The organism is Butyrivibrio proteoclasticus B316 (assembly GCF_000145035.1).
In the GTDB taxonomy this organism is placed as follows: Bacteria; Bacillota; Clostridia; order Lachnospirales; family Lachnospiraceae; genus Butyrivibrio; species Butyrivibrio proteoclasticus.
Genome location: NC_014387.1, coordinates 807,403 through 1,038,088, shown reverse-complemented (window position 1 = coordinate 1,038,088; position 230,686 = coordinate 807,403). Strand labels below are relative to the sequence as shown.

At 40.5% G+C, this 230,686-nt stretch carries 177 protein-coding genes, 2 tRNA genes, 2 pseudogenes and 1 riboswitch (2 of these 182 running past the window's edge); of the genes and pseudogenes, 31 read left to right on the top strand and 150 right to left on the bottom strand.

What is annotated here, in order from left to right; genetic code table 11:
• The 8 genes from BPR_RS04330 to BPR_RS04300 form a co-directional block, all read right to left on the bottom strand.
• A protein-coding gene (locus BPR_RS04330; protein WP_013280242.1) for a sensor domain-containing phosphodiesterase crosses the window boundary here: on the bottom strand, nucleotides 1-409 show its start. 1,250 nt of this gene lie to the left of the window's left edge; 409 of the gene's 1,659 nt are visible here — the first part of the coding sequence; the start codon lies at nucleotides 407-409; the stop codon falls past the left edge of the window.
• 49 nt (nucleotides 410-458) lie between these two features.
• Nucleotides 459-1,832 (bottom strand): diguanylate cyclase domain-containing protein, encoded by a 1,374-nt coding sequence (locus BPR_RS04325; RefSeq protein ID WP_013280241.1) that lies wholly within the window; start codon nucleotides 1,830-1,832, stop codon nucleotides 459-461.
• 190 nt (nucleotides 1,833-2,022) lie between these two features.
• Complete coding sequence (locus tag BPR_RS04320; protein ID WP_013280240.1) at nucleotides 2,023-2,457, bottom strand: type II 3-dehydroquinate dehydratase; 435 nt, start codon at nucleotides 2,455-2,457, stop codon at nucleotides 2,023-2,025.
• Between the two features lie 63 nt (nucleotides 2,458-2,520).
• On the bottom strand, nucleotides 2,521-3,081 hold the full coding sequence (locus BPR_RS04315; protein ID WP_198408583.1) for a DUF1961 family protein: 561 nt from the start codon (nucleotides 3,079-3,081) through the stop codon (nucleotides 2,521-2,523).
• Nucleotides 3,078-3,179 carry a YesU family protein gene (locus tag BPR_RS21250; RefSeq protein ID WP_242662199.1) on the bottom strand — a complete coding sequence of 34 codons (102 nt, stop codon included), beginning with the start codon at nucleotides 3,177-3,179 and terminating at the stop codon, nucleotides 3,078-3,080. The genes BPR_RS04315 and BPR_RS21250 overlap by 4 nt, the downstream gene beginning before the upstream one ends.
• 39 nt (nucleotides 3,180-3,218) lie before the next feature.
• Nucleotides 3,219-4,043 (bottom strand): hypothetical protein, encoded by an 825-nt coding sequence (locus BPR_RS04310; protein WP_013280238.1) that lies wholly within the window; start codon nucleotides 4,041-4,043, stop codon nucleotides 3,219-3,221.
• 226 nt (nucleotides 4,044-4,269) lie between these two features.
• On the bottom strand, nucleotides 4,270-5,043 hold the full coding sequence (locus BPR_RS04305; RefSeq protein ID WP_013280237.1) for a response regulator: 774 nt from the start codon (nucleotides 5,041-5,043) through the stop codon (nucleotides 4,270-4,272).
• A 1-nt stretch (nucleotide 5,044) separates the two neighbouring features.
• Nucleotides 5,045-8,092 (bottom strand): ATP-binding protein, encoded by a 3,048-nt coding sequence (locus BPR_RS04300; protein ID WP_013280236.1) that lies wholly within the window; start codon nucleotides 8,090-8,092, stop codon nucleotides 5,045-5,047.
• A gap of 400 nt (nucleotides 8,093-8,492) precedes the next feature.
• On the opposite strand from BPR_RS04300, the gene BPR_RS04295 reads away from it, so the two are divergent.
• Nucleotides 8,493-8,948 carry a hypothetical protein gene (locus BPR_RS04295; protein ID WP_042256529.1) on the top strand — a complete coding sequence of 152 codons (456 nt, stop codon included), beginning with the start codon at nucleotides 8,493-8,495 and terminating at the stop codon, nucleotides 8,946-8,948.
• Nucleotides 8,949-9,063: 115 nt separating this feature from the next.
• On the opposite strand, the gene carB is transcribed toward BPR_RS04295, so the two are convergent.
• The 6 genes from carB to BPR_RS04265 all read right to left on the bottom strand — a co-directional run bounded on the left by carB (nucleotide 9,064) and on the right by BPR_RS04265 (nucleotide 20,015).
• Entirely contained in the window at nucleotides 9,064-12,330 is a 3,267-nt protein-coding gene (gene carB / locus BPR_RS04290; RefSeq protein ID WP_013280234.1) for a carbamoyl-phosphate synthase large subunit, read from the bottom strand.
• A 142-nt stretch (nucleotides 12,331-12,472) separates the two neighbouring features.
• Entirely contained in the window at nucleotides 12,473-13,678 is a 1,206-nt protein-coding gene (locus BPR_RS04285) for a carbamoyl phosphate synthase small subunit (RefSeq protein ID WP_042256528.1), read from the bottom strand.
• 239 nt (nucleotides 13,679-13,917) lie between these two features.
• Complete coding sequence (locus tag BPR_RS04280) at nucleotides 13,918-17,724, bottom strand: phosphoribosylformylglycinamidine synthase (RefSeq protein WP_013280232.1); 3,807 nt, start codon at nucleotides 17,722-17,724, stop codon at nucleotides 13,918-13,920.
• A gap of 105 nt (nucleotides 17,725-17,829) precedes the next feature.
• Nucleotides 17,830-18,417, bottom strand: coding sequence for a TetR/AcrR family transcriptional regulator (locus tag BPR_RS04275; RefSeq protein WP_026663419.1), 588 nt, complete (start codon nucleotides 18,415-18,417; stop codon nucleotides 17,830-17,832).
• Nucleotides 18,418-18,500: 83 nt separating this feature from the next.
• The gene (locus BPR_RS04270; RefSeq protein WP_013280230.1) at nucleotides 18,501-18,986 is read right to left on the bottom strand and encodes a hypothetical protein; all 486 of its coding nucleotides are present in this window, start codon (nucleotides 18,984-18,986) and stop codon (nucleotides 18,501-18,503) included.
• A gap of 144 nt (nucleotides 18,987-19,130) precedes the next feature.
• Nucleotides 19,131-20,015 (bottom strand): LysR family transcriptional regulator, encoded by an 885-nt coding sequence (locus BPR_RS04265; protein ID WP_013280229.1) that lies wholly within the window; start codon nucleotides 20,013-20,015, stop codon nucleotides 19,131-19,133.
• 90 nt (nucleotides 20,016-20,105) lie between these two features.
• Between BPR_RS04265 and BPR_RS04260 the strand changes: the two genes are divergently transcribed.
• Nucleotides 20,106-20,594 (top strand): RNA polymerase sigma factor, encoded by a 489-nt coding sequence (locus BPR_RS04260; protein ID WP_013280228.1) that lies wholly within the window; start codon nucleotides 20,106-20,108, stop codon nucleotides 20,592-20,594.
• A 114-nt stretch (nucleotides 20,595-20,708) separates the two neighbouring features.
• The gene (locus tag BPR_RS04255; RefSeq protein ID WP_013280227.1) at nucleotides 20,709-21,605 is read left to right on the top strand and encodes an HAD family hydrolase; all 897 of its coding nucleotides are present in this window, start codon (nucleotides 20,709-20,711) and stop codon (nucleotides 21,603-21,605) included.
• Nucleotides 21,606-21,736: 131 nt separating this feature from the next.
• Here the strand turns inward: BPR_RS04255 and BPR_RS04250 are convergent, their stop codons facing one another.
• From BPR_RS04250 to BPR_RS04235, 4 genes are all read right to left on the bottom strand, one after another.
• Nucleotides 21,737-22,969 (bottom strand): nucleotide sugar dehydrogenase, encoded by a 1,233-nt coding sequence (locus tag BPR_RS04250; protein ID WP_013280226.1) that lies wholly within the window; start codon nucleotides 22,967-22,969, stop codon nucleotides 21,737-21,739.
• 94 nt (nucleotides 22,970-23,063) lie between these two features.
• Nucleotides 23,064-23,492, bottom strand: coding sequence for a VanZ family protein (locus BPR_RS04245; protein WP_013280225.1), 429 nt, complete (start codon nucleotides 23,490-23,492; stop codon nucleotides 23,064-23,066).
• Between the two features lie 155 nt (nucleotides 23,493-23,647).
• A complete protein-coding gene (gene glmS, locus BPR_RS04240) occupies nucleotides 23,648-25,516 on the bottom strand; it encodes a glutamine--fructose-6-phosphate transaminase (isomerizing) (protein WP_013280224.1) in 1,869 nt (622 codons plus the stop codon).
• 205 nt (nucleotides 25,517-25,721) lie between these two features.
• Nucleotides 25,722-26,678 carry a hypothetical protein gene (locus tag BPR_RS04235; RefSeq protein ID WP_042256523.1) on the bottom strand — a complete coding sequence of 319 codons (957 nt, stop codon included), beginning with the start codon at nucleotides 26,676-26,678 and terminating at the stop codon, nucleotides 25,722-25,724.
• Nucleotides 26,679-27,020: 342 nt separating this feature from the next.
• On the opposite strand from BPR_RS04235, the gene BPR_RS04230 reads away from it, so the two are divergent.
• Nucleotides 27,021-27,905, top strand: coding sequence for an Rpn family recombination-promoting nuclease/putative transposase (locus BPR_RS04230; protein WP_013280222.1), 885 nt, complete (start codon nucleotides 27,021-27,023; stop codon nucleotides 27,903-27,905).
• 54 nt (nucleotides 27,906-27,959) lie between these two features.
• Here BPR_RS04230 and BPR_RS04225 read toward each other — a convergent pair whose 3' ends face one another.
• Entirely contained in the window at nucleotides 27,960-29,129 is a 1,170-nt protein-coding gene (locus tag BPR_RS04225) for an SGNH/GDSL hydrolase family protein (RefSeq protein ID WP_013280221.1), read from the bottom strand.
• A gap of 348 nt (nucleotides 29,130-29,477) precedes the next feature.
• Between BPR_RS04225 and BPR_RS04220 the strand changes: the two genes are divergently transcribed.
• A complete protein-coding gene (locus BPR_RS04220; RefSeq protein ID WP_167531145.1) occupies nucleotides 29,478-30,515 on the top strand; it encodes a transposase in 1,038 nt (345 codons plus the stop codon).
• 487 nt (nucleotides 30,516-31,002) lie between these two features.
• Here BPR_RS04220 and BPR_RS04215 read toward each other — a convergent pair whose 3' ends face one another.
• The 28 genes from BPR_RS04215 to BPR_RS04080 form a co-directional block, all read right to left on the bottom strand.
• Complete coding sequence (locus BPR_RS04215) at nucleotides 31,003-32,433, bottom strand: oligosaccharide flippase family protein (RefSeq protein WP_013280219.1); 1,431 nt, start codon at nucleotides 32,431-32,433, stop codon at nucleotides 31,003-31,005.
• Nucleotides 32,434-32,438: 5 nt separating this feature from the next.
• Nucleotides 32,439-33,614, bottom strand: coding sequence for an O-antigen ligase family protein (locus tag BPR_RS04210; protein WP_013280218.1), 1,176 nt, complete (start codon nucleotides 33,612-33,614; stop codon nucleotides 32,439-32,441).
• Nucleotides 33,615-33,625: 11 nt separating this feature from the next.
• Nucleotides 33,626-34,726: a glycosyltransferase family 4 protein gene (locus BPR_RS04205; protein WP_013280217.1), complete on the bottom strand. Its 1,101-nt coding sequence runs from the start codon at nucleotides 34,724-34,726 to the stop codon at nucleotides 33,626-33,628.
• Entirely contained in the window at nucleotides 34,723-35,379 is a 657-nt protein-coding gene (locus tag BPR_RS21450) for a CatB-related O-acetyltransferase (protein ID WP_013280216.1), read from the bottom strand. The genes BPR_RS04205 and BPR_RS21450 overlap by 4 nt, the downstream gene beginning before the upstream one ends.
• Nucleotides 35,380-35,385: 6 nt before the next feature.
• On the bottom strand, nucleotides 35,386-36,552 hold the full coding sequence (locus BPR_RS04195) for a Coenzyme F420 hydrogenase/dehydrogenase, beta subunit C-terminal domain (RefSeq protein WP_013280215.1): 1,167 nt from the start codon (nucleotides 36,550-36,552) through the stop codon (nucleotides 35,386-35,388).
• Nucleotides 36,549-37,685: a polysaccharide pyruvyl transferase family protein gene (locus tag BPR_RS04190; RefSeq protein ID WP_013280214.1), complete on the bottom strand. Its 1,137-nt coding sequence runs from the start codon at nucleotides 37,683-37,685 to the stop codon at nucleotides 36,549-36,551. The genes BPR_RS04195 and BPR_RS04190 overlap by 4 nt, the downstream gene beginning before the upstream one ends.
• A 14-nt stretch (nucleotides 37,686-37,699) precedes the next feature.
• A complete protein-coding gene (locus BPR_RS04185) occupies nucleotides 37,700-38,800 on the bottom strand; it encodes a glycosyltransferase (protein ID WP_013280213.1) in 1,101 nt (366 codons plus the stop codon).
• A 10-nt stretch (nucleotides 38,801-38,810) separates the two neighbouring features.
• Complete coding sequence (locus BPR_RS04180) at nucleotides 38,811-39,707, bottom strand: glycosyltransferase family 2 protein (RefSeq protein ID WP_013280212.1); 897 nt, start codon at nucleotides 39,705-39,707, stop codon at nucleotides 38,811-38,813.
• Nucleotides 39,708-39,726: 19 nt separating this feature from the next.
• Nucleotides 39,727-40,266: an acyltransferase gene (locus BPR_RS04175; protein ID WP_242662197.1), complete on the bottom strand. Its 540-nt coding sequence runs from the start codon at nucleotides 40,264-40,266 to the stop codon at nucleotides 39,727-39,729.
• Complete coding sequence (locus BPR_RS04170) at nucleotides 40,238-41,593, bottom strand: glycosyltransferase family 4 protein (RefSeq protein ID WP_013280210.1); 1,356 nt, start codon at nucleotides 41,591-41,593, stop codon at nucleotides 40,238-40,240. The genes BPR_RS04175 and BPR_RS04170 overlap by 29 nt, the downstream gene beginning before the upstream one ends.
• Nucleotides 41,594-41,766: 173 nt before the next feature.
• Nucleotides 41,767-42,492 carry a CpsD/CapB family tyrosine-protein kinase gene (locus BPR_RS04165; RefSeq protein ID WP_013280209.1) on the bottom strand — a complete coding sequence of 242 codons (726 nt, stop codon included), beginning with the start codon at nucleotides 42,490-42,492 and terminating at the stop codon, nucleotides 41,767-41,769.
• Nucleotides 42,479-43,321, bottom strand: a complete 843-nt coding sequence (locus BPR_RS04160; protein ID WP_013280208.1) for a tyrosine-protein phosphatase — start codon at nucleotides 43,319-43,321, stop codon at nucleotides 42,479-42,481. The genes BPR_RS04165 and BPR_RS04160 overlap by 14 nt, the downstream gene beginning before the upstream one ends.
• Nucleotides 43,314-43,994 (bottom strand): hypothetical protein, encoded by a 681-nt coding sequence (locus tag BPR_RS04155; protein ID WP_013280207.1) that lies wholly within the window; start codon nucleotides 43,992-43,994, stop codon nucleotides 43,314-43,316. Before BPR_RS04155 ends, BPR_RS04160 begins: the two co-directional genes overlap by 8 nt.
• A 68-nt stretch (nucleotides 43,995-44,062) precedes the next feature.
• Nucleotides 44,063-45,010, bottom strand: coding sequence for an LCP family protein (locus tag BPR_RS04150; RefSeq protein WP_052301793.1), 948 nt, complete (start codon nucleotides 45,008-45,010; stop codon nucleotides 44,063-44,065).
• 72 nt (nucleotides 45,011-45,082) lie between these two features.
• Nucleotides 45,083-45,973, bottom strand: a complete 891-nt coding sequence (locus BPR_RS04145) for a class B sortase (protein WP_013280205.1) — start codon at nucleotides 45,971-45,973, stop codon at nucleotides 45,083-45,085.
• A complete protein-coding gene (locus tag BPR_RS04140; protein ID WP_013280204.1) occupies nucleotides 45,973-46,728 on the bottom strand; it encodes a YveK family protein in 756 nt (251 codons plus the stop codon). The genes BPR_RS04145 and BPR_RS04140 overlap by 1 nt, the downstream gene beginning before the upstream one ends.
• Before the next feature lie 441 nt (nucleotides 46,729-47,169).
• Nucleotides 47,170-49,347 (bottom strand): ATP-binding cassette domain-containing protein, encoded by a 2,178-nt coding sequence (locus BPR_RS04135; protein ID WP_013280203.1) that lies wholly within the window; start codon nucleotides 49,345-49,347, stop codon nucleotides 47,170-47,172.
• Between the two features lie 80 nt (nucleotides 49,348-49,427).
• A complete protein-coding gene (locus BPR_RS04130; RefSeq protein ID WP_042256515.1) occupies nucleotides 49,428-51,605 on the bottom strand; it encodes an NHLP family bacteriocin export ABC transporter peptidase/permease/ATPase subunit in 2,178 nt (725 codons plus the stop codon).
• Nucleotides 51,606-51,624: 19 nt separating this feature from the next.
• On the bottom strand, nucleotides 51,625-52,041 hold the full coding sequence (locus tag BPR_RS04125; RefSeq protein ID WP_013280201.1) for a hypothetical protein: 417 nt from the start codon (nucleotides 52,039-52,041) through the stop codon (nucleotides 51,625-51,627).
• Between the two features lie 10 nt (nucleotides 52,042-52,051).
• The gene (locus BPR_RS04120) at nucleotides 52,052-52,675 is read right to left on the bottom strand and encodes a hypothetical protein (RefSeq protein ID WP_026663169.1); all 624 of its coding nucleotides are present in this window, start codon (nucleotides 52,673-52,675) and stop codon (nucleotides 52,052-52,054) included.
• Between the two features lie 39 nt (nucleotides 52,676-52,714).
• Nucleotides 52,715-53,014: an STAS domain-containing protein gene (locus BPR_RS04115; RefSeq protein WP_013280199.1), complete on the bottom strand. Its 300-nt coding sequence runs from the start codon at nucleotides 53,012-53,014 to the stop codon at nucleotides 52,715-52,717.
• 158 nt (nucleotides 53,015-53,172) lie between these two features.
• Complete coding sequence (locus tag BPR_RS04110) at nucleotides 53,173-53,520, bottom strand: hypothetical protein (RefSeq protein ID WP_013280198.1); 348 nt, start codon at nucleotides 53,518-53,520, stop codon at nucleotides 53,173-53,175.
• 57 nt (nucleotides 53,521-53,577) lie between these two features.
• The gene (locus tag BPR_RS04105; protein ID WP_013280197.1) at nucleotides 53,578-54,054 is read right to left on the bottom strand and encodes a hypothetical protein; all 477 of its coding nucleotides are present in this window, start codon (nucleotides 54,052-54,054) and stop codon (nucleotides 53,578-53,580) included.
• 22 nt (nucleotides 54,055-54,076) lie between these two features.
• Entirely contained in the window at nucleotides 54,077-54,481 is a 405-nt protein-coding gene (locus BPR_RS04100; protein ID WP_042256512.1) for an ATP-binding protein, read from the bottom strand.
• A 76-nt stretch (nucleotides 54,482-54,557) separates the two neighbouring features.
• Nucleotides 54,558-54,755, bottom strand: coding sequence for a hypothetical protein (locus BPR_RS04095; protein WP_026663165.1), 198 nt, complete (start codon nucleotides 54,753-54,755; stop codon nucleotides 54,558-54,560).
• A gap of 27 nt (nucleotides 54,756-54,782) precedes the next feature.
• Complete coding sequence (locus tag BPR_RS04090) at nucleotides 54,783-55,013, bottom strand: hypothetical protein (protein WP_013280194.1); 231 nt, start codon at nucleotides 55,011-55,013, stop codon at nucleotides 54,783-54,785.
• Between the two features lie 276 nt (nucleotides 55,014-55,289).
• A complete protein-coding gene (locus BPR_RS19615; RefSeq protein ID WP_013280193.1) occupies nucleotides 55,290-57,401 on the bottom strand; it encodes a SpoIIE family protein phosphatase in 2,112 nt (703 codons plus the stop codon).
• A gap of 151 nt (nucleotides 57,402-57,552) precedes the next feature.
• Complete coding sequence (locus BPR_RS04080) at nucleotides 57,553-59,268, bottom strand: methyl-accepting chemotaxis protein (protein ID WP_013280192.1); 1,716 nt, start codon at nucleotides 59,266-59,268, stop codon at nucleotides 57,553-57,555.
• 317 nt (nucleotides 59,269-59,585) lie between these two features.
• Here BPR_RS04080 and BPR_RS04075 point away from each other — a divergent pair, with 317 nt between their 5' ends.
• The 4 genes from BPR_RS04075 (at nucleotide 59,586) to BPR_RS04060 (ending at nucleotide 65,631) form a co-directional block, all read left to right on the top strand.
• Nucleotides 59,586-60,881, top strand: coding sequence for an adenylosuccinate synthase (locus BPR_RS04075; RefSeq protein ID WP_013280191.1), 1,296 nt, complete (start codon nucleotides 59,586-59,588; stop codon nucleotides 60,879-60,881).
• A gap of 437 nt (nucleotides 60,882-61,318) precedes the next feature.
• The gene (locus tag BPR_RS04070) at nucleotides 61,319-62,239 is read left to right on the top strand and encodes an ArsR/SmtB family transcription factor (protein WP_013280190.1); all 921 of its coding nucleotides are present in this window, start codon (nucleotides 61,319-61,321) and stop codon (nucleotides 62,237-62,239) included.
• Nucleotides 62,240-65,077, top strand: coding sequence for a translation factor GTPase family protein (locus tag BPR_RS04065; RefSeq protein WP_013280189.1), 2,838 nt, complete (start codon nucleotides 62,240-62,242; stop codon nucleotides 65,075-65,077).
• 113 nt (nucleotides 65,078-65,190) lie between these two features.
• Nucleotides 65,191-65,631, top strand: coding sequence for a DUF2752 domain-containing protein (locus tag BPR_RS04060; protein ID WP_052301792.1), 441 nt, complete (start codon nucleotides 65,191-65,193; stop codon nucleotides 65,629-65,631).
• A gap of 23 nt (nucleotides 65,632-65,654) precedes the next feature.
• On the opposite strand, the gene BPR_RS04055 is transcribed toward BPR_RS04060, so the two are convergent.
• From BPR_RS04055 to infC, 7 genes are all read right to left on the bottom strand, one after another.
• The gene (locus BPR_RS04055; RefSeq protein ID WP_242662195.1) at nucleotides 65,655-65,945 is read right to left on the bottom strand and encodes a DUF1858 domain-containing protein; all 291 of its coding nucleotides are present in this window, start codon (nucleotides 65,943-65,945) and stop codon (nucleotides 65,655-65,657) included.
• A 108-nt stretch (nucleotides 65,946-66,053) separates the two neighbouring features.
• Nucleotides 66,054-68,537 carry an alpha-galactosidase gene (locus tag BPR_RS04050; protein ID WP_013280187.1) on the bottom strand — a complete coding sequence of 828 codons (2,484 nt, stop codon included), beginning with the start codon at nucleotides 68,535-68,537 and terminating at the stop codon, nucleotides 66,054-66,056.
• Nucleotides 68,538-68,593: 56 nt separating this feature from the next.
• A complete protein-coding gene (locus BPR_RS04045; protein ID WP_013280186.1) occupies nucleotides 68,594-69,154 on the bottom strand; it encodes a TetR/AcrR family transcriptional regulator in 561 nt (186 codons plus the stop codon).
• Nucleotides 69,155-69,213: 59 nt separating this feature from the next.
• Entirely contained in the window at nucleotides 69,214-70,659 is a 1,446-nt protein-coding gene (locus tag BPR_RS04040; RefSeq protein WP_013280185.1) for an aminoacyl-histidine dipeptidase, read from the bottom strand.
• A gap of 184 nt (nucleotides 70,660-70,843) precedes the next feature.
• A complete protein-coding gene (rplT, locus tag BPR_RS04035) occupies nucleotides 70,844-71,200 on the bottom strand; it encodes a 50S ribosomal protein L20 (RefSeq protein WP_013280184.1) in 357 nt (118 codons plus the stop codon).
• A 62-nt stretch (nucleotides 71,201-71,262) separates the two neighbouring features.
• Nucleotides 71,263-71,463 (bottom strand): 50S ribosomal protein L35, encoded by a 201-nt coding sequence (gene rpmI, locus BPR_RS04030; protein WP_013280183.1) that lies wholly within the window; start codon nucleotides 71,461-71,463, stop codon nucleotides 71,263-71,265.
• Nucleotides 71,464-71,619: 156 nt separating this feature from the next.
• On the bottom strand, nucleotides 71,620-72,150 hold the full coding sequence (gene infC / locus BPR_RS04025; protein WP_042257581.1) for a translation initiation factor IF-3: 531 nt from the start codon (nucleotides 72,148-72,150) through the stop codon (nucleotides 71,620-71,622).
• Nucleotides 72,151-72,480: 330 nt separating this feature from the next.
• Here infC and BPR_RS04020 point away from each other — a divergent pair, with 330 nt between their 5' ends.
• Nucleotides 72,481-74,160 carry a GGDEF domain-containing protein gene (locus tag BPR_RS04020; protein ID WP_013280181.1) on the top strand — a complete coding sequence of 560 codons (1,680 nt, stop codon included), beginning with the start codon at nucleotides 72,481-72,483 and terminating at the stop codon, nucleotides 74,158-74,160.
• Nucleotides 74,161-74,220: 60 nt separating this feature from the next.
• Here the strand turns inward: BPR_RS04020 and BPR_RS04015 are convergent, their stop codons facing one another.
• From BPR_RS04015 to BPR_RS03980, 8 genes are all read right to left on the bottom strand, one after another.
• A complete protein-coding gene (locus BPR_RS04015; RefSeq protein WP_242662193.1) occupies nucleotides 74,221-74,688 on the bottom strand; it encodes a VanZ family protein in 468 nt (155 codons plus the stop codon).
• 169 nt (nucleotides 74,689-74,857) lie between these two features.
• On the bottom strand, nucleotides 74,858-75,577 hold the full coding sequence (locus BPR_RS04010) for a flavin reductase family protein (protein ID WP_042256501.1): 720 nt from the start codon (nucleotides 75,575-75,577) through the stop codon (nucleotides 74,858-74,860).
• 125 nt (nucleotides 75,578-75,702) lie between these two features.
• A complete protein-coding gene (gene pepF / locus BPR_RS04005; RefSeq protein ID WP_013280178.1) occupies nucleotides 75,703-77,502 on the bottom strand; it encodes an oligoendopeptidase F in 1,800 nt (599 codons plus the stop codon).
• 30 nt (nucleotides 77,503-77,532) lie between these two features.
• Nucleotides 77,533-78,333: an HAD family hydrolase gene (locus BPR_RS04000; RefSeq protein ID WP_042256498.1), complete on the bottom strand. Its 801-nt coding sequence runs from the start codon at nucleotides 78,331-78,333 to the stop codon at nucleotides 77,533-77,535.
• A 29-nt stretch (nucleotides 78,334-78,362) separates the two neighbouring features.
• Nucleotides 78,363-80,306 carry an alpha-amylase family glycosyl hydrolase gene (locus BPR_RS03995; protein WP_013280176.1) on the bottom strand — a complete coding sequence of 648 codons (1,944 nt, stop codon included), beginning with the start codon at nucleotides 80,304-80,306 and terminating at the stop codon, nucleotides 78,363-78,365.
• Between the two features lie 94 nt (nucleotides 80,307-80,400).
• Nucleotides 80,401-83,949 (bottom strand): ABC transporter permease, encoded by a 3,549-nt coding sequence (locus BPR_RS03990; RefSeq protein ID WP_042256494.1) that lies wholly within the window; start codon nucleotides 83,947-83,949, stop codon nucleotides 80,401-80,403.
• Between the two features lie 18 nt (nucleotides 83,950-83,967).
• Entirely contained in the window at nucleotides 83,968-85,182 is a 1,215-nt protein-coding gene (locus tag BPR_RS21525; RefSeq protein ID WP_167531144.1) for an ATP-binding cassette domain-containing protein, read from the bottom strand.
• 208 nt (nucleotides 85,183-85,390) lie between these two features.
• Nucleotides 85,391-86,434, bottom strand: coding sequence for a hypothetical protein (locus BPR_RS03980; RefSeq protein ID WP_013280173.1), 1,044 nt, complete (start codon nucleotides 86,432-86,434; stop codon nucleotides 85,391-85,393).
• 398 nt (nucleotides 86,435-86,832) lie between these two features.
• On the opposite strand from BPR_RS03980, the gene BPR_RS03975 reads away from it, so the two are divergent.
• The 3 genes from BPR_RS03975 (at nucleotide 86,833) to BPR_RS03965 (ending at nucleotide 89,315) form a co-directional block, all read left to right on the top strand.
• Nucleotides 86,833-86,904: transfer RNA gene (locus BPR_RS03975), tRNA-Trp, on the top strand.
• Between the two features lie 156 nt (nucleotides 86,905-87,060).
• Nucleotides 87,061-88,254, top strand: a complete 1,194-nt coding sequence (locus BPR_RS03970; RefSeq protein WP_042256492.1) for a tyrosine-type recombinase/integrase — start codon at nucleotides 87,061-87,063, stop codon at nucleotides 88,252-88,254.
• 236 nt (nucleotides 88,255-88,490) lie between these two features.
• Nucleotides 88,491-89,315 (top strand): SHOCT domain-containing protein, encoded by an 825-nt coding sequence (locus BPR_RS03965; RefSeq protein WP_013280171.1) that lies wholly within the window; start codon nucleotides 88,491-88,493, stop codon nucleotides 89,313-89,315.
• 56 nt (nucleotides 89,316-89,371) lie between these two features.
• On the opposite strand, the gene BPR_RS03960 is transcribed toward BPR_RS03965, so the two are convergent.
• Nucleotides 89,372-90,055 carry a helix-turn-helix domain-containing protein gene (locus BPR_RS03960; RefSeq protein ID WP_013280170.1) on the bottom strand — a complete coding sequence of 228 codons (684 nt, stop codon included), beginning with the start codon at nucleotides 90,053-90,055 and terminating at the stop codon, nucleotides 89,372-89,374.
• Nucleotides 90,056-90,219: 164 nt separating this feature from the next.
• On the opposite strand from BPR_RS03960, the gene BPR_RS03955 reads away from it, so the two are divergent.
• The 4 genes from BPR_RS03955 (at nucleotide 90,220) to BPR_RS03940 (ending at nucleotide 93,784) form a co-directional block, all read left to right on the top strand.
• On the top strand, nucleotides 90,220-90,426 hold the full coding sequence (locus BPR_RS03955) for a helix-turn-helix domain-containing protein (RefSeq protein ID WP_052301791.1): 207 nt from the start codon (nucleotides 90,220-90,222) through the stop codon (nucleotides 90,424-90,426).
• Between the two features lie 189 nt (nucleotides 90,427-90,615).
• The gene (locus BPR_RS03950) at nucleotides 90,616-91,689 is read left to right on the top strand and encodes a hypothetical protein (protein WP_013280169.1); all 1,074 of its coding nucleotides are present in this window, start codon (nucleotides 90,616-90,618) and stop codon (nucleotides 91,687-91,689) included.
• Between the two features lie 410 nt (nucleotides 91,690-92,099).
• Entirely contained in the window at nucleotides 92,100-92,504 is a 405-nt protein-coding gene (locus BPR_RS03945) for a hypothetical protein (protein ID WP_013280168.1), read from the top strand.
• A 617-nt stretch (nucleotides 92,505-93,121) separates the two neighbouring features.
• Nucleotides 93,122-93,784, top strand: a complete 663-nt coding sequence (locus BPR_RS03940) for a recombinase family protein (protein WP_013280167.1) — start codon at nucleotides 93,122-93,124, stop codon at nucleotides 93,782-93,784.
• Nucleotides 93,785-93,909: 125 nt separating this feature from the next.
• Here the strand turns inward: BPR_RS03940 and BPR_RS19610 are convergent, their stop codons facing one another.
• From BPR_RS19610 to BPR_RS03920, 5 genes are all read right to left on the bottom strand, one after another.
• Nucleotides 93,910-95,784, bottom strand: coding sequence for a zinc-ribbon domain-containing protein (locus BPR_RS19610; protein ID WP_052301790.1), 1,875 nt, complete (start codon nucleotides 95,782-95,784; stop codon nucleotides 93,910-93,912).
• 524 nt (nucleotides 95,785-96,308) lie between these two features.
• The gene (locus BPR_RS03930; RefSeq protein ID WP_207636491.1) at nucleotides 96,309-96,710 is read right to left on the bottom strand and encodes a HEPN domain-containing protein; all 402 of its coding nucleotides are present in this window, start codon (nucleotides 96,708-96,710) and stop codon (nucleotides 96,309-96,311) included.
• Between the two features lie 31 nt (nucleotides 96,711-96,741).
• Complete coding sequence (locus BPR_RS03925) at nucleotides 96,742-97,122, bottom strand: nucleotidyltransferase domain-containing protein (RefSeq protein WP_013280164.1); 381 nt, start codon at nucleotides 97,120-97,122, stop codon at nucleotides 96,742-96,744.
• A 162-nt stretch (nucleotides 97,123-97,284) separates the two neighbouring features.
• Nucleotides 97,285-97,342 (bottom strand) — tRNA-Arg (locus tag BPR_RS20680).
• 76 nt (nucleotides 97,343-97,418) lie between these two features.
• Entirely contained in the window at nucleotides 97,419-99,638 is a 2,220-nt protein-coding gene (locus tag BPR_RS03920; RefSeq protein ID WP_013280163.1) for an ATP-dependent helicase, read from the bottom strand.
• A 199-nt stretch (nucleotides 99,639-99,837) separates the two neighbouring features.
• On the opposite strand from BPR_RS03920, the gene BPR_RS03915 reads away from it, so the two are divergent.
• Nucleotides 99,838-100,119 carry a hypothetical protein gene (locus BPR_RS03915; protein ID WP_042256488.1) on the top strand — a complete coding sequence of 94 codons (282 nt, stop codon included), beginning with the start codon at nucleotides 99,838-99,840 and terminating at the stop codon, nucleotides 100,117-100,119.
• Nucleotides 100,120-100,189: 70 nt separating this feature from the next.
• Here BPR_RS03915 and BPR_RS03910 read toward each other — a convergent pair whose 3' ends face one another.
• From BPR_RS03910 to BPR_RS03880, 7 genes are all read right to left on the bottom strand, one after another.
• Nucleotides 100,190-102,130 carry a glycosyltransferase family 2 protein gene (locus BPR_RS03910; protein ID WP_042256487.1) on the bottom strand — a complete coding sequence of 647 codons (1,941 nt, stop codon included), beginning with the start codon at nucleotides 102,128-102,130 and terminating at the stop codon, nucleotides 100,190-100,192.
• Complete coding sequence (locus BPR_RS03905) at nucleotides 102,127-103,305, bottom strand: glycosyltransferase family 2 protein (RefSeq protein WP_167531143.1); 1,179 nt, start codon at nucleotides 103,303-103,305, stop codon at nucleotides 102,127-102,129. The genes BPR_RS03910 and BPR_RS03905 overlap by 4 nt, the downstream gene beginning before the upstream one ends.
• A 26-nt stretch (nucleotides 103,306-103,331) precedes the next feature.
• Complete coding sequence (locus tag BPR_RS03900) at nucleotides 103,332-104,501, bottom strand: glycosyl transferase 4 (RefSeq protein WP_013280159.1); 1,170 nt, start codon at nucleotides 104,499-104,501, stop codon at nucleotides 103,332-103,334.
• The gene (locus BPR_RS03895; RefSeq protein WP_013280158.1) at nucleotides 104,422-105,414 is read right to left on the bottom strand and encodes a glycosyltransferase family 2 protein; all 993 of its coding nucleotides are present in this window, start codon (nucleotides 105,412-105,414) and stop codon (nucleotides 104,422-104,424) included. Before BPR_RS03895 ends, BPR_RS03900 begins: the two co-directional genes overlap by 80 nt.
• Entirely contained in the window at nucleotides 105,411-105,947 is a 537-nt protein-coding gene (locus tag BPR_RS03890; RefSeq protein ID WP_013280157.1) for a hypothetical protein, read from the bottom strand. Before BPR_RS03890 ends, BPR_RS03895 begins: the two co-directional genes overlap by 4 nt.
• Nucleotides 105,948-105,961: 14 nt before the next feature.
• Nucleotides 105,962-107,665, bottom strand: coding sequence for a glycosyltransferase family protein (locus BPR_RS03885; RefSeq protein ID WP_167531142.1), 1,704 nt, complete (start codon nucleotides 107,663-107,665; stop codon nucleotides 105,962-105,964).
• A gap of 117 nt (nucleotides 107,666-107,782) precedes the next feature.
• A complete protein-coding gene (locus BPR_RS03880; protein ID WP_013280155.1) occupies nucleotides 107,783-108,448 on the bottom strand; it encodes a hypothetical protein in 666 nt (221 codons plus the stop codon).
• A 285-nt stretch (nucleotides 108,449-108,733) separates the two neighbouring features.
• Between BPR_RS03880 and BPR_RS20945 the strand changes: the two genes are divergently transcribed.
• Nucleotides 108,734-111,181: an HD domain-containing phosphohydrolase gene (locus BPR_RS20945; RefSeq protein ID WP_013280154.1), complete on the top strand. Its 2,448-nt coding sequence runs from the start codon at nucleotides 108,734-108,736 to the stop codon at nucleotides 111,179-111,181.
• A gap of 725 nt (nucleotides 111,182-111,906) precedes the next feature.
• Here the strand turns inward: BPR_RS20945 and BPR_RS19600 are convergent.
• The 4 genes and pseudogenes from BPR_RS19600 to BPR_RS03855 all read right to left on the bottom strand — a co-directional run bounded on the left by BPR_RS19600 (nucleotide 111,907) and on the right by BPR_RS03855 (nucleotide 123,726).
• Nucleotides 111,907-112,773, bottom strand: coding sequence for a class B sortase (locus BPR_RS19600; RefSeq protein ID WP_013280152.1), 867 nt, complete (start codon nucleotides 112,771-112,773; stop codon nucleotides 111,907-111,909).
• A gap of 48 nt (nucleotides 112,774-112,821) precedes the next feature.
• Nucleotides 112,822-122,979, bottom strand: a complete 10,158-nt coding sequence (locus BPR_RS03860) for a Cna B-type domain-containing protein (protein WP_013280151.1) — start codon at nucleotides 122,977-122,979, stop codon at nucleotides 112,822-112,824.
• 250 nt (nucleotides 122,980-123,229) lie between these two features.
• Nucleotides 123,230-123,523, bottom strand: a pseudogene (gene tnpA / locus BPR_RS21600) (IS200/IS605 family transposase); the annotation flags it as partial.
• A 14-nt stretch (nucleotides 123,524-123,537) separates the two neighbouring features.
• Nucleotides 123,538-123,726, bottom strand: a complete 189-nt coding sequence (locus BPR_RS03855) for a DUF551 domain-containing protein (protein ID WP_042256479.1) — start codon at nucleotides 123,724-123,726, stop codon at nucleotides 123,538-123,540.
• An 81-nt stretch (nucleotides 123,727-123,807) separates the two neighbouring features.
• Here BPR_RS03855 and BPR_RS03850 point away from each other — a divergent pair, with 81 nt between their 5' ends.
• Nucleotides 123,808-124,947 carry an RNA-guided endonuclease TnpB family protein gene (locus BPR_RS03850; protein ID WP_013280150.1) on the top strand — a complete coding sequence of 380 codons (1,140 nt, stop codon included), beginning with the start codon at nucleotides 123,808-123,810 and terminating at the stop codon, nucleotides 124,945-124,947.
• A gap of 88 nt (nucleotides 124,948-125,035) precedes the next feature.
• Here the strand turns inward: BPR_RS03850 and BPR_RS03845 are convergent, their stop codons facing one another.
• The 4 genes from BPR_RS03845 to BPR_RS03830 all read right to left on the bottom strand — a co-directional run bounded on the left by BPR_RS03845 (nucleotide 125,036) and on the right by BPR_RS03830 (nucleotide 130,234).
• Nucleotides 125,036-126,307, bottom strand: a complete 1,272-nt coding sequence (locus BPR_RS03845) for a sensor histidine kinase (RefSeq protein ID WP_013280149.1) — start codon at nucleotides 126,305-126,307, stop codon at nucleotides 125,036-125,038.
• 40 nt (nucleotides 126,308-126,347) lie between these two features.
• Nucleotides 126,348-127,010 (bottom strand): response regulator transcription factor, encoded by a 663-nt coding sequence (locus BPR_RS03840; protein ID WP_013280148.1) that lies wholly within the window; start codon nucleotides 127,008-127,010, stop codon nucleotides 126,348-126,350.
• Nucleotides 127,011-127,017: 7 nt separating this feature from the next.
• Entirely contained in the window at nucleotides 127,018-127,785 is a 768-nt protein-coding gene (locus BPR_RS03835; protein WP_013280147.1) for an ABC transporter ATP-binding protein, read from the bottom strand.
• A gap of 76 nt (nucleotides 127,786-127,861) precedes the next feature.
• Complete coding sequence (locus tag BPR_RS03830; RefSeq protein WP_013280146.1) at nucleotides 127,862-130,234, bottom strand: ABC transporter permease; 2,373 nt, start codon at nucleotides 130,232-130,234, stop codon at nucleotides 127,862-127,864.
• A 482-nt stretch (nucleotides 130,235-130,716) separates the two neighbouring features.
• On the opposite strand from BPR_RS03830, the gene BPR_RS03825 reads away from it, so the two are divergent.
• The 4 genes from BPR_RS03825 to BPR_RS03810 all read left to right on the top strand — a co-directional run bounded on the left by BPR_RS03825 (nucleotide 130,717) and on the right by BPR_RS03810 (nucleotide 134,703).
• Nucleotides 130,717-131,814: an ABC transporter substrate-binding protein gene (locus BPR_RS03825; RefSeq protein ID WP_013280145.1), complete on the top strand. Its 1,098-nt coding sequence runs from the start codon at nucleotides 130,717-130,719 to the stop codon at nucleotides 131,812-131,814.
• A 25-nt stretch (nucleotides 131,815-131,839) separates the two neighbouring features.
• Nucleotides 131,840-132,805, top strand: coding sequence for a FecCD family ABC transporter permease (locus BPR_RS03820; RefSeq protein WP_330367338.1), 966 nt, complete (start codon nucleotides 131,840-131,842; stop codon nucleotides 132,803-132,805).
• Nucleotides 132,806-132,871: 66 nt separating this feature from the next.
• Nucleotides 132,872-133,903, top strand: a complete 1,032-nt coding sequence (locus tag BPR_RS03815; protein WP_042257554.1) for a FecCD family ABC transporter permease — start codon at nucleotides 132,872-132,874, stop codon at nucleotides 133,901-133,903.
• On the top strand, nucleotides 133,903-134,703 hold the full coding sequence (locus tag BPR_RS03810) for an ABC transporter ATP-binding protein (protein ID WP_013280142.1): 801 nt from the start codon (nucleotides 133,903-133,905) through the stop codon (nucleotides 134,701-134,703). The genes BPR_RS03815 and BPR_RS03810 overlap by 1 nt, the downstream gene beginning before the upstream one ends.
• 15 nt (nucleotides 134,704-134,718) lie before the next feature.
• On the opposite strand, the gene BPR_RS03805 is transcribed toward BPR_RS03810, so the two are convergent.
• The 4 genes from BPR_RS03805 to BPR_RS03790 all read right to left on the bottom strand — a co-directional run bounded on the left by BPR_RS03805 (nucleotide 134,719) and on the right by BPR_RS03790 (nucleotide 137,039).
• Complete coding sequence (locus BPR_RS03805) at nucleotides 134,719-134,991, bottom strand: acylphosphatase (protein ID WP_013280141.1); 273 nt, start codon at nucleotides 134,989-134,991, stop codon at nucleotides 134,719-134,721.
• 3 nt (nucleotides 134,992-134,994) lie between these two features.
• Nucleotides 134,995-135,285, bottom strand: coding sequence for a hypothetical protein (locus tag BPR_RS03800; RefSeq protein ID WP_042256478.1), 291 nt, complete (start codon nucleotides 135,283-135,285; stop codon nucleotides 134,995-134,997).
• A 21-nt stretch (nucleotides 135,286-135,306) separates the two neighbouring features.
• A complete protein-coding gene (locus tag BPR_RS03795; RefSeq protein ID WP_013280139.1) occupies nucleotides 135,307-136,386 on the bottom strand; it encodes an oxidoreductase in 1,080 nt (359 codons plus the stop codon).
• Between the two features lie 131 nt (nucleotides 136,387-136,517).
• The gene (locus BPR_RS03790; RefSeq protein WP_026662288.1) at nucleotides 136,518-137,039 is read right to left on the bottom strand and encodes a peptidylprolyl isomerase; all 522 of its coding nucleotides are present in this window, start codon (nucleotides 137,037-137,039) and stop codon (nucleotides 136,518-136,520) included.
• Nucleotides 137,040-137,434: 395 nt separating this feature from the next.
• On the opposite strand from BPR_RS03790, the gene BPR_RS03785 reads away from it, so the two are divergent.
• Nucleotides 137,435-138,085, top strand: a complete 651-nt coding sequence (locus tag BPR_RS03785; protein WP_013280137.1) for a CPBP family intramembrane glutamic endopeptidase — start codon at nucleotides 137,435-137,437, stop codon at nucleotides 138,083-138,085.
• A gap of 287 nt (nucleotides 138,086-138,372) precedes the next feature.
• On the opposite strand, the gene BPR_RS21230 is transcribed toward BPR_RS03785, so the two are convergent.
• The 8 genes from BPR_RS21230 to BPR_RS03740 all read right to left on the bottom strand — a co-directional run bounded on the left by BPR_RS21230 (nucleotide 138,373) and on the right by BPR_RS03740 (nucleotide 157,398).
• Nucleotides 138,373-142,461: an endo-1,4-beta-xylanase gene (locus tag BPR_RS21230; RefSeq protein WP_052301789.1), complete on the bottom strand. Its 4,089-nt coding sequence runs from the start codon at nucleotides 142,459-142,461 to the stop codon at nucleotides 138,373-138,375.
• Nucleotides 142,462-142,776: 315 nt separating this feature from the next.
• Entirely contained in the window at nucleotides 142,777-144,348 is a 1,572-nt protein-coding gene (locus BPR_RS03770; RefSeq protein WP_013280135.1) for a cellulose binding domain-containing protein, read from the bottom strand.
• A 250-nt stretch (nucleotides 144,349-144,598) separates the two neighbouring features.
• Complete coding sequence (locus tag BPR_RS03765; protein ID WP_013280134.1) at nucleotides 144,599-148,552, bottom strand: UvrD-helicase domain-containing protein; 3,954 nt, start codon at nucleotides 148,550-148,552, stop codon at nucleotides 144,599-144,601.
• Nucleotides 148,553-148,614: 62 nt separating this feature from the next.
• Entirely contained in the window at nucleotides 148,615-152,154 is a 3,540-nt protein-coding gene (locus BPR_RS03760) for a PD-(D/E)XK nuclease family protein (RefSeq protein WP_013280133.1), read from the bottom strand.
• Nucleotides 152,155-152,215: 61 nt separating this feature from the next.
• Nucleotides 152,216-154,357 (bottom strand): GGDEF domain-containing phosphodiesterase, encoded by a 2,142-nt coding sequence (locus tag BPR_RS03755; RefSeq protein WP_052301788.1) that lies wholly within the window; start codon nucleotides 154,355-154,357, stop codon nucleotides 152,216-152,218.
• Between the two features lie 205 nt (nucleotides 154,358-154,562).
• The gene (locus tag BPR_RS03750) at nucleotides 154,563-155,741 is read right to left on the bottom strand and encodes a phosphoribosylaminoimidazolecarboxamide formyltransferase (protein WP_042256477.1); all 1,179 of its coding nucleotides are present in this window, start codon (nucleotides 155,739-155,741) and stop codon (nucleotides 154,563-154,565) included.
• 51 nt (nucleotides 155,742-155,792) lie between these two features.
• Nucleotides 155,793-156,500 (bottom strand): IMP cyclohydrolase, encoded by a 708-nt coding sequence (locus BPR_RS03745; protein WP_042256476.1) that lies wholly within the window; start codon nucleotides 156,498-156,500, stop codon nucleotides 155,793-155,795.
• Nucleotides 156,501-156,615: 115 nt separating this feature from the next.
• Nucleotides 156,616-156,701, bottom strand: a riboswitch (ZMP/ZTP riboswitch).
• A gap of 133 nt (nucleotides 156,702-156,834) precedes the next feature.
• The gene (locus tag BPR_RS03740) at nucleotides 156,835-157,398 is read right to left on the bottom strand and encodes a TIGR01440 family protein (protein ID WP_013280129.1); all 564 of its coding nucleotides are present in this window, start codon (nucleotides 157,396-157,398) and stop codon (nucleotides 156,835-156,837) included.
• 325 nt (nucleotides 157,399-157,723) lie between these two features.
• On the opposite strand from BPR_RS03740, the gene BPR_RS03735 reads away from it, so the two are divergent.
• Both BPR_RS03735 and BPR_RS19590 read left to right on the top strand, forming a co-directional pair.
• Nucleotides 157,724-159,310 (top strand): alpha-amylase family glycosyl hydrolase, encoded by a 1,587-nt coding sequence (locus tag BPR_RS03735; protein ID WP_013280128.1) that lies wholly within the window; start codon nucleotides 157,724-157,726, stop codon nucleotides 159,308-159,310.
• Nucleotides 159,311-159,591: 281 nt separating this feature from the next.
• Nucleotides 159,592-161,103: a glycoside hydrolase family 5 protein gene (locus tag BPR_RS19590; protein ID WP_013280127.1), complete on the top strand. Its 1,512-nt coding sequence runs from the start codon at nucleotides 159,592-159,594 to the stop codon at nucleotides 161,101-161,103.
• On the opposite strand, the gene BPR_RS03725 is transcribed toward BPR_RS19590, so the two are convergent.
• The 19 genes and pseudogenes from BPR_RS03725 to BPR_RS03635 form a co-directional block, all read right to left on the bottom strand.
• Complete coding sequence (locus tag BPR_RS03725; protein WP_013280126.1) at nucleotides 161,100-161,594, bottom strand: NUDIX hydrolase; 495 nt, start codon at nucleotides 161,592-161,594, stop codon at nucleotides 161,100-161,102. The genes BPR_RS19590 and BPR_RS03725 overlap by 4 nt on opposite strands.
• Before the next feature lie 82 nt (nucleotides 161,595-161,676).
• A complete protein-coding gene (locus tag BPR_RS03720; RefSeq protein WP_013280125.1) occupies nucleotides 161,677-163,137 on the bottom strand; it encodes a methyl-accepting chemotaxis protein in 1,461 nt (486 codons plus the stop codon).
• 445 nt (nucleotides 163,138-163,582) lie between these two features.
• Nucleotides 163,583-164,629, bottom strand: a complete 1,047-nt coding sequence (locus BPR_RS19585; protein ID WP_167531141.1) for a lysozyme inhibitor LprI family protein — start codon at nucleotides 164,627-164,629, stop codon at nucleotides 163,583-163,585.
• A 212-nt stretch (nucleotides 164,630-164,841) separates the two neighbouring features.
• The gene (locus tag BPR_RS03710) at nucleotides 164,842-165,726 is read right to left on the bottom strand and encodes a nucleoside hydrolase (RefSeq protein WP_013280123.1); all 885 of its coding nucleotides are present in this window, start codon (nucleotides 165,724-165,726) and stop codon (nucleotides 164,842-164,844) included.
• A 343-nt stretch (nucleotides 165,727-166,069) separates the two neighbouring features.
• Nucleotides 166,070-166,936 (bottom strand): hypothetical protein, encoded by an 867-nt coding sequence (locus BPR_RS03705; protein ID WP_042256475.1) that lies wholly within the window; start codon nucleotides 166,934-166,936, stop codon nucleotides 166,070-166,072.
• Between the two features lie 165 nt (nucleotides 166,937-167,101).
• Nucleotides 167,102-167,950 carry an AmmeMemoRadiSam system radical SAM enzyme gene (gene amrS / locus BPR_RS03700; protein WP_013280121.1) on the bottom strand — a complete coding sequence of 283 codons (849 nt, stop codon included), beginning with the start codon at nucleotides 167,948-167,950 and terminating at the stop codon, nucleotides 167,102-167,104.
• 79 nt (nucleotides 167,951-168,029) lie between these two features.
• Nucleotides 168,030-168,773, bottom strand: coding sequence for a nucleoside/nucleotide kinase family protein (locus tag BPR_RS03695; RefSeq protein ID WP_013280120.1), 744 nt, complete (start codon nucleotides 168,771-168,773; stop codon nucleotides 168,030-168,032).
• Between the two features lie 92 nt (nucleotides 168,774-168,865).
• Complete coding sequence (locus BPR_RS03690; protein ID WP_013280119.1) at nucleotides 168,866-169,798, bottom strand: DMT family transporter; 933 nt, start codon at nucleotides 169,796-169,798, stop codon at nucleotides 168,866-168,868.
• 63 nt (nucleotides 169,799-169,861) lie between these two features.
• Nucleotides 169,862-170,808 (bottom strand): annotated as a pseudogene (locus BPR_RS21225) (UDP-glucuronic acid decarboxylase family protein).
• A gap of 149 nt (nucleotides 170,809-170,957) precedes the next feature.
• Nucleotides 170,958-171,743: an ATP-grasp fold amidoligase family protein gene (locus BPR_RS03680; protein WP_207636490.1), complete on the bottom strand. Its 786-nt coding sequence runs from the start codon at nucleotides 171,741-171,743 to the stop codon at nucleotides 170,958-170,960.
• Nucleotides 171,744-171,914: 171 nt separating this feature from the next.
• Entirely contained in the window at nucleotides 171,915-173,099 is a 1,185-nt protein-coding gene (locus BPR_RS03675) for a glycosyltransferase (RefSeq protein WP_013280115.1), read from the bottom strand.
• Nucleotides 173,096-174,538, bottom strand: a complete 1,443-nt coding sequence (locus tag BPR_RS03670) for a lipopolysaccharide biosynthesis protein (RefSeq protein WP_167531140.1) — start codon at nucleotides 174,536-174,538, stop codon at nucleotides 173,096-173,098. The genes BPR_RS03675 and BPR_RS03670 overlap by 4 nt, the downstream gene beginning before the upstream one ends.
• Nucleotides 174,539-174,571: 33 nt before the next feature.
• Nucleotides 174,572-175,648: an EpsG family protein gene (locus BPR_RS03665; protein ID WP_242662216.1), complete on the bottom strand. Its 1,077-nt coding sequence runs from the start codon at nucleotides 175,646-175,648 to the stop codon at nucleotides 174,572-174,574.
• 95 nt (nucleotides 175,649-175,743) lie between these two features.
• A complete protein-coding gene (locus BPR_RS03660) occupies nucleotides 175,744-177,483 on the bottom strand; it encodes a glycosyltransferase domain-containing protein (protein WP_013280112.1) in 1,740 nt (579 codons plus the stop codon).
• Nucleotides 177,484-177,503: 20 nt separating this feature from the next.
• A complete protein-coding gene (gene asnB, locus BPR_RS03655) occupies nucleotides 177,504-179,366 on the bottom strand; it encodes an asparagine synthase (glutamine-hydrolyzing) (RefSeq protein WP_013280111.1) in 1,863 nt (620 codons plus the stop codon).
• A 53-nt stretch (nucleotides 179,367-179,419) separates the two neighbouring features.
• Nucleotides 179,420-180,541, bottom strand: coding sequence for a glycosyltransferase family 4 protein (locus BPR_RS03650; RefSeq protein WP_013280110.1), 1,122 nt, complete (start codon nucleotides 180,539-180,541; stop codon nucleotides 179,420-179,422).
• 205 nt (nucleotides 180,542-180,746) lie between these two features.
• Nucleotides 180,747-181,451: a sugar transferase gene (locus BPR_RS03645; RefSeq protein WP_013280109.1), complete on the bottom strand. Its 705-nt coding sequence runs from the start codon at nucleotides 181,449-181,451 to the stop codon at nucleotides 180,747-180,749.
• A gap of 645 nt (nucleotides 181,452-182,096) precedes the next feature.
• Complete coding sequence (locus tag BPR_RS03640; RefSeq protein WP_013280107.1) at nucleotides 182,097-182,369, bottom strand: helix-turn-helix domain-containing protein; 273 nt, start codon at nucleotides 182,367-182,369, stop codon at nucleotides 182,097-182,099.
• Entirely contained in the window at nucleotides 182,356-182,712 is a 357-nt protein-coding gene (locus BPR_RS03635; RefSeq protein WP_013280106.1) for a type II toxin-antitoxin system RelE/ParE family toxin, read from the bottom strand. Before BPR_RS03635 ends, BPR_RS03640 begins: the two co-directional genes overlap by 14 nt.
• Before the next feature lie 251 nt (nucleotides 182,713-182,963).
• Between BPR_RS03635 and BPR_RS03630 the strand changes: the two genes are divergently transcribed.
• Nucleotides 182,964-183,869, top strand: a complete 906-nt coding sequence (locus BPR_RS03630; protein WP_042256467.1) for an AraC family transcriptional regulator — start codon at nucleotides 182,964-182,966, stop codon at nucleotides 183,867-183,869.
• 114 nt (nucleotides 183,870-183,983) lie between these two features.
• Here the strand turns inward: BPR_RS03630 and BPR_RS03625 are convergent, their stop codons facing one another.
• From BPR_RS03625 to BPR_RS03615, 3 genes are all read right to left on the bottom strand, one after another.
• Complete coding sequence (locus BPR_RS03625) at nucleotides 183,984-185,021, bottom strand: aldo/keto reductase (RefSeq protein ID WP_013280104.1); 1,038 nt, start codon at nucleotides 185,019-185,021, stop codon at nucleotides 183,984-183,986.
• A gap of 183 nt (nucleotides 185,022-185,204) precedes the next feature.
• Entirely contained in the window at nucleotides 185,205-185,495 is a 291-nt protein-coding gene (locus BPR_RS03620) for a hypothetical protein (RefSeq protein WP_013280103.1), read from the bottom strand.
• 89 nt (nucleotides 185,496-185,584) lie between these two features.
• On the bottom strand, nucleotides 185,585-186,796 hold the full coding sequence (locus BPR_RS03615) for a class I SAM-dependent methyltransferase (RefSeq protein ID WP_042256460.1): 1,212 nt from the start codon (nucleotides 186,794-186,796) through the stop codon (nucleotides 185,585-185,587).
• A gap of 272 nt (nucleotides 186,797-187,068) precedes the next feature.
• Between BPR_RS03615 and BPR_RS03610 the strand changes: the two genes are divergently transcribed.
• Nucleotides 187,069-188,655: a carbohydrate-binding domain-containing protein gene (locus tag BPR_RS03610; protein WP_013280101.1), complete on the top strand. Its 1,587-nt coding sequence runs from the start codon at nucleotides 187,069-187,071 to the stop codon at nucleotides 188,653-188,655.
• A 64-nt stretch (nucleotides 188,656-188,719) separates the two neighbouring features.
• On the opposite strand, the gene BPR_RS19580 is transcribed toward BPR_RS03610, so the two are convergent.
• The 18 genes from BPR_RS19580 to BPR_RS03520 form a co-directional block, all read right to left on the bottom strand.
• Entirely contained in the window at nucleotides 188,720-191,341 is a 2,622-nt protein-coding gene (locus tag BPR_RS19580) for a glycoside hydrolase family 31 protein (RefSeq protein WP_013280100.1), read from the bottom strand.
• Between the two features lie 4 nt (nucleotides 191,342-191,345).
• Complete coding sequence (locus BPR_RS03595) at nucleotides 191,346-193,187, bottom strand: alpha-amylase family glycosyl hydrolase (protein ID WP_013280099.1); 1,842 nt, start codon at nucleotides 193,185-193,187, stop codon at nucleotides 191,346-191,348.
• An 83-nt stretch (nucleotides 193,188-193,270) separates the two neighbouring features.
• Nucleotides 193,271-194,584, bottom strand: a complete 1,314-nt coding sequence (locus BPR_RS21445) for a sugar ABC transporter permease (protein WP_013280098.1) — start codon at nucleotides 194,582-194,584, stop codon at nucleotides 193,271-193,273.
• On the bottom strand, nucleotides 194,584-195,945 hold the full coding sequence (locus BPR_RS03585; RefSeq protein WP_013280097.1) for a carbohydrate ABC transporter permease: 1,362 nt from the start codon (nucleotides 195,943-195,945) through the stop codon (nucleotides 194,584-194,586). The genes BPR_RS21445 and BPR_RS03585 overlap by 1 nt, the downstream gene beginning before the upstream one ends.
• 263 nt (nucleotides 195,946-196,208) lie before the next feature.
• A complete protein-coding gene (locus tag BPR_RS03580; RefSeq protein WP_013280096.1) occupies nucleotides 196,209-197,507 on the bottom strand; it encodes an extracellular solute-binding protein in 1,299 nt (432 codons plus the stop codon).
• Between the two features lie 287 nt (nucleotides 197,508-197,794).
• Complete coding sequence (locus tag BPR_RS03575) at nucleotides 197,795-198,808, bottom strand: LacI family DNA-binding transcriptional regulator (protein ID WP_013280095.1); 1,014 nt, start codon at nucleotides 198,806-198,808, stop codon at nucleotides 197,795-197,797.
• A 222-nt stretch (nucleotides 198,809-199,030) separates the two neighbouring features.
• Nucleotides 199,031-199,207, bottom strand: a complete 177-nt coding sequence (locus BPR_RS20700; protein ID WP_013280094.1) for a hypothetical protein — start codon at nucleotides 199,205-199,207, stop codon at nucleotides 199,031-199,033.
• Nucleotides 199,208-199,465: 258 nt separating this feature from the next.
• The gene (locus BPR_RS03570; protein ID WP_013280093.1) at nucleotides 199,466-199,912 is read right to left on the bottom strand and encodes a hypothetical protein; all 447 of its coding nucleotides are present in this window, start codon (nucleotides 199,910-199,912) and stop codon (nucleotides 199,466-199,468) included.
• Between the two features lie 2 nt (nucleotides 199,913-199,914).
• A complete protein-coding gene (locus BPR_RS03565; protein WP_013280092.1) occupies nucleotides 199,915-203,118 on the bottom strand; it encodes a glycoside hydrolase family 3 C-terminal domain-containing protein in 3,204 nt (1,067 codons plus the stop codon).
• A gap of 12 nt (nucleotides 203,119-203,130) precedes the next feature.
• The gene (locus BPR_RS03560; RefSeq protein WP_013280091.1) at nucleotides 203,131-204,663 is read right to left on the bottom strand and encodes an MFS transporter; all 1,533 of its coding nucleotides are present in this window, start codon (nucleotides 204,661-204,663) and stop codon (nucleotides 203,131-203,133) included.
• A gap of 36 nt (nucleotides 204,664-204,699) precedes the next feature.
• Nucleotides 204,700-206,697: a glycoside hydrolase family 2 protein gene (locus BPR_RS03555; RefSeq protein ID WP_052301786.1), complete on the bottom strand. Its 1,998-nt coding sequence runs from the start codon at nucleotides 206,695-206,697 to the stop codon at nucleotides 204,700-204,702.
• Nucleotides 206,698-206,902: 205 nt separating this feature from the next.
• Nucleotides 206,903-208,195 carry an ATP-binding protein gene (locus BPR_RS03550; protein ID WP_013280089.1) on the bottom strand — a complete coding sequence of 431 codons (1,293 nt, stop codon included), beginning with the start codon at nucleotides 208,193-208,195 and terminating at the stop codon, nucleotides 206,903-206,905.
• Between the two features lie 23 nt (nucleotides 208,196-208,218).
• Nucleotides 208,219-208,929, bottom strand: a complete 711-nt coding sequence (locus BPR_RS03545) for a LytR/AlgR family response regulator transcription factor (protein WP_013280088.1) — start codon at nucleotides 208,927-208,929, stop codon at nucleotides 208,219-208,221.
• Between the two features lie 95 nt (nucleotides 208,930-209,024).
• Entirely contained in the window at nucleotides 209,025-211,367 is a 2,343-nt protein-coding gene (locus tag BPR_RS03540) for a glycoside hydrolase family 127 protein (protein ID WP_013280087.1), read from the bottom strand.
• Nucleotides 211,368-211,538: 171 nt separating this feature from the next.
• On the bottom strand, nucleotides 211,539-213,158 hold the full coding sequence (locus BPR_RS03535; protein WP_013280086.1) for a mannitol dehydrogenase family protein: 1,620 nt from the start codon (nucleotides 213,156-213,158) through the stop codon (nucleotides 211,539-211,541).
• Nucleotides 213,159-213,252: 94 nt separating this feature from the next.
• The gene (gene uxuA, locus BPR_RS03530) at nucleotides 213,253-214,329 is read right to left on the bottom strand and encodes a mannonate dehydratase (protein WP_013280085.1); all 1,077 of its coding nucleotides are present in this window, start codon (nucleotides 214,327-214,329) and stop codon (nucleotides 213,253-213,255) included.
• Between the two features lie 516 nt (nucleotides 214,330-214,845).
• Nucleotides 214,846-215,061, bottom strand: coding sequence for a PspC domain-containing protein (locus BPR_RS03525; protein WP_026662329.1), 216 nt, complete (start codon nucleotides 215,059-215,061; stop codon nucleotides 214,846-214,848).
• A gap of 54 nt (nucleotides 215,062-215,115) precedes the next feature.
• Nucleotides 215,116-215,316 (bottom strand): hypothetical protein, encoded by a 201-nt coding sequence (locus BPR_RS03520; RefSeq protein WP_026662330.1) that lies wholly within the window; start codon nucleotides 215,314-215,316, stop codon nucleotides 215,116-215,118.
• Between the two features lie 283 nt (nucleotides 215,317-215,599).
• On the opposite strand from BPR_RS03520, the gene BPR_RS03515 reads away from it, so the two are divergent.
• Complete coding sequence (locus BPR_RS03515; RefSeq protein WP_042256454.1) at nucleotides 215,600-215,821, top strand: hypothetical protein; 222 nt, start codon at nucleotides 215,600-215,602, stop codon at nucleotides 215,819-215,821.
• Nucleotides 215,822-215,958: 137 nt separating this feature from the next.
• Here the strand turns inward: BPR_RS03515 and BPR_RS03510 are convergent, their stop codons facing one another.
• From BPR_RS03510 to BPR_RS03465, 10 genes are all read right to left on the bottom strand, one after another.
• On the bottom strand, nucleotides 215,959-217,725 hold the full coding sequence (locus tag BPR_RS03510; protein ID WP_242662191.1) for a glycoside hydrolase family 2 protein: 1,767 nt from the start codon (nucleotides 217,723-217,725) through the stop codon (nucleotides 215,959-215,961).
• A gap of 27 nt (nucleotides 217,726-217,752) precedes the next feature.
• Entirely contained in the window at nucleotides 217,753-218,595 is an 843-nt protein-coding gene (locus BPR_RS03505) for a carbohydrate ABC transporter permease (RefSeq protein ID WP_013280080.1), read from the bottom strand.
• 5 nt (nucleotides 218,596-218,600) lie between these two features.
• Nucleotides 218,601-219,497, bottom strand: a complete 897-nt coding sequence (locus BPR_RS03500) for a carbohydrate ABC transporter permease (RefSeq protein WP_013280079.1) — start codon at nucleotides 219,495-219,497, stop codon at nucleotides 218,601-218,603.
• A gap of 69 nt (nucleotides 219,498-219,566) precedes the next feature.
• On the bottom strand, nucleotides 219,567-220,871 hold the full coding sequence (locus BPR_RS03495) for an extracellular solute-binding protein (RefSeq protein ID WP_013280078.1): 1,305 nt from the start codon (nucleotides 220,869-220,871) through the stop codon (nucleotides 219,567-219,569).
• Nucleotides 220,872-221,177: 306 nt separating this feature from the next.
• Nucleotides 221,178-222,107, bottom strand: a complete 930-nt coding sequence (locus tag BPR_RS03490; protein ID WP_013280077.1) for an ArsR/SmtB family transcription factor — start codon at nucleotides 222,105-222,107, stop codon at nucleotides 221,178-221,180.
• Between the two features lie 4 nt (nucleotides 222,108-222,111).
• Nucleotides 222,112-223,584, bottom strand: a complete 1,473-nt coding sequence (locus BPR_RS19575; RefSeq protein ID WP_013280076.1) for a family 43 glycosylhydrolase — start codon at nucleotides 223,582-223,584, stop codon at nucleotides 222,112-222,114.
• 162 nt (nucleotides 223,585-223,746) lie between these two features.
• Nucleotides 223,747-224,538, bottom strand: a complete 792-nt coding sequence (locus tag BPR_RS03480; protein WP_013280075.1) for an ABC transporter permease subunit — start codon at nucleotides 224,536-224,538, stop codon at nucleotides 223,747-223,749.
• 2 nt (nucleotides 224,539-224,540) lie between these two features.
• Complete coding sequence (locus tag BPR_RS03475) at nucleotides 224,541-225,236, bottom strand: ABC transporter ATP-binding protein (protein ID WP_013280074.1); 696 nt, start codon at nucleotides 225,234-225,236, stop codon at nucleotides 224,541-224,543.
• Between the two features lie 92 nt (nucleotides 225,237-225,328).
• Nucleotides 225,329-225,793, bottom strand: coding sequence for a DUF3021 family protein (locus BPR_RS03470; RefSeq protein ID WP_013280073.1), 465 nt, complete (start codon nucleotides 225,791-225,793; stop codon nucleotides 225,329-225,331).
• A complete protein-coding gene (locus BPR_RS03465) occupies nucleotides 225,794-226,234 on the bottom strand; it encodes a LytTR family DNA-binding domain-containing protein (RefSeq protein ID WP_042257511.1) in 441 nt (146 codons plus the stop codon).
• A gap of 113 nt (nucleotides 226,235-226,347) precedes the next feature.
• On the opposite strand from BPR_RS03465, the gene BPR_RS21220 reads away from it, so the two are divergent.
• Nucleotides 226,348-227,553 carry an HAD hydrolase-like protein gene (locus BPR_RS21220; RefSeq protein ID WP_013280071.1) on the top strand — a complete coding sequence of 402 codons (1,206 nt, stop codon included), beginning with the start codon at nucleotides 226,348-226,350 and terminating at the stop codon, nucleotides 227,551-227,553.
• Between the two features lie 38 nt (nucleotides 227,554-227,591).
• Here BPR_RS21220 and BPR_RS03455 read toward each other — a convergent pair whose 3' ends face one another.
• The 5 genes from BPR_RS03455 to BPR_RS03435 form a co-directional block, all read right to left on the bottom strand.
• Nucleotides 227,592-228,458 carry a YitT family protein gene (locus tag BPR_RS03455; RefSeq protein ID WP_042256453.1) on the bottom strand — a complete coding sequence of 289 codons (867 nt, stop codon included), beginning with the start codon at nucleotides 228,456-228,458 and terminating at the stop codon, nucleotides 227,592-227,594.
• 88 nt (nucleotides 228,459-228,546) lie between these two features.
• Complete coding sequence (locus BPR_RS03450; RefSeq protein ID WP_013280069.1) at nucleotides 228,547-229,236, bottom strand: hypothetical protein; 690 nt, start codon at nucleotides 229,234-229,236, stop codon at nucleotides 228,547-228,549.
• Nucleotides 229,237-229,244: 8 nt separating this feature from the next.
• Nucleotides 229,245-229,478 (bottom strand): helix-turn-helix transcriptional regulator, encoded by a 234-nt coding sequence (locus BPR_RS03445; protein WP_042256452.1) that lies wholly within the window; start codon nucleotides 229,476-229,478, stop codon nucleotides 229,245-229,247.
• Nucleotides 229,471-229,950, bottom strand: coding sequence for a hypothetical protein (locus BPR_RS03440; RefSeq protein ID WP_042256447.1), 480 nt, complete (start codon nucleotides 229,948-229,950; stop codon nucleotides 229,471-229,473). Before BPR_RS03440 ends, BPR_RS03445 begins: the two co-directional genes overlap by 8 nt.
• Nucleotides 229,951-230,115: 165 nt before the next feature.
• Nucleotides 230,116-230,686: the 3' portion of an ABC transporter permease gene (locus BPR_RS03435; RefSeq protein WP_013280067.1), read on the bottom strand. The gene runs 230 nt beyond the window's last position; the window shows 571 of its 801 coding nt (coding positions 231-801); the start codon falls outside the window, past its right edge; its stop codon occupies nucleotides 230,116-230,118.

Below are 230,686 nucleotides of genomic sequence, written 5' to 3'. Positions count from 1 at the left end.
GAGTTATCGGGTCATTGTTATCAACTATTCCCTTGTTGATAATTGAGCAGGCGTAAAAAACAGGTTTGCCGGCGTAGTCTTTAATTACAACTCCTCTGCAGGAGCAGACTACATACTCACCATTTTTATTTCTGGCTCTGTATTCTATGTTTGGATTAACTTTTTTACCGGCAAAGCTGGCCTGTATGTATTCATTGTAATTATCCCTGTCATCGGGATGGATCCTGTTCTCCCAAACAGATGATGCGTTGTAAATATACTCTCCTGTAAGTCCGAAGTAATCGACTGCGTTTAATGACCATCTGGAAATATTTTTCCCCATATCAAAGACATAAACGTATCGGCTTCTTGATGTAACAGCGAAAGTATCGAAGATCCTGTTAATTGTGTCGTATGTCCCCTGAGCCATTTTTCTCCTCTTATATGCCTATGGTGCCAAATTATATGAGACACCTACATCATCTTATGTCTCTTGATGAAACCTGCCCCTCCCCATTTTCCTGGGCACGTCTTGCTTTTAGAAGTCTCTTGTTGTAGTACATGGCATCATCAGCTATCTTGATAACATCTTCAAGCTTGGTGCCATCCTCCGGACATCTTGCAAATCCGGCGCTTATTGAAACTTTGAGAGTAATCTCGCCGACCACTACATCCCTTGCGACATTCTGTCTCATTCTGGAAATAACGCTTTCATAGAATTTTTTATCGTGAGTTCCGTGAATAACGACTACGAATTCGTCACCACCAATTCTGAAAGCTCTGTCTTTTTCTCTGATGCTGTTCTGAAGCCTCTTGGCAACAATGTTCAAAAGAGCATCTCCCGTATCATGTCCATAAGTATCATTGACCATCTTAAAGTCATTTAGATCCATATAAATGATGCCATATGGAAGTTTCTTTTTACTGAGCTCATCCATATGCTCATGATAGCTTCTGGGATTGTAGAGATTTGTAAGTGCATCTCTGTAAGAAAGCACCTCAAGTTCCTTGGCATTAGCCTGCATGTTCATGTAAGCATACATAAACAGTGCTGCAAGAGCACTTATAACAAGTGCAATGGCAAAGGCGCTCAGCACCTCGGGCCATCTGATCCACCTCTTTACAGGAGCTATGTATAAAGTCCAGTAACCACCGCCAACTGTGCTGATCATTGCCTGAACCGGATTAGGTATCTCTTTTTCCGAATCTGTTACGATCACCCTGTTCTCGCCACTTATAACGTTATTACCGATAAGCTCGTATTCATAGCCTTCATCAGCAAGTCGGAAGACACTGGCGTCAGTCATGAACGCTGTTTCGTCAACCGTTATTGTTGCAAAGCCCCAGAAAGAGTCATCGTCCAGGTAAATTGGCTTGGTTACGATGATCCCCTTGGTATCGTCATTTAAGGTTGCCGGAGAAATGATGACAGACACCTTGGACATCTTGCTATAGTCAGCGTAAATTCCATACCTTTCATCTTCAAAGAAATTAGTCCCTCTGTGGAGAGAAGATGTCGCAGGATAGATATACTCAACTACTCCGCCAGGTGCAAGTGATATGTCGATGACATCAAGGTAGTCGTTAAAAAGTGCGTCCGAAATATCGTAAAAGCTATCCTGAGAAAGCTGTCCCTTATCGCTCTTTAACTGTATCTCAAAAACTCTGGCTATATATTCTCTGTTGTCGATTTCAGCTTCTATCCTGTTTCCAATAGAATCCGCAATGAAGCTAGCCCTCTCTTTGCGGGAGCTAGAAGTCCTGTTTATATACAGACCAGCCAGACCTACTGTAATGATCAGCGTAACAACGAATGTAATAAGACCTAAGGTAACGCTTTTTTGTTTAGTCATCTTACCCTCACTAGAATCGTTTTTGAGATTATTTATGCGCCATATACAGTAATTATATCATATTTAAACATGGTTTTTCGTTGTTTAGATACTCTTAATAATTGTGGCCTGGCAATCAGTTTATGTCCATTTGAATGTGCTTACTCCAATAATCAGTTTCTGTTAATCTGAATATAGATTACTCCGGTAATCAGTTATTTTCGCGAATATAGTCCATCGCCTCAAGGTATCCGTTAAGTCCATGTCCATAAATCTGCTTGTCACAGGCAGGTGCTGTCACTGAGACCTTGCGGAACTCCTCCCTGGACTGAATGTCAGAAATATGTATCTCAACTTTGGTAATATTCTCTATACTCTTGAGGGCATCATGGATTGCGAAGCTATAGTGAGTGTATGCACCCGGATTTATCACTATTCCATCTGTTCCATCGCTGTAGGCTTCCTGAATCCTGTCAATTATTGCCCCTTCATGATTGGACTGAAACAGCTCAACCTCATCTCCATCAGCTGCTGCCTTGTCCCTGATCATTTGACACAAATAGTTATAATCCTGATTGCCGTAAACTGCCTTTTCTCTGATTCCCAGAAAATTCAAATTGGGTCCATTGATCACTAATATTTTCATTTTTTCCTCTTTCCTAGTAATTAAATATGAATTTTTCCTCTATTGTCCGCAAAAAAACGACTATCAGATCCAGGTCACGCGAAGATTACGGTATTCAGCGACCAGCGGTGCAAGCTGTCTGAAACCAATACATCCGCTTGTGAGTATATCTCCGTAGCTTAGACCATCATCATCAAATTCGAATATTTGCAGATGATTTATAAAGAACTTGACCTTACCCGCCTGTTTTAAAAGCCTCATTGAGTACCAGGGCGAATCTATGCTTGCATCAGGTATTGGATCTGCTCCCTGAGCAACCAGATTAAAGCCATAGCTCTTTCGCAGATTGCAGGTGTGAAAGGCTCTCTCATTATCCTCTTTTCTTCTGAAATATGAGACATGAAAAGCATTGATGTCTCCGCTGTGATACTGATGATATTCGCCGGTCCTGAGGCTCAGCGATTCATCAAAAACAGATGCGCCATTTTTTCCCTTGGCTGCAAAGAAAAGCATGGCAAGTCCCGGCTCTTTGATTGGTCTAAACTCCCATTCAATAGCCACATCTGAGGGGAAAGACACCTTGCACCACAGTACAAAGTTGGCTTTCTGCCCCTCATCAGGTCCAAGCTCGCTCTCAAGCCTCATGACTCCTCTGGAAAAAGAGATATTGCTCTTCCTTCCAGCACAAAGTCCTTGAGACATTTTTCTGAATCAAGTGGATTCTCATATATTAGTTTCGACATTTGTATCCCCCAATACACCCCAAACTTTTTTTATAATACTCAGCCGCCTGTTACGTCAGACCACTTAAACTCTTTTCCCGTCCTCTGTTCATATATCTCTATAAAGGATTTGCCCTGATCATCAGGATTAAAATCCACATCCTTGGATTTCTGTCTCCAGACATTATCCTCAGGAAGAAATTCGTAAGCAATATTGTGCTGAAGCCACTCATAGGCCATATCATCAGCAGTTCTGTAGCTCTCATGATCTACTCCATGAATCGGATGAAGATCAATTAGTGCCTGACAGATTATGATCATGTCATTAGAATTTCCAATCAGATATGAATCCATGATCTTCCAGTGATCATCCCAATAAATCGCAGTATAGATGCTATCTCCATAGGTAAATACATAGTTTTTTCCCTTGCCATCTGAATCTGTAAGACCTATGTCTGCTGTAGATGTCAGAATTCCGCTTGCCTGATTTCCTGCCGTATTGCCAGTATTGTTCCGGTTCTCATCTGCCTGAGCATCTGACGATTCATTTTCTGAAGCATTACCTCCGGATGTGTTTCCACCCGGATTCTCTCCTGATGCGTTTCCACCAGGATTCTCTCCTGATGCTTCCTGCTCCGCTATCGTCTTGCTCTCTTCAATGATCTGAGATATCAGGCTTGAAGAGCTTGAAGCCACATCAGAAACCATTTCTGTAACTACTTCGCTTCCTTTTTCTACAATTAAAGATTTGCCAAATGATGCTATCTCGCTGGCAGTCTCTTCATCCACATAATCGGATAGCTTAAGGTTGCATCCGGTACAAGTGGCTAAAGCTCCGGCTATAGCTAAGGCTATGGCTATCGCCCCTAGTTTTTTCTTTTTCATAATTCCCCTCTAGATCTCACTCCGCAGCAAACGCGGATTTCTGGTATTTCATTCAGGTGCTTTTACATTTATATGATACTCGAATTGCTCCATGATTGACAACTATACTGTTTACCCGAAAAACACAGTTTATTATTTTTTCGGGTAGACCACTCAAAAAATTACACATAAAATGATTGCCCGAAAAGGATTTAAATCCAATATTCGGGCAATCCACATTCTCAATTCACTGCAGCTGCATAGATTTAATCTTCTGGTTTTCAAAGAACTCATCAATATTTGCTACGAGTTCAGCTGGTGGCATGGTTTTTAAAAGATATTTCTCAGGTTTTAGAGCCAGAACCTGCATGACGCTTTCCTTGTCACCCTTGACAGTCAGAAACATCACCGGAATGTCACTTGTAAAAGACTCACTTCTGAGCATCTCAAGTACCTTAGGTCCAGGAGTTACAGGCATCTCATAGTCAAGGAGAATTAAGTCTACCTTGTTTTTGGCAAGAAAAGTAATAGCTGTCATTCCGGAATTGACCATAAATACCTGATATTTCTCAGATAGCCAGCTCTTTATTGTTCTGAGCATTGTACCATCATCATCCACGACCAGAATTCTCTTTTTCTGATTTCGGGCATCTTCATTTTCAACCACCTTGTTCATCTGCCTTGCGAGCTCTTTAACATTGACAGGGCGCTCAAATACAAGTGATATCTTATCTTTACTAATAATGCCGTAGATTTTCTCTATTTCATCCGGTGAACCTATGACACTTATGGAAAGATCACGCTCAATGCTCTTATCGCGCAGATATACGAGAAATTCCATCATCTCATCCAGATCATCCACATAGATAAGATAAACATTGGGCTTGTCTTCAAGATGTTCAATTTCTGTGACGTCAGGCAGAGCCTGCACTACTCCAAAGCCCTCTTCTTTAAGTTCTTTTGCTATGGAACTTACCATGAAGCTCTTGCCACTTCCTATTAAGAGTACTCTTTTTTCCATCTCATTCCTCCAGAAGCACTATAAGTGCATCCCTGTCCACTGCTGACATCAGCTTTTTGACTTCATCAAATTTATCCTTATAACTGTCTGGAATCCTATAACCTGCAAGCATATCCATAATTCCATCTGCTGTATCAAAATCATAGGCTTCCAATAACTCTCTCATATCTCTAAACGCATTTTTTAGGTCTTTTTCCTCTATTTCAGGAAGATCATCCTCAGAAGCATCCGGAACAATTGCAGAAAGCTTCTCATTATAGCTTCTGAAAAGTTCCAGTAGCTGAGGTGTCTTTTCCCGGATCTGCTCTTCATCTTCGTTGTTTCCGCACTCTTCAAGGTGTGCTGCCATCTGGGACAGTTCAGTTGCGCCAATTAGTCTTGCAGAACTCTTAAGAGCATGAACCAGAATAGTGTAATTTCTATAGTCTTTTTCGGAAGCGAACTTCTCTATGCTATCAGCCTTGGTATCAATGGTTGTAAGGAATTCTTTTACCACCTCTTTGAGAGTTTCAAGGCTTCCGCAGTTTTTCTCAGCTTCTGTTAAATCTATGCCCTGGAGTCTATAGAGGACATCATATATATCTGAGTTGTCCTCTGTATCTATTATTCCTGTATTGTTGCCTGCCTGATCATCATCACCATTAAATTCGCTCACATTGTATTTTGCAGCTTTGCCAGCGCTCTCATTTTCCTCGTAAGTGCTATTACATTCACGCACCTTGTCCTTAGGAAGATACTCTTTTAACATACTCTCCAAGGCCTCGCTGTTAACAGGTTTGGACAGATAATCGTTAAAACCTGCTGCTACATACTCCTCTCTTGCGCCGGCTCCTGCATTGGCAGTAAGCGCTATAAGCGGAGCGTCGATCGACAGGTTATCCTTCATTTTCTTAAGAGCTTCTAGAGTTTGAATTCCGTCCATTTCAGGCATTCTGTGATCTAATAAAATTGCGTCATATTTCTTTTTCCTGACAAGTTCAAGTGTCTCCATCCCACTTTCTGCAGTGTCAACATGTATTCTCGTTGCCTTAAGGAGGCCCTTTACAACTGTAAGATTAATCGGCGTATCGTCAACAACCAGAATATGTGCATCCGGGGCAACGAAGCTTTCATGGTATTTCTGTACATTTCCAAGGTACTCTCTGTATCTTTCTCTAAAGTCTCCAAGTTCTTCCCAGGATGACACCTGCTGTTTTACTTCAAAAGAAAAGTCTGAGCCTTCTCCGTATACGCTTTTAACTTCAAGCCTGCTTCCCATAAGGGCGAGCAGGTTTTTAACAATACTCATTCCAAGGCCTGTACCTTCGATTGAGCGGTTGCGTGTTTCCTCAATTCTCTCAAATGGGGAGTAGAGTTTTTCAAGATCTTCTTCTTTAATTCCTATTCCTGTGTCTATCACCTGAAATCTCAGATAAATACTGTCTTCGCCATCCTTTCGGTAAGAAATATTCAGGGACACACTACCTTTTTCCGTATATTTAACAGCATTTGTCAGAATGTTAGTCACGCACTGCTTTATTCTAATTTCATCGCCAATAAGCTGCGTTGGCAGGGTTTTATCGATATTGAATTTAAGTTCGAGATGCTTATCTTCTGCCTTGACAGCTATGAGGTTCACAAGGTCATTTATAGTTGAGCTCAAGTGATATTCCACGGGTAAAATATCCATCTTGCCGGCTTCAATCTTGGAAAAATCAAGAATATCATTAACAATTCCAAGAAGAGAATTGCCTGCACTCTTGACACTGTTTGCATACTCAAGTATCTGAGGATCCTCGCTTTCTCTGACGATCATCTCATTAAGACCCAGCACGGCATTTATAGGCGTCCTGATCTCATGGGACATATTTGAGAGAAATGCTGATTTAGCCTCAGAAGCTTCTCTTGCAACTTCAAGCTCTTTTTCAATTTCATATTCTTCATTGATCCTTGTGATATAGTTCTCAATGGCGTAAACAGTGGCTTTTATCGACTCATACATGACTCTGATCTCGTCGTGAGACTTTACAGGTATTTCTTCGATCCTGCGCCCTACTTCGATTTTTTTCTTATCATCAGACTCTGCGTATTCCCGCATGAAATCAGACATATTGCCAAGAGGTGCTCCGATGGCTGTCTTGGTGTAAAAGTTTGCAATCCCCGCCATAGGTACTCCGGAACACAACATCAAAAGTAGCATCTTGAGGTCATAGCTGATAGCCGTAGCATCAAGCGTAAAATTCATATTCTCAATATGCTGAACCATATCTTTCGCTTCGTCAGAAGACAGAATTGGCGCTCTATTCATGCCCTGGGCGAACATTTCTTTGATGTCAGGGAAAAGAGCTACCATGAAAAATGCCACAAATATGCCCAGCAGCACTTCTACTGCTATGATTATTGCGGTTATCTTATAGCTGACTTTGGTTTTTCTAAGCTGCTTTCTAACCTCTTCCTCTTGATAGTAGCCTGTATATGCTACTCCCACGGGGAATGGGTATTTCCAGAAATCCCTCGTCTTGGAATAGTATAAATAGAAAAAGAATGCAGTTCCAAATATTACGATCACTTCTCTAAGAAGATATTTCCAAAGATTCATAAGCTGCCCCGGAGCATAGGAATTTTGCGCAACCAGAGAAATGCAGAGTAGTTCTACTAAGGCAGTAAGCACCAGAGTAAAAAAGGCGCTTAGGATTGTTTTTTTAACAGTCCGAAACCACAGATATTGCCCAAAGAAGGAAAAACACAGCATTGGAACAAGATAAATAGCCATCTTGTATGCATTATCCATATTGTAGACAAGCGAGCATACAAAGGCTATCGAGAATACAATAGATGATATAAGATATCCATAAAGCCCGCCAATAAGTAAAAATGGCAGAATTGAGAATGTGAAGATTATTACTGAATCAGAAGCAATTGTCATCTTTTCACCATAAAGAGAAGCATGACAACATGCAACTCCCAAGAAGACAAGGCTGATAATTCCTATTATTGAAACAATTGCCACTGTGGATTTTTTATATTTTTCTATACCTAGCATCTTCTGTTTCCCATCGTGAAAAGACATTAAACCGCATACAATTACACTTTATTATATCAATTAGAGAGTGCTTTTTTATTTACTATTTCTAATAATTTAATTAATTCTTTCTCGGCAGGGGCAGCGGGGTGAATGATGATTTCGGGTAAAAATCTCTTTAAAGGACAATTTTTTTCTTTACCCGAAAAGCCTTTATAATGGCTTCTTTGCAAAATAGCTTGCCACAACCAAGTTGCTTTCAGAAAACTGCTAGGATATAATGATGATATGTAGATAACGAGTAGTCGTAATAATGCTAGGTATTATGTAAAAAGCTTCTATATCTTCTGATCAAGCATTTACCAAGCATTTACAAGTCGCTGCCACTATATGCAAGTTCCTCGTATATAACTGTAACTACCGGGCTAACGAAATGGAGGAAAAAAATATGAAGAAACGTATTATGAGTTCCACTCTCATTCTGTGGGGGCTTATGCTATTTCTTGCAGGAGGCATGTTTACTGTAAGCGCCAAGGCTGCTGACAGAACAACCTCGTACCTGAAAGAAGCTACCTTTGTAGACGCACTTAAAGGTACAAATGAAAATGAAAACTCCAGTGATCTTATGATCGCTCTTTATGAGAAAAAAGATTCAAATTTGATTTTCTTTAATGATGGCTTTTCAGAAGGATATTCAACCTACACCAAACAGAATGTTTATACCAAAGAACATGGCCTGGTTGATAAAATCATTATCACAGAAGGATTTGAGCTTATCAGCTATGAAAAAGATGGAATTTCTTACCTCGAGACAGCAGATGGAGTCATCTATAAATGCAAACATCTGACTGATGAAGAAGCTCTTAAAGCAATAAAAGAGTTCCAGGAACAAAAAGCTAACTAATGCGAGAACCAGCGTGTTCCAGAAAATAATCTATTAATATGATTACGAGCCAAAGCAAAATGCTTTGGCTCGTTTTTTATAGCCTGCTATATCCACAAGCATGAGTATTTCTTCTTTACAGCTTAGCAATATCAACAAGTGTGAGCTTTTCTTCTGAGCTTGCGCTCTCAAGGCTAGTTACAAGGGCTCTTGCTGTATCAAGTGCAGTTATAACATTAACACCTGTCTCTATGGCAGTTCTGCGAATAATGAATCCATCTCTTGTCTTGTCACGTCCCTGGGTTGGTGTATCAATTACAAGATCGATCTTGTGGCCCAGGATAAGGTCTATAACCGTAGGAGATTCCTGGCTCAGACGGTTTATCTTTCTGGCTGAAACACCGTTTTCATTAAGGGTATCAGCTGTTGATCTTGTTGCATAGATAATATATCCAAGCTTCTTATAGCGTCTTGCTATGTCTATTACTTCACCCTTGTCGGCATCCTTGACAGTGATGATCATCTGCTTGTACTTAGGAAGCTTAACTCCTGCACCAAGGAAGGCCTTATACAGAGCTTCATCAAAACTCTTACTGATTCCAAGGCACTCACCTGTACTCTTCATCTCAGGTCCAAGGCTGATCTCAGCACCTCTGATTTTTTCAAAAGAGAACACCGGCATCTTGATAGCAACATATCCAGCCTCAGGCTGAAGTCCCGGCTTGTAACCAAGGTCCTTAAGCTTCTTGCCCATCATTACCTGGGCTGCAAGATCAACAATAGGAATACCTGTTACCTTACTGATATATGGAACAGTACGGGAGGATCTTGGGTTGGCCTCGATAATATAAACCTCATCTCCTACTGCTATGAACTGAACATTGATAAGTCCAATTACATGGAGTGCCTTGGCAAGGCGCTTTGTATACTCTGCAATTGTCTCTTTAACCTTGTCAGAAAGAGACTGTGCAGGATAAACAGAAATTGAATCTCCTGAGTGAATACCTGATCTCTCGATATGCTCCATGATTCCGGGAATTACTATATCTTCTCCATCACAAACCGCATCAACCTCAGTCTCTACACCCTGAAGATACTTATCAACAAGGATAGGATGATCCTGAGCATATCTGTTGATGATATTCATGAACTCTTCAATCTCTTCATCAGAAAGAGCTATCTGCATACCCTGTCCGCCAAGAACATAGGAAGGTCTTACAAGTACAGGATATCCAAGTCTATTAGCAACTTCCTTGGCTTCTTCTGCTGTATAAACTGTAGCTCCCTGGGCACGCTTTATCTGTGTCTCCTCGAGAATCTGATCGAAGATTTCTCTATCTTCAGCTGCGTCAACATCCTTGGCATCTGTTCCATAAATCTTAACGCCCATCTTCATAAGATCCTGAGTGAGCTTGATCGCAGTCTGGCCGCCAAACTGAACTACTGCTCCATCGGGCTTTTCAAGGCGAACTATATTCTCAACATCCTCTGCAGTAAGTGGCTCAAAATAGAGCTTATCTGCAATATCAAAGTCAGTACTTACTGTCTCAGGGTTGTTATTTATTATGATTGTTTCGTAACCCTCATTCTTAAATGCCCAGGTTGCATGAACTGAACAATAGTCAAATTCGATACCCTGTCCAATTCTGATAGGTCCTGAACCAAGAACAAGAATTTTCTTCTTGTCGGAGTCAGACTTTATTGCAGCTTCATCCTCAGAATCAGGACCGTTGTAAACAGAATAGTAGTAAGGAGTCTCAGCTGCAAACTCAGCTGCGCAGGTATCTACAATCTTGAAGCTAGCATGTATGTTGTAGTAATCGCGAAGCTCTTTTAACACACTGACAGGGAATCTTGTAAGTCTGCTGATAACCGTGTCAGGATACTCAAGGCGCTTTGCTTCAAGCATAGTCTCAAAGCTTATAACCTTCTTGGCATCATCAAGTGTGCCTGTTTTACCAGCAGTATTCTTTTCTCCACAGCGAAGGAGCTTAAGTTCCATCTTGACCAAAGTGTGGAGCTTATCAATAAACCACAGATCGATCATAGTGATATCATGAATTTCCTCGTGGCTGATCCCGCGTCTTAATGCTTCAGCGATAACCCAGATTCTCTGGTCATCAACAACTTTGAGTCTATCGATGAGTTCGTCATCATCAAGATCAGAGAAGTCATAGCTTGTAAGGCAGTCGACGTGCTGCTCAAGGCTACGGATAGCCTTCATCATCGCACCTTCAAAGTTAGTACAGATACTCATTACCTCACCGGTTGCTTTCATCTGTGTTGTAAGAGTTCTCTTGGCAGTGATGAACTTATCAAACGGAAGTCTTGGGAACTTAACTACGCAGTAATCAAGTGTAGGCTCAAAACTTGCATAGGTCTTACCTGTGATAGCATTTTTGATCTCATCAAGGGTATAGCCAAGGGCAATCTTGGCTGCAACCTTGGCAATAGGGTAACCTGTTGCCTTACTTGCAAGAGCTGATGAGCGGCTAACTCTTGGGTTAACCTCGATTACGCAGTACTCAAAGCTTGTTGGGTGAAGTGCGAACTGAACGTTACATCCACCGGTGATCTTGAGCTCATCAATAATGTTAAGGGCAGCACTTCTGAGCATCTGATATTCCTTGTCGGAAAGTGTCTGAGAAGGTGCTACAACTATTGAATCTCCTGTATGAACACCAACAGGATCTATGTTTTCCATATTACAAACTGTAATGCAGTTACCAAGGCTGTCACGCATTACCTCATACTCGATCTCTTTCCAGCCTGCGATACATCTCTCAACCAGAACCTCGTTGGCACGGGATAATCTAAGACCATTCTCAAGGATTTCCCTGCACTGGGCTGCGTTGTAGGCAATACCGCCGCCTGATCCACCAAGAGTAAATGCAGGTCTGAGCACTACAGGATATCCAATCTTACCGGCAAAAGAGATACCGTCTTCAACATTGTGAACGACCAAAGACGCAGCACATGGCTCGCCAATCTTCTCCATTGTATCCTTGAATTCCTGACGATCCTCAGCTTTTCTGATAGTCTCAGCTGTTGTTCCAAGAAGCTTAACACCATGTGATTTAAGGAAGCCTGATTCATCAAGCTCCATTCCAAGGTTAAGTCCTGCCTGTCCTCCAAGTGTAGGAAGGATTGAATCAGGTTTTTCTTTTTCTATGATCTGCTCTAAAACCTTGACTGTAAGAGGCTCAATGTAAACCTCATCAGCAATATCCTTATCAGTCATGATCGTAGCAGGGTTGGAGTTCACAAGAACTACCTCTATTCCCTCTTCCTTGAGAGATCTGCAGGCCTGAGTTCCGGCATAATCAAACTCCGCAGCCTGTCCTATAACTATAGGTCCTGAACCAATTACGAGAACCTTTTTAACATCTTTATTCTTGGGCATATCTTTCCTTTCTATCCATGCCGACAAACCAGGAACCGCTTTGCCTGTTCCTCGTTGTCGCGGCGTTCGCCGTATACTTATCACAAAACATAAAAATGCATACCAGCATGTATTTTATTATGGTTCATTCTTCGTGCACGGCTCACTTTTGAGCGCACATCATACCAATAAAACGATCAAACAGATAACTGCTGTCCTGTGGTCCCGGACATGCTTCCGGATGGAACTGAACAGTGAAGATATTCTTACCAACGTAAGAAAGTCCCTCATTGGTTCCGTCGTTTACATTTATAAAAGCGGGCTCAGCTACTGCTTTGTCCAGTCTATCTGTGTCAACCACATATCCATGATTCTGTGAAGAGATATAAACTCTGCCGTTTGAAAGGTCTTTTACCGGGTGGTTTCCACCTCTGTGACCGTACTTAAGTTTAAAGGTATCAGCACCTGTAGCAAGGGCCATGAGCTGATGACCAAGGCATATTGCAAAAATAGGTACATCTGAAGCGTACAGCTTCTTGATCTCTGCAATCACGCCTCTGCAGTCCTTGGGATCTCCAGGGCCGTTAGAGAGCATGATTCCGTCGGGCTTATCCCTGAGGATTTCCTCAGCGCTTGTGTCGAATGGATAAATTGTGACATCACATCCTCTTGCAACAAGTGAATCAGCTATATTCTTCTTGGCTCCAAGATCCAGAAGCGCAACCTTAAGTCCTTTGCCGTTTAGCTCTTTGACGATGGCCGGTCTCTTCTCTCTTTTGCTGAGGTCTCCATTAAGGCAAGCCTCGTAGTCTTCCTTGTTAAAAGAGGCACTGCCTGACAGAGGGCCATTCTCAGCGATATCAGTTACGCCCTGTCTGAACTTCTTTTCCTTACAGGACACCTTGCTGACTACATCTCCTGTGGTGTAGGCATGAAGCTTATCTACAACATCCTCATAAGTTAAGTTATCGTTTGTTGTAAGATATCCGTTCATAGTTCCCTTATCGCGAAGGTGTCTTACAAGAGCTCTTGTATCAATTCCCTCAATTCCGGGAATCTCATACTTACTCATGAATTCCTGAATTGTCATGTCACATCTGAAGTTAGATGCAACATGGGATAATTCCCTGACAATGATTGCATCAACCCAGGGGCGCTCTGATTCCATATCTTCAAGGCATACGCCATAGTTTCCTATAAGTGGATAGGTCATACAAACTGCCTGACCCGCGTAAGACGGATCAGTGAAAACCTCTGTATAACCAGCCATTGAAGTATTAAAAACAATCTCGCTGACAACATCCTTATCAAAACCTATATGCTTACCAGTGAATATTGTTCCATCTTCTAATATTAAACGTGCTTTCATTACTCCTCCAAATCTGTAATTCATAAAATCCTTGAACACAACAAAGTAACTATATTCAAGAATACATCTACTTCGTCAGATAATCTCGACTATGCGACCAGCATTGAGTTTATAGGCGAATATGTACAGAGTCATGGCGATTTTAGCACTATGGAAGTGAGACTGCCTTATGCAGGCTCACTGGAATGTCCAGTGCTACGAGCAATGACCTGTACATATCTCCATAAACTCATGCGTCCTTATTTGAAATACTGTACACCTGATTCGAAGATGCGAAGGTCCTGCTCTCCATAGATGTTGATAGCAACGCCGTCGCCGCGACGCTCTGAATGAGCCATCTTACCAAGACATCTTCCATCCGGTGAGAGGATACCTTCAACTGCTCTGTATGAACCATTGATATTCCACTCATCATCCATAGTTACATTGCCCTCAAGATCACAATACTGTGTTGCAATCTGTCCGTTTGCAAAGAGCTTATCAAGAACATCCTCAGGAGCAACAAAACGTCCTTCACCGTGAGAAGCAGGGTTTGTGTAAACTCCTCCAAGCTCTGCCTGAGACAGCCAAGGTGAATTATTGGAAACAACCTTGATCGTTGCCATCTTGGAGATGTGTCTTCCGATAGTATTAAATGTAAGTGTAGGTGAGTCAGCGCTCTGGCCTGTAATTGTTCCATTTGGTACAAGGCCCAGCTTGATCATAGCCTGGAATCCGTTACAGATACCAAGTGCAAGACCATCTCTGTTATGAAGCAGGTCTTCTACAGCTTCCTTAATAGCCTCATTCTGGAAGGCAGTTGCAAAGAACTTGGCACTTCCGTCAGGTTCATCACCTGCTGAGAATCCGCCCGGGAACATAATGATCTGTGCGTTCTCGATAGCCTTTTTGAACTCAGCTACAGACTCTGTAATGTCCTGTGCATTTCTGTTTCTGAAAATCTTGATATTTACATCTGCGCCTGCTCTCTGGAAAGCCTGAGCACTGTCGTACTCGCAGTTAGTTCCAGGAAATACCGGTATAAATACTGTAGGTTTTGCAACCTTGTTCTTGCAGATATGAATACTCTCAGCTCTGTAAAGATCTGATTTAACTGCAGTCTTTTCTTCGTTGACTGTTGAATGGAATACCTTCTCAAGCTTGTTCTTCCATGACTCAAGGGCTTCATCCATTGAAAGCTCTACAGAACCTACTGCAAATACTGGAGCATCTGTAACTTCGCCGATTTCTCTAGCACCTTCCACCTTAAGTGCATCTGCAAGTCTGTCCTCTGAAACCTCAGCAACGATGTCTGCAATATCGTTTGTAAACAGCTCCCCAGCCTCAACAGAATCAGAAATCTTAATTCCAAGTCCATTACCAAAAGACATCTTACAAAGAGCAGCCGCAAGACCATAGCAGTCCTCAGCATAAGCGGATACGATCGCGCCGCTTCTCATGAGCTCTGTGATCTGTCCGTACAGCTTCATAACCTTGTCATAATCAGGAAGGTCGTATTTATCCTTGGCAATCTTGAACTGAACAAGCTTGTTTCCGCTCTTTTTAAGCTCAGGTGTAACAACATCTGACTGTTTAGCCACATCTACGGCAAAAGAAACAAGTGTAGGAGGAACGTTTATCTCATTAAAGGATCCGGACATTGAGTCCTTACCACCGATTGAAGCAATTCCAAACTTCATCTGTGCATCGAAAGCGCCAAGAAGTGCTGCAAATGGCTGGCTCCATCTTGTAGGATCCTCAGTCATTCTCTTAAAGTACTCCTGGAATGTGAAGTGGAGGTTCTTGTAATCACCACCTGTTGCTACGATTCTCGCAACAGACTCAGTTACAGCGTAGGCAGCACCATGATATGGGCTCCAGCTTGAAAGATATGGATCAAAGCCATAGCTCATCATTGTTACTGTATCTGTTTTGCCACCGAGAACAGGAAGCTTAGCTACCATTGCCTGTGTCTCTGTGAGCTGATATTTACCACCATAAGGCATGAGAACTGATCCGGCTCCGATTGATGAGTCGAACATTTCTACGAGGCCTTTCTGTGAACATACATTGAGGTCTGAGAGCTCAGCCTTAAGAGCTGCCTTGACATCTCCCTTATCGAGAGCCTCTGCAACCTCGCTGCTTGCAATCTTATTCAAATAATTATCATCGCTTGCAAGAGCTTCTACCTTAACTGTAGTCTCCTGATGTGCTCCGTTTGTATCAAGGAAAGCTCTCTTGATATCTACAATCTTCTTGCCTCTCCAGTTAAGGACAAGTCTTGGGTCTTCTGTAACGACCGCAACCTTAACAGCCTCAAGATTCTCCTCAGCCGCATAATCAAGGAATTTATCAGCATCCTTAGGATCAACTACAACTGCCATTCTCTCCTGTGACTCAGAAATAGCAAGCTCTGTTCCATCAAGACCTGCGTACTTCTTGGGAACAAGGTCAAGGTTAATATCAAGTCCCGGCGCAAGCTCACCGATTGCTACTGAAACTCCGCCTGCACCAAAGTCGTTACACTTCTTTATAAGCTCACTAACTTCAGGTCTTCTAAAGAGTCTCTGAAGCTTACGCTCTGTAGGAGCATTACCCTTCTGAACCTCAGCTCCGCAGGTTGTAAGTGATTTGCTGTCGTGAGCCTTGGAGGAACCTGTTGCTCCGCCGCAGCCATCTCTACCTGTTCTTCCGCCGAGGAGGATAATGATATCTCCCGGATCAGCGCTTTCTCTAATTACATGCTCCTGTGGAGCAGCACCCATAACCGCGCCAATCTCCATTCTCTTGGCAACGTAACCAGGGTGATATACCTCTTTTACATAGCCTGTTGCAAGGCCAATCTGGTTACCATATGATGAATAGCCGCTTGCAGCGCCTCTAACAAGCTTTTTCTGTGAGAGCTTGCCCTTCATAGTCTCAGCTACAGGAACTGTTGGATCTGCAGCACCTGTAACACGCATAGCCTGATATACATAGCCTCTTCCTGAAAGAGGATCTCTTATAGCACCGCCAAGACATGTAGCTGCGCCACCAAATGGCTCGATCTCTGTAGGATGGTTGTGAGTTTCGTTCTTGAAGAATACAAGCCAGTTCTCTAAAGAAGGGCCGTTACCGTAGTCAACTTCTACAGGAACAACTACTGTACACGCATTGTTCTCTTCAGACTCTTCCATGTCTGTGAGCTTTCCGTCCTTTTTGAGCTTCTTCATTCCCATAAGGGCGATATCCATAAGGGAAATGAATTTCTCTTTTTTCTTATCATCTGTTGTGTAAAGAGCATCTCTGCTCGCAAGGTAATCTTCATAAGAAGCCTTGATAGGCTCGGCAAAAAAGCCGTCTTCAAAGGAGATGTCTTTAAGCTCTGTACCAAATGTTGTATGGCGGCAGTGATCAGACCAGTATGTATCAAGCACTCTGATCTCTGTCATAGAAGGATCACGCTTCTCATCATCATGGAAGTATTGCTGGATCCACTTGAAATCATTGAAAGTCATAGCAAGGCCAAGTGACTGATAAAGCGCCTTAAGATCAGCTTCAGTCATATCCTTGAAGCCATCAAAAATCTTGACATCTTCAGGATCATCGTAGGTTTCAACAAGTGTCTGCGGCTTGTCATCAGAAGCTATACGTGAATCAACAGGGTTCATTGTATAGTCCTTGATCTTCTCAAGCTCTTCCTCTGTTATATTTCCTATGAGCATATAAGTTACTGCAGTTCTGATAACAGGCTCCTCATCACCCTTTATAAAACGAACACACTGCTCGGCAGAATCCGCTCTCTGGTCAAATTGTCCCGGAAGTGCCTCAATACTGAATACTTTGGCTCCCTCAGGAATATCTATTTTTTCCCTGTAAAGTATGTCTACAGGAGGCTCGGAAAATACGGTTCCTACAGCCTTCTCAAATACATCATCAGATACATTTTCCACATCATATCTGATAAAGATCCTTACCTTCTCAACGCCCTTGATCCCAAGGTAACCTGAAATCTCATGACGCAGCTCTCTTGCCTTTCCTGCGTAAGGTTCTTTCTTTTCTACGTAGATTCGTCTTACAGTGCTCATAACTTCTCCTCTTTCCTTTTTATATCTATGAACTGACTAGTCAGCATCATACATTTTGACATTTTAATATAATAAGAAAGTGCTTAATAATGTTTATTAAGCACTTCATTCTTCGGGCACTAACCCCTCTAACACATACATTAATTCTCTATCTATAGCTTCTTCTGTAATAGAACAAGTCTTGGACATGATCTTGAGTCCTTCCACCACGTACATTAAATTGCGGGCACAGCCAAGAGGGTTCTCGCAATAAAACTCGTCATTTTCAATTCCATTTTCTATTAATTTCTGAATAATGGTAACTGCTGTATCAAATTGATTTTTAAGTGGATTGTCTTTTGCCGAAACTTTATGAACGGAAAAATATTCATAAGTGGCTACAGTGAGATTGTTTTTCTTTCTAAGAATTTCTTTTTTCTGCTCTTTGAGGAAAAGAGCAAGCATGTCGCCAGCGGAAGCATCGCCGGAAAGCGCTGCCACAACTGCCTCTTCATCATCCTCGTCATGTTCGTCGGCAAGAACTGCCATGAATATTTCAGCAGTACTGGAAAAATAGAGATAAAGACCCCCACGACTGATGTCGCAGGCATCAACAATGTCCTTCATAGTTACATTCTTATAACCTTTTTCGGAAAAAACAGTTCTGGCCTTCTCCAGAATGTATTTCCTCTTCTGTGTGGACTTCTCTCCCATTAAACTCTCTCCCAAATCCTAAATCTAGTAAAAGAATCCAGCATTACAATAAGCTTAATACATCTACTACAGACAGTGCCTGCTCATGCAAGCGGTCTGTCGTTCTCTCGTCCCCAAACTCTGCACAATTCGTCCATCTTCTTAACTACGTTATACAGAACTCCGTTGCGCACGCCTTCTGCCCAAACTGTTCCCTTAGTCATACCTGACAGAATATATTTAGACAAAATTCCCGCAAGATCATCCATATCTCTGATCTCAGCATCATGAATGAACAAAAGCTCATCCTTGGCAGTATTCAAACGATTTCTGGAATAAACATACACATAGTTGCGATCAAGCAAATTGGTAGACTGCGCTGCCTTAACAAAGGCAAGCAGATTTGAATCATAAACCGGAAACGGCATTGATTTGAGGTCGCTGCTGTTGTAACTCGAAGCCACCTCTGATTTGGCATTCTCCTGAAGCCATCTCATATATGGAACTAACTTAGAAACTTCTGGTCTATATCTTGAAACGATATCCTCAACGCTGTTCTCATTGACATTGTTGTCATTTTCAAAACTCATTGAAAGCCGCTCCTATTCTGGCTTACAGCCGTTTTCAAAACATTTCTGTCATTTCTTAAAAAGTTCTTGATAAATTATAGCAAGTAGGTTTCGAATTGTATAGAGGTAATTTGTGATATTTTTAAGGCTGCTTTATGCAGGGTTTTATTGCCTTATTAGTTCGAGCAATCTTGATGCCGCTATAGATAAAGGCCTTGTCTCGTCAGTGATAACACAGATATCTCTTTTGGGAATAAGAGATTTAAAGCGAAGTTCAAAGAGCACTCCGCTATCAAGATATTCCTGGGCAAAGTTCTTGACAACGCAGCCCACACCCAGATTTCTAAGGGCGAACTGAACGATCATGTCACTGGTGGAAAGTTCGAATTCCGGACGAATATCTACATTATAAGACTGCAGGAAATTATCAATATAGTTTCTGGTACTGGAATTACCTTCCAGGAGTATAAGCGGAATGTTCTTAAGATCACTGAAATCCAGCATTCTGTTCTTGTACTGTATAAAACGTCTCCCCGCGACAAAGGTATCTTCTATAGTAGAAACGCGGAAGAAATTGTAGCCCTCTTTTTCCGCAAAAGGAGTTGAAATAACGCCAAAGTCAATCTTGTCATCATCAAGATAATCAAGGGTTTCCGGCGTCGGGCCATTGGTAACTGTAACCTTTATTCCCGGATACAGCTCATGGAACTTTTCAAGAAATGGTAAAAGGAAAAATCTAAGCGTCATATCACTGGCACCAATCCTGACTTCTCCTGCGTCAAGATGCTGGATCTGTCTAAGGCGATGCTCTCCAAGGTCTATCTGTTCATAGCCTCTTTCTACATATCTATATAGAAGTTCGCCTTCACTGGTAAATTTCATTCCCCTTGAAGTTCTCTGAAAAAGAGAACAACCAAGCGCCTTCTCAAGCTGATGAACAGACTGGGTTACAGCCGGCTGCGAAATAGACAGCTCTTTGGCCGCTCCTGTTATGCTTCCCAGTTTTCCTACATAATAAAACACTTTATAATATTCGAAATTTTCTACCATGAAAACTCCCTTCAGGTGCCTGTGTCCTTGAATTATTTCTTTTAACTCTTTATACTGAAATAGTGTATCACATTTATCTGGAGGTTGCTCATGGGAACTATGCTTACTAATGAACAGATATATGAACAATATCACGACAAGGTTTTTGCCTATATCAGAAACCACGTCAATCAGATCGAGGACGCAGAGGACCTGTGTTCCGACGTATTCATCAAGATATACAGTAAAATAGATACTTTTGATTCTTCCAAGGCCAGCATTTCCACCTGGATCTACGCAATGACCAGTAATACAGTCATTGACTTCTACAGAACCAATCACATTCATTCAGAAATACCGGAGGATCTGGCCGAGGAAAAGAGCCTTATAGAGGATGAAGTCCTTAATAACGAGAGTCTTGAGATTCTCGCCAAAGCGCTCAAAGAGCTCCCTCAGGAACAAAGAGATATCATCGTTTTGAGGTATTACAGAGGACTTACCCTTCAGGAAGTTGCAGCGCAGATGAACCTTTCCTATGGAGTTACCAAATTGCGCCACAGAGAAGCTCTCGGAAGGCTCAAGGACCTGATCGGTGAATAAATATTTTTAGGCTTTATGAACTAATGATTTTTCTATTGCCATCCTGCAGCGATAAATGATAGAATCTTTGCTGTTGGTAACAGAAAATCATTAGTTTTTTAGTTAGGAAAAGAAATGAATAATAATAACGGAACAACTCCCACTTATAAGAGAGTTCTTGCACTTGCAGGACTAGTAATACTTGTAGGACTTATAATCGCCTTTTTGTGCGTAGCTTTATTTGGAGGCCCTGATTCAAAAGATCTGTTCATGGGACTTGCAGGCGCTATCGTCGCAGTACCAATTATGCTCTGGCTTCTGTTATGGGGACTTAGCGCTGTGACAGGAAGACACAACATCGCATCACTTGATGCAGGTTCATCCAACAAACAGCACGATAAATTTGGGAATGTAATCCCTGATGGCAAGATAGATACAGTAGTCTTCGATATCGGAAATGTCCTGACAGACTTTGCCTGGAACGACTTCCTTGTGGCCAAGGGTTATGACAAGGCCATGATAGAGCGAATTGCCAAGGCTACAGTAGAAAGCGATGACTGGGTAGAATATGATAAGGGAAATCTTACAAATGACGAGATCATTGCAAGATTTGTAGAGAACGATCCTGAGATTGGAGATCAGTTACAGGATGCCTTTGCTAATATCGATGGCATCATCTTAAAAAGAGATAAGACAATCCCATGGATCAGATCTCTGAAAGCCGCAGGCTACAAAGTATTATACCTTTCAAACTTCTCAAAGCAGGCCCTTGAAGGCTGCCCTGAAGCAATGGCCTTTCTCGATGAGACAGACGGCGGAATCCTCAGCTACAGAGACCACGTAGTTAAGCCTTATCCGGAAATCTACAAGCTTCTCGAAGAGCGTTATGATTTAACCCCGGAGAAAACAGTCTTCATCGATGACACTCCTGTTAATATCGACGCTGCTATAAAGCTTGGCTGGAACGGCATAGTTTACAAGAACTATGAGCAGGTTCATGATGAGCTCGTAGCACTTGGAGTGAAGTATTGATAGAATTAAGTAGAAGACAGCTTGTCTTCCTACTTGCATGCATATTGTTAAAACATAAAACAACAGCTCTGCATAGGCTAATTACCTTTGCAGAGCTGTTTTGTTGTTATCTAGCTTTTATCTTTTATCTCTTAATCTCTCTTAAAGATATCTCTTGTGTATACCTTATCGGCTACATCATCAAGCACTGTATCGTATCTGTTTGCGATAATGCTGTCGCATCCTGTCTTGAACTTCTCAAGATCATTAACAACAAGAGAACCAAAGAATGTTGTTCCATCAGGAAGTGTTGGCTCATAGATGATTACTGTTGCGCCCTTAGCCTTGAGTCTCTTCATAACACCCTGAATACTACTCTGTCTGAAGTTATCAGAGTTAGACTTCATTGTAAGTCTGTAAACACCTACAGTTATAGGTCTCTCTTTTTCTGCATTCCACATGGAAGATGCTGTATAGTAACCTGCCTTCTCAAGCACTCTGTCAGCGATATGATCCTTACGGGTACGGTTACTCTCAACGATAGCTCTGATCAGATCCTCAGGCACATCCTGGAAGTTTGCAAGAAGCTGCTTGGTATCCTTGGGCAGGCAGTATCCGCCATATCCAAATGATGGATTGTTATAATGTGTTCCAATTCTGGGGTCAAGACAAACACCCTCGATGATCTTCCTGGTATCAAGACCCTTGAGCTCAGCGTATGTATCAAGCTCATTAAAGTAGCTGACACGAAGTGCAAGATAAGTATTAGCAAAGAGCTTAACTGCCTCAGCCTCTGTAAAGCCCATGAAAAGAGTATCAATGTTCTCTTTCTCAGCACCCTCAACAAGAAGGTTTGCAAATACCTCTGCCTTCTCTCTGCTGGCATCATCGCATCCTACAATGATTCTACTAGGATACAGGTTGTCGTAAAGAGCCTTGGACTCACGAAGGAACTCTGGTGAGAACAGTATTCTGTCTGTCTTAAACTGCTCTCTGACCTTCTTGGTATAGCCTACTGGAATTGTAGACTTGATGATCATTGTTGCTGTCTTACTGGATTTCAGAACCAGATCAATAACTGCCTCTACTGCAGAACAATCGAAAAAGTTCTTCTGTGGATCATAATTAGTAGGTGCTGCGATGATTACATAATCTGCATCTGCATAAGCTGACGCACCATCTGTGGTCGCATGGAGATTAAGTCCTCTTTCCTCATGCTCAGCCAAAAACTTCTCAATATATTCATCCTGAATCGGAGACTTCCAGTTGTTGAGTTTCTCAACCTTCTCCTCAAGAATATCTACTGCTGTTACTTCATTATGCTGTGATAAAAGAACCGCCAAAGACAGTCCTACATATCCAGTTCCCGCCACTGCTATTTTCATGTTTTTCTCCTCCTATCAACTTTACTATTATATATACAAACTTCCATTCATTCAATTTTTTTATTCAAAAAAATACATTCGCTAAATTGTACTTCTAAACGCGCTCATTCCCAGCACTTAATCTTCTAATTATTACAACAAGTCCAATCCCAACCAGAAAACCAATAACATCAAAGGCAATGTCCCTTCCCTCAAACTCTCTTGTTGGAAGAAATACCTTAAAAGTCTCATCAGCAATGGCAACTACGCTGCATATAAGCGCAGATACCCATGGTCTGGTAAAAGAAAAAGCTGTTATGATCCCAAGCATAAAATAAAGCGGTAAATGTAAAAGAGATCTAAACCAATGCATATCTGTTGCCCATCTGCCGGAGGCATTAGGAACAATCGCCTTACAAAAATTCTGTAATCCTCCGGAAACACTAAGAGTTTCACTTGGAGATTGCATCGTAAGTATGGCAATTATTATCAGCATTATAGCTATTGGAAATAACTTTCTGATTCTCATAAATGTTGACGTCACGTGTAATTATCCCCCAGAACACAAGCTTATATACTAGACATTTAACATCAGTTCGGATTAAAAATCAATCTTAATACATAATATCAAAGCCGGTCTTAACAGAAGACCGGCTTAATCTATACTCTATCTATGCTGTATCTATTCTTTGATCATGTTTATTCTACAGTTACACTCTTAGCCAGATTTCTTGGCTTATCAACATCAAGTCCCCTTGCAACTGAAACATAATAGCCCAGAAGCTGAAGCGGAACTACAGCAAGTGATCCTATAAAGTGTGGATCCATCTTAGGTACATAAGTTACAAAATCAGCTATATCCTCAACATCATATTTTCCATAAGGAGCAAGTGCCATCAGGTAAGCGCCACGTGATTTGCACTCAACCATATTTGAAACAGTCTTCTCATAAAGACCATCCTGACAGAGGACACCGATAACAAGAGTTCCGTCCTCAATAAGACTGATTGTTCCGTGCTTAAGCTCACCGGCCGCATATGCCTCTGAGTGAATATATGAAATCTCCTTGAGCTTGAGGCTTCCCTCAAGACCTATAGCATAATCGATTCCTCTTCCAATGAAAAAGACATCCTTAGAGTTTGCAATCTTGGCTGCAAACCACTGGATCCTCTCCTTGTCATCAAGAATCTTCTGAATGCAATCAGGAATTCTTGATACTTCAGAAAGATAAGAATCATAAGTCTCTTTATCAATCTGGCCTCTTACAAGAGCAAACTCCATTGCAAGAAGGAATGAAACTACAAGCTGACAACTGTAAGCCTTGGTCGTAGCTACTGATATTTCAGGTCCTGCCACTGTATAAATTACATAATCTGCTTCTCTTGCAATTGATGATCCAACTACATTAACTATAGCCAGTGTCTTGTTTCCTCTGCTCTTTGCTTCACGAAGAGCCGCAAGAGTATCTGCAGTTTCTCCTGACTGGGAGATAACTATTACAAGATTATTAGGATCAAGCAAAGGATTTCTGTATCTGAATTCTGAAGCAAGCTCTACACGAACCGGAACTCTGGCAATATCTTCAATAACGTACTGAGCTGCCATTCCTACATGCCATGCACTTCCACAGGCAACAATTGTTATTCCGGTAAAAGAGCTGATCACTTCCTCTTCTATACCAATCTTGGCAAGGTCAAGTCTTCCATTAGTTACAAGAGATCCTATCGTGTTACGAATAGCAGCTGGCTGCTCATGAATTTCTTTCATCATGAAATGCTCAAAGCCGCCTCTTTCAGCTGATTCAGCAGAGAACTTGATCTCCACCAGCTCTTTTTCTATTATGTCGCCATTAAGATCATAGAACTCAGCCTTACCGGGAAGGAGCCTTCCCATCTCATTATTACCAATGTAATATACATTCTTGGTATGATTTAATATAGCCGGAACATCAGATGCTACGTATGTCTCTCCATCGTTAACACCGATGATCATCGGGCTGTCTTTCCTTGCCACATATATCTCATCCGGATAATCGGCAAACATTACTTCCAGCGCATATGATCCGCGAACTCTCACCATAGTCTTGGCAAGCGCATCAATAGGTCCAACCTTGTACTTCTTGTAGTAATAATCTATTAGCTTGATAGCAACTTCAGTGTCTGTATCACTGTAGAATTCGTAGCCATTCTTAATGAGCTTTTCTTTTAACTCCTGATAGTTCTCGATAATACCGTTATGTACACCAACAACCTCAGATAAAACAGTTCCAGATGCAGATCCGGTACAGTTACCTGATACATGAGGATGTGCATTTGTCTGAGAAGGTCCACCATGAGTCGCCCATCTTGTATGGCCGATACCGCAGCATCCATGAACACTTGCGCCATCATCAGTCTTCTCCTCAAGATTCTTGAGCCTTCCGACAGCCTTAACAACCTCAGCATTATCGCTTCCATCTCTTACAGCAATACCTGCTGAGTCATATCCTCTGTATTCAAGCTTCTTGAGCCCATCGATCAATATTGGAGCCGCCTGACGTTTACCAATATATCCAACTATTCCGCACATAGTATGATTTCCTCTCTATATAAATCCATATTGTACTGACTTAAAATAATAAATCATTCGCGGAATATTATCAATAATTCTTTTTTGTGGCTGCTTATTATCTACCCATTCGATCAGTTTTTATAACAAAAACTCCTAATACAAAAGCATTCATCCTCTGTATTAGGAGTTAATTCTTAAATCAAATATATTATTTATCCAGTTATTACTTCATCTGTTTCTTAAGCTTTTCCAGCTCAGCCTTTAGAGATGCTATCTCATCTTCTAATTCCGTATTTTTATCAGCTAATTTCTTACGTTCAGCTTCGCCTTCCTTAAGTCCCTCAGCCTTGCCCTCATGAAAAACTTTTATGTCAGGTAAATCCAGCACCTTGCCACCCATAATACCACCTACCTTATCCTGCACTTTGTCATGCTTCATCGTAAGCTTGTAGACAACTTTATGTGTTAGTCTAATGATAACATTGTGGGATAACGCTGACAAGTTGCCTTTCTCAAGCTCCTCATCAAGTCTATCCATTATGTTTCTGAATACATCAGCAAGGTCTTCTGTTCTCTCTGCATCTTCATTAATTGACTTAAATTCACTTTCATAATTGAAAATATAAAATGGAATCATAAGATACAAATGGTTCTCAAAGATACTGTCAATCGAAAAGTCAGAAATCTTAATAATTTTAATGTCATAGCTTACTTCACCCTTAGGAGTCTCGATTATGACTTCTGCTCTATCAGGTGATGACAGTGACTTTCTCAGTAAAAGCAACCCTGCATAAGGAAATCTCACTCTCAGAATATTTCCTTCACTCTTACTCTCATCCAGAGCAGTCTGAGAATCATATTCAAACATCCTTACAAGGATCGAATTATCATAAGGCTTGCTCTCACACTCAAAATGATAAGTCTTACTGACATCATTCTGTGTGATCTTGAAATGAGAATCAGTGATCCTCTTCTCATCAGACTGATCAGCATGTTCGATATAATGTTCATTCCTCAGCCTGGTGATTTTGGCAGTGTTATCATAATTCTCATTGTAAAAATAGTTCACAAATGGAATTATAATATCATCGCATTCCGTTTCCATAGTTCTGTAAGCATCATCATAAGCGAACTCAGAATAAAGTGGTGATGCCTTTTTGTCTTTGTTTTCTTCTTGCATATACATATGCCTCCTTCAAAAAATCCTAATTCTCCCATCAATGAAATTGGCATCAGCAAGAACTGCTCAGCCTCTCCAGATTGGAAAAGAACTGTGAAAGATTTTCACAGCTTGGTTAGAATAGCATATGTGAATTTTAAATGCAAGAACTAATACCTGCTCTTTCGAGCAGGATTTTCTATCTACATAAAATCTAAAGAAATTTCGACGGTAAATCTTAATAATTTCCGGTTAACATAGTCTATAGCTCATTTCTGAGCATCATTAAATTTCAGTTACATTCTTTATTTCCGGCCTCTGAGCCATTTTCCAAAGATCGTAACAAACAGAAAGGATTTACAAATGCACCAAGAATCAAAAATTATTAACGAATTCACCGGAAAGGACTATCTGAATGCCACCGGTCCAGTCGAGGTCGGAATGACCAACGACTACATGTTCAGGATCGTCTTTCAGCAAAACAAATTCGCGTTAAAAGGCCTTCTCTCATCTGTACTCCACTTAAAACCGAATTCGATCACAGATATAGAGATAAAAAATGTTGTTCAGCCCGGCGTAAGTATCGCTGACAAGGAATACAGAATGGACATCCTCCTAACTCTGAATAATGGCATTGTCATAAACATCGAGATGCAACTGAACAACTATGGTAACTGGCAGTTCAGGTCTGTAGCTTACATCTGCCGTGAATACGATAACATCAACCGCGGAGAAGATTACAAAAACGTTCTTCCAGTGTATCACATAGGTTTCCTTGACTTTACACTTTTCGAAGATCATCCGGAATTCTGTGCGACTTATCAGCTGCGAAATGCCAAGGACAATTACCTTTATACTGACAGGCTCAATCTGATTGTGATAGAATTAAACCATGAAGAGTTAGCTACACAAGATGATATCGACTATGGCATAACTGAATGGGTCCGCCTCTTCAAATCCAAAACCTGGGAGGAACTTAAAATGGTTGCACAGAATAATGAATGCATGTCTTCAGCTATTGAATCTCTCTACCTTTCGAACACAGATGAGAACATCCGTAAAGTTGCCAGAGATCGTGAAGATTTTCTCCGTTATCAGGCAAAAAGAGAAGAAACGATAAAAGAGCTTACTGATGAAGTATCTACTCTTACAGATGAGAATGCTACTCTTACATCTAAGAATACTACCCTTGAAGACGAGAATGCCCGCCTCCGCAAATTACTAGTGGATAACGGCATTAATCCATAACTTGCTATATAACTAATCCCTGCTCTTTCGAGCAGGGATATCTTTTTATAAAAATCAACCGCTTATAGCAAGACCTCTGAAACCATCAGCTTGCTTCTGACCATTCTCATCATCCGCAAATACTACTTTTATTTCATTCTGAACATCAACAACATCACCATCTAGCCAATTATTTACAACCATAATATGTCGCTGACTGGAATCATAATCAAAACTAACTTCTGGAGCAGCATATTCTTCTCCATCAATTATTATCTTGCAACTATTTGCTCCGGATACAAAATCATAATCTATTCCAAGAATAGTTCCTTGAAGAGATGTATTAAGCGTAAAGGTATTATTATCACGAGTAAACTGGTCGGCACCTACAAACTTGAAATCATCAAAATCCATAACCCTGTCATTCATAGGAGAAACATCCATCGGATCAAATCCATATGACTCAGCAACAAGATCATTAATTGTTTTCATTGTTGTCTCGCAGTATACTTTATATCCATCATCATTAGGATGTACTGCATCTGCTGTAAGCGATTCATAATTCTTTTGAAACGGTGCAATAGTATCCACCACAGGAATACTATAGTGAGATGCAATATCTTGTATTGCCTGCATCTTCAAAGTATATTCCTTCTGACTAGATTCAAGTATTGCCAAAAGAGAAGCTTTAGGATAGCGATTTTTAACAGCACGTATCATAGCTTCATAATATAAGCTAAAGTTCTCTTGACTATCATTCTGTCCATAACACAAAACAACAAGATTATAATCAACATTATCATCTAATGCCATGGTACTAGCATATCCAGCATATGATGTATTTCCACCAAGAGAAACATTTGTAAGAGTCACTAGACTCCCATATGTTTCAGCAATCTTATTTTTCAAAAGAGTGCTCAAATTATGATTGTCATCGGATGCACCCGCACCAGCCCCAATTGAATCACCAACAACAAGAACATTTACGTCAAACCCATCCGCTAATTTCTGATAAAAAGAATCGCCTTCTCTTTTCTCCTGCAATGCTAACTCTAACCGTTGCTCTTCTTCCTTCTGTGCCAATTGCTTTTCATGCTCTTGTTGCAATAAAACTTTTAGACTAGCTTCACGCTGCAATTCTTGAATATGGCTATAATATAGAAGAACGCCAAGAATTACTGCAAGAATTACAGATAAAATAATTAGTATATAGCCAGTACCCCCATTTTTTTTACGCTTATACATATAAATAATCTCCCTTCTACGCTTACTTTTTTAGCTACACGTTGATGACTTCACCAATACTTCGGCACTTTTCCTTTTATTTTTATCTTCTTCACAGTGCCTGTCACCACTGTGGTCAACTTGATCTGTAAAGCTAGATAGTTACTAGCTTTGCAGCTTTTTTATTGTGTTAAAAATTTTTGATTTTTTATTCAAAAACGCTTGACAAAGCTCCCAAAATTTGCGACCGCTTCGTAGCCCTTTGATCAAAAAGTGATGTTATTTCGTGGTCGCGAAACACATCCAGATCAAGCAAATTTAGGAGGTTACAATGGAAAAACATGAAAGCGCAAATTATCAATGCTCCATATGGTAACATATCTGTCCTACACTACTAAAGCTTCAATGTATCAGAATCTTTCTTCAATACGTGATGACCTGCTTCCTTCATGTTTTCCTGAAGTCTTAAAGCAGGCCGTGTCAAAAGCTCGTCAATATATTAATCCAAGTTTATTCCACAATTTCTTCACCCTCTCAGTTGACATCTTCTATAGCAATATCAAAAAGAGAAAGCTATTGCATGGTTATCATATCTTTGCGATTGATGGATCAAAGATAGAAGTTCCCAATTCTCCATCCAACTTTGATTTCTTTGGAGAAATGTTCACTTATCCGCACAAAGACAGGAAGTTTTCTTCTGGTCTTGCTTCTATTGTCTATGATGTTCTTGATGATTATATAGCCCATGCATCACTTCAAAAATATCTTGGTTCTGAAAGAGCTACGGCTCGAGAACACATGAAAGCTCTGGAAGCCTTAAATATATATGAAAAGTCAGTAATCATCTTTGACCATGGCTACTATTCAAATGATATGTTCAGGTACTGTGTATCCAATGGATATCTATGCCTTATGAGACTACGTGACCAGATTAGAATGGTCCGTTCTTGTCACGGTGATTCTACTGCTGTGTTACCAGGAAATCCCAAAATTGGTACTAAAGATATCTCAATCAGAATCTTAGAAGTGATTCTAAGTGCTGGTTCTCGTGAGTATCTTGGAACCAATATATTTGATAAATTCCTTACTATAGATATGTTCCGTGAACTATACTTTCTGCGCTGGCCAGTTGAAAGTAAATACATGGAGCTAAAAGAAAAATTCCTTCTTGAAGAATACAGTGGAAAAACTAAAACTGCTGTATTTCAAGAGTTCTATATAAATCTACTTATGTCAAATCTGAATTTTTTAATAAAGGACAAAGTCGATGATGACATAGATGAACACATGACACCAACAGGAAAAAATCGATATCAGGCTAACAGTGCGTATATCATCGGGCGATTAAAAAAAGCCATTCCAAAGATACTTTGTAATATTCTCCCACAGAATACTTGGATCAGATAGTATCCGATGCTTTCAAGGTCAGATCTCAGTTAGTGCCCGGCAGAAAATATGGAAGAAAAACCAGAAAACTCGTCTGTCGAAAACACTTTCCTAACCTGAAACCTGTAAACTGATACTCCATAAAAGATGATTCACCAGACCTGATACAGCTCAGGTCTGTTTGCTATGCAAAAATACAAAAAGAAAATTATGGCGCTTTGAAAATATGAAACAATCAACTTACAGGTAATTAATTTCGCCTTTAACGGTATACTTATTCATGTTAAGTTGACAAAAGGTGTACCACATTGGTGCCTGTCACCACTGTTCTTCCTTCTCCTGTAATGCTAATTCTAACCGTTGTTGTTCTTCATTCTGCACCATTTGCTTTTCGTTGCTCTAGTAGCAATAAAACCTTTAGACTAGCTTCCCGCTGCAATTCTTGAATATGGCTTAATACAGAGAACGCCAAGAATCACAACGACATCTACTTATTCATATGCCTTTTCTATTCTTTCTTCAAATATTGTTCTAACAATGGATTTTTTGACAAATACCAATACAAGACAACCATAATCAAATACATTATTCCGCCTACAGTAATCTCAATTAGCATCTTTAATAAATCATTCACGTCAATGTTTGAAATAAGGCGTACAGTGCCAAACATTAGTGCTCCGAAAATACAATAGACAAAAGAACTGGCAACTTTACCTATTAGATGAATATCCTTTTCACTCATAATATATTGAACTAAACAGACCACTAACTCCGCTATTACTGTTCCAATGGTAGCCCCTAAAGCTCCCTTTCCCATAATTCCTATAAAGGTGTAATTAATTATCAAATTAACAAAAGCTCCTATAATTATAGAAACAAGTAACATTTTTTCCTTATTATATGGGATTAAGTACTGGTTTTGTATTATATTTGATAACGATTTAAATATCATTACTACTGATAATAAAATTATCAATTCAACACATTTGTCATACCCTTGGCCAAAAAAGATAGGTACAAATTCCTTAGCTACAGAAGCTATTCCAAAAGCCATTGCACAAGCAACACACATAAAGCCTTCTATTGATAAACTAAGTATTCTTTTTCCACCATCGTCATTTCCCTCAGCTTTTAGTACTGAAGCTTTAGACATCATAACTGTCCCTATTCCACCAATTATTCCCAGGGGAATATTTATTACCTTATCTGCATTATAATAATATCCGCTTTCAGAATAATCAGCTAACATTCCCAACATGGTCTTATCCATGAGGTGATATACGCTCATTGCCAGTATTGGTGCAAACAATAGAAGATTCGGTTTAATATGAGATAAAACTCCTCTCCATTCAGGAATACAAAATTTCACCCTCTTTTTAAGCAAACAAAACAAAACAAACTGACTAAGAAATGATCCGAAGGCCATGATAAAAGTATATGTGCCTACATCATCTTTCGTTCGAACAAAAGCAAAAATAGAAATAACAGTGATGAGTTTTATAACCAAATTTCTTGTTACTGTGACTTGAAATTCTTCTTTTCCAAAAAAATACCAACTTACATCAAGCGAACACGCTAACAACCAAAATGACTGCAACATTGCTATTTTTTGGTTGTCATGCAAGAAAAATAACACCGTAGAATAATACATTATGGTCATTATGAAAGATGTAAGTACCTGTAATGAATGTATTTCTATAAAAAGTCTTTCTTCTTCATTTTGGTCTTTAGCCATAGCTATAGTCCTGCAGCCATAGCTGGACATTCCTAACATTGCAAATAAACTAAAGTAATTTACAACAGAAAGCGTATAAGAATATATTCCTAATCCTGTTGCCCCCAGCACTCTTGACAAATATGGTGATGTTAGTAATGGTATAGATGTTGCTATAATTTGATAAATAGTCTGCAATCTAAGATTCTTTTTTAATCTGTTCATATCACTCAACCTGCCTGCATATACTTTTTGAAATGATTTTTCTTAGTCACATCAACATATCCTGACACTATCCAAAAAATACATGCACTCGTTCCAGGGCCAAATGGTGTCTGTGCTTCCAAAAAAGACGTAACAAAATAATAAATCGCTAATACCAAAGCAAGATTATTCAATGAAAGATTTTTAACAAAATATTTAAATCCATTTTTTAATCTAAATAATACAAGGGGAATAACAAGTAAACATTCAATTATTCCTCCCTCAACTAGGACTTGAACATATAAACAATCTACATAATAATTGCCTATTCCAAACAATAAATCATTTTTCACCAAGTCTAAAGCATGCTTATAACTATCAAGTCTTCCACTAAAAAATGCATTCGATCCCTTATCAGCATATTTTGAAATAAAAAAAACATGGTCCCAAAACATAGCTATTGAATCATTAGTAAAAGCTACAATAGCTATCAAAACAATAGGTATAACATATCTTATTTTGATTTTCCCCTGTAAGTAAAAATAGCAACTAATGCATATAAAACTAGCTATAATAGCCGTCCTACTTTGTACTAAGGCCACACCATAATAACATAATAAAATGCCAAATACCGTTGCTACCTTTTCAATTATATTAATACACATAGGCCAAACAAAGACTATACCTACTAATGCTGCACTTGCCAGCACCATCCCGACCTGATTTTTCCCCACACCATATGTATATACATTGCTGGAAAGCCAAGAAGAAATATCACTAAAGAAAAATATCCGTAATACTATAGAAAAAATAGTACTTGATATAAAATATGTAATCAAAGAAACTTTTATGGTCGTTTCTTTCATATCTCCAGATGCCACTATTACACCCAACCAGTACGCAAAACATGAAATTGGCATAAACGCCTTCATCAGTGAATTAGAATACATTCCTCCACCAATTGAGTCCAATACCGAACAATACACATATATGCATACTGTTGAAGTCAAAAACAATATACCAAAATTTGTTTTTTTTACCCTCATTCTATCTAGCATAAGAAAGGCAAAACATATGATCCATATAGCATACATCACTTTTCTAATCAAAGGCTGATAGTCCCATTTAATCTGCGCCAGAACTATTATTCCAATTGTTAAAGCCATCAAAATATCTGGCCACTCCATTTTCTTTACTTTCATATATACCCGTCTTACCTTACAATAACTTTATCTATATCACGAATATGACATTCTATAATATGCTCAATAGTATAATCTTTTATAGTTTCAAGATTATTTTTGCTCATACTACAAAGATCATATGATAAACATTGCTTAATTCTATCATGTAATATCTCGCTATTATCTATAGGAACTATATATCCACCCAGGCCATTTTTAACTAGTTCAAGTCCAGCAATACAATGATCAGTTGTTATTATAGGTAACCCGCAAGCCATAGCTTCATTTATGACCAATCCCCAGATATCTTCTCTTGTGGGCAACACAAATAAATCTGATGCTTTATAGTATTCAAAGATTTTTTTCTTGTCCACAAAATCTATCAAGACAACATTTTTATATCCTTTTTCTGCTATTGACTTATCATACTTGCTTCGTTCTTTTCCACCACCAACAATTACTAATTGCGCCTGGTTATCCAGCCCATCCCATGCTTCAAGCAATACGTCAAATCCTTTTCTAGGAATAAACTGGCCAACACTAATAACCGTTTTTATATTCTTTAGTCCTAAACGTTTTCGTAATTCACCTTTTGAATAATTATCTATAGGTTCAGGAATAATATCATCTCTATGAAGTGAAGAAAAATTATGTATTGTTATTTTATTATCTCTAGCACCATAATGCCTAAAATAGTCAGCGGCATACTTTCCACTGGCTAAACACATATTTGCATTTCTAATATAAAATTTCTTTCCGATATTCTTTATAAGAGATTTTATTGATTTATTATTATCAATAAACGCTCCATCACAATTAACAAAATACGGTATATGACAAACGATACATTTTATTAGTACTTTCCTTGCAAATGGTAAATACCAATCATATGCAAGAACCAAATCATATCTTCTTATATTTTTTATGCATTCATCAAAGAAAAGTCTACCGGCTCCATCTCCCAATGAATAAAATGAAAACTGGCTGCTTTTAACATAAAAATCCTCGTTTCTATCATCATCTTTAGTCAAGCCAAAAAAAACATCTAAATCATATTCTTTTGATAGTCCCGAAAAAACATCTGCTCTATATGGAGCTGGGAACGATGCTAACACAAGTATTCTACTCATTTATTTACTCTTTTCAAAAACTCTTTTGGATTATCAATTACATCCATATTTCTATTTATCTCGTCAGTTCGAAGATTCCACCATTTAATATCAGAAATCTCTTTTATAACATCCTTTTCAAATCTATCATGTAGCTTGTGTGCTGGATTACCAGCCCAAACTTCAAAAGGATGTATATCCTTGGTTACTACAGAACCTGCGCCAATAACAGCGCCATCACCAATTTTAACACCTGCCAAAACTATGCATCTAGCGCCAATCCATACATCATTGCCAATCGATGTTCTATTAAATGCATCAAAATATTTCTTTCTAAAAGGATATCCTTGCCCAGCTTCTTCAGGTTTAGTACAATAAAAATTCAGTGATGTTCCTAACCAAGAAATAGGATGTGAAGCCCCCCCAATATAACATTCCTGAGAAATTGATGTATACTTCCCAATACTAGTATCTGCAACAAAACTTGATGGACCAACATAAGAATAGTCACCTATTGAAGACCTATAGAATTTCGTTTTAGCATAGATTCTACTATGTTCACCAATTTCTGAATCTTGAAGCACAGCGTTTAATGCAACCCCATGCTTATATTTCCAATATGTTAATAAAATATTATCTATCAAAACCTTTATCCGTCGCTTACTCATTTTCATAGTTTCTCAAAAGCCTTTCCTTAATCTCTTAATCGCATACTTTAATTTCATAGGTAACAATGCATGCAATTTATCATCTATAGTTACGCAAGGCAAAAGCTTTTTCTTCATGTATTCATTATTATTTTGAGCCTTCAATCCATTATAAAAATCTGTTCTTGTTTCAGGTCTATCTGTTGGATGTTGAAGATTTTCTTGGTAAGGAATAATTTTCTCAATATCAACTGCTTTTATACAAGCCATTGTATTTAATTGTTCCATCCATTCCTTCCCTTTTATAGAATTTATCAGCACTGCCGACACACCATCTCTGTGATATAGTTCTGGATAACTACTTTGAATGCCCCAAAAATCCCCGAGAGTCAAATCACTTACACGTTTCCTATTTGCATAATGACACTCATAACAGCATTCTCTATAATTTTGTCCTGTCATAAAAGCCTTAATATAAGGATCATTAGATGAAAAAAGTTGTTCTTTCTTTTTATCTAGTACGATTTTTCCATAGTGTCCCCACCCAGCATCTGATTTAGTTCTAAAATGATATAAACTAACCTCACATGATTTTTTTTCCTGCAGCCATTCTATATATTTTTCATATAAAAGTGGCGAGGATACTCCATGACAAATTACATCTACACACAAAAGATTGTTATAATCTTTATCTAAAAAGGCCTTTAATCCAGCAATCTGACATGCTGTTCCAGAATAAAGTACAAGTCTTCCATCATCCAAATAATGCTTTGCCTGTACATAAGTATTCAAAGTATTACTCTGTACATATTTGCTTCCTTGTAATCTATATAGCTCATCACTACTACTAATACTGATGTGATTCACATGATTCACATCAGTAAAAGCTGCACCAATTACAATTCCCTTATTTTCGAGGATTAAAGTAGCTAGTGCAGCAAAAGCTCCTCCTGATGTGCTATATTTGTTAATCTCAGTGTTGTTAAAATGAAATGCCACAGCCTCAGAGCATTCAGGCGCATTATTTTTTTTTAGTTGAGGGCATACCCTATCACACGCACCACATTTTATACATTCTTTTATATCCACTGAAGGGATTAGAAAGCCTTCAGTATCCGCTTTCATGCTAATACATTTCTTAGGACACGTATGCTCACAGGCCCTACATCCAGTACATGTTTTATTGTTTACTGAAATCATACTTTTCTCTTTTCCAAAGCATTTACTAAATACGAAACTGATTTTTTTCGCCAAACATCCAAATTCTCATCAACAGTTTCCCAATTAATAGGCTTTAATGAATTCACTTCTAACAAATTATTACTTTTTATCATGCGATCTTCTATTTGGAATTTTTGCTGTAAATCATTCAGTCTTACATTTTGTGTTTTACCAATCTTGGGAAATAAGCAATAAAGCTTATGGTATAAAATACTAAACACCGTACAATGAAAAGAATCAGTAAATATATATTCCGCTCCTCTTATCAACTGAACAAAATCTGTTGGAGAAGCATCATATATTTGGATATCTCCAAATTGTTTATCATATTTTTCAATATAATCCGAATCCAAGTAAGGAAATGATACAACCTTTAATCCATGCTCTATAGCATATTGTTCAACAAGTTGACGTTGTTCTTTATTTCCACGCAAAATATAAGCAAAAACATACTTTATATTTGATGATAGTTTAGGCTTTGGCAATATTTCATCCCATTTGTCTCTTGGCAATGCAAGTGTAGGATCAAGAACGGTTTCACAAAGATTATCTCCCAATAAATAATTCAAAAAATCTGAACTCGATTGCTCCCTTGAAGATATAAAATCAAATGTTTTTAAATTATCTCTAATTGTTTTCGCGGTATCATCATTACATTCATCAACACCAATACTTGGTGCATATGCAATTTTTAGCTTATCCTCACCTGCAAATCCCAACCAATAAATATCATTCACACTAGACAATAAAGGATTCCATATTTGATCACTTCCGCATATAAAACCATCATACTTGTTCAAACACTCTTTAATAGTTTCTTCAGTATATCTATAATCAGAAAGTCGTAACTTCTCATCCACGAATTTCTGTAATGCTTCATTTCTTGCTTTAAAACCTGAAGATGCAAATTTCCATCTAATTTTTTTTAGTGTTTTTTTTATTCCCCATCGCCTTAATCTATCACACAAATTACCAACTGAAGCAATTTCTCCATACTGATCCAATATTTCATATTCAACATTAGTGTATAAAGAAATCAACTCTTGAAGCGCATATGCTTGCAGAATAGACCCATAATTTCCCCTCCACCAAGTTAATCCAGCAATCTTCATCTTACTATTTCTCCCTACACAGCCGACATGTACAATTCACTCATTTCGTTAGCTATAGCCTGTACATCATATTTTCTATCTATCATTTTTTTACGACAAATAGCTGATTTTTCTTTTCTATGCCCTAAATTTCTTTCTGCAGCCCTTATGATCGCATCTGCCCATACTTCATCAGAATCATCTAACTTCAAGAACTCAACAGCATTTGCCGCATTTGCTGCATTTAAAGGCACAACACTACTTGCTATACAATTCAGCCCAGAAGCTTGTGCTTCCAATAAAACGATGGCAAAGCCTTCAAAATGTGAAGGAAGAACAAAAACGTCCATCGCTGCCAATAAACAAGGTATTTCATTACTTTGCCCATAAAAAATCACATTATCAGTAAGACCATACTCATGGACCATTTTTTCAATATTAGGGCGTTCTCCACCATCACCGACCAATAAAAGCTTAGTCCTACTATTCTTCTGAAAAACATTCTTATAAATTTTGATTAACCTATGATGATTTTTTTGATAGTTGAAGTATCCTATGTGTCCAATAAGAATTGTATCCTCAGCTATACCCAGCTTATTCCTAATCAAATTCCTATCGTTTTCTGAAAACACCATTTTAGCTGTATCAGTTCCATTATTTATTATCCTAAAAGGTCTTCCTTTAAACATCCATTCCCCAGCTTCTTGAGAACATGCTATTGCATGGGTATAATAATGATTGAAAATAGGTCTAACTAGTGTTTCCAACCTTGGATGATTACACATAGTATTATGTGAATGAGCTATTCTTACCTTTGCTCCTCCGAGTTTTGCTGCCATCAGTTCTGGAAAAATCATTCCACTATTACCGTGCACATGAACAACATCATATCCATTTTTTTTAATTAAACTCGCAAGCTTTTTAATATACAATAGTATATTTTTATCGCGATCTGGAATTATCCAAAAATGGCTTCCCGCACTTTCTACATGTTCTTTATAGCTTATTTCATAAACTAATCCTGTTGCAAAGTCAATTTTAATCATACTTTTATCAATATTATCAAAGTATGACAGCATCACACTTGTGACACCTGTCCTTTCCATAGCCTTTGCAATCATAAGCACCTTAATCATATTGGCTCCCTTATGCCTTCAAATCGGCTTGAGACTTCATAATAACACCTTTTTTTTCACACTCAAACATCTTGGCATCTACCAGGAATCGATACCAATAAGCTTGTAAAAAATGAAAGATTCTACCCTCTGGGCCATCTAAAAACCCTAGCTTTATATAATACCGATATATAAAGTAAAGATGTGCCCTAATAAATTTAGGCAACTTGTAGTATCCACCATCTTTTACTATTCTCTTCATCTTAGCTTGATTACTAGAGCAACCTTTCTCAACAAATGAATCCCCAGCTAACCTCATTTGATGATCTAGCACTTCACGATTGCTGTACCAATTGTGTTTAGATATCCACCATTCCAAATCTTTTTGATTATTATCTTTTAAGTCATGTCTAAACTCAATTGTTGTCCCTTCGGAAAGAATCATGTGCTCATCCATAATTTTCATTTCACACATAGCCTTCCCAGTTCTAAATATTCTCAATAATAATTCAGGGTATCTACCACCATGCTTAATCCAGCGCCCCATAAAATACACTCTTCGTCTCAACACAATTCCATTTATAGGTGAATTCACGGTAGGAAGTTTTTCTTCTATCTCTTTTACAAGATCTTCCAGCAATTCTTCATCCGCATCCATTCGCATAGACCATTCAGTATCGATTCCAGTGTTCTGTAATCCCCAATTTAACTGATTGGCATAGGAAACCCATTCGTTATAGTAAAAATCCAAAGAGGCACCATTTTCATTAAGCTCAGCATTTAACTTGTCACATAAATCCTTTGTACCATCAGTTGAACCACTATCAACTATTACAAACCTTTTAGCTATTCCTCTAAATGATTCCACACATTTTCTAAGATTCTTCTCTTCATTCTTAGTAAGAATGACTACCGTTAAATCTACCATAATTACAATTGCTCCTAAATCACTTTACATCAAGTGTCCTAATTACTCTTCCAGGATTTCCTACAATTACACTATTAGGCTCAAATTGTCCAGCAACAACTGCACCAGCACCAACGACGCATCCATCTCCTAACACAGTACCTTTTAGAATGATGGAATTGCACCCAATAAAACAGTTCCTACCAATTGATACTTCTTTTGCAGGAACCAGATCTGAATTACCACCATTTTCATCATTAAGAAGCTTATTTCTTTCTTCGAATTCTATTGGATGGAAATCATTATCAAGAATCTTAACATTTCCACCAATGGCTGTATTATCGCCGATGGTAATACCCTTTCGTGCATAAATTGTAGCTCCGGATATTCCCACATTATTACCTATTCTGATATAAGCTCCAGGCCTGCGAGTGACAACAATAGTGCGACTATATAAGCCTACCAGGTTAGAGAGAAAAGATGATTTAATTGTGCATCCATCTCCTATACTGATCTCTGCGCCCTTTTTATTGAATATTACTGGAATACCCTTAAGCAGTAATTTCTTTCCGTATTTCACCTTCTGTAGTTTCAACAGAAGTTTGAAGTAATTGCTGTTCATAAGTCAACATCGCTTTCTTGTACTTATTGATTGACAGGTTCTTGGTAAGATGTCCCATGAGGTAATCATGAGCTTTTCTTCCCATTTCAGCCAATTCAGAGCTATCTGCATTAGATATGAACCAGTTGACAATCTCCTCTATGGTATCATAATCTCCCGGTTCTGCAAGTTTGCCACAGCCAATTTCATCTATGAGCATTTCAATCTCAGCGCCTTTCTCAAGAACACCGATTACTGGCTTGCCAACACCTGCTATTCCATAGAATTTAGAAGGGCAAGAAACTCCCTTAATTCCTTTAGCACTTACGCACCAATGAACATCCGCAGCATTTAAGGAATAAATTAACTTATCCTTGTCCTGATATGGAATAAATACAATATTATTAAGAGAATGCTCTTCCTTATACTCTTCTAACTTCTTGAGCATTGCGCCTGCTCCAACAAAGGCAAAGCAAACTTCCCTTCCGTCAGGAGTTTTAGCTCCGTTAAACTTAGCCATAACTTCAATAAGGCCATCAAGATCATAATATAATCCTATATTTCCGGAATACATGATGACGAATTTGTTCTCAAGACCATAGGTCTTATTAAACTCTTCAACGCCTTCGCTATCAGCAGAAAGAGGGTGTATCTCTTTTTCATCAACCCAGTTGTTGATAATTGTATGATTGGGAACCTTTTTGTTTCCAAATCTATGAACAAGAGTCTGTTCAAGATCTCTTCCTACTGTTACAACAAGGTCAGATTTGACACAACTTCTGTTATCCATCCATTTAGCTATCTTTATGATTGATTTGAACTTAACATATCCAGTAGCTATTACCTGTTCAGGATTAAAATCCTGAATACAATATACAAATAGAGGAGAGCCGCCTTCTGAGTTTTTCAAAACTTTCTTTCCAAAAACTCCTAACATTCCACCAAGGATTGGAGGCTGCGAAATTGTGAAGATAAAATCCTGATGCCCTACCATTTTGGTAGCTTTCTTGGCACCAAAATAATAAGCAAATAAATTCCTAATGCGAGATATTTTATTGCTCTTGGTAAATTCAGGAACAGAAATTCTGATTACCTTAACACCATTAATATTCTCCTCATAGAACTTTTTATCTTTATACTCAGGACTTACCTTACCACCATATGAAGGAACAGTACAAATAACTGTGACATCAAACACATCAAGCATTCCCTCAGCCATGTCCTGTAATAGCTGCCCCGTAGAAGCAACATCCGGTGCATAGTAATGTGCATATATTAATAATTTCTGTTTTTCCGGTCTCCCCACGACTTTTCTCCTCCCTGGATATATCTATGTTTTTCCGTTTATCTTTTACACCAATAGTTCTTATCAATATCGATTTTTGAGCACACAAAACTCAACATACATAAAATGTACGTTATAAAGTAAGTTTATTCATTTAACTTTATTTGGATAAATTCTATAGAATAATCACCAATTTACTGTTCGCTATGTCCATACCCGTATCCGTAGCCATAACCATATCCATAACCATAGCCACGCTTATAGTATCCATAGCTTTTGTTAGACTTATCAACTTTATTAAGAACAACGCCTAGTATTCTGGATCCTGATGTAGCAAGCTTATCTCTAACTTTCTGAACAAGCCTGTAGTCGGCATTGCCTGCTTCCACTACAAGGATTGATCCATCAACCATAGCTCCAATGATTGCTGCATCACCGACTGATGCAAGAGGAGGTGTATCGATTATTATGATGTCATACTCATCACGGAGTTTTTTTAGTGTATCTTTAAATTTGTCTGATGCCACAAGCTCTGTAGGGCTGTTGCTTACAGGGCCTGCAGGAATCAAATCAAAGTGTATATCATCTTCTTTATCGACGTTTCTGTAAATGATATTCTCAAGTTTGCACTGACCTGTGAGGAAATGTGTAAGTCCATATTTAGGCTTACCTTCTACAACTCTGCTGTTGAAGATTGATTTTCTAAGGTCACAGTCAATATAAAGAGCTTTCTTACCAAGTTCAGCAAAGGACCTTACAGTCTCAAGAGCAATTGTGCTCTTTCCTTCATTGGGGGTACAGCTTGTAAACAGAATTGTTTTTAGATTCTCTCCGCTAAAGCTGATACCTGTTCTCAGATTCTTGATTTCCTCTGCCATAGCAAAAGGAAGTTCTTTTTTCTCAAGCTTAATTTCTAACATTTACAAATAACTCCTTACAATTGCCTACTTCATCACCATAGATAAGCGAAAGTGCCTTTTCTCGCATCAGCTCATCTGCAGCTTTTATGCCATATTTCTTTTTAATAAATGCATAACATTTTTTTATTTCAGGCAGGCGATCTTTCAGATTATGACAATCTGATGAAACCAAATCTGCCATATTATGTTTGACAAGTCCCTGGGCAACAATTGCCTCTTTGGTCCTCGTTCCTGATAAAAGTGACTCGCAATTTACCTGAACAAAAGCTCGCTGCTCTTTCATCCTGTAAACAATCGTAGGTCTATCCTGCACAGCAGGACAACGCTCAGCATGAGCTATTATAGGCGTAAGTCCTGCCTGCGAAGCTTTCTGGATAAATATTTCAAATTCACTATCTTGCATCCTGTTAGAAGAAAACTCTAATAGAATGCATTTATGTCTGCCAAAAGGTCTTATTTCATCCCTTGGAACATATTTCTTGCCATCGAATGTAATCTCTTCATCGCCTCTTACATATCCGCCCAGTAATGCCATAAATCTATTATCGCAGTAATACTCACGGCTGAGGATGAGTTCCATATCACTCATATCTGTTGTCTTAAGCCAGCTCTTTAATTCCTCGAAATGTCTCGATGCCTTACTGATTGGTGATTCAAACATTCCATTTCTAAGGTGAACTGTCATGACCAGAAAGCGAACTCCCTGAGAGTACTCCTCCCTGATAAGTTCCTGAGCTTCCTCATAATCTTCAGCCCCATCGTCCACGAATGGAACAATGTGGCTGTGAAGATCTGCAAGTCCGACGACGGGCTTATGAAAATCAATCATGTAAATATTTCTTCTGAAGTCCAATTGCAGACATTGCAACGACTCCGGCTCCAGCGATAATAATGAGCCAGAAATTATCTCCTGTTCTTGGAGATGTCTTTCTGTTTGCACCGAGAACTGAACCATTAAGAGTATTCTTCTTAGCTACAATAGCTACAGGAGAAAGTGATGAAAACGCACCAACAATCTTTCCTTCAACTACTGTTCCAGGAACAATCTCCCATCCGTTCTTGCCATAGTGAAGTACATAAACTTCAGACTTAGCTGTAATAGCCGGGAAACTAAATGAGACATAAAGAGGACTCTGAGCAGAAATTGTAACTCCTGCCTGTGGAGTAACCTCCATAGAATCAAGAATAGCAAGCTCGCTTGCTTTAACCTGTGTGTGTGTATAATCACTTATAAGCTTGGCAAAAATCTCAAGGTTAGAAAGTGCAGCCAGAGCGTTAGGATCTGTGATCTCTCCTAATGTAACACCCTGTGTATTTGTAGTTGCTGACCTTCTTGCACCGAGGACCTGAGGATCAAGGTTGATTGCCTCTTCCACGCTACGTCCTGTTCCTCCAAGCTCTGTTGTTGTTGTTCTGCTGACTGCCTGTGCATCTACTGAGAAGATCACATTAGCCATCAGTACTACTGCTATTGCAGCACTTACTAAAACATTTTTCCTCATACTTTTCCTCTCCCTGTAAGTTAAAATCTTGTTGTCCTTACTATTTGATACAAAGTTAAAACATAGGCTTAAGACCTGATATAAAACAGGTCCAATATAAGCTCTGTTAACTTGTCATCATCTACATAAAATTCGTCGTGGATTCCGCTCTCCACATTCTCTCCCGGAAGGTTTAAGACTTCTCCGGAATAGTCATAATGAGTCATGTGATCGACGCTGTCTGCATCGATATCCTCATAGAGATAATCTCCTGCAGCCTCCTCCATTGTCTCTACAATGGAACTGCCCTGACTCTTGATCGTCTGGAACATAGCCAGCATGAACTGGGTCTGTCTGGACATTCTGGAAATATTACTGCCTCTTACTTCCACATCTCTGTTGTGGACAAAGGCCTTAGCAGTCGCTCCATCCAAGTGGATGGTCTTGCCTGCCTTATATGATGGATCAATATCTGTTTCATCAGACTGTAATGTCAGTTCCACACCGCCTATGGAGTCAACTATTGGTTCAATGCCATCCATAGTAAGTGAGATCACACTGCCTATCCTCTTTCTGCCGAGGAGGTCAGATACCTTATCTCTTGTGAGGTTGCTGGCTTTCTGCGGTGTATTGCCGTATGCATACTGCATTGTCAGCTGTTCAACACCCTGGGCAAGATAATTTCCATCATTGTCATATATATCAACATCCACCATGGTATCTCTATTGATCTCAAGTGGTGTGATAAGCTGTTTGTCATTGTCTATTACAAAGAGTATGATGGTATCACTTCTACCGCCCTCTGTAATTCCAACGCCTTCTCTCTCCTGACTGCTACTGTCAATCCCGAGGAATAAAACTGTATCTATATGAGAATTAGCTTCATATCTGTTGTCACCATATAGAATGCTCCCATCAAAGCTATCTCTCTCGTAAGGTCTGCTGGCACCTGCTACAGTTGCTTCATCAGCAGAACTACCCTCCATTCGTTTGACCGCTTCGGCGTTCTTATTATTGGCAATAGTCTCACCAGTCATATACGCCACCAGTAAAACGATAAACAAAAGGGGTATAAACTTTACTAACGATCTCCTGTTCTTCATATCTGGTTAAACATCTGCTCCGTCGATTTGTTTGAGAACGCCAACAACAATAAATCTCTTGTCACGCAGTTTCTTGTCACAGGTACTTAGGGTAATAACCTTGTTAGCATCAGTTACCTTCTCATCACTTAGTACAATACTCCTCTTCTTGACAATATCTGTACTCAAAGACTTGATGAAGGCCGTTCTGTCTGCCTTCTTGGTATCATCGAAGTAATAAGGTATATATTTATCACTGTACATGACCGCAGCAAAAATCTTATAGGTCATTACATGATCAGCAGTAGTAACCGTTATCTCTCTATGCTCATCAAGGAACTTTTTATTTTCAAATTTATGAAGTCCGGCAAACATTGAGCCATCATTCATATTGTGACCATAAACAACTGTGTTGTAATCCTGAAATGTCTTGGAATCACAAACCTCTATAAATGGGCATCCGTGGGAAGATTTCATTCCCTCAGGGCCATGCTTAAGATAATAACTGTCATCTGTTGGATGCTGACAAATAGGATAATCAATAACTGTTCCCGGAACCGTTACCCAGGCTACTATATCCGGATTAGCCTTCTGAAGTGCCTGGATATCTACAGGTAGTTTCCCGCTCTGCGTAGTTGTGGCTGCTCCTGTTGTCCCATTACCAGCTACATTATTGTTAGTAGCTGTTTCTGCAGAAACATTATTAGCAGTTCCACTTGAAGTCTTAGTCACAGTGCCTGTAGAAGCCTTGGCAACTGTCGCTGAATCATTCTCAGCATTGCTATGGGCAACAACAGACAGCTCATTCATCTCTTCAGAACTGTTCCTGGAATCTGTATACAGATAACTTCCAACTCCGGCAGAAACAGCCAAAGTAATAACTAGTAAACTTAAAAGAAATTTCCTTACGTTGTTCATTATTTTTTCTTCTTGGCCTTTTTCTTCTTGGTTGATTTGGACTCATGTCCCTCTGAAATGCTCTTCTCGAATGGAACGGATGCAAGAGTTCCAAGCCCGAGATACTTCCTGACGTCATCCTCGCTTCTGATTGACATATCGCTATAGTACATAACAAGGATTACTGCTATTGCAAGTAAAACTCCTACCATTCCACCCATCATTGTGTTCTTGCTCTTGCTAGGACTAATAGGTCTGATTGCAGGTACAGCCTGTTCAACAGATGAAGGCTTGGTAGTATCTGTAACTTCTGCAACTCTCGCCGCAAGATTCTCAGCAAGGCTATTAGCTATATCACAGGCGAGCTGCGGGTCCTGATTCTTGACTGCTATCTTGATGATTCTGGAATCAGTTGGATTCTCAACAGAAATTGTGCTAAGAAGTGATTCATAGCTTGTATCAAGCTGCAGATCAGATATAACCTTCTCAAGAACAGGTCTGCTCTTACCCAGAATTTCAAAATCTACGGTAAGCTGTTTACCAATCTGAAGATCTATCGCTGATGTAACAGTAGTTGTCTTCGAAAAAATGTAAATCATTGATGATGACTGGTATAAAGGTTTAATCAAAAACATCGTGTATAATAATGCAATTGTTGCACCGACCAGTCCGCATGAAATAATTATCCAAATCTTACGTCTGAGAACGAAAAAAAGTTCAGCAAGATCAATCTCGTCATCCTCTTGAACTGCGCTAATTGAGTTGAATTCAGTCATAAAAAAACTCTCCAATACAAAATTTCATCAGAGATATGATAATATGAAATTATCTATTAAACAAGTATTTATTTATAGAATTTTTATTTATTTTTTATAGTTATTTTCTTTTTGCCGTATTATTATTAACGTTCCATTATTAATATATCCGTGTTAACGCACTTATTTTGCCGTCTTGCCGTCTTTTTATCCATTTATAAATATTCATTTAACACAATTTCAATTAATGCAATCGTTAAACCACGCATATTTATCGCATTCTTTCATTTTATGCGCAAAAAAAGAGCTGTATATTAATTTCAATTGACTAACAAACAGCTCTTTCACATATTTTATTCAAAAATTTCCGACAAATTGATAAAAAATTCGACACTTTAGATTGCTTATCACATACTGATCAACATTTAAATTGTGTGCAATCTATTGTCTGCATTCTTATACCTACAGTTGCTGCCTCTTAACAAGCTCGGCAAAGTACCCCTCTTTTTCCATAAGTTCCTCGTACCTACCCTCTTCCACAATCTTACCATCATCAATTACAAGAATCCTGTCGCAGTTCTTAATAGTAGAAAGTCTGTGCGCAATAACTATCCTGGTGCACTTAAGTTTATCCAGTGACTCTGAAACCTTCTTTTGCGTGATATTATCAAGTGCACTTGTGGCTTCATCCAGCATCAGGATCTTAGGCTTTGGAGCGACAGCTCTCGCGATCATGATTCTCTGCTTCTGTCCGCCAGAGATTCCGCCCTGTCCTTCTGACACAAAGGTATTCATTCCCATAGGCATCTGGCGAATGTCATCGGCAATTCCCGCAATCTCAGCGGCTTCCCAGGCATCATCCACTGTCAGGAGCGGATTAGTTATTACTATATTAGAATAAATATCTCCCTGAAAAAGAGATCCGTTCTGGGTGACAGTTCCTATTTTCCTGCGAAGGCTGGTCATATCTATCTTGGTGATATCCCTGCCATCATAGTAAATAGCGCCCTTTGTCGGCACTTCGAACCCCAGAAGGAGTCTTAGGAGCGTACTCTTACCGCATCCCGTTTTACCGACAATTGCCACATATTCCCCAGCTTTGATCCTGGTCGATACTCCTCTTAGAATCTCCGGGCCGTTTTCATCATATTTGAACCTGACGTTAGACAGCTCAATATTACCGTTAACTCTGTTTATTACAGCTTTCCCCTCGCTGGATTCCGGAATTTCAGTAAGGATTGGCTCTGCCAGTTTGAGGATTGGTCTGATGTTGGCAGTCTGAAGCGCAACCGATGATATAGAAGCAAAGGCGCCTCCCAAAAGGCCGTAGGCTGTATTAAAGGCCATGTACTCAGACTCATTGACATTTGTTTTAACAGCTATCGCATAGATTATCAGGGTTCCGACAAGGCCAATTGCCATATTGATAGTCTTATTTAGTTTGATAACTGTAGGCGGGCTATAGAGAAGGTTTGCGCTTTCGTTAAAAGAGTTTGCCCATTTCGCAAAAGCTCTTTTCTCTGCTCCGGCAAGCTTGATTTTCTGGATACCATTGATAAAAGCATAGGTTATACCGTCTTCTTCCGCATCATACTGCATAACCTTCTGGGTAATTCCGGTCTGTATAAATATTGTGATCAAAGAAAAAATAAGAGAGATCACATTTATCGCAAGCGCCGGTAAAACCAATGCAGGGGCAAAAGACCTGATCTCAAACAGATACGCAAGGGACAGCACCAGGACAAGTGGCATTGTTACAGCGTTTCCTATTATAAGTTCGCACAGCTCCTTGACTGAATTGATCCTTGCCGCAAGTTCTCCCGAGGTATACTTTCTAAAGAACCCGGCAGGGAGATTTAAAACCCTGTTCATCACCGCTGCTTCTACATTTATTCCTGTCTTGAGTTCAATCCTCTCCATAATAAGTTCAGCGCTGGCTTCGATCATAAACTCCGAAATTCCCAGTGAAAAGAGGAAAATAGCCGTTCCAAACAGCATAGGATAGCTGTGCATGGAAACCACATATCCGGACACGATTTCTACAAGAGAAGTCGCCATAATTCCTATAATAGTAACAATTGACATCAGGATTACATAGCCGATGAAATCCGGAATATCCAGACAGTTCTTCATATAAATAATAAGGTCGCGTATTCCAAGCTTCTTGGTCGGGAGAGGCTTATAAAAGCATATAGCCTGTGGATCAATATCCTCCAGCACCTTTCTGCTCACATTGACTCTTTTGCCAAGCTTATAATCCTGATAATAGTAGCCCTTAGATTTCCCAGGTAAAAGAGCTATGACAGTGCCGTCGGATCTGAGCTTGCCGATCATTGGACCATAAGCTTCCTTAGTCCACTCCTCATCCAGAGTGACTTCTCTGAACATTATTCCAAATGGGCGCAGAATATTTGCCAGATCTATATCTTCTCCAAGCTGATTAAAGGAGTCAGTTTCCGGCTTATATCCAAAGTATTTAATTATCTCTTCGATGGCAGCCTTGGTCACAACGCGGCTATCAGTAATGTCCTTGACGGCTTTGACACCAATAACAGAGGAAGCCATATTAAATATGGAATCCTCAAATACTTCCTGATCGCTCTTTGTTCTCTGCCTTATCTGCTCGTCAAACCAACCCACTACTCTGTTTCCTCTATTAATATATTACTGTTGCGCAACACTCACTTGTATCAATGATCACATTTCAGATTCTCAATAATTTATTCGTTAGTTACCAGTTCTTTATAGTACGTGCCCTTCTCCAGAAGCTCCTCATGTGTTCCCTGCTCAGCAATTTCTCCGTCTCTGAGCACTACGATATTGTCGCAGTCTCTGATAGTCGAGAGTCTGTGGGCGATTACAACGCAGGTAATTCCGCGCTTTTTGATAGCTTCGATGACTTTCATTTCTGTCACCGCATCCAATGCGCTTGTTGCTTCATCCAGAATAATTATGGAAGGATCCTGAGCAAGGACTCTTGCTATCTCAAGGCGCTGCTTTTGTCCGCCGGAGAAATTATTTCCGTTTTCTGCAACAGCTCCCTTGTAGCCTGCATCTCTTTCCATGATTTCATCGTGAATGCCCGCATCTCTGGCCGCAAGTATAACTTCAAAATCCTCGATGCTGTTATCCCACAGCTTGATATTCTGATCTATAGTATCCTGGAAAAGAGTTATATCCTGATCAACTACAGCTACGGAGCCGGTAAAAACATTTCTGTCTATCTGCTCGATAGTCTTATCACTAAAGGTTATTTCTCCGCTCCATGGCTTATATAAGCCTGATATGAGTTTGGAAAGAGTGCTCTTTCCGCAGCCCGAAGCCCCGATTATGGCTACTTTACTGCCCTCTGCAATATCGAGACTAAAGTCTTTGATTACCGGATTGGCAAGCCTGCTATATCCAAATGTAACGTTTCTTAGGTGGATATCCCCTTTAAGCTTCTGATACTCCTGGTCATCCGAAATGCTCTCTGCATCGAAAAGTTCATCATCCGGATACTGCATTACATCTTCGTATCTCTCCATCATGGAGCGCATCTCTTCTATAGACTGCCCCGCTCCTATGATACCCATGGCCGGCGCGGTAAAATAGCTCAGATACATCTGGAAACTCAAAACCATACCAAGTGTGAACTGATCCCTCATTACAAGGGCAACACCAAGTATAAGCACCATGTAGCCGGCGAGGGAATTTATAAGTGCCGGAATACTTCCAAGCCATATATTGATATGCCCGTATTCAATCTTTTCTTTATTAACTGCTGCCTGATAGCCCGCCCACTTCTTGAAAAAGCCGGCTTCCGCACCGGAGCTCTTAATTGTCTCTATCATCATTACTCCCGAAAGAGTTGTAGATTCGAGTTTGGCTGAATCTCTGAGACTGCAGCGGGTAATGTTGACTCTTTTTCTGGAAATAAGCCTTCCGACAAAGCTGTTCAGAACAATCGAGGCAATACCTATGAGTGATAATAAGGGGCTGTACCTTAGCATGAACACCAAATAGAAGATCATCATGACAAAATTCAGAAGGAGGGGAGCCACAGTATCTACAAGTATCTTGGATATCTGTGAGCCCTTTCTCTGCAATATGTCTCCGGATAATCTCTGGCTAAAGAAATTCATAGGAAGATGCAGTACCTTCCAGACATAGTTGCTGTTAGAAAGAACTGACAGCTTACCATCGATCCTGAGAGAATATATATCAGATACTGCGCTGCTCACAATGTTAAAAAAAGCAACAGCCGAGAACAGCACAATAAACGGCATAAGTAGTTCCTTATTTTCTCCGGACAGGAGTCTGTCCATAAAGAACCTGCTAAATGCCGGATTTAGCGTATTAAAAAGATATGCAACAAAAGTGGAAAAAAGGACAAAGATAACTGCTTTAGACGCACCCTTTAACCTGATATTAACGTAGTCTATGGTGCGCATTTTTTTGCCGCTCTGAACGAAATTATCACCGGGCTCAAAGCACAGGACTATTCCTGTAAAGCCTTCGTCAAACTCGCTCATGGGCATTTTAAGAATTCCCCTTCCGGGGTCATTTATATAGGCATAACCACCCTGAAATCCGCATAAAACAACGAAATGGTTGAATTCCCAGTGAATTATGCATGGAAAAGAGCCACTTTTAACCAGTGTCTCAGGTTCAAAGCGGTACCCACTTGCCTCAAGGCCATAGTTTCTTGCGGCACATAATATATTTTTGGCATTAGAGCCGTCTCTGGATACCCCGCAGTCGTATCTGACCTTTTCAAGGGGTATCCACTTTCCGTAGTAAGCAAGTATCATGTCAAGGCAGGCTGCTCCGCATTCCAGAGCTTCCATCTGCATTACAATAGGGACATGAACTCTTTTACCAACAGAAGGCTTCTTTACAGTTCTATTGGCGCCCATAAACGCCACCTCAGTTTCCTTAGTTAAAGAGCATACTTATCATCCTGGTCTGTTTATAACTGGCTTTGGCAGCGTAGTCTCCATCAGGAAAATCAGTTTTGGAAACAGATATGATCTTGCCGTTATCATCTTTTCCTATAGAATCTATCGGCATGCGCACTCCGCCAATGATAACATCCATATCATCTTTGACATACTGAGCTGTACTGTTCTCTTCGTAGGTAACTGTCAAAATGCCGTTTCTGACCACGCCATCGCCATAGGCATAGCTATTAATGGTCATGAAATAGCTCCAGATATAGAGTCCGATCACTCCTACCATTATCCCTATCAGGATCACCCACATGGCAGGTGTTGTAACCCGAAGGTACTCACTCAGATTCTCAGGTGAGGACAACTTTTTGACGCTCTTTTCTCTAAAAAGATTATTATCCATAAATTTTTAATCATTCACCGGTCAAAGCCGCAGTAATAGTAAGCTCTACCTGATCCATCTTGACTCCGACTACAACGTCCTTGGCAACACTTGCAACAATAGACTTCTCAAGCTCATCCCAGGCGTGTCCTGCCGCATCATCATCTACTCTTGCTTCATCAAGAGCATCCCTGTACTGGTCAAGACTCCATACAAACATTGAATCTGAAGGATTTCCGCCAAGTGCAGCGTAATCAACATATCCGCCGCCATAAACCTGCTGCAGCTTCATGATATTCTCGTAATTGAGGATTCCGTTTTCAATGATCTCACCAATCTTACCCATAAAGCCCTTGGCAAGCGCATTTTCGCCGGTCTTGGAAACTGACAGAAGCTCTTTTTTCTTATCCACATCCATATCAGTCTTGGCTACAAGCTTGATCTCGCAGGCGTCAGGCTTTTTCTCCATCCATAAAAGAGCATGGTACTCACCTGTCATTGCTCCCAGCATTCCAAGCGTCTCCTCCATGATAAGTCTCATGTGAAGTGTATCCTTCCTGCCAAGTTCGAAATCTTCCAGATAGTTATCAATCTTTCCAAGTGCATCATAGAGCTTGAAATTCTTGTTAGTGATCAGTATTTTCTCAGATTCCATTTCTATCATCTCCCCGCATCATTTTCTCATAAGAACTGTTTATTCGATGGTCAGAATATCTGAGAAGCCTGTAACCTCAAAGATTTCCTTAACTTCTTCTGTTGCGTTTCTGACAACCATTGAGCCCTGCTTGTTCATAGTCTTCTGAGCTGACAAAAGAACACGAAGACCTGCAGATGAGATGTACTCAAGCTTAGCAAGATCAAAAACAAGATTTTCAACGCCGCCAAGGCTTGCTGAAAGCTGTGCCTCAAGATCAGGCGCTGTCATAGTATCAAGTCTTCCCTCAAGACTGATGTTAAGATCCTTTTCTGCTAAAGTTTTGTTAATGTTCAACATGTGTTTTACCCTCCTGTTACACAATTTATGCTGTTAAAAAATATATATTATTCCCGCCAAGATGATTCTTCTTGGGATTAATACCATCACAACCAGACTTATCATCAAGTTTTCATCGAATTCCTGCAGTATTTCCTATTATTCCGTACTAATAGTATTTATTCTGCTCCATATTCCTCAGGATAAGGTTCTATCCCAAAGGCATATCTGACCTGTTTTTCTATATCTTCATCGCTGAGTTTAGAGGAAAAAGCATCAATATCTTCCATAACTCCAACGTTTGCAAACTTCTCATTATCGATGCAGCTGATAACTATATAAGGTTCGTCCTGATCTTCAAACTCCATCGTTCCTGTTCTGTAGTAATTCCCATCATATAAAAAAGCTCTTCTATCGCCAAACTTGTCGCGATTTTTTTCATTTATATCAAGGGCCTTTGCTCCGTATTTTTCAAAAATGGATTCGACGTAATCAAGCCTCTTCTCAATACTTTTATTATCCTCCATATCGGTTTTCCTCTGTAATCCTATATCTTCTACCTTATATTTTCTGCCCTCTGGTATCTAGTTTCCCTCTTCAATCTTTCTGATGCGCTCTGCTTCCTCCAATACCTTGTCAGTCCAGTGTTCATCGGGTTCGCATATCCTGAGCACCCTGAAACCATATCTTTTACCGTTTTCTATGATCGCATCCTCATCATCAATGTGAAGGGATATGCGGTAGAATGTCGGCATCTTCTGTGGAAGCATATCTGCTCTGTTTCCCTGAACTTCCGCCTTATGTCTGTAGCCGTTTACAATGTCATCAAAATGAATTCCGTATCTTCTGAAAAGTGATCTGATGTACACATCTGTGCGAAAAGAGGATGTATAAACCCACACTTCAAAGCCTCTCTTTTGAAGCTCATTTATCAGATATACTGTTCCTTTCCTGAGCCTTTCCGGAAACATCCTGTTCAAGGGAAATCTCAGTTCAGGCTCTGTTTCCATATAGTCAGGGCTGACAAACAGAACCTCGTCCAGATCAAAAGAGATCTTCATGGCTACACCTCAAATCAATCACTTAGATTTTCTTGATCAGAGTCAGAATGTTCTTACCGTCCTCGTATCTGTACTTAACATCATCCATACTCTTCTTGACCATAAAGATTCCAAGACCGCCTATTCCTCTTTCCTCAGCGGAAAGTGTAATATCCGGATCTTCCTTGGCGAGTGGATCATAAGGTGTTCCGCTGTCCATAAAAACTATGGAAACCTGGCCAGGTGTATCAGTATCAAGAAGTATCTCTGCCTGACCTGACGCATCACCATAGGCATAACTTGCAATGTTAATATAGATTTCTTCTACAGCAACATTTATCTGCATCATAGCCTTCATGGGACAATCTATTTTCTCAAGATTAGTCTCCACAAATTCGTTGACCGCGATCAGATTTTCTTTAGTTGCTTCAACAGTAAGTTTTTCCATAATGCTCCCTGATTTGTGACGCATGAAAACGCGTAAAGACACTTGCAGCCCTTTGCTGCAAGTGTCGATAAACTCATCATATCTGCGACATTTCGCCGCATTTCTTACACTTACCTCTCGAACCGGAGTAAACTATAAATGTTGTTGTCTTTTTGCAAATCGGACAATATGCTTCTGTTGTCCTCTCTCCCGTTGTCTGATCACTTTTGCCTTTGCCGCCACCGGTTATGTTTTCAAGTTCATTATCATTCATAGCCATAGCCCTCTCATCCATTGGCATCACCTCGCTTACCCAAAAACTTTATTTGATCTTAGCAAGGAAGCTGATTGCTGATGTGGAATAATCCGTACTCTCCCAATCATCATAGAGCTCTGCTCTCATGTTGCCGGTATAGCCCTTTTTCTCCATCTTAAGAGCATCCCATGCAGCCTCGAATTCTTCCTTTTTGGTAGCAAACACAGCCTTTTCACCGGCATGTGCTATAGTTCCGCCAACCACCTTCTCAAGATCATTATCGTTTAAAATGCTCATGTCTTTTGTCCTCCTGTATTCCCTGGATATCTTTTTATACGAAGATCTTAAGTTTGTGGCAAAAGAAATTTATCTATCCACAATTATCATAATGATATACGAATTGCTCCATGATAAGTATGCAAGCAAAATGCGCATTTATGACTATTGGCTTCCTTATCATTATAATGTATATTTGTCAGTCAATTTCTTAAATTATTATAATTTTTTATACACCTATATCAGAATGGAAAAGATATTCCAATTACTCACAGACATAATTCTCTAAGAATTACATTATTTATATTCAAAGCACAGCATTGTCATGTCATCAAACTGCTCCGCGTCGCCTACAAAGTCTGCAACTGCATCCTTAACATTCTGAAGCAGTTTTTCAGGTCCTGCAGACGCATCCTTATTAAGTGCCTGTAGCATGCGCTCTGTGCCAAACATCTTAACTTCGCTGTTAGTTGCCTCCGGCACGCCATCAGTATATAAGAAGATCTTATCTCCATGCTCAAGTTTGATGTTGTATTCTTTGTACTTGACTCCATCCATTCCGCCTATTACAAAGCCGTGCTTGTCCTTATAAATTTCAAAACAGCCGTCAGCTCTTTTTATAGCAGGGTACTCATGTCCTGCGTTGGCACAGCTAAGATTGCCCGTTGAAATCTCCAGAATTCCAAACCAGACAGTTACGAACATTTCAGTCTGATTACTGGAAGAAAGCGCATCATTAGTCTTATTGAGCGTCTCAGCAGCTGATGTTCCCAGCATCGCACAGCTCTGCAGAATAACCTTGGAGATCATCATGAAAAGAGCTGCCGGAATACCTTTACCTGATACATCTGCCATAACAAGCCCCAAGTGGTCATCATCTATCAGGAAGAAATCATAGAAGTCACCACCGACCTCCTTGGCAGGATCCATCAGTGCATAAATATCGAACTCTTTTCTGTCAGGGAAAGGCGGAAACTCGTGAGGCAGCATACTCGCCTGAATACGGGTTGCAAGTCCCAGCTCAACTCCGATCCTCTCTTTTTCAGCAGTAGCCTTCTGAATGTCGTCAATATAGGTCTTCATTCTGTCAGTCATCTGCTTGAAAGTCGTAGCAAGCTCCTGAACTTCATCGCCTGTATCCTCATTCCACTCAAAATCCAGCTGATCTCCTTCAAGGTCATGGACCTTGCTAGTAAGAAGCGTTATCGGTCTTACAAAACGCTCACTCAGAAAGCTGGACAAGATGACAGTAATGATTCCCATTGCTACTATAAGTGTCAGCATGTTAAAAAGAGCTGTCCTGATAATGCTGAGTATCGCTGTATGTTCTTCATCCTGACTGTCTCTGATCGAAGTCATCAGGTTTTCATTGGGTGCAAGCACTGTCTTTTCTGGAATTATTGATACAAGTGACCATCCAACAATTTCTACCGGAGAATAAGCAAGATAACAGGTAACTCCATCGATATCCAAAAGTTCCAGTCCGCTCTCTCCGCTGGCTGCCTTGGCTGCAAAAGAAGCTACATCTTTATCCTTATCCTCTATAAGAAGTGACTGCGGCTCTAATTGTCCTTCTTTTCTAGAGGAAAAGATAACTTTTCCCTTGCCGTTGATAATGCAGGAATCACCTTCATCACCTATTCTTGCATTCATCATCATTTTCTCAATGCCTTCAAGGTATAGTCCTGCCCCGGCAACTCCTACAAAGGTTTTCCCTTTATAAATCGGAGCTCCGCACATTATGGCCTGTCTGCCTGTGTCATAGTCATTCTGAATATCTGTAAAGCTTACCTTCTGGGTCATTCTGGCCTTGCGGTACCAGGGGCGCTGTCTTGGGTCCAGATGAACATAATTGCCATTGCTGTCCCATCTTTCCTGGAGTACAGGGCCTGCCAGGAGCAATATTCCGGTTTCAGTGCCAATATAAGAAGCCCCCAGCTGATTGTACTGACCATACATGGCAGTAAGATTTCCCTGAAGATTTCCGATCATAGCCAGTTCTTTTCTAATATCCACGTCATTGGGATTTACACCTTCCGCATAGACGAACTGGGCTTTCATCTGTCCAATTTCAAACTTCTCAGGTCTTGTGACCCTTGCATTTCCATATTTTTCGGGATTTGTGTAGATATCGGTTGCAGCTTCTGCATTCAGAGCCACTGATCCGGCGAAATCGCTGAACATTTCATTTAGAATATAGGCACATCCTAGCGCTGTTGCACTAAGACGTCCCGTAATCTGATCGCGCATAGCCTTGTCAGAGTACTCTTCCACCTGTTTTCCGGTCTTCTCGGAATTTCGTAGTGTGATATCCCTGACATTAGTCATCATCTGCACGGTAAAGAATCCAAATAGTATCAAAAGAATTGAAGATATGACCAGCATGATCTTCATGATTTTTTTCTTCATCAAATAGTTTCCCCTCACAACTAATTTGAAAAAAAGTGTATTCTTAATAATTTTACCGAAAATATGGGATTAATACAAATATATATACGTAAAAACAGTTCCGAAAGGTAAACCTTTCGGAACTGAATTGACAGACATCATATTAAAATCGTCATTCACTTATCGTAAACTGTCCGATGAGGCTGTTAAGCGACTCTGACTGCTCGGAAAGCTCCTGAGATACAGCGCTTGACTGCTCAGCTGTAGCAGAATTGCTCTGTACAACATTGGAGATCATCTCAATACCCTTATCAATCTCGTCCATGCTCTGAGCCTGCTCTTCTGCAAGATCTCCTGTCTGGATGATCATGTCTGTGATTTCCTCAACGCTGTGCTGCATAGCATCAAGAGCCTCAGTGGTCTCTGCAACTACAGAGTTACCATTATTGATCTCATCCATTGTATCTGCAATGAGCTGATGTGTATTCTTGGCAGCTTCACTACTCTGATCTGCAAGCTTACCAATCTGATCAGCAACAACCGCAAATCCTTTACCTGTCTCGCCTGCTCTTGCTGCCTCAATAGAAGCATTAAGTGCAAGAAGGGAAGTCTGCTTGGCAATAGCTTCGATTGAGTTTGTAACCTGCTCAATCTCTGCAGAAGCTTCTGTGATCCTTGTCATAGCATCAGTAACAAGATGCATCTTTCTTGCGCTGGTCTCAGCGTTTTCTCTAACTTCTGTGGCCATAGCCTTACTCTTTTCAGCCACATCTGCAAGCTGTCTTGTCTGTTCTGTAACTGAGTTGACAGATGCCGTAAGCTCCTCAACTGCGGCAGCCTGATCGGTAGAACCTTCAGCCAGATCAGTTGCTCCCTGTGACATATTCATAGCCCCTTGAGAAACCTGCTGTGAAGAATTTCTGACTTCCAAAAGAGTGCTGCTGAGATTTCCTGAGATATCTTTAAATGCATCCCTGATAGCACCGTAATCTCCGATATATATCTTTTCATTTCTGCTTCCGGTAGTGAAATCTCCGCCGGACATACGCTTTAAGGTCTCAATAATATCTTTTACCACATCCTCAATTACATCTGTGGAATAAGTAATATCATCTGCGAGCTTGCCAAGTTCATCCTCAGATTCAGTATGTACCTTGACTTCAAGTTTACCCTTTGCCATATCATCGGCAGCTGCTGATATTGCTTCAATCGGTCCAAGGATACTGTTTGTCAGGGCCTTCTTGGCCTTGTTCATATAAAGGATAGCGTAAATAAGAACGATAAGAGAAATCGCTGTCATCACAAGAACTGATACAAGTGCAAGAACATACGCCGACTGAGCCTGAGCCTTGGCTGATATTCCAATCTCCTTAAAGTCTTTAACAACTACTTTAATAGCTTCGTTGATAGTGCCAACGTAGTATTCATAGATTTCGGCAGAACCGGCTCCGGATTGAAACATTTCTCTAAGCTTATCATCGGCGGTATCTATATCTTTGACATGCTGATAGGCCGTCGAAAGGTCACCCTTGTAAACTCTGCTGAGTGTTGTGAGACCATCATTTAATTCCTGGATCTTCTCATCAACCCCTGCAAACTGTTCATTTCTATCCTCTTCATCCTGCGCAGAAAGCGCCCACAGATAATATTTGGCAAGGGCCTGAATGGTGATCCTGATCTCACCCTGATCAGTGTTCTGCTCATAATACACCGCATAGATATTATGCAGATTGAAAAGAGCTACAACATCAATCAGAATGATTACGGCGAAAATAGCAATAAGATTCGTTCTCAGATTGCCAAATACTTTTTTAAACTTATCAGATACTGATAGTTTCCTGAATTCTCCAAGGCTAAAGGAATCCTTTTTCTTAGCAGCGTCCGCCATATAAACCTCCTTACAACACTTCTATGATAACTACATAAACCTTTTCTACTAAGACTTATTTTGTAAAACAAACTATTCCAAATGTTATTTCGTCATCCTACATAATATATTTTACGCAATTATATGGAAAAGTGTCATAAATATGTATAAATTTATATAAAATTTCGAGAAATAAGTATTACTTATGTCAAGTATAAAAAATATTGATTTTACTTATGGACGAATAATTGATATTATGATTAAGGTTTGAGCTATTTCCGCTTATGCCCACAAGAAGTCATAATTTCAAGTTTTAGAAACAGAGAGGGAATTGAAAAATGGTAAAAGCAGTCGTAGGTGCTAACTGGGGAGACGAAGGTAAGGGAAAGATCACAGACACTCTGTCTGATCAGGCAGACGTTGTTATCCGCTTTCAGGGTGGCGCCAATGCAGGTCACACAATAGTTAATGATTACGGCAAATTTGCACTCCACACAATGCCATCTGGAGTATTCCACCAGAATATCATGAATATCATTGGTAACGGAGTTGCATTTGATATCACCAAGTTCATGAAGGAACTTAGCGAGATCACATCCAAGGGAGTTCCTGCTCCTCAGATCATGATCTCTGACAGAGTACAGGTTATGATGCCTTATCACGTACTCTTTGATACACTTGAGGAAGCAAGACTTGCAGGTAAGAGCTTTGGTTCTACCAAGTCAGGTATTGCTCCATTCTATTCAGATAAGTATTCCAAGATTGGCTGGCAGATCAACGAGTTCTTCCAGGATGATGCAGCTATCAAGGAGAAAATTGCACGAGTTGCTGAGATCAAGGATGTTCTCCTTGTTAATCTCTATCACTCAGATCCTATCGATCAGGAAGCTCTTTTCAACCAGATTGTTGAATGGAGAGAACAGGTTAAGCCTTACATCGGTAATGTAGCTCTTTATCTCGATAAGGCTATCAAGGAAGGTAAGACAATCCTCCTCGAGGGTCAGCTTGGAACCATGAAGGATCCTGACCACGGTATTTATCCTATGGTTACTTCTTCATCACCACTTGCAGCTTATGGTGCGATCGGTGCAGGTATTCCTCCTTACGAGATCAAGCAGGTTGTTACTGTATCCAAGGCTTACTCTTCCGCTGTTGGTGCAGGCGCATTTGTTTCAGAGCTCTTCGGAGATGAGGCTGAGGAACTTAGAAGACGTGGTGGCGACGGTGGTGAGTATGGCGCAACTACAGGAAGACCAAGACGTGTTGGTTGGTATGACTGCGTAGCAAGTAAGTATGGCTGCAGACTCCAGGGCACAACAGATGTTGCTTTCACAGTTCTTGATGTTCTGGGCTATCTTGATGAGATTCCTGTTTGTGTAGGCTACGACATTGACGGAGAAGTTACAACAGAATTCCCTGTTACTCACCTTCTCGACAAGGCTAAGCCTGTTTACAAGACTCTTCCAGGTTGGAAATGCGAGATTCGCGGCATCAAGAAGTATGAAGATCTTCCTGAGAAGTGCCGTAACTATATCGAATTCATCGAGGAACAGATTGGATATCCTATCACAATGGTCAGCAACGGACCAGCAAGATCAGATATCATCTACAGAGAGAGCAAGCTCTCCAAGTAATAAAATTAGCAAAACTTGCGTGACGGACGGCAAATCTACTAAATAAAAATGACACAGCTACAAAAGCGAGGTCATTACATATTGTCTTGCAAAAGCGAGCATATTAAAAAGAGAAGGACTCAATCTTTCAAGTAAACTTGAAGAAGTTGGGTTCTTCTCTTTTTTGATCATGTTTTTGATCATGGTTTTGGCAGGTGATTACCCGAAATCGTAAATATAACTACTTTTCGGGTAAAGCTCTCAGAAATCAGCAATTGTAATTAGCAACAGGAATTAGCAGCAGTAACTATATGCAAGGCCACGGTTACTATTCAGGCAGGAGTTGCACAAAATAAGTATGACTCTTATAATAAAATTTGAAATATTTTATGATTATATAAACATCGTTCACAATAATAGTAAATCACTTATCAGCATTCTTTTGACGGGGTACCCTTATGATACACATTAACAATCTAAACGAAGGACTTGAACTGTTCAAAGCGCTCGGATCAGATATCAGAATTGAGATCATCAATATTCTATTAAAAGAGAGCGGAATGAATATGAACGAGCTTGCCAAAAAGCTCAAGATAACTAACGGCGCTCTTACCAGTCACATCCGTAAACTTGAGGAATGTGGAATTGTAACTGTCTCTGCAGAGGGCTCAGGACACGGCAATCAGAAATTCTGCTCCGTTAATCTGGACAAGATACTGATTGATATTCAGGATGCACCTGTCACTACCAACGTCTATAACACAGAGATCAAGGTTGGTCACTACAACGATTATGACGTATCTCCTACCTGTGGTCTTGCTTCCGGTTCCAAAGTGATCGGTGAGGTTGATGATATCAGGTACTTTGCTCATCAGGACAGATTTGATGCTGATATTCTCTGGTTTACCAAGGGTTTTGTTGAATACGATATTCCCAACTTTGTTCCTGCAGGCCAGCAGATAGATGAAGTCTGCATAACAGCTGAGCTTAGTTCAGAAGCTCCGGGCTTTAACAATGTATGGCCTTCCGATATTTATTTTTACCTTAACGGGACGCCACTTGGCTCCTGGACTTCTCCCGGAGATTTTGGCGATGTCAAAGGCTTTTTTACCCCTGATTGGTGGTTTCCTAATTGGAACCAATATGGTATGCTCAAGATGTTGGTAATCGGTCACAAAGGCACTTTCATTGACGGGATCAAGATCTCTGATGTTACAATTGACGACCTCGCTCTGACTTCCAAGAGTAGTCTCAAGTTCAAGCTCGAAGTTCCTGAAAATGCCAGCAATGTCGGTGGACTAACAATTTTCGGAAAAGGATTTGGCAATTACAATCAGGACATCAATGTTAAGATTGCCTATAGCCCATTAGAACAATAAATGAACAATTATATTACAATTGGAATTCTGGCACACGTTGATGCCGGTAAAACAACACTTTCCGAGGCTCTTCTATACACCTCAGGAAAAATAAGGAAACTTGGCCGCGTAGATCACAAGGATGCTTTTCTTGACAGCTATGAGCTTGAGAGATCACGCGGCATTACTATATTCTCCAAACAGGCAGTTTTCCAGTATGGCGGTATCTCTTATACCCTGCTGGATACTCCCGGTCACGCTGACTTCTCTCCTGAAATGGAGAGGACTCTTCAGGTCCTTGATATGGCCATTTTAGTCATAAGTGCTGCTGACGGTGTAACCAGTCAGGTAAGGCTCTTGTGGCGTCTTCTTGACCACTACAAGGTTCCCACAATTATTTTTGTCAATAAAATGGATCAGCCGGGTGCTGATAAAAACGCAGTTCTCTCCCAGCTCAAAGACGTTCTTGGAAACCACTGCGTTGATTTTGATGGAGTTCCCGAAGGTAGCTCTCTGTTAGATTTATCTTCTCCTGAGCTTCAGGAAGAGCTTGCTGTTTGTGACGATAAGCTTCTCGAGAAGTTCCTTGAAGGCTACGTTGTAACGCTCCAAGATGTGGAAGAACTTGTCAGATCCAGGAAAACTTTCCCTTGCATCTTTGGCTCAGCGCTAAAACTTAACGGGGTAAAAGAGCTTTTGGATACCCTGACAAGTCTGTGCAGTACAGGCAATTCCATGGATTTCATCCAGCAATCAGCCAAAAGCACTATGCGCACAAGCAATTCACTAGATTTTTCCGCGCCTGAAGAAAATCCATTAACACACGAATCAGCACTTAATAATAACGATAAATTCTCTGCCCGCGTATACAAAATAAGCCGCGACGCTCAGGGAAACCGCCTGACTCACATGAAGATCATAAGCGGCTCTCTTAAGGTGCGCGATACTATTCAAGATGAAAAGATTGACCAGATCCGGCTTTATAACGGAGACAAATTTGAAGCTCTTCCCGAAGCCACTGCCGGAATGATCGTTGCAATATCAGGTCTATCTTCAACCAGAGCAGGCGAAGGTCTTGGTGCCCTTAAAGGCAGTGTTTCTGCCGAAGTAATCCAGCCAATCCTATCCTGCGCCCTTATTCTGCCTGATGATGTAGACACTATCTCTTTTTACAAGAAGATCAAATCTCTTGAAGAGGAAGAACCAATGCTGCTGTTATCGCTCCATGAAGCAACAGGTGAGATCATGGTTCAGGTCATGGGTGATGTGCAAAAAGAGATCCTTCATCACCTCATTCTTACGAGATTTGGCATAGATGTTAAATTCGGACAGGGACAGATTGTTTATAAGGAAACAATCGCAGGTCCTGTTGAGGGAGTAGGCCATTTTGAGCCGCTTAGGCACTACGCCGAGGTTCATCTGCTTCTTGAGCCGACAGAGCCCGGAAGCGGTATATCTTTTGACAATAAATGCTCTACCGACCAGTTGTCCCTCAACTGGCAGAGGCTTATACTAACTCACTTGCAGGAAAAAAAGCATGTTGGCGTCCTCACAGGTTCTGAAATAACCGATATGAGGATCACTCTTTTAACAGGAAGAGCTCATGAAAAGCACACAGAAGGCGGAGATTTCAGGCAGGCCACCTACAGAGCAGTAAGGCAGGGGCTGATGGAGGCTCAGTCGGTTCTGCTTGAGCCCATATTCGATTACCGGATAGAGGTTCCTCAGGAAAACGTAGGAAGGGTTCTTACTGACATCCAGAAGATGAACGGAACTGTTGGTCTTCCGGAAATAGAAAATGGCAAATCCGTAGTTACAGGCACTGTTCCGGCGGCCTGCCTCTACGACTACGCCCAGGAACTCAAGAGCTACACTCACGGAGAAGGCGTTTTATCCACAACTCTTAGCGGCTATGCTCCATGCCACAACACCGAAGAGGTTTTGGAAACTATCGGCTACTATCCTGAGCTTGATACGGCTAATCCTGCTTCATCCGTGTTCTGTTCCCACGGCGCCGGCACAATTATTCCCTGGGATGAAGTCAGATCCCATATGCACCTTGAAAGCGCCTGGAGTCCCGACAAAGGGATCACAGCAGGCACTGACCTTACAGACAATATTGATATGGACGCGCTCAAAAAGCTACAGGCACGAAGTACACGCAAGACTACTGATGACAGAACTTTTGATGAGATTGAGCGTGACCTTCGTTTGGCTGAGAATGAGTTAAAAGATATCTTCGAGAGAACTTACGGAACAATTAAGCCAAGATATGTGGAAACCGAGGAAGACAGAAGACGCTATGCAAAGCAGGACGCAGAAAGAGAAAGACAAAGAGCCATTGCTGAGGGTCTGATTGAACCTGATGAAGCTCCCGAAGTTACACTTTCTACCAGAAAGCAAAGCAGCAAAAAGGATCAGCGGATTGCTGAGCGCCAAAAAGAATATCTGCTGGTTGATGGTTATAACATAATATATGCAAGTGACGACCTCAAAAGCCTTGCTGCTACTGACTTAAAGGCTGCAAGAGATGCACTGATAGATAAGATTGTGAATTTCCAGGGCTATCGCAGAGAACAGGTTATCCTGGTCTTTGATGCCTACAGGGTTCGCGGCGGCTCGGAGCACATGGAGGATCACTCAGGGCTCACTGTCATCTACACCAAGGAAGCAGAAACCGCAGATCAGTACATAGAAAAGGCAGCTCATGAAATCGGCAAAAAATATCGCGTAACCGTGGCTACTTCCGATGCAATCGAACAGGTCATCGTCATGAGCAGCGGTGCTATCAGGTTATCTGCAAGAGAATTCTGGGAAGAAGTAAAACACACTGAGGAACGTATCAGAGAGCATCTGTGACTAGGCAAATTCACTTAGGAACGCATCAGAGAGCATCTGTGACAAGACAAGTTCACTTAGGAATGCTTCAAGAATAATAATGATAATAGTAACTTGAAAGAGTAATAAAGATTTTGAGAAATACACTTAACACTATTACTAGTAGAATAATTAAAGATCTGCGCAGAAACGCGACATTTATCATCATAGTAGCAGTTCTGTGGGGAATACTTAATCTCTTGTTCCACCGTTTCTGCCCTGTTGTCCTAATCTGCGGATATCCATGCCCGGGATGCGGCATCACAAGAGCCTTTTGGGCTTTTGTAACACTGCATCCTGTTAAGGCACTTCATTACAATCCTGTTTACCCGTTATGGCTTGCATTTCTGCTAGCAGCTTTTTGGACGAGGTACGTCAGAGGAAAGAGCCTTAAAGGCCTCTACTATCCTCTTCTTTTTACCGGAGTCCTTACCATATTGGTGTACATCTACCGGATGATCTTCATGTTTCCCGGAGATGAACCCATGGTCTATGTTCACGATAACCTCTTTTCAATCATCAGATCCTTTTTTTAATTCTTAAAGAAGGTTATATCAAATTAAGCATTATGCTCAAGAAGGTAGTCATTAAGAGCATCTACGATCTCATCGCCGTCAATTCCGTGAACAGCGCATGCCTCAGCAAGAGACTCCATCTGAGAAGCAGGACAATGGATGCATCCCATGCCACACTCCATCAGAAACTGAGATGCAAGCGGATGCTTACTGATAATATCTCCTACTAACATATCTGTAGTAATGAGAGCTCCCTCATTCTTAAGTTCTTCACTCATGTTCGATTCCTCACTTTCTGTATCATTACCAAAGAATAAATCTTTCAAAAATCCCATGGTCATACCTCAAAACATCAAAGTACAAACAGTAGCTTACAAAAATTGCAATTATTAGATTGCACAAAATGTATTCTACTCTCAAGAAAGCATTAATGCAAGACATTATTATTCAGCGACTTCTTCAAATGTATATAACCTTGAATCACCGGTTCTCATGATACGAGTATCCTGATTATATCCGGTTCCTGCAAAGTTTGCATTAAGAGCAAAGCCATGGCTGTTGAGCGCAGCTCCTGTTGCTACTGCTTTCTGTTCCTCGCCGTTCATGTGAACAACCTTATCCATAATATTGTGGATGATTCCATCCTGTTTAACATGAACAGGTGCTATAGCATTGACAAGGCTTCCAAAATCCTTGAGATTAAGCGGAACCACGCGGTTTACGATATTATAAAGCTTATCGTCATCAAGGCCGACACACTTAAGCTTTCGATAGTCATTATTAGGTCTGCTGCCCTTTTCAACAACAAAGCCTACAGCCTTCTTCTGGTCCCTCGTAACGATCATATATCCATAGTCTGGAAGTCTGTAATAGTCGCCAAACTGGAATACTTCTCTCCACTTCTTGTAGAACTCAACCTGAGAGGTAACAATCTTCTTATCTGATTCTGACATTTCGCACAGATTAAGCTCATAACCAAAGCATCCCGGACAAGCTATCTCAAATCTTGTCTCAAGAGGCACTGTGTTAAGAGTCTGATGGTTAGGGCATGCTGAAACATGCGCGCCAATTGTGTTTGCAGGATATCCATAGCTATAGCCTCTCTGAATATCAAGTCTGCAGAAAGCATCAGTATCATCGCTTCCCCATATCTGTGGGAAATAGCACAGAATGCCAAGGTCAAATCTGTTGCCGCCTGCAGAGCATCCCTCAAACAATATCTCAGGAAAGCTCTCTGTCAGCTCCTTCATAATACGGTACAGGCCAATATAATATCTATGCTGAAACTCGCCCTGTCTGTCAGCAGGAAGACTTGTAGAGAATCTGTCTGAGAAGATTCTGTTCATATCCCATTTGACATAGGACACATTGCCTGCGGAAAAGACCTTCTTCATGGCGTCAATGACATAGTCCTGAACTTCTGTCCTGGACAGATCAAGGTTCATCTGATTACGGCCTTTGGAATGTGGTTTTCCCGGAACAGCTACAGCCCAGTCAGGGTGCGCCCTGTACAGATCACTATCCTCATTGACCATCTCAGGCTCAACCCATATACCAAACATGAGACCAAGCTCATTTATTCTATCAGCAAGCTCCTTGATCCCACCCGGAAGCTTTTTCTTATTTTCATACCAGTCGCCAAGTGATGAAGTATCATCATTACGCTTGCCAAACCAGCCATCATCCATTACAAAGAGCTCAATACCGCACTTCTTTGCCTCTTTTGCAAGGGATAAAAGAGAATTCTGTGTAATGTTAAAGTATGACGCTTCCCAGCTGTTGATAAGGATAGGTCTCTCCTTGTCTCTCCAGGAGCCTCTTACAATATGGCGTCTTACAAAATCCTGCATTCTAAGACTCATGCCGTTAAAGCCCTTGTCAGAATAAGCCATAACAGCTTCAGGAGCCTCAAAGGCCTCTCCCGGTGCAAGAAGCCAGTTAAAGCCTACCGGCTGAATACCACATACGAATCTGCTCATATTCTTGGCATTAGAAGAAAGAGCTTCATAGTGATTGCCACTGTATACAAGATTAAAGCCTATACATCCGCCGTGCTCCTCATCTGCATCTGGTTCACTCACGATAACAAGCGGGTTAGACCTTGATCCTGACTCGCCTGCCGCAAGTTCTTCACACACAACCTTGCCACCGGTGCACAGACTTGTATGAATTCCCATTTCATCAGCCCACCTGCCGTGGAAAGAAGTGAATTTAAGTGCACGAGTATCAAAGTCAATCTGAGTACTAAGAAGCCTCTCGATCCTAACCTCCTTATCGCTGTCATTATGAAGCACTGCACTTCTTGTAATGACATCACTGTCAGGAAATACAGAATAGATCATTTCAAGGCTAGTCCCATATCCTGGATCCTTGAGAACGATAATAAGCTGCTGAGTTTTATCCTTTTTGACAGCACTATTGTCACCGGAAACATCCGTGTCATCATAGGATGACGGAAGTGTCCTAAGCGCCTTCTTGCCATCTGTGACCTTCATGCTGTAATACTGGAAATCCACTGTAGTATTGCCATCAGCATAAGTCAGCTCCACAAACGGCTCTCTAATATCTCCCTTGCCAAAAGATGACATTTCTAGGCCCAGCATCTCCAGAAAAGTATCCTTATGGTCATCGGAATACACATTCATATTTCCGCCGCCATGGTAATGCTTAGGTCCAATTGCATCAGCAATACTCATAAGACCATTCTTGCCATCCTTAAAGGCCTGTTCAAGGTCGCCTGCCTCTACAGCTTTCTGATATTTATCCTCAGAAATAATGGATTTTCCATAGTGAATGTGTTCAAGATGCCCTGACGCAGTCCTCCTGAACAAGTAAGATGTATGTGCTGTCTGCAGCAAAAAGATGTTTCCATCTGCGTAAATCAATTCGTTACCCTCCAAAACTATATCTGTTATATCTATTCCCATAAAAAAATCTTATGGCTCAGGCAATTACACTAATACATAATAGCTATCTCTGTAACTCAAGCCTTAATTCCGTTCATGATGACATCTATCATCATGTTCAGCGACTCTTCGTAGCTAAATTCTGTATGAGACAATTCCTCTGAACTTAAGAACTTCTCGATAGCTCCCTCAACCATAAGCTTGATGAGCTGAATAGGAACTCTTTTTATAAGTCCCTGATCCATAGCCTGATTAAGGAGCTTTTCAGTTTCACCCCAGTCACTCTCAACCCTTTCGGCAACCTTCATGTATACCTTGGGATATTTGTCTTTGAGCTGATAAACTCTTCTAAAATCAATATTCTTGTAATTGTCAGGAAGGCACACGATCAGCCTTGAAATCTTATCTACAAGATTCAGTGATTCATCCGCTATGATTTCTGCCTCCTTCTTCTTGATGGCAGAAAAACCGTAATCAACTGTTGCAAAAAACAGTTCGTCTTTATCATCAAACTCCTTGTAAATAGTTTTCTTACTGATGTGAAGTTCCCTGGAAATATCATCCATAGTGAACTTCATACCCTTCTCATTGAACTGGTCAATAACCGCATCCATGATCTGTTGTCTTGTCTCTTCCATGTAGCCCTCCTTAAAATGTTAACCCCATCACATCAAAATAACTCTTTTCCCACTCTTTATCAGAACTGCTTTAATACTTCAACAAGATATGCCCATACATTGGCTGTTGACTTAACTGAAAGCTTCTCACCCGTTGAGTGAATATCCTTCATATCAGGTCCGATTGAAATACAGTCAAGATCATCAATCTTCTCGCTGAGAATTCCGCACTCAAGGCCTGCATGAATAGCCTGAACCTGTGGAGCCTTGCCATACATATCCTGATATACTCTTACCATATGGTCACGAAGTCCTGAATGCTGTCTGAATTTCCATCCAGGATACTCACCGCTTACTGTAACCTCTGCTCCGAACATCTCGCCAATTGTAAGAAGCTTGTCGATCAGAACCTTCTTGGAAGATTCAACGCTGCTACGAACTGACTGTTCAAGTGTAACAACCTTTCCTTCAGTCTTAACAATACCAAGGTTAAGTGAAGTCTCAACAAGACCTGCTACCATAGCGCTCATAGCCTGAACTCCATCAGGCATGATTGTGATCATCTTAGCTACTGCCTCAGTATCCTTGCAGTTAAATGCCAGAACATTAGAAGCTCCCTCTGTGGCAAAAGAAATATCTACTCCTTCATCTTTGGCTTCAAGCTCGCCCTTAACTTCCTCAAGAACAGCCTTTACAATAGTCTGCGCCTTGTCGACATCCCCATTATCAACTACAAATCTAAGTGTAGCATTTGAAGGAATTGCATTGTCTGCAACACCACCGTCAATGCTGATAAGCTTAACACTCATCTCTTTGGACAATCTATACAGAATTCTTCCTGCAATGTGGTTGCCATTTCCTCTGCCGCACTTTATCATCTCGCCTGAATGTCCGCCCAAAAGGCCTGATACAGCTACTGTGCACTTAGTGCCATCAGCATTTTCCTGTTCCATAGAGAGCTTTGAATAAACTCTTGCTCCTCCTGCACAGCTGGTAATGAATACGCCTTCCTCTTCATTATCAATATTGATCATTCTCTTACCCTTGAGGCCGGAAAGATCAATTGCTGCAGCTCCGAACATACCAGTTTCTTCATTAGTTGTGATAACTACCTCAAGTGGTGGATGAGGAATATCCTTGGAATCAAGAATCGCAAGACAATAAGCTACCGCGATACCATCATCACCGCCAAGGCTTGTTCCCTCTGCCCATACATACTCACCATCTGTTGTCACTCTAAGGCCATCTGTCTTCATATCGATGTCGCAGCTATCTTCCTTAACTGCAACCATATCCATATGTCCCTGAATGATAACCGGCTCTTTGTCCTCATATCCTGCTGTTCCCGGAGCCTTGATAATAACGTTGAGCTCTTTATCCTGCTCTACCTCATAGCCTCTCTCCTTGGCAAAAGAAACAAGATAGTCGCTTATCTTCTGCAAATTACCTGAACCATGTGGAATATTGCAAAGCTCCTCAAAAAAATGGAATACTACTCCAGGCTGTAAATTATCTAAAACTGACATATAAGTACCTCCATGCACTAAAGCATTTTTATCCAAATATCCAAATCGGATTTTGTATCATTATGAAAAAAGGAGTATCAAATCCTCGATACTCCTACATTTTATCCTATAAAAACTATTAATACAATAAAAGTTTCCAGAATAACTATCATTCCGGAAACTTTTTATATTTAAGATAAATCTATTAAGCAATCTTCTCTTTTGCAAGCTCTGCAAGTGTCTTGAATCCGTCTGGATCGTTAACTGCAAGCTCAGCAAGCATCTTTCTGTTGATGTCTACGCCTGCAAGCTTAAGACCATGCATCATGTTGCTGTATGAAAGACCATTGATTCTAGCTGCAGCGTTGATACGTGTGATCCAAAGAGATCTCATATCTCTCTTCTTCTGCTTACGTCCAGCAAATGCTGATGTAAGTGCTCTCATAACTGACTGCTTAGCAACTCTATACTGCTTAGATCTTGCTCCTCTATAGCCCTTTGCAAGCTTTAATACTCTATTGTGCTTCTTCTTGGCATTTAATGCGCCTTTAACTCTTGCCATTGTAAAATCCTCCTAAAATAATCAAATACTACTGGTACTACCGAAAACTTAACGCAAAATGATCAAGCGTAAGGAAGAATGCTCTTCATTGCCTTTACATTTGTAGCGTCAACGAGTCCAGCATGTCTAAGATTTCTCTTTCTCTTTGTGGACTTCTTTGTTAAGATGTGGCGCTTATACGCTTTGTTTCTCATGAGCTTGCCTGTGCCTGTAACCTTGAATCTCTTGGCAGCAGCTCTCTTTGTCTTCATCTTTTGCTGCATAACTAAAATCCTCCTGTATATCTCTTAAAATAATAATATCTATATGATATCCGATTGATCCGCTATGCTCTCACAATCACCATAGGTCTACCTTCAGGCAACTGCCTGTAATGACCAATATCATATATATTTCCAACCAAATAAATTGGTGAAAAATCAGTTCTTCTTCTCGGTAAGGAACATTGTCATGCTACGTCCCTCAACCTTGGGCTGCTTCTCAATTACAGCGACATCAGAAAGTGCCTCTGCAAAATCTGTAAGAATATGTACGCTTGCCCCCATATGAGCCATCTCACGTCCGCGGAAACGAAGTGTGATCTTAACTCTGTTTCCTTTCTCAAGGAACTTCTTAGCTGCATTAACCTTAGTATTCAGATCGTTGGTATCAATGTTAGGTGAAAGTCTGATTTCCTTAATTTCTACAGTCTTCTGCTTCTTCTTGGCTTCCTTCTCTTTGCGAAGCTGCTCATACTTGAACTTTCCATAATCAACAACTCTGCAAACAGGTGGTTTAGCTGTAGGAGCGATCATAACAAGATCAACACCCTCATCATCAGCAATCTTCCTGGCATCCTGGATTGACATTACTCCAAGCTGTTCTCCCTCGATACCGATAACCCTTACCTCTTTAGCTCTGATCTGATCGTTAATAAATAATTCGCTAATGGCCTTATACCTCCAAACAATAAAAGAAAAATAAAAAAGTGGATACACTCGCAATGTATCCACTGAATAATCATAAAAGTACAAACCCAAAAGGCTGTATCTAAAAGATATTAACGCCTGCTAGCTAGGCCGCAGGGTGAGAGTGGATACTCTGCTTGGTTTTCAAATACTGTAATACAATATCACAATCGTGATAACAATGTCAACATATTTTTATAGCAAACTATTAAATATAAATTAAATATTCTCAATTTTGTATTATTTTTCGCGACTTTTTAACAAAAAATATTTCTTCGGAATTATAATTTTACTGTAAGTCAATTGTCTTTTCAAGTAGTTGCGAGGTATCTCATGAATTATGGACTAATGCGCCGGATCATCGGATTCACTTATACTCTTGTCATACTATTATTTATAGGGCTTGGCTTTTGTTATTCCAACGAAACCAACAGCTACTATCGCGAAAACGCTTCCCGTTTTGATGATTATTGGACAGTTAACGGCAAGCTCATCACTTTTCCCTATAGTAACCATGAAGAATTCACCATAGAGAACACTCTGCCCAAAGTCTACGGCGATCAGATCCTGGTTCTGCGCTGCTACTACGAGCACTTTATCGTATCCATTGACGGAAAAGAAATCCTTGAGGACCGCCCAAACAAGTTATTTGGCAAGGAGACAAATGTTGGTAAAAAAGAAATCTGGGTCCCTCTTTCAGAGGACTACTCCGGGTCAACCATCTCAATTCACCTCGAGATGCAAAAGGCCCTCTATGGCTCAGAGCTGTCCGAGGGCTTTATCACAACACGTTCAGGCTATGGGATCATGCAGCTTAAGAGTAATGCTCTTTCTGCAGTTATTTTCGTTCTCTTTACAGTCACCGGCGTTTTTGAAGTAATTGTTTCTGCCTTCTTTATATTAAAAAGAGCTCATCTTATCAGAAAGCTTTCCTTTGAGGCACTCTTTTACGCAGGCTGGTTCTCTATCATATCTGCCCAGTGGATCATAAACGAAACCAGGCTTCCATTTATCCTGTTTGGCTTTATGACAGGCTTTTCCGTGCTCACAATTATTTCTTTTCTCCTGATGCCCCTTCTGTTCTATAGCATTTCACGAACTATTTATCTCAGGACTGATCCTGTCGATAACGCCATAGATATATTTATGATAGTTATTATCCTCATATCCTGTCTGCTTGCTGTTATTGGCTATATTCAGTGGGGATGGCTCATCTATGTCGCACACGTTCTTGATGTTATCGCTATGTTCATGGTTGCCTACTACTCTTTTTCCAGTATCAAAAAAGAACAGCAGCTCAACGCAAGAACAGGCATTGCCCTCGCAAACGGCCTTTTCATCATGATTGCCTGCTACGCCCTGTTTAAGTACATAGTCAACGTAGATAATAACTATACATTTTTTATCATAATCGATCTGATGATCTATATCATGGTCCAGGTAGGGCTTGTCTACAGGAGAATAGGTCTCAACGTCAGAGAGGAAAAAGAGTTCATGCAGGCCAAGATCTTTGCATTTACCGATGAACTCACAAGGCTTGGAAACAGGCGCCATTTCTATACAATGATAGATGATTATGAAAAGAATAAGCTTCCCCACAACCTGACTTATATTGCGATTGATGTCAACAAGCTCAAATTCGTCAATGACAACATTGGCCACGATGCCGGGGATGAGCTTTTAGTTGGCACTGCTCAGTGCATTAAAAACGCTTTTTCTTCTTCACCCACTACCACAATCAGCAGAATGGGCGGCGATGAATTTGCTATTTTGATAATTGCGGGAAAAGCTGAGGTTGAAACCAGGATCAGAAATATGAAAATAATGCTCGGAAAATGGAAGGGCAAATATATAGACGGCATCACTGTCGCCGTTGGAAGTGCTGCCGTCTGGGAAAATCCTGACTGTTCTATTAATGATCTTTCTAAGATCGCTGATAAAAGAATGTATGAAGACAAAGCATTATTCTATAAAGAAGCCGGAATTGACCGAAGGACCAATCAGAATTCATAATTCCGAAATGAACTGAATGATCAAAACAACCTGTCTGGATTGAAATATTTCGAATCATCGTCATGACCTGTTCGCAAGCGGTCTGAACACAGTCATCCTGCCTGTCCAGCCGATAATTCTTGTCATGATAACTCCGACGATAACTCCGCAGCTGTCGATCAGCACATCTTTTTTCTGTGGGCTTCGCCCTGCCACAAAGGACTGGTGGTACTCATCAAGTCCCGCAAAAGCTATGCAAAAGCTCCCCGCCAGGATCACAAGCCACAGCCCTCTTATTCCAAAGACATAAAGAGGAAATGCCACTGTGATGGCAAGGATCAAATACTCTGTAAAATGCGCTGTTTTCCTGATGTAATATTGTGAGGCTTCTGAGAGCTGCTCAATCTTTTGGCTGCTCCAGCCCTTATCGAAGGTCTCGTTTGCTACCGAAAAGACTTTGATTCCAACCTGAAAACTCAACTCTGATGAAGTGTCTGCATCCTGTCCGGAAAAAGAAAATATGAGACACATCATTATGATTGCGGGCACGAAAGACAAGGGCTTTAGTACAAACCGCAATGTTTGCTTAATATATAAAAGAAAATATTTCATGTACTACTCGTTCTATATTCCTTAAATCTTATTGCTGTTTCTTACTAATTATTTCTTACTAATTATTTGTTACTTATTATTTCTTACTTAATATTTCTTATTTTAATTATTTATTTCTCTTCTTGTTCTTATTAACTGAAGATTTTTTATTTGCTCCGGTCTTATTAGTTACTGAAGACTTCTCAGCTTTCTTTTTATCACCAAATCCTGTATTGACTCTCTTAGTGCCCTGCTTATCTGCAGTTTTCTTCTGTCCTTGACTATGCTTGCGGGCAACGCTATAGCCGAATTTACCCAGTTTCTCGCCAAGGCTATAGTATTCGCCGTGTGAATAAGCCACAAGTCCTGCCTTACCAAGGTCAAGTCTTCCGGTATCATCAAGAAGCTTATCATCAACTGACACGCTCACAACTTCTGCGATGAACATGTCATGTGTTCCAAGCTCAAGGATCTGTTTAACCTTGCACTCGATATTGACAGGAGCTTCTGCAATTCCGGGTGCTGAGATTTTTTGAGACTGCAGAGGAGTAAGCTTCATCTCCTTGAATTTGTCATAATCTCTTCCGGAACGCACACCGCACCAATCTGCTGCGTATGCAAGTTTACTGCTGGTGAGATTTACAACAAACTCACCGGTTTCCTTGATGATACTATGAGAAAACCTCTCTTTTCTCACAGATATAGAGAGCATGGCAGGGTCAGAACATATTGTCCCTGCCCATGCTACAGTAATTATATTTGGCTTCTCGCCCTCGCGGCCACAGCTCACCATAACGGGAGGTGCCGGATATAGCATATTTCCCGGGCGCCATATCTCTTTTGCCATAAGACCTCCAAAAGCACAGTCAAAACGCTTAACATGCAAGTATGTACGCATTTTTGACCATTGACACCTATATATGATATACGAATTGCTCCATAACTTCGTTATTCTCGCAATTCTACATCACATCATTTCATGATCTCTTCCATCTCAGTGATGGCTTCACCGAATACATTAAGCGCTGCATCGATAGGTGCCTTGGTTGTAAGGTCTACGCCTGCAATCTTGAGAAGGCTTACAGGATCCTGTGTGCATCCGCTTGAAAGGAACTTCTTGTACTGCTCTACTGCAGAAGCGCCCTCCTTGAGGATTCTGTCAGCGATAGCAACAGCAGCTGCAAAGCTTGTAGCATACTGATATACATAGAAGTTGTAATAGAAGTGAGGAATTCTGCACCACTCCCATCCGATCTGAGGATCTGAGATCATGTCTGCACCAAAGTACTGCTTGTTAAGGTCAAGATAAACCTCATACAATGACTCAGCAGTAAGTGGAGTTCCGGCCTCAGCCATCTCACAGGTCTTGCGCTCAAACTCTTCAAACATTGTCTGACGGAACATTGTTCCCTTGAAGCTGTCAAGGAAGTGGTTGATGATAAATGCCTTCTCTTCCTTGCTGGAAGCATGATCCTTCATATAGTGATAGAGAAGAACTTCGTTAGTTGTAGAAGCTACTTCTGCTACAAAAATCTTGTAGTTGGCATCAATAATTGTCTGTGCCTTGTTGGAATACCATGTGTGCATTGAGTGGCCCATCTCGTGAACCAGTGTAAATACATCATCAAGAGTATCGTTGTAGTTAAGGAGCATGTATGGGTGCACATTGTAAACGCCTGATGAATATGCGCCGCCTCTCTTGCCTTCATTCTCAACTACGTCGATCCATCTGTTCTCATATGCCTCTTTTACCACATCAAGATAGTCCTCGCCCAGAGGAGCAAGCGCCTTAAGTGAGAGCTCTTTGGCCTCATCATAAGTAACCTTCATGTCGTAGTCAGCAAGCATTGGAACGTAAACGTCGTACATGTGAAGCTCGTCAACACCAAGAAGCTTCTTACGAAGAGTTACGTATCTGTGCATCTTGTCCATGTTATCGTGAATTGACTCAAAGAGGCTGTCGCAAACCTTGGGTGAAACATCATTGCTGTTAACAGCTGCCTCAAAAGCTGAATTATACTTACGAGCCTTGGCTTCAAAAATACGTCCCTTAACTTCGCCGTCATACATTGCAGCCCAGGTATTCTTGAACTCTTCATACTTGCCATAGAAAGCCTCAAAGCTGGCCTTTCTGAGGTTTCTGTCCTTGGACATCTGGGTAGGAACAAATCTTCCATTAGAAAGCTGAACCTCTTCACCCTTGGAATCCTTGACTGAAGGGAACTTGAGGTCTGCGTTTGAAAGCATTCCGTATGCCTTCTGTGATGCGCCCTGCATCTCGCCTGCGCTGGCAAGGAGCTGTTCCATCTCTGCGCTCAGCATGTGATCTTTAAGTCTTCTGATCTCAGCGATTTCTCTCTTATATCTGTCAAGCTCAGGTGTTTCCTTGTAGAATGACTCGAGCTTATCATCTGAAATTGCAAGGATCTCAGGGCTTATAAATGCCTCTTTTTCAGATGCATACATGTAAGCTGACATTGCTCTCTGCTTCATTCCCTGATACTTGGAATTAGCTGTATCCTGATCCTCTCTCATGTGGGCATAGCCGTGTACTCTGTCGATGTAAAGACCAAGCTCCTCATCAAGTTTAAGAGCTGCAAGGAGGTCCTTGCTGTTATCTGCAAGCTTGCCCTCGTAAGCAGCAACTTTATCTGCATACTCAGTAATCCTGGCAAGTTCTTCCTCCCACTTCTTCTCATCATCATAAATATCCTCAAGTCTCCATGTGAGCTCGAGTGCTACTTCATCACGTTTTGGTAATCTGTCCTGCATACTGTATCCTCTCTTTACATTTATTTGCCATCACAATATCTTGCGAATATCTCCATCTCCTACTATAAGGGGCATGAACTTAGAGCCCTTGATCCCAAGCTCAGTAAGCTCTTCTTCGATCTTCTTGTCAGAATAATCATAAGTGTTCAAAAAGACGCTGTCTATGCCATTTTTAAAGGCAACGCCCACATCGCTTAGAAGATCATTTCCTATCATAACACAATTGTCTGAAATAAGTGTGTTTTCATTAATTAGTTGCTCCAGAAATTCTTTCTGGGGCTTTTTGATACCTTTATCGGATGAAATGAATATGTCGTCAAAATATTTGGTAAGCCCGGCCTTTTCCAGCTCTTTTTCCGTAAAGACGCGCTGCGCATTAGACAAAAGATATATGCCCTTGCCGGCTTTCTTAAGCTCATCCAGAGTTTCGAGGACGCCATCATATACAACCAGCTTATCGCGGGACTCTTCCCTGAAATAGATGCAAAGAGCACGGATTTCATCTTCCTCGTAGGCATGATCATTTTTTATTTCTGCTGTCACACTCTCAGTACAGATTTTCTCTCTTTTTTCATCAATCAGCCTGATCCATACATCTTCAATCCTGATTTCAGGCCACTTGGCGTGATTTTTTGCCTGAAGCTTATCTTCCTCATCCTTGCAGATTTCGAGATATCTTTTCCTAAGGGCCGAAGGTTCGTATTTGGCTCCAAAATGCTCATCAAGATACTCCGCCATCTTTTCCCATAAAAGCGGCTGCTGCTCATCAGTATGAATATCGATCAGGGTTCCGTATAAATCAAAAATATAGTTGTCGTACTCTCTTTTCATAATTCTCCTCATTTTGGCCTTAGTGTAATTTATTTGATCACAGCAATTCCATAGGAAGGAATCGACAAACTCGTGCCATCAAGCGTACTTACTTCTTCCCCGACATTAAGCTGATATGAAAGCTTAGGTGAAGAGCCTGTTCCGCTCCATTTGCCAAGGTCGACAGTCTTCGCCTCATCTGCGTTATTAATTATTATCAAAAGAGCTGCCTCTTTATATAACGGATCCTTAGCTCCGAGAACTGGTGAAATAACGCCGTCTACTCCTATGTTGTCGCCGTTTTCATCAAAAGCAATATAATCATTGGAATCTGATGAAAGTCCTGTATTTCCATATCTCACAAAAGCTCCGATGTCATCATCAGATAAAGCTTCAACCGGCTGGGTCTTGCCCCTTGCTATCACAGGGTAGGTGTTGCGAAGGCGGATAGCCTTTTTGTAATAGTTGTAGATAGAATATGGGTCGGAAGCCTGCTCCATAAGGGATGGATAAGTCATGTCAAATTTCTCCATATCCTTGGGGCCTTGGCACATTCCGGTAGCATCTGCAGATTCCCACTGCATTGGAGCGCGCTTGTTTTCGTCCTTGCCTGAGCCCTTCATTCCAAGCTCTTCTCCGTAATAAACAAAGGCATTTCCGCCCATGAGAAGGTTCAATGCTCCTGCAAGCTTAACCATCTTTTCTGAGCTGCGGCCCACAAAATATCCCGCAGCCCTTGCCATGTCATGGTTGGTAAAAAACGGCGCATCGATGTAGCTCTCATTAACAGAAGAAAGCTCTTTTTCCGCATCTGAAATGGCCTTGGCATAGGAAAGGGGCGATCTCTTTGATCTGGCCACGCTTGCTATAACGCCTTCAGTTCCTGAAAATTCGAAGGCAAAAAAGCTGTCTACTCCGCTTGCGTAGTACTTGGAATACCTTGAAAGAGCTGTCCATGCCTCTCCAACAATGTAGGCATCTTCCTTCTGACTCTTAATAGTGTCATTAAGCCAGGTCATAAACTCAATATTTGATGTATCGTTGTCGGTATAATAAGAAGTAACCGCATCAAGCCTGAATCCATCTACTCCTCTGTCAATCCAGAACTGTGTAATATCAGCAATTTCCTCTTTTACCATATCATTATCCAGATTAAGATCTGGCATTCCGGACCAGAAGCGGGCTTCGTAGTACCAGTTTGTGCCCGCTAGCTTCTCATAGCCGGTCTGGGGCTCATTAGAGAAATTGTAGTAGTACAGATATGGACACGCATCCATAAGTTCCGGGGTCTTACCGATCTCTGTCAGCTCAGGATGCTCCCTGAGGTAATTCGCAGCCTCCTTAAACCAAGGATGCTCATTTGACGTATGATTGAGCACAAGGTCTATGATGAGACTTACCTTTCTCTTGTGGCAGGCAGAGACCAGCTCATCAAAATCCTCAAGAGTTCCATACTCAGGGTCAATCTCCTTATAATCTGTAATGTCGTATTTATGGTATGTTGGCGATGGAGAAATCGGCATAAGCCAGATCTCATTGCAGCCAAGATCTGTGCTCGTGCTGTCATCTCCGTCGTTAACATAATCAAGCTTATCTATTACGCCGCGAAGATCACCAATGCCGTCCCCATCACTGTCGTAAAAAGAATAAACGAATATCTCATAGGTAGTGCGGTACTTGTCATCCAGAATATTGAGTTCCTTGTCTGCAACATCATCCAGATTAAACGCATCAGCACCTGTAATTCCGCCAATGCCGGCATCTGCATCCACATCACTGCGGAGGTCAGAGCTTGCGCTGACACCTGCATCACTACTTAAGGATGTATCAGAAACGGAATCTGCATTTCCGCTCAAGTCTCCGGCTGCATTCTGTCCACAGGCTGTCATAGTCAGCAAAAGAGCTGCCATTCCAAGGGACACAATTCTGGTATTGGCCTTCCTTCCTGATTTATTAAGTGATCCAAAGCGTGAAAATATTTTCTTTCTCATCATTAGTCTTCTTTCTTTTACTTGTATGTATATGGCTTTTATCTTCTCGAAGTATAACACAAAGACTTGTTCCAGAAAACGTTTTCCAAAAAGAAAATTAGTACTTGGAAATATCCGTAAGAGGCACCTTACCAACTTTCCTGAATGCTATGGCATTGATAGATACCGAGAAAAAGGCAGATATAGCAAGAGCAATTATCCAGGCAGGGGGAAATGGCAGTCTATAGAACATGACAGCAGTCGCTTCCAGCTTGGTGATGAGGAAAGCAGAGAATGGAACGCCCGCAACAACTCCCAATATAAGTCCCAGAGCTGCTGTAGCTATTGTCTCCCTCGCCAGATATCCTATCACCTGAGAGTTACTAAATCCATTTACCCTCATGGTGAGAAGTTCTCTCATCCTGTGCAGAACCAGGATATTACTAAGGTTTAGCAGGATCATAAACGCAAGAAGAATTGCAAGTGCAATGATAACAATTACCAGCAGGTTAAAAAGAGTCAGAATTGATGCGTAATTTTCCTTGATTGCGGATGCTATCGTGACCTTTTCTATACCGCTAAGGCTCTGCAGCTCTTTTTCCATAGCATTAACGTCCCGTCCCCCTGCGCTAATTATAAATGTGTTATTCTCAGGAGATTTTCCGTACATTTGCTCATAATACTTCCTCGACATGATCATGGTCTTCTCAAAATACTGGATAAAGATATCCGAAACTCTCACGTTTGCCACGTCAAAGCTTGAATTAACAAGTTTGATCTCAGTTCCGGGGGTGTATCCGTTTTTCTCAAGCATCTCTCTTGTCACAAGGATTCCATCATCAGAAAGAGACAGCTCTTTTCCCTTATCGTCAGCAACCGTGTACCTTTCGCTGATATCATCAAGACTGTCTACCACCAGCACGTTAAGAGGCGTCTGCTGATAATCAAGCTCAGCAAGCCCCTCAAAGCTATAGAGTTCATCATACCTGTAATTCTCAAGAAATTCAGATATTTCCTGGGATTCTTCGTCAGTAATATCACCTTTTGTGACTGCAAAAAGGTCAAAATGCCACACATCGTCAAGCTGCTTGTCAATTGCCATGTACAGGGCATTTCTTGTGGTAAAGCCAAGGCCTATCATAAGGCACGAAGCCAGAATAATAATGACAGACACTATAACTCTGCCAAGATCCGTCAGGATATTATTGATGATAAGGCTAAAGTAAATGCTACTTCCGACTTTATTTCTTGATTTATTGATACTCTTTATCGGAGGCTCGGTGCCATTCATAAGGCCAACCGCCGAACAAGACAGCATCTTGGCGCAGGCTCTTCTAACTACAATCGCTGTCAGAAGTACAGAACCAATAGCCAAAAGAGCTGTCGGAATAGCGCTAAGGAGCGCAGGAAAACTTCCAAATATATAATTTCCTCTGATTGTATGAAGAAATAGATTTTCTATAAGATATGCTCCTGTAATTCCCATGATCACGCCCAAGATTGCAGAAGTAATCCCAAATGTCAGGTACTTGCGGATAATCTCTGAGGCATACATTCCAAATGCCTTAACCACACCGATTTCAAGCTTCTGCTCTTCAACTATGATCGTCATTGTAAAGAAAACTACAAGAGATACTATGATCACGTACAAAGGGGTAAAATACAAGAAGAAGTTTGCAAGAACGCCCTGGGTTGTCTTGATGTGCAGAAAGCCGGGATTTGCTTCTCTTGTCTGAACTATCCACTTAAGGCCTATCTTCTTGGCTTCCTCTATCTCTTTTCGCGCATCCGAAAGTGCCTTGGCAATTTCTGCCTTGGCATCAGCGTATTCCTTTCGGGCCTGTGAAAGCTGTTCTTCACCGTCTTTTTTCTTTTCTTCAAATTCAGCCACAGCTTCATCAAACTCTTTTTCCCTGGAAGTAAGCTCCTCCTGAGCCTTAGCCTTATTTGATGCATAGGTGCCCTTTGCCTTTTTTATCTTATCTGCGCCTTCAGCCTTTTGCTTTTCAAACTCGGCTTCTTTGGAAGCAAGTTCAGCTCTGGCCTCGGGCTCTTTTCTATCGTATTCAGCCTGGGCATCTGCCAGTTGTCTCTTTCCCTGTTCAAGTGTAAACCAGCCCTGATCCAGCTCTTTCCTGGCTGCATCAAGCTGGGCTTTGGCACTATCAAGTTCTCCCACCTTGGAGCCGTACTCACTCTCTGCTGCGTCAAGACTTGACTTGGCAGCAATCATATTTCTGATAAGAGGTATCTTGGACCCAAGTTCAGGATAGGCATCAACTGTTGTCCTGACTGTTGCGTCAGACTCATACAGGTTCAGAACCTGCACACCCCTGTCATAGCCTGAATAATTCTTGAGATTCAAGAACTTGGCCTTCAGGGAATCGTCGATCATAAGAGCGGCTACCATATCTATCCTGTCATTTGATATCTCATTATCAATAGAAGCTGTCTGACTGTTAAATTCTCCCCAAGCTTTATCAAGTTTGTCCCTTCCGTTTCTGGCTTCCTCATAAAGGCCTGCTATTCTGTCTTCCGCAGCCTTGTACTGTGCCTCTTTTTCATTCAAAGTTTTCTCAGCATTATCAAGCTCCAAAAAGCCGGCAAAGAGCTTCCATTTTCCGTTGGCAAGCTCATCCTCAAGCTGCTTCTTGCCATCTGCAAGCTGTTTTTCGCCCTCTGCCACCTGTCTGTTGTACTCGGCTTCTCCATCAGTGATTTCTTTCCACGCCTTAGCAAGTTCGCTATCGACCGTTTTCTTAGCATCTATAAGGGCTGTTCTTCCATCTTCAAGCTTATCCTCTGCCTCTTTTACCTGTTCATCGTACTCCTTCTGTGCCTTGTCAAGCTCAGTTCTCGCCTCGGAGAGCTTATCTTCTGCCTCCTTTTCTTTGGCCGCATATTCATCATCAAGTTCACGGGAAAAAGATTCAATTCGATCTGCTGACATTTCATCAGTCGCAGCATTCAGATCATCCATATGTGACCTTACATTGTTCACATATGCACTGCTAAGAGAGCCGGCAGAATGCGGCACATCGCTGTCAAGAACGACATTTGTATAGTCAAAAGATAAACCGCTTGTATCAAACGCATCTATAGAAAAAATGCAGTTATTTAAGACACTGTCATAGACAAAATCAGGGTGATACGCATACCCTGTAACTACATATTCCTGATTTTTGAGTATCCCGGAAAGTCTGCTTGAATTAGGAGAAATGCTGACTGTATCGCCGATTGATGCCCCAATAGATTCCGCCAGTTCTTTTCCTATGGCAACTTCGTTGTCAGCTTGGGGGAGCCGGCCTTCTGTTGCATAAGGAACGCTTATTATGCTGGTTTTCGTCAGAAGCGTTGCGTCAGAAGATTCTCCGGCAAAAGAAATCTTGCCTGCTATACTGATCATTCCTTCCGCATCAGCAATGTAGGCAAGACTTTTAAACTTCTCAATTTCGCTTTCTTTGATCCCGAGATTGGAAGTAATATCGTAATCCTTGAAATTGTGCTCTTTATAGTATCCGTCTACGCATCTTTCTATGGAATAAGCTGTTGAATTTATTCCCAGAATCCCGCTGATACCTATAAAAATGATTATGGAAATAGAAAGCCAGGACACCAGACGTTTTCTAATGTTTCTGACAGTGTCCAGAAAAAAGGTCTTTTTCATTTGATCTCCCAAAAACATTTACCATGAAAGCTCTGAAGCGTGCATTGGCCATGCATTTACGCGTATACTTGAGATTTTGCCGTTCTTGACCCTGACCACACGATTGGCCATCTTGGCAATCTCAGCATTGTGAGTGACCATAACAACTGTTGTGATCTTCTTGCTGATAAGATTCTCAATAAGTTCCAAAACCTCCTGCCCTGTAGCAAAATCAAGAGCTGCCGTAGGTTCATCTGCAAGTATGATCCTTGGTCTTTTGACAATTGCCCTTGCGATGGACACTCTCTGCTGCTGACCTCCACTCATCATAGAAGGATAATTGCCTGCCCTGTTTGAAAGTCCAACCATATCAAGTGCCTTTTCCGGCTCTGCAGGATTCTTACAGATTTCGGCGATAAATTTGACATTCTCAAGTGCCGTGAGATTTGGCATTAAGTTATAGGACTGGAAAATAAAGCCAACGTCATCTCTTCGATAATCAATCAGCTCTTTTTCCGTGGGTTTCGAAAAGTCTTTTCCATCAAAAAAAATCTCTCCGCTGCTCGCTGAGTCCATTCCACCGATTATATTAAGAAGAGTTGTCTTGCCACAGCCACTCTCTCCCAAAATAACCAGAAATTCATTTTCATATATATCAAGGTCGACACCCTTTAAAATATGCGCAACTTCCTGGCCTGACGGGTAATCCTTGATTATGTTTCTAAGAGACATGACCACCTTGCGATCAGTATTGGTATTATAGACATACCCTCTCTCATCAATGTTCATCGCAACCAGCGCAGCAAAGGACTTCATAAGTGCCATCTCATCTTCCGTGTAGGCAGCATCAGCTTTATCAAAGATTTCAACACAGCCTATAGTCTGGCTTCGAAGGATCATCGGGAATAACAGGACATTCTTAACCACATTTCCCGTGATATCATCTTTTCCTCCCGGAAACCGTGAATCTCCCCCTGTATCTGCTATGAACAGTTCTTTATTCCCATCGGAGATTTCTCCAACAATTCCCTGTCCATATTCAATCGAAAAGCCGGCGATATTGTTTTCGCCAACTGACACTATGCTGTAAATGTGCATAGTGTCAGGACTTTTAAGCCAAATCCCACCGGAAGAAGCAGATACCTCTTTGAGCAGCGCCTCAAAGGCATCCGAAAGAGCCGTCTCAATCTGATCAGCTTCCATCAAATGCATTATATTCAGCAGCGTCAGCATATTGTCATTTGTAATTGCCATTCGCAAGATCTCCTGTGGTTGATGTACAATAGAGGGCGATTGCATATTATTACACACACTATTTTACGATATTATGTGCGTGATATTCAAGTTGACGTCATTTTTCAATATACAGAACAAAGAGTGTCGTACTATATTCTCCAAGCACGACACTCTCTTACTTCTACAATATTCGCATATTTATTATATCTTTTACATCATATGATTGTTACTGGATAGCAACAGCATGATAATATTCGTCGCTTCCACGTTCGATCGTTACAGAAATATTCTTATCCTGGAGAATTACAGGACATCTTGAAAAATTGGTGGAAGCATCGAGCCTTATCTGCATTGTTCCGCCACTGGTATTGAGGAAAAGTGTATTCTCCGTAGTAGCTCCATCAACTGTACCTGTAACTGTTGTCTTGGAAGAAGCATCAAGTGAAACCTCCGCTGCGGCCTTGGAGGAATTATTAACTATCTTGGAAGTATGATTCCAGGCATCACTTTCTCTGTAGAAATTAACTGAAATAGACTGCCCCGGTATCAATACTCTGCATCCGCTTGCATCTGTAGCAAGATCAAGAACAAATTCCATTGTACCGCCTGATGTACCAAGATACAGCATTGATGCAGTTGTTCCCTTTTCAACTGTTCCGCTCACATAATTGGCAGATGATCCGCCAGATGAAGTTGAAGATGCCGATGAAACACTTGAGCTTGCAGTAGCAACATCAGATATTGAAAGAGCATGCATATAAGCATCAGATCCTCTTGCGCAGACTACCTGTACCTGCTTACCAATTATCAGCATTGTAGTCCCGCTAAGATCAGTATCTGCATCCATCTTGATCTGCATTGTTCCGTTATCAACAACAAGATACAGAAGTTCCTCTGATGTACCCTTGGCAATTCTGCCCTTTACAGTTGCCTTGGTACTCTGATCAATTGCCGGCTTACCAACCTGGGTACTTCCAGATAACTTGGATACATGCCAGTACTCATCACTTCCCACATAGCAGGTGGCAACTACTGAATTACCGGGCAGGATAACCTTGGTTCCCGAAACAGCTACATTTGAATCAATCTTAATCTCCATTGTTCCACCGCTGGTATTAAGGTATAGCATTTCTGCATTTGTTTTGTCTGAAACCGTACCTGAAAAGGTCGACTCTGCAGCTACAATCCTCACCGGAAAAAGAATAACACCGGCAAACATAGAAAATAACATAATAGCCACAGTAAATATCGAAAGAGCTCTTTTTTTCATACAAATCCCCCTTATGAGATAAATTGCCTTATAAGACTTAGTTATCAGTCTATAGCGCTGTTGTCATCTGATAACTTTATTCATTTCATAGCATTAGCACTATATCTATTATATAACACTTATTATTATACATCATATTGTATTTCTCGTATAGAAGGAAATTGAGCTCAATTAAATATCACCTGCGTCTGCTATACGGACTTTAAGGATTGTAGTTTTCTGAGAGGTTTATACCCGAATTTAATATTTTTGATTTTTTCGGGGCAAAACATATAAAGCTTTTAACATAGGACACTTATTAGTAAATAAAATAACTATAAAATAATTATTTACAATCAATAATCAATGTGATAAACTAACATTCGTCGGTGCTGATAGATACTGACACAAATAAATAAAGGGGAATCATACAATGGCTAGTATGCCGGTCTCCAAAACCGCTCATGCGGGTTCGAATCCTGCTTCCCCTGCTAATTATTGAGAGCTTGAAAACTACATGTTTTCAGGCTTTTTTGTTGTTTTCAGGTCTGAAAACAAATTCCCAATTTCAACTAAAAAACACTCAAAAACACTAATTCCCACTATTAAATGTGGCTACAAATGTGGCTACAAGAAAGAGGTTATTTATGGCTAAAGGTATTTATGGAGAAGGAACATTCTCCGAAGTGACAAATCGTCCAAATGCTCCTATCAGGTATAGGAAGCGCATTCTAGGCAAGTATGTTAGTGTCTACGGAAAGTCAGAACGTGAATGCATCAAAAAAATGAAAGAGAAAGAATCACAGCTTCTCGAGAAAGAAAAGCTAATGCACCCTTCTGATATCGAACAATGTGCTTTGTTTAAAGATGCCGTTCTGTTCTGGTTAGAGACGTACAGAAAGGGTAAACTCAAAGGCCGTTCATTCGATAGGAATATGCAGATATTCCACACATATATCGAGGAAATGCCAATAGGAAGGATGTCTATTGATAATATTGGTTCTAATGACATCCAGTCACTTTTAAATGAAGTTTCATACAGCAGATCACAATCAACTGTGAATAAGGTTCACGGATTGCTTAATCAGTTCTTTGAGCATTACTACAAAAGGGATTCCAACAATAATCCCATGCTTCTTGTAGATAAGCCTCAAAAGCAAATTGACTATTCTGTTGTGGATGCAGGAGATATTGATAACAACAAAGTATTGTCAGACGAAGAAATTGAACTATTAACGAAAGAGCTAACTAAACCCTATCAGAATGGTATTGGAGGATATAAATGTGGATATATGCTCCTATTTATCATGTGGTCTTACGTCAGAATTGGTGAAGCTCTAGGTTTAAAATACGGAGATATTGCCAACCTAGAATGCGCAGACAACACTCGTTGTACCATGCGAATATCAAGGGAATATAGCCAAGAAATGAACTACGACACAGGAAAGAAGGAATGGAAGCTGACTACTCCAAAGTCTAAACACGCCATTAGAACTGTTCCACTCAGTTCTCAAGCTCAAGCTTGTTTAAAAGAGCACATTAAACTCTGGTGCAACAATATTGAGGCAAGTAGTTTTGTTTTTCAATCCGAAAATGGGAATCCTATCTCATTACAGCATCTAAACAAGAAACTTAAACAAGCTCTTGTGAACGCAGGAATTACTAAAGATATCAGTTTGCATGGTCTGAGGCATACTGGAATCAGTTATTACATCAGGCACGGAGTAGACATCTCACTTATCAGCCGTACGGCAGGACATTCTGATATCTCTACTACAATGAAGATTTACTATAATATCATTGAAGAACAGAAAATGAGCATGTTCGACCATATTGCATGATTATCATGAAGCATTTTTATAAAGTGCATAAAATACATTTAAAGCTCAACCCTCATTGTCACAGAAGGTTGAGCTTTACATATTGTTCAAAAGAAAAATAAGAAGATTTAAGAATCGATAGTTATACGTGTGTGAAATACAGAGCTTATGAATACTGTATTTCCATATATAACTTTCAATGAGAATATGATAAAATATGCACCAGCGAATAAGCAAATTAAAGGGAATGAGAGATTATGTTGGGAACAGTATTATTGACTATTATTATTGTAGGAGTTGTTTTTATTGGCGTAGCTAGCATGTCTAATAATGAATCAGATAAGGAAAATGATTATATTAATCGTTATTTTGAAGAATTGAAAAGAAGTTGTAAAGATGCAGATATTACTTTTGTTGAGCCATCTTATAGACAATCATATGCAAACTATAAATATACATATATATTTCAAAACGAGGTCGTTGTAGAAAATGGATCAAGTAAGATTAGTCCAGCATATTATTGGGTAGATAGTCAGAAGAATAAGCTTTGTTTCGTAGGGACACAGAAAGCGCTTACGATTCCACTTGAAAAGATTGAGATGTACACCAAGGATGGTTCTGTTTCATACATATCAAAAGTAAAAAATACTGGAAAAGATATATCTCTTTCAGGAGCTGTTGTTGGTGGAATCATAGCTGGATCAGCTGGAATGGCTGTTGGTGCAACGAAAGATAGACATCATATAGATACAGAAGTTGAGCAAGTCGATGAAAGAGTGGTCTACATTTATTATAAAGATCAGTATGATGTAACAAAAATGATGAAGGTTTCAAAGTCAAGTACCGGCGAAGGCTTTGAATTTGGAGAATTTTTACATAACAAGCTACCATTAAAAAGTGACAAATATATAATGGCTCATGGCGGTATTAGCGGAACATCACAAAAAGAGGTCAAACCTAAGGAAATCACTTTATATGATAAGTTAGAAGATCTTAAGAAGAAACTTAGTGATGGCCTTATTACAGAGGAAGAATATGCCGCTGAAAGAAAAGCTGCATTGAATATAACAGCACTAATGTAAAATCAGGCAGCATAAAGCATTATAATCGGCAGCAGGTATATAGCCTGCTGCCTTTATTATCCAAACAGATTTTCATTTTCTTCATCAGATATTAGGGATTTAACCATCATATATGGTTTTCCATTTTCGTCTTTCTTAATCATATACTCATACATCGCATCATCTTTGATTTTCTTTTGCACCCCATCCACACATGAATATGAAGCAAAGTGCAAAGGATACTTCATAATCTTTCTAAAGAAAGCCTGTCCACCTATAGATGTTAATAAAGCTATATAAGTCCTTATGTATGTCTCATATTTCATAATTGAATTCGCATCATCATAGTCAATCTTCTCGAGCAACTTTAGCATTTTATTATGTGCTACGTTCATTTGCTTTTTTAATTCTTTCTTATGCTGTTCAGCGTCAAAATGATAATGCTCTCCGCCTTCTAATTCTTCAATATTTTTTCCATCTTCCGCGAAAAAAGCTAATGAAGCATCAGCTTCGCCTGATTCAATTTTCTTCAAGAAATCATCCAACACACGATTATGTTCTATCGCATCCAAAGCTTCAAAAATCTTATGTGCAGATTCCTCTGAAATTGTCTTTGTTCGTCCGTTTTCTATATTGTTTACCCAGTACTTATTTTGACCACAATCAGCAGATAATTTATAAGCTGATATGCCCAAATCTTTCCTTCTTCTCTTTATATATGAAATCATTCGTTCACTCAAAATAATTTTATTTCCATTCATAAAAAAGCTCCTCCAAAAAAATCTGTATTTATATTGTATTGCTCTCTTGCGTATTTGTAAATGGATATTTTGTACTTTTTTTATTTTCTACGTAAAATTATTGACTTTTTACAAGCTTGCTGATATTATATTTTCTGTTAAAAATAATGGAAAGGAGTTCAAAAATGGATAAAATAGTGGTATTTCAAGATGTTCTATCTATAAAAGATATTTCTAATATATTAGGAATAGGGATCAATCAGGCTAGAGCACTTGTAAATAGAAGTGATTTTCCTTCTATCCAGATTGGAAAAAAGAAACGCATTGTTCCCAAAGAAGCATTTATGCAATGGCTAAATCATGGTGCCTTAGGAAAACGATATGTTGTTTAATACTTTACTGATGTCTATACACTATCAGATGCAATTAGTTCCCATTTATACTATGTGGTTTTCAACAAAAATGATTCCCTGACCTTTTTTGAAAAATGATGCTTCTGATAATGGATACTATACTCAGTACTCTCTTGCTGAAATCATAAAGTACCTTGAAAAGAGAATATCTGCAAACCCAGATTTATTATGAATGATGCATTTATTTTAGCGCGCCTTCGTAGTTTGAAGGTAGACGGGCTGGATGGCCTAAGAGTTGAGATAGCCAACTATAAAAAGCTATGTGAAATATTTGAGTGGGATAATACTGGCGGTAGAAAACGAGAGCTTCGTATGGAAGAGCTCAAGAGATTTTGTGATTATCATAAAGAAGGTCACAAGATTATTATTGATAGTATTTATGATGTTCCTAAGGTAAAAGTTGATAAAAGACAAGATGGGAACCATAAAGTATATGTAACTCTTGTTGAGAGTGTACTGCTGAGTTATTTCATTGAACACAAACTTACTACTGCAAATTTTCGTAAAAAAGAATTATGGGAAATATTAGGACTCGTTAATCCAGAGTATGGAAAATATGACGATAACTATGCACCACTTAAAAGAGAATTACAGTTGTATGATTGTGGAATAAAGGACTGGCAAATTAAAAACTTCTATGCTGATAGCAGAAGAGTAATGAATAATATTGTCAATTCCGCATTAAAGTCATTAAGAAATCGAAAGCTGATTGAATTTGAGGACAATGTATTAGTTGCCAAAGATAAGAGAGGTTCATATTTTGAGGTCAAAGATAAAGAGCTTAGAACTCAAATATTGGAGATAGAAAAAGAGACTTTAAATGAATTAAACTGTGCTTCGATGAGTAATGTTATCTATAACTCAGATAAAGAAGTATCAGTTGCGAGATATATGAAGTTACGAGACGAGAAATTAAAAAGTCGTTTGGGAATCCAGTATATCTTTAGAAGGTATCACATTATTTGCAATCCAAAGTATTTGAATCAGGGACTTGTTGAGAACCTGAAAGCTCTTAAACAAGAGTTAAATGATAAATCTATGGATAAAGTGTTAGACACGATTGAGCAAAGATGTGAACAGACCAACAATGATCCAGAAACGTCCTTTAGATACCATAGGAGTTATATGGATATACAAAGGATGTTAGCTATGAAACTATTAAGTACAAACAAGGCGAAAGTTGAGGAATATTTCTTATTGAGGAATGATTGGGAAGCAGATGAACTAGAACTCTTTGCATAAAAATTGACACTTTAAAATATTATATATCTAAGAGTATTATTATACTTTTCTAAAGTGTCAAAATTTTCTTTATGATTCCAGTTAGTTGGTATGACACGAACACAAGTGGTTCGTGCCATGCTCCAACAACAAGTTGTTTTCGCAAATAAGTTAGATTGAAAAATATAAATGCTTCTGGGAGCAGCAATTTGCTTCGTATGAACTTGTTCGACAGAACAATTCATATGAACAAATGCGCACTACCAGAGCGAAACGAGCAAGGGCATAAATCTTTAGATTTATCCCTGCGCAGTTTAAATACTGTAATAAGGTGACAAATTATTAATTGGTTAGTATCTGTTCTTGAAAAACGTTTGAAAGAACAAGTATTTGGTGCTTTAAAGAGCGCCTAATTATGAAAGGAGTGTTTCATGGATACATTTGACATTAAAAGAAAGGTTAACAATATCAGAGGATTTGCAGAATCTCTATCGCAATTGTTGATGGACACAATGTTAGAAAGTACGCATGTTCAGTGTATGCGGACTGGCGATCAAACTAACTTACATCGCAAATTCTATTATTGCAGACTCCTAAATATTCTCGAAGTTCTTGGTAGTATACAAGCTCTAACTGTAGGTGAAGATGGGGATATCTATATGTTAGGAATGGAGGAGGATAACTTTGATGATGGCTTTGATGATGACTATAACTTTGATGACTATGAATATGATGCAGAGAGTGATTCATGGTTTTCTAGAAAAGAATATCCTGAAAAAGCAACAGCAAGTGGTATAGATTCGATGGGAAAAAGCAATGTTGGAAAAACAACTTAATAGATGATAAAAAGAGGCAGCAGTCATGCTGTCTTTTTTATATCTGCAATAATGACATATGCGTCACAAAAATTAACGCGATATGTTTTCTAACACTCTACAGCTATGGAAATCTCTTAAATCCGCTATTATATAACTCAAAGCAAACTCTCTACAAAGCAGCATAAATACTGGTTTTCAAAGAAAATCGTCCAAAAAATTCATATCGGTCTATTATCGCACAAAGTTAGTGTTCATGCCGATTACATCATTTTTAGCCGTAAATAATCATTATAAATATAAGCATTAAAATAGCTGAAAGCGGCTTGGAAACTGAGGTTGTACGATATTAAAAGCTACACTTTTAATATAATCCTGGGCAGCAGTTGTCTCGCCTTAATGGCGAATGGCTTAACCATGCGTTTGCCATCAATGGCGAACGTATTATCGGTGCGTTCGTCATTAATGACGAATAGTTTTAGCAAAATCTATATTGAGTTTTGTGTCAAACTATCCTTATTGAATTCTAGACGATACATAAGTGTCATTTTATATTGACATAAAGATATTTTGACAGTATTATTGATATATCAATTAAACACTAGTTTAAATGACACTATTCATTGGAGGATATACCTATGGGGAATACATTTGCTTATATGCGAATAAGCACAAAAGAAGAACGAGGGCTTCAGAAATACGGAAGACAAGAAAAAGCATTAACAAAATACGCTAAAGATAATAACCTTGAATACATCCTTATAGCTAAAGAAGACGAAAGTGGAAAAAGCTTCAGTAATCGTAAAGAATGGAAGAAGCTCGAAAAGCTCGTACAATCTGGAGACACCATAGTATTTAAAGATATAAGCCGTTTTACTCGAGAAGCTGAAAAGGGCTATCAAAAATATATGGAACTACTAGAAAAAGGAATAGAGCTTATATTCATTGATAATCAAACTATCAGCACTCCATATATCAAACAGCTTTTGAACGTTGCCGAAAAACAAAATCTCGTAGCCAAAACAAGCTTAGAAAGCACCGTTAAACTTCTACTAATTGTCGAGCTTGATAGAGTCGAGCAAGAAAGGCTGATTCTTATAAAAAGAATAAAAGACGGAATTAACGCTAGTGACAAAAAAAGCGGTAGAATTACTGGAAATGTAGACAAGCTAACTGATGAACTAAAGACAGATATACTAAAATATAAGAAAGACCGAACTATCAAAGCAATTGATTTAATGAAAAAGCATAATATAAGCAGAAACACCTTCAAGAAATACTGCGATTTAGTATCTGAATAATCAAGCACAAAAGACTGACTCTCTGTATAGTCAGTCTTTTTCTTACTTAGCTAATATGTAGGGGTATTTTTCGCATAAACAGCTTATCCTTTTTTTGTAATAATACAAGCTGTTTTATCTACACGCTATTCATATTTCCAGTGATATCCACCACACTTTTCTTGTTTTCCATTTAGACACATATTCAAAGAACTATAACTACGATTGATTGACTTGGCAGCACTAACAATATCTGCAAACAATTCGCCAGTTTCTATGCACAGAACTTTCTTTTTATTTGGCTGATAGCAAGAACACTTAGAATTGTTACGTGTTCTATACAATACCCTTTTCTGGTACTCTTTTCCACAATTGGAACATTTCCACCACACTTCTTTAAAACTGCCTGAAACTACATCCTGCGGCAGCAGGCTACCATTCTTTTCGTAATTCCATTCTTTGGCTATATCAGGAAATTGTGTTTCTAGATCATTGAAGCCTTTCAATACCTTTTTATTACCGCAATAAGGACAGCCACAATGACTTTTTTCATTTGTTCGATTTAAGATTGATGAATAATAAGAATGACCTTTTTCACATATCCACCACGCTTTTTTTCGAGAACCAGCATTTATATTCTCTGGTCTTAGAGGATAGTTTTTTTCATAATCCCATTCTTTAGCAATCTCAGGATATTTGGTCTTCAAATCCTTTTCACCGCTTTGCCATTTTACGCCATAGCAATATGGACATCCTGCTCCATACGCCCTACTTGCGATAGTAGCATTCCATTCGTGTCCTTTAGAACAAATCCACCACACATACTCGCCACTTCCTTTAGAAAACATGTCAGGAAGCATATCGCCATTTTTTTTATAATTCCATTCTTCCTCTAATTCAGGATTAGTAACGACAATACTATTCTTTTTTAAATGTGTTTTATACGTTTTTAAAATATCTGTTCTATCACGTTCAAAATCAATATCTACCTCAAAAGAATTATTAGTTAATTCATTTATTCTTTTTAGTAGTCGTTTGAGTGCTCCAGAATACTCCTTGTAATGTCGCGTTCTGTCATAATAGATTATATTACCTTCATCTTTTTTATTTCTTAGTACTTCCTTTATTCTTAATAGCCTTATATTATTGGCAAGCATATCCTTATTCTTTCGGCTATCTCTTTCTTTTACTTCTTCTGATGAATGGAAATAAATACCATCATATTCAATAGCAATATTGTATTCTGGCAAAAAAGCATCTACTTCCCACCCACATATTTGTTTCCTGCTTTCAACCTTAGTAACTTGCTTAAGGTAATAAAATATTGCTTGTTCAGGCAATGAAGTACGTAAACTGGAACTACAATGAGGGCAATATGTACCATTAGCCAAACTGTTAGGCTTAGCTTTCCATTCATGACCTTTAGGGCATATCCACCAAACATTCTTTGAGCTGCTATGCGCTGTAATCTCATTTGGTAAAAGAGGATAATTCTTTTGATAATTCCATAGTTTTGCTATCTCTGGATATTGCGACTGTAAATCATTAAAACCTGCTAAAACTTTTTTACCAGAACAATATGGACAACCACTGTTCAAGCGGATTCTATTGCTAGGAATAGCTGAATAGCTGTGTCCTTTAGGGCAAACCCACCATATTCTTTTTTCACTTGATGCAGTTACATCATCCGGTGTTAGATTACCATTCTTTTCATAGTCCCATTCTTTTGCAACTTCTGGAAAATCTGATACCACTTTCGAATTACGATTTCTTTTTCCATGTGGACTAGAATTCTTAATCCCTATGCTCTTTCTGGCACAGTCATTACACTTATGTCCATAACTAACATCAACAATTCTTTTGTAGTACGTTTGACCACATTTAAGGCATTTCCACCATACTTTTATAGTGCTACATACAGACACATCATTAGGAGAACATATCTCGTTATTTTTACTATAATCCCATTCATCAAGTAAATCAGGGCGTTCTTTAGCTAAAATTCGTTTTGGTCTTGCCATAGACATAATCCTTCTTGAAAAGACTTTTTATATGTACTCTCATACATATTACTATCATTCCCATAAAAGAAAATGGCAATTAAAGAAGTATAAAAACCTTATAATACTAATGTAAATCCTTAGCATACTCGATTACCGCATTTTCTTGACAAGCCTATTTCCACAAATTATAATTCGCCTTATATTGAATTAGAGATGTTTTTAATCTCTCCAACAGATGTGGCTACAAATGTGGCTACAAATGTGGCTACAGATTGAGTTGATAGTTGATAATCCTTGTATTTTCAAGTTTTTTAGCAGGTAGTGAGTCTAACTCCAAAACCGCTCATGCGGGTTCGAATCCTGCTTCCCCTGCTCAAAAAGAAAAGACTGGAAACCAGATAATTACTGGAGTTTCAGTCTTTTTTGTTGATAAAAATCTTTTGTTGTAAATGTCTGTTTTAGTTCAAAAAAGTACGTTTTGAAACAGTAAATTCAGGGTGATTTTAGGGTGGTAAATCGCTTGTCAATCGTATTAAAAAAGATTATTTGAACTTGTATTTGCTTCTATAATGCATAATATTTTTCTTGTAGGCAGGCTTTAACGTAAGAAGCCAATCCTCTGCTTCAACTAATGCACCGATAATAGATGTAATTCTCACAGAGTATTTTAATGAATAGCGGCTTTCGGCTTCCCATCTGGTATACTCATTTGCATTTTTGACAATCTTTTTGGGAACTGAAATGCCATATTTTACACAGTGATCTTTGATAAGTCTATCCAAGTCATGGATATATAATTCCTTCACTCCACTTGTTTGCTTGTTATAGATGCAGTATTTCAACATTTTCTCGATTGCCTGTTGAACATGATATGAAGCTAGATTCTTCATGTCTTTAAGTCCATTATTACTCTGGTAATTACAAATTGCCTGTCGAGCTAACACTAAATCAGACAACGATTTTGTAAGATATTCTTCAAACATTCTTAAAAATAATCTTCCCTTTCGTTAGTATATCTCTGGCTACAAACTCTTTGCTTTTATCAAGAGCTGCCTGAGAATTAAATGTCAGGATATCATAGTCTTGATCTTCGTTTATCTTATAGAGTTTAGTCTTGAAGTCATCATACGACTTCGATCTAAACAATCTTGACCTTGTTACATTACTCACAATAGCAAGATCGATGTCTGACCGTTTAGTGCATCTCTTTTCCAGAGATGAGCCAAACAGATAAATAGTATCAATTAGCTTACATTCTGCTGCAATCTTGATTATTTCCTCGATAATATCCTTTTTTATGTCCGCAACTCCAAAAGAGTCACCAACATTATTCTTCATTGTTACAATATTGCACATGATAACTCCTTTCATCGCAAATAATAGCCCAAAAGGGTTCAAAACAAGGCATTGATTTTTATGATATCGAATGTATCTAATGATGTCTTGGTACAATTATAATAACAAAAATAGGATGGTATTTCTACCATCCCATCATTGTCACAACTATCTATTTTCCACTAAGGGGCTCGAACCCACGACTCATGGTTTAGGAAACCATTACTCTCCCAGCTGAGTTACAATTCCTATAAAGAGGGGCTGTCGCACTAATTTAGTGTGACAGCCCTTTTTGTTACTTAAAATCTTCCTGATCTTTATTCTTCTAATATTTTCATACCGGTTGTAAAGGCGAAGGGATATATAAACTTGCGCTCCGAACCATCATCAAACTCAACAGTGAACTTGGTCGGTATTTCATCTTCATCCCAGGTCACATCACTAATAACGCCCTCACCATATCTTTCCTGATAGACGCGCTCTCCCATGACAAGATTTTCAGGCACGTTTGCGCCCGAAGTCACAGGTGCAGCCTTCTTTTTAAGGAGCATTGTTGTGGCACTATGTTCACTACTTCTGATCTTAGCCTTTGCTCTATTTACACTTCTGATGCTGGCGGTTTCTCTGACGCCACTTTCCACACTTCCCACTCCGGTGCCCGTCTTGGCCTTGTTTCCCTTTATCAGCTCCCCTACAAAAATCGACGGTGCATCCCCATACTTAAATATGGTCAGTTTATCCTTGGCTCTTGTCATTCCGACGTAAAAGATTCGTCTCTCTTCCTCGTAGTCACGCTTCTCGGAAGGAAGAGCAGTCTTAAAATTCTTGATCATCTTACTCGGAAAAACTCCGTTTATCACATCTATCAAAATGACATTACTGTACTCAAGGCCCTTACTGGAATGGACAGTTGAAAGAATGAGTTTTGCACTATAGTCATTTTCTTTTTCCGTAATAATAGTCCTAAGCTCCTCGAGCCTATCCAGAAATCCCTGGATTGTCGCTTCATTTTGAGCCAGCATCTCAAGGATAAAAAGCTTATTGTCATCCATGTTGTTATCACGAAGATAATCGCCATAGCCCATGTACTTGTTTATGCGGTTAATAGCCTTGGCCGGGCTGTCCGCCGCCATATTCCTAAAGTGAGTGCGAAGGGATCTGACATTTGAAAGAGTATTCTTGTTAACCTCAATATCCTCAACTGCATCCAGAATTCCGTAATGCTTGTAATCAGCCATTTGGCACATCTGCTCTGCATCAGGTTTTCTCAAATAAGTCTGGAACTTAAAATATATCTTCATGAAGAGTTCAGGGTCCATGGGATTTAGGGCAAACTTTAGGATATTGACTACGTCCACAACTATTCTGTGGGTAAAAAAGGCCATATCTGCGCTCTTGATCCTATATGGCATATCCTCACGATCAAGCATATCCACAAGCGGCAGAATACTCTCATTATCTCTGTACAGGACCGCAGTCTCAGTATCCAGGCTCTTAGCCATATCCAGAAGATAATTGTACTGTCTTTTTCTAGTATCCAGAACTACATAACTAATATCAGCAGCCGCGTCTCTTGTGGCCCGCATATGCTTCTCGTGGCGGTTAAAGTTCTTTTGAATGAACATATCCGCAAGCTTAACTATCTTGGCATTTGATCTGTAGTTTTGATCCATGACAAGGACTTTGGCGCCTCTGTGCTCTTTTTCAAAGTTAAGAAGAGCCTCCGGATAAGCCGCCCTAAAGCCATAAATACTCTGATCCTCGTCACCAACCATGAAAAGATTTCCATTTTCTCCTGCAAGAAGTGAAATGATCATGTGCTGGATCTTGGAGGTATCCTGCGCTTCGTCAACGCAGATATATCTGTACAGTTTTCTGTAATAATCCAATAAATCCGGTGAACTTTTCAGCATCCTGTAGGCGTAGATCATCTGATCGTCATAGTCCATAAGGCTTCTGGCCTTAAGTTCAGCATTGTACTTGTCATACATATCCCACAGTTCTATGCCTTCATCCTCGCCGCGCTTTCTGATCTCTTTTTCCGTGAGCATCATGTTCTTGCAGTAGGTGATGAGCGTGCGGATATTCTTGATATCACTCTCAGTAGGATATTCCCTGCAGACCTTGACGTATAGGTCAGTCAGTATCTTGCCCGAAACCTTCTCATCCGTGATAAGGTCAAAAGACTTCTTGCCTATAAGCCTTCCATAGTGGCTGATTATCTTGGCACATATCCCGTTAATAGTCCTAAACTCAAGGCCCTGAGCCATCTCTTTTCCAAAAAGAGCTTCAAAACGCCTTGCCATATCCCTTGTCGCTGCAACCGTATAAGTCAGCGTCAGAATGTTCTCAGGAGCTATCCCCTTAACACTCAGCATGTACCCAAGCCTATTGACAAGTACCGTAGTCTTGCCGCTTCCCGGCACTGCCAGTAGTAACACCGGCCCCTCTATAGTTCGCACAGCCATAAGCTGTTCATTATTTAATTTCTGTCCATATTTATCCAAAAAATCTTTTTCCGTCATAGTATCTACCATACCACAAAACGTCTGCCCTAGTGCACATTTTTGTAAAATATTGCTATCCACTGCGCAGCCCCGCAGCCAAGCCGCCTGCAGGCGGCTCGTGGCGCAGGTATTATCCGTGAATAGAAGGAAGATTTATAGAGTTTCATTTGTCATAGAGTCTGAAGTAGTGTATGATGAGAGCACTATTGTTTTAAGGAGGTTAAGTTGTATGGATTACAGTAGTGCTTACGCAATTGGGGCTGTATTTGGATCAATCATGATGGGATTTATCCTTGGAGCTGCTCCTCTTATAATGGGTATCAAGAAGAAACAGGTAGGTCTTGGAGTTGGCGGTTTCGTTGCTTGCATCATCGCTTCCTTCATCCTTGGTCTTATACTTGGTGCACCTGTTTGTGCCCTGTTCATATTTCTTATCATTCATTTTGATAAGAAAAAGAACAAGGATGCACAGCAGTCATCTGATCAGAATAACAACCAGCAGGCTGTTTAATATCTGATCATCATTTGCAAATTTAAAGGCCATCTATGACTTGGTTTAAGTATCATAGATGGCCACTTTTTTACCATTTCGCACCCTTTATTTTCCACATATCTATGGCAAAAGACATCCTGACGATCCGCCAGAGTCCCTTAAAAAACTCCGCATTGCTCCTGCTCATAACGCACCCTTTTCCTGATCCGGGTTCATAGAGCATCACCCTCTTATGCCTGTAAGTCTTCCATGGGGAATCAAGAGGAGTAATCACTTCCATTTTTTTATCACCAGGCAGAAACCAGCCGTTAAAAGATATCTTTTTAAATATAGAAGTCTCATACCTGGAGTGATCATAGTATTCACGCAGCATCTCTATAGTCATCTTATCCGGCACATAATAAGCTGATATCTCTTTGGCCGCGGCCTTACTAAAGGGACAGACTTCTAAGTAGTGAGCCATAAGCTCCTTGTGGATAGCCTCAGGGTTGCTGTTTAGAAGCCATTCTTTTCCTCTCAAGAAGTCCGTCAAACCTCGATAAATAAAATCACAGTCTGCATATCTGTAACTTATGAGCATGCCGATGTATCGTCTTATAGTCCATGCTTTGAGATGACTTTTAAGATAATCCTTCTCAAAAAGATATGACGAAATTATGTTATTGCGCATATTGTAATACTGCTTAACTCCAGAGAAAACAAGCTCGAACCCCTGGTGCCATACATTAATTCCGTTTAAGAAAACAATCCCCTTATCACTGTTTATAAGACCAAACTGAATATCATCATGGTGTACAAAAAGCGGAAGCGGGAGCTTATCCTCAGTGATCGCGCTCATATGATAGCAACAGCACCACCAGGCGCCATAAGTCGTATCAGGATACTCACAGGTTGTCATCCAGTCTGATGTGCATGTAGCATAATCCCTCAAGTCTGCCATCATATACTCATTGTGGAGTTTCATCTGGCCATACCACTCCCCGGCCGCATGCTGAATGTAAGGAAAGTCCTCTCTCATAAGAGCCCCTGCCACAGTGATGTCGCGGTATTCCTTTTTGAGAAAACTAAGGAAACCATATAGCCTAACAAACAACTCCGGGTCAAAAACAGCATCGTCATCCATCAGCAGAAGGTGCGTAAGCCCAAGCTCTTTTCTCCTCATTGCCTCAACCATTCCGCGGCTAAACCCGCCAGTTCCGCCGGTGTTGGCGTTAGGAATAACTTCTATAAATCTATCTGTTCTATGCTCGCCCTGGCAGTCAGAGTCTGCATTTGTGTCAGGATCTGTCTCCATAATTCTCTTAGCAGAATCTAAAACAGCTTGAAACTCCTCGTTATCAGAGAGCGTCTGCCCATTATCTATGATAAATACATGCAGATGCCTGAAAGCTTCCTCAGCGCCCTCACTACCTGCCGCCCGTAAAAGAGATCTCATATTCCGAATAACATAGGCTTCTCTTCTATAGGTACAGATATTTACACCAATTGTTATTCCATTCTCATCTCCAGAAATACCTCCGCCATCGGTGCCTTCCCCTTTAGAATCTATATTTTCAGCATTATCCTTTTTCTGCAAGAAGCTGCCACTACCATCATAGCTGCCTCTTAGAATCCAGCTGTCATCCTCAATAAATCGCGGATCAATCTGTAGTTTGAACCAGATCACGCCTTTTTTGCACATCTTGTAGGGAATATCTACCCTGACCTTTCGAAGCTCGCTCGCCCTATCACCACTGTCAACTTCGCGTCCTTCCTTGAAGGCTCTGATTCTCTCACGCCCGCTGACAGGCCTGCTCTCAAGAATTTCCGTATGAAGTTCGCTTGAATCATGCATCACTACCAGTTTCCTAAAGCCCTTCACTTCCAAGACCAGCTCAAGCTTTGCTATATCACAGTATTTGTGATGTTTTTCCAGGTAAAAGAGATTAAAAAATCCGTCAAATAACAGAGTATCCCCATCTCTGTGAAAATACAGTTCTTCGACATCACATATTTCAGAATTTGGAAAAAGAATAGATTGCAGATTCATAGACGCCCCCAATTAGCTATATTGTACTGAAGTCTGTACATCATCTTAAGTGCTCCGACTGCTCTTAGTTTGCAGGCAAGGGCTACTGCGATGAGTTTGGGCTCGAGGTTATGGAGGCGGATGCCTGTAAGCGCTGTCTTATATGGCACTGAAGATAGGCAGTCTATGATTTCTGTTCTTACTTGCTGCTGATTCTTTGGGTTACCGGGGTTGAAGAAATAGAGTTTGGTTGCAATGGCAAAGCTCTTTATTATACGGGCATAAAAAGACTGCTTTAAATGCAACAATTCATTATTTGACACATGCTTCAAGCTGGCATCTTCTGGATTATCGATTTCTGTATTATCTTTATTATTATATTTTTCATTCATAGAAGCTATAGTCGCAATCTCTTTTTCCAGATAATCGAAGACTTTCTTATCCTGAATAATCCTATCGGTGCGGTAGCTGGTTGTTATTGAGGAATTGCCAACTCTATAGCGATAGAGGAATGTTGGAAAATAGTAGATTGTCCTGGCAGCGCCGAAGGCTCTGAAGTTAAAGCACATATCATCAAGGACCCGAAGGTCTCTTGGGAAATAGAGGTCATTATCAATGAGGAATTGTCTGCGATAGAGTTTATCCCAGGGTGCAGCCAGTGGGACATTTCTATGAAAGGTTAAGTCTGCGACATGGGCGGGCATATAGGGATAGAGTATCTGCATCTGCATAGAGCGGATACTGGATGGATCATCTGTCAAGAATGCATAATCTGCATGAGGCGTCAATTCTCTTTTTATATATGCAGGAGCAGCATTTGTTTCCCTGTAGGCATCAAAAAGAACTATGTCAGCTCCGGTTTCAGTAGCTTTAGTATAGGAGCTTTCAAGATATTTTTCGGTTAACAGATCGTCTGGATCAACGAAGGCAACGTATTCTCCGGTAGCCTTCTTAAGGCCTGCGTTTCTGGCTGCTGCAGGACCTGAGTTCCATTGGTGGATCACCTGCATGAAGCCATATTGACTTACACATTTATCAAGGATATCGCCGCTATTATCAGATGAACCATCGTCTACGAAAATGACTTCATAGTCGCTTTGAGGCATAGTCTGAGTAATGATGCTATCCACAAATCCAGCCAGATACCTGGCCGAATTATATACAGGTACTATCATGGAAACTTTTTTGTCACTCATATATGCCTTGTGCTGTCCTTTCATGCCTAAAGCTTGGCGTCTGCTTGACTTATCTCTTGGTTATTGTCAGAGTTATCTTTTATAAATTCTGCTATTGCATCAGCAAGTTTCTGTGGATCCCCACGTTTTACAAAAAAATGCCTGTTATCTTCCACAAATATCTCATGATTGGCTGTTGTATCTCCCAGTATCATTTTCTTATTCATTGCCTCATAGATATAGGCTTTTCCGGGGATTGTTCTGTCTGCCTTTCCAATATTTGGATTAAAATGCCCTGCTATGCACAAATCTGCCTGGGCTATTTTTTTGGCAAGAAGGTTTTGAGGAAGCCATGGGATGATCTCTATGTACGGATTGCTTCTCGCCTTATCAAGGATCTTCCTTGGAATTTCCTTGGTACTTCCGACGTATGTGCATGTTATGTAACGCGGACTGTGATCCTCAATCCCACTATCTGCATTTCCATAGCAATTATTTGTACAACTAACGTTTTTTCCGGCAGCCATGGCAAAGGCATCCAGTACTATATCTGTTCCTTGAAGCGGAAGTCCGCTGCCAAAATATAAGACATTCAGAGATGAACTACTATAAGTCGCCCCATATATCTCTTTATCTGCCTCAAGATATAGCGTTTCAAACTTATCTCTGCCAGCGTCATATAACCGGGACAGGTAATCCGCATTTGCCTTTGTATCAGTAACCACAAGGTCTGCTGCCTCGATAGTCATCTTATCAAGTCTTTTCAAGAGGTGGGAAAGCACTCCGCCATCTGCAAAAAGGTGTCTATCAGAAATCACAGTATCATACAGGGACAAAAACATCTCAGCTACCAGAAACGTTTTATGGCAGGCATCTGATCCATCACCAATCGCAGCACCATTCCTATAACAAGCATCATTCCCGGCTATTTTCTTTTTGACTGCTTTCAATAGAAGCTGGGGCAAAAAGCCTATGATAACCACATCCGCTTCGCGTATATCCATAGAAGAGATCCTGCATCTTAAATCCAATGCCCTTGAAACAGGATTACTTTTTTCCGAACTATAGATTCTGAAAAAGGCAGAATTTTCCTCCAGGATGTGCCTGATCTGACTGGTCCTTATATAGTCTTTATTCTTAACGGTAATATATACGACATTCTTCTTTCTGATCTGGCTTAGAAATCTTGACGCCGTCGTAATACTGTTTTCTTGCATGGTATTGAACGTCCTGTAGGATTTTTCTGTTAGCGCAAATTGTATCTCCGAGAATTCCAATCATCATACATACAAAGCCGATGATGAGCATTGTGCATGCAAAGATCAGGGACTGGATGTGTCCCGCACCTCCGGCGGTAAAAAAGTAATAGAGAAATCTTATCCATATGGCAATAGCCGGAATGGTCGGAAATATTGAAAGGAACAAAAATGCCTTGAGAGGCTTATATACCAGATACGCCCTCAGTATTGTGAGCATTGATGTACGTACATACCCCATCATTGACTTGGCAAGGCGGCTTGGCCTAAGAGCGCAGTTTGTCTCAATCGGAACACTTATGATCGGAATTTTCTCTCTTCCTGCCTGAACTATCGTTTCAAGGGTATATGTATAGTCATTTACCACATTGATCCTCATAGCGGCTTCTCTGGAAAAAGCTCTGAAACCGCTTGGTGCATCAGGTATATCTGTATGTGATGCCTGCCTTACTGCCCAGCTTCCAAGCCTTTGAAGTTTTTTCTTGATCCAGGTAAAATCTTCGGTTTCATCTATAGGTCTTTCTCCGATAACGATGTCAGCCTTCTGCTCCAGAATAGGCCTTACAAGCTTTTCCACATCTTTGCCGCAATACTGATTATCAGCATCAGTATTGACGATTATGTCTGCGCCGTTTTCAAGCGCAACATCAAGACCAGCCATAAAGCCCTTGGCCAGTCCTTTATTCTGGGTGAAGTTAACGATGTAGTTGACTCCCCACTCCTTGGCAACTTTTGTGGTTTCATCACTACTTCCGTCATTAATTACCAGATATTCAATTTCATCGACCCCTTCAATACTCTTTGGCAGATCATCAAGTGTCTGTTTAAGGGTTTCTTCTTCGTTGAAACATGGAACCTGAATTATCAGCTTCATTTGTTATCCTTTTCAACTTCCTTGCTCTTCAAACCGACTATTACAGAAACGACGATACTAACTACTACAAGTACTCCGATCACAATTCTCCAAATGGTAGCATTTCTGCGGCTTCTGGCTTCTCTCCAGGCGTTCTCAATTTCCACGGTATCTCTTTTCTCCGCATTCTTAAGTTCCACCTCGACATCTTCTGCAAGAGCCTGCGCCTGGGCCTGGGCTTCCTCTGCATCTTCGCTGTTAATGCTGCTGACAGGGATATAGAGATTTTCTCCTTTATAAAAGATCTGATACCATCCGTCAGTCTCACCGACAACATATACAGACTCTCCTTTTGAAAAAGCTCTTCCTCCGGTACTTGATTCATCAGGAGTTGCATACGCTCTGGTGTCTTGAGAAAGAGTCATTACCTGTCCCGAAAAGCTTTGCATATCCTGGGAAAAAGATACCCCTTCATCCGCCGCTGCCATAACAGGAACCGCGTTTAACACTAAACAGATGATACAAACTGCCAAACTTAGCAATACTCTTCTCATAATTGTCCCTCTTTTTATTGGTTATAATATAGCCTTAAATGGCCAAGCATCCATTCTTCGTCGTAGTAATCTCTAACCTGTTGGGCGTAGTCCTGGCATTCACAGGTTATGAGTATTGTGTCATCACGAAGATATTCATTTATATCTACGTCAACTTCATCTCCGTTTACTACCTGAATATCCGTATCCCTGCTGCCGAACTGAACCAGCTGTATATAAGGGACTTCTCCCTCATATATATGAACAACCTTTTTATCCGGATACATGTCTGTGACGTCATTTAGAACATCCGCCAGTCTCACATCTTCATATATATAGCTCTGATTCAGGAAAATAAACTTAGTACAGGCAACTACTCCAAGTGACACCTGAATTATCAGAAACAGTGCAACTAAAAGTCTCTGCCTAAAGCGCCTGCACAGGATAATTATCAGGTCCACGACTAATGTAAGCCCTATCTGCAATAGCAGTTCTTTTCTAAAAAAGGCAAAAGTATCTGTAAACGGGTATTCGATAAAATAGCTCATTCCGACCATGGTAAATCCATGAGCATTTCGCATGAACAGGTTATTTTCAGCAATTACCCTGTAAGCTACAAATCCAAGTCCCAGATACATCAAAAGAACTATCGCCATCCCAAGGTATGTCTTTTCCCCTGAGAGCATCTCTTCAAATCCCAGAACGAATAATATCGGAATAAAAAAATCTATGTATCTGCCATGAAGGAAGTTATCAAGTCTGTCTGCTTCCGGCGCCGAAGCACCATTTAAATATACAAGTGCCACCAGAAACTGAAAAACTATTATCAACAAGATATATATCCACAAAAAGTCTGTGTAAGAAGCTTCTCTTTTCCTGATCCTGCCAAAAGAACTGACAAATTTTCGAACGCAAAGCGCTATTCCAAAATACGCTGTTCCAAAGGTGGCAAGTCCTAAATAGAGCACTTTTCCGCATATATCTTTTACCAAATATGTAAAGCCCTGAAGGCTTATTATCTTCTTAATTCTGTAAGCCAGCCCTGAGTAATCGTTCCAACTCAGGATGTCGCTTGATGTTCTGTGGTACAGGATCTGAATGATCTTATCTTTTAACAGAAATGTTCCTGCAAAAAGAGCTATCACCAGTGCGATCAGTATCCATATCCTGTAGCCTTTGCGTGTATGATTTTTGGTGCGGGCCACAGCCCAGATGATGATTGTAATGAGCCCTGCAGCTATGGTTCCGATACATCTCATATGAACCATATACAGGTAGACGAGCAAAATTGCGTACAAAATTCCGAATAAGACGCCAGGCTTTTTGACAAACCTAAACATCAGATAAATCGATAAAATAAGACCAAAGTACAAAAGAGCTTCCGCCATGGTTGTGTTGACGTAGAACATCCAGGCGGGGTATAACGCAGCAATAGCTGCAATAATTGCAAGGACATTTCTGTTCTCCTCAGGAAAAAGTTCCCTTGCTATGAGAAACAATAAGACCATTGACAGACATTGCAGCACAAGATTGAGTATGATTGCAGCTCTATATGTAGTTATCGCATTATGGAATAATAATAGAATCGGGACTAAAAGAACACTGTATCCGTAAGAATAATACGAACCAAGTCCCGTTATCTCTGACCAGTCATAACCCAGAATAGCGGCTGCCGGCGACCAGTAACCGAACTCGTCCGGAAATGCAGAAAACCCAAAAATACCTAAAATTCCATACATACATATAGCAACAGCTATACTCATCCCCAAAAGTAAAAATATGTTATTTTTTAAAAGCAAGAAGCAGTCTTTGTGGGACTGCTCCTTACTTCTATCTAAACTCTTATTATCCATTAATTAGTAAGCGATAACTGCATATGCAGCAAGTCCACCTGTAATAGGGAATGTAACAGTGTTAGGGTTGTCATCTGTATCCTGAAGGATTTCTGTTGCTCCACCAGGAAGAACCTTAACTACTGCAAGAGTTCTGCCACCAGCGTTCTTAACAGCGATTGTTGTAGGAACTGTTACGCCTGCTGGAAGATCGCTGAACTTACCGCCTGCCATCTTACCAAGGTCGATATTAACAGCGTCAAGAACTGTTGCGCCTGCTGCTGCAGCTGCTGCATTGAATGATGCGTAAGCTGCCGGGCTCTTCTTAGCTGTAATCTCATATGCTTTAACATATGGAGCTTCATTAGAAGCAAGTCCTGCTGCGGCCTTAATTGTGTTTGAAGCCTGTCTGAGAACTACACCAGCAATAGCTGCTGTCTTAGGAAGTGCAATTGCTCCAGCTACATCTGATTTAAGTGTTGTTCCAGCGATAACTACCGGCTTTGTAGCTGATACTACTTCCTCGAATGGGTCCTCTGTCTGAGGCTCACTCTTTGTTTCTACTGTCTTCACCTCTTCCTTGGCTGGCTCTGAAGACTTTGTTGTCGGAGTTGCTGCACTAGCACTTATTACGGAAGCAGCCATAAGTGTAGTAGCAAGCATTGTCGCAAGTACTTTCTTAATTATCATTATTATCGTCTCCCTTCGTTAAATGATGTTATGTACCTTACGGGATACCAATTATTGGCAACTCAAATCCCGCGACTAGAATTAATTATATGATATTCAAAATATCATTCAATAGAGAAACGTTATTTTATATTTCTTTAATGATTGTACCCAATTTATTTATAAACCATATTGTCAAAATAATTATCGAAATACTGATACATTTTAGTTTTATTTAATATTATTAATAGCAGTTTTAGTACATAATGGAATAGAAACGAGCAACATTTTTATGAGGATGGCATAATGGTAGTTGATAATTTTGAAAATGTGCTAACCCTGCTTGCTGCTATTCTGGGGCTTTTGGGATGTCTTTTTAAATATATCAAGACCCCAAAGCGTTGGTACTGGCTGCTGATAACTTTCTTTCTTGCTGATTTTCTAAGTGATTATTACTGGACAATATATTCTCTAGTTATGGGTTCGTATCCGGAAGTATCTGAGTTTCTGGCTTATTTTGGTTGGAATTTAGGATACTTTGTTCTCGTGTTTGCTGTTCTATGCATTCGTTCAGATGAAGCCAAATGTTTTTTCCATCCTCTCATTCTATGGCCATTTCTCACTAACATCATTCAGTTCACTCTGTATATCCAATACGGCGGTATATTCAACAATCTGTGGCAGGTAGGAACTACTACTATCACTATGGTCCTGTGCATGCAGGAAATAATGTACTATGTATGCAACAGAAAAAAAGGTGCGGAATTCCCTCATTTTTCAATAATTGTTTTATTGTTCCTGATCTCCGAATACGGTATGTGGACTGCATCATGCTTTACATGGGAAAACGATTTTGCTGATCCTTATCCTTACTTTACTATATCCAGTTCTGTACTGATGATCCTGTTTGCATGGGCTGCGGGCAAGCACTTTAATAAAGAGACTTCTGCTGATTCCGGAAACGAGCTTGCTGAATTCAGATATCAGATGCTGTTTCAGGCAATCGTTTCTGTCCTTATCTGCGGCGCATCCATTGGCGGCTATATTCTTTCTATCGTATTAAAAAATACTCTTCCCGCCATGCAGCTTGGAACTACGGCTTCCGACAGGATCGTTGTAATGCTGTTTGTCATCTCCGTGTCATTATCTCTTCTGGTCCTGCTCCTGGTATATGTGATAGACCATCACTACGCCAAAGTCAGGAACAAGAAGCTTGATATGGACTCTGCAAGGCGAAGCCGCTTCAGCTTTATCTTTACGATCATCATCACCTTTTCTCTAATGCTATTTGTAGTTGTCTATAACACAAGGCTTCTATATAATGCGTCTGTCACTGAGATCAATGAAGATGCCAAGGACGTAGTCAAGTCTACAGCTGCAGAGCTTGAGAATTACATTTCTGTTGCCAAGACTACTCTTCGAGTTGTCGCAGATACAGTAGAGCTGATGGATCAAAGCGGCGCGTCAACAGAAGATATTTACAAATATATAACTGACCAGACCAAAATACAGTCCCATCAGTTTGATGAGAACTTTACGGGTATCTATGCCTATGTTAACGGAGTCTTCATGGATGGGTCCGGATGGATCCCGCCAAAGGGGTATAACCCTGAGGAAAGAGACTGGTATAAGACTGCAATTGCAGCTAATGGTGAGATTGCAATTGTATCTCCTTATCTTGACGCCCAGACCGGAGATATAGTCATTACTTTTGCCAAAAGCTTTGGAAGAGAAGCTTCTGGTCCGTCCGAGCACTTGCATGATGTTGTATGCCTTGATGTTAAGGTCAATCACATTCAGGAAATCGCAGAGCAGATAAGTGTTGCCGGAAAAGGGTATGGAATGGTGCTTGATCAGGATGGATTCGTGGTTGCTCACAAGGATATTACAAAGCGCGGCAGTATGAGCCGGGATATTTTTGAGAACAATATCATAGGTTTTGGTAAGGGACAGTTTGATACAGTTATTGATGGCAAGCAGAGTACTCTTTTTGTACATGCCATCATGGAAAAATGGGTTGTGATCATTGCTGTCAACAACGCAGAGCTCCTTGAAAGTGTTCATTCGCAGCTTGCAGTTAATATTCTGATATCCATTATTATTTTCGTTCTGATCCTGTTCTTCTATTACTTTGGTTACAAGATTGAGCAGCACAATAACAAGAAGGTTGCAGAGCTGAACATGGAGGTGGTAAGTGCACTGGCAGAGGCAATTGATGCCAAAGATGCTTACACTAACGGTCATTCCTCGAGAGTTGCGAGGTACACCAAAATGATTGCTGAGCAGCTGGGTTACTCCGAAGGTGAGCAAAATGAGCTGTACATGATGGGACTTCTCCATGATGTAGGTAAGATTGGTGTCCCCGATAGTGTCATAAACAAGCAAGGTAAACTAACTGACGAAGAATACGAAATGATCAAAACTCATCCTGTAATAGGTGGCAAAATATTAGAGAGTATCAAAGAAAACCCGCGGCTCTCCATAGGTGCAAGGTGGCATCATGAGCGCTATGACGGCACCGGATATCCCGACGGCCTTGCCGGAGCAGAAATACCCGAAGAAGCCCGTATCATCGCAGTTGCAGATGCCTACGACGCCATGACCAGCACCCGTAGTTATCGTGGTGTCATGCCCCAGGCCAAGGTCCGCGAAGAAATCGCCAAAGGAATCGGCACCCAGTTCGATCCCCTCTTCGCAGGAATCATGCTCGGCCTCATCGACCACGACGAAAACTACACCATGCGCGAAAAATGATCCTCCCTTGCCGCAGCTCTAAGGTAGCCCTCACAGTTTCCGGATAAATACCTGCCTTCCCAGGGCAAGGAGCCAAGCGACATTCATGGAAGTATTTTTGAGTTCTGTGTATGTCCTGCTATATTCATTAGGTTCATGGATGGCATATTAAGAATCCCGCTTCGGTTCAACATGTCTGAGCCTCCGGGCAGCTTTTGCTTGCACCATTCCCCCTGCTCGTCACTGACAAATGCAGATTTTCTCAGATGTTTCCGCATTTTTTCTTTTATTGATGCATGCTCAGCAAAACTTGCAGGACGGACAGAATATCTACTAAATGAAAATGACATATGATGCGTAGCATCTATAAAAAGAGACGGAATCGTTCTTCCAAGCAAGCTTGGAGAAGACGGTTCCGCCTCTTTTTAATACGCTCGCAAAGCGAGCTATGTCATTTTCATAATAAAAAACATAATTTCCGTCCTGCTTCAGACAGTGCTTCGCATGCATCGTGAAAAAATGCTATGGAAACATTAGAAAATCGCATTTGCCATCTCAGACTCGCATGGGAAAATGGCTGCTGCGCCAGTGCTGCCGGAGGCGAGTTTTGAACCGAGGGATTCTTTGATGCCATCCATGAACCAATGAATACCCGGACAGGAGCCGAGGAAAAAAACTTCCAGAATGAGCGAAGGCCACCTTGCCCCGGGAAGGCAGGGGCTACTGCAAACTGTGAGTGGCAGGGGTTAGTAGGCGGCGAGGCCGAGGACTACCATTCTGTTGTCGCTTCCTGAGTATTCGCAGGTTGAGAGCATGACTAGCTGGGCTGTATTGGTGCCTAGAGCCTGGGAAAAGAGGGCCTGGAGGGCTTGGGTTTCTGCAGGAGTAAGGTTTAGGATTGATTTATCGAGGGACTGGTTGAATAGGGCCTGGAGGGAAGTCTGGTCGTTATTTGTAAGGGCATCGAATAGTGTGTCATCGAAGATGTCTTCGTAGTCGCCGTAGTAGGCTGAGAAAACTGCATAGTGTATTCTGCCCTCAGGTGTATCTATAGTAAATTCAGGGTTCTTATGATAGTAGTCCGGGTTTTTGTATTCTAATAGGGGATGGAACATACTTCCATCTTTCCTGTTGTGGCCGTAAATTATGGTCAGAGGGCTTACAAATGCCGGTCCACCATTTGCATCTGCAAAAAAGCATCCCACACTTCCATTACTTCCATCAAAGCGGTGCTCCAGATAATAGTCATTATTATCTGTTTGAACTACAGGTCCATCAATGTTTTCACCGCAGGCTGTTATCCAGCCTGCGGTGTCCTTATTGATAGTATTGAGCACATTAAAGTCAATTACTGTCTCTTCCATAATTCTTGAGGAATCACTATTTTCGGCACTTAAATTCCCATCAGAACCTGCTCTTTTAGGGGCAATGCCGCTTTGCGCACCAGAAAGATCTTTTTTATAGGCAAGATCTCTGATATGCTGATTATCCTTCTGATCAGAGGCATAGCCTGCCATGATGGCCGCAATAGCTCCGCCGACAACAAGGATTCCAATCCCCAGAAGTGCCAGTATTATCTTTAAAATTTTCTCTTTAATAAGATCATTTTTCATGCTTTATTCTCATTATTGTCTTGCATCACTGACATGTTCTATATCTACTCATATCATCTTATCTTTTCTGCCCTTATTTTTCCTGTAAATAACATAGACAGCTATAAAGGCAAGAATCAGAATTACCAGAACTACTACAAGGAGTGTTAATGGAGTATCATCTCCTGTTCGAACTCCCTTATGAGCTGCGTCGTTACTTTGGTCATTATTCTGAGCATTACTCTCATCATTACTCTGAGCATTGCCAGAAGCTAACGCGCTACCGTTTTGGTCATCCTGAGGAGCTTCATTTACCTGTGTTGTAGCATCTGTATTTCCACTCTCAGAATCTGATACAGGCGTTGTTACGGATGTATCTATGCTTTCCTGTGAAGTAGAGTTGTTATTGTCATTTTCTGGTGACGGAGTACTTGCACTACCATTATCACTTCCAGGTGTCGTATTTCCAGATGTTGGAGTACTACCGCTTCCAGTTGTAGGAGTTGTAATATTACCTGTTTCTGGAGTCGTTGTGTTACCAGTTCCCGGTGTTGGCGTATTTCCATTTCCAGGGACAGGAAAACTTCCCGGTACATTATTTCCAGGTGTAGGAGTGTTTCCATTTCCAAAAGATGGAAGATTTGTATTACCCTGCGGATTCGGAATTGGAATATTGAACGGTGGCAGGTTAATTACAGGGTCTTCCGGCTGTACTACAGGCACGAACTGTACCTCAACAAGGGTTCTAAGTGGCATTTTACTAGCTTCGCTTGCAAGGGTAATAACAACAGATCCCTGCAGGATAGTTATGACATTAAATGAACTGTCCACATTTTCAAAAAGAGGTGACCATGCTGCCTTAAAAGCTTCAATATACTCAGCATCTATAGTTCTTTGTCCATCGCTATCACTGTCGCTATCGATAGGCTCGTAGGCTATTTCGCCATTTATCAGCTTAAGCTTTCCTACATATGGATATTTTTTGCCGCTTTCCTCGTCAGTGTACAGATATCCGCTGATTGACTGTCTGTGAGGATCATCTGCTAATTTGTCTCCGTCATTCCACCAGTTAATAGTAAGTGAATCAGAATAGGTGTAGCCTTTTTCTTCATCAGGTCTGAATTCTACAGACATGGCATCCTGGATAAACTCTGTACTATCATCAACATAATCAGCTTCATCTATATCTTCTTCACTATTTACGCTCTTACTACCTGTATATGTCTTAACTTCGCCGCCCCTGATGTCGTTTCCTTCTTCATCCTGAACAGGTTCGGTTGTATTGATAATTCCAAGGTCGCGTGATGGGTCATAATCCAGCTCATTTGTAATAGTAGTCACAAAAAGAGCTGCATTAGTATAATTATGGTCATACTCTGCTATATAATCGCCACCTCTGTAAATAGTAGTTTCCTGCGTATCATCTGCTATAACAGCATCATCTCCGACCTTAACTTCTATTGCGCGGTATCTGAAAATAAGATTATCTTCTACATTTCCATCATATTTGGGAAGATTATTAAATACCTTAGACCACTTATTTCCATCACCGGCTGCCACATAGCTATTATCAATATCCTGAGTATCAAAGTCACTCCAAGTCTGTCCGTTATCAGATGATCTTTGGATAGAAACTGTTATTTTCTCAGGTCTAAGACCATATTTGTCATCATCATCTTCCCAGTTTTTCTCGACTCTTAGAGAAACAAATGAATCTACTGCAGAATTGGTGATAGTTGTTGCATCTCCATCAGCCGCATAATTAGTAGTGTAATAGTTCTTGAGGATAAGGCCGTTATTATAGGTAGCATCTATATCCTCAGTAACAGAATAAGCCATATCTGCTAAAGAAGCTACTCCACTGCCGTAGACATACTTAGGAAGGCCTGCAAAGGTATAAGTCCAGGTGTTTCCATCTGCACTTACTGCAGCTCTTACATCAAAGTCAGCACTTGTCCCTGTAGCTAGTCCGCTTTCGCTGAGGGTGACCGCTCTGTCAGCAAATCTGCCCTGTCCGCTTACACTTAGAGTTATAGCGGAAGGTCTTTTGCCTCTTCTATTGCTGTCATCATCCCACACCTTAACTACAGTGATATCCTTGGTGATAAGTGTATTGGTTATAGTTGTCTTATTATCAGCATCTGTTAAAAGAGTTGAACTATATCCAACAGGTTCATACTCTTCGCCACTTGCATCACATTCAACAAATCTGTATTCATATTTTGTTGCTTTACTGCTGTAGGTTCTTTTATAGGCAGGAAGAAGGCTTAAGCTTGCGCTCCAGGAACCGCTAAGAGTTACTATAGCCTTTTCACTTCCCTTGCCACTCTTTATCTTGCCTGCTGCCGTTACATTTTCAGGAATATCCGCCCAGGTTACATCTGCGTACTCTGTGCCTGCAGTATCCACTTCTTTTCTCTGAAGCTTAACATTTACGCTTCCTGGCCTTGTTCCGAATATATTGTCATTATCAGACCACTCTTTTTTCACAGATGCACTTGTATATGGCGTTCCCATAACAGTAACAAAAAAGTTTCCTGATGAAATACCCGCATCTGTATGCTGAGTAGCATCAACAGGCACAAGTCCTGTAGAAGGCCAGTCACCCGTTGCTGACAGATACTGAGTCTTATAACTGCTTGGCATAGTAGCTTTTATGTAGTAGACAATAGAATTTCCGTCACTATTGTACTCAGGAAGTCCTGTAAATGTGCCTGAAGGAGCATCATCAGTAAGAGTAAGAGAGCTTCCGTCAAAATTGAGCTTAGCTAAAGAGCCTGTGTTTGCAGGTACTCCCGCTGCTGCAGTTCCGCTTCTAAAGTTGGAGCTGTAGAGACCAATCGCTACTCCTGAATGTGATGTTTCCTCATCATTCCAGTATCTGTTAACGTTTATTCTGTTAACACTCTTAATTAGACTGTTTTTGATAGTTGTGACATACAAAGTCGGTTCATCTGTATTAACGTTATGCTCTACCTGATATGAGCCGATTCTGTAAGCATTATTCTGGCTAACAGGTCCTGTTGGAGTGCCTGCACTATCAGCGATGCCGCTCTTTCCAATATTGATTTCTACTGCTCTGTATAAATACCTATCGTTATCAGTAGCACTTCCATAGTATTTAGGCAGGTTTTCAAAGGTTGTAACCCACTTGTTGCTATCTGAAGGATCTGCTGATGAACTTGTAATTACTCTTGAAGCCACATCAGTCCAGTTATTACCATCCTTGGAATTCTGGATCATGATTGTTACAGAAGTCTGCCTGAGTCCGTATTTATCTGACTCATCATCCCAGATTTTCTCAACCTTTAACTTGGTTACTGCATTGTCAGAATCAAGCTGGTTTACAATCTTAACTGATTTTGAACTTGAAATATCAGTAATATCTGTAGGGTTATAAACCTTGTAGTTTCCCACAGAAACAATATCGACAAACTTATCTGTATCCTCTTTGCCAGTTCCATTCTGTTTCCAGATGACACTCTGGGATGCATTTGCATTCTGAGCTTCAGGTAGTGGTACATCTAAAACTACTTCTGCTTCGTTAGATTCTGTTGTGACTATCTGAGTTTCTCTTATTCTGTACTGGTACTTATCACCGGCTCTATAGCTGTCAGTAGCATCTTTGGCCGCAACGGGAAGATTTGATATGGTTGTCTTCCAGCTGCCATTTTTATCAAGTGAAAAGGTCTGATAAGTGCCTTGGGATTCGTTATCATCGCCTCCTCCATAAGGCATCCAGGTTCCACTATTGCCAATTCTATAGTCAACCTTGAATCTGATAAGTCCCTCTCTCATGCCATAATCATTACTGTAGTCGTCCCATCTCTTAGAGACACTTATATTTCCCTTAAGAGAATTTTTCAGGATGTTACTGCTACTGTTACTGATATTGAGTGTCAGGTTGCTATCGTTCTGGTCACTTACAGCATTACTTGCAATGGCTGAAATAACAGATTTATCCTCTTTGTAGTTTGCTTTAACAAAATCTGAATTCAGTTTTTCTTTTACGCTATAGGTATAGAGATTACCGTTTGCAGAATACACTGGCACAGGGCTATTAAACCTGATTGTGTAATCCCACTTATTGCCCTGACCGTCGCTTGAAGGTGTAACAGAAATAACTGTAAAATCTGTTCCCTCAGTAAAAGTCAAACCATTCTTATTATCTTTGCCGGCCTGAGAAGCAGCAGTTGCTGTAACCTCAAAAGTCAAAGCTCTCTTTGTTATATCAGCATCTGTCTCATTTGATAGCCCCGTGCTGTCAGGAATAAGGGATGCGTATGCACTGTTCCACTCAGCTGTAAATGTAATAGTGTCAAAAGCTAATGTGTTGTAGGTATTTGTAAATGTTGCAACCTTCTTATTATCAGGATTCTCAGAATTTACATTGTTAAGGTATATTCCATTATTTCCAAAAGCAAGACCTGTAAAACCTTCCTGATTATTAGCTTTTACCTGGGTCTTAATGCTGCCATCACCAGTTGCTGTCACACTAAAGCCCGGCATATCATCTGTCATCTCAATAGCATAATAAGCATAGAGCTTACCACTTGGAGCAAAAATAGGCATATTAAGCCATTCAGCCTTAAATGAATCGCCGTCGCTTCTGGCTATTATCTTCTCATCAACAAGCTCTGATGCACCCATATTGAACACAGCAGTTGATGTATTAGGGGTTACATTATCGAAATTACCGTCATCATAGTTACCATCGGTATCAAGCTCTGCCCTGTATAGCCTTACAGTTGCCTTGGCATCATTCTCAGCATCAAACTTCTTGCTACCCTCCCAGTTAACTGTAACTTCAAAATTTCTCCTGTTTCTGGAATTAGAAATCTTGTAAACATTTGTAAGGTCGGCTGTGTTGTCAGAATAGCTTGGCACCATGATCTCAGCCGGAAGTTCATGTTCATACTTGTTGTAGATTATCTCTCGAACACTGTACTTGTACAAAAATCCCATTTCATCGTATTTAGGGAATTCTACATATACAGGATTTCCGCTTTCATCGAATGTACCAAATATAAACATAGACTTGGCCTCATTAAGCCCCTGCGGAGACTTAGAGCCATCACCTGAAGCTATCTCTTGAACTGACTTTTGGAAATAAGCATCTTTCCTGTCTTCAAGCCTAGTTACCCCTGATATATCAGGAACCTTATTTGAGTCGTCATAATCACTTTCTCTAAACAGGTAAATATATGCATTTGGAAGATTTTTAGCTGTAATTCCCTCAGGAACATCGAGCCAGAGCTTACGTCCTTCAATCTTGATTGTATCCTTGATCCCGATAACTGCAAAGCTATTCTCTTTGGTGTACTGACTAGTCTCAACTCCATCTTTTACCTTGAGATAATTGGTTCCATTGACAGGTATAACCTCAAGTGAATCTGTATCATGCAAAGATCCATTTTCGCCCATACCAAAATCATCAGTATAGTTATCCACTATGTAATTGGAAGCAGCATTATTAAGAGTCAGTGCCACATAGTAGCTGTAGACAGTTCCGTTTGCATCAGCAGAAGGCAGTCCTCCAAATATAGCCTTCTGGATATACTTGTTGCCGCTTTCCACATCATCCCAACGCTCTGTGTACTCGCCGGTATAAGGTTTAAGCTCTCCTTCATCTCCAACCTTGTAGTAAAGGGTGAAATACACGTCAGGTCTGACATCGCTCTTTGCCGGATCATTCCATACCAGGTAGAAAGGAACTTCTGCCCTCTGTCCTGCTGCCATATTGGTGTATTCATAATTATCCTGAATCAGCAGTTCAGCAAACTTCCTGTTAAGCGCTGCATCTGCTGCGAGAAGCTCATATGAAGTATCTTCCGTGAATTTATCAACCACATACCCTGTTGTGGTTGTCTCAGTTGTGGCATTTATCTTAACTTCTTCATTGGAATCAGCAGCAGTTTCTGCCTCTCCATCAGCAAGAACCTGCTCGCCACTTGTATAAGTTCCCTTGCAGATATACTCCTTGACGCTATACTGATAGCTCTGCCCGTTTTCATCATAAGCAGGGTAATACGCTCCATTGTTACTAAAGAAAGCTTTCAGAGCATCTCCGCTTGTAAGAGTGTTGTTATCATCCGGTTTGTAGGTAGGTATATCGATATAGGCTAATTCTTTTTCGCTTCCATTTTCTTCTCTGAAAAGAGCTACTCTCAGAAAGTCTCCTCTGAGCTTAAGAGCATTTTCGGAATCCTTCCATACTTTGATAAATTCAAAAGCTCTCTTGGCAATTCTTGTATTAGTAATGGCAAAAGAGTTCTCGCCCTTAGTAATCTGAACTTTATAGCCGGGTCTGCTTAAATTCCCCTGACTTCCGGTAGTAGCACCTATATAGCCACCTGTAAGAACCTGGTCGCTATCAAAGTTTAAATCTGTCATCACTCTGTCATAAGAGCCGGTTGCCTCATTATAAAGGCTCTCTCTTATACTGATCCCGGCTGCTTTATCTTTGTCAATCCAAATGCGCTCAGAATAATTATTTGAAGCTTTCAGATAGAGAATATAGGGCTTACCGTTCTCGTCATCTATAGGATTAAATTCTCCACCAGCGTCATAGGTTCCAAATTCCACCATGATATCAGTTCTCTGGAAAAGATCTCCCTCATCCTTCCAGATCTTATTGACATCAAATCTCACCTTATTTCCGTCAGATGCTGTATAGTTTTTGGCAGTAAGCTCGATCTTTTTGCCGGAAACATTTATAAAGTACTCTTTTCCAAAACTCTGGCTTGTTGTAACGCTTTCCTTAATTGTATAAGTGTACTGTTCTCCATCTTCTGCATAAGCCGGAACTATGATAGGAGCAGATGTCCATGTATACTTGCTTCCGCTTCCTTCTATCTCATAGATTTCTTCATTTTTGGCTCTTACGAAGCTATCGCTTCCAGTGATAGTTAAACTGCCTTCGCCTTCTGTCTTACTATCTGAGTCAGTAGCTTTCTGCATAGTGACAGTTGCGTAAACCTCCGATTTATCAGAGCGATAAATATCAAAGGTTACATTGCCTGTCTTATCCTCAGAAGTTCCAATTCCCCAGTCACCATCCCATATCTTCTTAAGGGTTAGCTCCTTGGTTCCATAAAGTTTGTTAGTGACTACAGCTTCTGCTGATTCTGACCCATCTGTCATATTTAGGTTCATCTCAGAAACAGCCTGATATGTATACTCACCAAGCTCAAAAACGGCACTATAAACTCCGTTTTCCTCAGTCCACTCATCAGAAACCCAGTTGCTGACCTTGCTTCCGGAAACCACAGTCTTTTCAATTACTCTTAGGTCATAGCCTCTTCCAAGACCGTCGTATAAGTCCTGAACGCCAAACACTCCTGTGACTTTCTTTTTGCCTGAAGAAAAGCCTTTTAGAACAACTTCGTTGTCGGTATCTATCCAGTTTCCATCCACTTTTTTCTGAAGGGCGAACGTGCTCTCAGAGCCCACATAGTCTGCTACAGAGGAAGACTTCCATATCTTGGTAACAGAAGGGGCAACCTTGGTACTTCTGACATTGCATATAAGACCACCGTTTTCAGCTGCTTTATCTGTTGAGGTCCCGTCAAATGCCTCATCTCCGTTATGATATATAGTCTTGTAGAGTTCAGAATTTGACACCTCTGTCACATAATAAATGTATCTGTAACCCATCTCATCATATTTAGGAAATGTATCTGACTGACCTGTCGCAAAATTATCCTGCGTAATAGAGATAGTGTTATTATCTACATCCCCGGCATCAGCCTGTGTGAGCTTATAGGTGTATTGTCTGGCGTCCCTGGTTACAGGTGCACCATCGGTGATGCCTTTATTTACGGGATATCTCCACAAATACAGAGTTATTCCCTTTTCTATAGCGGTCTTTCTCCTGGCTATGCTGACATCATCATTTCCGTCATACCATGCCTTGGTAAAAGAAAACTCTGCATCCGCCATAACTGTCGCATATATTTTCTGGCCGGAATAGCACTTATCAGTTTCTGAACTGACTTCACCGTTATCGTAAATAAATTTATAGGATACTGAGTCATTCTCATTCATGTTCATTACATATGGATTCTGTCCTATAACAGTGTAATAAACGATGGCATCTCCTCTTGCAGTATAAAGAGGAAGCCCTGAAATATCATAATTCCAGATCTCCTGATCTGCACCCTGAGTCTTTTCCCACTTTATAATGTAGGGAGTCGTAACCTCTTTGGCAGTATCGTCTCCAGCCTTCATATAGAGCTTCATTCCGGCAGTATCATATAATGTATTTCCTGTTGGCATAGATGGAATGCTTATTTCTCTGGTATCCGCTCTCCAAATGATGCTACCTCTGACACCATCAGTGAATTCAAGAGATATTTTGGATGTACCGGTTCCAGATATAGGAAGATATCCCTCGCTATTTAGACCAGCTGCCTTATAATATGCCTTTCTGTCAGTTCCATCATCAAGAAAATCATCACTTAGCTTTATATACCATTCGTATTCAGTTCCCTGAGAATTACTCTTAGGAAGCTTACTAAATGATACGTTCCAGGTGCTAAAGGATGATGAATATATAAGAGGCTTCTCACTACCTGCTGACACAAGTACAAGAGAGTCAGAATCCACAGGCATATATGAATCGCCATTTTTATAAAAGAGAAGAATTTTGCCAGCAATTTCTGAAGATTTGCCCTCCATAATAGAAGATCCGTCAGAATATGGACGCATCCCGGCAAAGTTACGGTTATCCTGCCAGTCTATGCTAAATGATGGACTTACAAGATCCAAAATATCATTTTCAACAGTTACCAATCTGGTACTCCAGGAAGCGTCATTGTCATCTTTTACCGGAGATAGAATAATAAGGTCGCCTTCTCCGCTTCCCTGCTTGGGTGTGTATCCATTTACCGTTTCAACCATCACACCATAAAAGCCTGAAGGCATACTGTAGCTGCCATTTCCGCCCTTGGTAACGTCACCTGTCCCGCCGATTATGTATGCAGGAATTCCTGTAATTGTGCAGTCCGCATAGGCTGATGATCCACCGGCATTGGATGTTAAACTTGTCATTCCAAATTCCATGGATAAAAGAGAAAACATTTCCTTACTAACGTTTTCTCCGCTCTTCACATTATCTTTAGATATATTTCCAAATACGGTGAGTTTAACTTTGGAAGCAGAATTTACAAGTGAGGCATCACTGAAGTTTACTCTGATTGTCTGGTTAAAAGTCTTACCGTCTGCTTTTTCTATATAATCAACTTCTTTCTCTTCTCCATTTATAGTAATGATCCATGGAGAAAAGCTTCCGGCTTCAAACTCAAATTCGTCGTTTGAATTTATCTGAAGATCATATTCTTCCTTATTGCCATCATCTAATATATGTATAAGCTTAAGTTGCTTACCACGAAGTGAATCTATATCAAGTCCTGAAGGAGGGGCTATTGTCACCTTAACTGTTCCGTCAGGCTCTATTTTCTTATTATCTAAAGAGAGTGTAATATCAAATGCACATACGACGTTTTCGTCTGTATTTCCGATAAGCTCGCGAGCTCTTTCATCGGAAATTGGGTCTACTGTAAGGACACTTCCCTGTGGAAGCTTACCTTCAACTTTGACATTTCCGCTTCCACTCTCACTTTCAAGGGTCATCTGCTCTTTTACAGGTGTAGCGTCAGTATCTTTCTTTGCCGGATTTTTTTCGCCGGACTTATCTTCACCTTTGAGAGATTCTTCTCCATCCTTTACAGGCTTTCCATCCGGTGTTATAGGCTTTCCATCCTGATCGAGTAGAATGTCCTCTTCACTGCCGCTTTTGCCAGTTTTATCTATAGGGTTGCCATTTTTGTCAGTAGACTTCTGTCCATTACCGTCTAGGTTACCATTTGCATCAGAAGACTTCTGTCCATTACCTTCCTCATTAAGTGGGGTATTCCCACCATTATTAAGATTCTCATCTATTACAGGAGGATTACCATTTCCCGTAGAAGGCTCTTTTTCAACTTTGCCTTCACCCTTTTTATCAGGATTTTCTCCTTCACCATCTTTATTTAATTCATCTGGTGGAATTTGAGTCTTGGACGGGTCTAAGATTTCTTCATTTGGGATTTTGTTTTCCGGATCCTGAACAGTTTCCTCTACATCTTCAGGAATTGGATCATAAGCCAACGTACTTACGTTACTGCTGGAAATCACCATTACCATCGCCAGCACTATTGATATTACTCTGAAATAAAATTTACTCACTACTAAGCTCCTCTGAAAGAATATATTGTATACAATTCATTTAAAGCAAGATGTTATTCTATCCAAAAGTATATAACCTAGCAATCGTAAATTTGCACAAAAACTAATGGTCTAATAAACTTTTCGTTTTCTATTCACTTATTATTCATTGTTTTTTTAATTAATTCATAAATAAAATCCTTTCGGTTGTCGTAGGCTCCTCCCACTGCCCTTGGGCGGTGGGAGGAGCCTTGTAAATTCGTAGCCATTGACCTTGACTTTCTATGTACTTCTGTATGGTGGCTGATGATACTTCACCTATGCTACAAGCAAAGTATCCGTCAGACCAAAAGATTCTCTTCTTTCAATACTGCTTAGACAGAAAGTTTGGATATTTTTGCCACAGATAGTATGTGGTCTGCTGATTAATAAGTTTTACAATGTCGCAAACTCTGTCCGTAGTATCGTAGCTTATAAGAAAATGTATATGGTCTTTATCAGTTTCCATAGCAATAATGCCGTACCTTTTGGAATTACTGATATCGTATATTTTGACGATTATATCTGTTATCCATACCGTTATTTCTCTGGAGGCGCAGGATACAGTATCCAGTGTGTGATTGTTCCATTCATCCAGTAATCTTGATATTCAAAGCGGGAAATGATGATATGTTGGTCACTATGGAATGGGGCATCATAGGTATGATATGCCAAGACCAACTCTCCGCTATTTGGCATTTTATCTGATACTTTAATCCATTTATCCATGCTAAAATCTCCTATAGATGATTGAATTTCACTAAAAATTATTATATCATATGGTTAGTGAAATAAAAACGAGGTTAACTTATGGAACAAATGACAGTTACGGCTAAAATACAGATATCCGTTAATACAGAAAGTAAGGTTTTACTTGATGAAACCATGTCTGTTTATTCTGATGCCTGCAATTATGTATCTGACTATGTGTTCCGTACTCACGACCTAAAGCAGTTCTCACTTAACAAGGTTTTGTATTCTACACTCCGAGAAGAGTTTGGACTTAAATCTCAGATGGCTCAGTCCGTATTTAAGACTGTCATTGCAAGATATAAGACCATTCTTGAAAATCAGAAAGAGTGGATTCAGCCATCTTTCAAGAAGCCACAGTATGACCTTGTATGGAACAGGGATTATTCCCTTACACAAAGTTGTTTTTCGGTTAATACACTGAATGGTCGTGTGAAACTTCCTTATTTTGCTGAAGGTATGTCTAAGTATTTTGACCATACAATCTATAAGTTTGGCACAGCTAAACTCGTAAACAAGCATGGTAAGTATTTTTTACATATCCCCGTTACTTATGATATCGAGGAATGCAATATCTCCGATATCTGTAATGTTGTTGGCATCGACAGAGGTATTAACTTTGTTGCTTCCACTTATGATAGTAAGCACAAGTCTGGTTTTGTAAGCGGTAAAGCCATCAAGCAGAAACGTGCAAGCTATGTCAAACTTCGTAAGGAACTCCAAATGCGTCAGACACCATCATCAAGACGTAGACTCAAAGCTATCGGTCAGCGAGAAAACCGTTGGATGCAGGATGTAAACCATCAAGTATCAAAGGCACTCGTTGAGAACAATCCGAAGCATACACTCTTTGTCCTTGAAGATTTGTCGGGCATTCGCAATGCTACAGAGCGTGTCAGAGCCAAAGACCGCTATGTGTCTGTTTCTTGGTCTTTCTATGACCTTGAGCAGAAACTCTCCTACAAGGCTAAACAGAATCAGTCTATCGTTATTAAGGTTAATCCTTGCTATACAAGTCAGTGCTGTCCTGTATGTGGGCACATTGAAAAAGCTAACCGTGACAAGAAGATACATCTGTTCACCTGTAAGAACTGTGGCTATAAGTCTAACGATGACCGCATTGGAGCTATGAATCTGTACCGTATGGGAATCAATTATCTTGAAGATAGTCAAGTACCTGATACAGTTATGGCAGAGTAAATCTTTGTCGTAAGGGGCGGTGTCAACCGTCCCATGATGCGACCCCACGGAAGTTCCACCGACAAAATGTAGGAGTTGTTAAAACGAACTACAGGGGAGTCGCAAGCCACGTACCTTTAGGTGCGTGGTAGTTGACTTTGTGCATGACGATAGTGACCTTAAACAGGTCTCCATCTATCGAAGCAAAGATTTCTCCTCCCATCTTGTTTATGAGTTTTCTGGCTATGTATAACCCAAGTCCGCTTCCGGGCCTTGCTGAAACATTGGAACCCCTGTAGAAGCTCTCAAATATACGCTCCATTTCGCTCTCTTTAAGAGTGCAGCCGCTGTTAGTAACAGTAATAAGTCTGGCATCCTCTTCATCACAAAAAGACATTCTGATATACTCTCCATCACCATATTTAATGGCATTTTCCATGATGTTCTGCAGGGCTTCAACAAATCTGTCTCTGTCGCCCCGAAGCAGAATATCCGTAAAACTGTCAATACTAAATTCTGTTCCAAGAGGTCCCAGCTTATCCTGATAGTAATCTCTTATCGGAGAGATAGCTTCTGATAAATAAAACTCCTGATCCTGTACCCGTAGATCCAGGAAGTCTTCATCCGAAGATTTGATTATCTTTGAAATATACTCTTCAATCTCTCCGGCATTTTTCTCGATTTTTTCCCCAACTTCCTGTATCTTATTCTCTTCTTTGTAGAGGTTCTTTTTAAGTGCTGCGCTGTACAGCTTGATCGCAGAAACAGGGGTTTTAATATCGTGGGATAAAGAAAGCAGGAATACATTTCTCTCCTTTTGAAGCTCCAGATTTTTCTTTTTTTCCTCTTCAAGCTTCTCTCTCAGCATATCAAGCCCCCATAAAAACTCTCCAAATATTCCGTTTTTCTCTTTGGAAAGTGGGAGCGTTAAGTTTCCCTTGGATAGGTGCCCAGGGTATTCTGCAATTTGGTTAAAATGTCTGATGATTGTAATGTAGAAATAAACCAGGAAAAAAATCAGCGAAAGAATAGTCGCTCCTATAGAAATAATGGCCGCTTTATAGACTTTTTTTCTTTCTCCGGACAGATCAACAGAATACTCAATACGGTAAAGTCTGCCATCAATATCTGAAATATGGTAACTGTCTCCGGTTGAAAAAAATGAATCACCATCCTCGGGTTCATATCTATGCACTCCTGAGATAGTTTCATACCTTGAAAGATCAGGGATATAGTCAGGATCATCTGCATTCTTAAGTTCGTTCTCAACTCTGTTAATCTCTATCTTGTATAGATTTGCAGAGGTTTTATCCTCATTTGCAGACCAAAACAAAGCTATTCCCGAGATCAGAAACAACATGACTACAAAGAATATGGCCATTTTAAGATAGTTTATCGTAATGTTATTAGTAGAATTGTCCTTATTCGTAGCGGTACCCCTTCCCCCACACGGTTATGATCCTCACAGGAACTTTGGGATTATCTTCCAGCTTCTCCCTGAGCCTTCTGATATGAACTGTAAGAGTCTGTTCCTCCGACTCTGAGTCCGAGCCCCAGATCGTGCTGAAAATATAATGTTTCACAAGAGTATGCCCCTTGTTCTCCATCAGGAGCTTTAAGAGTTCAAATTCCTTGGTGGTAGCTTCAATAACCTGGCCATCTTTTATTATCTGCTCATGGACAAGGTCAAGCGTTATGTTCCCATCTGTAATTTCATCAATGGCAAGGCGCCTTTTAAATATGCCCTTGATCTTGGCTATGAGGATATCTATATCATAGGGTTTTTCTATATAATCATCAGCACCGGATATTAGGGCACTGAGCTTATCATCTTTGCCCAGCTTGGCGCTCACCATGATAACCGGGGTGTTGGATTTTTCCCTGACTTTATCAAGAATCCTCATGCCACTTGCGCCGGGCAGCATTATATCAAGCACAAGAAGCCTTGCACCATATTTTTCATACAGTGCAAGGGCCTTGTCACCATCTCCTGTTCCGGATACGGTGTAACCTTCATTTCTCAGGAAATCCACAAGAACTTCCCTTAGTTCCTGATTATCTTCAACCACTAAGATATCTGTCATAGTTTTTTTACCAGCCCATCTCTAGTAACCAGTTATTGAGCATTCTCTCCCTGTCCCTCAGGTTTTCTTTGCCCTCAAAGTTTCCCAGTTTGTACTCTCCCTGAATGTTTCCATCGACGATATACAGTACTCTCGAGCATCTGCTCGCAACCTTGACATCATGTGTGACCAGCATGATCGTTGTGCCCTCCTTGTTCAGGCCAACCATCTCATCCATAACTTCATCAGAAGCTGTGCGGTTGAGCGCTCCGGTCGGTTCATCTGCAAATATGACCTTGGGATTATTGATCATGCTCCTGCAGATACAGGCTCTCTGAAGCTGACCACCTGAAACCTCATTGATATCATTATCAGCAGTTTCCTCGATTCCAAGCTTTCTCATGAGAGCTCGTCCTCTTTTCTCAGTATCATTTCTGCTCTCCCTGCATTTGCGGGATTTAACTGCCGGTAATATTATATTATCGAGAATTGAGAGATTTTTCATCATATACATCTGCTGAAATATAAATCCCATATCATCAAGTCTTACGTCAGCCATCTCATTATCGTTTAGGTCAGACAGCTCTTTTCCGTCAAAAGAGACACTTCCTGCAGTCATTCTGTCCATTCCGGAGACTGTGTACAAAAGGGTTGACTTACCTGAGCCCGAAGGGCCCATGATTCCTACCATTTCACCATCTTCTATGGAAAAACTTACATTCCTAAGAACATTATTCTGTTTTTTATTAACTACATAGGTCTTGCACAAATCCTTAACATCTATAACTTTGCTCATGTCTTTCTCCTATTTTTGAATCCTATTTCTACTGATATCTGTTACTATGTATGGCTCACATTTCTACTGATATCTGTTACTCAATATTTCCAAGGGCATCTGCTCTAACAGTCCCGGCGTAAAGGGATGTAATAAAAGCTGCTGCCACAACCGCTATAGACAGGATAGCAGGATACAGTATGAAAACTTCTGCAGGAACTATCTTGTACTCAATTCCGGACATAGCGCCCATTATCGCAAATATCCTGTCACAGACAAGTCTTGTAAACGGAATTGTCATTATAGCCGAGATTACTGATGCTATGACCATGAGAGACGCAAATCTCAAGGTGTGCTGAGCACATATCGCTCTGTTCCTAAAGCCAATAGCTTTCATCAGTGCTATCTCTCCCGTTTCCTTGCTGATAAAGGATCTCTCCATCAGCACTGTAACAAGACATGCTATTATAATTGCCATTACAAGTACCAGATTCTTGGCGTAATTTAGAGTTGACGCTGAGCTTGTTGATTCGTCAACATACTCTGCCTTGTCAAATATTTCCTGTGTTTCAAAAATATCTTTTAACTTCTCAATCCTCTCCTCAATAACTTCATCTGTAGGATCATCGTCGAAATCTATCTGAAAAGCATGGGCAGATACAGCATCAATTTCCCTGACAGGAACATCCTGATGGAGCCTTCCGACTTTTCCAATCTGGTTAAAAGAGGAAAATGTGGCTGTTATGAGGTACTCTCTTTTCTCTCCATTTATCTCCATGGTAACCTTATCGCCAATTTCCGCGCCAAGGTCATCTAGTATCTGCCTTGTAAATGCCACTTCGTTTTCATATAAAGGAGCCATTCCGCTGCTGTAGACATATTCGGTGGTTTGAGTATCCTTACACTGCTGCATCATGACCTGGATTTTTTCATTATCAAACGTGACAGGAATGTTGTACATGAGCTCCACATGGACTTTGCCAGGCATCTTATTTTCTTTTAGCTTATCCTCAATATCCTCTATGATGTTCCTGAGCGTATCTTCATCCCTGCTTCCCATGGTTTCCATGATTCTCTCGGTAGAAGCCATGAAAACATCACTGTCAGTCGTTCCCATGAGGAAGAGAAGTTTATCACTCATCAGAGTGTTGGCCGTATTAGCCAGCATGGTTATTAAAAGAAGACATACTGTAAATGTCACAAGCATGCTCACATACTGCCTGGGCTTACTGAGAATGTCGTTGAGTGCAAGGAAAAGATTGGAAGATAGCCTACTCCTCGAGAGGGTGATCACAGCTTTTTTCCTGAATCTCTCTCCTGTCTCCCCGTTTCTCACTGCATCAATTGGGGACATTTTCCTGATGCTGCCTGTGCATCCATAGCAAAAAAGAACTATTATTGCCACAACTGCTATTGCGCTCACAATCCCTATAAGTACATGGTTCTCATTTCCAAGGAGAAGTCTTTTGCTGACGCTCTTAAGCAGAAAATCGCCAAAAGGAATGCTCAGAAAATAGCCTATTATAGCGCCGATGCAGGCTAAAAACAGGTATTTAATGAGATAAAGGCGTCTTATGGCACCGGCTTTTAGTCCAACTGCCTTCATAACTCCAATTTCTCTGAAATCCTCAGCCTGCGTGAATTTGATAGTGAATGACAGCATGGCAAAAGAAATAAGGATAAGGCATATGCTGACTACCATCAAAAGCCCTGCAGTCACCATATCAAGCATAAAGGTCATCTTGAGAACAGACGTATCTATTGACAGAAGTGCTCCCTGAATGTCAGACAGCTCCTGCTTGAGCGCCTTGAGGTCATCTGTGAAAATATAATAGATGCTGCCTGTATGGAAAAGCCTTACTTCATCTTTATCCATGTATTCATCTGCATCACGACCGTTCATCAGAACTCTTGGATTTCCCATATAGGGTGAACCAAAGAGCGCATCCTTGATATATCCGTCTATAATGAAATCTTTGGATATCCCTTCAATCTCGATGCTGACCTTATCTCCAATAGTTGTTCTGGATTCATCGGCAAGAAGCCCTCCCAGATAGATGTGGCCCTCAGGAATTTCCTCTATCACTTCATCATTAGCATCAAAGTAATTAAGTTGTCGTTCCTCTATTGAAGTTATAAGTCCGGTATTTTCAAAATCCACATATTTTTTACCGTCTTTTTTAAGGTTCTTGGAGGCAAGGTATATGATGTCCTCTTTCTTGGTATCCGTAACTGATTTAGCTCTTTTTATGGCGTCATCTGCCGGGCAGCTTCCGTTTTCATTGAGGGTCAGAACTATATAGTCAGACATTCCGGCCTTCTCAGCAAAGTAGTCGATGCCTCCGTACACCGAAACCATATTGTTGGCACTACTTGCTGCAAACATCGCAGAGAGTATCACAAAAAGCAGGAGTACCGTATTCATGATCTTCTTGCGCTTTAGATCATTTCGCAATATTCTGAAAAACATTTTTGTGTCCTTTCCTGTTACTGTTCATTTTTAGAAAAAGAGCTTTCTTCTGAATAAGCTTTGTTTTCTGCAGTAACACATTCTTTATGTATCGTTTGCAAACAGTATAGTCAGGAAATTATTAATCAATCCTTAATTTTGAATTGCCTTGTAGATACATCCATATACTGCATTATTTGATTTAAGATGAACGAGTCAGTACACTAGTCCAATATATATGATATACGAATTCCTCCATGATTAACATAATTCATATGAAGCATTTCTGCCTGCTCATATGAATCATTTTCTCACGAAATGTGCAGCATAGTGCACATTTCTGTCTGAACAGTAACGCTCATATCACTATACGTTCCAGCAAATATCACCTTGCGCAATAATATTTTACAAAATACGCTTGACATCTTGTTAGCAATGTGTAACAATCCTTGTTAGTTTCCGCTAACGAATAGTTAGCATTTTATGAAACGAGGAGAGACATAATGAAAAGAAAATTATTATCAGTACTAACTGCGCTTGCACTTACAGCAGGCGTTACAGCATGCGGCTCAGCCGATAATGCTGACAATATAAATGAGGAATCATCTGCTCTTGAAGTGACAAATGAGACAGCTGATAGCGCTGCTCCAGAAGCTAATGCAGACAGCACATCACTTTCAAACAGCAATGCTTCTTTTCCTATGACAATTAAACACGCACTCGGCGAAACAGTTATTTCTGAAAAGCCAGAAAACGTAGTAGCTATCGCATGGGGTAACCCTGATGTTCCTCTTGCTCTTGGAGTTGTTCCTGTAGGAATCTCTGAGGCAAACTTTGGACCACGCGATGAGAACGGACTTCTTGCATGGACAGCTAATGCTTTCACAGAGCTTGGTGCAGAGCCAAATGTTTTTGACGATACAGACGGATGGGACTATGAGGCGATCGCAGATTGCGCTCCCGACGTTATCCTCGCAGCTTATTCAGGACTTAGCCAGGAAGAATATGACAGACTTTCAGAGATTGCTCCTGTTGTAGCATATCCTGAGATTGCCTGGTCAACAACCTGGCAGGATGAGACAATTAACGACGCTTCTGCTCTTGGTCTTGAAGACGAAGGCAGAACTCTTGTAGCAGAGACTGAGGAACTTATCGCAGAGAAGCTTTCCGAGTACCCTGATCTTGAGGGTAAAAAAGTTGGTTTCTTCTGGCTCAGCGAAGATGATCTTGGAACTTTCTATATTTATACTAACAATGATCCAAGAGCCGCTTTCCTTGGAGACCTTGGCCTTGTTACATCGGAAAGTGTAACTAATCTCATCGAAGATGATACAGCTTTTTCTATAACTGTAAGTGCTGAGAATGCAGATCTCCTTGATGATGTTGATATCATCATCACTTACGGTCAGGAGTCACTTGTAGAAGCTATGCAGAAGGATGGAAGATTCTCCAAGATTCCTGCTGTTAATAACGGAGCTTTTGTACTTCTTGACTCAAACGATGTACTTGCAGCTGCAAGCACACCAACTGTTCTGTCTATACCATATTGCATTGATGATTATCTGAAAGCGTTAAATGATGCCGCAGCAAAAATACAGTAAATCAAAAATCTTAATATTCGCAGTTTTGGAAATAGTTATCGTGGTAGTAGCGCTGCTTAGCTCAGTAGCTTATGGCAGCAAGAGCATCCCCTTTGGGGATGTTCTTGGCTACCTTTTTAATTCCGGTAGCGATTCCTTTGAGGCTGCAGTTATAGCCGCCAGAATACCAAGAACAGTCTTTGGTGTTTTGGCTGGTTCTGCGCTTGGGGTATCCGGTGCCCTGATGCAGGCAATAACCAGAAACCCTGTGGCAGATCCTAGTATTCTTGGTGTCAATACAGGGGCTTCTCTTATGGTGGTGATTGGAATTGCTTACCTCAATATTAGTTCAGGGCTTGGGTTAATTGGCCTGTCTTTTGTAGGCGCAATACTGACAGCTCTTTTCGTCTATGGAATTGCTTCCTATGGATTTGGCGGTGCCAATTCACTTAAGCTTGCTCTCTCAGGAGCCGCAGTCAGTACTGCCCTCGGAGCTTTAGTCAACACCATAATGCTGCCTGATTCTCAGGTAATGAAAGAATTCAGATTCTGGCAGATTGGCAGTATAGGCGGTGCCACCTGTGATGATATCAGGCTCGTACTTCCTTTTGTGATCATAGGAATAATCATGGCTCTAATTCTTGCATCATCCTTAAATGCTATGGCACTTGGGGATGAAATGGCAGTTTCTCTCGGAGTTAATGTAGGCCTTGTAAGGGCTCTTTCTGCACTGGCGGGTGTCATGCTGTGTGCTGTCGTTACAGCAATTGCGGGACCTGTCGGCTTTGTAGGGCTGATGCTCCCCCATCTTGTAAGGCAGCTCCTTGATAATGATATGAGGCTTATAATTCCTTTTTCTGCTGTTGGCGGGGCTGGGCTTCTGGTGATATCTGACGTGATTGGAAGAGTTCTGGGGCGTCCCGGTGAACTGGAAGTCGGCATAATTACTGCAATTCTCGGAGCTCCTATTTTTATCTGGATTGTAGCAAGAAGTAAGGCTAAAGGTATGTAAAAAGATAGCGTAAATATGAGCAATATTCATATTGATACACATTTAAAATTCAAGAAAAGATCAGATATGTATAATACCGAAAGTACACTAAAAAAAATATATAGAAAATCATATCATCGTAACCTCATCTGTACTCTGACGTTACTGTTTGTAATAACAGTCCTGGGAATACTGATGATGACGATAGGTAATACCAATTATTCTATTTCTCAGGTTGTGAAAGCCCTTTTTATAGATCAGTCTTCAAAAGCCTCTTACACTATCATTTCATTAAGGCTTCCAAGGCTGATTGTAGGCGGGCTTGCAGGTTTTTCTTTTGGAATTGCAGGCTATACTTTCCAGAGTCTCTTGCGTAATCCTCTGGCAAGTCCCGACATAATAGGTATCACCTCCGGTTCTTCTGCTGCCGCTGTTTTCTGCATTCTTATCATCGGAGTAAGCGGCGCTTTGGCCTCTTTTTTCTCTGTTATAGCGGGGCTTGCAGTGACAGCAATAATATTCCTGTTATCGGGAAAGGGAAACGGCTTTGGAACCAAGATGATCCTGATTGGGATTGGTATGCAGGCTGTTCTAAATGCTCTTATATCCTGGATGCTGCTCGTAGGTTCTGAATATGACGTTGGAACTGCCCTCAGATGGCTTCGCGGAAGTCTTAACTCTGTGACTCTTTCTGACATTCCGGCTGTTGCGATCACAACTGTTATGTGCGGCGGACTGATGTTTGTATGTAACAGATACCTCAGGATCATGCAGCTTGGAGATGAGTTTGCAAGTACGCTTGGTTCTCCGATCAACCTTGTGAGGATCTGCTGCATGGTATGCGCACTTGTTTTATCTGCTGTTGCTACTTCTGCTACAGGGCCGATTGCATCTATAGCTTTTTTATCTGGTCCAATTGCTGTGGGCATAACAAGAAATGGCAAAAATGCCATGTTGATATCAGGTCTTGTGGGCACAGCTCTGGTTTACGCAGCAGAGCTTGCTTCCAAAAACCTTTTCAGCACCAAATATCCCGTAGGCGTCATTACCGGAATCCTTGGTGCGCCTTATTTACTATTTTTATTACTTCGTCTTAACAGGAAGGGGGATAAGATATAATGAAATTTTCCGGACAGAACATGACTGTTGGTTATGATGACAGATCGATCATAAATGGCCTGAATATAGATATTCCTGAAGGGAAATTCAGTGTAATAATTGGTCCTAACGGCTGTGGAAAATCAACTCTTTTAAAGAGCTTTGCAAAACTTTTAAGGCCGCAGCAAGGAAATGTACTCTTAGATGGCAAATCCATTTACGAAATTCCTACTCTCCGCCTCGCAAGACAGATTGGACTTCTCCCTCAGTCACCGCTTGTTCCCAGCGGTATTACAGTTGCTGACCTGGTATCAAGGGGAAGATTTCCATATCAGAATTTCCTTGGTCAGCTCTCCAAGGCTGATTATGAAGCTATTTCTGCGGCTATGGAAGCTATGGGCATTATGGATCTGGCCGATAAGCCGGTGGATTCTCTCTCCGGAGGCCAGCGTCAGAGAGTATGGATAGCTCTTGTGCTTGCTCAGGATACAGATATTCTGCTGCTTGATGAGCCAACGACCTATCTCGATATTGCTTATCAGGTTGAGATTCTTGATTGCCTTGAGAAATTAAACGAATATAAGAAGACAACGATAGTTGCAATCCTGCACGATATCAACTTATCTATAAGATATGCAGATCACATTTTTGCCATGAAAGGTGGAAAACTTATAGCAGAAGGTGCTCCCAGAGATATCATAACAACTGATCTTATGAGACAGATTTACGGGCTCGAATGCTCTATAATTGAGGATCCTGAGACACTTGATCCTTATGTAATTCCAAGGAGCAGTGTTATGAGACATGCAGAACGGTATTAAGTGGCTCTGTGCCACTCAATACCTTACTTCAAAAGAACGTTCATCAGCTATGATTTCCATTGTTGTCCTGTCTATACTTGATATGTCGATAAATCTCCCATTACGGATAGTAGCCACAAACCTGTCAATAGCATCTTCATCCCCCTGGACTTCACAGGTTACCGACCCATCATATTCATTTTTTACATATCCTGTGAGCCTGTACATATTTGCTGCATGCATGGCAGTGTATCTGAATCCCACTCCCTGCACCATTCCATAAAAGCAAAGCCTGAATCTCTTTATCATTATTTACTTTCCGCCTTTTCCTAATGCTTTCAGCATCTCCATTGCTTTGGCATAGGACTCTTTCATCTTAGAAGGGGTATTTGTAGCTATTCCTTTGGCCTTAGCCTTCGATAACAATTCCTCATCATCACAAATAAACAGGATATCAGTCTTACCATCTGTGATGATATCAAAGGCTCTATCAGCATCTGCTGTCTCTACAGCTGCATGATGCCTCTCGCTTAGCATGGCAACCTGCTTCTTAATGGTCTCATCTTCATGATCATCAATACATAAGATAATTCTAGAATACATAATCTGCTCCATCTGTCAGATCTATAATAGACCTATTCTTTTCATCTCAGCCGGGCACTTGTGTGGCATGCCAGGTCCGTACTGGCATCTAGGACACTGCAGGCATTTCACATACTCACGTCCCTCTAATACTGCTTCACAAAACGCCGGATCAGCAAGAATGGCTTTTCCAAGATCAACTGTATCTACAAGGTCATTTTCAACGAGATATTTGGCTAGTTCAGGCTCATATATCCCATTAACACAGGATACAGGAACTCGTCCCTTGAAATGATCATGGAATCTTATGCCAAGTTCACAAATGTTATTATATGGCTTGGAATCATCTTCCTTAAGTGATGGATCATCCCATTCTATACCAGTTGAAACCTGGAGATAATCGCAGCCCGCCTTAACATATTCTTCTGCAATTTCGATTGCAGTTTTCACATCAGGCTCTATTCCTGCTGTTCTGATAGAAATAAGGAAATCTTCACCACATGCCTCTCTTATCCTGTGAATTATTTCTACAGCAAATCTTGCTCTGTTTGTGATGCTTCCACCATACTCATCATTTCTAAGGTTTGTCTTTTTAGAAATAAACTGATTTATCAGATATCCGTGGCAACCATGAAGCTGGATTCCATAATAGCCTGCCTTCTGAGCCCTAATTGCGGCATCAACAAAGGCGTCTTGCATCTTATGGATTTCATCTACTGTCATTTCTTTTGAAAAAGAGCTTCCATCCCTTACAGGAACTCTTGAAGGTCCTATTGCCTCTCCGCATTCAGGATTGGACGTTATTCCTGTGTGATTAAGCTGGATCATTACCGCAGCTCCATTATCATGACAGGCCTCAGTGATAGCCTTGTGGCCTTCTATCTGCTCGTCATTCCATAATCCCAAATGAATCTTACCAAATCTTCCATCAGGAGTTACAGCAGTTGCCTCAACACAGATAAGGCCGCATCCGTGCTCTGCCCTCTCTCTATAATGATCTATATGTTTCCTCGTAACCTTACCATCCGCTCCTGCATAGTCAAACTTAACAGTTGGCGCCATTGTAAGACGGTTCTTTATTCTAGTCTTGTTAATGATCATTGGATCATTTATTTGTGCCATAAGCTCTTTTCTCCCATAAATGTTTAGGAATTTCGGAGAAATTTCCTCGTTAGAGCGCGCCCATGGCGCGCAAACAAAAAGCGCATGCCGTAAAATGTCTTACGACAAAACGGCATGCGTTATAAAACTGATCAAGCCTTCTCAGGTTCCGGATAATCAACACCGAATGTTTCTACAGTAACTGTCTTCATAACCTGAGGTGTTACAGGGCGATCGTTCCAGTCAGTGTCAACTTCAGCTATTTTATTAACTATTTCCATTCCCTCTGTAACCTTACCAAATGCAGCGTAGTCACCATCAAGGTGTGGAGCCTTCTTGTGCATGATAAAGAACTGTGAACCTGCTGAATCAGGCATCATTGATCTTGCCATAGAAAGAACACCCTCTGTGTGCTTAAGATCATTCTTGAATCCGTTTGAAGAGAACTCACCCTTGATATCATAGCCAGGGCCTCCCATTCCAGTTCCCTCAGGATCTCCACCCTGAAGCATGAATCCGTTTATAACGCGATGGAAAATAAGACCATCATAGAAATTCTTATTGATAAGAGAAATGAAGTTGTTAACTGTGTTTGGCGCAATCTCAGGATAGAGCTCAGCCTTGATAACATCTCCATTTTCCATTGTTATTGTTACTATTGGGTTCTGTGCCATTACAATTTCCTCCTTGTACATAAGTGCTTACATTATAGCATGTTATTGATATGTCAGTACACATGTTATACACATGTTATTTCTCTATAGTTACTGAATCATTATCTCACGAAATGCGCAGTATAGTGCGCATTTTTGTCTGAATAGTAACTCTCGATACCCGATATTTCTTTTGAAGCAGGATTTTTGCGGATTACTTCCGCTTTTGCCCGCAAGAAGTCATAGGTGTATAACCATGCATATTGGGGTATAAGATGTCATAGCTGTTTAATCATGCTGATTTGGGTGTAAGATGATAGTATTATATAGTGTATCTAGAATTATCCGGATATTGTATTCTGGGCTCAGTTAATATGTAGGTTCATTGGGCACACAAACGAAAAGGTCTGACTAAAATGAGGAAAGTTTCAATCATAAATTACATAGAAGTTATACTGATCAGCATTGGCTGTACGCTGATTTTGACATTTCTTTTTAACCAGCTTGGTCTTACTGATAACGCTTCTTATCGTGAAATAGCAGAGCATCAGTTTTACGGGCACAAAACACTTGTTGATGCTTTGATGGAATACTGCTTTGTTTCACCGTTATTCGAGGAAGCTATCTTTAGATATGTCCTATTCAATCTTATATTGTTCGTCCTTTTACTGGTTAAAGATCCTAAACGCTACAGAAATCGCTTTACTATTCCTGAAATTCTTATGAAAACAGATACATTTATGGATTTTCTATACGTTGAGTCCGTGTCACCATCAGTTGAATCTGAAGATAGTGTGGACGGATATCGAGAAAGAAAAGAATTCGACGACAATAGTTATAGTTTAATTTTTAGTCACCTCTCCCAACTTACAAAGCAAGCTCATATTGCTGTTTGGGCTACAGCTCTTTTATTTGGAATATACCATGGAAATCTGGTTCAAGGCGTATATGCAGTCATAATGGGACTTGTTATTACATATAGCTACGCTGTTTACCGCCGATTCTCAGTCCCTGTGATAGCTCATATCTGCGCTAATGCGGTATCTCTTTTGCTGGTGTATCTATGATTTCTTCTATTGTCTTCTTTTGTCTTTTACCCGATTCTAAAAAAATATCTTTTTCGGGCAAAACAAGGTTCAGAAACACTATACAAGCCACAATATACAATAACGTTATAAAGGGCCGATGCAGTCATAACCGCATCGGCCCGTAAATTATGCCTTATTTCTAATGTTTTTAATACTGATGTACTAATCTAAGTTTTTAAATCTAATACCTCTAACTAAATATCTTTAATTCTGATATTTAACCTCAGTATCCCTTGATTTAAATACTTTTAGTTCTGATTCTTCAATCAGTTAAGTGTATACTCGAAAGAATTACCTACCTGTCCTACGCCAAGAGAACCAAATTCGATACTCTGGCCATTTGCAATGTAGCTGTTCCAGTCTACAGGTGTGATCACATAGTAATTGCCATCTGTCTTAACATTTACATTCCAGCTGGAATCAATATTGAGCTGATCCTTGGCAATCTTAAGAGTCCATGTGTTAACAGCATTGCCTGTGCTGTTTGTGATCTTGTAGCTAACCTGATAGCCTGAGCCCCAGCTATTGATTGAATATGTAAGCTCGAGCCCTGTTCCTACAGGAGTAGGATCTGTCTGACCCTGATTAGGATCTTCCTGCTGTCCGCCCTGGCCTGGATCTGTCTGACCCTGTTCGCCTGAACCCTGGCTTGGATCTGTCTGCTCGCCACTTCCTGTGTTTCCACCTTCGCCAGGCTGAGCTGTCTCATCCTTAACCTTCTCAAACTGCCACTGCTGGTTAGGATTTCCATTGTATGTCCACTGAACTACGTTTGTGCCATCATCTGTCTTCTTCTCGTAGCAATCAAGATACTTGCTTGCTCCTGAAGCCTTAGTTCCAATTGTGTAATATCCGGAATTAGCAGTGTTCTTAACTATAAACTGCTGAGCATCTCCGCCATATCCCTGATATGTACCAACATTAGCACCATCAGTATCCTCACCATTAGCTACGTCCATCATGATATTTCCAAGCTTGCTGGTAAGAGTGATGTAGCCATCAGATACGTTTGAAACATACCACTTCTGGCCATCTACACCTGATCCTGAACTGATAATAACACTGTTCCAACCATCTGCCTTGTTGCCCTCAACTGTGAGGTACTTCTGAGACTGAACACCCTTGATATAGTACCAGCCATCTTCAATACGTGCAGTTGAATTCTCATTTACAACAGGTGTCTGTTCCTGTGATCCGCCCTGGTTTCCACCCTGATTTCCTGAAGGATCAGGATTGATCTCTGGTGTATTTGATCCGCCGCCTGCTGTAGGCTGACCAAAGGTCTCTGTATAAGCCTGGATTACCTTGTTATAAGCCTGCTTAGGTGTGCCAGGTCTTGAGAACAGAAGTGGAGCTGAGTTGCTAATCCATGTTGTCTGATCTGAAAGTCCCCACCATGTGATACTTGTGATCTTGCCACCATTCTTCTTGAGGCTGTTGATGTTCTTGAAGAGATTGTAAGCATATGTTGCCATATCGCTGTCACCCTTGTTGGTGATATCCATCTCTGTGATCTGAACTTCAAATCCAGCATTTAAGAATGATCTAAGTGCTGTTGTGTAATAATCAACTGAAGGGAAGCCTGTTCCGAGGTGAGACTGCATACCAACACCTGCGCAAACTTTTTTACCCTGGTTGATGTAGTTAACAAGCTTGATCACATTGTTAACTTCCATGTATGTATTGTAATCATTGTAAAAGAGCTTAACTGAATCTGTAAGTTTGAAGTACTCAAGGCAATCATACGCATAGTTGAAAGCTTTTTTAACATAAGTTGCATTTGTTCTGTTGTTGCCGTAAACAGCTTCCCAACCTGAGTTGTTTGCATGAATAACTTCGTTTGCTACGTCCCATGCATATACTACAGAGCCATACTGGCTGTTGTAAACATGGTTCATAACTGTCTTGACATACATCTCAAGACGCTTGTCCATTGTAGACTGGTTTACAAATCCGCCATTTCCTGAATAGCCGTTTCTAAAGAACCAGCTAGGTGTCTGTGAATGCCATACAAGTGTATGAGCTCTCATCTTAAGGCCGTTCTGATAGCAGATCTTCATAACTTCATCAACTGTATTGAAGTTGATCTGTGGAACATACTGCTCGCTGTATCCGTCAGGGATGTAATATCCTCTGCTCTTAGCATCATTTACAGAAATAAGTCTTGCAGAGCCGCCAAGAAGTGCATCAGGCTTCATCTCATTCTCAAGAGTGATGCTGTTGTAATGTGTCTTGAGGAAGTTAAGCTGTCCGGCATCTCTGAGCTGGTAAAGGTTGATACATGTTCCTGAGTAGCCATACTGAGCACCATAGGTATTGCGGAGGTTGGCTTCTACAACCTGTCCCTGATTTCCTGTGTTGCCCTGATTGCCGCCCTGATTTCCTGTGTTACCCTGGTTTCCACCCTGGTTGCCTGTGTTACCCTGAGATGATCCTGATCCATTGCCCCATGTGAGGTAATCAACATATGCATCCCATGTTCCATCATCTGATGTAATTGTAAGTTCTACAGTCTGAACACCGGTTCCGTGCTTAACGCTCTCTATTGTGTACTCTGCAGGGTACTCATCGCCATAATAGAATGTTCCCTTTTCTTCTCCACCTATCTTGAGAACAACCTTGGCCATGTTGCTGTTGTTAGAGCATCCGCGAAGTGTTACGTTGTGTGTATCATAAGCAAAATACTGATCAAAGCTTACAGTATCGTTGTTAGCATAAAGAGCCACACCATTGAATGGGCTGCTGATAACGCCTGCATACTGACCACTTCTGGTCATGTTCTCACATTCAACCTTATTGTCGCTTGACTGGTTGCCTGTGTTACCCTGGTTGCCGCCCTGATTTCCTGTATTGCCCTGATTCTCATTGCCGCCCTGATTTCCGCCTGCTGCCTCTCCTGGAGCCTGAGCCTTCCAGTAATCAAACTCAAAGTTTCCGTTGAATACAAAGCAGATATTCTTGACACCTGAAACATTCTTCATTGTGCCTGTGAAATCAGCATTTTTACCATTTGTATTAGAAAGATTGATCGTTCCAAGGAGGTTTCCGCTTGGGCTATTCTCTCTAACCTGAACTGTTCCTGAACCTCTGCTGTTAACATTAACAGTGATAGATCCAAGTCCATTGGAGAAATTAACACCCTTAACCTTGGTGTAATCGCCATTTGAAATGTTGTTTACCCAGGCAACACCATCGCCGTTACCCTGAACACCGATTCCGCTCTGTGTAAACATTGTCTCAGCCTGAACAGCCTCATAAGGATTTACATATGAAAGCTGTGAAACACCTGACATTGAAGGTGTAAGTGAGCTAATCCTGCCGCCTGATACATTGATCTTATCGATCTGTGTTGTTCTGTAGCCAAGGCTCTTACCGATAACCTTAGACTCAACAGATCTTGTGTGATAAGCCATGTAGTAGCTGCCCTTGAACTCAAAGATCATGTGGTGGTTATTGCCTGTAGAACCTGAGAAGAATACTCCGGGGTTCTTCATGATCTCGCCCTGATATGTGAAAGGTCCCATAGGGCTTGAGCTTGTCATATATTCTATAGCTGCGTTATTAAAGCCGTTTGCGCAATTCCAGTTAGAACAGTATGAATAGTAATAGGTATTTCCAATCTTGTTGATGCCTGAATCCTCAAAAAGATAAGGTGCATCAATTGTTACAGCAGAACCTGATGTAGAGATCATGTTGCTGCCAAGTTTGATAACTCGAGCTGTCTTGGGATGTGCAGCCTGTCCGTTAGGAACACCGCCGCCAAAGTAAAGATAGCCTGTACCGTCTGAATCAACAAGTACTGCAGGATCAAACATCCATACAACTCCACTTGCTCCAGGTGTGCTGCCGTTTACAAGTGCTCTTCCTATAGGATCTGACCAAGGTCCTGTAGGTGAATCTGCTGTCAAAACACCGATTCCGCCGCCATTGTTGGCAAAATAAAGGAAAAACTTGTCTTTACCATTGATCTTCTTGGTTGCAATACATGGTGCCCATGAATTGGATGCCCATTTTGCTGCACCGCTACTTCCAGCGATCTTGAAACTGCCATGGTCTGTCCAGTTGACCATATCCTTGGATGAGTAGCAATTAAGTGTGTTGATCTTACCATAAGTGTTTTCGTTGTTGCCTGCAAACTCCTGAGTGTCGTTTGTTGTGTAAACGTAAACAGTGTCATTATACACAAGTACTCCCGGGTCTGCGCCGTAGTTCTGTGTTACAAGCGGGTTGTTCTCATTGTCAGCTTTTACATAGCTGCCATTTACTACACTAGCCGCCTGTACGTCAACACTATTTCCGATTACCGCTCCCCCAAACAGCATCAGGCAAAGTGCTACCGCTAAACGTTTTTTCATACTTGACCCCTTTCCATATTCGTTTTTTCGCTCGAGCAACATCATCATAGCAATAATGTTACGGTTGCACTTCCCATAAATTGCGCGTTGTTTCACATTTATTGCGAAATTTGTAACATTTTTTGTAATATTTTAATAATTTACAAATATTCATAAAAATAACTGTATATTATGTACAATTACCTAGTGGTTTTTCGCTACAGTTTTCGCATTAATGGCAGTGTCATAAAAAATAAAGACAGCAAAGGCGATAAATATCTCAATGCCTAAGACAAAAAGTGGCTGTCGCATTAGTGCGACAGCCACCTTAAAGTCTTATGTATTACTGTAACTGTATTGAATCAATTCGTTCACTTCATGAACCCCATCTGCGTCAATATCAAATACATACCATGCATTACCGCTGCCGCTTGTAGGAACTTCAAATGTGTCCACAAGAACGCTTCCCTTGTATACGTTGACGGTTGCTCCTGATTCTGTTATCACAGGGGTGCGGCTGTAGTTATAGGCAACATACTTAAGCGTTTTTCCTTTAAAATATTCGTTGTCGATATCTATAGTTATAGTTTCCGGTCCTAATCCGCGGGTATTATCAACATCTAAAGTTGCTACAACTTCGCCGTTGCTGCTAAGTTTTTTCTTACTGTAGAAAACGCTGGCGACCTTTCCACCATCCTCCCCATAAATATCCAGATGCGAATCCAGATCTTTGGGAGTAGGATTCCATGTGAGTACTATTCTGTACTGTCCTTCAGGAAGCACCGGTGAAATAGCCATTATTACAGGTTCTATTGATTCCTGCTCCACTGCGGTAACGTTAAAGTATCCGGTAATGAAACCATCGATTGATACTTCTGCAGTGTAATCTCCTTCCTTTACAGCAAACTGTACATCTCCATTTTCAGTTGAGACTGCTTCTGCAATGAAGTCACCTTCCTGATTGTCTTTACCTTCACGAAGCCTTACAACAGCACCTTCAATTGAAGATCCGTTTACAGCATGTATAACACGTCCATAGATTGCGAGAATAAGTGCTTCAGCCTCTTCTGAATACTTGGTCAGCACATAGTCATTTATCTGCGCGGAGGAATCTACTGTAACATCGGGATTATCCCAGGGAGCAACTACGTTGAATCCGAAAGATACAGATTCTCCTGCCGGAATATTCTGATTGTAAACTGCATTCTTTATAACATATCTTCCGTTCTCGTGCTGTTCGATAATGCCGTTCCATATCTGTGTGATTTCATTGGCAAAATCAAATTCAAGTCCCCAGTCCTCAATAGTCTTGTCAGTATTGTTCGTGATAGTTACCTGGCCTGTGAAGCCTGCCCCCCAGTCTGCTATAACTTCATAAGTGACTGTGTAGTCTTCTTCTTGCGTATCTGTCTTGGCATTCAGGTTTTTAAAATCAGTGGGTTCGCCATTAAAAGCTGCACCAACGCTGAATCCAAAGAATACAGATCCGCCAACCGGAATATCCTGATTCCAGCCGCAGTTATTAATAACAAACACGCCGTTTTCATGGCTTTCTACAACGCCGTTCCAGATTGTTGTAAAATCTGGAGCGTCATAGGCCATGCTCAGTTTCCAGTCTTCGATAACCCTATCGCTCGTATTCTCGATAGTAACACCTGCATTGTATCCATCTCCCCAATCTTCAAGGAGAGCAAATGTAACCTTGTATCCGGGATCTGCAGATTCTTCTGCTACAACAGGCTCTTCAGGGAAAACTTCCGTCTCTTCTTCGGGCGCTTCTGGCAGCACGTATGTTACTTCAGACTCCTCATCAGGCGCTTCTTCAGCAAAAGAATTGAATGAGATCATGTTAAAAGACATTGCTACTACTAATAACGTCGAAACCAAAACACTCTTTTTCTTGAACATAATATACCCCTTCTACAATACTTAGTTGTCAGTTTAAGCAATATCACAGCGCCGGCAGAAGTGATATCACCAAAAAGAAGTATACCAATAATATATATCGTGCGCAATTAGTAGTTATAAAAATTGCGAATTTTCGTAATTTTTCGTAATTTCAATCAATTCATTATTTTTTCTGCTTTTAATTCGAACAACTGCCTATTACCGTTAAATTCTTTTCCATTACTAGAGCCCATTTTTTATTCTATCGCTTTCACATTTTAATTACCTTTCCTAATGCGAAAGCATATATGAAAACTTCTTTAACCTTCATATTGGTAGCGCTCTCAAGGGCTCTCTTATACAGATCAAGCTGGATACTATATCTATCCACAAGTTCCTGTTCTTCCTGCACCCTGTCAGTCTTGTAATCCAAAAGAACTATCTGCCCATCCTCAATGAACCAGGCATCGATAATTCCCTGTATCAGCACTGTTTCGCTTTCAGGATATTTATCGTCAAGCTCACTTGCAGGAATTCCCATCATAAATGGTTTCTCCCTTACAAGCTCTCCTCTTCTAAAGGCCATGCCCATTCTCTGTCCAAGGTCAGTAGAAAGAAAGGTTGTAATATCAGGACACCAGATACTTGGAAGATATTCCTCCGTGATCATGCCCTTTGAGATCATACCTTTCATCCATCCATATATCCTCTTGGAAACCGGGTCTATCTTGCGGTGCTCTGTCTTGATATTCTCAGCTTCCTGCATGAGCTCTTCATTGCTCCTGATATCTCCAGATTCCTGTTCGAGCTCATCGTTTCCATAGATATCTCTGGCTTCCTGCATGAGCTTCTCATTTCCATAGATATCTTTGTCGAGAATCTCCATGATCCTATGGTAGGCAGTTCCGCGCTCAGCTCCTGTAAGTTTCTTGATATGCTCAATATCGTCATTCCTCTCTTCTGCATAATCTGCGCTATGAGTAAAGACTTCGCCCATTTCCTCCAGCATGTGCTTTTTGAGCTCGGTAACAGTTGTCTTGGTGAAAAGACCTTTCAAATACTCAAATGGATACTTAGCTTCAAACTTCTCTCTAAGGCGCTCTGCCTCTTCTCCGCTGTAGGCCTTGACCGCATCGGAAAGCTCCTGCTGCCTTGATATTCCCATGACATCACCTTTTAGCATATCTGCAGCGATCTCATCATCAGATAAAAAGACAAAACTAAAGTCCGGAACCTGGCTCTCTGATTCCTGATAGCCTCTATACATTTCATCAGGCACTCCAAGCGCGGCAAGGCCCTTACTAAAGCCTGGATGGCTCACTACCGACGGAAGTATGAGATCAAGATAGCTTCCGGCGCTCTCTCTTAGAGAATAAGGAAGAAGCTTCTCTTTTCCGGCTATCACAGGAAGTCTTCTTGCTTCCTTGGTAATTGCATCAAGAGGCTTTTTAAGCGCGCCTGTCATAATGAGTTTTTCCTTGGCTCTTGTGAGGGCAACGTATAAAACTCTAAGTTCCTCTCCAAGGCTGTCAGTTTTCATCTTGTCTGCGATTATAATTCTCTTTAATGTATCGTATTTAACTCTGATTTCAGAATTGATACTCTTTACGCCAATTCCAAGATCCATATCAACAATGAGGTCGCCCTTGGTTTCTCTCAGGTTAACGCCCTTGGCAAGACCGGACACGAATACAACAGGAAACTCCAGACCCTTGGACTTATGGATACTCATGATCCTGACAACATCCGCATTCTCATCAATTATTCCTGCTTCGCCATAGTCAACCTCAACAAGCTTCATGTGCTCAATATAGCGCACGAAGTGGAAAAGGCCCTTAAAGCTTGTCTTTTCAAAAGAAAGAGCTCTTGCCATCAAAAGATCAAGATTGGCCTTACGCTGATTGCCCGCAGGCATTGCCAGACAATACTTATCAAAGCCCGTTTCGTCCATAATATGCTGCAATAATTCATGAACAGGCGTATAAATTGAGATAGTTCTAAGTTCCTCAACAAAGTCAATAAACTTCACAAGTTTATCCATGAGAGCATTCCTACCTGCAGATGCAACCTCATTCATAGCTCCCGCTTTACCTGTAGATGCAACCTCATCCATAAGTCCCACTTTACCTGCAGATGCCTCATTCATAAGAACATCCCTACCTGTAGATGTAGCCTCATCACTTTCCCTTGTAAGCGCCTTAAGCCCATAGTATAAAGAATCCTCGATAGAAGCTTTATCATCTTCTTTCACCATAACGCGGAGTCTGGCAAGCTCCTCGTCAGTAAAGCCGCCAATCGGTGAGTGCATCACAGAAACAAGTGGTATATCCTGGCTTGGGTTATCTACTATTGTCAAAAGATATAGTATAACCGCAACTTCGTAGGCCTCAAAATATCCACTCTTGGACTCAATATAAGTTGGAATTCCCTGCTCTTCCAGAACCTTTTTAAAGACATCATCCCATCCGGACAAAGACCTGAGTAATATAACCATGTCTTTAAAGCGCAGGTTTTTATCTTCATCCATGAGTTTATGGATACGCTCTGCAATTACGAGGGCCTCTTTTTCCTTGGGATCAAAGTCAGAGAGAGCCTCATTATCACTATCTTTATCAAACAGGATAAGTTCCGGAGTTACATTGTAAGTAGGCTCTTCGTAATAGTCAGCCCCTGTTACAAGCTTGGCATCCTCATCATAGTCAACGCTTCCAAGGTCAGCTCCCATGATCTTCTCAAAAATGTAGTTTGTAGCTTCAAGAACCTCTTTCCTGCTTCTGAAGTTCTTGTGAAGGTCTATTCTGCGGTCTAAAGCCTTTTCGTTTTTGTCATAGCTATGAAGCTTTTCCATAAAGATTTCAGGACGTGCAAGCCTGAACTTATAGATACTCTGCTTGACATCACCAACCATAAAGCGCTCTGATTTATCCGGCATATCGCCTGAGATTGACCTCAGCATCAGCTCCTGAACATTGTTACTATCCTGGTATTCATCAATCAAAACTTCTCTGTAATAATCCCTGTATTCAAGAGCCACCGCTGATGGCGTGCACATTTCAATGATCTCCGCGCAGGTCTTCCCCTTCGCTTCTTCCTCATCAGGATGATCTACCAGTATCTGAAGGGCAAAGTGTTCCATATCAGGGAAGTCTATCAGCTGCTTTTCTCTCTTTTTCGCATCAAAGAGCTGCTTGTATCTGATAGTAAGTCTGCAAAGTTCCCTGACAGCTCTGTCACAAAGAGCCATCTGTTCCACAACTGTCTCTGCTGGCAGGGCAAAATAGGTTTCCACAAGATCTTTGACTCTATCCTTAATTTTGCCTCTCTCGTTTTTAACATATTCTCTTTTATCAGGGTTTACTGTAGGATCCTTTTTACTTGATATTCTGCCAAAAGAAATCCCTCTAAGCCCGTCAAAAAGCTGATCATAGGTATCCTGTTTAAGAGCCGCCAAAATACTGTTTTTATCAGCATCAAGGTTATCTCCGTACATGTGGGGACCATCACTCTCGCAACATACCTTTTCTAACATCTCGATAGAAGATACCATCTCTTCAAGCTGGGTTCTTGCTTTCTCCACACATCTCTTTACCCAGGGAAGTTCGTCAAATACAACGCCTTCAAGGTGATAGTCCATGGATCTCTCTCTTATCCAGTCCTCCGGCCAGGGCATACTCATGGCAAATTTGTACAGCTCCGAAATGTACTCCTCAACCTTCTTGTCACTGCTGCCGGTACTGAAATACTCCATGCAAAAGAGAAAGTCGCTGTTCTCTCCGTCTTTGCACTTAGCGTACTCTTCTTCCAACATGTCCTGCATGACATCTTCCTTGAGAAGGCGCAGTTCTCCGTCATCACCAACTCTGAAGGAAGGATCGATCCCGATCACATTAAAATTGTTCCTAAGGACATACTGACAAAAAGAGTCTATTGTTGTTATCTGAGCATTGTGGATAAGTGTTTCCTGCCTCTGGAGATGCTTGTTATCAGGCTCTTCTACAAGCTTATTCTGGATAGCTATCGTGATCTTTTCCTTCATCTGCGCAGCTGCTGCCTTGGTAAAGGTAACTACAAGAAGATGGTCAATATCAACGCCGCCCATGATCATCTGAATGATCCTCTCTACCAGAACGGCGGTCTTACCTGAACCTGCTGCCGCAGAAACTAATATGTTGCAGTCTCTAGCATCAATGACTGCCTGTTGTTCTTTTGTAAATTCAACTGCCATATATAATGTCCATCTCTATCTATTATTGTCTCTATATACCTCAAAAAACTTCATTAAACATATCAATCATTGGCCTGACTACTAAGCCTTATTGCTTCCATTGCCTTATTTTCGTCCATATCAAGCTGCCTTGTAGCATATCCCGGGATCTTCTCGTCATATCCGCAGATAGTCTTGTACTGACAATAGGTGCAGGAATTTCGGCCACCGCCTTCATAAGGATCAACTTTGATATCTCCGTTAAGGATTCTTGTGCCAAACTCCCTTATCTTCTTGTTCACGTAGCCTGAAACTGCGCTGTAATCATCACTTGAAATAACCTGTGAGTAGACAGAAAAGCTTCCGTCCTTATTGTACTCAACCGGGATGACATCAGACTTTCCGCTAAGACCTTCATCGAGTCTTTGTATTACTTCATCATTATCGCTTACAAGTCCCGTCGTTCTGAGCTCTTTTTTGATAGCCTCATTAATATCCTCAGGCTGCATATCTCCCTTTCCATCAGCCATAGGATCATCCACATGGTAGTAGAGAAGCGCCGCAGGAACAACCTCTTTGCCGCCGGATATTTTCTTTTCCACAGCCGCTGCCACATTCATATACATCACAAGCTGCAGCTGCAGTCCATGGTACAGAAAAGCCAGATTGAATTTCTTTTTCCCTGACTTAAAATCCATTACCTTGACATAAATATGGTCATCGTCCTCGCACAGATCAACTCTGTCAATTCTTCCGCGAAGTCTCATCTTCTCGATGATTCGGGTCTTTTCATCCTCAGAAAGAGTTATATTTATCTCATCAAGATTGCCGGCTTCTCTAAAGTCCATCTCAAGGAAAGCAGGATTAAAGACTCCCTTGCTGATCTGGTACTTGAGAATTCCAACTGTCCTCGTCAAAATCCTGTGAATCCTGTCAATCATGTGCTGGTTACGGGAAGTGCTGCGAAGAATAGTATCTCCATAGCGGTCAACACACTCCGTAAGCGCTCTTCCCAAAATCTGCTCTGACTCCTCATCGGATAGCTCTCTCCAGTCAATCTTCCTGGTCATTATTTCGGAGGTGTACTTCTCTAATACTTCATGGAAAACATTACCCAGGTCAGATGTGTCGAAATCATATTCCTGACGCTCCTCGAGCTGAAGACCATATTTGATAAAGTGTGCATAGCAACAGGAAGCAAATGTCTCAAGCCTTGAAACACTGTTCTCAAGGCTTGCACCATAGAGTGACAGCGCAAGCATCTTGGCAAGTGGCTTATTCTCATAGTGTCTAAAGGCCGCAGCTTCTATTTTTTCAAGAGTAGATTTTGTATTCTCGTTTTCTCCAAGTACCTTTAAAAGGGCATATAGACTACTCTTTTCCTCATCGCTTATAACATCAATTGCATATTTCCTGATAAGCTCAGCAGCATTCATAAGACTGTCCATATAAGCTGCATTCTGGCTGTCAAAGCTGCCATCCTCAGGGCGCTGTACTATAAGCTCAGGAAACATCTGCTTTAGCTTGGGTACAAGATAAGCAGGTCTTCTGGACTTGCCTTCTCCATCAAGCTCTGCATAGGACAAATAGAGCTTATCTGTGGGCTTAGTCAGGTTCATGTACAGATAGAGCCTCTGGATATACATCTGCTGCCTCGGCGTCGGTGCAAGCTCAACACCTGTACCAAGGTCAACCAGAAACTGTCTGTCAACATCAGAGATGATACCGCCAGTGCCTGCATTTGAAGGTATAGCCCCGTCAACTGTTCCAAGGAAGAATAGTATCTTTATCTCCTTGAGCCTTGTTCTCTCCATATCTCCCACAATGATCCTGTCAACATCCTGTGGAATAGTGCCAACCTCGATGTCGCCAAAGCCAACACTGAGAATATCTCTGTACTCCTGAAGAGTGAGCACATCTGTGCCGATAAGTTCTCCAATCTGTGTCAAAAGAGCTATGACTTTATCATAAATCTGTTCAAACTCCTTGGCTTTTCTAAGATTTCCTTTTTGGATAAAGAAGTCCCTATATTCATCAAGTCTGGCCTTACTGTTATTTCGATCTATAACCTCAAGAATCGCATCAGATATCTCTTTGGCAGTAGCTTTCTGGACCCTGAAAAGAGGTGACAGCTCATCTGTTATAGTCACCCTCATGTTCTCAAGTTTCTCCATAATAGATAGCTCGCGCTCTGTCATGTCATCTGTTTTCTTATTGCCCGACATGAATTTCTTTGGCATACGCCTTGCAAATCTGTCATCCCACTGGCTTTTGCCCCTGATTCCAAGTGCTCTCACGTAGTTATCAAGAATATCTGTGTCTTCTCTTGAAAAAGCGGTCATTCCACTTCTCATATAGTGGAAAACATCTTCATATTTATACCCTGAAATTGCTATTCCAATGGCGCTCGTCAAATACTCAATAAATGGGTTGAGCATAAGGCTCGTATTCTGGTCAATATACACGGGAATCCCGAATCTTCCCGCAGTCTGCGCTATCAGCTCGCTGTATTCATCAAGTGAGCCGCAGACAATTGCTATATCTCTGTAGGCGTATTTGCCTGATCTTACCGCATCAGTTATCTTGAGCATAGTCTGACGCACTTCAGCTTCAGGCGTTGAAGCTTCGAAAATCTCAAGCTCCTGAGGAACCCCCTCATACTTTTTGGCATTATATCTAAAGAGATTTTCCTCCAGAAAAGAAAGAGCCTTGTTATCCTGAAGTCTTCTGACAGGTGAGCTGTTTATCCTGATATCACCGCTTCTATCTCTCATATTTCGCCATGTAGCAAAATCAGGAAGTGTTCCAACACTCTTCATTTCTTCCTGTGAAAGCTCATATTCGAGCTTTTCAAGATCACGGATTGTCTTTTTACTGAGCATGAAGAGTTCCTGCTCCTCATAGCTATTTGCGTATACATCCTCCCCGGCATCAATTGTCACAGTGACAATAACTTCTGTGGCGGATTTAAGGAGCTGCTTGATCACTCTGTACTGAATAGGTGTAAATCCGGTAAAGCCGTCAAAAATAATAACGCTGTTACTGATAAGTTTGGACTTTGAAACTGATTTACATAAAATATCAAGTGTCTCTTCTGTTGTTATGTATTTATTGGAAATATACTCATGGAACTCTGAGTAGAGGAGCCTTAAATCTCCGAGCTTACTGTGGAGAGCCCCTCTTTTCCCGCTCTTTTCCTCCAAAAGAGCAAGCTGATCATCAGTGATTCCATACTGCATGAACTCAGAAATTGTGGACTTGACCTCATCTATATATCCGGGCTTGTGCATGTTGGGGCCTATCACCGGAAGCTTATCCCCGAGAATATCCGCAACTCGCCTCAGGATAAGGCTCTTTCCCACATCATCAAGCACAGAAAAAGAGCTAAGACCTACTTCCTCAAATATTCTGTGAGAAAGTCGGCCAAAGCTCAGTACGTCGATGTTCATTATTGTATGCGAAGGGTGCATTCTGACTACATCCTTCTGTGTCTGCATTGTAAACTGATCAGGAACTATGATCAGAAAGTCTTTATCTTTTTCCGTAAAGCTTCTGTCAATGATCTCCTGATAAACTGTGGTGCTCTTACCTGCACCAGATGCCCCAAAACAAAACCTTAACATTACACGATCCTACTTTTACCTATTATTAGCGATAAGCCGGCTGCTTGTGTTTCCCAAACGATCATTCCCCACGAATTGTCTGGTCTCTGATTTCATCAGCATATCTGCAGCACGAAATATACTTCCACCTGTCATTATAATAGAAAGGAAGAATCATGTACATCTGCATTCTTCCCTCATCACCGGATAATGCAGAATGATAATAATCAACAATATAATCAGAAGATGACTTCTCAACTCTTTCCCTCACAGTTGAAATGTCATAAAATTTCTTAAAGCGTTCTCTGTCTTCCGGGTAAAGATACAAATCTGCATACTTGGCAACTGCTTTGGCAGCATTAGACTCATTATCTGCAACAGGCAGCTGTTCACTGTTAAGGTACAGGTTTTCTACAGTGCCGTCTTCATCATACAGATCAACTCTGAAATACTGGTTAAAAACGTGTGCCATTGCAACGTGAATACTGTCAGCAAGTTTCTTCTCATTTCCTTCAAGAGAAAGATTTCTTGGAACAACTGTAAAAGCAGCTCTATTACCCTGTCTCGCAATAAATCTAACCTTGGCTATTACTACGTTCCCATTTAAGATAATGCTCGATTCGCTCCTGTGGTTCTCACTCTTTTCAGCGCTTTTTAAAACCTCCAACATTTTCCTGTTTTCCGGAAGATCAAGCCTGTAAGCTCTGGAATTTGCTGTTTCAATGTCTTTAACGGAAACAGAATTCAGGAATTCATGGTATGCTTTATTGGCATATAAAAAACTGATCCTTTCATCTTCAAGTTCCATGATCGTAATAGGAAGGTTGTTATAAACCTCCATGTTCTTGTCTCGAAGAGGAGTACTGCCAAGGAAATTGATTTCTCCTATATCGTGGTAATAATCCGCATATCTTATATCTTCACAGTTGTCAAAAGAAAAATCGTCAGGTCTTACAAATTCTTCTAAAGGCTTTGGTTTTCCAAACAGATACCCCTGCATCTTTTCGCAGCCTATTCGCCTTAGGAACTCATACTGCTCCTTAGTCTCAACACCTTCTGCAAGCGTATGGATATCGAGTTCTTTAGCCATGTTTATTATGGTCGCAATTATGACCTGTGTCTTTTTATTGGTATCAAAGGTTCTCAGAAAGTCCATGTCTATCTTGAGAACATCAAACTCATAAATCTTGAGGTTATTAAGAGAGCTGTAGCCTGAACCGAAATCATCCATCCAGACCTGATAGCCGCTGTCACGAAATCTCTTTATCTGATCTCCCAGAAAGCTTTCTCCGGAAGCAATGGCGCTTTCAGTAATTTCTATATTCAAAAGCTTTGTAGGGATTTCATATTTTTCCCTGCATTTATCTATCTCAGCCTTGATATCACACAGTTCAAAATCAAGACGTGAAAGATTGACAGATACAGGTTCCAGAGCCATTCCGAACTCAATGTCGCTCTTTAGATCAGCACACACCTGCTCAATGATATACAGATCAAGCTTGTGGATCAGGTGAACTTCCTCTAATACTTCAACAAATACTCCCGGGGAAATCATTCCATAAATAGGATCTATCCATCTGGCAAGGGCCTCGTAGCCACATACTTTTCCAGTAAGTGCTCTTACTTCTTTTTGATAGTAAACTTTAAAATAATGCTCCTTAAAGGCATCTTCAAAATTGTCGATCACATACTGCCTTAGTTCATTTTTCTTTTTCAGTTCATCGTCGTAGATATTGTAGTCTCTATCATAAACTCTTATTATGTCGTCGCAGGCAATCTTAGCCCTGTCTATCATGAAAACAGGATCAGTCTCACTACCGTCAGACAGATATATTCCTGCTTTGACGCGCATTTTGAGACCGCGCTCATATTTTCTGGCAGCTTCCTGAATTTTATCTATTTTTTGTATTATCTTTTCTTTGTCATTGGATTTGGACAGAATGATATAATGATCGCCACTTGTTCTTGCAATCATTTCATCGCTAAAAATGTGCTGAATTTCATCAGAAAGTCCCTTAAGAAACTCGTTTCCACCAGCAAAGCCATATTGCTGATTGAAAGCCTTGAAATTCATCACATTAAGATAGATTATTACAGAATAGATGCTATCTCCCTTGTTTTTAGATTCGTTGACACATCTTAATATTCCGTTTAGATTGAGTAGCCCTGTCAGGTCGTCATAGTCATCTTTCTGCGTTTGAAAAGCCTTGCTCAACTCATCCATAAAATCTCCTACATGTCTCATAGACATTATTAATGATTATACCATGTACCAATCATTAATAATCTTAATTTTGGCAATCTTTATCCTTATTTAAGATATAGACATAAGTTTTAATGAATGAATACTGCGCACTTATAAAAAGAGTCGTCCCAATACTGAGACGACCCAAATTTGTATGTAGTAAATATTTCTTTCTAATAAGCAATCAGTGGTGGAAAAGTCTGAGGCCGTTGAATGCCATTACCATGTTGTGGCTGTTGGCAGCTTCAATAACGTTATCGTCACGAACTGATCCGCCCGGCTGAACAACATATTTAACACCGCTCTTATAAGCTCTTTCGATGTTATCGCCAAATGGGAAGAAAGCATCTGATCCAAGGGCTACATCAGTGTTTTTATCAAGCCAAGCTCTCTTTTCAGCCTCTGTGAAAACAGGTGGTTTTTCCTTGAAGATGTGCTCCCACTTACCATCAGCAAGTACATCCATGTAATCTGCGCCGATGTAGAGGTCGATAGCGTTATCTCTGTCTGGTCTCTTGATGCTGTCAAGGAATGGGAGATCGAGAACCTGTGGAGCCTGTCTGAGGAACCAGTTATCTGCCTTGGAGCCTGCAAGTCTTGTGCAGTGGATACGGCTCTGCTGACCTGCGCCGATACCAATTGCCTGTCCGCCCTTAACGTAGCAAACAGAGTTGGACTGTGTGTACTTAAGTGTGATAAGGGCAATCTTGAGGTCAATCTTGGCTGAATCAGGAAGTTCCTTGTTATCTGTAACGATGTTATCAAACATCTCATCTGTGATCTCGATGAAGTTGTGACCCTGTTCAAAGGTAATTCCAAATACCTGCTTCTTCTCGATAGCTGCAGGAACATAGTTTTCATCTATCTTGATCACAGCGTAATTGCCGTTTTTCTTGGCCTTTAGAATTTCAAGTGCCTCATCTGTATAGCCGGGAGCTATGATTCCGTCTGAGACTTCTCTTTTAACAAGTCTTGCTGTATCAGCATCGCAGACATCAGAAAGTGAAATAAAGTCGCCAAATGAGGACATTCTGTCTGCGCCACGGGCTCTGGCATAAGCATTAGCAAGAGGGCTGAGTTCTCCAAGATCCTCTACCCAGTAGATTTTCTTCTCAATATCTGTAAGCGGAAGACCTACAGCAGCGCCTGCAGGTGATACGTGTTTAAAAGATGTAGCGGCAGGAAGTCCTGTAGCCTTCTTGAGCTCTGAAACAAGCTGCCATCCGTTGAGTGCATCCAAAAGATTGATGTATCCTGGTCTTCCGTTTAATACTTCGATAGGAAGATCTGAGCCGTCCTCCATGTACACTCTTGAAGGCTTCTGATTAGGGTTGCAACCATATTTTAACTGTATCTCGTTCATACCTGTCTCCTTATTATATAAAATCATGATCAGTATTTTGGTATCTTTGCCTTAGTTATTCTTGTTGATAATTCTGCTCTCATACTTGCCTGTAGCAATCTCAATATATCTTGTGAAAAGAGATACCTTGTTATCTGCGTTGAGTGCATTCCAAACATTATTGGTAAATGTGTCGATATCTCCCTCGATATTAACAAGAGTAGGCTCTCCCTCATAGCTTGGAAGTGGATTTCCGTCGCCCATGTAGGTGTGGATGAAGTAGCCCTCACCGGCCTTAGGATTTTCGTATGTGTAAGTGAAGCGCTGACATGATGATGGGTCACCATGGTTGCTCTTTAAAATTGACATGGCAAAGTCGTATTTGCCGTCTTCAATGTTCATGATACCTGATATTCTAGGTGTGTAATTTGGAGCATCAGGCTCAAATTCTCTTGTTCTAAGAGACTGCTCGAAAGTCTGGCCCTTCTCCATAAGCTCATAAATTGTATCTGTCTGATCTCCATTTGTAACGATTGTTGAATGTCCAAGTACTCTTACAGGTGCATAGATGATGAGGCTTGGATCTTCCATCTTGGATGGATCAAAAGCCTGAGTGCGGATGCCCTCTCCATCTTCTACAAATACTCTGTTGCGGGAATTCTCACTTCTTCCCATGATAAAATATGCGCAAGCTGCATATTTACCATCAGTAGTAGTTCCAATTACAATTCCTCTGCCCGGGTAAGTTGTACTGCTGATTTCTGCTGTTAATTCCTGCATTTTAACCTCCTTAACACGAATCGAGTATGCCTGCTCGATTCTGCACACAGACATTCCGCACTTCGTGCTCCATGTCCTTAGTGCAACAAAAAAACCGCCTGAGCAAACCTCTAAAAGCGGTTGCCCAGGCGGTCGACATTCAATATTATTATCCATACTCCCATGTGGTTACCCACTCATCCGCCAGTTGTATGGACATCTATAACTTACAATATTCTCCCCCAAAAATCAACCCCATCTTTACACCTCGCCCCTCCTCATCAGAGACGAATGCGATTCGCAAAGAGGTATTTTCGCGCCTTTGTGAGTGAAGGATCCTGGGGCGGGATGACAGTTACATGAGGGATTCGTCGTAGATGGCTCTCTGACCGCCTACGTACTTGGGCCTGTGACGGGCACATATGATTGGGGCTGCGCCGATTTTACGAAGTGATATTCTGAGGGGAACTACAACGCTGTGCATGTGCATTCCGATCATGGTTCCGCCAATGTCTATGCCGGCTTCGGCTTTCTGTCCGATGTCCTCTACAAGAACAGGATCATCAAATCTCTCATAGCACACTGTTGCAAAGGCTCCTCCTGCATGATTGGGCTGTGGGATTGCATTGACCTGCTCAAAGCCATATTTCTCCATGGTTTCTCTTTCTACTACAAGAGCACGGTTTAAATGCTCACAGCACTGCGCTGCCACGAGGATACCATTTTCACGGCACACCGGAATAATACCGTCATATACTGCGTTTGCTGAATCAAGATTTGTTGCTGTTCCTATCTGATCACCCAAGATTTCACTCGAAGAACAACCTACTACAAAGATTGCCCCTTTGCGTAATTTTGCTGCCTCAAGAATTTCTTTTACAGCCTGTCTGCTCTGATTTGTTATCTCTGAAAAGTCCATGTCCTTTTGATACTCCTACTACCGCTAATTTGCTGCGTAAATTGCTTATTCCTCATATTTGTTCGGGTCATAAAGTCATAATGCTTTACATGCAAGAATATACGGATTTTGACTTTTGACGCCTATATCATATACGTTAACACATATAATGGCTACTGTACAGTTTCCGGGTTTGCATGTATAATGGAAACGTTTCCGAAGCCATACTGTCTTGTTTGGGCCTGTAAACTAATTCATTTGCAGTTGTACCTTTTTAGCCATACAATATTAGTATGATTCGATTAAATTGAAACGAAATTACACTTATCCATTCAGGAGGTTTATTATGCCAAGTTGGCTCAAAGACGCAGTATTTTATGAGATTTATCCACAAACATTCAGGGATACCAATGGAGATGGTATCGGTGACATCAACGGAATAATCGAAAAACTTGATTATATAAAGGATCTTGGTTGTAACGCGCTCTGGATCAATCCCTGCTATGATTCACCTTTCAAGGATGCAGGCTACGACGTACGCGATTACAAGAAGGTTGCTCCAAGATACGGAACAAATGAAGATCTGTACAGGCTCTTTTTGATTGCCCATGACAAGGGAATCCACGTACTTCTTGATCTGGTTCCCGGCCATACATCTGAAGAGCACGAATGGTTCAAAGAAAGTAAAAAGGCTGAGCCTAACGAATTCTCAGACCGCTATGTGTGGACACACAGCTGGATTCAGGGAATTGCAGGCCACCCTTATATTGGCGGCGAAGCTGACAGAAACGGCTGCTATATGCTGAACTTCTTTAAGAGCCAGCCTGCCCTTAACTATGGCTTTTTGAACAGGACTGAGGACTGGCAGCTTCCACCTGACCACCCGGCATGTATCGCAACAAGAGAAGCTCTCAAGGATGTTATGCGCTTCTGGCTTGATCACGGATGTGACGGTTTCCGCGTAGATATGGCTGATTCACTGGTAAAAGAGGATGATGAGAACAAATCAGCTACAGGTAAAATCTGGCAGAATATCCGCAAGATGCTGGATAAAGATTACCCTGAAGCAGCTATAATCTCAGAGTGGAGTAATCCTGTTCAGTCACTTAAAAACGGTTTCCATGCTGACTTTTATCTTGATCACCACGGAAACGGCTACAATACTCTGATCCGCGACAATGAAACTCCGGGAGGCGATCACTCTTTTCTCAAAAAAGACGGAAACGGCGATATCATGAGATTTCTCCTTGATTATCTGCCAAAATACGATGCCACCAAGACTGACGGGTACATCAGCTTTATCACCTGTAACCACGATACGCCAAGAGCGCGCCTGACACTTGACTACGACGAGCTTAAGCTTGCGTGGGCTCTTTTCCTGACTCTTCCGGGTGTTCCTTTCATTTACTATGGTGATGAAATCGGAATGAGATACCTTGATATTCCTACCAAGGAAGGCGGCTATACCAGAACCGGTTCCAGAACTCCAATGCAGTGGGATAACAGCAAAAACAAGGGATTCTCAGAAGCAGATCAGGACAAGCTCTATCTTCCTGTTGATCCTTCTGAAGATGCACCAACCGTAGAAGATCAGGCCAAGGATCCTGACTCACTTTATAACACAGTTAAGGCACTTACTGCACTTAGACACGAGTATGATGACCTGAAAGCTGACAGTACATTCTCTGTTATTTATGCGGAAAAAGAGGAATTTCCTTTTGTTTACAGACGTGGAAACCTTCTAATCGCCATAAACCCTTCAGAAAAAAGAGATTCCACCGCTCTTCCTGCAGAGGCTTTTGTGAAAACAAATGACAACTCAGGTAAACAGTGCGATCTTAAACAAATTTATGCCATCGGCAATAGTAAAGTTGATGGAAATACTCTTGTTACAGATGCACAGTCTTTTGCAATATATAAGCTTGTTGATTGATCACTGGCCTCTCGTTCATACAAAACCCATGACTTCTTGCAGGCTATTTCCGCTCTTATCCGCAAGAAGTCATGATATAATTAAACAATAATCTGTCCTATAATTTCTTTTTTCAAATGTTCTAATACAATTAGATGCTTATATCATGGATATTTTAGATGTTTACATAAGATAGTAGATATTTTAGATGTTTGTATAAGATAATAGATATTTTAGATGTTTGTATAAGATAATAGATATTTTAGATGCCTATATCATAGGTATTTATAAGGAGTGCTTGCATGACAAGAGGCAGATATTTAAGACGTTTACTAAGCATATTCACTGTAGTAATTATGATCAGCACCCTGAGAATTACAGGGTTTGCTGCCTCAGGAAATGGGCGCTCTTCTGTTTCTGCAGCAGATATTACGGCTCAGTCTTTTATGGCCTCAATGAATACCGGCTGGAATCTTGGTAATTCTCTTGATGCGCACCACAAGGCTACAGCCGGAGAAGCAAATCTGGGTCAGGAAACCATCTGGGGAAATCCCAAAGTCACCAAGGAACTCATAGATTTTGTCAGATCCAAAGGCTTTAACACAATAAGAGTCCCTGTAAACTGGAAATACCACACCTATACCGATGCAAATGGTCAGTTACACGTCCATCCGGAGTGGCTTGCCAGGGTAAAAGAGGTGGTTAACTACTGCATAGCTGATGGAATGTATGTTATCATGGATTCCCACCACGACAACAAGATGTTCTATGTTGGTGCAGATGAAGGAGATTTTGCCTCTGTTTGTGCCAAAGCAACTACTATTTGGACAGATATAGCAACTTATTTTAACGATGTAGACGGGCATCTTATTTTCGAAGCCTTTAACGAAGTAGACAATGTCAAAATAGGCAGAACATATACTAAGACTGCCGCCGCTCAAATGAATCAGCTCAATCAGGTATTCGTAAATACTGTTCGCAGTACCGGCGGCAATAATGCCCAGAGACTTCTGATAATTCCAACTCTTTTCCACCAGTATTCGGACGACGTACTAACATCTTTTGTCCTTCCAAAGGACGTTGTTCCAGGCAAGCTCCTGACTGCTGTTCACTTCTACTCCCAGGTAATTGATCAGTATCTTGATCAGGACTTTGCGAGACTTCAGCAGTTTGCAAAAAGAGTTGGAGCTCCAATGGTCATCACAGAATGGGGAACAACCAGAAAGTTCTCTCCAGCAGAATTTAGGGCTATTCATGCAGCAAACTACGTTGCAAGAGCGAATGCCCGCGGAATTAAATGCGTTTACTGGGATAACGGCGGAGATTACTCCATCATAAATCGTAAGAAATTTACCGCCAGAGATGATATGATCCAGGCATTAATGAATCCTGTTCCTTATGATTCTGCCCCTGGAACAGCGCTTGATAGCTGGGCTGACAGCTATTTGTATATGGGAATAGATTCAAGTGGTACCTTAAAAGAGTGGGATTCCTGGGGAGGCATGGTCCTTGCTCAGGATGCAAATGGATTTATTCCAATCCCTCAGGGGGCAACCACACTGTCCATGCAGCTTACAGCCTCTGGGACCATGGCGCGCCATAAATTTCACTTTGTTTATTTCTACAATGATTCCTATGGTCTGGTAGATAAGCTTGGCAATAATTTTGGATTTGTCAGTAAAAACGTTAAAATCCCGGAGGGCGCTACCTCATTGCGTATCATCATTTATAACGCTCATGCCAAGACTACAAAAGAAAACTATGATAGCGCATTAAAAAACGGAGAATTGAAGCCTGTAGTCAAATTCTACTAACAATCAAATATATTTTTTCCATTAAGGACAGCCTCTATGAGGTTGTCCTTTGTATCATATACAAGCTTAAGAGAAAAGAAATCCCTGCTCTCACTTAGCTTACGCAAAAAAATCTTATCTCCTTCCCAGAGATTCAGATCATAGATGTTTTCTTTTTTAACCCACTCAAGTTTTCCTTCATCACAATCTTTTGGCTCAGTATCAGGAGCCTTGGCAGTAAACAGGCTCATAAGCTCATAGTCGCCTTTTTGTGAAACGAATGTGATTATAGCTCGAAATTCAAGGTCTTCGAGAGGAATATCATAGCCTGTTTCCTCATAGATTTCTCTCTTGATACACTCTTCCGGGCTCTCATCGTCCTCCAGATGTCCTCCAACGCCAATCCATTTATCTTTATTTATGTCGTTCTTTTTGCTGACCCTGTGCAGCATCAGATATTCATCTCCGCGTTCAAGATAGCAAAGTGTTGTAATTCCTTCTCTTCTGGCCATTATGTATATTCTCCTTAATTATTTATCAGTAAAAATCCCCACCATTGCCGGTGGGGATACGATTTATCGTTGCTTTTTTCTCTTATCTTCTACTGATTGCAAGTATCTCATCCAGGATTTCCTTGGTGATCTTCATATCGCTCTCACACTTCTGACTGATCTCAATACTGGACTGGGCAGATGCCGCAACTTCCTCTGATGTAGCAGAGAGATTGCTGATTGCATCCATAACCTTGGAATTAGCATCTACACAGGCATCCACGTTATCAGATATCGTGCCTGCACTGTTTGTAAGATCAGTTACCTTTTCCAGTATAACCTCAAATTTCTCTCCTGTCTGCACTATCATGTCACTCTGTTCTTTGGCAGATTCTACGCTCTTTAACATGTTTCCGGAAGCTTCGTTGACCTTACCCAAAAGCTCGTCAATAGTTGACGCGATCTTTTCAGCTGAATTCTTGGTGTTTTCTGAAAGAGCTCTTATCTCATCTGCAACTACAGCAAATCCTTTTCCTGCTTCTCCGGCTCTTGCCGCCTCTATGGAAGCATTAAGGGCCAGAAGGTTTGTCTGACCTGAGATACTAAGGATTGTCTCAACTATCTCTTTTACCGAGCTTGCAGATTCCTGAAGATTAGCAGTCATCTCTGCAGTCTCAGCGTTTATTGCAGAAGCCTCTTTGGACTTGGCATTTAGCTCTTTTACCAGATTGTTTCCTTCGCTGATATTCTGCGTAACTTCATCTGCATTATTGCGCATAGCTCGTGACTGGCCGGCAATCTCCTCAAGAGAAGTCATGATGTTAGAGTTCATTTCAGTCTGAGTCTGGATTGCTTCTGCCGTGTGAGTCGTGGCCACAGAAATTTGCTCTGAAGACTCTGCACTCTGTGTAACCTTCTCTGCAAGCGCCTCCATTGCATCATGTGCATCTTCAAGCTTTTCACCTATTTTAATACCAATATCCCTGATCACACGTGCATCTTTTTCCTGCTGCTCTGACGCTGCCTGCATCTCATCAACCGTTTCGCCATTCTGCCTGTTGCTGAGCCTTGAATAGAAAATAGCCATCAGTGACAGAAGTACAGCAAAGATAGCATCAGTAATAACGGCAAATCTTCTTTCTGCTATCTCAACAGAATATGTAAAAAACAGTGGCATATAAAGAATATTGGTAGCTATAACAAATACCGAGGTAACTATGGTGAGTATAGGGTCAGCATATAATAGAACAAGGATCAAAAGAGCCGGTCCAAATGCCCACATATAGGTTATGTGAACTGATCCGGCCATCACAACCACATAACTTGCGGCAAGCCAGCCCATCAGCAGATATTTGCCCCTATTCCTGCGTTTGTACAAAGCATAGGAAACAACAGATGCAATCAATATGATCACCTGCATGATCACCATGGCCGTGGTATTAAGAAATCCCACTCTCTGATCCTGATATAGAATTGTAGCTATCAGCTCAAATGCCTGTATAATGCAGGAAAACTTCATAGCAAGTGTATTACTCTCATAAAAATGCTTCTCATGCAGATCCATAGTTTTCCTCCTCTATGTAGCGCATCATGTAAAGTAGTTCACCATGTAAAGTAGTTCACCATGTAAAGTAGTTCATAATTTAAAGTCATCATTAAAAATCATCGTTTAAAGTCACCATGTAAAGTCATCATTTAAATCTAGGCAAATGCTGGCTGCCTGACATGATCAATTGCGGATAATACAGATTATTACTGAAATTATTACTAATTTGTCATCATTGTACCCTAAACAGGCATTTTATTAACGATATATAGTTATTCATTCATATTATTTATCATTTACGCAGATTATTCCACTTAATTTTTTATTAACTGTCCTGTTTCTGAGGGGGATAGTGGGTAAACTCTCAAACTAGTCAAGTATCTATGATGTCAAAAAGAGCATGCTACAAAAATGCAACATGCTCTTTTTTCACTTTATAAAATTGTATTTATAAATCCAATTGTCAGAATACAAGCGGGAATTCAAATTTATCCCCGGCATTTACAATTGCGCCTTCTCCTGCTTCTGTAACTTCAAAGGTTGCTCCGTCCCAGCCGTAAGTTACATCAGCCTTAATGCTCTCATCGTCAGAAACAAATACGAATGTACCTGCTCCGTTTTCTGTTACTGTACCTGTAATCTCGCCGGTCCTATATAGAGAAACCTTGGCGTTGTAGCCAGATTCCATGCTCTCTGTCACAGCCAAAGCACTGTAAATGCTATCAGTGCCCTCGTTATCCACATAGACTTCCTGCACCTGTTTCTCAGGCATAACAAAGTTTGTTCCCTTTGCAGCAGCTATCTCTTTAGCAAGTTCATAGCACCTGCCCTTGGTGCTCTCTTCCATGAAAGAGTCATAAAGAAGAGGATATATGCTTCCGCCCTGATCCTGAGGGCCAAGTGCTTCAAGCGCAGCATCCTGCTTCATAGCATTCCAGTGTCTCTGATCTTCAAGTACTCTCTCTTTGGTCTGGGCATCAGCAGATTCAGAAAATCTGTTCCAGAGACTGTTAAGCTCAGCATCCCATACCTGAAAATAGAGGCTTGCGGCCATATTCATCTCAACCTGAGTAGAATCCTGATCTCGCCTTGATGTAATATGATCCTGAATCTTGCCCATCTTATCAAATTCATCCTCAAATGAGGTTGCTTCTGAGACGGCTCTTTCTACAGCAACTCTGATCTCATCAGTATAATCCTTGGAATAATCAAGTGTGGTAGTCTCATCACAAATACTGACGCTTCCGTCACTTGATGTAGGAGCTGCTTCTGCAGAATCACCACTTTGTATTTCAGAACTACCATTTTCAGCGACACCTGTGTCATTAGAATTATTCTGGCCATTTGCCTCGTTCTGACTTCCGGATACCTGTTCTCCCTGTGATTCTGTGCTTATTCCCTGCTGCGGTTCAAAGATAGAGCTTTCTTCTGTTCCAGTGCCCTCTCCACACCCATACAGTGACAAACAAGCCACCGTGACAATAAGTGCCTTGCATAGATTTCTTTTCATAAATTGCCTCCTCATAATATATATCTGTGTCATATAATCAAAATGCTTATTATCACCAAATCTACTATGCCAGATAAATCCAGACATATAAGTGTAGATTTCAACAATTACATTTTTTGACACACATATCATATTATTACTCATTCCGATCAAAGGCAAATATTAGCCCATCACTTGGTAAAACTATTTGACGTGCGACAATTCTATTGATATTACTGCGCAAAAATCTCAAGCTTGGCTATGAAGTCTTCCAAAATATATCGGGAGTCAACATCAGTGTATATACGGATTTGAGGATTGTCCTCTTTGACCTCTGAAGATGTATCCTCCGCTACAAGAGGTGCCTTGGCATAGTGATAATGACCGCAGCCAGGATTCAATGCAATTGCGATTGCAGGAGAATCACCAAGTGACCAGCTCTCACCCTGTGTCCAGCCTGCAAACTGTGACATATTGTAGTCTGCCATGTTTCTGAAAAGATGCTCTCCAATCCTGCCACAAGGCCTTATCCTTCGCTGGATTTCAGCAAGGCCAATGTTAACTGTAATATACACGTGTGAAGGTACAAGCCATAAGTCTATTCCACTCTGGAGCACAATGTTTGCAGCAGGAATGTCATTAACTGAATTAAATTCTGTAAAAGGAGCCTTGCATGGCGCTTCTCCATGAGTTCCAATCCATATGACTCTTATCTTATCCTTAATAGCAGGCTCAAGTGTAATTGCCTTGGCAACATTGGTAATTGCGCCCTGGCACAAGATATATAGAGGTTTCTCATCCTCTTTTAACGCTTCATCAATTATGAATTTTACAGCCTCAGATTCTTCTTCATCTGTTAAAAGAGGGCCTTTCTGGCCGCGGTAAACAGGTATTTCTTTTGACATGTCCATAGCATCAAGGATAGTCTCGATTTCCCGATAGCTCTTTTCCATTGAGCCCTCTTCTTTGAAATGCTCAGCAATTATCCCCTTTACTATGAGCTTGGGACTTAGAAGTGCATGGGCTATAGCAAATGGATCATCCGCCTCGCAGGCTGCGTCAGTATCTACTATTACTCTAAGCTTTTTGTAATCCGGAACATCATATTCAAATTTCATAAGTCTTCCCCCAACTATCGACCTAAGAGGCTACCGTACGGTAATACGACATGAGGAGGGACCCATTTATGGGAGGAGTCCTGATGTCATTTATTACGACATGAGGAGGAACCCATTATGGGAGGAGTCCCGATGTCATTTATTCCTTAGGTCTTTCCATTTTTTCTCTATATTATGATAATTTAGCACAGAAAAAGTGGCAAGCCTGATATTTACTATAGGCTTGCCACTATCTATGGCTCTGTAATCTATTGTAAACGTGTAGGAATTACTTATCAGCTTCTACCCGATTGATCATCATACGATCTGTATGACTTGAGCTTTTATGTAATAAAACAAGGATTTATGCAAACTGTGCGTTGACTTCGTCAGCAGAAACAAATCTTACAGCATATTCGCCGGAGTCATCCATAATGAATCTATTGCCGTCTTTCTCCCCAAAATAAACCTTGTCATCTGAGAACTGCACCTCAAGTGCATCTGTCGCAGAGCCATCAGGATTGCTTAATTCAACCTGGCATGCAACATATGGAACATATTTTGTATTCTCACCATCTATCAGATAAACATATTTTTCATCATAATCATCATAAAAAGCCATCATGAACTTGTCTTGTCCGTTCTCATCAACTGCCGCAAATCCTGTTGAATATACCGGGAAATACTCATCCAGAGAATCAACCTCTGCGGTGTTACTTACAGATACAATCTCCCCATCATCTATGTCAACTGCAATTACAGCGTAAAGAATTGGATATCCATCTGTATCATCGTATTTTCCAAGGACTACGTAGCCATTTCCCTGTGACATATTTGCATCTACACGTCCATAATAAACATCGTCCTCAACGCTCCAGCCAGCTAGCTTAACTGATGCTTCATAGTCGATAACTTCCCACCAGATGTCATCTCTGCTAGGTGCCTCTACATAAAGGCTTCCATCTACAACCTTGTAGTTGATTGTATCTTCGTCATCATCCTGATCAGCAGTTTCTTCATATGCCATGTTTTCTGCTGCCGGTGTCTCTGTGACTGATGAGCTTGTTGTCAATTCTCCGTTATTAAGTTCAGCTGAGTAGTTGTACTCTGTTGTTCCTTCATCTGTAGTAGTTGTTATATTAAACTGTGAAGTCGAAGTTGACTCAGATGCACATCCTACAAGGCTTCCAACCATCATTAAACCGATCAATGCTAAAGAAATCTTTTTCATAATTGTCACGCTCCTCTTATATTTTTGTTTAGTGTGTTTTTGTAATCACATTTATTTATACGAACAAAAATATAAAGGGGCAAAACACATTTTTAAAAAATACTTGAATGAAATTACAGAAATCCCAACTTGCTACAGGTTTCGTAAGAACATAATTCAAGCTTCCTAGCAATTCCCTGTAAAAACATGTTCAAGATATTTGCCTGCAATTTCTTTAAGATGATAAATCTTATCCACATCAGTAGCCGGAATATCAGTCATCCTAAAGCGTGGGAAATACCTGCTGATGTGAAGCGCTATCTTTTCCCTGCCGCTTCCATTATCAAGCGCGCTGATCCAACCGGCTAGTTCCTCCATCTCTGCATCGCTGTCATTATATCCGGGGACAATAAGTGTGGTTACTTCAACATGTGAAACCTCCGCCGCATGTTCTATAAAATCCATTACCATGTGCCTATTACCATGCAAAACATCCTCATAGTAGGAATCTGTAAAACCCTTCAGATCAATGTTCATCGCATCAATGTGGGGGATTACAAGTTCTGCTACCTTTTGGGACACGCAGCCATTAGATACTAAAACCGTCTTGAGCCCGCGCTCATGGACCTCTTGGGCCGTATCAATTACGTACTCATAACCTACAAGCGGCTCATTGTAGGTAAAAGCAACTCCAATATTTCCCTGAGGTATGTAACTCTCTGCTATCTCAGCAAGCTCGGAAGGTGTGATAAATCTCGCTCCGCCACCATACTCTTTGCCAAAGCCATAGGAAATCTCATGATTCTGGCAAAACGGACACCTTAAATTGCAGCCGTAGCTTCCGACAGAGATTATATTTGATCCCGGATAAAAGAGATTTAGAGGTTTCTTCTCTATCGGATCAAGGGCAATCGACGTCACAAGCCCATAATTTGCGCATTTAAAAGAGCCGTCCTCGAACTTGCGGGCACGGCAAAGACCAACATCTCCTTCATTTAAATTGCATCTGTTGTGGCAGACATCACATCTTGGCATGTTATGGCCTCTTTGTCATAAATACTAGTATGATACACGTAGTTCTCCACGTGATTACTGATATGATCTTCTTACGTTATTATGGTTTTCTTTTGCAGAAATCTCCATCTTGGTTAATAAATAGCTCCAAATCAGCCGAAAGGCTCTTATTAAGACACAGCCTCACATTGGCCATATCGCTGTAATCCACAAATTTCTCGGCTTTTTCTCTTGAATTACCGCTCTTAGCCTTTCTGTCAATCAGCCTCTTACGCAGCATATCCTCATCTGCCCTTACCAAAATAGTATAGTCCGCAAGATCTCGCAGATCACGCCAGCCATCCTCATCAAGCAGCAGATAATTTCCCTCCAAAAGAACTATGTCCCTGTTAATCACAGTCGCATCCTCCACAGGATTGTGAAGGTGCCTGTCATAGGATGGCCACCCGATACTTCCTCCGGATAAAACCATCTCGATTCTCTTCCTGAGGGCTTCAAGGTCAAAGGTCACGGGCGCACCCTTTATCTCAACCATCTTGATTTCTTGTCCGTCCCTGATAGTTGTATGAGACAAAAGATATTCCTGCCTTCTGTGAAAACCATCCATACCAATTGCCTGAATATCCGATAGCAGCTCGTGATCCTCGGATAGCGTCTGCAAAAAACTTACAAGAGTGCTCTTCCCAGCTCCCGGAGGCGCCGCAAGAAGCACCAGGATTCTGCGCCCTTTTTCTTTTTGCAGAGCAGTCAGATGTTCAAGTAATGGATTGAAGATTTCTTTAATTGACTTATCGCTGTAGGTGGCATCAACATCGATGCCGTTTATATTTATAGAATAGTTCATTGAATCGCCTTCTGACAGATCTTACAGTAATGCGCATCTGTCTTAAAATGCCACATATTCTTTTTTATCTAATGTTCTTGTATCAGTTATTTTCAGTTTCTCTTAGCGTTTACGACTATGATCCCCGCTGATACTAGAATAAGCGAAATTACGCTCACTATCGAAAAGGCCTGGCTCTCCTCTCCCAGAAACAACGCAGATAGCAAAACTCCCATGATTGGGTTCACAAATCCCAGCACCGACACCTTGCTCACGGGATTGTACTTAAGAAGCACCCCCCACAAAGTGTACGCGCCGGCAGAAATGAAGCCCATATAAATCAGGTTAAGATAGCATCCCATGCTGGTAAAAGACAAACTTCCGCCCATCAAAAGACCTATCCCAAGAAGAACTATTCCCCCAAGAGTAAACTGGTATCCACTTAAGACTACCGGGTTCTCGAACTTGGAAAAAATCTTAATACTGCATCCGGAAATAGCATAAAACAACGCCGCCATCAGCATCGCACCTTCGCCTGCCATGGTCATCTTGCCACCAGCAAGCACGCTGCTACCTCCCAGAAAAAGAAATATCCCAAAGAATCCAATAAAGCATCCAAGTAGCTTTTTAACTTCAAACTTCTCAAGCCTGAATAAAAAGATTGCAAAAATCGGAGCCAGGAAATTCCCGGAAGCATTGATAATAGACCCTCGAACCCCTGATGTATTAGCAAGCGACATAAAAAAGAAAAAGTACTGCCCGATTGTCTGGCAAAGCGCCAGAGCGCCTATGTACTTGAGCGATTCTATCTTGGGCGTCAGCACCTGCCTTGAAACCAGGGATCCAAATATGATTGTCATCACGCCGGCCAGCACAAACCTCGTTCCCGCCAGCACCAGCCTCGAAGCCGTATCTGATGCCGGAATTCCAAATAATTCGTATGCAATTTTGATTGCCGGGGATGCACTTCCCCACAGTACACAGCAAAAAATGGCCGTAGCAACCATTACAGGCGTCAACGACCAGATTGGTTTCTTAATTTGCATTTTGACATGTCCTATCTTGAAATCACTAAAAACTATAAAGTACTTGAATTTTCCAAAACAACCTCAATAGATTCCAAGCAATATCCTAAAGTACTCAATAGTCCTAGCAAGTCCCTCTTCCAGACTGATCGTCGGCTCCCAATCAAGTTCTTTTTTGGCTAAATCTATTACAGGTTGCCTCTGCAATGGATCGTCTTGCGGAAGAGGCTTATACACAATCTTTGAATCCGATCCTGCAAGTTTTATCACAAGCTCAGCAAGTTCCAACATAGTAAATTCACCTGGATTTCCAATGTTAACAGGCCCGGTGAAACCATCCCTGCTGTTCATCATCTTGATCATCCCATCAATAAGATCATCAACATAGCAAAAGCTTCTGGTCTGCTTGCCATCACCGTAGATCGTGATGTCTTCGTTGTTAAGTGCCTGAACAATGAAGTTAGACACTACTCTTCCGTCATGAGCACTCATTCTAGGCCCATAGGTATTGAATATGCGGATAACCTTGATATCCACTCCATGCTGCCTGTTATAGTCAAAAAAAGAGTCTCTGCCATTCTCTTTCCTTCATCATAGCAGGATCTCGGCCCGATAGGATTAACACATCCCCTGTAGGTTTCAGGCTGCGGATGGATCTCAAGATCGCCATAAACCTCACTGGTACTGGCCTGCAGGATTCTTGCATTACATCTTTTTGCAAGTCCCAGCGTATTAAGCGCTCCCATTATGGACGTCTTCCCCATCTCAATAGGATCGTGCTGATAATGAATAGGACTCGCAGGACAAGCCAGATTATAGATCTGATCCACCTCAACATAAAGAGGCTGAGTCACATCATGCCTGATAAACTCAAAGTAATTGTTGTCCATAAGGTGCCTGATGTTATCCTTACTTCCCGTAAAAAGATTGTCTACGCAGATAACATCATTTCCCTGATCCAAAAGCTTTTCACATAGGTGCGAGCCACAAAAGCCAGCTCCACCTGTCACAAGAATTCTCTTTCGCTGCATAATAATAGTCTTCCCCCTTAAATATAGTCTTGAGTTTACGCCCTTGAGGTTGTTCTTACCATTCTTGGAAGTGCAATCCTGAATAATAGCAGTTCCAAAGGTAACCTTTTTGCCAAGCGCTGATTGTAGTGGGAAATTGGGCAAAATGGCTATTTTGATAGCTCAAGCATTTCGCCTATCTCGAGATCATATTTTTCATCATTTAGTGGCATAAACCCTGAACATGGATGAAATGTTAGTTCAGAAAAGTAGATTCTATTATCAATTTCATATAAATCAACTCGTATAAATCGAATGCCTTCAGCCAATTTTTTGCATATATGAATCATTTCTTCATAATTGGTTGGTTTTTCTGGAAGCTGTTCAAACTGTTTAAAGTCAGTCCTGTAAAAAGGTAAACGTTCCCACTCCAATGACACAAAGCTAATACGAGCTTTGTCATGATCTTCTAAGCCTGCAGAAATATAAAGAAATTTAGGTTCTCCATTAAAACAATAAAATTTATAATCAATTAACCCTAAATCATTATCTCTGTTGCTTATATATTTCTCAATTATGATTCTATGTTCCAGGTCCTTATATGGCCATTCTCGTCCAATCAGATAAAAGTCCTTATTAAGAGCTCGTTCAATCACCTTTTTGGCGTGTTCTTTATCAAATTTGTTTTTATCTCTTACTATAACTATCCCACCTGAATCATGTGTGCACTTTATTACAAACTGATCTGGTAAAGAGTCAAAATCGATTTCATCAAAGTTATTCCAAACACCATATGTTGGAATAATATATTGTTCACCTATAAGATCCCCAACATAGTTCTTGGCCTCATATTTATCTACCATGCTATTATAAATCGGCTTTCTATCATATAATTTTAGCCACTGTATCTTTTCATTAAAACTGCGTGGTCTTTCCAAAGACAGCTTTTTTCTCATGAGGCATCTATACCTGTATCTTAAATACTTTTCATCATCCATATAATTGAAAAAGCCTCTATTAGCAAAGAATATCCAAAGTTGAAATGGATTTTCAATTAAAAGTCTTAATTTTCTCCATGGTGACATGACAAAACTTTATCCTTTCATAGCGCATTATGTACGGATCATTTAGCCGTTACTTTTCATGCCGCTAGTTATATCTGCAATAAATGCTCTTAGTTTATCTACATAACCAGAATAGTTGAAAAAGCTATTTGCAAAATCCAATGCTTGATTTTTTATCTGATTGATATGGTTTTCGTCGTATGTAAGGATTTCAGAAAGTATATTTATAATTCTCTCCTTATCACGAGAATCAATCACTATCCCATTAACTCCATTAGTTATGACAGTATCCGCTCCACCAACCGAATTACATATCACTGGGACTCCTAAAACCATGCTTTCTGCAAACTTTGTCGAAAAACCTGCTTTTGCATATCTTTTAGGGTCCCTGAACAGAACACTAAAATCAGATTCATGAATTATCTTTCGTGCCTGTTCATTTCCAATTTTCCCATAAACAAATATCCCGTATTTCTGCAAAACTTTCATATCATATTTGGAAGATATCTTATCTGAAGGTATTCCGATAATTTGTAAAGTATATCGTAGTTCTTCTCTGTTCAGAAAAAGCAAGGCATCAACAACTGGCATATAATAATCCTTTTTATTGCCAGCACTTCCACAATAAACAATACTTATAGGATTTTCAGCCTTATATTCTGTGATCATTTCTGTATTTGTGTCGAATACAGGTGGTATTCGTACTACTTTCATCTGTTTAGATGTAAAATATTTTTCTAAATAATCACTTATAGCTATTATTCCATCTGCCTGTAGATCCAAGCACGAATATGAATAGTCTACTTTCCTCTGTACTATATATTTGTAAAAGAACTTATTATGGTCTGATTGTTCGAACCAGTCTACTCTTTCAACCAAAAAAGGTACGCCCTTAATATGAGCATATTTAAGCAGCTTTTTCTCAATGGAATAGCCATAATACAATATAAGATCAGGATGATTTTCTTCCGCAACTTGGAGGAACACCTTATAAAATTGATTTCCAGAAAGTTCCTCAGTTATGTGTTCTAGTTTCCTGCTGATTCCCTTTGAGTGTCTCCTAATACTGTAATAATACTTATTCTCTCCATATATGTGCGGATTATCTTGGCCTTTTTCTCCGATGCTAACAAATAATACATTGTAACCGATATCTTTGAATATCCTGGCAACATTCTGACAATGTATAAACATAGCTGTATCCGGTGTTCCTATATTTTCGCCAATATATATAACATTTTTCATCATGTTCCCCTTACAAGTTGCTTAAGTCGCTTAAGAATCATAAAGAAACTGTCATTTTTACTCCATATTGAAAAGGCTATATAAACAACTACTCCTGCAATAACCTGAAGGAGCAAAGAAAATACTGCTGGTATCTCTATTTCACCAAGTAGAAATACTATCGCCCCCATTAACACGGAACATAAAAATGTCTTTGATACATCTTTTAATTGTTCCATAACTGAATAGCCAATCATCTTGCTTCCAAATATCATGTTAATATATGTTGAGATCATCGTATTTATCAAACACGAAAGCGCAATTATTTTCACGCCATAGGGAATTGAGATCACTAAAGTCGACATTCCTATCAATTTCTTTACAATCTCTAACTTTAAACATAGCCCACTCTTCCCTTTAGCTTTCAGGATCTGCCAATTTATAGTCTGAATGGGCTGAAAAATGTTTACACAGCAACCTATTCTTAGGTAATAAACTGCTTCTATCCACTTGTCTGTCAATAACACCCTTATCAAATCAGACGAAACTACGAACATTCCCAAAATTAGAGGAAATATACAGTAGGCAGATATTTTAAGTGCATTCCTGCATAACCGTTTCATTTCCCTGTCAGAATCATTAACATTTGACAATGTCGGAAACATTACATTTGCAAATGCAATATCAACATTGGATACTACCAGTGCTGGAAACTGATTACCTCTGTTGTAATATGCCAGCTGTTCTACCGAGTATAACTTCCCTATAAAGAAATTATATATTTGTCCATATGCATTATTTACCAAGGACGACAGAGTATACTTTACAGCATTTCCGATCAAGCTTTTAGCTACCACAAATGAAAAAATCAGTCTTGGTTTCCATTCTAAAATAGCCAAAAGAACTATAACATCAATCACTGAATTCAACAGGTATTGATAAACCAATGCCCATACGCCATATCCGCTGTAGGCTAATATAATGCCAACAATACCAGATATAACAGTTCCTATAAGCGTAGCAAAAAAGAATTTTCTAAATAGCATGTGTTTGGACACATAGGCATGCTGTATTGTCGCTACTGAAGATAATGGGATCTTTAAAGCCATTACTCTGATAACTGGCACAAGTATTGTTTCACCCAAAACAACTGATAAAAAGGGCGAACAAATATAAATCAAACAATAAAGAACAATAGATAAAGCTAATGAACAATAAAAGAGTGTCGAATAGTCCAAGTCCTCAACATTTTTCTTCTGTATTAGTGCATCTCCAAAACCAGATGATACTAATACATTTGCCAAAGAAATAAATATCAGAACAAGTGCTACAACACCATACTCTTTAGGAAGCAGTATTCTAGCCAAAACAATAGATACCAGGAAAGAAACTATCTGTGCCAGCATTCGTTCCATGTATCTCCATAGAAAACTTGAAAACATAGGCTCCTTGTTTTTATCCAATTTCATCCTCTTTCAATACTTTTCATCAACCGATTACATGTTTCCTAGAATTTCCTGTATATCCTTATAAAACTTATATGGAACAACACCATCTCCATCATGCACGCCAAGTCTCCACATATAGGCAATTGTTACAACACATACTAATGCCTTGATAGCCTTATTATCATCAAAGTATTTTTTTATAATATAAGGAATTACCAATAAAACCCAATAAGCAAATAGTGATTTTAATCTGTTAAAAATATCGCCATTAAGAATCAGATATGTCATGCATAAATATATTGCATTCATGCATACCAAAATATTCCCAAAAATATCATCACTATCTATTCTTTTCGTACTAACACTCGCTTTTTTTCTAGTAATATGCATTCCATATAAAAGAAAGGCCTGAATTGTTAATGCCAGGAAGAAGTCAGCATACCTAAATATACTTTTTCTTTCTACAAATAACTTAGAATACTTCAAGTAATATTTATATTGCGGAAAGATAAATACAAATAAGCTGATCAATCTGTTATATAAAAGTACTATTCCTACTGAAAAAATAGAAAAGAATGTAGCTACACTTCTTGTTATTTTGGGGATTAAACAAAAGAGCAAAAAAACAGGCAGCATTACTATCGCAACATTATGCACAAATGTAGCGATCAAACAAAGAATCACCACCTGAACTATTTTCTTTTGAACAACAAAGTGAAATGCCCACAATAACACAGCTAAAGAAAGAGCCTGCCTGGTCTGATTCATGGATGTAAAGAACAGTCCAAGATTAATATAAAGAATCAACGAAACTCTTTCATCACTAGAATACCTGTGTAGAAAAAAATACAGCGAAATATACAATACTAAGGCACAAAGAAAATTAAACACATAGACATTATCAGTAACCTGTCTTATCAAATATACCCATAGGTTGTATATCCAATATTTTTTGAAATCAAAAAAATAGACTTTATTGATTGTCATTCCAAGAAAATATCTTGTATAGCTATAGTTATCTTTTCCAACATCCAGCGCTCTAAAGCCAGCAATAACGCATAAAAAGGCACATGGCAGAAGGCAACTGTTCACTTCTGCCAGTTTTTCTCTTTTGTTATTTACCATGGTAAACCTAACCATACTCAAAAGTATTACCACTATCAATATTACTAAGTATGATTCCATTCTGACCGCTCTCTTTATATCAGTTTATTTGTCCACTAATGCTCACTTATCCTGAAAAATGGGTTAAGCCGGACATTATTTCCTATAATGCCAATTTCATTACTATCTATTCCTAATGACCACAATGCATGTGGAAAAGACACCTGATCTCTCTTGGGAAAAGCTTTAAAATCCTCCCACCATTTCTCCATTATTTCACAACAAATATTACTGTTCTCTCTAACTATAACGTTGCATTCGAACATATCGCTTCCGCCATCGAATCCCTCTTGCTTGTAACATTCCTTTTGTTGTTTAATTACAGGCCAATCTTGAGGACGAACTAGTTCCAATGCATTTATTTCTTCATATACCGAACTTTTATATGGCAAATTATGAAGCGCAATGCCTGTTCTATGATCAATATGTTTGATAAGCTCTGACGGTTTACCAAATAATTCTATATTGGCATCCAAGTACACCGAATACTTATACTCTTTCCAGAATAAATGTGACCTGATTTTGCAGTATCTGCTTTTCAGAATATTGTCTTGCAGCGCATTTACTTCATCTGGTATATCTATCTTCTTCCACACAGATGTAGGTGAAATCTCATTGTCTGTTAATATGTAGTAATCACAATTGTCATCTATTATATGAGGCTCTCTAATGTCATCTCTGGTTCCAAAAAGTACGGTATAAACCGCTATTCTTTCACCTTTATAGACAGTTCCATATGTTATATTTTTACGTTTTTTATCCTTTGATTTAAACCTGATATATAGATGTATTATTTTAGTTTTTAAATGATCAAATGCCTCTCTGTAATTTTTCTTTCCAAGCATGGCAAAAAAGTATCCAGCCGAGCGGATAAACTTTTTACTGTCCTTTTTTTGATTTACCAAATACGCCCTATTCTCTCGCAACACATTCTCATACATCATATCTTCATCACAGTCTTGAGAATACTTGCCAAAATAGTCATTTTTAAAATCATATATAGATTTTTTCCATGCCCTTAAATAAGCACCTCTATTATCAAAAAGCAAAAAGGCTTTTATCGGTTTAAAAAGTAAGCTTATATCAAGCTTGAAATCATGATAAATATCGTGGAGCAAGTGCATTGCCCTGAACTGATAATAGTATCTTTCTGGTTTATCCCATCCATATCTGAATAATATTTTCCCAAATAATCTAGCTTGCTTTTCTATTCCAGGATTATGGTCAATCACTGCCTCCTGACATTCTATAATCTTATAGCCTCTGGTAAATGCCCTTTGACACCATTCATAATCCAGACCATCTATGTAAAATCTTTCATCAAATAGTCCTATCTGAGCTATAACAGAAACATTTAAAAGTGCTCCTGAGAGCATTACTTTCCGCCTATATCGTATTCCAACGTCAGGCTTACGTATATGTCTACTATAGTTATGTTGAGGAGCTAATAAGGCTACTTGCATAACTTCATTACTACTTATGTAATCCTTATATACAGAAATAACATCAGTACTAAATGAACTATCAGAATCCATTATCATGATCCACTTAGCACCCATATCAATTGCTTCGCCAATTCCATAATTAAGTGTTCTGGCTAATCCCAAATTTTTATTATTCCTATGATAACTGACCTTAGAACTCTGCAAACTACTCAACTTATTATCAGTTATAAAGGTGGGATCCGAATCATCCAGAATTATCCACTTTTCAAGATAAGGCAATAACCCAATGATATTATCCACTATCTGCTTTGTTGGATTATATACTGAAATAAGCCCTACAATATCGCACAATTCTTATTCTCCTATTGCAATCATATATTTCTCACATACCACTTCTCAAAAACATACAAGCTCCACAACTCCATGCTATAGTTCTTATAACCACTGATATGCCGAGTTATCATTTCGTTTACAGCAGACTTGCTGATCATCCCTTCACTTATCGCATATCCACCACTTATGGTTTTTTCCATATCCGTTCTTAAGTCATTTCTTATCCATTTACTTATAGGAACATCAAAGCCTCGTTTAGATTTCTTTCTAAGCTCATTAGGAATAATATCTTCAAAGGCTTCTTTAAAGATTTTTTTCTGCTGTCTACCAGCGATTTTAAATGTTCCAGGCATCATGAATGAGGTTTCAACAACATTCTTCCCCAACAAAGGCACTCTTGTTTCCAGCGAAGCCAACATCGAAGCCCTGTCTACTTTCGCCAGCATATCACCTTCCAAAGACACTTTTAAGTCTGTATACAGAATGCGATTTATTTCATCTGTCACGCCAATATACTTTTCATAGCAATTCCTGATATCTCTATATATTTCTTCGCTATCCTTACCTAGTATCGTAGATTTGTTAAAAGCCAAACACATCAGATTTAATCTTTGTACATCCAAAGGAAGATTAGCATTGTCTATGACTTTCGACACTTTTCTTGACAATCTTGTCCTTCCATCTATGTTTCGAAGAACTAAATCAGACATCTTCTTTACTGGATCTGGCATCTCGTTATATTTTTGGGAATAATACTCAATAAGATATCTGTTATAGCCAGCAAATAGTTCATCTCCTCCATCACCAGTCAAAACTGCTTTGACATATTTCCTAGTAAAGGCAGACAAAATATATGTCACTATTATTGATTGATCAGCAAAGGGTTCACCCATGCTTTCTATGACTGTTGGTAAAGCCTCAAATACATCTTCACTTTTAACAACTTTTATATGATGATCAGTTTTATATTTCTGAACTATTATTTCTGCTCGTTTACTTTCATCATATTCCTTTTCGCTAAAACCTAATGTAAAAGTACTAATAGGTTTCGCGCTATACTGTGCCATTAATCCTGCAACTATTCCAGAATCTATCCCTCCAGAAAGAAAAACACCTACAGGGACATCTGCAACCATGCATTTTTTTACAGATTCCTCTACCGATTTTCTGAGCAGTTCTTTTCCAAGGTCGTAATCAGTAATTATTGTTTTAGGATCTATGTGCTCATCCCAATATTGAATGGTTTCTGTTTTCCCAAATGAATTCATATTCATCCAATATCCTGGGCGTAATTTATACACACCCTCAATAATTGTTAGTGGGGATGGTATATATGAAAGATGCAGATACTGCGAAAAAGCTATCGTATTTATCTGTTTTTTTATTACACCTATCGAAAGTATACTTTTCAGTTCTGATGCAAAATATAATACCCCATCATCTTCAGCATAATATAAGGGCTTTTCTCCCAATCGGTCTCTCGCCAGCAAAACAGTCTGTTGCTTTTTATCATATATAGCAAAAGCAAACATCCCTTCTAGTCTGTTGATAAAACTAATTCCTTCACTCTCAATTCCCTTTAATATTACTTCTGTATCACTATTAGTACTGAAACCAATACCTTTTCCCAATAGATTGTTTCTTAATTCTTGGTAGTTATATATTTCTCCATTAAAAATAATCGCTTTTGTTCTATCGTCATTCCAAATAGGCTGATCGCCCTTTTCCAGATCAATTATGGAAAGCCTTCTCATCCCCAGAGCACATGTTTCATCAACATATACACCCTCACCGTCTGGTCCTCTGTGAACTATGCTCTGATTCATTATTCCTATATAGTTCGATAGTTTATCTATTTCAAATTTTCTTCTGAATTGAAATATTCCGTTTATTCCGCACATACAGGCTGAGTTTCCTTTTAACTGACATTAGTTATCAAACAGCGTAAATTATCTTAGATTATTTCTTTTATAGCTTTCATATACATGTTCACCACTATTTCTCTACTAAACTCACGTTCCATTTTTTCTCTTGCCTGCTTTCCCATTTCTTTCCTTTCTTTTGCAGGCATATCGATAAATTTTTCTATTATTCGCTTTAGGTTTTCTTTATCTGCTGGCTTAACTAAAAAGCCTGTTACCCCATCATCTACAACTTCTCTGCATCCAGCATGATCCGTCGTAACTATTGGGCGCCCACACGAAGCAGCCTCTAATAAACAATTAGACACTCCCTCATTGTAAAATGACGGTATAACGATGCAATTACACTCTTTAATTAAAGGACGAACATCTGAAACACGTCCAAAATACTTAATTGTTTTGTTTTCAACTAATTCACTCAGAATACTTGAATAATCGTCCTCGCAATCTCCACATACATAAAATTGAATATCACTTCTGTCTTTATACATACTTGCAACGTACAAGTATTCATCTATTCCTTTTTCTCTCATTATCCTGGCATCATAGAGAAAAACAGTATTATCACCGCATGGATAATCAGCAAATGAATATCTTGAAAGGTTTACTCCTGATCCCGGCAATAAATCTGTTTTCGGATTTGATAATCCTCGTTTTCTAAACAGCTCCATATCATGAGTGTTTTGGAAAAAGACCCTATTTGCCCTATTACAGATAGAGATGTAACTCCGGAGTAACAATTTCCCTCGTAAAGAATCGTTAATACCAGAACCGAGCCCTGTAATATTTACTATAAACGGCACACGAAGAAATATGGATGCAACGCCACCATATATATTAGGCTTTATAGTAAATAGCAAGGTACAATCAGGCCTGATTTCCCTTAATAGCTGAAATATACGTCTCAACAATGCTATTTCTTTTGATATTCTAGTAGATCGCCTGTCTATATATAATTCTACGAACTTACATCCCAGTTCCTTTGAAGATTCTTCTCCGTTCTCTTGCTCTCCATGTGAATGATTTGGAAAAGCCATCCAAACATCATATCCGCTACTGACTAATTCTTGAATCAGTTCCCGTCTAAAATGAACAATACTTGTATAGCAATTGCCAATCATTAGTATTTTTTTTGTATCTTTAACTCTTCTCATTTTATGTTTTCACTTCCAAGCATATTCCTACACAACTCCAACGATTTAGACTAAGAAATGCGATTTCATCGCAGTAACATAATCCCCAAATTATATATCCATATACAAATTAATTATAAACTATATATAGTTTTATGCCATAGAAAAAAGCGTAGATTTTGTATCAAATCTACGCTTTCGCATACTTTACATCAATTATCCGCTACTAATATGCACCATCTTTACCAAATACCGCAGGAAATGTCCTAAAGATAAGCTCAATATCCTTTGAAATACTCATATCCTCTATATACTGCAGATCAAGTTCAACCCATCTGTCCCACTTGATCTTGGCCCTTCCACATACCTGCCAATAGCAGGTGAGTCCAGGCCTTGCAATAAGACGCTGCTTTTCATAAGCATTACATTCTTCCATCTGGTTATAGAGAATAGGTCTTGGACCTACTATACTCATGTCACCTTTTATCACATTGATAAGCTGAGGGAGTTCGTCGATAGAATATCTTCTTATAAACTTACCAACATGAGTTATTCTCGGATCATTTTTTATCTTGAAAGCATGACCCGTCTGTTCGTTCTGCGCCTGCATTCGCTCAAACTGGGCTTCTGCATTTCTGTACATACTGCGGAATTTATAGATCTTGAAGGGCTTCATGTTTTGTCCGGCGCGAAGCTGCGTGAAGAACACAGGACCTCCATCTTCAAGCTCTATAGCTAAGGCTGTCAAAAGAAAGATAGGTGAAAGCAGTACCAACGCGATACTGGCTGCCACGATATCAAACGCTCTTTTGGTCCACTTATAGATGTTGGGCTTGTGATCGTAGATTTCCTGATAATTGAGCTCAATAATCTTCTTACCAGTAAATACGCCGCTTAAAGATTCTGCCCTAAGTGTTGCTGTTTTTGCCATATCATAACCCCCTCATAGGCTGTGACTGCATTTCTACAAACTATATCGGCATTTCTAATCAGATATTTATAGTTATTATCTATTTATCGTTAACTATTAAAATCTGTATTTTCGCATATTTTCGACTTTTCTGCGCAGTGCTCCATTTATATTTTATCAATAATACGATAGTTTCACTAATTAAAAAACTATAAACCATTGAAGAATTAGGCATAAAAAAAAGGCTCTATGCCTATCAGCATAGAGCTTTTCCCTGTTCTAATCCAATTTGAGCCGGTTCTTTGATGTCAATCACCGCTTATCCGACTCTAACAACGCTCCAACTATCTTTTCCTCATCATATTCAGGTGCAAATAGCTTAGCTGTTTTATAGATACGTTCGATAGTCTCCCTATTTTCTTCAAGATCCTCGACTATTTCTTCTATGGTCTTTTCTTTTCATTTTACGGGTTTATTTTATTTACTTGCTTGCTCTATTCCTTGTTCTATCCCTTTACCAATACCCTTTTTCTCAGCATCTTTTAAATCTTCAGCCATAAGTTCTCTCAATGCTTCGCACATTTTTCTATCACCTCGTATTCTCTCAAATAGTTTTACAATTGTTCAGAAAGTAGAACATGACTATTTAAATATATTTCGCTTCAGTCAAATCATCTCTATCTTTAGTCTTTTACCAAGACCTTTGGCAAGTTCATTCAACGTGTTCAATGTTGGTACACATACGCCCTTTTCAATTCTGCTAATATTAGATTGCCTTACTCCTGATTTTTGTGACAATTCCTGTTGGGTCATTTTCTTCTCTATCCTGGCTGCAACCAGCATTTCTTTTATTTGATATTCAAGCTCAGTTTCTTCCCATGCTTTCGCAAACTCCGGATTTTCCAGTTCTTCTTTCAATAATTCATCAATATCGCCCATCCTTAATCCTCCTCTCATAACCATTACGATATTTCTTGGATGTTTCTATTACATTCCTAGGTGTTTTTTCTGTCTTTTTGATAAGTCCATTTGTAACTATTGCCTTATCTCCTACAGTAAAAAAGTATAAGCATCTTGCGATATCATTGCCATGAATAGTTCTAAGTTCAAATATTCCTTCTCCTAAATATTTAGAGTCAGGTTCACCTAAGCTAGTGCCAAACTTTTCTAATAGTTTAACGCTTCTAATAACCTTAGCCTTTAGTTTCTGATCTTCTATAGTCTTGATAAAAAGCCCCGCAGGCTTGGTTCCATCTTGTAATTTATAAAACTCAACTATCATTTATTCCTTTCTAGGAATATTTTATTCCTCAATTTTATCATTGTCAATTTAGTGACCTACTGTATGAAAGTGGGATTTTGGACGAATTTGCCCTTGTAACAGAGTGTTACTAAATATGCCTGGATCTAGGCACTTGAAATATGCTATCAGGTAAATCTTAAGATTTACCATCGAAATTCTTTAAGATTTTCTTAAGATCGTAATCATTTGCCATATTGCAAAAATTGCGCTCACTTGCCATAATTATTGTCATGAAAAACAAACTTCGTTCATCATTTAATTCCAGACAGTACATGTTATCTTCGGATTTTGAAGTCTTTTATTATTCGGACAAAGACTTCAAAACTCTCTCTCCACACGCTCATGACTACTATGAGTGTTATCTCTTTTTAGAGGGTGATGTGGTAATGGAGATTCAGAAGTCATCCGGAGATATGCTTGAATATAAAATGACCCCGGGGGATCTTATGATCGTTCCACCGGGGATTTCACATCATGCGATCATGCAGGAATCAGATGATTATTATAGGCGATTTGTCTTTTGGATAAGCAGGGACTGCTGTAACAGGCTCATGGAAGAGTCTGTGGATTATATGTATCTGATGCAGAGGGCTGAAGCCTTCAAGAAGTATATTTATCATCTGGCTCCGGCCCAGTTTCATCAGGTTGAGTCCAAGTTTCTGCGCCTACTTGAGGAGACTTCAGGCGAAAGATATGCCTCTGACGCTTTCAGGCACATCTGCCTCTGCGATCTGATCCTGACTATCAACCGTGTAATATATGACGAAGAACATCAGCACGGGGGAAATGATGAGCTTACTCTTTTCCAGAACATTCTCTCTTATGTTGAGGGAAATCTGGAGGCCACCCTTAGCCTTGATGATGTAGCGGCGCAGTTCTATGTAAGCAAGTACTATGTTGCACACCTATTCAAGGACACTCTTGGAATCTCGCTTCATCAGTATATTATTAAGAAAAGACTGTCTGAATGCCGCGACGCGATCATAAGTGGTGACAGCATAACAGGAACCTATGAGCGTTTTGGTTTCCGTGACTACTCTAGCTTTTTCAAGGCGTTTAAGAAGGAATATGGGATGTCGCCGAAGGAATATCAAAACATTTATCGAAATGATATTCATACAAATGATTCTAAATGAAAAATGTGAGTTCTCAGCTAATATAATTACAAAATGGCGATATAGCACTCTAGTGCCATATCGCCATCAATTTCTGTAGAATCACTCATCTAGATTATTATTTTTTCAATGCTATTACTTCACCTTACGATTTCCAGCAAGGACTTCTCTATAGTCTTCAAGATTCTTGCGTAAAAGAGTTGGTATCTCCAGCTCGTATGGGCACTTTGAAAGGCACACACCGCAGCCAATGCACTCATCAATCTTGCCCATTTCAGCCTGCCAGTATTCTGAAAGCCATGAATCTGACGGCGCACGTCTGAGCATAAGAGACATACGGTTGCACTGATTGATCTGTATGCCCACAGTACAAGGCATGCAATATCCGCAGCCGCGACAGAAATCACCCATAAGCTCTTTTCTCTCGCTATCTATAAAGGCCTTGATCTCATCATTCATGGAAGGTGTCTCATCCATGAAAGCAAGCCATTCATCAAGTTCAGACTCTCTCTGAATTCCCCATATAGGAACAGTTCCGTCAAACTGACTGGCAAAGGCCATAGCTGCCTTGGAGTTTGTGATAAGACCTCCGGCAAGTCCCTTCATGCAGATAAATCCTACATTATTCTTGTTACAGAGGTGGATCAGTTCAATCTCCTTGTCTGTAGCAAGGTAGCTTATAGGATACTGAACAGTCTCATAAAGGCCAGATTCTGCAAGTTCTTTGGCTACGCCAATTTTGTGGGCAGTTCCTCCGATATGCTTGATCTTGCCCTGAGCCTTGGCTTCAAGCATACATTCATACATGCCGCTTCCATCGCCCGGTTTCCAGCACTGCCCCATAAGATGGAACTGATAGACATCAATATAAGTAGTTTTGAGCTTGGAAAGAGAAGTTTCCAAATCTTTCCAGAAATCTTCAGGAGTCTTGGCTGCTGTCTTGGTAGTGATGATTATGTCTTCTCTACGAACATAGCCATCGCCAAAGGCCGCTCCAAGCTTCTCCTCGCTGTCTGAATAAGCTCTTGCTGTGTCAAAAAATCTCATTCCGCCATCATAGGCTTTGCGAAGAATCTTCACTGCTTCTTCCAGCGTAACTCTCTGAATCGGAAGAGCGCCAAAGCCGTTCTGAGGGACGCATATGCCGGTGCGTCCAAGTGTAATATTCTTCATAATCGTCTCCTATCTTGTATCTGTAGAAACTCACATAGGGGTATGAACATAACACCGATTTGATTTGCAGGAATATGAGAATAAGTCTGTTCGTGGTCAAACCGATTTGATACGAAGTATCACTGGAGGTTTGTCCATGAATAGACGCATTTCCATATCTGCAAATCACCGGAGGTCTATGTATTACCCCTGCAATCCGTTAGACTGACGGATCATGTCTTCTACTACGATGTCGTAGATCTCACCTACTGTATTGCAGTACTCAAGTACTTTCCAAGGCTCGTTTGTATGAAAATGTATCTTAACAAGGTCCTCGTCACCTGCTGCAATTAAAGAATTTCCTTCAAAGTTTTCAGTGATATAATCTGAAATTTCATCCTCGTCAAGATCCTTATCTCTACGGTCGATCAAAAGCTGTGTATCATAGCGATAAGCAAACTGATCGTCCTCTGCATCAATACTGTTAACTCCCATTTTATTGTCCTCCTGTTTCTCAAATATATGTTATGATTTGTATTTCATATGGTGTGAATGTACTTTTGGCACCTACTTTTTATTGTCTATTAGTCTTCTTTTACCAAAAGATTGTATAGTGTCTGGTCTGTATGGAATTCCTCCATAAGCTTATTAACTTCTGCAAGTGCCTTGTCTCTGCTGTTCTTGGGGCCGATAGGTCTTTTCACAGCTCTTATCAGTATATTCTTGGGCGTATGCGCAAAATCAACGAATTCAAGAAGCTGTGTTTTATACCCTGCATATTCCAGAAGATTTCCTCTGATAGCGTCTGTTGCAAGCGCTGCAAAACGCTCTTTTATAATACCATATCTGGTAAGAATAGACAGGTCATCAGACTTGATCTTCTGATTGAGCTCGTGCTGACAGCAAGGTACTGAAAAGATCATTTTGGCGTTCCACGAAATTGCATTATACAAGGCATAGTCAGTAGCCGTATCGCAGGCGTGAAGCGTGATCACCATATCAACATCAAATGGCGCATTATAGCCGTTTATATCGCCCAGCTCAAAATGAAGATTGTCGTATCCATATTTTCTGGCCGCCTGATTGCACTTTTTGATAACATCAGCCTTAAGGTCAAGACCAATGATGTTTGCGGTAATTCCCTTTATTTGAGTCAGATAATAATAAACGACAAAGGTCAGATAGCTCTTGCCACATCCAAAATCTATAACATTCAAATGATCTAATTTGGCAGAATCGATCTCATCATCAAGTATCTCAAGAAATCTGTTAATCTGTCTGAACTTGTCATACATGGACTTTACGACTTTGCCTTCCTTGGTAAAGATGCCCATGTCATACAGCGGCTCAACCTGCTGTCCTTCGCTAATGATGTAGTTCTTTTGCCTGTTATGTCCTGTATTTTTCTCACCAAGGTGCTTTTGTTCATCTTCCTTAAGTGCACGCTTTTTAAAGCTCAGTTCGCCTTTTTTAGACAAAAGAAATATGTATTCATGCTCATCTGTCCAAACACTCATCTGTCTGAAAGAAAGTTCATTTATAAGAGCCTCAACTCTTTGCGGCAGCTCTTTTACCTTAACATTCTCATGAAAGACCTGCTTTTCAGTATACTTGGAAATCTGAAAAAGTCTGTCCGGAGGGCATGTCTTGCAGTCGTTTCCGGCAGATGCTTTTTCTTTTGCCAAAATCTCTATTTTCCTGTATTCGGAAGATTTGGAAGAAGGCTTACTGATTATTGCTCTTGTGATATCAGCTTCTTTTAATATCTGTGTTATCTTTTCACTAATAATTCCCATTTCGATATTTCTCCACCACTTTAACATAATACCTTTTTATATAGGTTGTCTGCAATATAATTGTTTGCTTTTCCTCATCATTAACTTATATCATGTAGTGTCTAAATTCATTTTTGACACCTACATCATATCATAATATTTCTTTTAGGTTGTTTTTAGGTTGACACGCAATAATATGATCATCCGATAGGTACAAGGTATTCTATCAGTAAACTACTTTATCGCAAGTTTCATTATTAGTACAATGGTTGTAAGAAAGTGAGATAAATATTATGAAAAAAAATCTATTAGAGAAATTAAATGGTAAAAGAAATATGTTTGCAGCTATCGCTTTATTGACAGCAGCCCTTGCGGTGACAGGGTGTTCTGCCGAAGATGTTTCAAACATACTAAATCAGACAGTTACAGAGCAGTCAGATACCAGCGCTGTTGAAGGTAACGGTGATAATAATAATGATACTGTCAATGGCCAAAATGCTGAAGGTGCTGTTTCGGGAGACAACAACAGCTCAGAATCAGCGCAATCCGGCTCAGATTCATCAGAAAGCTACATGGCAAATGGTTCTACTACTGCAAGTTCATCTTCTCTGATTGATACATCAAATCTTTTTTCAGACAGGGATCTTGAACAGGAAGCTGATCTTACAGACGCAGAATATATCACACTCACAAGTGGCGAGGATGTCACTATCAGCTCAGAAGGCGTGTATGTAATAAGCGGCGAAGTAACAGGAACTTCTATCATCGTCGATGCAGATTCAGCCAAGGTTCAGCTGGTACTTGACGGAGTTACCATTACCAACACTACAGCTCCTGCAATCTATGTAAAAGCAGCAGATAAAGTATTTGTAACTACTACTGATTCTACAAATACACTTAAAGTCACCGGAACCTTCACAGCTGATGGAACGACAAACACTGATGCTGTAATTTACTCCAAGGATGATCTTGTATTTAATGGAGTCGGAACTCTTAATATTGAGTCCACCGCAAATGGTATTTCAGGAAAAGATGATGTCAAAGTAACCGGAGGTACCTACAATATCACTGCTGATGAAGATGGTATCGAAGCTAATGATTCCCTCAGTATTAACGATGGCTCTTTTAACATAACAGCAGGAAAAGACGCACTTCACAGTGAAAACTCAGATGATCTGACTGTTGGATATGTTTATATAAATGGTGGTGATTATACTCTCAAGGCTACAGATGACGGTATTCAGGCAACAACAGTTCTCATGATAAATGATGGCAATATCAATGTTAATGCAGCCGAGGCTCTCGAAGGAACATATATCCAGATAAATGGTGGAACAATTGACATCTACGCAACAGATGATGGTATCAATGCGTCTAACAAGAGTACTGCCTACGATGTTGTTATTGAGATAAATGGTGGTGATATTTCTATCGAAATGGCAAGCGGTGACACGGATGCGCTTGATGCAAACGGCTCACTTATCATCAATGGCGGAAATATAGATATTACAGCGCAGTTTGCTTTCGATTATGACACTACAGCTGAATTTAATGGTGGCACCATCACAGTAAACGGAGAAGAAGTAACAGAGATCACAGAATCAATGCCAATGGGCGGCGGCCGTGGCGGTATGGGCGGATTTGGAGGTCAGGCCCCAAATGGAGAGATGCCTTCAGGCGAGGCTCCTGACGGTAACTTCCCAGGCGGAGAAGCACCAAATGGTGAGATGCCTTCAGGAGGTTTCCAAGGTGGCCAGGCTCCAAGCGGCGAAATGCCTTCCGGCCAGGCTCCTTCCGGCAACAGGCAGGGCGGCTTCCAAAAAGGTCAGAAGCAAAACGGCAACACTAGTGCCTCCTCTTCAAACGCTTCAGCCCAGTAACACTTATCCTGCTACTATCCCCAGCCAGGCTCACCCCCCTGCGCAGGTTGTGGATAGTAGCAATTTAGAGTACTTCTTCGAGGGCGCGCTTTAGATTTTCCGAAACGTCGGCGGTTCTGAGCCAGCAGGCGAAGTGTTCCTTGGGTAGAGCGTTTAGCTTGTTGAATACTAGCTCTTTGTCCATGGTCTTGATCCAGGCTCTGTCAAGGATTTCAAATGCAAGTTTTCTGTAATCATTTTCCAAAAGAACTACGCCTTTAAGTGTTATTAATACTTTCTCTGAAACGCATGTCGCCGGCACGGTTACTATGGTTTTAACTCTATCAAAGGAGATTGCAGCTGCTATCTCTGTTTCTGAATCTCCAACTTGAATTCTGACCCCAGATGCCTTGACCCCAAAAAAGACAATTTCATAGTCTCTCTTATCAGGTATAAGCGACAGGTCGCCTGCTGCCGGGGCAATCGTAAATGATGTTGTGCAAGACTCATAGTCATAGGCTACTGAAATTTCAGTTTCAACACTTGCTCCATCAGTAAAGTTCATGGTAATTCCATCATCTTCATAAAGCTTATAGCTTCCTGATGCGCCTCCACCGACAAGGATTCTGAGTTTTTCGGGGTTACCGGTATCATTTAACAGTCTTCCTGGCACCTCTCCATTTTCGCAGCCATTACTATCCTTGCAATTATTCTCATCCTGCAAACGCGCCATTGGAACAATGCCTCCGGCAGGTAAAAGAACCGGTATCTCCGAAAGATTTCTATAAAGCTTTCTTACTCTATTGTTATCGCAGTCATAAATACGGCCATTGAAAATATCATACCATCTGCCAGCAGGAATAAGAGCTCTTGTACTTCCAAGGCGAAGCTCGTCATCATCCGGACTTGTAATAGCGCAAACTAGGAGATTATCTCCAAATCCATACTGATTTCTCACTTCATAGCTCTCATCGCCCATCTCCTCTGAATAGTCATAATACATCGGCCTTACAAGTGGCTTGGACTCCTCATAAGCTCTGTGATTTTCAGTATAAAGATATGGAATAAGCTCATGACGAAGCCTCATAAACTTCTTAGCAATCTGCCTGTAGGGTTCATCCAAAAGCCATGGTTCTTTGTTAAAGAATGGGCTGCAGCTACTGTGGATCCTCATTATCGGAGAAAAGACTCCATATTCAATCCACCTGATCAGCCTGTCGTCATTCTTATCTCCAAGCATATGTCCGCCAATGTCATGGCTCCAGGTTCCATAAGCTATATTACTGGCTGTACTGGTAAAATAGGGCTGGAACTCTAAAGACTTCCATGTTGCATGCGAGTCTCCGGAAAAACCTACCGGATATCTGTGGCTTCCAACGCCTGCATATCTGGAAAAGATCATCGGACGAAGATTTCTCTTTTCCTGATCCATATAATGATAGTGGTTTAGCAACAGAAGGGGATCTACATCTGTAGGCTTTCTGCCGGTTCCCTGCTGCCAGTCAATCCACCAGAAATCGACTCCATCCTCCTCATAAGGGTGCATAACCTTATCAAAATAAACATCGCGGAATGTCTTGTTTCCAAAGTCAAACTCAACTCCATTCTCATAGTCCTGATGCTCAATTCCACAAATATCAGATGCCGTCCCTGATATATTTACGCCACTTCCACAACTATCTGACGTACTGCCTGCAGTATTTACATCATTTGCGAAGCTGCCTGATGTACCGCTTTCTGTGCTCTTTTCACCTTTATTGCCACAAGTTCTCTCTTTCATGGCACTTGCAACATCTTCGTACATGTCTTCAAAAGGCCTAATCCCGTCTGCCGGATGAAGATTTAGAGTAACGGAGAGTTTGTTGTCATGAAGCTTTTTAAGAAATCTTTTGTGATCAGGGAAAAGATCTTTATTCCAGCTATACCCTGTCCATCCTGAGCCATACCTTGGATCAACTTCCGTGATATGCCAGTCCATGTCGATAACGGCTACAGAAATCGGAATCTGTTCCTTGGCAAAATGCTCTACGACATCCATATAGGAATCTTCTGTATATCTGTAATACCTGCTCCACCAGTTTCCAAGCGCATATCTTGGGATCATGGGCATCCTTCCGCATAACATGCAGAAGTCACGAAGGCCGTTATAATAATCTCTTCCATAGCCAAAGAAATAGACATCTACTGCATCTTCACTTCTATTTACAAGCTCCTCGCCTTCAAACACAGGTGTTTTACTATCATCGATACAGGCATATCCGTTTTTACCAAAAATACCCTTCTCAAGGTTGACCTTACCATCTGCGTCATCAAGCGTTCTTGCTGTTCCGCCCAGATTGGACCAGTCTGTATAATTGTCCCCATAATTCCAGACAATACCTGTATCTTTTAGTCTTATACTAAGTCCAAGAGACGAGAACTCTTTTTTATCATAAGTCAGGAAAAGATATTTAGTCTCAATTGTAAGAAGATTTTCAGAATCTGATACCTGTAAGTTCTCTGTTACAGCAGCGTTTTCTTCATTTCTGCCTTCATGACCAGTGATCTGATCCTTAAAAAACAAATCTCTGTTTACCACTGCAAAGGATGCTCTATCCTCAAAACTGCCATTTTCACTGTATTCAAGTCTTATAAGTCTGTCTGTAAGCACTGTAATTCTGTACTTATCACCGATCAGCATATTCAAATGCCCATTTTCTTTTTTCATGTCTTTACTCCAAACTGCCGCTTAATTCATTGTACCCCTGCTTATAGGCTTCATCTTTAGATGAATGCATCTTTATCAGGTATGACCCGCGAGGTGGAATCGTAATTTCATACATTCCATCTGCGCATGTTCTTCCCTCAAATTTATTACCAAGTTCATCAACAAGTTCACTGTTATCAGGCTCACAAGCCCCCACATATCCAACCGGTATCTGAACAGTCCTCTCTTCATCTTCCATGGAAATGACACCTATATAAATATTGTCATCCATAAACCTTGCTACAGAGAGCACTCTGCCTTCTGCAAAAAGTACTTTTCTTCCGCCTTCTGCAAAAGCAGGTTCATTACTCCTTAGCCAGTTAAGCTTTTGATAAGTAATAAAGCGCTGTCCTTTCTTTCTCCTATCCTCTTCATCCCAGGGCATCTTGAATCTGAAGCCGCTGTCATGCTCTGTATACCCGTCAATATCAAGTTCATCACCATAATATATACATGGAATGCCAGTCCACAGATACTGCATCATTACCATGCTGCGCCATTTGTCATCGTCGATTTCAGGATTATTATGAGCCCTTGAAACGTCATGGGAGTCAAAGAGATTCATGTTGCAATCTGCTATAACCTGTGGGAGTTTTGTGTAATACTCACTTGTTCTAAGCACCACGTCCTGTGCTGTCAGCTTGTATGGGATTGAATTTAATGCTTCATTTCGCATTATAAAAAGATCCGGAAGTCCGGCGAACTGTCTTGCAATCCTGCCAAATCCAAAATAGTTCATTGGAGCATTCCACAGATCACCCTTTAGATATTCAGTGCAGTCTCCCCAGTGCTCGCCAATTATCATGGCGTCTTCTTTTTCTTCCCGGATAGCCTGGCATAATTCCTGCCAGAGCTCATCTGCAAGCTGAACATCATCATTTCTTCCCCATACATCTGCTACATCAAAGCGCCATCCGTCAGCATTGTAAGGCGGGCGAAGCCACTTTCTGATAACAGAGTCTTTTCCTCTGTAAATGATTTCCCTTACTTCGTCATTTCTATAGTCCAGGACAGGAAGGCCTTTAAAGCCTGCCCACCCCTTAAGTGAACCATCCGGTTCTTTAACATAAAAATCTTTCCTGTTCTTAGCCCAGCTATACTCAAGTCCTGTATGGTTGATGGATATATCAAGAATCAGCCTCATACCATTATCGTGAAGAGCCTTGGATAAAGCTTCTAGAGCCTCATCTCCTCCAAGCGACTCATCAACATGGAAATAATCCGCGCAGTCATACTTGTGCTCACTTGGTGCTGTAAAAATAGGATTAAGGTAAACTGCAGTAACTCCCAGTTCCTTAAGATAAGGAATTTTGTCGATCACCCCATAAAGAGAATGATCCTTGAAGCTTGTCGGGAAAATCTGATAGTATACTGCTCCTTTTACCCATTCGGGCTGTACATAATATTTGTTGTAAGCCGAATGTCCGGAAGAGTCTTCACAATCATTCATGCGAGTTTTTCCACACAATATCACAAAGTTGTTTTCCTCGCTTGGAACATAAGTTGTTACGCCGGCCTGAGTATAAAAGTAGATGACATCTTTGCAGGCAATCACGAAGTAATATGACAGTCTTGGCTCATTCATGACAGTTTCTGCGCTATAGTATTGTAATCCGGCAAAAGATTTGTCTTTTTCCATTTCAATGTACTGCTCGGCGCCATTACTGATGCGCCTTACAAACACCTTTTGAATCTGTGAGTCTTCCATAACCCTCATAGAAATTCTCACCTTTTCTCCAATCTCAGGTGTCATATTGCTGACAAAACCTCTTGTTCCGTCACTATATATACTGTCTAACCAATTCATAATATTCTCCTGCAAAAAAAATTCATAATTTCAGGGACAAAAGAAATCTTCGTCCCTGAAATCTTAATTACATTACAATAACATTATCCCTTTACAGAGCCTGAAAGTCCCTCAACATAAAATCTCTGAAGCCATACGAACAGAACTACAATAGGAACTGCTACGATCACAGCGCCTGCAGCAAACTGTGTATAGTAAGTGTCAATTCTCTTAAAGTCTGTGAGCCAGTAAAGACCTACAGCTACGGTATAAGAGCTCTGCTTATCACCAAAGAGCATACTTGGGAAGATATAGTCTGACCAGGCTCCGAGGAAGCTTCCAAGAACTGTATATACAATAATTGACTTGGCAAGCGGAAGTGTCACATGTATGAATATCTGAAGTCTGGACGCTCCGTCTATGATAGCTGCCTCATCAATTGCCTTGGGAATAGTGTCAAAAAAGCCCTTACTAACATGATATCCCATGGCAGCGCCTGCAGCTCCAACAACTATAAGGGCCATAAGCGACTGATTTAAGCCAAGTCCCTTAAGGATGTTATAAACTGCAATAAGTGACATGAAGCCCGGGAACATTCCGATTATCATGAGAATATTCATAAAAGCCTTACGTCCGGCAAATCTTGTTCTACTAAGAACATATGATGTCATCAGCACGATAAGTGTATTTATCACGCAGCTGCACAGAGCGACTATAAGAGTGTTGCACCACCATCTCGCAAATGGAAGAACACTGTTATTGGTAAAAAGATTTATGAAGTTATCAAATGTAAATCCCTTAGGAATAAAATAACCTACATAGTAGCCCTGCTCTGCTCTGAAAGCTGTAAGTACAATCCACAGAACCGGGAAGAGCCAGATAACGCCGAGTACTGTTAGAACGATATAACCAACATTTGTCTTATTGACGCTCATTACAAATACAAGTCCGAGAAATGCTGCTATGAGCATTATCCAGTAGCCAAAAGACAGATCCTTGTTAAGGAAGTTTCCGTCCATTCCGCTTGCCTTCATGATGCTTCTTGTGGAAAACATCAAAAGCCCTGTGAAAATGACTGAAAGTGCCTGAAAGCACTGCCATATTCTCATTACAACTGAATTTGTCTTAAATACTGATACAACCGCAAATACAACTGCCAATATCGTGAACACTACTGCCCCAAATACAAATACATAAGCCCATGAAAAAGTTCCTGCGGCGCCGGTATTTTCGCCTGCTGATATCTGCATCAGCCTTAACGCTGTAGCAAACAAGGCCTTTCTTTCGCCATTTGCCATCTCTTTTCCCAGATTCACATATGGCAGGAAAAGAGCCACAAATGCCAGAATAGCCATAACAACAGCCTTTAAATGATTCTTTAGATTTAATCCTATTACTGTCTTACGAAAGTTTCCCATTATTGGAATCCCTCCTCATTCTTCATAGCAGCCGACCTTGAGAAGGAGATCAAAGTAAAGGTTGCTGAAATAACAAAGATGATAATACCTATAGTTGCTGCAAGGTTATAATCATTACTATCCTTGGTCAGCTTGTACAGCCAGGTAACAAGAAGATCTGTCTTGCCTGCACCCTTGAAGTAATCAAGTGTAAGAGGCTGGCCTGCTGTAAGGAAATAAATAACGTTAAAGTTATTGAAGTTACCAATAAGGTTGGAAATCAGGTATGGTGTTGTAACAAACCACATATAGGGGAATGTTATCTTCAAAAATGCAAGTACAGGACCTGCTCCGTCAATCTTAGCACTTTCATAAAGCTCTGCAGGAATATTCATAAGAATACCTGATACCATGAGCATTGTGACAGGTACACCAATCCAGAAATTGACAACAATAACTGAAACTCTGGCCCATGTCACGTTAGACAAAAATGGCAGCGCACTTGCAGTAAAGCCCCACTGCTGAAGAAGTACGTTGAGAATTCCTCTCTCTCCCAGCATTGTCGCCACAACTCTGAGTGAAATAAAGGCAGGAATCGCCATTGTGATTACAAAAACAGTTCTCCAGAATTTTTTATATTTAATTCCCTTGGAATTTATGATCATAGCAAGTATCATCCCACCAAAGTAGCAGGAAAATGTGGCCGCAAAGCCCCATATAAGAGTCCATCCCAAAACCGGCCAGAAGGTGGCTGATAATCTGTCACCTGTCGATAACAGGGTAAAAAAGTTCTTGATCCCAACCCAGGTAAAAAGATTTCCGGGTGGCTGATGTTCTGAATCGTAGTTGGTAAATGCCATAAGGATCATGTAGATAAGAGGCATTACCGTAAAAATCGAAAGTCCAAGGACAGGAATTGATAAAAAGAGAAAGTGCACATTCTCATTAGCAAGACTTCTGATGTCTTCTAATAAAGTGTTAGGTCTTTTGCCAAGTTCTCTTCTCTGCCTTGCCTTTTCTCCTGAAAAAATGCTAAAAAGCCATAAAGCAATGAAAAATCCGGTTATGACAAGTGTTACAACGCCTGCAAGCAGGATCAGCATGGAGTTGTCACCCTTGGTCACTTCGTAGATTCCAAGGCTCTCATTATAGGTCATGCCCTGAGTGCTCTCTCCAAGAGTCCTCAACATATAGAGGTTATGTCTTCCTGTCAGCGCCATAAACACAATGTACAGCACTTCCAATGCAAGGAAGATAAGTCCCTTAAACACCTGACCATTTTTTATATTTGATAAACCCAGTACCACATAAGAAAGTTTGGAAAAGAGATTGCCTTTGGTAAACGTTGTAATGATATTTCTTTTAGAATTAACTACTTGCATTGTAATTACCTCTATCTAAATAAATAATGTAAGCATTTCATAATCAGGCATGTGGAGCTTACATATAGCTCAGCTGGCGGATATGTATATTATTTTGTGACTTTTTGTGCCATGAAGATGAGACCAATGACATGCATGTGCCATTGCACATACATGTCATGCTATGGGCTCATCGTAATGTCCGGCACAACAGGAACAAAAAATATACACACTGCCAGCTACGAGCTTATGTAAGCTCCACTGCCGTCCGTATAGAAGCAAAATTATTCAGTAAGTGTACTTGTGATGCTGTCTACAAGTGCATCAAGCTGGCTCTGAAGATTTGCTTCTGTAACTTCTCCGCTGTATACGCTTGTTCCAAAAGCCTTCATAGGATCCCAGTAGTCACCCATCTTAGGAATACTTGGCTGGTTTGTAGCATTTGCAGCCTGATCGTTAAGTGCGCTTGCTACGATATCACTTGCAATCTCAGCACTCTCTGAAAGAGACTTAAGTACAGGAACATCGCCCTGCTCTTTGTATCTTGTAAGGCAGCTCTCCGGACTAGCCATATAAACTGCAAGCTGCTGAGCGCAAAGTGGATACTGAGTATTTGACTTAACTGTGATTGTCTTGAAATCTACGAAGTTTGAAAGCTGTACTTCTTTGCCACCAATGTTAGCTACAGGAAGTGCTACTGCACCAACCTTATCACCAAGGGCTTCTCTAAACTCAGGTGCGCTCCATGCTCCGCTTGTTACAGCGCCAAGCTTACCTTCCTTGAAGGCATTTCCGCCTACACCATCAGCATCCTCGAGATACTTAGGATTAGCTGCAAGCTCGATCATGTACTTTCCTGACTCAAGTCCGTTTGCATTGTTGAAAGAGCACTCTTTTTCATCTTTTCCGTCAGCTCCAAAAAGTGTTGTTCCATTTCCAAGGAAGAACATCTCTGAATACCATGAGTTTGTAAGCTGTGTACTAAAGTTCCACATTCCATCACCAAGGTCTTTTGCAAGCATTGTGTCAAGGTTTTTAACCTCTTCCTCTGTGAAAAGATCCTTGTTGTAATACATGAAGAAAGTATTAGGTGAGAAAGGAACTGCATATGTAAGTCCGTCGATTGTTACCGCATTGATAGCACTCTCAGGAAGGTCTGCTACAAGAGTATCGAAATCCTTGGTAATTGGAAGGAGAAGTCCCTTTCCAGCAAGGTCGCCTACACCGCCTGATGGTGTGTAGAAAATATCAGCTGCTGTGTCCGCATCTGTCTCAAGGGCCTGTGGAGCCTCATCAATTCCTACAACTGCGATCTCATATGTGATGTCGAATTCGTCGTGAGCAGCGTCGAACTTCTTAACCATCTCATCTGTGATCGCTACTTCCTGTTCAGGAACCCAGATCTTGAGCTCTACCTTCTGAGTCTCTGTCTGAGCTGCTGTATCAGTAGCTGTTGTAGATGTCTTTGAATCATTGTTAGCAGCTGTACTTGTTGATCCTGCGTTTTCCCCGCCGCAGCCTGTAAGAACAGATGCGCCCAGCATAGCTGTCATAGCTAAGGCTCCAATTTTTTTCATTTCCATTTTTGTAATCCTCCTTTGAACATTTTAAAAATTGAAAAAAGAAATTGGTAAATAAGTTAATCGGTTTACCAAGACTATAAAGTCTTACGGTAAACCGGTCAACCCGTTTACGACATTTTCCATTTTTTCAATAAATCAGGGGATTATACGCGATGAATTGCGTCCAATTTTTGGAATTAATTGATAGTTGACATGGTAAACTGATAACCCATATTCAGAAGATGTTTTCTTAATAAAAGTGGGTATTTACCTGAAATACTGCATTTTCCCTTTTTTCGGGTAAAAGATCACTCTCTCAGATTCTTGACTGACTGCCTCTCCATTACCCTTATAGGCTGCCTCTCATCTGCGGAAATGCTTATCTTCTCTTCAATCATCTTAAAGAGATATCCACTGGCTTTTCTGGCCTTCCACTCAAAGTCCTGAGCAACAGATGTAAGTTTTGGTGACATGAATTCACAATCCGGAAGGTTATCAAAACCTATAACTGACATATCATAGGGAACGCGAAGGCCGCACTGTTTGAGTCCCTCGATAACGCCAAAAGCAACAATGTCAGACATGCACGCAATAGCTGTGTAATCACCGCCGCCAAAGGCTATATCCTGTCCTACCTGAACAGCGCTGTGATAAGTTGATTCTGTATAGTAGATATTGCCATTTTTAAACGGAACACCCGCCTCCTTGCAAGCATCAGCAAAACCTCTGTATCTCTCCTGAATAACGCCTTCTGAGGAAATATCAGGTGTAACGAGAGCAAGCTTGGTATGTCCCTTACCAATCAGATATCTTGCAGAAAGATATCCACCCCTGTAGTCCTCAATACCGATATTTACAATATCTTCCCCGGGAGCATAGGTATCAAGAAAAACAATTGGTATATCGATTTCATTCCTGATCTCACTTACTTCATCCTTATAAACCCCAAGGAAAAATGCTCCATCCACATTCCAGGATGATAAAAGAGGTACTATTTCTCTAGGATCACCAACGCATCTGAGCATCAGATAATAGTCTTTTCCTCTGATGTATCGCTCGAGAGCAGCGATAATATGGGCATTATATGGATTGGCAAAAAAGTCCTCATCCTTGCCAAGGTACGGCACAACTAGGCCTATAAGCCTGCTCTCCTTCTTGACCAGCGACCTCGCCATAACATTAGGCTTATAGCCTGTTGCCTTAATAATGCTCTCTATCTTCTCTTTGGTTTCATCCGAAACCTTGGACAATTTGCCGTTTAACACATTTGATACGGTAGCTGTGCTAACTCCCGCTCTCTTTGCTATCTCCCTAATATTCAAATCACCATACTCCTTTTAGTAAAACGCTTAACCTAAATTTTACTATACCTATTCCTCCACCCCAATGTCAACACACAAATACATTTCTCCGCCTCTGTACGCAATCTCCCGTCCTCCGTGGATAGCCCAAACGCCGTTCAAGGAAGGCAAAGTGAAAGGCCCTGCACTTTGGATGCAGGGCCTTTCTATAGGAGTATGAAAAAACTTGGAACACGCAATAAATTAGTTATCTGCCATGGTGAGTTCTACGACTTCTTCAATGGCACTTTGTCCGGCGACAGTATCAACTGCATTTGCCTCAACGACTATCTGATCTGCGGCATTGGTATCTCTGCGGCAAACAAAAATACCAAATGCAAGCATGCCAATTACTGCCAAACAATAGTATCTTTTTTTCATTATCTTCCCCTCATAATGTAATTTTCTTGCGCTTCGCAGTACAATATGTATGATAACATGTAAGCGGCTGAATTAATTCTGAAAAAAGCATAAAATCAATTAAAAAAGTTTTAAGAAAAGCGCTCTGTTACTGGTATTTAGCAAAATCCCGATAACCTATTATCAGGTTATCGGGATTTGTTATTCTCTGTAGATGGTACAGAATTGCGAGAGTATCGAAGATACGAAGCAATTCGTATATCATACGGTTATATTTAGTTAAGCCTTCTCTTTAACTGAACGGGTAAAGGCTCCGATGATCATGATAAGTGATCCTACCACAAAGGCCGCAATTGAAACTACAGTCACATAGAATACCTGCCAGCCCACTGTGTTTACGGAATCATAGCTGAACAGTCCTGCAATGAGGAGGATCCTCTCAGAGAGAACCTGTCCAAATGCTGCTGTGAAAAGAGCTATTGAAACGCAAACTGAAACTGTGCTCAAAATATCATGATTACCAAAGATGTTTGGTAATACTACTGCTGCACATGCAAAGATAATTCCAATTATACCCAGAAGAATGATCACTCCGAGATTTCCAAGTGCATAGGTCACAGTCATACTACTGCAAACACAGGCTGCAATAATACCAACAATTCCAAGGATTGCAGCAACTACATTAAAGTAGGCTCCAACGCTTTGTTTTTTCATAAAATCTGACATTTTCAGGCCTCCTTTTCTTTTCTCTTAGAGAGTACGAACAGGATTGCAAATACTGCTGTAAGAAGTGCTGTTACAGCGATTGCAGCATAATAAGCTGTTCTCCACCATGTATTAAGCTTAACAACATGAGTTGTTGCATTGTATCTGTTCATAAGGTTACTTGATGCAATAGCATACAGTACGTTGTGTGCTGACTCTCTGACTGCCTGCTGAGCATTAGCATCACCTGCAAATACAGTAGCACTGATAGCTGAGCCATCCGCCTGATTAGCAAATCTTGGGCTGTCAAGTGTTGTATCAGTATAGAAACCTGACATACCTCTTGTATCATAACAGGTTGTTCCAGATGTAAGAACAGCTCCGTAGAGGTCAAAGTCATCATAGATATCTGTTACTGCATAGCCCTTGAATCCCCACTCTTTTTTGAGGATTTCTGTCATCATTCCTGTACTTACTGTACATTCAACAGGTCCAATCTTGGAGAAGGAGATCATGAGACCTCTCATACCTGCATCATAATCTTCTGTATCATACTTGGTTGCTTCAAAAGCAATCTGATAAGCTCTAAGTTCTACTTCTCTTGCGCGCTGCTCTGTCATAAATGGAGCAACACCTGCTCTGTTAGTTTCCTGGTCATTAAATGCGTAATGCTTAGGTGCAGCAATAAGACCATATTTAAGAGCTCCGATAGCAAATTCCATTGCTGTGTAACCTGAAAGGATTGGATCCTCTGAATAATACTCACCGTTACGTCCGTTATAAGCATGACGATGTGTGTTAAGTCCAGGTCCCCAAAGGATTGGAATACCTGTAAAGAGTGACTCGATTCCAATAAACTCACCAAGCTTCTTGGCAAGGTCAGGATTAAATGAAGCTGCTGTAAGTGGGCTGCTTCCAAATACCTCAGGATGCCAGTTACCGTTAGGATCTTCTGAGCTGATATTCCATGGAGCCTCTGTATCCTTGGAAGCATTGAGGTTTACAGCAATACCATTACCTGCATTTTCTGTCATATAAGTCTCAACTGTTCCGATTGAATCGGCACCAGGAATGCTTGGGCCACCAAATGTTGCAAGGTACTGTGCTTCCTCGAGAGTCATCTCTGAGAGAAGCTCTTCCCACTTCTCATCCTCAAAGTCAAGGCCAGCCATCTCATAGAACATGAGATCACCATCTTTGCCCCATACAATATCAGATGTATTGTCCTCAGTAGCAACTGTATAGTACTTACCATTGAGATAATCAATCATCTCCTGGCTTGTAAGAGTCATATCTGAATAGGTCTTAGGATATGTTCCGTTCCAATCTGCACGGCTAAGGTAAGTAACCTCGCCATCCTGGAAGTAGTTCCAGTCTGCATAGTCAAGCTGGTTAGAAATCTTTGTACCAGTCTTGCTATAAGCAAATGCTGTCTTTGAAAGTGTATCCTCTGTTATTTCTGTGCTATAAGCATAGTCTGCATTAGCCTCACCAACAAGGCTCTCTGCTGCTACGCCCTGCATAGCCATGATATTGTTAAGTGCATCATGAGCACCATTACCAAATGCGAAGTAATATGTTCCAGGATCTACGATATATGTTCCGAAAGTTCCATCTCCATTGTCAAAAGAGCTGTCATAAGTTGCAATGTACTGAAGATCAACATCTACAGATACAACCTCTGACTCTCCCGGCTGAAGAAGACCTGTTTTGCCGTAGTTGAGAAGGACAATGGCACTCTTCTCAATTCCGCCCTGCTCATAAGGAGCCTGTCCGTAAATCTGAACGCTCTTTTTACCTGCTACATTTCCTGTGTTTGTAACTTTTACATTAAAAGTTGCTGTAGCGGTAGTTACATCCTTATTCTTGGATACATTGAATACAGGTTCTCCCTCATATTCCATATCAAAAGTAGTATAAGATAAGCCATAGCCAAAGCCATAAGCTACTTCTGCATCATAATCCCAACCGGATTTAGAAGCATATGTTCCTGCTGTTCCTGTTGCATTTCCCTGTCCAAGAACTGCGTCATAGTATCTTGTCTCATAGTAACGATATCCAACATAGATTCCCTCAGCCTCTATGATGTAGTTGCTGGAGTTCTCTCTTGTAATGACATCTGCCGCATTTGCATATGAGAAATTACCCATATTCTGCATTGCAGGTGCTGACATATTGTATGTAGGGAAGATATCTGCAAGTCCGCCTGAAGGAGAAACTTTTCCACAAAGAATATCTGCTACTCCAAGAAGGCCATAACTTCCAGGTGCACCAATCCAGAGAATTGCATCGATTTCAGGATCATCCTTGAGCTCGCCGATTTCTACTGCAGATGCGCTGTTAACAAGAATGATAACCTTGTCACTACACTCTTTTGCAAGAGCGATAGCATCCTTCTCATTAGTTGTAAGTGCAAGAGGCTCTGTTGCTCCAAGACCTGAAACAATTCCGCCGGGAAGATAATCTTCACTCTCTGCACTTGGTCTTCCGATAACTACGATAGAAGCATCACCGTACTTAGCAAAGCTGTCCTTGAAGTTTGCATTTACGCCTTCAATCTCTTTAACTGATGGCTCTCCCGGATCGTATTCTTCAGAAGGGCCGGCATTCTCTGTGTGAAGGTATGTCTCATTGAGCTTGGTATAGATCGAAGTCATTGTAGGATTAACCTTGTAACCTGCTCCGTCAAACTCAAATTCATCTCCACTCCATTCGCCTGTAGTGTAGCCTCTTTCTACCTGGCCTGTTGCCCAGTTCTGAGAAAGAGATGTTGTAATATGATGTGCAAAATCAGTTACGTTGTTCTGAAGTGCCTCATCAAGATTTATAAATCCACCAAATGCCTTAACACCAAAGCTTGAACCAAGGATAGGCACCTGTGATCTTATTCCGAATAAAGTTACGTTTGCACCTGATGCAAGTGGAAGTACTCCGTTATTCTTGAGAAGTACTGTTCCCTCTGCTGCCTGCTCTCTGTTAAGATCGATAGCAGCCTGAATAAGTGCATGTGAATTACCTGTTCCATCCTCATTTAAGAGTTCTGCAGGTGGTGTAAACTTGTCGTACACTGCATCTTTGTCGTCTGTAACCATCATCTCACTCTGAGTACCAAGGGCAGTATCAATAGTTGATGAAAATGATTCCAGCGTGTTTCCCACGATTACTGAGATTGACAGTAAGAATGTCATAAGTGCTGCCAATCCTCTGAAAATACCTGTCTTTTTCAATTTCTTTCCTCCTTAATCATTTATAGTTCTCATTGCTTCTTCCATGCTCATTCCGTTTGCAATAGCCTCTTTACGCTTAAGGTTTACTTCCTGAATGCGTCTCATCTTTTCCCCCGAAAGAATGTATCCCTTCATGGCAATCAGTGTTGCAATCCAAGCCACCATTGGGACTATGCAAAAGAGTATGATAACAACTGCGTTCATGCCTGATGAATAAGGCGTCTCGGCAGTTGGAAGATTCTGTATTCCGATAATGCTAACAGCTATTCCTACTACTGTTGCAGAAAGTGATGAAACAAGCTTATCTACCAGTGAAAAAAGAGTTCCCATTATTCCAGGTATATACTTGCCTGATCTGTAAGTCTCGTAATCCGAGCAGTCTGCAACCATTGGAATTGGCATATCCGCTGTTGAATAGTAAGCACCATAACCAATACCAAACAGTAAAATAAACAAAACAGTATAAAGATTTATTGATACGCTTCCATCTGAAAGGAAGGAAAGATTCCTTGATGGAACGCCTTCTTTCCACATGAGAAGAAGAACTAAAACTCCCACATAACACACAAGCGCCACAGACACATATCTAAGAAGCGATGCTTTCTGTCCCTTCTTTTGACTGGTTCTGACTGTCAGAAGGAAGAACGGCACTGAGAAGACATATCCGATGATCATCATTGGAAGATAGAGACCATCGTAGTTGCCCATCATGCAGCCGTAGAGCATACATAAAACTGTAGTGTTGGTTGCTATTGAAAGAGCAAGCTTACATCCGGCTCCTGCTATCATAAGTCTCTTCATAGGATCGTTATTTTTAATGATCTCTATATACTCAGAGATTCTGACTTTCTCCTGCTTGTCTCCGCCGATTCCAAAATACTTGGGCTGATCTTTTTCCCAGATACCGATAATTGCCAAAATTGTCAGTACAATCGACACTGTAATTCCAATTGGTGTGAGAACCTTGTAGAAATCAGCGCTTGAATAATCCGCAACGTTGGCTCTTATGATCGGTGCAAGAAACTGCATAACTCCCATTCCCGCAAGAGATCCAACTGTGTTAAAGATCGTAAACAGAGGCCTCTGTGAAGGGTCAGAAGTAAGAACTGTCTGACCGGCTCTTGTGCAGGAAGTCTGGAATGTATAACCTATTACCCAGATTGCATATAGTCCTACAAATGCCGCATATCTAAAGGCCATCATGCTCTCAGGAATACCCGGCGTTATCATGTACATAGTAATGATACTGAGCGCCATAATGATATTTCCTATGACCATGAATGGTCTGAACTTACCAAATTTACCATTTGTCCTGTCCATCAGTGCTCCGATGATCGGGTCTGTAAAGGCATCAAATACCCTCATACCCGTAACCATTACTGATGCAAACAAGATTCCAAGGCTCAGAACGTTAGAGCCAAAGGTTGCTATGTAGGAAAGTACCAACACGTAATAAACGTTGGTAGCTCCATTATTCAGAGGAAAAAGAACCAGCTGATAGAGCTTGGCCTTATTACCCCTTTCCTGTACTACAGTATTTTCCATATCCACACTCCTATTTTTTCCCTTATAAATCCTGTATCAGGTCCAGTTAGCACCTTTATCTCCAAGGTCTTTAAGACTATACTCAGGATTTGGAGTAGCCACCCTAGTAAACTTCGCAGAATCCTTGAACGCTCCGCTTACAGCGACTATCTCGTGCTCCTTACCGGTTTCGCCAAGAGAAACGCTAAACTCAAATACATGCTGTCCATGCTTGGTTTCAAGTTTCCGTCCATCTACAAAAAGAGTTATCTCATTCTGGTTGGAATAGACCTTAACCTTGATGTTCTCTTTAGTTCTCTGTGCAAATCTCTTAGAAGCAATATGTACAAAAGGATCATCGCTCCACCATGCTTTATAGAGGTAGAAGCTGTCCTTTTTGGTCTTCCTGTCAAAGGTCACCAGGCCCTTATGGTTCATTCCGGGCTCACCGCCCTGATTTCTGGCATCTGCCGCAAAATCAAACATATTCCACACATGCGTTGCCCACATAAACGGGTTTCTGTCAAAGCATCTGAGCATATATTCGTGATAGATTGCCTGATATTCCTCTGTGTGATCTCCTCTTTTAGGTTTCTCAGAATGAAGGTTAGGCATACCCTCGCATCCATATTCTGAATAACCAAGACATCTGTTGGGATATACCAGATGGAAAAATCTCATCCAGATATCATTTAAAAAGAGTCCCGGAACATACCAGCCAAGATACAGATTCCAGCTGACAGTATCTGTAATGTGAGCTACCTTGTTAAAAGGTCCGCACACTGCGTAACAGGCAAGAGTTGTAAATCTTGTATCATCCATTTCATGGCACAGATCATTAAGTATCCTGTGGTTCTCCATCATGTCTTTTTTATCTCTGGTAGAGATTGTGATCTCATTGGAAATTCCCCAGCAGACAATAGATGGATGGTTGTAGTTCTGAATGATCAGTTCCTTCATCTGACTGATAGTGTTGTCACGTCCATCAGGCATATGCTCAGAGATATATGGAATCTCAGCCCAGACTATCATTCCTCTCTCATCGCACAGATCGTAGAAATACTGGCTGTGCTGGTAGTGAGCAAGTCTGATCGTGTTAGCCCCCATCTCGCATATAAGGTCCATATCCTCTTTGTGCATATCTTTTGTGATGGCATTTCCAAGACCTTTCCTGTCCTGGTGTCTTGAAACGCCATGAAGAGCATAGCTCTTTCCGTTAAGGTAAAAACCCGTCTTGGGATGATAATGGAAATCTCTTACTCCAAACCTTGTAACTATCTCATCTGCAGCTTCGCCATTAATGACAAGAGTTGCCTTAAGAGAATACAAATATGGGTTCTTAACACCTTCCCAAAGATGAACATCATCGATCAAAAAGCTATGTTCCAGACAAAAGACATCACTATTGCTGCTATCAGTAGTCTCAAGTTTATTTGTCTTTTGATCAATTTCTGAATGATAAATAACATTTCCTTCTGCATCAGATATTTCAAGTCTGACACAGCAGTCTATGTTATTAACAAAAAGCTTTACGTTACCTTCAGCTTTTTGATAGCCTTCCACAGGCTTTGCCTTGATCTGAACTCCGTTTCCGCCATAATAATCCAGGTCAAAGTGGTTCTTATTTACGACAATCAGATTAACGTCTCTGTAAATGCCGCCATAAAATGTGAAATCTGCCTTTTGTGGATAAACCCTTGTATTAGGCCTGTTATCCACATTCACCTTAAGAATATTTCCCACATTCTTAAGATAATCTGTGATATCCGTTCTAAAGGTTGAATATCCTCCCTCATGACGGATCATCTTTTCTCCATTGAGGTAAACTGTGCTTTCGGAATTAACTCCGTCAAACTGTATATAAACGCGCTCTTTGTCTTTATCAAAGTCAGGAGCGTCAAAAGTCTTTTCATATGTGGCCAGGGCTCTTAAATAATCATTTCCGCCATCCTGACCATCTATCGCATTCCAGGTATGGGGAACGTCAACTCTCTCGTCATATTTGCCCGTTATCTGAAAATGCCAATCCTTATTAAGGGAAAAAAATCTTCGCATGAAATATCTCCTTATCATTTTCTGCAGTTTCCCATCAGTTATTACATCGTAACAATTTCACAACAGCTCATTCAACCAAGGTGGAATAATCGACACTTTTCACAACATAATTTACATGTGTGCAATTGAATATTTGGGTAAAAGAAAAAAGATGCACAAAACATGCATCTTTTCTTAAAATTCTGATATAAACTAAAGTCCAGTACTATGCCAGAGGCAATATAATATTCAGATGGAATACATCTCCTTCCACCTGAGTTTTGAAGGCACCTCCAAATTTATCAACCATTACTTTAATACTCTTAAGTCCGAATCCATGGCCATTTTCCATGTCTTTCCTGACAGGAAGTTCATCCTCAAAGGTGATATCCCCTTCAAAATAGTTCCAGATATGAATGATGACAGAATCACCAAACTGTTTGAGACTGACATCAACAAGTCTTTTATCCTCATCAGAAACACTTGAAGCTCCTGCCCTTGCATTATCTATAGCATTACCGAACAAAAAATAAAGTGACATACTGTCGAATTTATCAAGCTTGTCCGTGAAGCTCACGCAGTTAAATCTGACTCCCTGCTGCCTGCAAAGAGCTCCCATATTGCGAAGGAGCACATCTATCACATCATTTCCCGTCTTAACTATTGGAGCAAAGCCTTCTATAGATTCTCTTATAGGCGTCAGATCAGGAATATCGAGTTTTTCTTTATCTGCAAGCTTCTCGATGCGATTTAGCATGTGCTTAAGATCATGCATCTGGATATTATTAAACTCAACAAGCTCTTTCCACTGTTCATACTGCTTTTCGGAAGCTGATAACAAACCTTTTATCACCATTGATTCCGCTTTTTCCTGCTGCCACTTATGCAGATAAAACTGTATAGAAAGGGCAAAACTACAGCAGATGATCGCATATATGCTACTGGCTATAACAAGCTTGGGACTGATATCCCAGGTATCGGCAACCAGTCTGTTTACTCCAATGCATATGAGTATCACGATGACCGACAGGACATTTAACCTGATACTTCCCTTATCCGGAACCTGAGTCCTTGCAACAAGCATATATACAATGACATATACAATTGCCATGATCATGACTTCCGTCAGTATTCTATAGATAATGTTTATTTGAATCAGGGCATTCACAGGCGGGATCAGGTTAAAGATTGTCATCAGTTTGTATGCCATATGTTGCGTAGCAACCCCTGCAATAGAGGAAGATGCGATTGAAAAGGCGTTTCCTTTATAGCAGATCAGCATAACTGCTATTGTCAGTGCTATTATGAAAAAGAAAAACATAAATCTGTATATTGCTATTGTTGCCACAGGATAACTGATCCTTGAAACTATGATCCCTGAAATCACTGTAGCAATAGGAATTCTTACCCAAAAGAGCTTTCTCTTTTCATAAGCATGCAAAAATAGAAGTTCCGCAATCAGAACTTCTATCATATATCCTATTGATTCATATTGGCTTATTGCTTCTGCATCAAACATGATCTGACCTCCGCATCACAGGCTCATCCGAGGTAGGTATTAAGCTGTTCCATAAATGCTTTCTTTTTGGATCTTCCTATCTTGATCCTATCGCCTCCAACATCTATTTCATCGCCATAAAGGCCCTTTATATATGAGAGATTTACAAGTGCAGAGGCGCTGCACCTGGCAAAATTATTGCCAGATAGCTCGTTTTCTCTTTCTCCAAGTCCTCCATAAGAAGTTATGACTTCACTTATAGTGTGGAACATCAGGTCATGTCCCATAACTTCTATGTACATAATGTCACTCGATGAAACAATCCTTGTTCCGTTCCTATCCTTGATCCTGACAGGAATACCACCCCTCTGAGACAATACTCTGACAGCTTTATCAAGTTTAACGCTAAGATCATTGTAATTAATGGGCTTAAGGCAGTAATCAAGGGCATCTACGCTATAGCCTTCAGGAGCATATTGTGGCATGTTGGTAACAAAGATAAGTAAAACAGTAGGGTCCACAGCGCGGAGCTTTCTGGCAGCTTCCATACCATTCAGAAAGCCGTCTCCAAGCTCTACATCCATGAACACAACGTCACAGGCCTTCTTGTAATCATCAAGAAAGCTCTCTGCTTTACCATATGTCTTTATGGAAAAAGAAATCTCTTTTTCCAGGCCATATTTACCAAGACACTGTGAAAGAAACTCGGAATAATCCTTGTCATCCTCAACAATTGCCACTCTGTACTGCTTCATAAACGCTCCATATGCTCGTATGACTTCTTGCGGGCAAAAGCGTAAACAGCCCGCAAGAATGCCACAAATAATCTATGCCTTCCATAAGTGCTTGTTTATTTCGTAAGAATATAAACAAATCCAAACACTCTCGCAGATTCTATCACATAGGATCCACTAAATGTTACAGGAATTGTAGTTACTTTTTCTCCCCTGACCTCTCTGCTTTCTATATTACGTGTTACAACATCCTTAGGTATATTATACACTACAGAATACTCTTCATCTCTTCCTGTATAGTGAAGTCTTCCGTTTAATATTTCATCCTCTCCGATGTGGATCTGGATTGGCTTGCCGTTATCTTCTCTGAGGTAGTGTACCTCAAGTTCAAGATCCTGACCTTCTACAGCCTTCATATGATAGGTAAATCTTCCTCCGGAAGTAGCTGCTCTGCTGGTTCCATTATTGGTGCTGCCAACTGAACCCTTATCCTCCATGGCATGAAGTTCATCATTTTCATACTGGCCATATCCCGGCTGAACTGTATCAAGTATCCTCTCTCTTCTGGCATTTTCCTGATCACGCTTCTCTACTTCATCAGTTACACCCTGATCCTTGTCAAAAAGATACCAGTAAATACCATAGCGCTGTCTGGTCTTGAGATAGTGAGGGCCAAAGGTGAGTTCTCTGTCTGTTCCTGTAAGAGTGAAACAAAGCTCATCGCCTTTTCTGATCAGGTGCTTATCAATATCTGCAATATAATCAGAAACACTACCATCCTGAACTGTAAGGTACTCTTTTCCTGCAATCTTGTTAGTAGGTATAGTAACGTCAACACCGGTTGTGCCATCTATCATATTCTCGCATCCAAGGTCAGCTGAGAGAAGAACAGGTCCATATTTGAATGCAAAAACATTTTCGCAGTCCGGAAGTCTTTTAACAACAGTGTGCATCTCAAAAGAAATCTCAATCTGATCTCCGTCATTAAAGGTCTCTTCCACTGTGAAATAACCATCGGCTTCTGCCTGATAAGTCTTGCCAGAAGAAAGTGCTTTGCAGGTTGCATTTACAGCCCAGTCAGGGACTCTGAATCTAAGTTTTGTCTTAACGGGCTCCTCAAGATTTATTGTAAAGAGCGCAGTATTTCCCTTTGGAATTAGGCTCTTCTGAGTTAATGTGAGCTTTTTCTTTGAATCACAGACTACTGATGAAATGTACATGTTCACAATCACTGATTCATCATCAAGGAAATAAATGCTGTCGTTTAGCTTGGTAAAGTTCTCCATGCCTGTTCCGGTACAGCACCAGAACTTATCAAAAGGAGTTCCGTAAACCTTGTAATAACCTGTAGCCATAGGCTGGAAGTACATTGTCATACCACTTTCGGGATTCTGTGATGACAGTATTGCATTTATAAAGGTGTTCTCATAGTAATCTGCATACTTTTTATCACCTGTAATTCTGAACAAATCTCTGCTCATTTTGAGCATGTTGTAGGTATTGCAGGTCTCATTGTTACAGTTAGTACGTTCTGCATCAAGGACAAAGTCTTCTCCAAAATGCTCCCACTCACTGTTTCCGCCTGTTGCATAGGTATGGCGCTCAACAACCATATCCCAGAATTTCTGCACATAGGTAAGATACTCGCCGGCGACATCTCCAAGCGTCATATATCTTTGAAGTGCTCCCAGAAACTTGGGAATTGTAGTATTGGCATGACGGTTATTAAGCACATTGGCATCACCTGTTGCCACTTTCTTAAAGAGTTCTTCTTCATCAAAAGCATGTGCTGCTTCAAGATGCTCCTTTTTGCCTGTAAGTCTGTAGAGCTTATAAAGAGCATCGTTCATTCCACCGTATTCTATACTAAGAACAGTTTTGTGTGTCTCCTCTGACCAGCCAGATGCTCTGTTATAGGTCCAGTCTCCAATGCCTTCTGCAACCTTAAGAGCAGGCTCATAGCCTGTAAATACAAAGGTGCTTACAAGTCCGTCCAGGATCTTATGCATGGTATACCACGGAACCCATGACTCTGTGATAATGTTTGTTCTGCCATGCTCCACATGGTCAAACTGAAGCTCTACATTATTGCTATCCATTATTATTGCGCCAAAAACAAATCCCTTTTTACCCTGGGAATGCTCCTGACACTCTAAAAGGCCATCAACCAAGGTCTTAATAATATCAAAAAGAGCCTTCTTGTCCTCTTTTCTTGTCCCCGGATTAGCATAGCCCTGCGCTGCAGCTGTAAGGTAATGGCCCAGTGTATGACCTCCGATCAGCATGTTCTCCCAGCCGGAATAGCGAATTTTCTTGGGTGTTAGACCCGCATTCTCATAAAAGCCAGCAAGAAGCCTCTCCGGATCAAGGCTCTTAAGATAAGCCACATCCTTATTAAGTGCGTTTGCACAATACTCATCATTTACACAAACCTGTGTAAGATCAAATTCCTTTAACATCTGTATCTTTCTCCCCAATCAAATACTTTTTTCATTTTTTATTATGATATATAAATTGCCTCATTACAAAACCAAAATGCTCTATAAAGCACACATTTTTGACTTTTGACACCTATATCATTTAAAGACGGAAAAAGCCCTGCATCAAAAGATGCAGAGCGGATTCCTTATTTATGCACAATATTTATCAAGAGTTTTTCTGATTGCCCCGGGTCCTGCCAGTAATTCCATGTAATAATCTATTACCCTGTCTGACAATCCAACCTTTTCAAGGTCAACTCCAAAGATAGCATCGTCTTTGAGAAGAGGAAGAACAGCTTCTTTAACCTTATCTCTGTCTGTCTCGCCAAGCTTAATATCCTGTACAAAGCTCTGAGCCTTTGTAAGAAGTGGATCAGGACTTGGCTCGAATGTCTCTCCCTTATCATCTACTCCCATGAGGTATCTGAGCCATCCGGCATGTACCATAGGAATGAACTTGAGATTCTGAACATCAAGCTTATCTGATGCTGCGTAAGCCTTGATTGTCTCACCAAATCTGATTGGCAATTTCTGTGATGTATCGCAGGCAATTCTCTGTGGTGTATCAGGCATGAATACGTTAGGTATTCTTACATTAACTACTGTGTCGATGAATTCCTGAGGCTTGATAACACCGGGATCAGTTACTACAGGAAGTCCCTCTGTATAACCAATCTCTTTTACCAGTTTAACAAGGCTTTCATCCTTCATCTCATCTGAAATCTTCTGATATCCGAGAATGCAGCCATATACTGCAAGAGCAGTATGAAGAGGATTGAGGCAGGTGCAAACCTTCATTCTCTCTACTTTATCAACTGTCTCTTTTTCTGTGAAGATAACTCCAACCTTCTCAAGAGCAGGTCTTCCGTTAGGGAACTTATCTTCAATAACAAGATACTCACTCTCCTCTGCGTTAACGAAAGGAGCAACCCATGTCTTCATAGTGGTTACAACCGGGTCAAGCTCTTCTACGCCGTCGTTTTTGAGAATCTCATTGACTGAATCATCAGGTCTTGGTGTGATCTTATCGATCATTGACCATGGGAAAGATACCTTGTTTTCATCCTCAACATAAGCAAGGAAACCTGCTTCTGCCTTACCTGCTTTGGTCCACTCAGTGGCAAAAGCGTGCATTGCAGCATAGAGCTTGTCACCGTTGTGTGAGCAGTTATCTGTGCTGACCATGGCAATCTTCTTCTCGCCTGCAACGTATCTTGCATAGAGAAGAGCTGCAACTTTACCAATATAGCTCTGTGGCTTCTCAGGTCCGTTTGCAAAATCTGCTGCCACTGCAGGAATTGTTTCACCTGCAGCATTTACAAGGCTGTAACCTTTTTCTGTAATTGTGAATGTAGCAAGTTTAAGAGAATCCGCTGAGAATATCTCTTTAAGTCTTGAAAACTCCTTGTCGTTGTTTGAATCAAGGATGCAGGACTCAGCAATACTCTCAACTATTGTCTTCTCAACATTTCCGTCTGCCTTGAGTGTTACAAGGATTGAAAGGTTGTCATGAGGTCTGTACATCTTCTCAATGATCTCATAGTCATAACCTTCAACTACTGTAAGTCCCTTCGTAGCATATCCCTCTTCGAGCATTCTCTGAGAGAGGTTAGCCTGAAAGGCTCTAAAGATGTTGCCTGCTCCAAAGTGTACCCACTCTGGATTTTCTACAGTTTCTTTTACCATCTTATCTCTGTCAAAAGAAGGGATAAAAAAGCCCTTCTCCTTCCAGGAATTGTCGTTTTTTACACTATCATAGTTTAATTTCATATTGATCACCTTCTATTAAAAATCTGTTCATTCATCGCTGAGCAATTATGACGAAGCACTGCCCAGGCATGATCATATTAGGATCAGGCTGCTATCAGACTCCGCGCTGATGAGACTTCTCAATCGCTTCCCAAAGTCCGTTGATATATGTAGCACCGAGTGCTCTGTCGTAAAGGCCGTAACCTGGCATTGCTACTTCGCCCCAGATCATTCTTCCGTGATCAGGACGGATTGGTCCGTCAAAGCCTGTCTCATAAAGAGCCTTAACAATCTCATACATATCAAAGGTTCCATCTGATGAAAGATGTGCTGACTCCTCAAAGTTAGTAGGTGAAATGAACTTGAGGTTACGTACATGAGCAAAGTGGATTCTGCCCTCAAGAGCTCTGATCATATGAGGAAGATCGTTCTCAAGGCTTGTTCCGTATGAACCTGAGCAGAATGTAACTCCGTTGTGTACATCGTCAACTGCCTTCATGAGCTTTAAGATATTCTTCTCATTGTTGATGATCCTTGGAAGGCCAAATACTGACCATGCAGGATCATCAGGATGAATTGCCATCTTGATATCGTATTTGTTACATACAGGCATGATTGCCTTGAGGAAATATACAATGTTCTCGAAGAGCTTATCTTCATCAATTCCCTTATATATCTCAAAAAGCTCTTTGACATGAGCCATTCTCTCCGGCTCCCAACCTGGCATTACAGTTCCGTTCATGTCACCTGATAATGATTCGAACATCTTCTCAGGGTTAATGGCATCAACTGCTTCCTGTGTGTAAGCAAGAACTGTTGAGCCGTCAGCTCTTTTTCTTGCAAGCTCTGTTCTGGTCCAGTCGAATACAGGCATGAAGTTGTAGCATACCATGTGGATGTCCTCTTTACCGAGGTTCTCAAGTGTATCGATGTAGTTCTGAATGTGCTCATCTCTATCCTTGGTTGCAGCCTTGATCGCATCAGATACGTTTACTGACTCAATGCCTGCAATGTGCATATCCTCTGCCGCAACATCTGCCTTGAGAGCTTTGATCTCATCCTGTGTCCAGAGCTCTCCTGCCTGCTTGTTATAAAGAGTTGTGATAACTCCCTTTACTCCCGGAATCTGTCTGATCTGCCACAGCTTAACTGTGTCAAACTCTTTGCCATACCAGCGAAGTGTCATTTCCATAATTGTTTTTCTCCTTATAATATAAAAAAATCATCTACTTATTTTCATCATGACAATACATACTTTAATATTTTGGAGAAAAGTTTGGAATTGAATTATTTGTTGCATACATTGCAAAACTTGTTGTAGACAATTTATAAAATGCTATACACAAATCCTGTAATCATAAATGACTCTTTTCTTCTCTGTTGGTATTATCATGAGTTTTGAAATAATACCATGACAAATGAAACTAGACATTTGTTATTACTTTATTTCGCTGGGAATCTGGATTTTAACCTATTTTTAATACCATGATTACTCTTTTTGTCATAGTAGTATTACACTTTATAATCACAAATGCCGCCTTTCTTCTCTGCTGGTATTATTTCAGGTTCTCTAACCTTTTCTAACAAGAATATCAGCTTTAGATAGCTCTCCCAAAAATATCGCGCCGCCCAGGTGCAATTTCCTCGTAAAAATCCCCGGAAACCTGATGATTTCCGGGGACTAACTAAACATATATACTTAATCAATTTACTTATTATCTTCATCATATCTGCTCACATAATCAGGTCTGTTGTCCATGAGAATCGCAGCTACCAGATATAAGACTGCTCCGCTGCCGCCTGAACATGTAAGGATGATCCAAATAAGTCTTACGATTGTAGGATCGATATCAAAATACTCTGCGATTCCGCCACAAACACCGAATACTTTTCTGTCGTTGCTTCTGTATAATTTCTTACTCATAACCATTTCCTCCAAAATACATTCCACACATTCATTAATAAGTTAATACTAAACCTAGATTTCTCTTCCGTCCACATCAATCACTTCGATCCTGTCATTGTCAGTGGACTTTCTTGGTAAAAACTTGTTTCTGTTCGCCGCTGCGTATAATACGATTGCCAGGATGTCGTCAACAGGTCCGGGAACGAAATCCACTGGCGAAACCACATATACCAAAAGAAGCGCAAACAGCATTCCCTGCATAAATCTGTTCATAGGCATCCTCCTTTTTTGTTAGTGAATCCTGATTTCTGTTATAGTTTTCACACATCACTATTAATATGTGATCTTATGTACCTAGTATAGCCTCGAACAAGTGATAATTACATAGCATTATTGGCATTTTTGAAATATCTATTTTTCCTTTTTTGCGAAATAAAAATTGCAAGCAATCATTTTATATTTTTTTTATTTATTCTACAAATTTAGGACATATTCTTGGCTTAGACTAATAAAAAGCGCTTAAATAAAGCGTCTAAAAAAAGGGATGGTTACCAATATGGGAAGACTTCAAGCAGAAATTGCTGAATACGTAGGAAATTTTACCAGAAGATACGGATATCCTCCAACAGTTGAGGAACTGATCAGAAGGTTCGGGCTTATGACGATCATGTATTCAATGTTCTATGTCCTTAGCCTGTACAAAATCGGAATGATCAGAAACTCATTGTTCTTTGGAACAGGCGGACTCAGACTCCTTCCTGTAAAATCAGACAACTAAATAAAGTAAATATGGAAGAATTTCCTGATCTATTAAAAAGATAAGGCTGAAGCACGCATAATTTATCGTGTTTCAGCCTTTTTCATTTTGAAATCATATCCACTTTGTTTCTATTCATGAATATGAAAATATCATTATTATTTTCCCTGTACGATTTCTCTTATTTTACCGGGGTCTGCCTTGAACTCTCTGTCATAAGTCATAAGGCCATTGATCTCCTGCTCAACATCTGTAAGCTGAGTGTAGACAAAGCCCTGGATATGTTCTGATTCCAGAAGCGGTTCGACTACATTTCTGAATCTTTCAAGATAATCTTCCTCGTTTTCTGCTGCCGTATACCCCCAGCCTTCAGTACCGTCTTTACAGAAAGATATTCCGCCAAACTCAGTTACCATTATAGGTTCGCCGTGATACTCATAACCTCTTGCAAAAAGAGCATGTCCACCTGGAAACTCTTTTACAATATTATCAAGATCAGCATAGCGGTCTGTCAGTTCCTTTCTGCTTCCGCTGTAATCATGGATCGTTATTATATCTGACTTGGTATGTGTCCATCCGTCATTGGAGATAACAAGTCTTGTCCTGTCTATAGACTTTATCAGGTAGTAAAGTCCAAGCGAATGAGCCTGCTCATCTTCTCTATCCAGGATTTCATGTACTCCCCAGGACTCATTAAGCGGAACCCATGCAACGATACATGGGTGGTTGTAGTCACGTCTTAATACCTCAAGCCACTCTCTGGTATGTCTCTCAACAGCTGTCTGTGAATATTCATAGGAGCTTGGGCCCTCGCCCCATACCAAAAGTCCCAGCTTATCTGCCCAGTATAAAAATCTTGGATCTTCTACCTTCTGATGCTTGCGGACTCCGTTAAAGCCCATAGCCTTGGTGTTTTCTATATCCTTCCTAAGGTCATCATCTGAAGGCGCTGTAAGAAGTCCTTTTCTGAAATATCCCTGATCCAGCAGCATCTTCATGCAATATGGTCTGTTATTAAGGAGAATCCTTCCGTTTACTACATTTATCTTTCTGAAGGCAAAATAGCCGCAAACCTTGTCAGGCTCTGAGTTTCTCTGACTGTCTACCGTGTAAGTAATATCAAACAGAACAGGATTTTCAGGACTCCATATCCAGCTCTCCTGATGGTGCCAGTCAAGAGTTATTGCAGAGTCAAGCCAGTACTTTACTTTGGCTCTGCCATTTAGCACTTTGATCTGATCAGACAACAGTTCTTTTCCCTTAAGAGAAATGTCAAGTGAAACAATAGCTTCTTTTCCACCGCCCATCTCCATATCAATTTCTATCATTCTCTCGTCGAGATCAGGAGTAATCCTTACGCTTTTCAGATAAACAGGTGCTACTTCCTCGTACCAGACACTCTGCCAAATTCCTACTGTTCTTGTGTAGAAGATCCCGCTTGATTTCTTTTCCCAGAACTGCTTACCTCTGGTCATTTCAAAGTCAAAAGAATCATCGAAGGCCTTGACAGTGATCACATGCTTCTCTTTACCCGCTACAGAATCTGTAACATCGATCTCGATTGGTGTGTTTCCGCCCTCGTGATGGCACACGTGATCTGAATCAATCCAGATATCGGCAACGTGGTCAATTGCTCCAAAATGCAGTAATAATCTACTGTTTTCGTGTTTTTTGGTAAAAGAAACTTCTTTTTTGTACCACACAATGTCGTGGAAATCCTGATTATTGATCCCTGAGAGTTCGCACAGATATGTATAGGGCACAATTATCTTTTTATCAAAAGCATCTCCTGCATTTTCATACCATTTATCGGAGAGACCAAGATTTGCATCATCATAGGCAAAATCCCACTCTCCGTTAAGACAATAAAAGCTATCTCTGACAAAATCGGGCCTTGGATATTCTGCCCTTGGTAAATTATTCATAATAGTCATTCCTCATTAGTTTATTTATCATCCCTTTACAGCTGACTGTAATTGCATTCCTTTTATGAAATATTTCTGAGCAAACAAAAACAGTACAAATGTGGGAATTGCCGAAACGATACCACCTGCCATAGCATGGGATGGATATACGTCGTAGGTACCTTTTAGTATCTGCATACCGGGTGTTATGGTCATCTTATCAACATTGCTGATGACAAGTGTCGGCCACAAAAAGTCATTCCATGAACCGGTGAAGGCAAACATTCCAACTACTGTAAGTACCGGTGCGCACAAAGGCAACATTATCTTGTAATAAATCTGAAACCAGCTGGCTCCGTCTATTCTGGCAGCTTCATCGAGCTCTTTGGGTATTCCGAGCATAAACTGTCTTATCAGGAAGATGTTAAAAGCTCCGCTTGCCCCCGGAAGGATCAGTGCCCACTTGGTGTTGATCAGATTAAGTGCAGCGCAGATCTTGTACAGTGGAATCAGATTTATTACAGACGGAAACACCATCGTTGCCATCAGAATGCCAAACAACAGGTTCCTCCCCTTAAACCGCAGCCTTGCATAAGCAAATGCAGATGTAGACGATATCAGAAGAACAAGCGCCGTAGAGGCAGTTGATGTTATAAGCGAGTTTACAAACCACTTAAGGATTGGTGTTGAGTCTGATCTTGTGGAAAAGAGATCAGTGTAGCTCTCTATAGTAAATTCCTGCGGGAAGAATGAATATCCCGACATTTTTATTTCTTTTTCCGATTTAAGAGATGTCATGAGAGATTGCGAAAGAGGTGCAACCCATATGACAGCTAATATCAGGCAAAATACAAATGCCAACGTTTTTCCCAAGCTTATCTTTTTCTTCATATGCTTTACTCCTCATCCCCAACAAATCTATACTGCAAAAGAGCTATGACGATCATTACGGCTCCAAGCATGAGTGCCATGGCTGAAGCAAGTCCTGAAATCGACTTACCGCCAAAGGACGGGAATGCCAGGTCCCTGATCACCATAAGGAGCACGTTGGTTGAATTATTAGGGCCACCACCTGTCAGCATCACAGGCTGTCCATAGATATTAAACTGAGCCACGGTGGTGAGAACAACTGTATAAGCAAGCTGATTTCTGATGGATGGAAGCACTATCGAAAAGAATTTTCTCACAGGGCCGGCTCCATCAACATCTGCTGCCTCCAGGACATCTTTGGAAACACCGTTAAGGGCAGCAAGATATATGACCATATTGGTTCCAATTGTCCACCAGATAGTTACCAGAACAATTGCAATCCACGCATAGGGCTGAATTCCGATCCAGTTAACTTTGGTGTGAAGAACGTTATTTATAAGGCCAAGATTCTTGTTGAACATGTAATACCAGATCAGGACTACCGTTGAAATTGAGAGCACAGTCGGCATGTAGAAAAGTGACTGAAAAAAACCATGTGCAAAAGGCTTCTGATTGATCGCAAGAGCCATTAAAAGAGGCAATACAATTCCAAGTGGCACTGACATGACAACAAAGATGAGAGTATTGGTAAATCCCATTCTAAAGAACCTGTAATAGGTGGACTCTTTGTTAAAAAGAATCTCTTTAAAATTATCAAGTCCGACGAACTGCGGGAGCTGTGGACTGAATATGTCCCATCTGGTAAAAGCTGCATATATGCCCATCACAGCAGGAATAATGAAAAACACAACGAACAGGATGATCTGAGGGGCTATGAACAGATAGGGAGTAATATCTATTTTCTTTTTAGTTTTTTCTTTCATCCAAAACTCCTCTGGGCTTCCCCGGAGAGCTTATCACTTTCCGGGGACTACCCTATTTAGGATTATTTTTTACTGATTCTTGATGTTGTCGCTGATCTGCTGATTATATGTAGAAAGAGCTTCATCCACATCCATCTTGCCGAAAGCGACTTCGCCCACGAAGGCATCGAGAGCACCAACGAGATAGCCATAGTACTTGTAATCAGATATATATGTAAGTGAAGGATCACTTAAGAAGAATGCCTGAGGCATTTTCTGGAACTCAGGGTCCTGAGTGATCGCAACTGTAGCAGGACACTGTCCAACCTGTGCCCATGGAAGTGAGTTATTCTGGAAGAACTCAAGGAAATCCATGATAGCTTTTCCTTTTTCAGGTGTCTGCTCTTTCTTGGGCATTACAAACTGATGAGAAGATGCCCATGAAATAGGCTTGTTAGCATCATAGGAGATGGCATATGTTGCGCCATAATTGATTCCCATTGAGTTAAGTGTTCCAATCATCCATGTTCCCTCAGGAAGGAAAATAAGCTGTCCCTGTCCAAAAAGGTTTGTAGGATCATCTCCGTCCTGTGTACACCAGCCATTCTCAATAGCGCTCTTCCAGTCAAGAAGTACTTTTCTGGCCTTATCATTGTTGATTGCAGGCTCTGTTCCATCCTCAGATGCCTTGCCTCCAAGCTGTGCATACCACTCAAGGAATTCGTTTCTTCCCCATGTATACGCATATGTATATACTCCGTCAGCAGCTGCAGCAGGTGCAAATTCTGCAATCTCATCAAATGTGATCACGTTGTCATCAAGCACATTAGGGCAATACTTTTCAACAAGATCCTTGTTGTAGTATGTCAGATAGCCGTGAACATCAAGCGGAACCGCATATCTCTTGCCATCAATCTCACCGGGATTCCAGGCAGCTGCATTATACTTGTCAGCTGTAATGTTGCCGTTTGCAGCAATATATTCATCCATTGGAAGATAGATGTCGTTTTCTTTATTGAGCTGTAATCTGTCCACATGGTTTATTGCAAGATCGGGAACATCGGAACCGGACTGAACTGCCAGTGGAAGATTCTGATAAAGATCCTCCTGTGCCATCATTCTGTGAACTACTGTGTACTCAGGATTTGTTGCATTGTAGGCATCAACAATCTCCTGCATTGCTTCACCGTCACCACCTGTGAATACTGACCAGAACTCGATTGTTTTGTCACCATTTGCAGATGAGCTCTGTGTCTGAGTTTGTGTCTGCACTGCACTGTCTGTAGACTTGGCAGTTTCAGTAGCGGCCCCCGAGCCACTCTCAGATCCGCATGCAGCCATAGACAGCGCCATCGTTGATGCCAACAATACACTTACCATTTTTTTAATCTTCATACTTTTCCTCCTTAATTCTTTGTTACAGCTTTTCTGTAACTTTTTCTTTCCTTGTTTGCCGTTAGATCTTTTAATTACATCTTTTATGTAACTGAAATATCTTTATGTTGTACATTCTAACCATGATACTCTACATAGTCAATATATTTATGTACATTTTGCCAGTTTGCACAAGTTATTTATTACATAATTTTTGTATGTTTTACTTACAGTTTTTATGTAACAATGTAATAATTAATATAAAAAAAGCGCCGCAAAGCTATTTGCGACGTTTTTTATAAATATCATTTTCAGTTTGAAGTTTCTTTAATACTTGAGTGTCATTTCTATGTTTTGGTCAAAATCACCAAAGCGGTTTCCAAAGAGGTTCATTCCTCCAACATACTCGGAATCACTCTTCACGCCAATCTTAAAGCTTATGAAGTCCCCCTCATTAATCCTTAGGCTCTTAAGATTTTCCCCAGAAGTCAACTTGTTATCCACATAGCAGCCCTCGTCATCGATCATAACGCTGTAGAGCTTGCCATACTGTGTGAGAATGTCAGGCCACCACTGTGGATTATGCTTGCCTCTTCTGCCGCCATAATCGCCTTCACTTCTAAATCCGCCAATCTCAACTCCGTTTATCCAGATTGTTATGTCTGAAGGCCAGTTATTGTCATAACCCGGAGCTTCTGAGCAGGCTTCAAAAGTAAATTCAACTCCGTTTATCCTGCCGTGTTCATCCACATGTCTTTTTGGAAATCTGTATTCCAGATAGCCTTTATAGAACCATATGATCTGTGCCGAAGTTCTGTCCGGCAAATAAAAAGCATCCTTGTCATCATCATGGGATATTGCATTTGTCTCAGAGGATATTCCGCAGGGGGCTTCTATATTGCAATCCGAATAGTTGCCGATAGGCATGGATATCTTGACGCTTCTACTACTGGAAGCATCATCATCAGAGGACTTGATGTCAATATGAACTGTCTTGACCTTGATCCCGCTTACCTTCTGCGATCCCCTGATACCCGGAAGAGGCTCAGATACAACAAGTCCCGCTTCTTCGAGAACCTTTATCTGAAGCGCGGCAGTAGATACCGGTATATCAAGAGTTTCCGCAATATTGCTGATATTCAGGGCATGATTATCAAGGAGTCTTAGTATCTCAACTCTCAATTTAGAAGAAAGAGCCTTAGAAATACTGGTAACCCTGTCTATATTGCTCAAATTCAAGGTAACTTCCTGTTTCATAGATTTACTCCACGGATTTTTTATCGTAAAAAGCTACTTCCGACAGCCCAAAGGTATTGGACTGGCCGAGCTCTGCTGCCTCTATTCTGACTTTAGAGGTCTTAACCTTATCAAAATACAAAACAAGCGGCTCCTCTGTTTCTGCGAGGGCATTTACGTTTTGTATAGTTCCATCATCAAAAATAATATTAAGACTCTTTGCTTCATAGTTTTTGTCAGCAGAACCATAAATATATATACAGTCTATGCTCTTTTTCTCACCAAAGTCAAACTCTGCATAAGCTTTTTGCTCATCAGTCCCTGATGCTCTCCACTCATAGAAGTCTTCATTTCTACTGTTTAGAGTTTCTCCATCTATAAGCGCTGCAGGTTTCCTTCCCTCTATAGTTCCATTTGCTGTAACATTTACAGGCTCCACCTTCACAAGGTCAGTATGACCGGAATATGGCGTCTGATTAGTAGTAGTCGGGCCATTTATATAGAAAGTGCCATCATCCCTGAAACCGCACCTGTCTATGGTCACTTTTCTGTTTCCTCCTCCGATCACCTTGACTGTATGAGTGTGGTAGCAGGTATATAGCTCTTTTCCATCCAGGGTGGTAAAAAAGCTGTTGTTACCCGGGCCTGACACTTTTTCAGTAGAAGCGATCACAGGATTCTTATCATACTTAACAAAAGGTCCCATAGGTGAATCTGACACTGCTACGCCTATGGAATAGGTGGAATTTGCATAGCATCCTCCTGAGTAAAAGAGATAATACTTGCCATCTCTTTTGAGCATATCCGGGCCTTCATTCCAGCGATAGTCGCCTGATGCAAGCTCCCAATCCTGCTCCGGAGTTACCAAAAGAACCGGCTCTGCGCCTTCTTTAATTGAAGTATAGCTCTCCATCTCTATACAGTACAACTGGCTTGTGTTGTATCCATTAACTATATTTTCAGAGCAGTCTCTTGAAAAGTACAGATACATTCTGCCATCATCATCAATGAACAGATTAGGATCAATAGTTGCCACGTTATAAGGAAGAAGTGGATGATCCAGAGCATCTTTGTAAGGTCCTGTAATGCTGTCTGCTACTGCTACGCCAATTCTGAGAGAATTATTATCATTATTGCCACAGTAGTAGAGGTAATATTTACCGTCATTACCTATCACGATCTGCGGCTGCCAAAGACTGGTCCTGACCCAGCCTTCCTTGGAGCTTGAATAAAAAATCCTTCCCTCTCTTGTCCAGTCGGATAGGTTATCCGAAGAATAAATATCATATCCTCTGCCATCACAGGTAGCAGTGACATAATACTTGCCATTTTCAGTTACAAGATAGGGATCTCCGATATTAGCTATCTTCTCCTGATTGATATACCCCATAGATATGATCTCTGAGGCATCCTTGAGAACAATCTCAGGTGCTGAGCAACCTGAAACCATAAGAGCACATGTTGTCAAAGTTGTTGCTATTATTCTAGTTTTCTTCATTTTTCATCCTCCGATACATATAGCATCAGCTGCATGAAAAATGTAATTCAAAATCTTTACGGCAAATTTTATTATGCTTGTTTTTCCCATCCTCGTCAAGAACAACTCTCACTCCGTATCGCCGACTCCGCGCTGATGTGGATGGCGGGGAGAAGTGCAATTTCAGCTAGCGAGGTCTCTTCGGTTAAAGTTGTAGAAGGCAAATGTCAGGCCGCAGAGAAGAAGGAGAACTCCAAAGAGGATAGCCTTGATGGGAAAGTCTGCATCTGTAAAGATTTCGGAGGCGTTAGCGTAGGAAAATGGCCCTATAAAAAGATAGTCTTTGAGGTCAGGAACTACTCTTCCAATCACATCGTAAGCATAGAACATGAGAGCCATTCCAAGGCCAAGTCCTAGTCTGTTCTTGCCGGCAAGGGATGAGAGCCCAAAGCAGATTCCTGCTACTTCTGCGTCCATGAGAAGCTGCCTTGCCATAAACGTCATAAACTGATCCATAGGCATTTCCTCACCCAGAACTATAAATCCTACCAGGTAAAAAAGTGTGCAGATAACTGTAAAAACCAGGAGCATCACAGCTACGCAGATTGCCTTAGCGAATATTATCCTGCTGCGTGAAAGAGGAAGCGAAAACAAAAACTCTCCGGTGTGTGCATCCTCTTCTTTGGAAATGATCGTAATAGCTATGATAGCAGCAAACATGGAGCTTCCAAGTCCGTGGACTGCGCCAATTTCTGTTGCAAAGTATCCTTTCAGGCTGGCAATACTAAGTGTGCTCATTCCAAAGGCCTCAGAGAAAGCTCCCATGTTAGAAAAAGCATCAGCCATGTCCTTCATCTCTCCTTCCATAGATTGATATAGCAAAATGCAGGTAAGACCCAGGATTCCTACAGATAAGCTCCAGATCAGCAGACTTTTCATATTTAGCAGGATTTCTCTTTTTAATACCGATTTCATCTTTATTCCTCCTCTTCCTCATAAAAGCTCAGAAACGTCTCATCATCTATGTGTGGAGTATCGAGCATTGTAAGTCTTCCTTCACGCATTATTGCAGCGGTTTTGCAGTATTTATCAACTTCTGACAATACATGGGTAGATAAAAGACATGTCGCCCCCTGAGAAACGTATTCATTTATGAGCTCGAAAAACTTTTTCTGCATAAGAGGATCAAGGCCGCCTGTGGGTTCATCAAATATAAAGAGCCTCGGTTTATGCTGCATTGCACAGACTATGCTTACTTTTTTCCTGTTGCCAAGAGACAGCTCTTTTACCCTCTTTTTGGTATCTACTTTAAGTCTCTCGCAGAGTTTCTGCGCTTCCATGCTACAATCAAGTCCGCGCACGTCTGCAGCGTATTTGATCACATCCGCTACTCTCATAGAGTCATAGAACCAGGCTTCAGATGGCATATAGCCAACCTCTCTTAGTATCTTTTCGTGATCCCTGACACTATCCATGCCAAGTATCCTGATGCTGCCCGAATTAATCTTGAGAAATCCCAGCATTGAGCGGATCGTTGTGGATTTACCAGCGCCATTCGGGCCAATAAAACCAAATATATCGCCTTCCTGAACGTTTAAAGAAACATCTATAACTCCTCTGTTCTTGCCATAGCTTTTTGTGAGATGGCTTATTTCAATCACGTTTTCTTTCATTCTGCACCTCCTTTGTTTCTATATCTTATTCATACCAAAAACAAAAAACGGGAACAATATATGTTCCCGTAAGATGCACTATTTAGCCTTTATCATTCACTTTTATGTCGTGTCTGGAAAAGCTTAAGATCTTCATTTAGTTTTTTATCATCGATTATCCGTTTATATTTGTATACCAGATAAACACAGAAGTATACCAAAAGGATATATGCAGCAAAAAGAGCCGTCGCAATAATATTCTTATCAAACCAGTTAAAGAGCCATGAAATAGCGGTATATACTGCAGTGCACAATGCGATTCCGAGTATCTCTTTTCCTCCAAGCTTATCCGCTTCATCAAAGTTCCACAAAAGATATACCTGAATATACCCGATTATATAGCAGGCAAGTATCAGCTCAGTCATATGCAGAATACTGGCATCATACACACCGCCTATCACTCTGTACATGCAGTAGAAAAACAGAAATGCAAAGAAATACAGGCAGGCTTTGAATTCAATACTAATTTCCTTCGTAAGATAGAGTTCCCACAAGGATACTCTTTTTCGTTCCTTCATTTATCTGCCTCCTTTCAGTAATCTTCTGAAATCAGACGCATATCTTCTTGAAATAATTATGTGCTCTCCGCTTTCCATAGTTGCGTCAATTCTGTTGGAAGACAGGCTCTTTAAGGCTTTAACCCTGCCAACGTTGATAACCATAGACTTGCTGCACCTAAAGAAGCTATCGTCCGCCACATCTGTCATAAAGGCACTTAAGCTTCCGTCTATTCTGGCAACCAGATTCCCGGTATAGGCAAAGAGCTTGTCATCAACGGATTCAAGATACAAAAGATCGTGGATACTAATGCTGACAGTACCTTTTTCCGTTTTTCCCCAGAGTTTGTGATCGCTCTTTTCCAAAATACCGATTATTCTCTGAATCTCAGGAGTTATCTCCTTGTACCGAATCGAAATGCTATCTTCGCCTGATTCAATTTTCCGAATATCTATCTTCATGTATTCATCATAATTTATTATTGACACTCATTCAAGAACTCTTTAAGCTGCACGGTTCTGCTTTCTTCAAAATATGATAAAATGTTTTTGCACTTTTATAGCTGGAGGAAAACATGAACAATAACAAGATTGCAGTAATATTCCCGGGAATGGGCTATCACAGCGATAAGCCGCTTCTTTATTTTTCCAAGAGGTTAGCCCGCGAAAATAACTATGAAATAATCGAAGTAAACTACGAGTTTCCTTACAAGGCCCGTGAGATCATGAACGATAAGGCCAGGATGAAGGAGGCTTTTGAAATTGCTGTTTCTCAGATCAAAGAACAGCTCTCCCAGATAGATTTTGGAATGTACAGCGACGTTGTTTTTATAGGAAAGAGTATTGGAACTGCTCTTGCTGCACATTTTGATAAAGAGCTTCAGGTAGGCGCAAGGCATATCGTTTTCACTCCTGTTCCTCAAACCTTCGAAATGCTTAGGGAAAATGCAGGAATTGTTTTCCACGGACTAAGTGATCCCTGGTGTCCGTCAGATATTGCCAAAAAAAAGTGTGATGAGCTTCAACTTGAACTTATAACCATAGATAACGCGAACCACTCTCTTGAAACTGATTCACCCTTAAAAGATATAGATAATCTAAGGAGCATCATGAAGAAAGTCAGACAGTTTATCAAGGAATATAGGGTGATCATGTTTGATCTTGACGGAACACTCACAGACTCCGGAAGAGCAATAACATCTTCTGTCGAGTTTGCTCTTTCCCACTTTGGAATTACAGATCAGCCCCGCGAAAAGCTTCAAACCTTCATCGGACCATCTTTGTATGATTCATTTGTAAGAGAATATGGGATGAACGACGAAGACTGTAATAGAGCAGTTGCCCTCTACAGGAGCATATATGAAAAAGAGCGCATGTATGACGTCGATATTTATGACGGTATCCCGCAGCTTCTTGCCGCACTTAAGGAGCGTGGTCTTACAGTATTCTTAATTACCAGTAAGCCCCTTGTCTTTGCAGAAAAAATCCTTGAAAAGATCGGGCTTAGTAAATATTTTGACCATATGGTAGGTCCGGATCTTTCTGACCATAGTTCAGACAAAAAGCGTCTCATAGAAAACGCCATAACAACCTATGAACTTGAAAAAAATGACTGCGTAATGATTGGTGATACTGCCTATGATATAAAAGGGGCTTCCGATGCCGGAATAGACAGTATTGCCGTAACTTACGGCTACGGCAATACTGAGGAAATGCTAAATAATGGTGCAACTCATCTGGCTGCATCAGCCAGAAAAGTCTGTGATATCTTGAGAGTGTAATACTCAAGATCAAGGGATGCAAATTTTGATTAAATTATTCAATTTTCAAAAATTCTCTCAGGAAGAGTTTTAGACATGTACTGCATTTCACTGACCTTATATACAGTAACAAATGCATTAGGATCAACCTTATCGACAAAAGCCATCAGTTTCTGATATTCGCTCTTATCCACAATGGTAATGATCTCATTGTGAGCCTGCATGCGGTATGCGCCTATTGCTTTATAAATAGTTGCACCACTATGAAGCTCATTTAATATGAATTCACGTATTTCTTTTTCAAAAGGAGAAACAATGCAAACTCTCCTCTTAAGCTTCTGGTCGAAAATGAAATGATCAATGATCACACCATTAAAATATGTTCCCAAAATACTCAGTATCAATGTTTTGGTATCATAAGCAAGAAGCGAAGATGCCGCAACGCAAAGGCCAGCAATCGACATTGCTTTTCCCAGGTCAATTCTAAGATATTTGTTAAGTATCTTGGCTATGATATCAATTCCCCCTGAGGATGCATTTCTGTTAAAGAGAATCGATATTCCAATGCTGACAAAAAATATATAGCAAATAACATCAAGAGTGGCATCACCGGTAAAAGATGTAAAGTCAGGAAAAGCTTTCTCAAATACTCCAATTATCACCGGCATCAGCATTGCTGTATAAACTGTCTTGTACCCGAATTCAGGTCCGCAGGTAATAAAACCTAATATCAAAAGAAATACATTTATTATCAAGGTTATCGCGGAAACTGATAATGGGATAAAATTAGCCAGAACTATAGCCAATCCTGCTATGCTGCTGACAGATGCGTGACTCGGCATCAGAAAAAAGAAAACTGACGCGGAAATCATAGCTGTTGCCAACGTCAGAATTATTATCTCTTTTATTAGTGCTATCTTTTTCATAACTGTTAATTCCTTTTTCAGCCATACTAAGAAGTAATGGAAAACTCTTTTTCCATCGCTCTCAATAATAATAAAACCCAATCATGAATTATAGCAAATTAACAGTTATTTTACCAAATGTTATTTTATCCAAAACAGAGTCATTCATGCGAATTGTATGTTCCGGAAGTATCTTCTCCTGAAAGTACGCTCCGTCCCAGTTCACTTCCCCCGCAGGCTCCTCATAATATGCCGCCAGATTTCTGTCTTTTACAAGCTTCTCTGCGCACTTTGATGCCAGTGCATGTTTTTTGCTAATATCAAAGATTATCTTCTCATCAAGCCCAGTTGATAGCAGCTGTCTGGAATCCATGTTATTGATCAAATTCGAGACGTCATCCAAAACCTGGGCTTCTTCATTACTCGTCAGCGATAGGCCCTGACTAAGAGCCTGCCTGTAATATATTTCGTCAGCTATACACATGTTAATAGCAACCTTCTTGGCATAGTCACACACAAATTGCGAATCCATGCCGGCAGAAAAATGTGTATTCCACCATAGGCCTGGATTTTCGGGATCATACAAAAGAGCCTGATTCTGTACAAAGGCTTCTACTTCATATATGTAATAGCCAAATTCTCTTAGGGTTATATCCTTGTCATCAACGGTTATAACTTTCTCATCAAGATGATCGGAATAAGTGAATTTACTAAAGATATGACCGCAAAATGCAAACATTATCAAAAAAATGTTTGCGATGATGATTACTGCTACGGCTTTTCCGGCGGATTTTTTCATTCGTTCTCCTACTGGGTCAGAAACAAATCCTTAAATTCCTTGTGCCCGGGCACCCATGCTTTTTCGTATATGCTAGTGAAATGGTTTTTGACAGTCTGCTCCGAAATTCCGAGCATGTAAGCTATTCTTCTGTTAGAAAACCCGGACACTTTCAAATAACCAAGCTCCAGTTCTCTCTTGGTAAGCCCAAATTTGCGGGCAACATTAAGATATTGCTTTTTGGTTATTTTGGAATCATTCATCTCCAAGATCCATTTCCTCATTCATCTTGCGCTCAGCATTTAGTCTGAGTGGAAGAAGGAAAAACTCTATGATAACGGCATATAATCCTGACAAAAAGCAAACAGCAAGATTGGGACCAATAGTTTCAGGAGTATCCAGATGCCCCAAAAGAAGTACGCCTGATATTATTATAGCAAAAAGAGCACCAAAAACCGTCAATTTCTGTGCCGCATCAACAGCCTCTATAATGTTCTTAAGTTCCAATAGGCTAAAATCTTTAATTCCTACAGAAAAAGATCTGACAAAATCCTTCCATTCTCCCATTATCAAAAGCCCGGGGATCAAAATCGCCGCCAAAAGAATAAGTGATGGCAGATCAATAAACCACAGCACCGCGCTCAATTCATAGCTGCTCATAAAGATTATCAGAAAAAATACAACAACAAATAACAGTAATTCTCCAAGTAAAACAAGACGTATATTCTTTTTCATATTAAAAATCTCCTTCATATAAAAAACATGTTACAAAAAAGTGTCATATCAATGATAAGCGAATTGCTCGCAGGTTTCGCCTTTCCTGCAATTCTCTATCATTAATATGACACTATCACATGTTCGGTAAAAAAAATATAGTACCTTTTTATTCAGTTAATCCCATCAACTACCCGTAGATCTGTAATGCCTCATCCCCAAATGAAAAAGTGCTGTCATTACCGCAAATACTATAGCTCCTGATAGCGGCGTAACAAAAGCTGTCCAGGAAGGCCAGCCATAGAGGGGTTTATCAAGTATCCACGAAGCCGGGACATGCATTGTAAGAGCAAATGGTGCAACAATGGTAAAAAGAGCTCTAAGTGGCAGAGGGTATATATCAATTGGATACTGGCAGGCGCTTCGACCGCCATAGGTTATGGCATTTACAAGCTCCACCGATTTGACGCTAAAAATACTAAAGATCGCCTCGATCATAAATAGTCCCAATATCAGAAGGCAGCTCATAGCAATAGATTCAATCAAAACAAGCACCTTAAGGGGACTCCAGACTATCCCGGACAGGCTGCTTCCCATTATAAGTGCCACAATGCCCACAGCTATGCAGGTGATTCTTCTGGGGTCTGTTCCTCCGCATAAAACCTGGGTAAGTACGCCTCTTGGCCTTACAAGGAAAGTGTCAAGTCGCCCCGTTCTAACCATAGACGGAAAGTCTCCGGTGATTCCTCTTCCAAAT

What these genes read in the sequence shown, in the direction of transcription:
- BPR_RS04325 (WP_013280241.1), bottom strand. Translation starts at nt 1,832, where the DNA reads ATGACTAAACAAAAAAGCGTTACCTTAGGTCTTATTACATTCGTTGTT.
- BPR_RS04320 (WP_013280240.1), bottom strand. Translation starts at nt 2,457, where the DNA reads ATGAAAATATTAGTGATCAATGGACCCAATTTGAATTTTCTGGGAATC.
- BPR_RS04315 (WP_198408583.1), bottom strand. Translation starts at nt 3,081, where the DNA reads ATGAGGCTTGAGAGCGAGCTTGGACCTGATGAGGGGCAGAAAGCCAAC.
- BPR_RS21250 (WP_242662199.1), bottom strand. Translation starts at nt 3,179, where the DNA reads ATGTCGAAACTAATATATGAGAATCCACTTGATTCAGAAAAATGTCTC.
- BPR_RS04310 (WP_013280238.1), bottom strand. Translation starts at nt 4,043, where the DNA reads ATGAAAAAGAAAAAACTAGGGGCGATAGCCATAGCCTTAGCTATAGCC.
- BPR_RS04305 (WP_013280237.1), bottom strand. Translation starts at nt 5,043, where the DNA reads ATGGAAAAAAGAGTACTCTTAATAGGAAGTGGCAAGAGCTTCATGGTA.
- BPR_RS04300 (WP_013280236.1), bottom strand. Translation starts at nt 8,092, where the DNA reads ATGTCTTTTCACGATGGGAAACAGAAGATGCTAGGTATAGAAAAATAT.
- BPR_RS04295 (WP_042256529.1), top strand. Translation starts at nt 8,493, where the DNA reads ATGAAGAAACGTATTATGAGTTCCACTCTCATTCTGTGGGGGCTTATG.
- carB (WP_013280234.1), bottom strand. Translation starts at nt 12,330, where the DNA reads ATGCCCAAGAATAAAGATGTTAAAAAGGTTCTCGTAATTGGTTCAGGA.
- BPR_RS04285 (WP_042256528.1), bottom strand. Translation starts at nt 13,678, where the DNA reads ATGAAAGCACGTTTAATATTAGAAGATGGAACAATATTCACTGGTAAG.
- BPR_RS04280 (WP_013280232.1), bottom strand. Translation starts at nt 17,724, where the DNA reads ATGAGCACTGTAAGACGAATCTACGTAGAAAAGAAAGAACCTTACGCA.
- BPR_RS04275 (WP_026663419.1), bottom strand. Translation starts at nt 18,417, where the DNA reads ATGGGAGAGAAGTCCACACAGAAGAGGAAATACATTCTGGAGAAGGCC.
- BPR_RS04270 (WP_013280230.1), bottom strand. Translation starts at nt 18,986, where the DNA reads ATGAGTTTTGAAAATGACAACAATGTCAATGAGAACAGCGTTGAGGAT.
- BPR_RS04265 (WP_013280229.1), bottom strand. Translation starts at nt 20,015, where the DNA reads ATGGTAGAAAATTTCGAATATTATAAAGTGTTTTATTATGTAGGAAAA.
- BPR_RS04260 (WP_013280228.1), top strand. Translation starts at nt 20,106, where the DNA reads ATGGGAACTATGCTTACTAATGAACAGATATATGAACAATATCACGAC.
- BPR_RS04255 (WP_013280227.1), top strand. Translation starts at nt 20,709, where the DNA reads ATGAATAATAATAACGGAACAACTCCCACTTATAAGAGAGTTCTTGCA.
- BPR_RS04250 (WP_013280226.1), bottom strand. Translation starts at nt 22,969, where the DNA reads ATGAAAATAGCAGTGGCGGGAACTGGATATGTAGGACTGTCTTTGGCG.
- glmS (WP_013280224.1), bottom strand. Translation starts at nt 25,516, where the DNA reads ATGTGCGGAATAGTTGGATATATTGGTAAACGTCAGGCGGCTCCAATA.
- BPR_RS04235 (WP_042256523.1), bottom strand. Translation starts at nt 26,678, where the DNA reads ATGCAAGAAGAAAACAAAGACAAAAAGGCATCACCACTTTATTCTGAG.
- BPR_RS04230 (WP_013280222.1), top strand. Translation starts at nt 27,021, where the DNA reads ATGCACCAAGAATCAAAAATTATTAACGAATTCACCGGAAAGGACTAT.
- BPR_RS04225 (WP_013280221.1), bottom strand. Translation starts at nt 29,129, where the DNA reads ATGTATAAGCGTAAAAAAAATGGGGGTACTGGCTATATACTAATTATT.
- BPR_RS04220 (WP_167531145.1), top strand. Translation starts at nt 29,478, where the DNA reads ATGGTAACATATCTGTCCTACACTACTAAAGCTTCAATGTATCAGAAT.
- BPR_RS04215 (WP_013280219.1), bottom strand. Translation starts at nt 32,433, where the DNA reads ATGAACAGATTAAAAAAGAATCTTAGATTGCAGACTATTTATCAAATT.
- BPR_RS04210 (WP_013280218.1), bottom strand. Translation starts at nt 33,614, where the DNA reads ATGAAAGTAAAGAAAATGGAGTGGCCAGATATTTTGATGGCTTTAACA.
- BPR_RS04205 (WP_013280217.1), bottom strand. Translation starts at nt 34,726, where the DNA reads ATGAGTAGAATACTTGTGTTAGCATCGTTCCCAGCTCCATATAGAGCA.
- BPR_RS21450 (WP_013280216.1), bottom strand. Translation starts at nt 35,379, where the DNA reads ATGAAAATGAGTAAGCGACGGATAAAGGTTTTGATAGATAATATTTTA.
- BPR_RS04195 (WP_013280215.1), bottom strand. Translation starts at nt 36,552, where the DNA reads ATGATTTCAGTAAACAATAAAACATGTACTGGATGTAGGGCCTGTGAG.
- BPR_RS04190 (WP_013280214.1), bottom strand. Translation starts at nt 37,685, where the DNA reads ATGAAGATTGCTGGATTAACTTGGTGGAGGGGAAATTATGGGTCTATT.
- BPR_RS04185 (WP_013280213.1), bottom strand. Translation starts at nt 38,800, where the DNA reads ATGATTAAGGTGCTTATGATTGCAAAGGCTATGGAAAGGACAGGTGTC.
- BPR_RS04180 (WP_013280212.1), bottom strand. Translation starts at nt 39,707, where the DNA reads ATGGTAGATTTAACGGTAGTCATTCTTACTAAGAATGAAGAGAAGAAT.
- BPR_RS04165 (WP_013280209.1), bottom strand. Translation starts at nt 42,492, where the DNA reads ATGTTAGAAATTAAGCTTGAGAAAAAAGAACTTCCTTTTGCTATGGCA.
- BPR_RS04160 (WP_013280208.1), bottom strand. Translation starts at nt 43,321, where the DNA reads ATGATTGATTTTCATAAGCCCGTCGTCGGACTTGCAGATCTTCACAGC.
- BPR_RS04155 (WP_013280207.1), bottom strand. Translation starts at nt 43,994, where the DNA reads ATGAGGAAAAATGTTTTAGTAAGTGCTGCAATAGCAGTAGTACTGATG.
- BPR_RS04150 (WP_052301793.1), bottom strand. Translation starts at nt 45,010, where the DNA reads ATGACTGGTGAGACTATTGCCAATAATAAGAACGCCGAAGCGGTCAAA.
- BPR_RS04145 (WP_013280205.1), bottom strand. Translation starts at nt 45,973, where the DNA reads ATGAACAACGTAAGGAAATTTCTTTTAAGTTTACTAGTTATTACTTTG.
- BPR_RS04140 (WP_013280204.1), bottom strand. Translation starts at nt 46,728, where the DNA reads ATGACTGAATTCAACTCAATTAGCGCAGTTCAAGAGGATGACGAGATT.
- BPR_RS04130 (WP_042256515.1), bottom strand. Translation starts at nt 51,605, where the DNA reads ATGGGCGCCAATAGAACTGTAAAGAAGCCTTCTGTTGGTAAAAGAGTT.
- BPR_RS04125 (WP_013280201.1), bottom strand. Translation starts at nt 52,041, where the DNA reads ATGGATAATAATCTTTTTAGAGAAAAGAGCGTCAAAAAGTTGTCCTCA.
- BPR_RS04120 (WP_026663169.1), bottom strand. Translation starts at nt 52,675, where the DNA reads ATGGAATCTGAGAAAATACTGATCACTAACAAGAATTTCAAGCTCTAT.
- BPR_RS04115 (WP_013280199.1), bottom strand. Translation starts at nt 53,014, where the DNA reads ATGTTGAACATTAACAAAACTTTAGCAGAAAAGGATCTTAACATCAGT.
- BPR_RS04110 (WP_013280198.1), bottom strand. Translation starts at nt 53,520, where the DNA reads ATGGAGGATAATAAAAGTATTGAGAAGAGGCTTGATTACGTCGAATCC.
- BPR_RS04105 (WP_013280197.1), bottom strand. Translation starts at nt 54,054, where the DNA reads ATGAAGATCTCTTTTGATCTGGACGAGGTTCTGTTTGTCAGCCCTGAC.
- BPR_RS04100 (WP_042256512.1), bottom strand. Translation starts at nt 54,481, where the DNA reads ATGGAAAAACTTACTGTTGAAGCAACTAAAGAAAATCTGATCGCGGTC.
- BPR_RS04095 (WP_026663165.1), bottom strand. Translation starts at nt 54,755, where the DNA reads ATGGATGAGAGGGCTATGGCTATGAATGATAATGAACTTGAAAACATA.
- BPR_RS04090 (WP_013280194.1), bottom strand. Translation starts at nt 55,013, where the DNA reads ATGAGCATTTTAAACGATAATGATCTTGAGAAGGTGGTTGGCGGAACT.
- BPR_RS19615 (WP_013280193.1), bottom strand. Translation starts at nt 57,401, where the DNA reads ATGAAGAAAAAAATCATGAAGATCATGCTGGTCATATCTTCAATTCTT.
- BPR_RS04080 (WP_013280192.1), bottom strand. Translation starts at nt 59,268, where the DNA reads ATGGCGGACGCTGCTAAGAAAAAGGATTCCTTTAGCCTTGGAGAATTC.
- BPR_RS04075 (WP_013280191.1), top strand. Translation starts at nt 59,586, where the DNA reads ATGGTAAAAGCAGTCGTAGGTGCTAACTGGGGAGACGAAGGTAAGGGA.
- BPR_RS04070 (WP_013280190.1), top strand. Translation starts at nt 61,319, where the DNA reads ATGATACACATTAACAATCTAAACGAAGGACTTGAACTGTTCAAAGCG.
- BPR_RS04065 (WP_013280189.1), top strand. Translation starts at nt 62,240, where the DNA reads ATGAACAATTATATTACAATTGGAATTCTGGCACACGTTGATGCCGGT.
- BPR_RS04055 (WP_242662195.1), bottom strand. Translation starts at nt 65,945, where the DNA reads ATGGGATTTTTGAAAGATTTATTCTTTGGTAATGATACAGAAAGTGAG.
- BPR_RS04050 (WP_013280187.1), bottom strand. Translation starts at nt 68,537, where the DNA reads ATGGGAATAGATATAACAGATATAGTTTTGGAGGGTAACGAATTGATT.
- BPR_RS04045 (WP_013280186.1), bottom strand. Translation starts at nt 69,154, where the DNA reads ATGGAAGAGACAAGACAACAGATCATGGATGCGGTTATTGACCAGTTC.
- BPR_RS04040 (WP_013280185.1), bottom strand. Translation starts at nt 70,659, where the DNA reads ATGTCAGTTTTAGATAATTTACAGCCTGGAGTAGTATTCCATTTTTTT.
- rplT (WP_013280184.1), bottom strand. Translation starts at nt 71,200, where the DNA reads ATGGCAAGAGTTAAAGGCGCATTAAATGCCAAGAAGAAGCACAATAGA.
- rpmI (WP_013280183.1), bottom strand. Translation starts at nt 71,463, where the DNA reads ATGCAGCAAAAGATGAAGACAAAGAGAGCTGCTGCCAAGAGATTCAAG.
- BPR_RS04020 (WP_013280181.1), top strand. Translation starts at nt 72,481, where the DNA reads ATGAATTATGGACTAATGCGCCGGATCATCGGATTCACTTATACTCTT.
- BPR_RS04010 (WP_042256501.1), bottom strand. Translation starts at nt 75,577, where the DNA reads ATGGCAAAAGAGATATGGCGCCCGGGAAATATGCTATATCCGGCACCT.
- pepF (WP_013280178.1), bottom strand. Translation starts at nt 77,502, where the DNA reads ATGCAGGACAGATTACCAAAACGTGATGAAGTAGCACTCGAGCTCACA.
- BPR_RS04000 (WP_042256498.1), bottom strand. Translation starts at nt 78,333, where the DNA reads ATGAAAAGAGAGTACGACAACTATATTTTTGATTTATACGGAACCCTG.
- BPR_RS03995 (WP_013280176.1), bottom strand. Translation starts at nt 80,306, where the DNA reads ATGATGAGAAAGAAAATATTTTCACGCTTTGGATCACTTAATAAATCA.
- BPR_RS03990 (WP_042256494.1), bottom strand. Translation starts at nt 83,949, where the DNA reads ATGAAAAAGACCTTTTTTCTGGACACTGTCAGAAACATTAGAAAACGT.
- BPR_RS21525 (WP_167531144.1), bottom strand. Translation starts at nt 85,182, where the DNA reads ATGGCAATTACAAATGACAATATGCTGACGCTGCTGAATATAATGCAT.
- BPR_RS03980 (WP_013280173.1), bottom strand. Translation starts at nt 86,434, where the DNA reads ATGAAAAAAAGAGCTCTTTCGATATTTACTGTGGCTATTATGTTATTT.
- BPR_RS03970 (WP_042256492.1), top strand. Translation starts at nt 87,061, where the DNA reads ATGGCTAAAGGTATTTATGGAGAAGGAACATTCTCCGAAGTGACAAAT.
- BPR_RS03965 (WP_013280171.1), top strand. Translation starts at nt 88,491, where the DNA reads ATGTTGGGAACAGTATTATTGACTATTATTATTGTAGGAGTTGTTTTT.
- BPR_RS03960 (WP_013280170.1), bottom strand. Translation starts at nt 90,055, where the DNA reads ATGAATGGAAATAAAATTATTTTGAGTGAACGAATGATTTCATATATA.
- BPR_RS03955 (WP_052301791.1), top strand. Translation starts at nt 90,220, where the DNA reads ATGGATAAAATAGTGGTATTTCAAGATGTTCTATCTATAAAAGATATT.
- BPR_RS03950 (WP_013280169.1), top strand. Translation starts at nt 90,616, where the DNA reads ATGAATGATGCATTTATTTTAGCGCGCCTTCGTAGTTTGAAGGTAGAC.
- BPR_RS03945 (WP_013280168.1), top strand. Translation starts at nt 92,100, where the DNA reads ATGGATACATTTGACATTAAAAGAAAGGTTAACAATATCAGAGGATTT.
- BPR_RS03940 (WP_013280167.1), top strand. Translation starts at nt 93,122, where the DNA reads ATGGGGAATACATTTGCTTATATGCGAATAAGCACAAAAGAAGAACGA.
- BPR_RS19610 (WP_052301790.1), bottom strand. Translation starts at nt 95,784, where the DNA reads ATGGCAAGACCAAAACGAATTTTAGCTAAAGAACGCCCTGATTTACTT.
- BPR_RS03925 (WP_013280164.1), bottom strand. Translation starts at nt 97,122, where the DNA reads ATGTGCAATATTGTAACAATGAAGAATAATGTTGGTGACTCTTTTGGA.
- BPR_RS03920 (WP_013280163.1), bottom strand. Translation starts at nt 99,638, where the DNA reads ATGGTAGATACTATGACGGAAAAAGATTTTTTGGATAAATATGGACAG.
- BPR_RS03915 (WP_042256488.1), top strand. Translation starts at nt 99,838, where the DNA reads ATGGATTACAGTAGTGCTTACGCAATTGGGGCTGTATTTGGATCAATC.
- BPR_RS03910 (WP_042256487.1), bottom strand. Translation starts at nt 102,130, where the DNA reads ATGAATCTGCAATCTATTCTTTTTCCAAATTCTGAAATATGTGATGTC.
- BPR_RS03905 (WP_167531143.1), bottom strand. Translation starts at nt 103,305, where the DNA reads ATGAGTGACAAAAAAGTTTCCATGATAGTACCTGTATATAATTCGGCC.
- BPR_RS03900 (WP_013280159.1), bottom strand. Translation starts at nt 104,501, where the DNA reads ATGCAAGAAAACAGTATTACGACGGCGTCAAGATTTCTAAGCCAGATC.
- BPR_RS03895 (WP_013280158.1), bottom strand. Translation starts at nt 105,414, where the DNA reads ATGAAGCTGATAATTCAGGTTCCATGTTTCAACGAAGAAGAAACCCTT.
- BPR_RS03890 (WP_013280157.1), bottom strand. Translation starts at nt 105,947, where the DNA reads ATGAGAAGAGTATTGCTAAGTTTGGCAGTTTGTATCATCTGTTTAGTG.
- BPR_RS03885 (WP_167531142.1), bottom strand. Translation starts at nt 107,665, where the DNA reads ATGTATGGAATTTTAGGTATTTTTGGGTTTTCTGCATTTCCGGACGAG.
- BPR_RS03880 (WP_013280155.1), bottom strand. Translation starts at nt 108,448, where the DNA reads ATGATAATTAAGAAAGTACTTGCGACAATGCTTGCTACTACACTTATG.
- BPR_RS20945 (WP_013280154.1), top strand. Translation starts at nt 108,734, where the DNA reads ATGGTAGTTGATAATTTTGAAAATGTGCTAACCCTGCTTGCTGCTATT.
- BPR_RS19600 (WP_013280152.1), bottom strand. Translation starts at nt 112,773, where the DNA reads ATGAAAAATGATCTTATTAAAGAGAAAATTTTAAAGATAATACTGGCA.
- BPR_RS03855 (WP_042256479.1), bottom strand. Translation starts at nt 123,726, where the DNA reads ATGGATAAATGGATTAAAGTATCAGATAAAATGCCAAATAGCGGAGAG.
- BPR_RS03850 (WP_013280150.1), top strand. Translation starts at nt 123,808, where the DNA reads ATGGAACAAATGACAGTTACGGCTAAAATACAGATATCCGTTAATACA.
- BPR_RS03845 (WP_013280149.1), bottom strand. Translation starts at nt 126,307, where the DNA reads ATGGCCATATTCTTTGTAGTCATGTTGTTTCTGATCTCGGGAATAGCT.
- BPR_RS03840 (WP_013280148.1), bottom strand. Translation starts at nt 127,010, where the DNA reads ATGACAGATATCTTAGTGGTTGAAGATAATCAGGAACTAAGGGAAGTT.
- BPR_RS03835 (WP_013280147.1), bottom strand. Translation starts at nt 127,785, where the DNA reads ATGAGCAAAGTTATAGATGTTAAGGATTTGTGCAAGACCTATGTAGTT.
- BPR_RS03830 (WP_013280146.1), bottom strand. Translation starts at nt 130,234, where the DNA reads ATGTTTTTCAGAATATTGCGAAATGATCTAAAGCGCAAGAAGATCATG.
- BPR_RS03825 (WP_013280145.1), top strand. Translation starts at nt 130,717, where the DNA reads ATGAAAAGAAAATTATTATCAGTACTAACTGCGCTTGCACTTACAGCA.
- BPR_RS03815 (WP_042257554.1), top strand. Translation starts at nt 132,872, where the DNA reads ATGTATAATACCGAAAGTACACTAAAAAAAATATATAGAAAATCATAT.
- BPR_RS03810 (WP_013280142.1), top strand. Translation starts at nt 133,903, where the DNA reads ATGAAATTTTCCGGACAGAACATGACTGTTGGTTATGATGACAGATCG.
- BPR_RS03805 (WP_013280141.1), bottom strand. Translation starts at nt 134,991, where the DNA reads ATGATAAAGAGATTCAGGCTTTGCTTTTATGGAATGGTGCAGGGAGTG.
- BPR_RS03800 (WP_042256478.1), bottom strand. Translation starts at nt 135,285, where the DNA reads ATGTATTCTAGAATTATCTTATGTATTGATGATCATGAAGATGAGACC.
- BPR_RS03795 (WP_013280139.1), bottom strand. Translation starts at nt 136,386, where the DNA reads ATGGCACAAATAAATGATCCAATGATCATTAACAAGACTAGAATAAAG.
- BPR_RS03790 (WP_026662288.1), bottom strand. Translation starts at nt 137,039, where the DNA reads ATGGCACAGAACCCAATAGTAACAATAACAATGGAAAATGGAGATGTT.
- BPR_RS03785 (WP_013280137.1), top strand. Translation starts at nt 137,435, where the DNA reads ATGAGGAAAGTTTCAATCATAAATTACATAGAAGTTATACTGATCAGC.
- BPR_RS21230 (WP_052301789.1), bottom strand. Translation starts at nt 142,461, where the DNA reads ATGAAAAAACGTTTAGCGGTAGCACTTTGCCTGATGCTGTTTGGGGGA.
- BPR_RS03770 (WP_013280135.1), bottom strand. Translation starts at nt 144,348, where the DNA reads ATGTTCAAGAAAAAGAGTGTTTTGGTTTCGACGTTATTAGTAGTAGCA.
- BPR_RS03765 (WP_013280134.1), bottom strand. Translation starts at nt 148,552, where the DNA reads ATGGCAGTTGAATTTACAAAAGAACAACAGGCAGTCATTGATGCTAGA.
- BPR_RS03760 (WP_013280133.1), bottom strand. Translation starts at nt 152,154, where the DNA reads ATGTTAAGGTTTTGTTTTGGGGCATCTGGTGCAGGTAAGAGCACCACA.
- BPR_RS03755 (WP_052301788.1), bottom strand. Translation starts at nt 154,357, where the DNA reads ATGGATGAGTTGAGCAAGGCTTTTCAAACGCAGAAAGATGACTATGAC.
- BPR_RS03750 (WP_042256477.1), bottom strand. Translation starts at nt 155,741, where the DNA reads ATGAACGAGATACAGTTAAAATATGGTTGCAACCCTAATCAGAAGCCT.
- BPR_RS03745 (WP_042256476.1), bottom strand. Translation starts at nt 156,500, where the DNA reads ATGCAGGAATTAACAGCAGAAATCAGCAGTACAACTTACCCGGGCAGA.
- BPR_RS03740 (WP_013280129.1), bottom strand. Translation starts at nt 157,398, where the DNA reads ATGGACTTTTCAGAGATAACAAATCAGAGCAGACAGGCTGTAAAAGAA.
- BPR_RS03735 (WP_013280128.1), top strand. Translation starts at nt 157,724, where the DNA reads ATGCCAAGTTGGCTCAAAGACGCAGTATTTTATGAGATTTATCCACAA.
- BPR_RS19590 (WP_013280127.1), top strand. Translation starts at nt 159,592, where the DNA reads ATGACAAGAGGCAGATATTTAAGACGTTTACTAAGCATATTCACTGTA.
- BPR_RS03725 (WP_013280126.1), bottom strand. Translation starts at nt 161,594, where the DNA reads ATGGCCAGAAGAGAAGGAATTACAACACTTTGCTATCTTGAACGCGGA.
- BPR_RS03720 (WP_013280125.1), bottom strand. Translation starts at nt 163,137, where the DNA reads ATGGATCTGCATGAGAAGCATTTTTATGAGAGTAATACACTTGCTATG.
- BPR_RS19585 (WP_167531141.1), bottom strand. Translation starts at nt 164,629, where the DNA reads ATGAAAAGAAATCTATGCAAGGCACTTATTGTCACGGTGGCTTGTTTG.
- BPR_RS03710 (WP_013280123.1), bottom strand. Translation starts at nt 165,726, where the DNA reads ATGAAATTTGAATATGATGTTCCGGATTACAAAAAGCTTAGAGTAATA.
- BPR_RS03705 (WP_042256475.1), bottom strand. Translation starts at nt 166,936, where the DNA reads ATGAAAAAGATTTCTTTAGCATTGATCGGTTTAATGATGGTTGGAAGC.
- amrS (WP_013280121.1), bottom strand. Translation starts at nt 167,950, where the DNA reads ATGCCAAGATGTGATGTCTGCCACAACAGATGCAATTTAAATGAAGGA.
- BPR_RS03695 (WP_013280120.1), bottom strand. Translation starts at nt 168,773, where the DNA reads ATGAACTATTCTATAAATATAAACGGCATCGATGTTGATGCCACCTAC.
- BPR_RS03690 (WP_013280119.1), bottom strand. Translation starts at nt 169,798, where the DNA reads ATGCAAATTAAGAAACCAATCTGGTCGTTGACGCCTGTAATGGTTGCT.
- BPR_RS03680 (WP_207636490.1), bottom strand. Translation starts at nt 171,743, where the DNA reads ATGAGAAAAAAGCTGTCTTTGGAAAGACCACGCAGTTTTAATGAAAAG.
- BPR_RS03675 (WP_013280115.1), bottom strand. Translation starts at nt 173,099, where the DNA reads ATGATGAAAAATGTTATATATATTGGCGAAAATATAGGAACACCGGAT.
- BPR_RS03665 (WP_242662216.1), bottom strand. Translation starts at nt 175,648, where the DNA reads ATGGTAAATAACAAAAGAGAAAAACTGGCAGAAGTGAACAGTTGCCTT.
- asnB (WP_013280111.1), bottom strand. Translation starts at nt 179,366, where the DNA reads ATGTGCGGAATAAACGGAATATTTCAATTCAGAAGAAAATTTGAAATA.
- BPR_RS03650 (WP_013280110.1), bottom strand. Translation starts at nt 180,541, where the DNA reads ATGAGAAGAGTTAAAGATACAAAAAAAATACTAATGATTGGCAATTGC.
- BPR_RS03645 (WP_013280109.1), bottom strand. Translation starts at nt 181,451, where the DNA reads ATGGCAAAAACAGCAACACTTAGGGCAGAATCTTTAAGCGGCGTATTT.
- BPR_RS03640 (WP_013280107.1), bottom strand. Translation starts at nt 182,369, where the DNA reads ATGGGCGATATTGATGAATTATTGAAAGAAGAACTGGAAAATCCGGAG.
- BPR_RS03635 (WP_013280106.1), bottom strand. Translation starts at nt 182,712, where the DNA reads ATGATAGTTGAGTTTTATAAATTACAAGATGGAACCAAGCCTGCGGGG.
- BPR_RS03630 (WP_042256467.1), top strand. Translation starts at nt 182,964, where the DNA reads ATGAAAAACAAACTTCGTTCATCATTTAATTCCAGACAGTACATGTTA.
- BPR_RS03625 (WP_013280104.1), bottom strand. Translation starts at nt 185,021, where the DNA reads ATGAAGAATATTACACTTGGACGCACCGGCATATGCGTCCCTCAGAAC.
- BPR_RS03620 (WP_013280103.1), bottom strand. Translation starts at nt 185,495, where the DNA reads ATGGGAGTTAACAGTATTGATGCAGAGGACGATCAGTTTGCTTATCGC.
- BPR_RS03615 (WP_042256460.1), bottom strand. Translation starts at nt 186,796, where the DNA reads ATGGGAATTATTAGTGAAAAGATAACACAGATATTAAAAGAAGCTGAT.
- BPR_RS03610 (WP_013280101.1), top strand. Translation starts at nt 187,069, where the DNA reads ATGAAAAAAAATCTATTAGAGAAATTAAATGGTAAAAGAAATATGTTT.
- BPR_RS19580 (WP_013280100.1), bottom strand. Translation starts at nt 191,341, where the DNA reads ATGAAAAAAGAAAATGGGCATTTGAATATGCTGATCGGTGATAAGTAC.
- BPR_RS03595 (WP_013280099.1), bottom strand. Translation starts at nt 193,187, where the DNA reads ATGAATTGGTTAGACAGTATATATAGTGACGGAACAAGAGGTTTTGTC.
- BPR_RS21445 (WP_013280098.1), bottom strand. Translation starts at nt 194,584, where the DNA reads ATGGGAAACTTTCGTAAGACAGTAATAGGATTAAATCTAAAGAATCAT.
- BPR_RS03585 (WP_013280097.1), bottom strand. Translation starts at nt 195,945, where the DNA reads ATGCAAGTAGTTAATTCTAAAAGAAATATCATTACAACGTTTACCAAA.
- BPR_RS03580 (WP_013280096.1), bottom strand. Translation starts at nt 197,507, where the DNA reads ATGGAAATGAAAAAAATTGGAGCCTTAGCTATGACAGCTATGCTGGGC.
- BPR_RS20700 (WP_013280094.1), bottom strand. Translation starts at nt 199,207, where the DNA reads ATGAAAAAAAGATACTATTGTTTGGCAGTAATTGGCATGCTTGCATTT.
- BPR_RS03570 (WP_013280093.1), bottom strand. Translation starts at nt 199,912, where the DNA reads ATGTCAGATTTTATGAAAAAACAAAGCGTTGGAGCCTACTTTAATGTA.
- BPR_RS03560 (WP_013280091.1), bottom strand. Translation starts at nt 204,663, where the DNA reads ATGGAAAATACTGTAGTACAGGAAAGGGGTAATAAGGCCAAGCTCTAT.
- BPR_RS03555 (WP_052301786.1), bottom strand. Translation starts at nt 206,697, where the DNA reads ATGCGAAGATTTTTTTCCCTTAATAAGGATTGGCATTTTCAGATAACG.
- BPR_RS03550 (WP_013280089.1), bottom strand. Translation starts at nt 208,195, where the DNA reads ATGTTTGATGCAGAAGCAATAAGCCAATATGAATCAATAGGATATATG.
- BPR_RS03545 (WP_013280088.1), bottom strand. Translation starts at nt 208,929, where the DNA reads ATGAAGCAGTACAGAGTGGCAATTGTTGAGGATGACAAGGATTATTCC.
- BPR_RS03540 (WP_013280087.1), bottom strand. Translation starts at nt 211,367, where the DNA reads ATGTTAAAGGAATTTGATCTTACACAGGTTTGTGTAAATGATGAGTAT.
- BPR_RS03535 (WP_013280086.1), bottom strand. Translation starts at nt 213,158, where the DNA reads ATGAAATTAAACTATGATAGTGTAAAAAACGACAATTCCTGGAAGGAG.
- uxuA (WP_013280085.1), bottom strand. Translation starts at nt 214,329, where the DNA reads ATGGAAATGACACTTCGCTGGTATGGCAAAGAGTTTGACACAGTTAAG.
- BPR_RS03525 (WP_026662329.1), bottom strand. Translation starts at nt 215,061, where the DNA reads ATGAGTAAGAAATTATACAGAAGCAACGACAGAAAAGTATTCGGTGTT.
- BPR_RS03520 (WP_026662330.1), bottom strand. Translation starts at nt 215,316, where the DNA reads ATGAACAGATTTATGCAGGGAATGCTGTTTGCGCTTCTTTTGGTATAT.
- BPR_RS03515 (WP_042256454.1), top strand. Translation starts at nt 215,600, where the DNA reads ATGGGAAGACTTCAAGCAGAAATTGCTGAATACGTAGGAAATTTTACC.
- BPR_RS03510 (WP_242662191.1), bottom strand. Translation starts at nt 217,725, where the DNA reads ATGAATAATTTACCAAGGGCAGAATATCCAAGGCCCGATTTTGTCAGA.
- BPR_RS03505 (WP_013280080.1), bottom strand. Translation starts at nt 218,595, where the DNA reads ATGAAGAAAAAGATAAGCTTGGGAAAAACGTTGGCATTTGTATTTTGC.
- BPR_RS03500 (WP_013280079.1), bottom strand. Translation starts at nt 219,497, where the DNA reads ATGAAAGAAAAAACTAAAAAGAAAATAGATATTACTCCCTATCTGTTC.
- BPR_RS03495 (WP_013280078.1), bottom strand. Translation starts at nt 220,871, where the DNA reads ATGAAGATTAAAAAAATGGTAAGTGTATTGTTGGCATCAACGATGGCG.
- BPR_RS03490 (WP_013280077.1), bottom strand. Translation starts at nt 222,107, where the DNA reads ATGAAACAGGAAGTTACCTTGAATTTGAGCAATATAGACAGGGTTACC.
- BPR_RS19575 (WP_013280076.1), bottom strand. Translation starts at nt 223,584, where the DNA reads ATGAAGAAAACTAGAATAATAGCAACAACTTTGACAACATGTGCTCTT.
- BPR_RS03480 (WP_013280075.1), bottom strand. Translation starts at nt 224,538, where the DNA reads ATGAAATCGGTATTAAAAAGAGAAATCCTGCTAAATATGAAAAGTCTG.
- BPR_RS03475 (WP_013280074.1), bottom strand. Translation starts at nt 225,236, where the DNA reads ATGAAAGAAAACGTGATTGAAATAAGCCATCTCACAAAAAGCTATGGC.
- BPR_RS03470 (WP_013280073.1), bottom strand. Translation starts at nt 225,793, where the DNA reads ATGAAGGAACGAAAAAGAGTATCCTTGTGGGAACTCTATCTTACGAAG.
- BPR_RS03465 (WP_042257511.1), bottom strand. Translation starts at nt 226,234, where the DNA reads ATGAAGATAGATATTCGGAAAATTGAATCAGGCGAAGATAGCATTTCG.
- BPR_RS21220 (WP_013280071.1), top strand. Translation starts at nt 226,348, where the DNA reads ATGAACAATAACAAGATTGCAGTAATATTCCCGGGAATGGGCTATCAC.
- BPR_RS03455 (WP_042256453.1), bottom strand. Translation starts at nt 228,458, where the DNA reads ATGAAAAAGATAGCACTAATAAAAGAGATAATAATTCTGACGTTGGCA.
- BPR_RS03450 (WP_013280069.1), bottom strand. Translation starts at nt 229,236, where the DNA reads ATGAAAAAATCCGCCGGAAAAGCCGTAGCAGTAATCATCATCGCAAAC.
- BPR_RS03445 (WP_042256452.1), bottom strand. Translation starts at nt 229,478, where the DNA reads ATGAATGATTCCAAAATAACCAAAAAGCAATATCTTAATGTTGCCCGC.
- BPR_RS03440 (WP_042256447.1), bottom strand. Translation starts at nt 229,950, where the DNA reads ATGAAAAAGAATATACGTCTTGTTTTACTTGGAGAATTACTGTTATTT.